Annotated in this window: 217 protein-coding genes and 3 riboswitches (1 of these 220 running past the window's edge); of the genes, 90 read left to right on the top strand and 127 right to left on the bottom strand. The window is 61.4% G+C overall.

The features are described 5' to 3' along the window. Window positions 1-32: 32 nt before the first annotated feature. Entirely contained in the window at window positions 33-1349 is a 1317-nt protein-coding gene (locus tag NCT04_RS18485) for an MFS transporter (protein ID WP_250467056.1), read from the bottom strand. A gap of 185 nt (window positions 1350-1534) precedes the next feature. Here NCT04_RS18485 and NCT04_RS18490 point away from each other — a divergent pair, with 185 nt between their 5' ends. Next, window positions 1535-2440: a LysR substrate-binding domain-containing protein gene (locus NCT04_RS18490; protein ID WP_250467058.1), complete on the top strand. Its 906-nt coding sequence runs from the start codon at window positions 1535-1537 to the stop codon at window positions 2438-2440. Between the two features lie 19 nt (window positions 2441-2459). On the opposite strand, the gene NCT04_RS18495 is transcribed toward NCT04_RS18490, so the two are convergent. The 3 genes from NCT04_RS18495 to NCT04_RS18505 form a co-directional block, all read right to left on the bottom strand. Further along, window positions 2460-2861, bottom strand: a complete 402-nt coding sequence (locus NCT04_RS18495; protein WP_250467060.1) for a hypothetical protein — start codon at window positions 2859-2861, stop codon at window positions 2460-2462. A 760-nt stretch (window positions 2862-3621) separates the two neighbouring features. Further along, complete coding sequence (locus NCT04_RS18500) at window positions 3622-5145, bottom strand: sensor histidine kinase (RefSeq protein WP_250467062.1); 1524 nt, start codon at window positions 5143-5145, stop codon at window positions 3622-3624. 5 nt (window positions 5146-5150) lie between these two features. Further along, window positions 5151-5864, bottom strand: coding sequence for a response regulator transcription factor (locus tag NCT04_RS18505; RefSeq protein WP_250467064.1), 714 nt, complete (start codon window positions 5862-5864; stop codon window positions 5151-5153). A gap of 153 nt (window positions 5865-6017) precedes the next feature. Here NCT04_RS18505 and msrB point away from each other — a divergent pair, with 153 nt between their 5' ends. Genes msrB through msrA form a run of 3 tightly spaced genes read left to right on the top strand, consistent with a single transcriptional unit; the run spans window position 6018 to window position 9095 of the window. After that, window positions 6018-6515, top strand: coding sequence for a peptide-methionine (R)-S-oxide reductase MsrB (gene msrB / locus NCT04_RS18510; protein WP_250467066.1), 498 nt, complete (start codon window positions 6018-6020; stop codon window positions 6513-6515). 43 nt (window positions 6516-6558) lie between these two features. Then, window positions 6559-8364, top strand: coding sequence for a cytochrome c biogenesis protein DipZ (locus NCT04_RS18515; protein ID WP_250467068.1), 1806 nt, complete (start codon window positions 6559-6561; stop codon window positions 8362-8364). 17 nt (window positions 8365-8381) lie between these two features. Then, complete coding sequence (gene msrA / locus NCT04_RS18520; RefSeq protein ID WP_250467070.1) at window positions 8382-9095, top strand: peptide-methionine (S)-S-oxide reductase MsrA; 714 nt, start codon at window positions 8382-8384, stop codon at window positions 9093-9095. A gap of 5 nt (window positions 9096-9100) precedes the next feature. Here the strand turns inward: msrA and NCT04_RS18525 are convergent, their stop codons facing one another. After that, window positions 9101-10219, bottom strand: coding sequence for an aminotransferase class I/II-fold pyridoxal phosphate-dependent enzyme (locus NCT04_RS18525; protein ID WP_250467071.1), 1119 nt, complete (start codon window positions 10217-10219; stop codon window positions 9101-9103). A 96-nt stretch (window positions 10220-10315) separates the two neighbouring features. Here NCT04_RS18525 and NCT04_RS18530 point away from each other — a divergent pair, with 96 nt between their 5' ends. Continuing rightward, window positions 10316-11209 carry a LysR family transcriptional regulator ArgP gene (locus NCT04_RS18530; RefSeq protein WP_250467073.1) on the top strand — a complete coding sequence of 298 codons (894 nt, stop codon included), beginning with the start codon at window positions 10316-10318 and terminating at the stop codon, window positions 11207-11209. A 3-nt stretch (window positions 11210-11212) separates the two neighbouring features. Here the strand turns inward: NCT04_RS18530 and NCT04_RS18535 are convergent, their stop codons facing one another. The 3 genes from NCT04_RS18535 to NCT04_RS18545 all read right to left on the bottom strand — a co-directional run bounded on the left by NCT04_RS18535 (window position 11213) and on the right by NCT04_RS18545 (window position 13011). Continuing rightward, a complete protein-coding gene (locus tag NCT04_RS18535; RefSeq protein ID WP_250467075.1) occupies window positions 11213-11590 on the bottom strand; it encodes a DUF427 domain-containing protein in 378 nt (125 codons plus the stop codon). A 106-nt stretch (window positions 11591-11696) separates the two neighbouring features. Continuing rightward, on the bottom strand, window positions 11697-12035 hold the full coding sequence (locus NCT04_RS18540; protein WP_244829652.1) for a DUF4148 domain-containing protein: 339 nt from the start codon (window positions 12033-12035) through the stop codon (window positions 11697-11699). 82 nt (window positions 12036-12117) lie between these two features. Beyond that, on the bottom strand, window positions 12118-13011 hold the full coding sequence (locus NCT04_RS18545) for a ketopantoate reductase family protein (protein WP_250467077.1): 894 nt from the start codon (window positions 13009-13011) through the stop codon (window positions 12118-12120). A gap of 474 nt (window positions 13012-13485) precedes the next feature. Between NCT04_RS18545 and NCT04_RS18550 the strand changes: the two genes are divergently transcribed. Together NCT04_RS18550 and NCT04_RS18555 are read left to right on the top strand one after the other, a co-directional pair. Then, window positions 13486-14184, top strand: coding sequence for a FadR/GntR family transcriptional regulator (locus NCT04_RS18550; RefSeq protein WP_250467079.1), 699 nt, complete (start codon window positions 13486-13488; stop codon window positions 14182-14184). 149 nt (window positions 14185-14333) lie between these two features. Next, on the top strand, window positions 14334-14807 hold the full coding sequence (locus NCT04_RS18555) for a ferritin-like domain-containing protein (RefSeq protein ID WP_244829647.1): 474 nt from the start codon (window positions 14334-14336) through the stop codon (window positions 14805-14807). A gap of 59 nt (window positions 14808-14866) precedes the next feature. On the opposite strand, the gene NCT04_RS18560 is transcribed toward NCT04_RS18555, so the two are convergent. From NCT04_RS18560 to NCT04_RS18600, 9 genes are all read right to left on the bottom strand, one after another. Then, complete coding sequence (locus tag NCT04_RS18560) at window positions 14867-15523, bottom strand: peroxiredoxin (protein WP_244829646.1); 657 nt, start codon at window positions 15521-15523, stop codon at window positions 14867-14869. Between the two features lie 257 nt (window positions 15524-15780). After that, complete coding sequence (locus tag NCT04_RS18565) at window positions 15781-17787, bottom strand: acyl CoA:acetate/3-ketoacid CoA transferase (protein ID WP_250467080.1); 2007 nt, start codon at window positions 17785-17787, stop codon at window positions 15781-15783. A gap of 68 nt (window positions 17788-17855) precedes the next feature. After that, window positions 17856-18692 (bottom strand): shikimate dehydrogenase family protein, encoded by an 837-nt coding sequence (locus NCT04_RS18570; RefSeq protein ID WP_250467082.1) that lies wholly within the window; start codon window positions 18690-18692, stop codon window positions 17856-17858. A gap of 80 nt (window positions 18693-18772) precedes the next feature. Beyond that, a complete protein-coding gene (locus NCT04_RS18575) occupies window positions 18773-19507 on the bottom strand; it encodes an ABC transporter ATP-binding protein (protein ID WP_250467084.1) in 735 nt (244 codons plus the stop codon). Window positions 19508-19557: 50 nt separating this feature from the next. Then, window positions 19558-21501, bottom strand: coding sequence for a branched-chain amino acid ABC transporter ATP-binding protein/permease (locus tag NCT04_RS18580; protein WP_244829641.1), 1944 nt, complete (start codon window positions 21499-21501; stop codon window positions 19558-19560). Window positions 21502-21511: 10 nt separating this feature from the next. Next, on the bottom strand, window positions 21512-22384 hold the full coding sequence (locus NCT04_RS18585) for a branched-chain amino acid ABC transporter permease (protein ID WP_250467085.1): 873 nt from the start codon (window positions 22382-22384) through the stop codon (window positions 21512-21514). Window positions 22385-22474: 90 nt separating this feature from the next. After that, window positions 22475-23695 carry an ABC transporter substrate-binding protein gene (locus NCT04_RS18590; protein WP_502800685.1) on the bottom strand — a complete coding sequence of 407 codons (1221 nt, stop codon included), beginning with the start codon at window positions 23693-23695 and terminating at the stop codon, window positions 22475-22477. 345 nt (window positions 23696-24040) lie between these two features. Then, complete coding sequence (locus NCT04_RS18595; RefSeq protein WP_250467089.1) at window positions 24041-24796, bottom strand: anti-sigma factor family protein; 756 nt, start codon at window positions 24794-24796, stop codon at window positions 24041-24043. Beyond that, entirely contained in the window at window positions 24786-25439 is a 654-nt protein-coding gene (locus NCT04_RS18600; protein ID WP_250467091.1) for an RNA polymerase sigma factor, read from the bottom strand. Before NCT04_RS18600 ends, NCT04_RS18595 begins: the two co-directional genes overlap by 11 nt. A 298-nt stretch (window positions 25440-25737) precedes the next feature. On the opposite strand from NCT04_RS18600, the gene NCT04_RS18605 reads away from it, so the two are divergent. Together NCT04_RS18605 and NCT04_RS18610 are read left to right on the top strand one after the other, a co-directional pair. Beyond that, a complete protein-coding gene (locus NCT04_RS18605; RefSeq protein ID WP_250467092.1) occupies window positions 25738-26721 on the top strand; it encodes a metallophosphoesterase family protein in 984 nt (327 codons plus the stop codon). Continuing rightward, a complete protein-coding gene (locus NCT04_RS18610) occupies window positions 26718-27128 on the top strand; it encodes a cupredoxin domain-containing protein (RefSeq protein WP_250467094.1) in 411 nt (136 codons plus the stop codon). The genes NCT04_RS18605 and NCT04_RS18610 overlap by 4 nt, the downstream gene beginning before the upstream one ends. Window positions 27129-27153: 25 nt before the next feature. Here the strand turns inward: NCT04_RS18610 and NCT04_RS18615 are convergent, their stop codons facing one another. The 3 genes from NCT04_RS18615 to NCT04_RS18625 all read right to left on the bottom strand — a co-directional run bounded on the left by NCT04_RS18615 (window position 27154) and on the right by NCT04_RS18625 (window position 29184). Further along, entirely contained in the window at window positions 27154-28248 is a 1095-nt protein-coding gene (locus NCT04_RS18615; RefSeq protein WP_250467096.1) for a 4-hydroxyphenylpyruvate dioxygenase family protein, read from the bottom strand. 157 nt (window positions 28249-28405) lie between these two features. Next, window positions 28406-28654 (bottom strand): hypothetical protein, encoded by a 249-nt coding sequence (locus tag NCT04_RS18620; protein WP_244829630.1) that lies wholly within the window; start codon window positions 28652-28654, stop codon window positions 28406-28408. A 26-nt stretch (window positions 28655-28680) separates the two neighbouring features. Next, window positions 28681-29184: a lecithin retinol acyltransferase family protein gene (locus tag NCT04_RS18625; protein ID WP_250467098.1), complete on the bottom strand. Its 504-nt coding sequence runs from the start codon at window positions 29182-29184 to the stop codon at window positions 28681-28683. A 412-nt stretch (window positions 29185-29596) separates the two neighbouring features. On the opposite strand from NCT04_RS18625, the gene NCT04_RS18630 reads away from it, so the two are divergent. Both NCT04_RS18630 and NCT04_RS18635 read left to right on the top strand, forming a co-directional pair. Further along, window positions 29597-29893, top strand: coding sequence for a hypothetical protein (locus NCT04_RS18630; protein WP_244829628.1), 297 nt, complete (start codon window positions 29597-29599; stop codon window positions 29891-29893). Between the two features lie 84 nt (window positions 29894-29977). After that, window positions 29978-30736: a PP2C family protein-serine/threonine phosphatase gene (locus NCT04_RS18635; protein WP_250467100.1), complete on the top strand. Its 759-nt coding sequence runs from the start codon at window positions 29978-29980 to the stop codon at window positions 30734-30736. A gap of 4 nt (window positions 30737-30740) precedes the next feature. On the opposite strand, the gene NCT04_RS18640 is transcribed toward NCT04_RS18635, so the two are convergent. From NCT04_RS18640 to NCT04_RS18695, 12 genes are all read right to left on the bottom strand, one after another. Continuing rightward, window positions 30741-30998 (bottom strand): BrnA antitoxin family protein, encoded by a 258-nt coding sequence (locus NCT04_RS18640; protein WP_250467102.1) that lies wholly within the window; start codon window positions 30996-30998, stop codon window positions 30741-30743. Then, window positions 30976-31254, bottom strand: a complete 279-nt coding sequence (locus NCT04_RS18645; protein WP_250467103.1) for a BrnT family toxin — start codon at window positions 31252-31254, stop codon at window positions 30976-30978. The genes NCT04_RS18640 and NCT04_RS18645 overlap by 23 nt, the downstream gene beginning before the upstream one ends. Window positions 31255-31313: 59 nt before the next feature. Then, complete coding sequence (locus NCT04_RS18650; RefSeq protein ID WP_250467105.1) at window positions 31314-32621, bottom strand: sigma-54 interaction domain-containing protein; 1308 nt, start codon at window positions 32619-32621, stop codon at window positions 31314-31316. Then, on the bottom strand, window positions 32618-35677 hold the full coding sequence (locus tag NCT04_RS18655; protein WP_250467107.1) for a peptidase domain-containing ABC transporter: 3060 nt from the start codon (window positions 35675-35677) through the stop codon (window positions 32618-32620). Before NCT04_RS18655 ends, NCT04_RS18650 begins: the two co-directional genes overlap by 4 nt. 37 nt (window positions 35678-35714) lie before the next feature. Continuing rightward, a complete protein-coding gene (locus NCT04_RS18660; protein WP_250467109.1) occupies window positions 35715-36467 on the bottom strand; it encodes a peptidylprolyl isomerase in 753 nt (250 codons plus the stop codon). Window positions 36468-36539: 72 nt separating this feature from the next. Continuing rightward, window positions 36540-37913 (bottom strand): beta-barrel domain-containing protein, encoded by a 1374-nt coding sequence (locus tag NCT04_RS18665; RefSeq protein ID WP_250467111.1) that lies wholly within the window; start codon window positions 37911-37913, stop codon window positions 36540-36542. Beyond that, window positions 37891-40407: an FHA domain-containing protein gene (locus NCT04_RS18670; RefSeq protein WP_250467455.1), complete on the bottom strand. Its 2517-nt coding sequence runs from the start codon at window positions 40405-40407 to the stop codon at window positions 37891-37893. Before NCT04_RS18670 ends, NCT04_RS18665 begins: the two co-directional genes overlap by 23 nt. 202 nt (window positions 40408-40609) lie before the next feature. After that, window positions 40610-42076 carry an efflux transporter outer membrane subunit gene (locus NCT04_RS18675; RefSeq protein WP_370652200.1) on the bottom strand — a complete coding sequence of 489 codons (1467 nt, stop codon included), beginning with the start codon at window positions 42074-42076 and terminating at the stop codon, window positions 40610-40612. A 241-nt stretch (window positions 42077-42317) separates the two neighbouring features. Beyond that, window positions 42318-42599 carry a hypothetical protein gene (locus tag NCT04_RS18680; RefSeq protein WP_250467113.1) on the bottom strand — a complete coding sequence of 94 codons (282 nt, stop codon included), beginning with the start codon at window positions 42597-42599 and terminating at the stop codon, window positions 42318-42320. 27 nt (window positions 42600-42626) lie between these two features. Next, the gene (locus NCT04_RS18685) at window positions 42627-42911 is read right to left on the bottom strand and encodes a hypothetical protein (protein ID WP_244829621.1); all 285 of its coding nucleotides are present in this window, start codon (window positions 42909-42911) and stop codon (window positions 42627-42629) included. Window positions 42912-43245: 334 nt separating this feature from the next. Further along, window positions 43246-43692 (bottom strand): DUF4399 domain-containing protein, encoded by a 447-nt coding sequence (locus NCT04_RS18690; protein WP_250467115.1) that lies wholly within the window; start codon window positions 43690-43692, stop codon window positions 43246-43248. Between the two features lie 36 nt (window positions 43693-43728). Further along, the gene (locus tag NCT04_RS18695) at window positions 43729-44166 is read right to left on the bottom strand and encodes a DUF4399 domain-containing protein (protein WP_244829619.1); all 438 of its coding nucleotides are present in this window, start codon (window positions 44164-44166) and stop codon (window positions 43729-43731) included. A gap of 360 nt (window positions 44167-44526) precedes the next feature. Here NCT04_RS18695 and NCT04_RS18700 point away from each other — a divergent pair, with 360 nt between their 5' ends. Then, complete coding sequence (locus NCT04_RS18700; protein WP_250467117.1) at window positions 44527-46431, top strand: SUMF1/EgtB/PvdO family nonheme iron enzyme; 1905 nt, start codon at window positions 44527-44529, stop codon at window positions 46429-46431. Window positions 46432-46438: 7 nt separating this feature from the next. On the opposite strand, the gene NCT04_RS18705 is transcribed toward NCT04_RS18700, so the two are convergent. Beyond that, a complete protein-coding gene (locus NCT04_RS18705; RefSeq protein WP_250467119.1) occupies window positions 46439-48319 on the bottom strand; it encodes a DUF3857 domain-containing transglutaminase family protein in 1881 nt (626 codons plus the stop codon). Window positions 48320-48380: 61 nt separating this feature from the next. Then, window positions 48381-49616, bottom strand: coding sequence for a glycosyltransferase family 9 protein (locus NCT04_RS18710; RefSeq protein WP_250467120.1), 1236 nt, complete (start codon window positions 49614-49616; stop codon window positions 48381-48383). Window positions 49617-50004: 388 nt separating this feature from the next. Between NCT04_RS18710 and NCT04_RS18715 the strand changes: the two genes are divergently transcribed. The 4 genes from NCT04_RS18715 to NCT04_RS18730 all read left to right on the top strand — a co-directional run bounded on the left by NCT04_RS18715 (window position 50005) and on the right by NCT04_RS18730 (window position 52253). Then, window positions 50005-50937: an aldo/keto reductase gene (locus NCT04_RS18715; protein WP_250467122.1), complete on the top strand. Its 933-nt coding sequence runs from the start codon at window positions 50005-50007 to the stop codon at window positions 50935-50937. A 20-nt stretch (window positions 50938-50957) separates the two neighbouring features. Continuing rightward, window positions 50958-51380: a DUF1810 domain-containing protein gene (locus NCT04_RS18720; protein WP_250467124.1), complete on the top strand. Its 423-nt coding sequence runs from the start codon at window positions 50958-50960 to the stop codon at window positions 51378-51380. Window positions 51381-51437: 57 nt separating this feature from the next. Then, window positions 51438-51653: a hypervirulence associated TUDOR domain-containing protein gene (locus NCT04_RS18725; RefSeq protein ID WP_244829613.1), complete on the top strand. Its 216-nt coding sequence runs from the start codon at window positions 51438-51440 to the stop codon at window positions 51651-51653. A gap of 162 nt (window positions 51654-51815) precedes the next feature. Further along, the gene (locus NCT04_RS18730; protein ID WP_244829612.1) at window positions 51816-52253 is read left to right on the top strand and encodes a PRC-barrel domain-containing protein; all 438 of its coding nucleotides are present in this window, start codon (window positions 51816-51818) and stop codon (window positions 52251-52253) included. A 160-nt stretch (window positions 52254-52413) separates the two neighbouring features. On the opposite strand, the gene NCT04_RS18735 is transcribed toward NCT04_RS18730, so the two are convergent. Further along, window positions 52414-54117 (bottom strand): methyl-accepting chemotaxis protein, encoded by a 1704-nt coding sequence (locus tag NCT04_RS18735; protein ID WP_250467126.1) that lies wholly within the window; start codon window positions 54115-54117, stop codon window positions 52414-52416. 264 nt (window positions 54118-54381) lie between these two features. Here NCT04_RS18735 and NCT04_RS18740 point away from each other — a divergent pair, with 264 nt between their 5' ends. Further along, window positions 54382-55626, top strand: a complete 1245-nt coding sequence (locus NCT04_RS18740; RefSeq protein WP_250467128.1) for an aminotransferase class V-fold PLP-dependent enzyme — start codon at window positions 54382-54384, stop codon at window positions 55624-55626. 44 nt (window positions 55627-55670) lie between these two features. Here NCT04_RS18740 and NCT04_RS18745 read toward each other — a convergent pair whose 3' ends face one another. Next, window positions 55671-56558: an NAD-dependent protein deacetylase gene (locus NCT04_RS18745; protein WP_284503870.1), complete on the bottom strand. Its 888-nt coding sequence runs from the start codon at window positions 56556-56558 to the stop codon at window positions 55671-55673. Between the two features lie 107 nt (window positions 56559-56665). Here NCT04_RS18745 and NCT04_RS18750 point away from each other — a divergent pair, with 107 nt between their 5' ends. Further along, window positions 56666-57676: a zinc-binding alcohol dehydrogenase family protein gene (locus tag NCT04_RS18750; RefSeq protein ID WP_250467130.1), complete on the top strand. Its 1011-nt coding sequence runs from the start codon at window positions 56666-56668 to the stop codon at window positions 57674-57676. A 4-nt stretch (window positions 57677-57680) separates the two neighbouring features. Here the strand turns inward: NCT04_RS18750 and NCT04_RS18755 are convergent, their stop codons facing one another. The 3 genes from NCT04_RS18755 to NCT04_RS18765 all read right to left on the bottom strand — a co-directional run bounded on the left by NCT04_RS18755 (window position 57681) and on the right by NCT04_RS18765 (window position 59704). Beyond that, window positions 57681-58085, bottom strand: a complete 405-nt coding sequence (locus NCT04_RS18755; protein ID WP_250467132.1) for a GFA family protein — start codon at window positions 58083-58085, stop codon at window positions 57681-57683. 240 nt (window positions 58086-58325) lie between these two features. Continuing rightward, window positions 58326-58886 (bottom strand): hypothetical protein, encoded by a 561-nt coding sequence (locus tag NCT04_RS18760; RefSeq protein ID WP_250467134.1) that lies wholly within the window; start codon window positions 58884-58886, stop codon window positions 58326-58328. Between the two features lie 200 nt (window positions 58887-59086). Next, window positions 59087-59704, bottom strand: a complete 618-nt coding sequence (locus NCT04_RS18765) for an OmpW/AlkL family protein (protein WP_250467456.1) — start codon at window positions 59702-59704, stop codon at window positions 59087-59089. A 231-nt stretch (window positions 59705-59935) separates the two neighbouring features. On the opposite strand from NCT04_RS18765, the gene NCT04_RS18770 reads away from it, so the two are divergent. Further along, the gene (locus tag NCT04_RS18770; protein ID WP_250467136.1) at window positions 59936-60217 is read left to right on the top strand and encodes a hypothetical protein; all 282 of its coding nucleotides are present in this window, start codon (window positions 59936-59938) and stop codon (window positions 60215-60217) included. A gap of 116 nt (window positions 60218-60333) precedes the next feature. Here NCT04_RS18770 and NCT04_RS18775 read toward each other — a convergent pair whose 3' ends face one another. Together NCT04_RS18775 and NCT04_RS18780 are read right to left on the bottom strand one after the other, a co-directional pair. Then, complete coding sequence (locus tag NCT04_RS18775; RefSeq protein ID WP_250467138.1) at window positions 60334-60831, bottom strand: hypothetical protein; 498 nt, start codon at window positions 60829-60831, stop codon at window positions 60334-60336. 117 nt (window positions 60832-60948) lie between these two features. After that, entirely contained in the window at window positions 60949-61917 is a 969-nt protein-coding gene (locus NCT04_RS18780) for a GlxA family transcriptional regulator (RefSeq protein ID WP_244829603.1), read from the bottom strand. A gap of 165 nt (window positions 61918-62082) precedes the next feature. Between NCT04_RS18780 and NCT04_RS34445 the strand changes: the two genes are divergently transcribed. Both NCT04_RS34445 and NCT04_RS18785 read left to right on the top strand, forming a co-directional pair. After that, window positions 62083-62217: a hypothetical protein gene (locus NCT04_RS34445; RefSeq protein ID WP_255784629.1), complete on the top strand. Its 135-nt coding sequence runs from the start codon at window positions 62083-62085 to the stop codon at window positions 62215-62217. Window positions 62218-62240: 23 nt separating this feature from the next. Then, a complete protein-coding gene (locus NCT04_RS18785; RefSeq protein WP_250467140.1) occupies window positions 62241-62930 on the top strand; it encodes an HD domain-containing protein in 690 nt (229 codons plus the stop codon). Window positions 62931-62940: 10 nt separating this feature from the next. Here NCT04_RS18785 and NCT04_RS18790 read toward each other — a convergent pair whose 3' ends face one another. The 9 genes from NCT04_RS18790 to norR all read right to left on the bottom strand — a co-directional run bounded on the left by NCT04_RS18790 (window position 62941) and on the right by norR (window position 72008). After that, window positions 62941-63651 carry an extensin-like domain-containing protein gene (locus NCT04_RS18790; protein WP_250467142.1) on the bottom strand — a complete coding sequence of 237 codons (711 nt, stop codon included), beginning with the start codon at window positions 63649-63651 and terminating at the stop codon, window positions 62941-62943. 38 nt (window positions 63652-63689) lie between these two features. Then, on the bottom strand, window positions 63690-64745 hold the full coding sequence (locus NCT04_RS18795) for an NAD(P)/FAD-dependent oxidoreductase (RefSeq protein ID WP_250467145.1): 1056 nt from the start codon (window positions 64743-64745) through the stop codon (window positions 63690-63692). Window positions 64746-64866: 121 nt separating this feature from the next. Further along, the gene (locus NCT04_RS18800) at window positions 64867-65676 is read right to left on the bottom strand and encodes a c-type cytochrome (protein WP_250467147.1); all 810 of its coding nucleotides are present in this window, start codon (window positions 65674-65676) and stop codon (window positions 64867-64869) included. Then, window positions 65673-67298: a b(o/a)3-type cytochrome-c oxidase subunit 1 gene (locus NCT04_RS18805; protein ID WP_244829598.1), complete on the bottom strand. Its 1626-nt coding sequence runs from the start codon at window positions 67296-67298 to the stop codon at window positions 65673-65675. Before NCT04_RS18805 ends, NCT04_RS18800 begins: the two co-directional genes overlap by 4 nt. Continuing rightward, window positions 67288-67854, bottom strand: coding sequence for a cupredoxin domain-containing protein (locus NCT04_RS18810; protein WP_244829597.1), 567 nt, complete (start codon window positions 67852-67854; stop codon window positions 67288-67290). The genes NCT04_RS18805 and NCT04_RS18810 overlap by 11 nt, the downstream gene beginning before the upstream one ends. Before the next feature lie 26 nt (window positions 67855-67880). Further along, on the bottom strand, window positions 67881-68039 hold the full coding sequence (locus NCT04_RS18815; RefSeq protein WP_244829596.1) for a hypothetical protein: 159 nt from the start codon (window positions 68037-68039) through the stop codon (window positions 67881-67883). A gap of 13 nt (window positions 68040-68052) precedes the next feature. After that, window positions 68053-69321 (bottom strand): c-type cytochrome, encoded by a 1269-nt coding sequence (locus NCT04_RS18820; RefSeq protein WP_244829595.1) that lies wholly within the window; start codon window positions 69319-69321, stop codon window positions 68053-68055. A 13-nt stretch (window positions 69322-69334) separates the two neighbouring features. After that, window positions 69335-69994, bottom strand: coding sequence for a c-type cytochrome (locus tag NCT04_RS18825; protein ID WP_244829697.1), 660 nt, complete (start codon window positions 69992-69994; stop codon window positions 69335-69337). A gap of 427 nt (window positions 69995-70421) precedes the next feature. Next, window positions 70422-72008 carry a nitric oxide reductase transcriptional regulator NorR gene (gene norR / locus NCT04_RS18830; RefSeq protein WP_250467149.1) on the bottom strand — a complete coding sequence of 529 codons (1587 nt, stop codon included), beginning with the start codon at window positions 72006-72008 and terminating at the stop codon, window positions 70422-70424. Between the two features lie 111 nt (window positions 72009-72119). Here norR and hmpA point away from each other — a divergent pair, with 111 nt between their 5' ends. The 3 genes from hmpA (at window position 72120) to NCT04_RS18845 (ending at window position 74332) form a co-directional block, all read left to right on the top strand. Beyond that, complete coding sequence (hmpA, locus tag NCT04_RS18835) at window positions 72120-73307, top strand: NO-inducible flavohemoprotein (protein WP_250467150.1); 1188 nt, start codon at window positions 72120-72122, stop codon at window positions 73305-73307. 169 nt (window positions 73308-73476) lie between these two features. Further along, on the top strand, window positions 73477-73914 hold the full coding sequence (locus NCT04_RS18840; RefSeq protein ID WP_250467152.1) for a carboxymuconolactone decarboxylase family protein: 438 nt from the start codon (window positions 73477-73479) through the stop codon (window positions 73912-73914). Between the two features lie 10 nt (window positions 73915-73924). Continuing rightward, window positions 73925-74332, top strand: a complete 408-nt coding sequence (locus NCT04_RS18845) for a cupin domain-containing protein (RefSeq protein ID WP_244829591.1) — start codon at window positions 73925-73927, stop codon at window positions 74330-74332. A gap of 400 nt (window positions 74333-74732) precedes the next feature. Here NCT04_RS18845 and oxlT read toward each other — a convergent pair whose 3' ends face one another. The 7 genes from oxlT to NCT04_RS18880 form a co-directional block, all read right to left on the bottom strand. Further along, window positions 74733-76046 carry an oxalate/formate MFS antiporter gene (gene oxlT, locus NCT04_RS18850; protein ID WP_250467154.1) on the bottom strand — a complete coding sequence of 438 codons (1314 nt, stop codon included), beginning with the start codon at window positions 76044-76046 and terminating at the stop codon, window positions 74733-74735. A 323-nt stretch (window positions 76047-76369) separates the two neighbouring features. Further along, window positions 76370-77797: an OprD family outer membrane porin gene (locus NCT04_RS18855; protein ID WP_250467156.1), complete on the bottom strand. Its 1428-nt coding sequence runs from the start codon at window positions 77795-77797 to the stop codon at window positions 76370-76372. Window positions 77798-78025: 228 nt separating this feature from the next. Continuing rightward, window positions 78026-79018 (bottom strand): murein tripeptide/oligopeptide ABC transporter ATP binding protein OppF, encoded by a 993-nt coding sequence (oppF, locus tag NCT04_RS18860; RefSeq protein WP_250467158.1) that lies wholly within the window; start codon window positions 79016-79018, stop codon window positions 78026-78028. Next, a complete protein-coding gene (locus NCT04_RS18865) occupies window positions 79011-80009 on the bottom strand; it encodes an ABC transporter ATP-binding protein (protein ID WP_250467160.1) in 999 nt (332 codons plus the stop codon). Before NCT04_RS18865 ends, oppF begins: the two co-directional genes overlap by 8 nt. Window positions 80010-80012: 3 nt before the next feature. After that, window positions 80013-80903, bottom strand: coding sequence for an ABC transporter permease subunit (locus NCT04_RS18870; RefSeq protein WP_250467162.1), 891 nt, complete (start codon window positions 80901-80903; stop codon window positions 80013-80015). Between the two features lie 10 nt (window positions 80904-80913). Further along, window positions 80914-81834, bottom strand: coding sequence for an oligopeptide ABC transporter permease OppB (oppB, locus tag NCT04_RS18875; protein ID WP_244829572.1), 921 nt, complete (start codon window positions 81832-81834; stop codon window positions 80914-80916). Between the two features lie 7 nt (window positions 81835-81841). After that, window positions 81842-83461 carry a peptide ABC transporter substrate-binding protein gene (locus NCT04_RS18880; RefSeq protein WP_250467164.1) on the bottom strand — a complete coding sequence of 540 codons (1620 nt, stop codon included), beginning with the start codon at window positions 83459-83461 and terminating at the stop codon, window positions 81842-81844. A 402-nt stretch (window positions 83462-83863) separates the two neighbouring features. Between NCT04_RS18880 and NCT04_RS18885 the strand changes: the two genes are divergently transcribed. Then, window positions 83864-84766: a LysR substrate-binding domain-containing protein gene (locus tag NCT04_RS18885; protein ID WP_250467166.1), complete on the top strand. Its 903-nt coding sequence runs from the start codon at window positions 83864-83866 to the stop codon at window positions 84764-84766. A gap of 190 nt (window positions 84767-84956) precedes the next feature. Here NCT04_RS18885 and NCT04_RS18890 read toward each other — a convergent pair whose 3' ends face one another. Next, entirely contained in the window at window positions 84957-85427 is a 471-nt protein-coding gene (locus NCT04_RS18890; RefSeq protein WP_244829566.1) for a VOC family protein, read from the bottom strand. Between the two features lie 166 nt (window positions 85428-85593). Here NCT04_RS18890 and NCT04_RS18895 point away from each other — a divergent pair, with 166 nt between their 5' ends. From NCT04_RS18895 to NCT04_RS18905, 3 genes are all read left to right on the top strand, one after another. Then, complete coding sequence (locus NCT04_RS18895; RefSeq protein ID WP_250467167.1) at window positions 85594-86355, top strand: SDR family NAD(P)-dependent oxidoreductase; 762 nt, start codon at window positions 85594-85596, stop codon at window positions 86353-86355. A 90-nt stretch (window positions 86356-86445) separates the two neighbouring features. Further along, window positions 86446-88179: a gamma-glutamyltransferase gene (ggt, locus tag NCT04_RS18900; protein ID WP_250467169.1), complete on the top strand. Its 1734-nt coding sequence runs from the start codon at window positions 86446-86448 to the stop codon at window positions 88177-88179. 329 nt (window positions 88180-88508) lie between these two features. Further along, a complete protein-coding gene (locus tag NCT04_RS18905) occupies window positions 88509-89915 on the top strand; it encodes an NCS2 family permease (RefSeq protein ID WP_244829561.1) in 1407 nt (468 codons plus the stop codon). Window positions 89916-90071: 156 nt separating this feature from the next. Here the strand turns inward: NCT04_RS18905 and NCT04_RS18910 are convergent, their stop codons facing one another. Beyond that, a complete protein-coding gene (locus NCT04_RS18910; RefSeq protein ID WP_244829554.1) occupies window positions 90072-90224 on the bottom strand; it encodes a hypothetical protein in 153 nt (50 codons plus the stop codon). A 282-nt stretch (window positions 90225-90506) separates the two neighbouring features. On the opposite strand from NCT04_RS18910, the gene NCT04_RS18915 reads away from it, so the two are divergent. Both NCT04_RS18915 and NCT04_RS18920 read left to right on the top strand, forming a co-directional pair. Further along, complete coding sequence (locus NCT04_RS18915; RefSeq protein ID WP_244829552.1) at window positions 90507-92024, top strand: ATPase domain-containing protein; 1518 nt, start codon at window positions 90507-90509, stop codon at window positions 92022-92024. Window positions 92025-92028: 4 nt separating this feature from the next. After that, window positions 92029-93708: a response regulator gene (locus tag NCT04_RS18920; RefSeq protein WP_250467170.1), complete on the top strand. Its 1680-nt coding sequence runs from the start codon at window positions 92029-92031 to the stop codon at window positions 93706-93708. Between the two features lie 39 nt (window positions 93709-93747). Here NCT04_RS18920 and NCT04_RS18925 read toward each other — a convergent pair whose 3' ends face one another. Both NCT04_RS18925 and NCT04_RS18930 read right to left on the bottom strand, forming a co-directional pair. Continuing rightward, complete coding sequence (locus NCT04_RS18925; protein WP_244829549.1) at window positions 93748-94017, bottom strand: DUF1488 family protein; 270 nt, start codon at window positions 94015-94017, stop codon at window positions 93748-93750. Then, the gene (locus tag NCT04_RS18930) at window positions 94018-94392 is read right to left on the bottom strand and encodes a hypothetical protein (RefSeq protein WP_250467172.1); all 375 of its coding nucleotides are present in this window, start codon (window positions 94390-94392) and stop codon (window positions 94018-94020) included. A 452-nt stretch (window positions 94393-94844) separates the two neighbouring features. On the opposite strand from NCT04_RS18930, the gene NCT04_RS18935 reads away from it, so the two are divergent. After that, on the top strand, window positions 94845-95180 hold the full coding sequence (locus tag NCT04_RS18935) for a hypothetical protein (protein ID WP_250467174.1): 336 nt from the start codon (window positions 94845-94847) through the stop codon (window positions 95178-95180). Between the two features lie 42 nt (window positions 95181-95222). On the opposite strand, the gene NCT04_RS18940 is transcribed toward NCT04_RS18935, so the two are convergent. The 4 genes from NCT04_RS18940 to NCT04_RS18955 all read right to left on the bottom strand — a co-directional run bounded on the left by NCT04_RS18940 (window position 95223) and on the right by NCT04_RS18955 (window position 99039). After that, entirely contained in the window at window positions 95223-95687 is a 465-nt protein-coding gene (locus NCT04_RS18940) for an RbsD/FucU family protein (RefSeq protein WP_244829546.1), read from the bottom strand. Between the two features lie 78 nt (window positions 95688-95765). After that, window positions 95766-96881 carry a succinylglutamate desuccinylase/aspartoacylase family protein gene (locus NCT04_RS18945; RefSeq protein WP_250467175.1) on the bottom strand — a complete coding sequence of 372 codons (1116 nt, stop codon included), beginning with the start codon at window positions 96879-96881 and terminating at the stop codon, window positions 95766-95768. Window positions 96882-96963: 82 nt separating this feature from the next. Next, window positions 96964-97773: an ABC transporter substrate-binding protein gene (locus tag NCT04_RS18950; RefSeq protein WP_244829543.1), complete on the bottom strand. Its 810-nt coding sequence runs from the start codon at window positions 97771-97773 to the stop codon at window positions 96964-96966. Window positions 97774-97902: 129 nt separating this feature from the next. Next, window positions 97903-99039, bottom strand: a complete 1137-nt coding sequence (locus NCT04_RS18955; protein ID WP_250467177.1) for a calcium:cation antiporter — start codon at window positions 99037-99039, stop codon at window positions 97903-97905. Between the two features lie 252 nt (window positions 99040-99291). Here NCT04_RS18955 and NCT04_RS18960 point away from each other — a divergent pair, with 252 nt between their 5' ends. Continuing rightward, on the top strand, window positions 99292-100266 hold the full coding sequence (locus tag NCT04_RS18960; RefSeq protein ID WP_250467179.1) for a GGDEF domain-containing protein: 975 nt from the start codon (window positions 99292-99294) through the stop codon (window positions 100264-100266). Between the two features lie 61 nt (window positions 100267-100327). Here the strand turns inward: NCT04_RS18960 and NCT04_RS18965 are convergent, their stop codons facing one another. After that, window positions 100328-100759: an OsmC family protein gene (locus tag NCT04_RS18965; RefSeq protein ID WP_244829538.1), complete on the bottom strand. Its 432-nt coding sequence runs from the start codon at window positions 100757-100759 to the stop codon at window positions 100328-100330. 346 nt (window positions 100760-101105) lie between these two features. On the opposite strand from NCT04_RS18965, the gene NCT04_RS18970 reads away from it, so the two are divergent. Next, on the top strand, window positions 101106-102446 hold the full coding sequence (locus NCT04_RS18970) for an NAD(P)/FAD-dependent oxidoreductase (protein ID WP_250467181.1): 1341 nt from the start codon (window positions 101106-101108) through the stop codon (window positions 102444-102446). 125 nt (window positions 102447-102571) lie between these two features. Beyond that, a complete protein-coding gene (locus NCT04_RS18975; protein ID WP_250467183.1) occupies window positions 102572-103222 on the top strand; it encodes a DsbA family oxidoreductase in 651 nt (216 codons plus the stop codon). Window positions 103223-103331: 109 nt separating this feature from the next. On the opposite strand, the gene NCT04_RS18980 is transcribed toward NCT04_RS18975, so the two are convergent. The 3 genes from NCT04_RS18980 to ypfJ form a co-directional block, all read right to left on the bottom strand. After that, entirely contained in the window at window positions 103332-104231 is a 900-nt protein-coding gene (locus NCT04_RS18980; protein WP_250467185.1) for a flagellar brake protein, read from the bottom strand. Between the two features lie 156 nt (window positions 104232-104387). Continuing rightward, complete coding sequence (gene waaC, locus NCT04_RS18985; protein ID WP_250467187.1) at window positions 104388-105398, bottom strand: lipopolysaccharide heptosyltransferase I; 1011 nt, start codon at window positions 105396-105398, stop codon at window positions 104388-104390. Window positions 105399-105534: 136 nt separating this feature from the next. Next, complete coding sequence (gene ypfJ / locus NCT04_RS18990) at window positions 105535-106419, bottom strand: KPN_02809 family neutral zinc metallopeptidase (protein WP_250467189.1); 885 nt, start codon at window positions 106417-106419, stop codon at window positions 105535-105537. Window positions 106420-106822: 403 nt separating this feature from the next. Between ypfJ and NCT04_RS18995 the strand changes: the two genes are divergently transcribed. From NCT04_RS18995 to NCT04_RS19005, 3 genes are read left to right on the top strand one after another with little or no spacing between them, the layout of a single operon-like run. Further along, entirely contained in the window at window positions 106823-108229 is a 1407-nt protein-coding gene (locus tag NCT04_RS18995) for a cytochrome ubiquinol oxidase subunit I (protein WP_250467191.1), read from the top strand. Window positions 108230-108233: 4 nt separating this feature from the next. Beyond that, window positions 108234-109235, top strand: a complete 1002-nt coding sequence (gene cydB, locus NCT04_RS19000) for a cytochrome d ubiquinol oxidase subunit II (RefSeq protein ID WP_250467193.1) — start codon at window positions 108234-108236, stop codon at window positions 109233-109235. Next, window positions 109213-109374 carry a hypothetical protein gene (locus NCT04_RS19005; RefSeq protein WP_250467195.1) on the top strand — a complete coding sequence of 54 codons (162 nt, stop codon included), beginning with the start codon at window positions 109213-109215 and terminating at the stop codon, window positions 109372-109374. Before cydB ends, NCT04_RS19005 begins: the two co-directional genes overlap by 23 nt. Window positions 109375-109432: 58 nt before the next feature. Here NCT04_RS19005 and NCT04_RS19010 read toward each other — a convergent pair whose 3' ends face one another. After that, a complete protein-coding gene (locus tag NCT04_RS19010) occupies window positions 109433-110488 on the bottom strand; it encodes a permease (protein WP_244829520.1) in 1056 nt (351 codons plus the stop codon). A gap of 27 nt (window positions 110489-110515) precedes the next feature. After that, on the bottom strand, window positions 110516-111583 hold the full coding sequence (gene mnmH, locus NCT04_RS19015; protein WP_250467197.1) for a tRNA 2-selenouridine(34) synthase MnmH: 1068 nt from the start codon (window positions 111581-111583) through the stop codon (window positions 110516-110518). A 180-nt stretch (window positions 111584-111763) separates the two neighbouring features. Here mnmH and NCT04_RS19020 point away from each other — a divergent pair, with 180 nt between their 5' ends. From NCT04_RS19020 to NCT04_RS19030, 3 genes are all read left to right on the top strand, one after another. Continuing rightward, entirely contained in the window at window positions 111764-113152 is a 1389-nt protein-coding gene (locus NCT04_RS19020) for an ethanolamine ammonia-lyase subunit EutB (RefSeq protein ID WP_244829517.1), read from the top strand. After that, window positions 113152-114111 carry an ethanolamine ammonia-lyase subunit EutC gene (gene eutC, locus NCT04_RS19025; RefSeq protein ID WP_250467198.1) on the top strand — a complete coding sequence of 320 codons (960 nt, stop codon included), beginning with the start codon at window positions 113152-113154 and terminating at the stop codon, window positions 114109-114111. The genes NCT04_RS19020 and eutC overlap by 1 nt, the downstream gene beginning before the upstream one ends. 249 nt (window positions 114112-114360) lie before the next feature. Beyond that, on the top strand, window positions 114361-115224 hold the full coding sequence (locus NCT04_RS19030) for a fimbrial protein (protein WP_250467200.1): 864 nt from the start codon (window positions 114361-114363) through the stop codon (window positions 115222-115224). A gap of 9 nt (window positions 115225-115233) precedes the next feature. On the opposite strand, the gene NCT04_RS19035 is transcribed toward NCT04_RS19030, so the two are convergent. The 3 genes from NCT04_RS19035 to NCT04_RS19045 all read right to left on the bottom strand — a co-directional run bounded on the left by NCT04_RS19035 (window position 115234) and on the right by NCT04_RS19045 (window position 118663). Further along, the gene (locus tag NCT04_RS19035) at window positions 115234-117099 is read right to left on the bottom strand and encodes a sigma-54-dependent Fis family transcriptional regulator (RefSeq protein ID WP_250467201.1); all 1866 of its coding nucleotides are present in this window, start codon (window positions 117097-117099) and stop codon (window positions 115234-115236) included. Window positions 117100-117222: 123 nt separating this feature from the next. Continuing rightward, on the bottom strand, window positions 117223-117396 hold the full coding sequence (locus NCT04_RS19040; RefSeq protein WP_087628737.1) for a DUF1328 domain-containing protein: 174 nt from the start codon (window positions 117394-117396) through the stop codon (window positions 117223-117225). A 133-nt stretch (window positions 117397-117529) separates the two neighbouring features. Further along, on the bottom strand, window positions 117530-118663 hold the full coding sequence (locus NCT04_RS19045; RefSeq protein ID WP_250467203.1) for an OpgC domain-containing protein: 1134 nt from the start codon (window positions 118661-118663) through the stop codon (window positions 117530-117532). A 309-nt stretch (window positions 118664-118972) separates the two neighbouring features. Between NCT04_RS19045 and NCT04_RS19050 the strand changes: the two genes are divergently transcribed. Beyond that, entirely contained in the window at window positions 118973-119722 is a 750-nt protein-coding gene (locus NCT04_RS19050) for a TerC family protein (RefSeq protein WP_244829510.1), read from the top strand. A 19-nt stretch (window positions 119723-119741) separates the two neighbouring features. Here the strand turns inward: NCT04_RS19050 and NCT04_RS19055 are convergent, their stop codons facing one another. The 6 genes from NCT04_RS19055 to cbiE form a co-directional block, all read right to left on the bottom strand. Beyond that, window positions 119742-119969: a hypothetical protein gene (locus NCT04_RS19055; RefSeq protein WP_244829508.1), complete on the bottom strand. Its 228-nt coding sequence runs from the start codon at window positions 119967-119969 to the stop codon at window positions 119742-119744. A 91-nt stretch (window positions 119970-120060) separates the two neighbouring features. Further along, a complete protein-coding gene (locus tag NCT04_RS19060; RefSeq protein WP_250467205.1) occupies window positions 120061-120459 on the bottom strand; it encodes a DUF4186 domain-containing protein in 399 nt (132 codons plus the stop codon). 6 nt (window positions 120460-120465) lie between these two features. Continuing rightward, complete coding sequence (gene cobM, locus NCT04_RS19065; RefSeq protein WP_250467207.1) at window positions 120466-121191, bottom strand: precorrin-4 C(11)-methyltransferase; 726 nt, start codon at window positions 121189-121191, stop codon at window positions 120466-120468. Further along, window positions 121188-121919, bottom strand: coding sequence for a cobalt-precorrin-6A reductase (locus NCT04_RS19070; protein WP_250467208.1), 732 nt, complete (start codon window positions 121917-121919; stop codon window positions 121188-121190). Before NCT04_RS19070 ends, cobM begins: the two co-directional genes overlap by 4 nt. Then, on the bottom strand, window positions 121916-123004 hold the full coding sequence (locus tag NCT04_RS19075; protein ID WP_250467458.1) for a cobalt-precorrin-5B (C(1))-methyltransferase: 1089 nt from the start codon (window positions 123002-123004) through the stop codon (window positions 121916-121918). Before NCT04_RS19075 ends, NCT04_RS19070 begins: the two co-directional genes overlap by 4 nt. 24 nt (window positions 123005-123028) lie before the next feature. Then, window positions 123029-124231, bottom strand: coding sequence for a precorrin-6y C5,15-methyltransferase (decarboxylating) subunit CbiE (gene cbiE, locus NCT04_RS19080; RefSeq protein ID WP_250467210.1), 1203 nt, complete (start codon window positions 124229-124231; stop codon window positions 123029-123031). Between the two features lie 80 nt (window positions 124232-124311). Continuing rightward, window positions 124312-124511: riboswitch (cobalamin riboswitch) on the top strand. 103 nt (window positions 124512-124614) lie between these two features. On the opposite strand from cbiE, the gene cobG reads away from it, so the two are divergent. From cobG to cobJ, 4 genes are read left to right on the top strand one after another with little or no spacing between them, the layout of a single operon-like run. After that, window positions 124615-125844: a precorrin-3B synthase gene (gene cobG, locus NCT04_RS19085; RefSeq protein ID WP_250467212.1), complete on the top strand. Its 1230-nt coding sequence runs from the start codon at window positions 124615-124617 to the stop codon at window positions 125842-125844. After that, entirely contained in the window at window positions 125837-126463 is a 627-nt protein-coding gene (locus NCT04_RS19090) for a precorrin-8X methylmutase (protein WP_250467213.1), read from the top strand. The genes cobG and NCT04_RS19090 overlap by 8 nt, the downstream gene beginning before the upstream one ends. Next, the gene (locus NCT04_RS19095; protein WP_250467215.1) at window positions 126463-127188 is read left to right on the top strand and encodes a precorrin-2 C(20)-methyltransferase; all 726 of its coding nucleotides are present in this window, start codon (window positions 126463-126465) and stop codon (window positions 127186-127188) included. The genes NCT04_RS19090 and NCT04_RS19095 overlap by 1 nt, the downstream gene beginning before the upstream one ends. Continuing rightward, a complete protein-coding gene (gene cobJ, locus NCT04_RS19100) occupies window positions 127176-128828 on the top strand; it encodes a precorrin-3B C(17)-methyltransferase (protein ID WP_250467218.1) in 1653 nt (550 codons plus the stop codon). Before NCT04_RS19095 ends, cobJ begins: the two co-directional genes overlap by 13 nt. Before the next feature lie 10 nt (window positions 128829-128838). Here the strand turns inward: cobJ and NCT04_RS19105 are convergent, their stop codons facing one another. From NCT04_RS19105 to cobW, 4 genes are all read right to left on the bottom strand, one after another. Beyond that, window positions 128839-129447: a vWA domain-containing protein gene (locus NCT04_RS19105; protein ID WP_250467220.1), complete on the bottom strand. Its 609-nt coding sequence runs from the start codon at window positions 129445-129447 to the stop codon at window positions 128839-128841. Window positions 129448-129518: 71 nt separating this feature from the next. Beyond that, complete coding sequence (locus NCT04_RS19110; RefSeq protein WP_250467222.1) at window positions 129519-130529, bottom strand: magnesium chelatase ATPase subunit I; 1011 nt, start codon at window positions 130527-130529, stop codon at window positions 129519-129521. Then, on the bottom strand, window positions 130526-134299 hold the full coding sequence (cobN, locus tag NCT04_RS19115; RefSeq protein WP_250467224.1) for a cobaltochelatase subunit CobN: 3774 nt from the start codon (window positions 134297-134299) through the stop codon (window positions 130526-130528). The genes NCT04_RS19110 and cobN overlap by 4 nt, the downstream gene beginning before the upstream one ends. Before the next feature lie 3 nt (window positions 134300-134302). Next, a complete protein-coding gene (gene cobW, locus NCT04_RS19120) occupies window positions 134303-135382 on the bottom strand; it encodes a cobalamin biosynthesis protein CobW (RefSeq protein WP_250467226.1) in 1080 nt (359 codons plus the stop codon). 145 nt (window positions 135383-135527) lie between these two features. Then, window positions 135528-135778: riboswitch (cobalamin riboswitch) on the bottom strand. Window positions 135779-135894: 116 nt separating this feature from the next. Here cobW and NCT04_RS19125 point away from each other — a divergent pair. From NCT04_RS19125 to NCT04_RS19140, 4 genes are read left to right on the top strand one after another with little or no spacing between them, the layout of a single operon-like run. Next, complete coding sequence (locus NCT04_RS19125) at window positions 135895-136275, top strand: cobalamin biosynthesis protein (protein WP_250467228.1); 381 nt, start codon at window positions 135895-135897, stop codon at window positions 136273-136275. Then, complete coding sequence (gene cobO, locus NCT04_RS19130; RefSeq protein ID WP_244829493.1) at window positions 136272-136874, top strand: cob(I)yrinic acid a,c-diamide adenosyltransferase; 603 nt, start codon at window positions 136272-136274, stop codon at window positions 136872-136874. Before NCT04_RS19125 ends, cobO begins: the two co-directional genes overlap by 4 nt. Window positions 136875-136878: 4 nt before the next feature. Further along, window positions 136879-138180 carry a cobyrinic acid a,c-diamide synthase CobB gene (locus tag NCT04_RS19135; RefSeq protein ID WP_250467230.1) on the top strand — a complete coding sequence of 434 codons (1302 nt, stop codon included), beginning with the start codon at window positions 136879-136881 and terminating at the stop codon, window positions 138178-138180. Then, complete coding sequence (locus NCT04_RS19140) at window positions 138177-138413, top strand: DUF1289 domain-containing protein (RefSeq protein ID WP_250467231.1); 237 nt, start codon at window positions 138177-138179, stop codon at window positions 138411-138413. The genes NCT04_RS19135 and NCT04_RS19140 overlap by 4 nt, the downstream gene beginning before the upstream one ends. A 61-nt stretch (window positions 138414-138474) precedes the next feature. Here the strand turns inward: NCT04_RS19140 and NCT04_RS19145 are convergent, their stop codons facing one another. After that, window positions 138475-139257, bottom strand: coding sequence for a CbtA family protein (locus NCT04_RS19145; RefSeq protein ID WP_250467234.1), 783 nt, complete (start codon window positions 139255-139257; stop codon window positions 138475-138477). A gap of 9 nt (window positions 139258-139266) precedes the next feature. Further along, a complete protein-coding gene (locus tag NCT04_RS19150; protein WP_250467459.1) occupies window positions 139267-139497 on the bottom strand; it encodes a CbtB domain-containing protein in 231 nt (76 codons plus the stop codon). Window positions 139498-139533: 36 nt separating this feature from the next. Beyond that, window positions 139534-139657, bottom strand: a riboswitch (cobalamin riboswitch). A gap of 41 nt (window positions 139658-139698) precedes the next feature. Between NCT04_RS19150 and NCT04_RS19155 the strand changes: the two genes are divergently transcribed. The 3 genes from NCT04_RS19155 to hmuQ all read left to right on the top strand — a co-directional run bounded on the left by NCT04_RS19155 (window position 139699) and on the right by hmuQ (window position 141034). Then, window positions 139699-140247 carry a histidine phosphatase family protein gene (locus NCT04_RS19155; RefSeq protein WP_250467236.1) on the top strand — a complete coding sequence of 183 codons (549 nt, stop codon included), beginning with the start codon at window positions 139699-139701 and terminating at the stop codon, window positions 140245-140247. Between the two features lie 61 nt (window positions 140248-140308). Beyond that, on the top strand, window positions 140309-140680 hold the full coding sequence (locus NCT04_RS19160) for a DUF1428 domain-containing protein (protein ID WP_250467237.1): 372 nt from the start codon (window positions 140309-140311) through the stop codon (window positions 140678-140680). Window positions 140681-140719: 39 nt separating this feature from the next. Next, entirely contained in the window at window positions 140720-141034 is a 315-nt protein-coding gene (gene hmuQ / locus NCT04_RS19165; protein WP_250467245.1) for a heme-degrading protein HmuQ, read from the top strand. 445 nt (window positions 141035-141479) lie between these two features. Here hmuQ and lhpI read toward each other — a convergent pair whose 3' ends face one another. Further along, a complete protein-coding gene (lhpI, locus tag NCT04_RS19170) occupies window positions 141480-142424 on the bottom strand; it encodes a bifunctional Delta(1)-pyrroline-2-carboxylate/Delta(1)-piperideine-2-carboxylate reductase (protein WP_250467460.1) in 945 nt (314 codons plus the stop codon). 214 nt (window positions 142425-142638) lie between these two features. Between lhpI and ppk2 the strand changes: the two genes are divergently transcribed. Further along, window positions 142639-143535: a polyphosphate kinase 2 gene (gene ppk2 / locus NCT04_RS19175; RefSeq protein WP_244829486.1), complete on the top strand. Its 897-nt coding sequence runs from the start codon at window positions 142639-142641 to the stop codon at window positions 143533-143535. 6 nt (window positions 143536-143541) lie between these two features. Here the strand turns inward: ppk2 and NCT04_RS19180 are convergent, their stop codons facing one another. The 5 genes from NCT04_RS19180 to NCT04_RS19200 all read right to left on the bottom strand — a co-directional run bounded on the left by NCT04_RS19180 (window position 143542) and on the right by NCT04_RS19200 (window position 150701). Next, complete coding sequence (locus NCT04_RS19180; RefSeq protein ID WP_244829485.1) at window positions 143542-143748, bottom strand: hypothetical protein; 207 nt, start codon at window positions 143746-143748, stop codon at window positions 143542-143544. A gap of 129 nt (window positions 143749-143877) precedes the next feature. Next, window positions 143878-145404 carry an efflux transporter outer membrane subunit gene (locus NCT04_RS19185; RefSeq protein WP_250467247.1) on the bottom strand — a complete coding sequence of 509 codons (1527 nt, stop codon included), beginning with the start codon at window positions 145402-145404 and terminating at the stop codon, window positions 143878-143880. Between the two features lie 8 nt (window positions 145405-145412). Next, window positions 145413-148613 carry an efflux RND transporter permease subunit gene (locus tag NCT04_RS19190; protein ID WP_250467249.1) on the bottom strand — a complete coding sequence of 1067 codons (3201 nt, stop codon included), beginning with the start codon at window positions 148611-148613 and terminating at the stop codon, window positions 145413-145415. A gap of 25 nt (window positions 148614-148638) precedes the next feature. Then, entirely contained in the window at window positions 148639-149832 is a 1194-nt protein-coding gene (locus NCT04_RS19195; RefSeq protein WP_250467251.1) for an efflux RND transporter periplasmic adaptor subunit, read from the bottom strand. Window positions 149833-149882: 50 nt separating this feature from the next. Continuing rightward, the gene (locus tag NCT04_RS19200; protein ID WP_250467253.1) at window positions 149883-150701 is read right to left on the bottom strand and encodes an alpha/beta hydrolase; all 819 of its coding nucleotides are present in this window, start codon (window positions 150699-150701) and stop codon (window positions 149883-149885) included. Between the two features lie 221 nt (window positions 150702-150922). On the opposite strand from NCT04_RS19200, the gene NCT04_RS19205 reads away from it, so the two are divergent. Together NCT04_RS19205 and NCT04_RS19210 are read left to right on the top strand one after the other, a co-directional pair. Then, window positions 150923-151933 carry a LysR family transcriptional regulator gene (locus NCT04_RS19205; protein WP_244829480.1) on the top strand — a complete coding sequence of 337 codons (1011 nt, stop codon included), beginning with the start codon at window positions 150923-150925 and terminating at the stop codon, window positions 151931-151933. Window positions 151934-152241: 308 nt separating this feature from the next. Beyond that, a complete protein-coding gene (locus NCT04_RS19210; RefSeq protein ID WP_250467255.1) occupies window positions 152242-152586 on the top strand; it encodes a DUF4148 domain-containing protein in 345 nt (114 codons plus the stop codon). A 196-nt stretch (window positions 152587-152782) separates the two neighbouring features. Here NCT04_RS19210 and NCT04_RS19215 read toward each other — a convergent pair whose 3' ends face one another. Further along, window positions 152783-155329, bottom strand: coding sequence for an adenosylcobalamin-dependent ribonucleoside-diphosphate reductase (locus NCT04_RS19215; RefSeq protein WP_250467257.1), 2547 nt, complete (start codon window positions 155327-155329; stop codon window positions 152783-152785). A 170-nt stretch (window positions 155330-155499) separates the two neighbouring features. On the opposite strand from NCT04_RS19215, the gene mobB reads away from it, so the two are divergent. Next, complete coding sequence (mobB, locus tag NCT04_RS19220) at window positions 155500-156009, top strand: molybdopterin-guanine dinucleotide biosynthesis protein B (protein ID WP_250467259.1); 510 nt, start codon at window positions 155500-155502, stop codon at window positions 156007-156009. On the opposite strand, the gene NCT04_RS19225 is transcribed toward mobB, so the two are convergent. From NCT04_RS19225 to NCT04_RS19250, 6 genes are all read right to left on the bottom strand, one after another. Next, entirely contained in the window at window positions 156006-156206 is a 201-nt protein-coding gene (locus tag NCT04_RS19225; RefSeq protein WP_244829693.1) for a DUF2783 domain-containing protein, read from the bottom strand. The genes mobB and NCT04_RS19225 overlap by 4 nt on opposite strands. Window positions 156207-156212: 6 nt before the next feature. Next, complete coding sequence (locus tag NCT04_RS19230; protein ID WP_250467261.1) at window positions 156213-157853, bottom strand: FAD-dependent oxidoreductase; 1641 nt, start codon at window positions 157851-157853, stop codon at window positions 156213-156215. Window positions 157854-158029: 176 nt separating this feature from the next. Then, the gene (locus NCT04_RS19235; RefSeq protein WP_244829475.1) at window positions 158030-158374 is read right to left on the bottom strand and encodes a response regulator; all 345 of its coding nucleotides are present in this window, start codon (window positions 158372-158374) and stop codon (window positions 158030-158032) included. Between the two features lie 98 nt (window positions 158375-158472). After that, the gene (locus NCT04_RS19240) at window positions 158473-159327 is read right to left on the bottom strand and encodes an oxidoreductase (protein WP_250467263.1); all 855 of its coding nucleotides are present in this window, start codon (window positions 159325-159327) and stop codon (window positions 158473-158475) included. Between the two features lie 59 nt (window positions 159328-159386). Next, window positions 159387-159680, bottom strand: a complete 294-nt coding sequence (locus NCT04_RS19245) for a hypothetical protein (RefSeq protein WP_250467265.1) — start codon at window positions 159678-159680, stop codon at window positions 159387-159389. Between the two features lie 46 nt (window positions 159681-159726). Then, the gene (locus NCT04_RS19250) at window positions 159727-160239 is read right to left on the bottom strand and encodes a cupin domain-containing protein (protein ID WP_250467267.1); all 513 of its coding nucleotides are present in this window, start codon (window positions 160237-160239) and stop codon (window positions 159727-159729) included. 100 nt (window positions 160240-160339) lie between these two features. Between NCT04_RS19250 and NCT04_RS19255 the strand changes: the two genes are divergently transcribed. Together NCT04_RS19255 and NCT04_RS19260 are read left to right on the top strand one after the other, a co-directional pair. After that, window positions 160340-161080: an ABC transporter substrate-binding protein gene (locus NCT04_RS19255; RefSeq protein WP_250467269.1), complete on the top strand. Its 741-nt coding sequence runs from the start codon at window positions 160340-160342 to the stop codon at window positions 161078-161080. Next, window positions 161080-161511, top strand: coding sequence for a GNAT family N-acetyltransferase (locus NCT04_RS19260; protein WP_250467271.1), 432 nt, complete (start codon window positions 161080-161082; stop codon window positions 161509-161511). The genes NCT04_RS19255 and NCT04_RS19260 overlap by 1 nt, the downstream gene beginning before the upstream one ends. Before the next feature lie 45 nt (window positions 161512-161556). Here NCT04_RS19260 and NCT04_RS19265 read toward each other — a convergent pair whose 3' ends face one another. Further along, complete coding sequence (locus NCT04_RS19265) at window positions 161557-162246, bottom strand: DJ-1/PfpI family protein (RefSeq protein WP_250467274.1); 690 nt, start codon at window positions 162244-162246, stop codon at window positions 161557-161559. 64 nt (window positions 162247-162310) lie between these two features. Between NCT04_RS19265 and NCT04_RS19270 the strand changes: the two genes are divergently transcribed. Both NCT04_RS19270 and NCT04_RS19275 read left to right on the top strand, forming a co-directional pair. Next, entirely contained in the window at window positions 162311-163351 is a 1041-nt protein-coding gene (locus tag NCT04_RS19270) for a GlxA family transcriptional regulator (protein ID WP_502800675.1), read from the top strand. Window positions 163352-163523: 172 nt separating this feature from the next. After that, complete coding sequence (locus NCT04_RS19275; RefSeq protein ID WP_250467278.1) at window positions 163524-166439, top strand: bifunctional diguanylate cyclase/phosphodiesterase; 2916 nt, start codon at window positions 163524-163526, stop codon at window positions 166437-166439. Between the two features lie 15 nt (window positions 166440-166454). Here NCT04_RS19275 and NCT04_RS19280 read toward each other — a convergent pair whose 3' ends face one another. Next, window positions 166455-166691 carry a hypothetical protein gene (locus tag NCT04_RS19280; protein WP_250467280.1) on the bottom strand — a complete coding sequence of 79 codons (237 nt, stop codon included), beginning with the start codon at window positions 166689-166691 and terminating at the stop codon, window positions 166455-166457. Between the two features lie 502 nt (window positions 166692-167193). Here NCT04_RS19280 and pqqA point away from each other — a divergent pair. After that, window positions 167194-167268: a pyrroloquinoline quinone precursor peptide PqqA gene (pqqA, locus tag NCT04_RS19285; protein WP_008353049.1), complete on the top strand. Its 75-nt coding sequence runs from the start codon at window positions 167194-167196 to the stop codon at window positions 167266-167268. A 63-nt stretch (window positions 167269-167331) separates the two neighbouring features. On the opposite strand, the gene NCT04_RS19290 is transcribed toward pqqA, so the two are convergent. The 9 genes from NCT04_RS19290 to ehuR all read right to left on the bottom strand — a co-directional run bounded on the left by NCT04_RS19290 (window position 167332) and on the right by ehuR (window position 176985). Continuing rightward, window positions 167332-167628 carry a hypothetical protein gene (locus NCT04_RS19290; protein WP_250467282.1) on the bottom strand — a complete coding sequence of 99 codons (297 nt, stop codon included), beginning with the start codon at window positions 167626-167628 and terminating at the stop codon, window positions 167332-167334. Window positions 167629-167692: 64 nt separating this feature from the next. Next, the gene (locus NCT04_RS19295; protein ID WP_250467284.1) at window positions 167693-169102 is read right to left on the bottom strand and encodes an aspartate aminotransferase family protein; all 1410 of its coding nucleotides are present in this window, start codon (window positions 169100-169102) and stop codon (window positions 167693-167695) included. Between the two features lie 45 nt (window positions 169103-169147). Next, entirely contained in the window at window positions 169148-170626 is a 1479-nt protein-coding gene (locus tag NCT04_RS19300) for an NAD-dependent succinate-semialdehyde dehydrogenase (protein WP_250467286.1), read from the bottom strand. A 130-nt stretch (window positions 170627-170756) separates the two neighbouring features. Continuing rightward, entirely contained in the window at window positions 170757-171233 is a 477-nt protein-coding gene (locus NCT04_RS19305; protein WP_250467287.1) for an Lrp/AsnC family transcriptional regulator, read from the bottom strand. A gap of 1 nt (window position 171234) precedes the next feature. Continuing rightward, complete coding sequence (gene doeB / locus NCT04_RS19310) at window positions 171235-172257, bottom strand: N(2)-acetyl-L-2,4-diaminobutanoate deacetylase DoeB (RefSeq protein WP_250467288.1); 1023 nt, start codon at window positions 172255-172257, stop codon at window positions 171235-171237. 4 nt (window positions 172258-172261) lie between these two features. Next, window positions 172262-173479 (bottom strand): ectoine hydrolase DoeA, encoded by a 1218-nt coding sequence (doeA, locus tag NCT04_RS19315; RefSeq protein ID WP_250467289.1) that lies wholly within the window; start codon window positions 173477-173479, stop codon window positions 172262-172264. An 11-nt stretch (window positions 173480-173490) separates the two neighbouring features. Further along, window positions 173491-174498 (bottom strand): cyclodeaminase, encoded by a 1008-nt coding sequence (locus NCT04_RS19320; RefSeq protein ID WP_250467290.1) that lies wholly within the window; start codon window positions 174496-174498, stop codon window positions 173491-173493. Continuing rightward, window positions 174498-175466 (bottom strand): hydroxyectoine utilization dehydratase EutB, encoded by a 969-nt coding sequence (gene eutB, locus NCT04_RS19325; RefSeq protein ID WP_250467291.1) that lies wholly within the window; start codon window positions 175464-175466, stop codon window positions 174498-174500. The genes NCT04_RS19320 and eutB overlap by 1 nt, the downstream gene beginning before the upstream one ends. Before the next feature lie 94 nt (window positions 175467-175560). After that, window positions 175561-176985, bottom strand: coding sequence for a MocR-like ectoine utilization transcription factor EhuR (gene ehuR, locus NCT04_RS19330; protein ID WP_250467292.1), 1425 nt, complete (start codon window positions 176983-176985; stop codon window positions 175561-175563). Between the two features lie 215 nt (window positions 176986-177200). On the opposite strand from ehuR, the gene ehuB reads away from it, so the two are divergent. The 9 genes from ehuB to NCT04_RS19375 all read left to right on the top strand — a co-directional run bounded on the left by ehuB (window position 177201) and on the right by NCT04_RS19375 (window position 184662). Further along, window positions 177201-178055: an ectoine/hydroxyectoine ABC transporter substrate-binding protein EhuB gene (gene ehuB / locus NCT04_RS19335; protein ID WP_250467293.1), complete on the top strand. Its 855-nt coding sequence runs from the start codon at window positions 177201-177203 to the stop codon at window positions 178053-178055. Between the two features lie 57 nt (window positions 178056-178112). After that, window positions 178113-178796 carry an ectoine/hydroxyectoine ABC transporter permease subunit EhuC gene (gene ehuC, locus NCT04_RS19340; RefSeq protein WP_250467294.1) on the top strand — a complete coding sequence of 228 codons (684 nt, stop codon included), beginning with the start codon at window positions 178113-178115 and terminating at the stop codon, window positions 178794-178796. Then, a complete protein-coding gene (ehuD, locus tag NCT04_RS19345; RefSeq protein WP_250467295.1) occupies window positions 178793-179461 on the top strand; it encodes an ectoine/hydroxyectoine ABC transporter permease subunit EhuD in 669 nt (222 codons plus the stop codon). Before ehuC ends, ehuD begins: the two co-directional genes overlap by 4 nt. A 67-nt stretch (window positions 179462-179528) precedes the next feature. Next, on the top strand, window positions 179529-180353 hold the full coding sequence (gene ehuA / locus NCT04_RS19350; RefSeq protein WP_284509373.1) for an ectoine/hydroxyectoine ABC transporter ATP-binding protein EhuA: 825 nt from the start codon (window positions 179529-179531) through the stop codon (window positions 180351-180353). Window positions 180354-180422: 69 nt separating this feature from the next. Further along, window positions 180423-181979 (top strand): FAD-dependent oxidoreductase, encoded by a 1557-nt coding sequence (locus NCT04_RS19355; protein ID WP_250467296.1) that lies wholly within the window; start codon window positions 180423-180425, stop codon window positions 181977-181979. Between the two features lie 69 nt (window positions 181980-182048). Continuing rightward, complete coding sequence (locus tag NCT04_RS19360; RefSeq protein ID WP_250467297.1) at window positions 182049-182441, top strand: DUF3175 domain-containing protein; 393 nt, start codon at window positions 182049-182051, stop codon at window positions 182439-182441. 189 nt (window positions 182442-182630) lie between these two features. After that, window positions 182631-182798, top strand: a complete 168-nt coding sequence (locus NCT04_RS19365; RefSeq protein WP_250467298.1) for a hypothetical protein — start codon at window positions 182631-182633, stop codon at window positions 182796-182798. A 115-nt stretch (window positions 182799-182913) separates the two neighbouring features. Continuing rightward, entirely contained in the window at window positions 182914-184164 is a 1251-nt protein-coding gene (locus NCT04_RS19370) for a PQQ-dependent sugar dehydrogenase (protein ID WP_250467462.1), read from the top strand. After that, window positions 184165-184662: a hypothetical protein gene (locus NCT04_RS19375; protein ID WP_250467299.1), complete on the top strand. Its 498-nt coding sequence runs from the start codon at window positions 184165-184167 to the stop codon at window positions 184660-184662. A gap of 18 nt (window positions 184663-184680) precedes the next feature. On the opposite strand, the gene NCT04_RS19380 is transcribed toward NCT04_RS19375, so the two are convergent. Both NCT04_RS19380 and nadE read right to left on the bottom strand, forming a co-directional pair. Beyond that, a complete protein-coding gene (locus tag NCT04_RS19380; protein WP_250467300.1) occupies window positions 184681-186903 on the bottom strand; it encodes a hybrid sensor histidine kinase/response regulator family protein in 2223 nt (740 codons plus the stop codon). Window positions 186904-186975: 72 nt separating this feature from the next. Further along, the gene (nadE, locus tag NCT04_RS19385) at window positions 186976-187845 is read right to left on the bottom strand and encodes an NAD(+) synthase (RefSeq protein WP_244829448.1); all 870 of its coding nucleotides are present in this window, start codon (window positions 187843-187845) and stop codon (window positions 186976-186978) included. A gap of 167 nt (window positions 187846-188012) precedes the next feature. Here nadE and NCT04_RS19390 point away from each other — a divergent pair, with 167 nt between their 5' ends. Then, window positions 188013-188669 carry a phosphoribosyltransferase gene (locus NCT04_RS19390; RefSeq protein WP_250467301.1) on the top strand — a complete coding sequence of 219 codons (657 nt, stop codon included), beginning with the start codon at window positions 188013-188015 and terminating at the stop codon, window positions 188667-188669. On the opposite strand, the gene mdeB is transcribed toward NCT04_RS19390, so the two are convergent. Further along, window positions 188661-191378, bottom strand: a complete 2718-nt coding sequence (gene mdeB / locus NCT04_RS19395; RefSeq protein ID WP_250467302.1) for an alpha-ketoglutarate dehydrogenase — start codon at window positions 191376-191378, stop codon at window positions 188661-188663. The genes NCT04_RS19390 and mdeB overlap by 9 nt on opposite strands. Window positions 191379-191527: 149 nt before the next feature. On the opposite strand from mdeB, the gene NCT04_RS19400 reads away from it, so the two are divergent. Next, window positions 191528-192058, top strand: a complete 531-nt coding sequence (locus NCT04_RS19400; protein ID WP_244829445.1) for an Lrp/AsnC family transcriptional regulator — start codon at window positions 191528-191530, stop codon at window positions 192056-192058. Window position 192059: 1 nt separating this feature from the next. On the opposite strand, the gene NCT04_RS19405 is transcribed toward NCT04_RS19400, so the two are convergent. Continuing rightward, window positions 192060-192824, bottom strand: coding sequence for a ParA family protein (locus tag NCT04_RS19405; protein ID WP_250467463.1), 765 nt, complete (start codon window positions 192822-192824; stop codon window positions 192060-192062). Window positions 192825-193100: 276 nt separating this feature from the next. Here NCT04_RS19405 and NCT04_RS19410 point away from each other — a divergent pair, with 276 nt between their 5' ends. The 4 genes from NCT04_RS19410 (at window position 193101) to NCT04_RS19425 (ending at window position 197657) form a co-directional block, all read left to right on the top strand. Beyond that, on the top strand, window positions 193101-194396 hold the full coding sequence (locus NCT04_RS19410; protein ID WP_250467303.1) for an L-fuconate dehydratase: 1296 nt from the start codon (window positions 193101-193103) through the stop codon (window positions 194394-194396). 785 nt (window positions 194397-195181) lie between these two features. Next, entirely contained in the window at window positions 195182-196078 is an 897-nt protein-coding gene (locus NCT04_RS19415) for an ATP adenylyltransferase family protein (RefSeq protein WP_250467304.1), read from the top strand. A 70-nt stretch (window positions 196079-196148) separates the two neighbouring features. Then, window positions 196149-197183 carry a S1C family serine protease gene (locus tag NCT04_RS19420; protein WP_250467305.1) on the top strand — a complete coding sequence of 345 codons (1035 nt, stop codon included), beginning with the start codon at window positions 196149-196151 and terminating at the stop codon, window positions 197181-197183. A gap of 306 nt (window positions 197184-197489) precedes the next feature. Continuing rightward, window positions 197490-197657, top strand: coding sequence for a hypothetical protein (locus NCT04_RS19425; RefSeq protein ID WP_244829441.1), 168 nt, complete (start codon window positions 197490-197492; stop codon window positions 197655-197657). Window positions 197658-197665: 8 nt separating this feature from the next. Here the strand turns inward: NCT04_RS19425 and NCT04_RS19430 are convergent, their stop codons facing one another. Next, window positions 197666-198052, bottom strand: a complete 387-nt coding sequence (locus NCT04_RS19430) for a hypothetical protein (RefSeq protein WP_250467306.1) — start codon at window positions 198050-198052, stop codon at window positions 197666-197668. Between the two features lie 277 nt (window positions 198053-198329). Between NCT04_RS19430 and NCT04_RS19435 the strand changes: the two genes are divergently transcribed. Together NCT04_RS19435 and NCT04_RS34450 are read left to right on the top strand one after the other, a co-directional pair. Beyond that, entirely contained in the window at window positions 198330-198761 is a 432-nt protein-coding gene (locus NCT04_RS19435; protein ID WP_250467307.1) for a hypothetical protein, read from the top strand. 9 nt (window positions 198762-198770) lie between these two features. Then, window positions 198771-198896 (top strand): hypothetical protein, encoded by a 126-nt coding sequence (locus tag NCT04_RS34450; protein WP_284509374.1) that lies wholly within the window; start codon window positions 198771-198773, stop codon window positions 198894-198896. A gap of 252 nt (window positions 198897-199148) precedes the next feature. On the opposite strand, the gene NCT04_RS19440 is transcribed toward NCT04_RS34450, so the two are convergent. Both NCT04_RS19440 and NCT04_RS19445 read right to left on the bottom strand, forming a co-directional pair. Next, entirely contained in the window at window positions 199149-201653 is a 2505-nt protein-coding gene (locus NCT04_RS19440; RefSeq protein ID WP_250467308.1) for a fimbria/pilus outer membrane usher protein, read from the bottom strand. A gap of 309 nt (window positions 201654-201962) precedes the next feature. Further along, entirely contained in the window at window positions 201963-202676 is a 714-nt protein-coding gene (locus tag NCT04_RS19445) for a fimbrial biogenesis chaperone (protein ID WP_250467309.1), read from the bottom strand. Here NCT04_RS19445 and NCT04_RS34455 point away from each other — a divergent pair. After that, the gene (locus NCT04_RS34455) at window positions 202675-202803 is read left to right on the top strand and encodes a hypothetical protein (protein WP_284507792.1); all 129 of its coding nucleotides are present in this window, start codon (window positions 202675-202677) and stop codon (window positions 202801-202803) included. The two genes, NCT04_RS19445 and NCT04_RS34455, sit on opposite strands and share 2 nt — an antisense overlap. Here the strand turns inward: NCT04_RS34455 and NCT04_RS19450 are convergent. Further along, on the bottom strand, window positions 202797-203363 hold the full coding sequence (locus tag NCT04_RS19450; protein ID WP_250467310.1) for a fimbrial protein: 567 nt from the start codon (window positions 203361-203363) through the stop codon (window positions 202797-202799). The two genes, NCT04_RS34455 and NCT04_RS19450, sit on opposite strands and share 7 nt — an antisense overlap. 580 nt (window positions 203364-203943) lie before the next feature. Here NCT04_RS19450 and NCT04_RS19455 point away from each other — a divergent pair. After that, on the top strand, window positions 203944-204882 hold the full coding sequence (locus NCT04_RS19455; protein WP_250467311.1) for a DMT family transporter: 939 nt from the start codon (window positions 203944-203946) through the stop codon (window positions 204880-204882). A 4-nt stretch (window positions 204883-204886) separates the two neighbouring features. Here the strand turns inward: NCT04_RS19455 and NCT04_RS19460 are convergent, their stop codons facing one another. Continuing rightward, the gene (locus NCT04_RS19460) at window positions 204887-205180 is read right to left on the bottom strand and encodes an XRE family transcriptional regulator (RefSeq protein WP_250467312.1); all 294 of its coding nucleotides are present in this window, start codon (window positions 205178-205180) and stop codon (window positions 204887-204889) included. 494 nt (window positions 205181-205674) lie between these two features. Here NCT04_RS19460 and phaP point away from each other — a divergent pair, with 494 nt between their 5' ends. Beyond that, window positions 205675-206244 carry a TIGR01841 family phasin gene (phaP, locus tag NCT04_RS19465; protein WP_250467313.1) on the top strand — a complete coding sequence of 190 codons (570 nt, stop codon included), beginning with the start codon at window positions 205675-205677 and terminating at the stop codon, window positions 206242-206244. Between the two features lie 48 nt (window positions 206245-206292). Here the strand turns inward: phaP and NCT04_RS19470 are convergent, their stop codons facing one another. Then, window positions 206293-206658, bottom strand: coding sequence for a DOPA 4,5-dioxygenase family protein (locus NCT04_RS19470; RefSeq protein WP_250467314.1), 366 nt, complete (start codon window positions 206656-206658; stop codon window positions 206293-206295). Window positions 206659-206789: 131 nt separating this feature from the next. Between NCT04_RS19470 and NCT04_RS19475 the strand changes: the two genes are divergently transcribed. From NCT04_RS19475 to NCT04_RS19485, 3 genes are all read left to right on the top strand, one after another. Next, on the top strand, window positions 206790-209198 hold the full coding sequence (locus NCT04_RS19475; protein ID WP_250467315.1) for an ATP-dependent DNA helicase: 2409 nt from the start codon (window positions 206790-206792) through the stop codon (window positions 209196-209198). A gap of 246 nt (window positions 209199-209444) precedes the next feature. Then, window positions 209445-209942 (top strand): hemerythrin domain-containing protein, encoded by a 498-nt coding sequence (locus NCT04_RS19480; RefSeq protein ID WP_244829429.1) that lies wholly within the window; start codon window positions 209445-209447, stop codon window positions 209940-209942. An 82-nt stretch (window positions 209943-210024) separates the two neighbouring features. Beyond that, entirely contained in the window at window positions 210025-210747 is a 723-nt protein-coding gene (locus NCT04_RS19485; RefSeq protein WP_250467316.1) for a 2OG-Fe(II) oxygenase, read from the top strand. A gap of 16 nt (window positions 210748-210763) precedes the next feature. Here NCT04_RS19485 and ribA read toward each other — a convergent pair whose 3' ends face one another. Together ribA and NCT04_RS19495 are read right to left on the bottom strand one after the other, a co-directional pair. Then, window positions 210764-211432, bottom strand: a complete 669-nt coding sequence (gene ribA, locus NCT04_RS19490) for a GTP cyclohydrolase II (RefSeq protein ID WP_250467317.1) — start codon at window positions 211430-211432, stop codon at window positions 210764-210766. Window positions 211433-211557: 125 nt separating this feature from the next. Next, window positions 211558-212253 (bottom strand): NADPH-dependent F420 reductase, encoded by a 696-nt coding sequence (locus tag NCT04_RS19495; RefSeq protein WP_250467318.1) that lies wholly within the window; start codon window positions 212251-212253, stop codon window positions 211558-211560. Window positions 212254-212431: 178 nt separating this feature from the next. Here NCT04_RS19495 and ahpC point away from each other — a divergent pair, with 178 nt between their 5' ends. Beyond that, window positions 212432-212995: an alkyl hydroperoxide reductase subunit C gene (gene ahpC / locus NCT04_RS19500; protein ID WP_250467319.1), complete on the top strand. Its 564-nt coding sequence runs from the start codon at window positions 212432-212434 to the stop codon at window positions 212993-212995. A gap of 164 nt (window positions 212996-213159) precedes the next feature. Beyond that, entirely contained in the window at window positions 213160-214734 is a 1575-nt protein-coding gene (ahpF, locus tag NCT04_RS19505) for an alkyl hydroperoxide reductase subunit F (protein ID WP_250467320.1), read from the top strand. Window positions 214735-214950: 216 nt separating this feature from the next. On the opposite strand, the gene NCT04_RS19510 is transcribed toward ahpF, so the two are convergent. Beyond that, window positions 214951-216180 carry a sensor histidine kinase gene (locus NCT04_RS19510; RefSeq protein WP_250467321.1) on the bottom strand — a complete coding sequence of 410 codons (1230 nt, stop codon included), beginning with the start codon at window positions 216178-216180 and terminating at the stop codon, window positions 214951-214953. A gap of 239 nt (window positions 216181-216419) precedes the next feature. Beyond that, on the bottom strand, window positions 216420-217355 hold the full coding sequence (locus tag NCT04_RS19515) for a LysR family transcriptional regulator (protein ID WP_244829422.1): 936 nt from the start codon (window positions 217353-217355) through the stop codon (window positions 216420-216422). A gap of 165 nt (window positions 217356-217520) precedes the next feature. Here NCT04_RS19515 and NCT04_RS19520 point away from each other — a divergent pair, with 165 nt between their 5' ends. The 3 genes from NCT04_RS19520 to NCT04_RS19530 all read left to right on the top strand — a co-directional run bounded on the left by NCT04_RS19520 (window position 217521) and on the right by NCT04_RS19530 (window position 223655). Then, window positions 217521-219104: an aldehyde dehydrogenase (NADP(+)) gene (locus NCT04_RS19520; protein WP_244829421.1), complete on the top strand. Its 1584-nt coding sequence runs from the start codon at window positions 217521-217523 to the stop codon at window positions 219102-219104. A 726-nt stretch (window positions 219105-219830) separates the two neighbouring features. Further along, window positions 219831-221978, top strand: coding sequence for a zinc ribbon domain-containing protein (locus NCT04_RS19525; protein ID WP_250467322.1), 2148 nt, complete (start codon window positions 219831-219833; stop codon window positions 221976-221978). Between the two features lie 534 nt (window positions 221979-222512). Continuing rightward, entirely contained in the window at window positions 222513-223655 is a 1143-nt protein-coding gene (locus NCT04_RS19530) for a TAXI family TRAP transporter solute-binding subunit (RefSeq protein WP_250467323.1), read from the top strand. A 62-nt stretch (window positions 223656-223717) separates the two neighbouring features. Here NCT04_RS19530 and pdxR read toward each other — a convergent pair whose 3' ends face one another. The 3 genes from pdxR to NCT04_RS19545 form a co-directional block, all read right to left on the bottom strand. Continuing rightward, window positions 223718-225169, bottom strand: coding sequence for a MocR-like pyridoxine biosynthesis transcription factor PdxR (gene pdxR / locus NCT04_RS19535; protein WP_250467324.1), 1452 nt, complete (start codon window positions 225167-225169; stop codon window positions 223718-223720). Window positions 225170-225246: 77 nt separating this feature from the next. Further along, window positions 225247-225510, bottom strand: coding sequence for a helix-turn-helix domain-containing protein (locus NCT04_RS19540; protein ID WP_244829417.1), 264 nt, complete (start codon window positions 225508-225510; stop codon window positions 225247-225249). Beyond that, window positions 225511-226968, bottom strand: a complete 1458-nt coding sequence (locus NCT04_RS19545; RefSeq protein WP_250467325.1) for an aminotransferase-like domain-containing protein — start codon at window positions 226966-226968, stop codon at window positions 225511-225513. It lies immediately after the preceding gene. A gap of 142 nt (window positions 226969-227110) precedes the next feature. Between NCT04_RS19545 and NCT04_RS19550 the strand changes: the two genes are divergently transcribed. Next, on the top strand, window positions 227111-228599 hold the 5' portion of the coding sequence (locus NCT04_RS19550; RefSeq protein ID WP_250467326.1) for an FdhF/YdeP family oxidoreductase. 833 nt of this gene lie beyond the right edge of the window; 1489 of the gene's 2322 nt are visible here — the first part of the coding sequence; the start codon lies at window positions 227111-227113; the stop codon falls past the right edge of the window.

Here is a 228599-nt window from a genome sequence, read left to right on the forward strand (position 1 = left end):
GCATTTGCAGGGCTTTTCGTGTTGAACTGCTTTCATCGGTCCGTGCGACGGCGGCTATTCACCAACGCAGCCGGTATCGTAAAGACCATGAGGGCGCCTATCACGCAACTTACCGCAAGACCAAGCACACCATTACCGGTCGAACCCGAATGCGTTTGGATGATGCCAATCAGCCACGGGCTCACGACACCCGAGATGCTGCCCACCGAATTGGCAAGCGCGAGCCCTGCGGCTGCCGCACCGCCGCTGAGAATCGCGGGCGGCAAGACCCAGAACTGCGAGATGGTCGTGACCACGCCCATGGTCGCAATCGTGAGCGCGATCATGCCGAAGAAGGTCGAGTGCGCATACACCACGCTGAAATACAGACCGATTGCGCCGACAATGCCCGCGCCCGCCAGATGCCAGCGACGCTCGCCGAGCTTGTCCGAGCTATGACCGACTGCCAGCATGGCGATGGCGCCGGCCGCATATGGAATTGCCGTCAGGAGACCGATGTTGAGCGGATCGGAAACGCCGCTTGCCTTGACGAGCGTCGGCAGCCAGAAGCTCACGCCGTAGAGGCCCATCGTGAAGAAAAAGTAAGTCACGCTCAGCAGCAGCACCTTGGGATGCAAGAGGCCATCCTTCACGGAATGCAGTGCATGTGCGGGCTTCTCATCGCGAAGATTCGCTTCGAGCATGGCCTTTTGCGAGTCACTGAGCCACTTTGCATCGGCGACTTTATCGTCGAGATAAAAGAACGCGACGATACCGAAGAGCGCGGTCGGAATGCCTTCGAGCAGAAAGAGCCATTGCCATCCCGCAATGCCGTGCATGCCGCCCATATGACTCATGATCCAGCCCGACAGCGGTCCGCCAACGACGCCCGACATCGGAATGCCAGTCATGAAGAGCGCGGTCACCTTGCTGCGCCGCGAGGCCGGAAACCAGTACGTGAGGTAGAGCAGGATGGCTGGAATGAAGCCAGCTTCGGCCACACCGAGCAAAAAGCGCATGATGTAGAAGCTCGTCGGGCTGGTCACGAACATCATGCCGGCGGAGATGACACCCCACGTCACCATGATCCGCGCAATCCAGCGTCGAGCGCCTACGCGCAAGAGGATCAGATTACTTGGTACTTCGAACAGAAGATAGCCGATAAAGAATACGCCCGCCCCGGCTCCATAGACCGCTTCGCTGAAATGCAGATCATTGAGCATCTGCAGCTTGGCAAAGCTCACGTTGATGCGATCGAGATAAGCGCAGAGATAACACACGAAAAGAAATGGCAGCAGGCGCCATGTCACCTTTGCATAGGTGGACGATTCGTCGCCCGCCAGGTACGCAACCGGACTATGGGAACTCATTGTTGTGTCTCCGTTGTGGGGCAGGTGCGGCGTCGCATGCATCGCGTGCCTCTTGCCGGTGTCGTGGCCTTGGACGACCGTTATGGATATGTCTCGACGGCTTCCATGTTCGTGGCGCGCACAACGAAAGACAAACGATGCCTGTTCATAGAACCATGACACGCATTCATGCATAAGGAATTGCCATGAGGCGCATCCCCAACTTCGTTCTCTTGCGCGCATTCGAGGCGGCCGCGCGGCTGGAGAGCTTCACGCTTGCCGCAAGCGAACTGCACCTCACGCAATCGGCCATCAGCCATCAGGTGAAGGAGCTGGAGCAGTACTTCGGCAGGCCGCTTTTTCATCGACGCAACCGGCGGGTCGAGACGACCTCCGAAGGACGCCGGCTTCATGAGAGCCTTGGACGCGTGTTCGATGTGATCGAAGCCGCGTGTGGTGAGGTCGCGCTCGAACCCCAGGCGCAAGTGCTAGCCGTGCACTGCGCACCGAGCTTCGCGGCGAAGTGGCTCGCGCCCCGTCTGCCCGAGTTCATGAGCGAGCATCCGATGGTGACCATTCGCCTGTCATCGGATGCGGAGCCGGCCGATCTCGCGCGCGTGCGTGAAGTCGATGTCGCGATCTCTTATGGCTTCGCGCATGAGCGTCCCGGTGTGATCACGCGCGCGCTCGGAGCGGAGCGCATCGTGCCGCTTTGTTCGCCTGCGCTCGTGCGCGACGACGTGCCCGTTGCCGAGCAGATCCGCAAGCTGACGCTCATCGACTCGCAACTCAGCCGCGTGACCTGGCCGGGATGGTTTGCATTGAACGAACTGGAAATGCCGCGCGGGCCAAGACCATCGTTCGACCGTGCCGCACTCGCAATATCGGCGGCGGCGGATGGCATGGGTGTCGCGCTGGAAACGACACGGCTCGCCGAACGCGAGCTTGCGCGTGGCGATTTGATTGAACTCGGGGCAGGCATCTTCGCGCCGCTTGCGAGAGAAACGCACTTCCTTTCCTATCGCGTAACGGAGCGCAATGTCGAAAAGGTGAAATGCTTTCGCGACTGGGTGCTGATGAAAGCAGGCCTCGACGAAACCGTCGAAGCCTGAGTGAATCGAGCCGCTTGTTTCAGGCTGCGATAGCCTGCTTCTCGCCTTTTTCCTCGATTGCTCGCGCATGTTCGAAAACGCGCTCGCGCTCACGCGCAACCAGCGCCCGTTTGCGCGCGAGAGTTTGTCGCTGATACTTCGGGTCGCCCATCAAGGTGACGTACTCGTTGTATCGATGCCTGAGATAACGCTGGAAAAACTCAGCGCCGGGCAGGCCGCAATCAAGCGCCATAAGCACGCCGTAGTCCATATCCCTTAGATCGGCCAGGGCGCTTATGGCCGTTTCAAGCGCGGCGTAGCGTTCTGCAAGCGGTAAGCCTTTACCGCATAACGCGTGAAAGCGTTGATAGGGAAATACACAGCCATGCGACGCGCAGCGCCGCAAAGCTCTCGCAAGCCGTAGACTCAGTTCGGTTTCCACATGCCCTCCCTGTCTGTTGCGCGGATCGCAAGCGCAAGATTTCGCCGCCATTATTCGAGCTATCGAGAATGGCGAACCTTTGCCTGAAAATCATTCTTTAAGCCAAGAAAACGCGCGGCATTCACTTCGGGCCGCATTTTTTCGCGATTAGAACGGCGAAAAAATACCATGCAGGCATTTGCACTGGCTTACGGAAATAAGCTTGACACGCAATATCCCATAGTGTGCGTGCCCGTTGCCAAAGATCTAGATGGAAAGCACAACGTTGTCGATTGCCAATGCGCCTAAATAAAATCAGGCGCAAAAAAGACTTAATAAGGTAACGGGTGACCGCTTTGAGACTCGGAGCGCTAGTTTAAACATGCAGATGCAGTACATGCTAGCAAACATATTGTCGAATACCAAGAAAACTTTTGCCGAGGAAAGTACCAATGGCTTACACGAAAATGTCATCCGGAATGTTTTGCTTGCTGCATCTTAGACGCGTGCGCCAACGTTCATGATTATGCGGGGAATAAGACGAAGGCCGGGGGTCTGCTTTAGAAAATCACCTGACTAAAAACGTCACCAATGTCAACCGCCGCAGGCGATCTTAAGGATGGTTTAAGGGTTCCGGGCTAAAACCATCACGAAACACGTTCAGTCAAGCAAGGTCCACGCGGATGGTCAAACCGGGCAACGCTCAAAGCGCTTTGCTTCAGGCTTAAGAGCGTAGGTGATGACCGTCCCAGTTGGCCCGGCAGCGATGCCGGGCTCTTTTTTAAGCGTTTTTATTCGATGGGTCGGGCAACTGGGGAGCATGCTCGTCGCTCCTGGCACTGCTTGCGGGAAGCTCGAAGCTAAACGCCGCGCCCGCTTGATCCAAATCGATGAGTCGAATCTGGCTGCCATGCAACTGAAGCATGCGCTGCACGATCAGCAAGCCAAATCCGCCGCGATGCCTGCCTCCCGAAGCGAAAGCGCGCTGAAAGAGCACGCCGCGCACGTCGGCTGGAATGCCGGGACCTGTATCGCTTACCGTGACTTCCACGTGGCCGTTTGAATGTGCAAGCCTAACCGTGACCGTACCGCCTTCCGGCGTGTGATAAATCGCGTTGTCGAGCAAATTCGTGAGGATTCGCTCGATCATGCCAAGATCAGCCGATACATTAGGCAGGCGCGGCTCGATATGCGCATCAAGTCGCACTTTGCGCGCATCGGCGGGCAGTTCGAATTTCTCGAACACATCTTGCAGCAGATCGGCGAGCGAGAACGACTCCGCTTCGGGATGCACCATGCCGTGTTCAAGCCGCGCTAGTTCAAAAAGCGATTGCGCGAGATGCCCGACCTTCGCGCTCTGCGCAAGTGCGATCGATAGATAACGGCGGCGGTCTGTGTCGGCAAGTACATCGGCCTTGAGCGAAAGCGTTTCCAAGTAGCCATGCAAGGAAGAAAGCGGCGTGCGCAAGTCATGTGAAATATTGACGACGAGTTCGCGTCTTTCACGATCCTGCCGCTGCAATTCGCGCCATTGCTCGCCAATGCGCGCGGCCATTTGGGCAAAGGCGCTTTCGAGCACCACGATTTCGTCCCGCTCGTTCTCGCGTGCCGCCACGTGCGACAGTACAGGCGATGGCTCGGCCGATGCCCCGCTTGCGTCGAACCTGCGCATGGCATCGGTTAAGCGGCGCAACGGACGCGTAATGAGCCCGAAAGCGATCACGCCCGCAACGAGTCCGAGCAAGGTCACGAGTCCCATGGACAGAAGCGTGGTGCGCAAGACCGCGCTCGCCGAGGCTTTCGCCGCAAGCTCGTCGTGCTCTTCGCCAAGCAAAACCACATAGACATAACCGAAAGGCGGCTTGCCGGGCGTGGCAAGCGGCGCGGCGCTAAAGACTTTGCGCTTGTCGATGCTGCGTGGATCGTCGCCCAGAACAGGGAGCGGCGCGCCATTGATCAGACGATGCACAGGCGCAAGATCGACACGATCGCGCTTCAGATGACCGGGAGGCGCATCGTCGGCACGAACGCGGCCTTCATTGTCGAGCAGGTAGACTTCGACGCTCGGGTTCACCACCATCAACTGGCTGAAGAGACGGCGCACGGCGGGCGCGTCGATATCGCCTGCGTCCATCAGCGCGCCATCGTGGGCAATATGCGCTGCGAGCCCGCGCGACAAGCTCTGAATGACTTCCTTCTCGCGCAAATCGCTTGCGCGAATCTGCAACCATGCCGATGCGCCGCAGCATGCAAGCAGCAGCACGCAGAACACAGCGAAAAGCCGTTGCGACAGGGTGAGCTTCATGAACTTCACGATGCGCTGTCCGTCGCGAGTTTGTATCCGCGTCCCCAGACGGTCACGATGCGGGCAGGCTCGGTGGCATCTTTTTCGACCTTGGCGCGCAAGCGGTTGATATGCGTATTGACCGTGTGCTCATAGCCTTCATGCGCATAACCCCAAACCGCATTGAGCAGATCCATGCGGGAAAATACTTTACCGGGATGCTGGGCGAAGTAATAAAGCAAATCGAATTCGCGTGGTGTCAGTTCTATGCGCAGCTCATCTACCCACGCTTCGCGCGCAAGCGGATCGATAGCGATACCCGCGACTTCGAGACGGCCTGTATCCAAGCGCGAATCCTTGGCGACTGCATCCACGCGACGCAAAAGCGCCTTCACTCGCGCCACCAGTTCAAGCACCGAAAAAGGCTTGGCAAGATAATCGTCCGCACCGAGTTCGAGACCGAGAATGCGATGCACCTCGCTGGAACGCGCGCTAGTAATGATGATCGGGGTATAGCGCGTCATGGCGCGCGCACGCCGGCAAATTTCGAGGCCATCCACGCCGGGCAGCATCAGATCGAGAATCAACGCATCCCACCCGCCTTGTTCGAGCAAGCGCAAGCCCTCGGCGCCATCCGCGGAATGCACGACCTCATAGCGCTCGTCGCGCAGATGCAGGCTCAGCACATCGGCGATATGCATGTCGTCTTCCACGATCAAAATGCGTTTAGGCTGGTCCATGAGGAAATGCAAAAGAATTAAAGCGCTAGCCCGGATATTGTGCAGAAAAGCGGCGCGGCCAAGTATCACATTTAATTTAACTTTCGGTGAGGACTCGGTAAGCCGCGCACGCCTAAGATGGGGCTCATCTGATCGAGCGAAGGAAAAGACATCATGCTAAACCGCCGCCGCTTTCTGCTGACAGGCACCGCTGCCGCAGCCGCGTTTGCGTTGACGGGCCGTCTGCGTGCGCTGGCCGCGCCTTCGCCGCAAGAAAAGTTCGAAATCTCGCATAGCGACGACGAATGGCGTCGCATGCTCGATTCCATGCAATACGACGTCCTGCGTCGCGAAGGCACCGAGCGGCCCTACACGAGTCCGTTGAATGGCGAGCATCGGGCCGGCACTTTCTCGTGCGCGGGTTGTGCCCTTGCGGTGTTCTCTTCAAGCACCAAATTCGAAAGTCACACCGGATGGCCGAGCTTCTGGGCGCCGCTCGATCACGCTATTGCCACGCGCCAGGACGGCTCGTTCGGCGTCTTGCGCACCGAAGTGCATTGCCGCCGCTGCGGTGGACATCTGGGCCACGTGTTCGACGATGGACCTAAGCCGACCGGTCTGCGCTATTGCATGAACGGCGTCGCGATGAAGTTCACCGCTGGCGCTGCTTGATTGGCCACCTCAACGCTTATTAACTTTCTAAAAAGACACGACCATGCTGCTCATCGTTCTTGCCTATCTCGGCGGCGCGCTGACGATACTCAGTCCGTGCATCCTGCCTGTCCTTCCCTTCGTGTTTTCTCGCGCGGATCAGCCGTTTGCTAAAAGCGGCTTGCCGTTGCTGCTCGGCATGGGCATCACGTTCGCGTTGGTGGCGACGCTCGCCGCGCTTGGCGGCGGCTGGGCCACGCAAGCAAATCAATATGGACGCTGGGCCGCCATCGCACTTCTCGCCGTGTTCGGACTTGCTTTACTGTTGCCGCGCCTGGCCGATCGCATCATGCATCCGCTCGTCAGCGCCGGTAACCGACTGACGGCTTTCGCCCAGCGCGGCGATGGCAAGGCGAGCTTCGGCGGCTCGTTCCTGCTTGGCATCGCAACGGGTCTTCTGTGGGCACCGTGCGCAGGTCCCATTCTCGGACTCGTGTTGACGGGTGCCGCATTGAACGGCGCAAGCGTAGGCACCACGCTGCTCCTGCTCGCTTATGCCGCGGGCGCCGCGACTTCGCTTGCCGTGGCGCTGCTCATCGGTGGCCGCGTATTCGCCGCGATGAAGCGCTCGCTCGGCGCGGGCGAATGGATACGGCGCGGCATCGGCGTCGCGATGCTTGCAGGCGTCGCCGCTATCGCATTGGGCCTCGATACGGGCGTGCTTGCAAGGGTATCGACAGTAGCGACGGCGGGCATCGAACAAAAGCTCGTCGACCGGTTTTCGCCTCGCAATAACGCCATGAAAGCCGCTAATACCAATGCCGACGCCGATGCACCGCGCATGATGCGCGCGAGCGCGGCACCTTCGACTGCGCCGACGGCTTCGTTGCCCGTGGAAGGCACGCTGCCCTCGCTCGATGGCGCGGTGCAATGGCTCAACACGCCGCCGCTCACGAAGGACGCGCTGCGCGGCAAGGTCGTGCTCGTCGACGTGTGGACGTATTCATGCATCAATTGCCTGCGTACCTTGCCTTATGTGAAGGAGTGGGCAAAAAAGTATCGTGACCAAGGGCTCGTGGTGATCGGTGTGCATGCGCCTGAGTTCGCATTCGAACGAAACGTCGACAACGTGAAGAAAGCCGTGCATGACCTGGGTGTGGACTATCCGGTAGCCATTGACAATAACTTTGCGATCTGGCGCGCGCTCAACAATGAATATTGGCCGGCGCATTATTTCGTGGATACCGAGGGCAAGATCCGCTATCACCACTTCGGCGAGGGCGACTATGCACATTCGGAAGAGGTGATCCGCCAGTTGCTGGCGGAAGCGGGTCACGGTAATGCGCCCGTGGCGAAGCAGCTTGACACCAACGAAGATATCGCGGCACAAGGCGCGATGATGCAAGCCGATAACGCGGACGTGCGCTCACCCGAAACTTATATTGGCTATGCGCGCGCCGAGCAGTTCATGTCGCCTGGCGGCCAGACGCAGGATCGTGTGCATGACTATGCCCCGCCCAAGGCGCTCGATGTGAACGACTGGGGTGTTGCCGGCCCGTGGAAGATCGGCTCCGAGCACGCGACGCTCGCGGGCAAGTCGGGACGAATCGTTTATCGCTTCCATGCACGCGATCTGCATCTCGTGCTCGGGCCTTCGCCGGATGGCAAGCCCGTACGCTTTCGCGTCAGTATCGACGGCGCGCCTCCCGGTGCTTCGCATGGTAGCGATGTCGCAGCCGATGGAAGTGGTACCGTGACGCAAGAGCGCCTTTATCAACTCGTGCGGCAAGCGGGCCCTGTCAAGGACCGCACCTTTAGCATCGAATTTCTGGATTCGGGTGTCGAGGCTTATGCCTTCACCTTCGGTTGATTCATCGAGGAGCCATCATGGCGAATAAATTCAGCAAGACAGGCAAGGCCCTTAGCGTGGCTGCGCTGGCTGCAGGTGCTTTCGCGTTGCAGCAAACCGCGCATTCGAGTGAAGACGCCAAGGTCATTCCTGCACCCGCGCATGACGAGAGCGTAGGCGCCACCCACACGGAGACGGCGGTATTTGCCGGCGGTTGCTTTTGGGGCGTGCAAGGCGTGTTTCAGCACGTGCGTGGCGTTAAGGAAGTCGTCTCGGGCTATACGGGCGGCAATGCCGATACCGCTCAATACGAGCGCGTAAGCGAAGGCGATACGGGCCATGCGGAGTCGGTGCGCATAACCTACGATCCTGCCGAAGTGACTTATGGCCGGCTCTTGCAGATTTTCTTTTCGGTCGCGCATAACCCGACCGAGTTGAATTATCAGGGACCGGATCACGGCACGCAATATCGCTCGGCAGTCTTTCCGCAAAATACGACTCAGCGCGATGTCGCTACCGCATATATCGCGCAACTCGATGCGGCGCATGTTTATTCCGGCAAGATCGTGACTCATGTCGAGAATTACAAAGGCTTTTATCCGGCCGAGGCTTACCACCAGAATTACTTGACCGAACATCCGGAAAGCACGTATATAGCGATTAACGATCTGCCTAAGGTGGGAAATCTCAAGCAATTATTCCCGCAGGCTTATAGAAACGACGCGGTGCTCGTGGCGGTCGCATCGAAATAAACGTCTTAGCACGGTGCGCGCGTTTCGAGCCAGGCGTCGACGTAATCGAGAACGGCAGGCATATTCCGCCTGCCGAAGCCAATGCGAAAATGTGCGTCGCCGTAATCGAGCAAGGTCGAAGGAAGCAGCAGCACGCCCGTGTCCTGCAGCAACTCGGCGCAAAAACTACTGGCGCGCTCCTGACTGAGCCGCACGAAGCCGATCGTGCCCGCACGCGGCCGATGCCATTCGAAATTCATGGCGTGGCGTGCCATGAATTTATCAAGCACCCGTAGATTTTCACGGACGATAGAGATATTCCGCTCGATGAGCGTGTCCGAATGACGCGCGGCGATGGTTGCAAGATACTCGCTCGGCGCGCTGTTACTAATCGTCAGATAGTCCTTGAAGGCGCTCATGCGTTGCAGCACTTGGGCGCTTTGCGTTGCAATCCAGCCGATGCGCAAGCCCGCCAGTCCATGCGTCTTCGATAACGCACCGAGCGTGATTGCACGCTCGTAGACATCGCATGCGGCGGGAAGGCGGTCGGCACAGTCATGTTCGAGGCCGCGATAGACCTCATCGCTGAAGAGCCACAGTCCGTGCTTGCGCGCAAACGAAACGGTAGCGTCGAACACCTCGCGCGATGGCAGATACCCGGTCGGATTGTTCGGCGAGCAAAGGACGATGGCGCGCGTTTGCGGCTTCAGCAGCGCTTCGAGATCGGCCGGATCGAGCGCCCAGCCGCCCGCTTCGTTTGCTCGCCACGGCGATACGCTTACGCCCAGCGCTTCAACCACCGAGTAATGCGATTGATAGCCGGGCATGTGCACGATGACATGATCGCCCGCCTCAAGCATCGTGTTCATGAACGAAAAGATCGCTTCCTGAGCGCCCGTATGCACGATGATCCCGCTTGCATCCATGCACTCATACATGGCCGCCAGCTCGGTTCGCAAGTCCGGTGCGCCCGGATATTCCGTGTAGCCGAGCCAGGTATCGAACAAGCCGTCGCTTGCTTGCGGTTCGAGCGCGAGCAGGTCACGCACCGACATCGATTCGGGATCGGAACTGCACAGCAAATGCCGTGCGGTGAATTCGTGCTGTGCGAAGTAACGTTCCAGCTTGAAAGGTGTGGGATTCATGGCGTGGGCTTGATCATGGTCGACGAAAGCCGTAGTCTCTCGCAGTAAAAGCCCATGAAGCCAGCTAATCTTTCTAAGTTCGATTAAGGAACGCTAATGCTCGACTACGCCTCGCTCGATGCCTTGCTCGCGGTCGTTCGCACCGGTTCGTTCGAGCGCGCGGCAGCGTTATTGAGCGTCACGCCTTCGGCCGTCTCGCAGCGCGTGAAGTTGCTGGAAGAACGCGTGGGCAGCCTGCTCGTGCGACGCGGACAGCCGTGCGAGGCAACCTCCTCAGGCGCTCTATTGTGCCGCCATACCGAACGCGTGCAATTGCTCGAAGCCGAACTGGGCGGTCGCATGCCCACACTACCCGGCACGACGAGCGGGAGCCGCGCCAGGCTGCGCATCGCGGTGAACGACGACAGCATGAGCACATGGTTCATCGACGCCACCGCTGACTTCTGCATCGAACGTGCGCTGTTGCTCGATGTGGTCGTGGACGATCAGGATCACACCGCAGAGCGTATACGTGCGGGCGATGTACAAGGCGCCGTCACCACGCAAGCCGATGCCGCACCGGGCTGGCGGTCGGTCAAGCTTGGTCGCATGCGTTATCGGGCTGTGTGTTCGCCCGGTTATTTCGAGCGCTATTTCGCGGAAGGACTGACACGCGAGGCATTGCGTCGCGCGCCGTGTGTGAATTTCAACGAGAAGGACGAATTGCAAAAGCGCTTTGTTCGCCGCGTTGCTCGTGCCGATATTGCACCGCCCGCGCATTTCGTTCCGCACGGCGAAGGTTTCCTGCGCGCGTGCACGTCCGGACTTGCATGGGGCATGTGTCCGCAGCGGCTGGTCGAGTCGCGGCTCGAAAGTGGCGAACTGGTCGAGCTAGTGCCGGGGACGCGACTCGATATCGATCTTTACTGGCAAAGCTGGCGCTTGGCCTTAGGCTGGCTCGACGACTTCACCGCCGAGCTACGCGCCCGGGCGAAGTCGTCGCTGAGTTGAGTCTTAAGCGCCCTGCTTTTCGATGGAATCGACACGGTCGGGATAGAACGCCAGATGGTCCTTGATACCGGCGACGGCATCGTAGGGTTGCTCGTAGGTCCAAACGGCGTTGACGCCTTTTTCGCCCAGGCTCGTGATGCTGTAGTAGCTGCAAACGCCTTTGTAAGGACAGTACGTCTCGTGTGAAGTGCGCGTGAGTTGCGACATGTCGGCGTCATCGCGTGGCAGATAAAGCACTTCACCATACGAGGCTTCGCGCAAGGATAGCGCTTTGCTGGTATCGGCGATTACGCGGCCGCCCGCCTTCACAACGACATGCGCAGGACTGGGCTGGACAGTAATCGGATGATCGGGACCGGGAATCTTGACGGTGCGTTCCATGGCTTCTTCCTGCCGTTTTCGAGGGGAAAGCCATGGTAGCGCGGTTGTATGAACCGCGCAGAAACGGACGGCGGTAGCGCCGTTAGAGCGCTACCGCATGCATCGCTTAGTGGCCGAAATAGGTCGGCTTGGAGCCGTCGTTATTTACGGGCGGCATGGCGCGCGAGCCGGTGGATGCACGGTAGTAATCCGAGCCGCCATAAGCGCTATCGTTGGCCGACGCTGCACCATTCTGGCGCGCGGCGCGGCCTTCGGCGGCCTGTACATCGGCCGGATACGTCGTGCGGTCGCCTGCCGCGGGGTTATAGCCCGCCGCTTCGACCTGTTGCAGGTCTTGCTTGACTTGCGAGCGCGTCACGGCCGAATTGGTGTCTGACTGAGCGAAAGAAAGAACCGGCGCCACCACAACGGCAGCAACGGCCACGACTTTGATGATCGACTTCATGGTGAACCTCCGGGATTTGTAGCGCTGACAGTTCTGCGCCTGCTACATTTGAGCATCAGGCGTGCCTGGCTCCCTTCGGCATTCAATCTGCCTTGCTCTCCACGAGCTTCACCAAAACATGCAGCATGCGATTAGCTGGCGTCGCTACACCGAGCGCATCGCCACGTCGCACGATCAACCCGTTCAGATGGTCGATTTCGCTGCGCTTGCCGCGCATCACGTCCTGAGCCGTCGACGAAAACTGGTTCGGCATGGTCTCCGCGATACGGCGCACGGCCGCATCCACATCGCCAGATAAAGTCACGCCTTCGGCACGAGCGACGGCCGTGCATTCATCGACGATATCGCGCATGACGCGCGTCACGCCCTCGCCCTTCACAATGCGTCCATAAGGCAATTGCGAAAGCGCTGAAAGCGCATTGTAGGTGCAGTTTAAGACGAGTTTGACCCACAGCGCGCCGCGCACGTTATCGGAGATGTCGGTGGGCACGCCGGCGGCCACGAAGGCGTGCGCGACTTCTTCGCTCGTACTCGATGGCTCGATCACCAGTTCACCACGCCCGTGGTGCTTCATATGTCCCGGCCCTGCCATTTCGGACGCGACATAGACCACGGCCGCCGCCACTTCTTGCGGCACATACTCACGCAAGCGCTCGGCGTTCTCGACGCCGTTTTGCAGCGACAAAACCAGCGCATCGCGTTCGAGATGCGGTTTGAGTAACGCGGCGGCGCTTTCGGTATCGGTGGACTTCACGCAGAACAGCACGAGCTTCGCTCCTCGCACTGCGCTCGCTTCGGTGCTTGCCGCAAGCTGCACACGTTCATCGAAGGTTTGTGTTTCGAGACGCAGACCATCGCGCGTAATAGCCTCGACGTGCTGCGGCCGCGCGATCAGCACGACCTCATGACCCGCGCGCGCGAGCATGCCGCCGTAATAGCAGCCCACCGCGCCTGCGCCCATGACGGCTACTTTCATGTCCTTTCCTCGCTCTGTTGCGTTGTCGTTGACCGGTGACGCCGAGCAAATGCAGCGTCTATCGGTTCGGAAAATAACACATCGGCAAGCGTTGGCGTTCCATGTCGATACATGGCGGCAAGCCACTCGAATGCTTCGCAGACCGCATCGAGCTTGCCGACACGCTGTTCCTCGCAAACGCTTGCGCGAAAAACACTGTGTGCGGACGCACTATAGTCAGTCGTTTTCGTGATGAACCATATTGTTAAAACGTATGTGCGGGAGATACGCTCCGTCAAGCGGATCGACGATGCTGTTCATAAAAGGACGACCGCTACGGGATGGCTGATAACGGGGAGACCAGGTTGCGGCGAAGAAGCCGTGATCACCCAACGAAGAGTGGTACCGAGAGCAGAAACAAAAAGCAAAGCGGCAAGCCGCTCGGCGACGGGCGAGGCGCGGCAGAGGCTTGGGCGTTTTCACGAGAACAAAAACATGAATCATGGATATGAAACATCGCTCGTCAAGCGCGTGGTGAATCAGCTTGTCGCGAGCATCGTCAGCGGGGAATACAAGGACAACGTATTGCCTCCGCAAGTGATTCTTTCGAAGAAGCACGGGGTAAGCCGGACCATCATGCGCGAGGCGCTCAGCATTCTGATCTCGCGACGCATGCTCGATGTGCGGCCCAAGACCGGCACGCGTATCAAGCCCGCGAAAGAATGGCTCGTGTTCGATGAAGAAGTCGCCGACTGGCGTTTGCGCGCCATGCCCGATCAGGAATGCATGCGCCGTCTGATCGAGTTTCGCGCACTCGTCGATCCGCCCGCTGCCGCGCTCGCCGCCATACGCGCGAACCGGCATCAGCGTATTGGCATCAACGCGGCCTTTCAGCGGCTCGTCCATGCAGGCCCTTCGGAAAGCCTCCAATCTTCCGCTGAAGAAGCGTTGCAAGCCGCCATCATCGAAGCGAGTGGCGACGAACTGCTGCAGCAGATGGGTTGCGTGGTGCGCGTCGGCATCCGTGCGATGAAGACAACCGTTCGCACGCAGACTGTCTCCACCGATGCGCAACTCGGCGATTATGGCAAGGTCGTGCGTGCCATCGAGACCGTCGATGGCGAAGGCGCGCGCTCCGCCATGTCGCAGGTGCTTTCGCGTGCGGCGTCGGTCTGGCTGGAAGAGACCGTCTGAGGCACTGGAGGAAGTTCGAAAGCCGTTGCCTTCCCGTGGACCGTATCTTGCGCGCGATTCGTGCGGCTTACATACGGCGTCGGCGTGACTACAATGGGTGAATGCCCTTTTCACGCTGAGCGTTCCATACTGGAAACACGGAGGCAAACATGGCGGAACTCGATAAGGAAGCAGTCGTCGGCGTGCTCAACCGGATTCTCGAATCCGAACTGGCGGGCGTCGTGCGATACACCCACTACTCCTTCCTGGTCTTCGGCTTCGGCCGGATACCGATTGTCTCGTGGCTGCGCGAACAGGCGGACGAATCGTTACTGCATGCGCATCAGGCGGGCGAATGGATCACCACGCTCGGGGCCTATCCGTCGCTTGAAATCGGTCCGTTGCTCGACAACCATACGTTCGATATCGCGACCATTTTGCGCGAATCGCTGCAATCGGAAAAACTCGCGCTGGATCTGTATCGCGATCTGCTGAAGATCGTGGAAGGTCGGTCGGTCGCGCTCGAAGAATATGCGCGACAGATGATTCAAACCGAGGAACTGCATGCCGGGGAAGTGGACAAGATGTTGCGCCGTCCCGGTGAAGTGGATACCGCGCCCGAACGGAGAACGGGACACGCATAAAAGAAAACGCGCCGGCCGCATCCACATGCATGCGGCCAGCGCGGTGTCGGCTCGTGTGCTTATTTCGGCTGCGCGACCGTGCGCAGATACGGCTTGAGCGTCTTGAAGCCTTCCGGATACTTTTTCTTGGCGTCATCGTCCGACACGGAAGTCGGGATGATCACGTCTTCGCCCGGTTTCCAGTTCACCGGCGTGGCGACCGTGTGCTTGGCGTTGAGTTGCAGTGCGTCGAGCAGGCGCAGCACTTCGTCGAAGTTGCGTCCCGCGCTCATCGGGTACGTAAAGGTTGCCTTGATCTTCTTGTCCGGACCGATTAGAAACACCGCGCGAATGGTCGCGTTATCGACCGCGGTGCGCGGGCCACCGCCGCTCGCGTTCGGATGAATCATGTCGTAAAGCTTCGCGACATTCAGGTCCGCGTCGCCGATCATCGGATAGTTGACGGCCGTGCCCTGCGTTTCCTCGATGTCCTTCGCCCATTGCGAATGGTTCGTTACCGGGTCGATGGAAAGGCCGATGACCTTGGTGTTGCGCTTGTCGAACTCGGGCTTGAGCTTTGCCATGTAGCCCAGCTCGGTAGTGCAGACAGGCGTGAAGTCCTTCGGATGCGAGAACAGAATGGCCCACTTGTCACCAATCCATTCATGGAAATGAATCGTGCCTTGGGTGGTTTCCGCGGTGAAATCGGGGGCTTCGTCGCCAATGCGGATGGACATGTTTGATCTCCGTGTTGAAGTAATTCGAAGCGCGCCTCGCTCGTCGTGATGACCGTGACGAAACGGCTTTCGATACGAATACGCAATTCACTCGATGATTATAGTGTGCTTGCGATTCTCCTCGCGCGGCGGCCGATGGTCGCTCATCGACGTTTTCAAGCTTTGGTTATCTGTGCGCGAGCAAAGGCGTTCCAATCGAACGGCGAACGTGCGTTCCTTAAGTGTTTATCGCGAGACGATATAAGCTAATAACCGCTTCAAGCCTGGCGGCTTTCGTGATCGCGCGCCTCCTCGGCGCTTTCGTAGATATAAGGCGCGACGCCGCGACGCTTGAGCGCATCGCCGAGTTTCATGCGCAGGAAACTGCTCGTGGTATAGCGCGTGACGCCGTCGTAGTGGTCGCCCACGAGTTTCGTCACCATCTCCGAATAGGCATCGAGCATATCGGGGCGAATCGAGAAATTGTCGTAGTTGACGATCGCATGTGGGCGCACCTTTGCGTTCGCCAGTTGCTTGGCAACTTCGCGGCGAATAGCTTCGACATCGCCAAGATTCTTCACTTCGTGCCCTTCGAAATTGATGAAGAACAGGTTCTTGCGCGCGTCGTAGCTGAAGCGCTCCGCGAGGTTCAAACCGAGCAGCGTGTCGCGCAATCCCATGGGCGTATCGCGAAAAATGCGTTCGTCCATGAGGCGCGGCGGCGCGTCGATCACCGGCGTAAAACCCATCTGCGCGACGATGTCCCGCTCGATATCTACACCGGGCGCCACTTCGATCAGCGCGAGCCCGTCTTGCGTCAATTCGAACACGCAGCGCTCGGTGATATACAGCACCGTCTGCCCGCGCTCGAACGCATACCGGCCGCTGAACGTGCGATGCTCCACGGCATCGACGAACTTGCGGCAATCGCCTTCGCGGCGAATCACGAGCTTGCCGTCTTCCAAGCCGACATCGAGCTTGCCTGCGTTGAACGTGCCAACGAACACGACCTTCTTCGCCGCCTGGCTGATATTGATGAAGCCGCCCGCGCCCGCGAGTTTCGGCCCGAACTTGCTCACGTTCAGATTGCCGTCGCGGTCCGCCTGCGCAAGGCCGAGGAAGGCGATATCGAGTCCGCCGCCATCGTAGAAGTCGAATTGATACGGCTGATCGATGATTGCCTGCGTATTGGTCGCCGCGCCGAAATTGAGTCCGCCCGCGGGAATGCCGCCGATGACGCCGGGTTCGGTCGTCATCGTGAAGAGGTCGATGACCTGCTCTTCGTTCGCCACGCTTGCAATGCCCTCCGGCATGCCGATGCCGAGATTCACCACGCTATTGGCCATCAATTCGAACGCGGCGCGCCGCGCGATGATCTTGCGCTCGGTCAGCGTCATGGGTGCAACCGAACTTGCCGCAACCCGCAGTTCGCTCGAATAAGCCGCGCTATAGGGCTCGCCGAAGGTCTGCCAGTGATTGTCGGAACTCGCCACCACCACGCAATCGACCATGACGCCGGGAATCTTCACCTGCCGCGAGTTGAGGGTATTGGACTCCGCGAGCCGCTCGACCTGTGCGATCACGATACCGCCAGAGTTGCGCGCGGCCATCGCAATGCTGAGCGCTTCGAGCGTGAGCGCTTCCTTTTCCATCGTGACGTTGCCGTTGAGATCGGCGGTGGTGCCGCGCACGATGGCGACATCGATCGGGAAGGTCTTGTAATACAGATACTCCGCGCCGTCGATCGACATGACGCGCACGATATCTTCTGTGGTGCGCGCGTTGAGCTTGCCGCCGCCATTGCGCGGATCGACGAAAGTGCCGAGGCCGACCGTGGAGAGTTGCCCCGGCCGATGCGCGGCAATGTCGCGAAAGAGCTGTGAAATCACGCCCTGCGGCAGATTGTAAGCTTCGATGCGGTTATCGATGGCGAGCTTCTGCAACCCCGGCACGAGTCCCCAGTGACCGCCGATCACGCGCTTGACGAGCCCTTCGTGCGCGAGATGATTGAGGCCCTTGCCACGGCCATCGCCCTGACCTGCCGCATACACGAGCGTGAGATCGGCAACCGGTTCGCTGCCTTCGGTGTGGTCTTCGAGAAAGCGCGCTTCGAGCGCAATCGCCACTTCCTCCGCGAAGCCTATACCGACAAAGCCGCTCGTCGCGATAGTGTCGCCCGCATGGATCAGGCGCACGGCCTCGCGCGCGGTGACGATCTTGCCGCGCTCGACGAGCCGCGTGGACGAGGGAAACGGATGGCGTGTCGGTGCGCTGCTGGCGGTCATGGCGTCTCCTCGCTTGAGTCTTTCCCGGCGCGCGTCAGTGTTCGCGCGCGCGCGCTCGTCTTCTGCGTCTAAGCGTACTTGATCTGGGCGACGGTACGCAATTCGTCGGCGGTCGCCGTGCCATAGCCGAAGAATTCCAGGTACGCCGGGATCATCTCGAACAGCATGTCGGTGCCGACCTGCACCGAACAGCCTTTGTCCTTGGCCGCGCGCAAGAGCGGCGTGTACTCCGACTTCATCACCACTTCGCCGACAAAGGTCGTGGGCGCGATGCGATCGATATCGAACGGCAACGGATCGCTCTCTTTCATGCCGAGCGGCGTTGCGTTGACGATGACATCGAAGCCTGCGGGATCTCTCGTGTCCGTACGCACGATGAGTTCCGGATAGTGATCGCGCAAACGCCCGGCGAGCCCTTCGACCGAAGCGGTGTTGGTGTCGAAGATGGCGAGTTCCGCCACGCCCGCCGCCGCGAGAGAAGCCGCAATCGGCGAGCCCACGCCGCCGCTGCCCAGCACCAGAACGCGCGCGCCCTTCAACGCGCGGCCCTTGCGTTCGACGCCGCGCACGAAGCCGGCGCCATCGAACTGGTCGCCGAGCAGCGTGCCGTCTTCGCGTTTGAGAATGGCGTTGCATGCGCCCGCAATGCGCGCGGTGGGGCTCACTTCGTCCATCAAGCCGACGGTCGTGATCTTGTGCGGCATGGTGACGAGCGCGCCGCGCAGGTTGGTCAGCTTGAACAACTGCGGCACGAAAGCGACGTAATCTTCCGGTTTCACGCCCATGGGGACGACCACGGCATCGATGCCCTGTTTGTCGAACCAGGGGTTGTAGATCATCGGCGCCTTGAACGCTTCGGTCGGAAAGCCGAGATGGGCAATTACGGTGGTCTTGCCGCTGATCATGGCGACGCTCCTTCGAAGATGAGCGCGCAACGGTGCGCGCGACGCCTCCATGATAGTGCGACTTGCCTGCCCGCGGTTCTTTAATGGCTCGCGCCGAGATAGGCCGCCTTGACCGAAGGATCGTTCTTCAATTGCTCGGCGGGGCCGTGCGTGGCGACGCGGCCGTTCTCGAGCACGTAGCCGTAGTCCGCCACGTTGAGCGCGGCGGCGGCGAACTGTTCGACGAGCAGCATGGTCACGCCCTCGTCTTTCAGGCGCGCGATGATGCGGAAGACTTCATCGACGAGAATGGGCGCAAGGCCCATCGAAGGTTCATCGAGCAACACGAGGTCGGGGTTCAGCATGATGGCGCGGGCCATCGCGAGCATTTGCTGTTCCCCGCCCGAAAGCGTGCCCGCCAGCTGATTGCGGCGCTCCTTCAGGCGCGGAAACAGTTCGATGGCGCGTTCGAGATCGGCGGCCACGTCGCCTTTCGGACGCGCCCAAGTCAAGCGCGGAAACGCGCCGAGCAGCAGATTGTCCGTGACCGACATGGTCGCGAAAACGCGTCTTCCCTCCGGCGAATGAGCAAGGCCGAGGCGCGCGATCTTGTGTGAATCCATGGCGTCGATGCGCTTCGCGTCGCTGCCGATGCCCATGGTGATCTCGCCTTCCGTCGGCCGGATCATGCCGGAGATGGCGCGCATGGTCGTCGTCTTGCCCGCGCCGTTCGAGCCTATCAGCGTGACGACTTTCGCCTTCGGGACATCCAGGCTGATGCCGTGCAGCACCTTGACCTTGCCGTAGCCTGCGTGGAGATTCTTGATTGTCAGCATCGCGTGTCGCTTCGTCGGATGATCGGGTTGGCGTGATTGGCGCGTTGCGTTCAGACGGCTTCCGCCGCTTGTCCGCCGAGGTAAGCCTCGATCACCTTCTCGTTGGCCTGTATTTCGGCGGGCTTGCCCTCCGCGATCTTCTGCCCGAAATCCAGCACCGAAACCGTGTCGCAAACACTCATGACCACATCCATATGATGCTCGATGAGCACCACGGTAATGCCGTGATGCCGCACCTTGCGAATGATCGCGACCAGTTCGCGGATATCCGGCGCGGTCAGGCCCGCAGCGGGTTCGTCGAGCAGCAGCAGTTGTGGATCGAGCGCGAGCGCGCGGGCTATTTCAAGCAGACGCTGCTTGCCGTATGGAAGATTGCGCGCTTCCTCGGCCGCTGCATGTTCGAGTCCGACGAAGCGCAGCATATTGAACGCCCGTTCGCGCGCCGCGCGTTCTTCACGCTTGTAGCGCGCACTCATCAAACCCACATCCGCGAAGTTCGAACGGAAGGTGTGATGCAGGCCGACGAGCACATTCTCCAGCGCCGTCATCTCGCCGAAGAGCTGCACGTTCTGAAAGGTCCGCGCGATGCCCGACAGCGCGATCTTCGACGACGTGCGTCCCGCGAGCGACTCGCCTCGATACTCGATTGCACCCGCGGTCGGCACGTAGATGCCCGTGAGCACGTTCATCATCGTGCTCTTGCCCGAACCGTTCGGACCGATCAGGCCATGGATGGTGCCGCGCCTGACCGTCATGTTCACATCGTTGAGCGCCTTGAGACCGCTGAACTGCATGAGCACGCCGCGCACGTCGAGAATGGTGCTTGCTCCTTCGGTCGTGACGGCGGCGACGGCGTCGTCCTGCTGGGTCTGCATCGCCAGTTCCTGCGTGTCGACCTTCGTCACGCGCACGCGGCCCAGATTGAGCGTCTTGCGCACGAAGCCGACAATGCCATCTTGCAGGTAATACACGACGAGCAGAATCATCAGGCCGAAGATGGTGAGACGCCAGTCGGTGAGCGCTTCTATCCAGAAGGAAAACGCCGCAAGACCGGCTGTACCGATGACGGGAATCGCCACGCGTTGCAGCGTCGTGGTTTTGCGAGCCAGGGCGAGCGCCGCGCCCGCAACGACGAGCACCGCAAGCGCGGTTGCCACGACGCGGAAGTTGGAGATGTCGTCGAGCAGCTTCGGCAACAGCACGATCACCGTCGAACCGATGATCGCGCCCGTGCGTGTCTTGCGCCCGCCCATGATGATGGCGAGCAGGAACAGAATGGTCAGCTCGAAGTTATACGTGTTCGGCGAAATGTACTGCTCGGAGTACGAGTAGAGACAGCCCGCGAGCCCCGCGAATCCCGCGCTGATGACGAACGCATAGACCTTGTGCCGATACACCGACACGCCCATGCAATCCGACGCAATGGGGCTGTCGCGCAAAGCTTCGAATGCGCGCCCGAGATGCGACTTGAGCACGCGATGCACCACGATCAGCGACACCACCAACAGTGCCGCCACGAGCCAGTAGTACTGGATTTCGTCGAGCTTGTGACCGGCAATGGTCGGCTTGGGAATCTTGAGACCCATCGGACCATTGGTGAGGAAGTCCATCTCGTTGATAAGAATTTGGATGATGGTGCCGAACGCGAGCGTCACCATGGCGAGGTACGGACCCGACACGCGCAACGCGGGCAACGCCAATATTGCGCCGAAAGCCGCCGTCACCACGATGGCAAGCGGCGCGGTCAGATAGAACGGCAAGCCGAGCTTGATGAAAAGCACGCCTGCCGTATAAGCGCCCACGCCGAAGAGCCCCGCATGGCCAAGCGACACTTGCCCCGTGTAACCCACCACGATATCGAGCCCGAACAGAAGGATCGCGTAGATCATGATGGTTTCGACGAGGTGGATGTAATACGGATTGCCCGATACCACCGGAAAGATCGCGACTGCGGCGAGTCCTGCGAGCGCCGCGACTATGTTCTTTGCTTTCATGTAGGCGGCCTCAGACTTTCTTGATCGCGGTCTTGCCGAAGAGGCCCGCAGGCTTCACCGCAAGCACGATCAGCAACAGCACGAGTCCCGGCACGTCCTTGTAGCCGGTCGAGATATAGAAGCCCGTCGTCGTCTCCGCTATACCCAGGATCATTCCGCCGACGATGATGCCCATGCCGCTCGACAAGCCGCCGATGATCGCGACAGCGAACGCCTTGAGGCCGAGCACCGCGCCCATGGTCGCGCCGGTAAGTGTGAGCGGCGCGATCAGCACGCCCGCGAACGCCGCCGTCAGCGACGACAACGCATACGAGAACGTGATGACGAGCCCCGTGTTGATGCCCATCAGCGCGGCCGCATCGCGATCGTTCGCGGTGGCGACCACGGCCTTGCCGAAGATCGTCTTGCGGTTGAAGAACTCCACCGCGAGCATCATCACGAGCGCGCCGCCGACCACGAGCAGTTCCATCGGCAACACGTTTGCGCCAAACACCTTGAGCGGCGCTTCGGGCAAGGGCGACGGAAAACGCAGATCGTCGCGGCCCCAGACGTTTTCCGCGACGTTCTTGAAGATGATGCCGAGCGCGATGGTCGACATGATCCAGCCGAACTCCGACTTGATCTTGATGGCGGGCCGCACGCCGATGCGCTCCACGAACGCGCCCTGCACGAGCCCGAAAAGACACACGAGCGGGATCATGAGCCAGTAGTTCACGCCCGCCGAAACGAGCGTGAGGCCGACGAGCGCGCCGAGCATGAGAGCATCGCCCTGGCCGAAGTTCAGCGTGCCGGAAGTGGCGAACGTCAGTTGATAGCCGAAGGCGATGACGGCGTAGATCATGCCGAGCGCGATGCCGCTATATATGAGCTGGAGAAGGATCATCGTCGGGCGTCAGGGCGGCGGGGGATGCTCGATTGAAAAAGAGCCCGATCTGCGACCGGGCCCTGGAGAGACAACAGCGGCGGCACGGCGTTAGTTCGACGCCGTCGTCTGCTTGGTGCGAAGCGTGCTGCCGCCCTTCTTGTCCGCGTCGTAGGCGTAGATCACGCGGCCGGCCTTCACTTCGCCGATCACCGGAACGTTCGAACTGATCGCTTCGTGATCGGTCTTGGTGAAGGGCTTGTCGTAGACCATGACCACGCCTTCGACCTTCGTCGTGAGGTTTTCCAGCGCTTCTTTCACCTTCGGACCATCGGTCGTGCCGGCTTGCTTGATGGCCGCCGCGAGCAGATAGATCGAGTCGTAGCCTTGCGCCGCCGACACCGGCGAATCGATACGATCGCTCTTCGGCTTGAACTCCTTCACGTAAGCGTCGATGAAGACTTTGCGCTTGGGCGTGTTGGCTTCCTGGATGAAGGTCTGCGGCATGCGCGCGCCTTCGCCGTTGTTACCCGCGTTGTCGATGTAATTGGCCATCGAAAGCGTCCAGCTGCCGATGAGCGGCACCTTCCAGCCGAGCTTGGCCATGCCGTTCGCGATCTGCGCGAGTTCCGGCCCGATACCGTAAGTCAGCACCGCTTCCGCGCCCGCTTCCTTCGCCTTGAGCAACTGGGCCGTCATATCGACGTCCTTGATGTTGAACTTCTCGACCGCGACGGGCTTCACGCCCTTGGCCGACAGCGCCTTTTCCAGATCCTCGCGGCCGAGCTGACCGTAGTTGGTCGAATCCGCGAGAATGGCGACCTTCTTGAAGCCGCGCTTGGTGATGGCTTCCTCGACGATCATCGGCGCCTGGATGCGGTCGGCGGCGGCGTTGCGGAATACGTAGTTGTCGGGCTGATCGTCGAATTGCTTCGTCACGACCGTGCCCGTCGCCACGTTGTTGAAGACCGGAATCTTCGCTTCCTGGAAGAAGCGTTGCGAGGCGAGCGCCACGCCCGTGTTGATATAGCCCACGACCGCGACCACTTTCTCCTTGTTGATGAGTTCCTGCGCGATCTGCACACCGCGTTCGTTCTTCGCTTCGTCGTCGCGTTCCACGAGCACGATCTGCCGTCCCAGCACGCCGCCCGACTTGTTGATCTCGGCAGTGGCGAGACGCACGCCGTCGCGCATGGAGACGCCCATCGAGGACGAACCGCCGGTAAAGGGACCGTCGACGCCGATCTTGATCGGATCCGCGGCCTGCGCGAGGCTCGCGCTCAATGCAAAGACGCCGAACGCGAGCGCACCTGCGATGCGCTTCATCTGCATGCCCATATCTGTCTCCGTCGCTTGAATCGTTATGTGATGAGGTCGGCTTTGCGCATGCCCTCGCCGCTCGTTCGTTTCGGTGCATCGCTCGAACGGCAATTTACGAATGCGGTGATCGATATTAGAAAATTGTAAGGATCAGACCATATTCGGACATACCCGAACAGCACGAGCGTTAGCGCACTCCCGACGCGACGTAATGTGCGACGGGATGGAATAAACCCTTAGTCAGGTAGATTGCAGATGCGTAAGCGCATCAGCGCGTGCCGCAAAAAAAACGCGCGGCTTCCCTAAGGAACGCCGCGCGCAACTTGCGCACGATTGCTCGTTTGATCGCGGCCCGGCTTAACGTGGCGAGCCTGCCTCGATAGCCTGCACGAACTGACGCATGACCGAGCCGGAGGCATCGGTGACGGCCCAGAAGGTCATGCCGTCGCGATTCCAGCGTGCGAGCGCATAACCGTCGTCGGATTGCGTGACGGCCGCCGCCCCTTCCTTCGTATCGAGCGAAGCGCCGCCCTTGTTCGAGGGAAACACGTACACGTCGATCGGATGCTTCAGATAGCGATACACCACCACCGCCACCGGCCGATGATTGACGTAATCGAGCCTGCCGCCGACCAGCGCGAACCCCGGCCCGGCCGGATCGATGACGGGCGGCGCATAGTCGATACGTCCGTTGAACCACGGCTTCACCGTATGCTTGTCGCTCGACAGCACGTCGATAGGCCGGTCCGACATCAGTGAACGCACGTGACTCGCGACGATCTCCTGTGCGAGCGGATCGCCCGCACCACTCACGCCATGCGGCACGGCCTGAAACCACAGCATCGCGCCGAGCACGAGCGCGGCCAACGTGCCGCCCGCGAACGCGCCGCCGAAGAACGGCACGGGCGTGGCGAACCATCGCCATGAACGGGCCGAGCGTTCGCCCTGCTCGTCCTGCTGGTTTCGTTCGCGCGCGCGTTCCCGCACCTTGACGTCTTCCGCTTCGGCCCGGATGCGCGAGAGCACCTGAGCACGCAAATGCGCGGGCGCGCGATGAGTCAGCGAGCCGTCGATGAGCCTCGTTGCGAGCGAGGCGGTGTCGTTATTGTCCATTGCCCGACTCCTCAAGACCCGGCCCCGTGCGACGCACGAGCCGCATGCCCGGTTTGTCCTGCGCGGCGTGCACGGCGAGCGCCAGCAACTTGCGGCCGCGCGCGAGCCGTGACATCACCGTTCCTATCGGCACGCCCGTCACGGCGGCCACTTCCTTGTAACTCATGTCTTCCAGCTCTCTCAGGACCAGCACTTCACGAAACGGAATGGGCAAGGTTTCGAGTGCGCGATGCACGATATGCACCTCGTCCTTGCGTACCGCAAGCGTTTCCGGGTCTATGCCCGCTTCCTCGGACCAGCCGGGCAGCGCTTGCTCCCCGGCGATTTCTTCGTCGTAGGGCGTCGCGTCGGCGAGCTGCACGCGGCGGCGCCATTCCGTGAACCACGTATTTCGCACGATGGCAAAGAGCCATGCCCGCGCGTTCGCTTCCTCGCCCTCCTCGAAGCCGCTGAAGAAACGAAAGGCGCGCAGATAGGCTTCCTGCACGACATCGTCGGCGTCGCTCGGACTGCCGGACAGCCAGCGCGCGAGGTTGTACGCGGCATCGAGATGCGGCATGAATGTCGCCTCGAAACGCGCGTCCACGCCCGCCGCCTGTGTTCGGCTTTCCGCGGACTTATCTGCTTTCGACCTGGGCCACATCGCGCGGGTCTCCTTGGGAACAGGGTTCGACGTTTTCGTTACCTTGCAACGCCCTCGTCACATGTACTCGCCCTGGGCGCGGTTTATTCCCGCCGAAGCGGCGTAATCGAAAAAATAAAATCGACGAGATGAATCGGGAATATCGCCGCGCTCTCGCCGGTTCGATGGACGGATGCCGCGCAGCTTCAGCACTCGAACATGAACGCGCCGGCTTCACGCCCATGCATCGTGCCGCCATGCGCGTGAGCTTCAGGAAACCATGAAACGCGGCCGCATTGTTCGTATTCAAGGAGTGCGCATGACACACGACCCGAAAGACCTGCCCGACGCGCAGGAACTCGACGACCACGGCAAGCGCCGGCGCACTGCATTGTCCTGCATGGCCTGGGCCGGCGCGGGCGTGCTGTGGACGGTGAGCGGCGGCGTGCCGGTGTCGAGCATCATTTCATCGGCGCAGGCGGCCGAGAAGAAGACGAGTTCGTTCAGCTTCGTGCAGATCAGCGACAGTCACATTGGCTTCAGCAAGGACCCGAACACGGAACCGACGAGCACGCTGGAGGAAGCGATCAATCGCGTAAGCGCCATGCCGAAGCAGCCCGCGTTCATGATTCATACCGGCGACGTCACGCATCTGTCGAAGCCCGCCGAATTCGATACCGCCGACCAGATCATCCGCAAGGCGGGCATGCAGGTGCACTACGTGCCGGGCGAGCATGACGTGCTGGTCGAGGACGGCAACCCGTTCTTCTCGCGTCTTCCAGCGCAATACGGCAGGAGCGGCGACCGGCACTGGTACAGCTTCGACGAAAGCGGCGTGCATTTCATCGGCCTGACCAATGTCATCGACCTCAAGGGCGGCGGTCTCGGCTTTCTCGGCGATGCGCAACTCGCCTGGCTCAAGGCCGATCTGCAAGGACGATCGAGCAGCACGCCGATCGTCGTGTTCGCGCATATCCCGCTGTGGGCGCTTTATCCGCAATGGGGCTGGGGCACCGACGACAGCGCACAAGCGCTCGCGCTCTTCAAACGCTTCGGGTCCGTCACGGTGCTCAACGGCCATGTGCATCAGGTAGCGCAAAAAGTGGAAGGCGACATGCGCTTCTATTCGGCCATGTCCACCGCGTTTCCGCAGCCTGCGCCCGGCGCCGCATCGGGGCCCGGACCGATGAAAGTCGGCGCGGACAAGCTGCGCTCCATGCTCGGTCTGCGCGAAGTCACGCATGTGCAGGGCCGCGAATATCTCGCCGTCGTCGATACCCCGCTTGCAGGAGATAAGGCATGAACGTCGCCACGCTCGCGAGCTATGTCTCGCCCTCCAGATTGCGTCCTCTTGCCGGACGCGTCGCGCGTCAGGCCGCGTTTGCGCTCGTCGTCAAGGGACTCGTCGGCATCATTCCCTCGGCGTGCGCGGAGCAACCCGCGCAGCAGATGGTGGCGATGAATACGCCGACCATCAGCATCGACAATTTCGCTTTCAGCCAGCCGAGCGTCACCGTGCCGGTCGGCACCAAGGTGACGTGGGTGAATCATGACGACATGCTGCATACGGTCGCGGACGAAGCGAAGTCATTCAAGTCAGACCCGCTCGACAGCGGCCAAAGCTACTCGCATGTGTTCGACAAGCCCGGCACTTACAAGTACTTCTGCTCGCTGCATCCGCATATGACGGGGACAATCGTCGTGCAATGAGCGCGCGGGCACGTTCGCCTGACGCTCAACCGCGTGCCTTCGCGATGGCGCTCAGATTGCCTTCGCCGAAGCCGTGATGCCCGCGACGCTCGACGATCTCGAAGAACATGTCGCCCGGCTCGCGCTCGGCGAAGGTTTGCAGGAAGAGTTGCGGCGTGCCGTCCGGCAGAATCTCGCCGTCCACGAGAATGCCGCGCGCACGCAGCTTGTCGATATCGAGTCCGTGTCCGGGCAGGCGTTCGTCGATTTGATCGTAGTAACGCGGCGGCGGATTCAGAAAGCGCATGCCGCGCGCCATGAGGGCATCGACGGAAGCGAAGATGTCTTGCGATGCCAGCGCGATATGCTGCACGCCTTCACCTTCGTGATCGGGCAGATACTGCTGCATAAGATCCGTGCGATACGTGCCTTCCTCGTACACCGGAATGCGGATGTTGCCGCACGGCGAAACCGTGACCGCGGAGTCCTGCGACACATGCCAGTCCGGATGCACCTGATGAATCTCCGAGAAGTGCAGCACTTCGCGGTAGAAATCGAGCCATTCGCGGATGCGGCCCGCGCCAACCGTCTGCGTGAAGTGATCCACTTCGAAGAGACCGGTGCCGCCTGGCTCGGCCTTCGCGCCGGCAATGGGCCGGAAATCGATGTCGTAGATCGTGGACACGCCGCTATCCTTGCCTGGCCAGTGATCGACGAAATAAATGTGCGAGTCGCCAATACCCTGAATGGCCGGAATGGCCAGCTCGTTCGGGCCGATCTTCTCGCCTTCGAAATCCCAGGCGCCGAATTCGACCGCGCGCTCGTGAGCGAGCGCCGCGTCCACCACGCGAATGCCGATGGCGGCAATGCCCACACCATGCGATTCGGCGAAGCGCGACGCGAAGGAATCCGGCTCTGCGTTCAGGAGGAAATTCATGCTGCCCTGACGAAACAGCGTGACCGCCTTGCTGACATGCTGCGCGACCGGCACGAAGCCCAGCCGCTCGAATAAAGCGGCGAGGCCCTGCGGGTCCGGGCTGGAAAACTCGACGAACTCCAGCCCCGCGATGCCGAGCGGATTGTCGCCGACTTCGCAATCGGGCGTCGCGCGGGCGGGGGAAGTGGAGTCGGGCTGGGTCATCGGCAAAGTCCTCAATGGTCGGGCGGGTTCTCGGACGTGAAACTACCACAGCGATGGCTGCCTGTGCTCACGGCCGATAAACCTGCCGCTAGAGTAGCGGCAGCGCGATCATCGTGTCAAAGCCGGGACTTCGCGCGGCTCGGGCGCTTTCGCTGTATCAGGCGGCAAGCCGTTGCGGGCTCATCGACGGGCGTCTTGCTTGCGGGGGAAACACGTTCCAGGTGCCGTCGTCGTGCCGGAAGAAGATGATCGCAAGCGGTCCGTTCGCGTGCCACGCCTCGATGCAGACGTAGCGCGAGCCCGTGACCTGCGAGCGACACAGCCGCACGACGCGTGCCGGATGCGCCGCGCTCGGGGCGAGCCATTTGTCGACGGCCCAGTGCAGCGAGTTTTGAATGGTGTGCATGATGGTCTCCTTTCTGGTCATGCCGTTCAGGCGACGAGAGCGGCGTTCAGGCGGCGTTGCCGATCGGCAGCGACATAGGCGCGAAACAATCCCGTCATCGCGCGCCACGCCACGCGCGGATGGGCGAAGCAGGCGCGAACCTGGCGGCTTTGGCTTTGGCCGAACAGGCACCACGTCACGAAGTGCTCGCAGTTGTTGGTCAACAAGCGATAACGGTCTTCACCGAGCCGGCTGCGGGCGCGGCGCACTGCTTCCAGGCCGACGAAGCACGCGGTCGGGTTTTGGCGGATGGTCACGTCATGGCCGCCCGCGAATTGCGCGAGACTGACTTCTTCCACCGGACCGCGATGCAGCGACTTGGCGAATCCCGCGTAATGGATAACCCGGCCGTTGCCCGCATAGAGTCCGTGATGTTCGTAACCCGAGCGGCGCGTGACGAGTTCGGCGCCTATGGCCGGTTCGTCATCGAACGACAGGCTGCACGCGGCAGCTTGGGTATCGTTCGGTCCGGACGGTTGGGTGTTCGACATGGCTCGCTCCGATTTTTGGTCTCGTCGCGCCGAAGTGTCTGTTCGGCGGCTTGTTGCGGAGTCTTTTGCAGGTTTCTTGCCAGTCTTCTTAAATGTTTGATTTATAGAGGAAATCACCGTTTTTAGTTAGATTCTTGATAGCGGTTGGTGATTATTAACCAACAGTCTAGGAGGGCGATGTGTTGGCTCCAGAGCATCAATAGAGCGCCCGTGCGCGTTCGGTTCGTAGTGTTGGTCGTTCGGTTGTCTGCCAACAGCGGTTGTTGGCGACGGTCCAACTGATGGCGCAAGGCGCGGGCATCGACATAGGGCGAAGGCCGCATCGAATAAGCCGATGGCGGAGGCGCATGCATATCGGCATAGCCCTTGCATAAGTGCCCGCATCGAATTCGAGCAAACAAGGAGAGCCGTAATGAGCGCAATCACCATCACCGATCTGGATCACGACCGCGAACTCGATCGCGCGGCGATGTTGGCCATCAGTGGCGGCGGTGGCGCGCCTTGGCTCTTCGGCTGGATCACGCCGTATGTCGCGGACCGTCAGCAAGGCGGTGGCGGCAGCAGCGTGGTGAACATCTACGACATCACGAACAACATCAGCGTCGGTCAGATGGTCAACCAGTATCAGAGCGTCGATGTGAACAACACCGGCGCGGGCGCGACGCTCACCGTCAGTCCCAACGCGCTGTCCAGCAATCGCGCGGGATAAGCTCCGCGGTTGGGTGCACAATGACCGGGGCCGCGCGCCTCGGCCGACCGCATGACGCGCCAGTCAGGACCTTGGGAGGTTGCCGTGACCTTCAGCAACGAGTTTCGATGGACATCCGCTGCGCGCACCGACGCGGGCCTCGTGCGTCAGATCAACGAAGACGCGCTGCTCGATGCGCCCGAACGTGGCCTGTGGGCCGTCGCAGACGGCATGGGCGGTCACGCGGTCGGCGATCTGGCGAGCCGCATGGTGATCGAGAGCTTGGCGAGCATGACGGCACAAAGCGCACTGGCGGATGCACGGGCGCATTTGCTCGATATCAACGCGCGCTTGCGTGCGGAAGCGGCGCGACGGCAGGTATCGCGAATCGGCAGCACGGTGGTGTTGCTGGCTGCGCGAGACGGCGTATGCGGTTATCTGTGGGCGGGCGACAGCCGTATCTATCTACTGCGGCGCGGGCGGCTGCGGCAACTCACGCGCGATCACAGTCACGTGGAAGAACTGAAGGCGCGCGGACAATTGACGGCGGAAGAGGCGCTGCATCATCCGGCGCAGCATCTCATCACGCGTGCGGTTGGCGCGCTCGACTTCCTCGATCTCGACGAAGATTCCATCACGCTGCACGATGGCGATACGTTCCTGCTTTGCAGCGATGGTCTTTCGAACGAAGTGAGCGAGGACGAGATGGTGGCGCAGCTTGCGTTGAGCAGTTGCGAGCTCGCGGCGCAGAGGCTGCTGGAGATTGCGCTGGAACGCGGCGGGCGCGACAACATTTCGGTTGTCGTCGCGCGTGCGGAGGATTTGATGGCTTTGGATAGGACGCAGGTTAATCCTGGCCTGTAAGCGCTTACGAATGGCGCTGCTGATGCATCTGCATATACGCGCGCAGAAGCCGATTGATGCGCGTTTGATACCCCTTCCCTTGCTCACGAAACCATTCGAGCACGTCTGCATCCAGCCGCATGGTGACGGCCTGCTTCGGCGGCACATGCAGTTGAGCCTGTTCGAAGAAGGTGTCGTCAAGCTCCGGGATTTCAGTCAGGTCGATATCAGCGTCTCGTGCCTGCTCGAGCCGCTTCCAGTCAGTTGCCGATTTTTTGCTCATAGCGCTTTGCCTCATGTCTGGTTGCCTTGCGCGCCGAGATGATTCGCACCGCGTCTGCGCACCGCTCGACATACACTACGACGCCCACCGTGGCGCTCATCCAGCCCAGCGCAATCCAGCGCTCCTCGCCGTAGTCCTCCCGCGAATCCAACCAGGTCAGAACCGGATGGTTGAATACGTCTACTGCGTCTCGAAAATCAATGCCGTGCTTCCGAATGTTGGTCTGGTTCTTGGCTTCGTCCCACTCGAAATGCACGCATCACCCGTATTGACAATTGTATGTACAGTCTAACACGGACGATCGCTACATTGAAGCTACTGTCCTTCCCTGCTCTTTTGCGCCGCAAGCCTGAAGTCCTTCGAATGCAGCCCGTGTTTCTTTAAAAGCATCTGCAGATGCGACCGGTTCATCTCATACCGCCGCGCAAGTTCGGCCACCGTGCCGCCCACTTCATGCAACCCACGTTCGAGAAATGCGCGCTCCGCTTCGTCACTCGCAACGCGCTTGGCTTCGCTCAGCGAACTCGCCGTCGCAATGCCGTTGCCATTCGCGGCAGGACCGCCCATCGCCGATGAGAGCGATGTCTTCGGCCGGATGTCCAGCGGAAGATGCTCGATATCCGCCATCTCGCCTGCAAGACAAGCGATGCGATAGATGATGTTGCGCAACTCGCGGATGTTGCCGGGATAATCGTAATTGCGCATAAAGTCCCTTAAACGTGGGGACATCTTGATGGGCCGGCGCTTGAGCGTGGCCGCCGCTTCATCGCCGAAGTAAGACAGCAAGAGCGGTATCTCGTCGCGGCGTTCACGCAGCGCGGGCAAGGTCAGATGAATCACGCTCAAGCGATAAAACAGGTCTTCGCGAAAGCGACCTTCATCGCAGAAGCGCCGCAGATTGCGATTCGTCGCCGCCACGATGCGCGCATCCACCGAAATGGCTTCATCCGAACCCACGCGCTGAATCTCGTGCGCTTCGAGCACGCGCAACAGCTTCACCTGCCCAACCAACGGCAGCTCGCCAATTTCATCGAGAAATATGGTGCCCGTATGCGCGCTCTCGAACTTGCCCTTGCGGTCGTTGGTCGCGCCCGTGAACGCGCCCTTGCGATGCCCGAATAGTTCGGATTCCAGCAGATTATCTGGAATGGCCCCGCAATTCACGGAGATATAAGGCTTGTCAGCGCGCGAGCCATTCGCATGAATGACCTTGGCCATCAGTTCCTTGCCCGTGCCGCTCTCGCCGTCGATCAGCACGGGAAGATCCGTAGGCGCGGCTTTTTCCGCTATTTCCAGGGCTTCGAGCAGCTTCGGGTTATCGCCGAACGTGCCTTCGAATACGAAGCTGCGTTCGATCAAGGCCTGACGCCGCGAGCCCGGTGACATATCGCGTCGAGGTTCGACAGCAGCGGCCTGAATGAAGCGCTCCTTGTGCGAAAGCTGCATGACCTCATCGCGCAAGGAACTCGCCTGACGCAGAAGCTTTTCGATCTCGGGCCGCTCCAGCCGCGATGTCCATCGCAAGGTGGAACGCAAAATCTCGATCTTCTCGATGATGCCCGCATACGATATGGCCGATGCGGGCACGCCGCTGTCGCTTTCCGGTTGGTCTAGTATTTTCATGCTGCGCTCAGTTGCTTCTGCACGAGTTGGTAATACATGCCCTTTCTTGCGACCAGCTCATCATGCCTGCCCTGCTCCACGATACCGCCTTCATACAGCACCAGAATCTTGTCGGCACGCATGATGGTGGAAAGCCTGTGCGCGATGATGACCGCGGTGCGTCCCTTGAGAATCTCCTGCATGTTGCCGAGGATATTGCTCTCGGATTGCGTATCGAGCGCGGACGTGGCTTCGTCGAAAACCAGCAGACGTGGGTCGTGATACAGCGCGCGCGCGATACAGAGCCGCTGAATCTGTCCACCCGACAAACCCACGCCACGTTCGCCCACCACCTGCTCATACCCTAGCGGCAGCTTGACGATGAACGCATGCGCATCCGCCATCTTGGCCACTTCCTCGATACGCCTTCTATCCGGCGACTCCTCGCCGCTCGCGATGTTCTCCGCTATCGTGCCCGAGAACAGCAAGTTGCTCTGCATGACATAACCAATCTGCGCGCGATAAAAGCCCTTGTCGATGACGCTGAGGTCGTAGCCGTCCACTGTCATCTTGCCTTCACTCGGCGCATAGAAACCAACGAGCAGCTTGGCAAGCGTCGTCTTGCCTGAACCGCTTCTTCCGACTACCGCGATGAGTTCGCCGGGCTTGATATCGAAGCTGATGTTTTCCAGCACGTAAGGCGTGTCGCCTTCGCCATAGCGAAAATACACGCCGTTAAAGCGGATTTCGCCCTGCAAGTCGGGCAACATCACGCGCTGCTCCATCTCTGAAGGTTTCTGCTCCGGGTCTATGTCGAGCACATCGCCGAGACGCTCCATTGCCACGCCGGCATCGTTCACGAGACTCCATAAGTTGATGAGGCCCATGAGCGGCGACAGCACGCTACCCATGAAAGCATTGAACGCAATCAACTGGCCAATGCTCAGTTCGCGCGAAAGTACGAGGTTTGCTCCGACCCACAATACGGCGATAGTCGTACCTGTATTCAGCAACTGGCTGCACAAGCCTACGCCGATATTGAAGCGTTGCGACTTGTATTGCACTTCGAGCGACTTTGCGTACTTCTTTTCCCACTTGAGCCGCACCGCACGCTCGATGCCCATCCCCTTCACCGTTTCGACGCCGCCCAAGGCTTCCATGAGAAACGAACGTGCGTCTGTAGCCGAAGAAAACGCTTCGCGCGCATTCTGCTTGATGCGCGGCGTGGCGAGTATGGTAAGCGCCATCATCGGAATGACGAAGGCAATCAGCAACAAGGTCAGCTTCACGTTGTAGAGAAACATGATCGTGAAGTAGATGAAGATCATCAGCAGATTGAGTACCGTCGTCACCGTGGATTCGGTGAGAAAAGCGCGAATGGTGTGGTTTTCCTGGAAGCGCGCGAAAACGTCGCCGGTCTTGCGCTTGGCGAAAAAGCTGAAGGGCAGCGAGAACGTGTGCCTGAAGAACTGCGACATCATCGCGAAGTCCATGTTGCGCACCATGAAGTTCGCAAGATAGGCGCGAATGGTCGACATGAGCTGAGTGAACAGGTTCGAGATGATCAACCCGCCTATCAGCACATGCAGCAAGCTGACGTTCTGATGCACGATCACGCCATCGAGAATGTTCTGGATGATGAGCGGCGGAATCACGCCCAGCACTTGAATCACGAAGGTCGCTAGAAACAGGTGCAGCAGGACCTTCTTGTACGGCTTCAGATACCCCACGAAGCGAATCCACGGCGAACGCGAGACCGCTTGCTGCGCCATGTCCTGCACCGGAGAAAAGAGCAGGCATGTGCCGCTCCAGCCGCGCTCGAACTCGCCCACGGTCATCTTCTTGAAGCCGATGGCCGGGTCCGCGACCCACACGTTGTCTTTCGAAATACCGTAGACGATGATGTAGTGATATCCCTCCCAATGCGCGATGAACGGCATTTCGAAGCCGCGTAGCGACTCGAACGTGCACTGCACGCCGCGCGTGGTGAAGCCGAGCGCATCGCCGGCGCGCGCAAGACTATCGAGCGTTGCGCCTTGCGTCGTGACGTTCGCCAGTTCGCGCAGTTTGCCGAGCGTCATGTTGATGCCGTAGTGCTTGCAGATCATCGCAAGACACGCGGCGCCGCAATCCATTTCCTCGGCCTGCTCGACCCACGCAAAGCGCTTGATGACGCGCTCGCCCATCTCGGGCTTGGTGTGGAGATCGAGCATCGACGGCAGTCTGCGACGCTCGGCGAGTTTCTTCTGACGCTGCAGTTCGCGCTCGCTGAAACGAATGCGTTCTTCCAGCACTTCGCGCAGCTTCACATTGCGCTCGATGATGAAATGCACCGTCTTTTCAGGGATTACGAGCAGGCGCGTGTCCGTGAGCGCAATGGCCGACGCCATCTGCTCCTGACGCATCACGCACGCCTTCTCGCCGAAGATTTCACCAGGCCCGAGCGTGGCGAGCACATGCTTTTCGTTGCCGTCTTCGCGCACGATCCGCACTTCGCCCTGCCGCACGACATAGAGGCGCCGGTCGTCGCGCGAGTCTTGCCTGAAGATCTCCTTGCCTTCGCCGACGCGCTTGACGCCCACGCTGCGCACGCATTCCTCGAGTTCGGCCTTGTTCAATTTGCCGCGCAGATCGAACAGTTTCGCGACGAAGCCGCCCGCCGAACTGATCGCGACGAAGCTCGTGACGAACGCGAGCGCCGCCGGGTTTCTTGCGATAATCGGCTCGATCGCATTGCGCGGGATGAACAGCAGTTCTGTCTTGCCTGAAGAACGCACCGACGATTCATGGCGATACTCGCGCAGCATGGCGATATCCGCGAACGTCTCGCTCGCCTTCTTCACTCCCATGCTGATTTCCTTGCCGTGCTCCTCGGTAAAGATGCGCACAGAGCCGGCCTTCACGACATAGAGCCCGTCGGCGGAATCCCCCGCATTGCACACGGTTTCACCGAAGCCAAAGCGGCGCGACTGAGCATGTTCCGCGAGTTGCGCGATCTCCTCGCGCGTGAAGGGCGAAAGAATCTCCACGGTCGCGAGAAAGTCGGCGGGCGCATCCAGGCTCGAAGGGGCGTCCATATCGTTCGCTCTGTCGTAGTTTCGGCTTGGTTCTGGCTTAACGTGCTTCGATCACATGTTCCTGCGCGCGCGCCACCAGCCATTCCTCGCGCAATAGCCGGCGAATCTCGGCTGCAACGTCCTGATCGAGCTTCGCGGGATACTTCGACGTAACCGAGAAAATCTCATAGGAAGAGCCATCGGCGGAGATGAACGGGCCGAGCAGATCACCGGCTTCTGCATTGAAGACCTTCGCTTCGATCTCCGGCTTGAGTTGCCCGCGCATCACGCGGCCTATCACGCCGCCTTCTTCGCGCGTATCGGCGAGCGAATGTTCGCGGGCCATGTCCGCAAAGCTGTCTGGGTCGTCGTTGAGATACGAGATCATCTCGCGCGCGCTGCCTTCGGTATCGAGCAGAATGTGGCTCACTTCGATACTGTCGAACTTCGGCGAATTGAGCTGAAAATATTCTTCGACCTCGCGCTCCGTACCGATGTTTTCAAGCATTTTTTCCTGATACAGCGTGTCGGTGATGAACACTTCGAACTCGTCGAGACTCACCGAAAGCGCATCGAGATAGTTGTTCATGTCGGCCGCGCGATGCAGCCCGCGAATGCGACGGAACTGGTCGGCGCGCGTCTGGATCTCATCGTCGCTTAGTTTGACGCCCGCCTTCTTCGCCGCGCGCACGGTCAGCTTGTCGCGCACCAGTTGCTCCAGCAGGCCGTCGAACTGGCCGTTGAGCTTCAACAGCCTGATCAGTTCGCCGACATCGACCACTTCGTCGTCGATTCGCACTATCGCCGTCATGTCGTTCTCCGTTGATTTGAGGATGCATCTCGCAGCATGTCCGACCGGTTCCGCGTGCGTAACCCTCCTTCCCTATCCCGCCACATTGCGGAAGGGGTCGAGCCCGAGGTCGATGAGCCGGCGCTCGCGCACGACGATCTCGGCAGTGGCGGTCATGCCGTAACGCAGCGGATATTTCGTGTCGGCCACCTGATAGAAGTCGCGATCGAGTGTCACGCGTCCTTCGTAGACAGGCTGCTTCGTGCCAGGGCTCGGCTTGGTCGCGGGCGAGATGAACGCGAGCGTGCCGTCGATCACGCCATAGCGTTGGTAAGGAAACGCGTTGAACTTGAGCTTGACGTGCTGTCCCTCGCGAAGAAAAGCACGATCGTGTTCCGCAATTTCGATCTTCAATACGGGCCTGGCGTTGGCGGGGGCAATGCCGCCCAGCGGCGTGTTTGCCTGAATCTTGTCACCGGTCTGCGTGGATGTGACATCGGTGACGACGCCCGATACCGGCGCGAGTATCAGCAGAAAATTATCCTTGTCGATATTTTCGAACTTGATGCGCGCGGCAGCATCCGCCACGAGCCGCGCGGTCTGTAGTTGCAGACGCAACTTGTCTTCCGTGCTCGCCACTTCGCGCATGGCGGATTCATATTGCAAGCGCAGATTGGTCGATTCCTGTCCGCTCGTTTCGAGTTGCGCCTTCGCCTGCGTGAATTCATGGCTCAGACGAAAATCCAGTTCTGCGAGTTTCGACTGTTCCACGCGATATCCGCCATCGGCTTCGAGATACGCGTTGCGTTTGACTTCCACTTGCGATTCCGACACCCCGCCGCCGCCCGGCAAGGCAAAGAGCCGCATGAAGCGGTCGAGTTCGGTCTTCGCGGCATCGCGTGCGCGTCGGGCGTTTTCGAGCACGCTGCGTTGTTCCTGCAATTGCGCCTTCTGTCCTTCCGCGAGCTTGCTCGTGCCTTCGTTCACGCGCTGTTGATGCTGATGCTCTTCCACTTCCATCTGATTCTTCAGCGCGACGATCTTGCGCTGCATGAGCAGCTTCTTCTCGGGGAACTGCTTCCATTCGCGTTCCGCATCGTCGAGCTTGAGTTGCGCTTCGAGCGCATTGGTCGCCGCTTCGATTGCACCACGTGCATTGAGGCGCGCGACGACGTCATCTTTGCGTACGGGCTGGCCTTCCGCGATGAAAAGCTCGGCAAGCTCGCCGTCGATCGGCGCGTAGAAGCGCCGCACTTCGGACTCCGGCGCGAGCGTGCCTTGCGCGGCCACGGTGACATCCGCATGTCCCACGAACGACCAGACGAGCGCGGACGCGACCAGCGCGACCATCGTGTAGATGAGGGCTTGCGTCAGGCGCAGCGGCTCGGCCGTGAGTATGGCGATACCTTCCGCGCCATGATCGATCAGCGCTTCCGATAAAGGTTTAAGGTGCGCGTCTTTCTTCACCGCTCGTGCCTCCCGTGGTCGCCGTCGTGATGGTGTTGGCACCGATCAAGCCGAGCTTGGTCTTGAGCAACTGCGGTTCGAGCACCATGCGCAGATCCTGCAGCGAGCGGCGCTGCAGGATCGCCTCGTTGTCTATCTCGCTTGCAAGCGCCGCCCACTTACCGTTGTCGGCCTTCACTTGCCGGAAGATGCGCATGCCGCGTGTGGCCGCATCCTCGGCATCGGTGAGAAGTCGCGCCTGACTGCGGAACGTGTCCGACACACCCGATTCGAGCCGTTGCGATCCGCCAATGCCACCGTTCGTCCGATACTGATTCCATAACGTCTGCGCTTGCGACATGAGGCTTTGCGCGCGCGCAGCAGCCTTGTCCTGGAGCGAAGCGACATCGGGCGCGACCTTGTTTGCGAACCACGTGTCGCTATCGAGATCGAGCGTTTCGTAGAAGGACAGCAGCGCTTCGTCATAAGCTTTCGTGCCGCGCGCCTTTTGCAGATCGGCGTATTGCGCGGCCACGGCTTTCTTGTGCGCGAGTTCCTTTTGCGCAGTCGCGGACCATGAGCCTTGCGGCAATTTCTGCAACCCGTCCAGCGCATCTGGCGTCTTGCCGTCGCGCCAGGCATCGGCGATTGCAGCGTATTGTCTAAGCACCTCAGGCGGCGGCAGTTGATCCGCACTGATCAGTTGATACCGCTCCTGAAAAGGCGGCGTCGAAAAATTCGCCGTATTTATGGATGCGGCAAGCGGTGCGAGACTCGTGCCGCTCGCCGCGCTGCGCAGATCCGCATAGCGCTTGAGATCGGCGCGCACGCGATCGAGGCCGCCCAGTCGCGGATATTTGTCCGCATAATCCTTGAGCGCGCCGTCGATGGAATCGAGATCGTCGTGCGCAAGACCCTTAACGAGGGTCGCATTCAATCGCTCGATAGCCGCGAGGTAGACAGAGTCGTCGCTCTGCAGCTTGCGCAGATGACTAAGTGCAAGCGCATACGGCTCGCGAAACTCGGGCACATAGCCCGCAAGCCGGTCGAGATCGCGTTGGTGCCCCGACGCATCCGCTTCCCAGTGCTTCAGAATTGCGCCGATCCGTCCTTCATCGTCATACATCCGAATGGGCGCATCAGGACCTCCGCGGCTCATCACGAAGCTCTCCAGTTTGCCTATCCAGTCGAGCTCGTCGATCATGGAGCGCACATCGGGATTGTTTTGACCGAGGGCTTTCATCTGCGCGATGATGGCGTCGGCGTTCGCGAAGTCGCCATGTTGCAACGCGGCCAGCCAGCGCGGAACATTTCCCTTGAGCACGGCTTCCGTGTTCATCGCGGCGAATTGCGTGTCTTGCGGATGCGTCAGCAGATAGTCGCTAGTGACACTCGCAGCTTGTGCATAGTCGCCCTGCGCCAGCAGCGATTTCGCCTGACGTTCGTTCGATCCGCTGTAAAAGAGCGCCGCACCACAGGCGAGCATCGCGATCAGCACACTCGCTGCAATCATGCGCATGCGGCGCGTTGTACGACGGTCATCGCCTGCGAAGGCCGTATGCAATTCGGAAACGAAAAGCGCCGTCTTGCCACGCCGCTTCTTTTCAGGGGCGGCTTCTTTTGCGGGGACAGGCTGCGAATCCAGATTGATTTCGTCTTCGATCGCCGCAGCTTGATCGACGCAAAAGATATCGAGGAACGAGTGCGCCGATCCGACGAAGGTCGTCTTGTCGCTGTCGAAGTTATTGTCGGCATGCGAGGCAGCCATTTCCGTGAGCGTCGATTCGCTCTCTTCGCCATGCAGATGCACGACATAGACGAAATGCGTGCCTCCGAAGGCAAGCATGTCGCCGTTCTTCAGTTCGACCGCTGACTCGCCCAGGCGCGCGCCATTCACGAAGGTGCCGTTGGTGCTGCCAAGGTCTTCGACGAACGGCGCCGCGCCCTTGACGAACACGTGCGCATGCCGCCGCGATACGTAATTCACCTGATGTGGATACTGCTCTCGATGACGCGCAAACGTAGCGTCGCTCTTGCTCACGAGAAACGGGAATTGCAGCAGTTCGACGGGCTGCAAGTTCAGGTCGTTGCGCTGCGGAACGAGCGTGATGCTCAAGGGCTTGACGGCCACGTTGCGGCGCTTGCGCGGTGCAAATTGCACCCGGTATGCGAGACGGTTGCCGAACCCGATCTCATCGCCCGCACGAACGCGCACGGGCATTTCGCGCACGGGTGTGCCATTCACGGCGGTGCCGTTCTTGCTGCCGAGATCGGCGATATAGACGAGGCCATGCTCGATGAAGATGCGCGCATGACGACGCGAGAGTTGGGCGACGGCTTCGGGCGGGCTGGTATCGAACGGTGCTTCCGCGCGGCCAATGGCGAAAAGATTTTCGTCGATACGAATCTCCGCCAGATTCTCGCCGATTCCGTTACGAGCGAGCGGCTTCAGGACGACATCGAACGCTTCGCCCACGTTCGGCTGCTGTTCCGCTATCGAATCGCCTGGAGCCATGTCCATGTCACGAAGTGAGTCCACGAGCCTTGAGCGGCGCATGGAGCGGATGGGTCGTCCCGCCAGCCGAGCTATGCGACGGCGGGTGTTGAAAGTTTAAGTCACGCATTATCGTAGTCAATCATGCAGCACTGGCTTAAAACGCCATACGCGAGCCGCTTGAGGCGATATGGAACGAGCGTTAGCAAAGCTTGAGGATTGCTCACTGAGGCGTATCCGTGGATGCGTTCTGAACATTCACCGTTGGCCATCCGCCGCCGAGCGCCTTATAGAGCGTCACCGTATCCGACAGGATCTGCTGATGATTGGCGAGCAGCGCGAGCTGTGCGGCAAGCAAGGTGCGCTCGGTTTCAAACACTTCCAGCTGAGAAATCACGCCTTCCTTGAGCTGCGCGTCGATCTGCGCCGCGACGATGGTCAGATGCTCTACTTCCTGTTGCAACTCGACGCGCTGCTTCGTATGCGAATCGAGATTCACGAGCGCATTCTCTACTTCCTCAAACGCGCTCATGACGGTGCTGCGATATTGCTGTTCCGCGACCGTGGTTTGCGCTTCGGTGGTCTTCACGTGAGCACGAACGCTCGGATCGAGAATCGGGATATTGATGCTTGGCAGAAAGCTGAAGGTGAAAGTTTTGAGCAGGTCCGTCAGCGCGAAACTGGCGCTGCCGCCGCGCCCGGTGAGACTGATGGTTGGCAATTGCGCGAGCTTCGCCTGACCGACGAGGTCATACGATTCGAGCACGCGATATTCCGCCGCGACGAGATCGGGACGCCGTGCGAGCAACTGCGATGGCAGCCCCGACGGCACCGGCGGCGCCTGCACACGCGTCTGCAAATGCCCTTCCGGCAGCTTGAATTCGCCTGCGGGAACGCCTGTCAATGTAGCGAGCGCGTTATTGGCAAGATCGCGCGAACGGCGCAATTCCAGCAGATCGCGCGTGAGGCGGTTCAATTCCGCGCGCTGCGTCAAAACCTGCGTATGGGGCACGAGGCCGTTCTTTTCCATGCCCTCGAAGATCGTCAGGATTTGCCGGTTGGTCGCGATGGTCTTCTTCTGCTGCTCGATCTGATCGTCGAACTGAAGAATCTGGAAGTAAGTGGTCGAAACGTTGGCGACGAGTTCGAGATAACCCGCGCGCCAGTCGGCCTCGGTCGCGCGAAATTCGGCCTTCTGGGCTTGCACGCTTTTTTCCACCGCGCCCCAGATGTCGATGTCCCAGTTCACTTGCGTGCCCAGGTTGTATTGCTTCGAAAACATCTGGCCGGTGGTCTTTTCGAAGCTCGCGCCCGCACCCGCATCCATGGACGGCAACGCGCCCGCACGGGCCTCGCCGATCTGCGCGCCCGCTACGTTGATGCGCGCGGCCAGCACCTTGATATCGAAGTTGTTGTCGATAGCCTGGCCGACGAGCGTATCCAGCGCGGGATCGTGGAACTGCTTCCACCAGTCGGGCTGAATGGTGGCAGCCGCTGCGACCTTGGGCGCGTCGATCTTGGTGAAGGCGGTCTTCTCAGGCGTGTCCGGGCGTTGATAAGTCGGCACCTTCACGTCGATGCAACCGGCGAGCAGAGCAAGCCCGCTTGCAAGGCCGACGCGTAGCAGCCCAAAGCGCAAAGAGCCTAAGCGCAAAGAGCCAAAGCGCAACGATGGCAACAAGGCTTGCACGATCTCGCTCCCGGTGAACGCGCACCGACGGTCAGGTTGAGTGTGGAGGCGTCGCGGCCCGGCTCGTCGATTCATCGAGTAAATCACAAGGCGGAACGGGATGCCATACGGATCGAATCGGAGGCCGCCCGCCGTCTTGCGAACGGCGGGCGGGTATTGCAAGCGAGACTCCCCGTGCCTCGCCTTTACCGCGTAACCACATTGATGCTCTACCGCGTCACTGCCGCTTTTATTCCCGGCTTCACGAAACAAACGGCGTGAACATGTTGATGTTGCTGACGTTGTGTGCGTCCTGCTTCGGCTTGACGTTCGAGGTCATGTCGCTTGCGAACGCAGCGTTGAGGCCGTTCTGGTTGAACGTGTTTTGCGTCTGGTTTGCGAGTTGTTCCGTCGTACCGCTCAGATCGAACGCGCTGCTGCTATAGAACGGCATGAGGAAATTCATGCCGCCGCGCACGGCCGACATTTCGTCACGGTCCATTTCGGCTTGATGGGAAAGATCGCGGATGGTCAGAGTGGACATGATCGAAGGCTCCTGGATAAGGTTGATTTAGCTCAGTACGGGACGGGCGCCAAGATTGACGGTGCTGATGTTCTGCGCTTCCTGCTTCGGCATGACGTTCGACATCATGTTGCCGCCGAAGGCCACGCCCACGCCGTTTTGATTCACCGTGTTCTGCGTCTGGCCGATCAGTTGCTGCGTGCTGAACGAAGATTCGAACTTCGTGATGTCGATGCCGGGAAACAGGAACGACATGCCGCCGCGCACGGCCGACATCGTCTGGCGATCGAGCTCTTCGGTAACGGGCAGGTCTTGAATGGTCAGCGTGGTCATGGCGGTTCTCCTTGGGACTTCGCGCTTTGCGCATCGGGTGGTGGTTGGCGACAACTTGTTTGCGTGAGCTGTTAAACGCATAGGGTGTGCCAGTCGTCGTTCGATGCGGAAAAATATCTAGCAAAGCTTTGTCGCACATAAGCACGGTCGACTCAACGCGCTCTCAAACTCGACCCACTGATGATGGTCTTCTACCAACACTTCGGACTCCAACTGTCCGTTATCGAACGACATCGCTTTTCTCGGGCCCGACACGAACGCTCTCATCCGCGAAACGTCTGCGGATATGGCGTATCAACCGGGAAAGGCGGCGCTTAAGGCATGCGCGCGCCGCTTACTTGACGTAGATCGTGATCTTCTTCGAGTACACAGGCGGGTCGGTCGGGATGTGCCGGTCATCGCCCATCAAGAGCTGAAGTGTGTGCTTGCCCGGCGGAAGTTCGATAGTCGTTTCCGTTTCGCCCGCGCCGTAGTGCAAGTGATTGCGGTCTGACGGAATCTCCTGATCCATCGGCGGCAAGTCCGTATCGATCAACAGGTGATGATGCCCCGTGTTAGGGAATTTGACGCCGCGCGGCGCCACGCCCATGTACCGTAGACCGAACCACACCTTGATAGGCTTGCCCGCCGCGAAGGTCTGGCCATCGTTTGGATAGCCGATATAGGCGTAAGCGTTGGCGGGCGCCGGCGTCGGCCCCGCTATGGCGAATTGCACCGCAAACACAGCGGCAAGCAATGCAAAACGTGATCGCGCGATTGCGCTGACGGTTCGGTTCTTCATGTCACTCCCCTGGGCTGCGCGGTTGCCGTGCATGCTTCATTTCATCGTGATGGTGATCTTCTTGGAATAAACAGGAGGATCGTGCGGTACGTGGTTGTAGTCGCCCATCAGCAGCTGTAGCGTGTGCTTGCCCGGCGGAAGCTCCAGGCGCGCATCGGTCTCGCCCGCGCCATAGTGAAAGTGATTGCGGTCGGAGGGAATCTCCTGATCGAGCGGCGGCAGGTCAGTATCGATTAGCAAGTGGTGATGTCCAACGTTGGGCATGTCCACGCCCTTCGGACAGACGCCCATGTTGCGCAGTCCCATGCGTACCCAGAGTTTGCCGCCCGAGATCACGGCGCCGTCGGGCGGCCAGATGATGTATGCCTCGGCGTTCGGCGGAGCGGGAGTGCGCTGACGCGCGGCGGAAAAAGACGTATCGGCGGCGACGGCGGCGAGTGAAGCCAGTGCGCCAAGCACGGTTCTTCTCAACATGTTGTGCATGCCTCTCGATGAACAGTCACATGAAGGACTGACGAATGTGCGAGCGCTGAAGATACTGTCGTACGCTCGTGCGTGGAGCGATCAAGCCGTCGTCAGGTTTTTAGATTAGAACGTAACGTTTAAAAAAGATACTTACGAGAGACCGGAAGCGCACTCCTCATCACGCATACCTGCTTAATGGGGATTTAAGTGCCGACTGACCGCGTGCTATCTTGTTTGTGCTGCAGATGCACGAGCGCGACGGCAAATGCATGGTCCTCGCATGCGCCGACTTTGCATGAGCATCCAGGCGACAACGACAGACGCGCGAACGGCGCGCCCCTAATCAAGCCGGACCGAAAGGGTGTGAATATGTGGCGGACTCTCTTCATCGCAGGCATGTTCGTGACAATGGGCGGCGCGTTCGCAGCGCCTTCCGATCCACCGCTTGAGAGACCTTCGGTCGCGGCCGCCGACACTCATGCGAATCGCATGGCGCTCGTTATCGGCAATACGCACTACGGCGACGCCCCGCTGCCGGCCGCGGAGCACGACGCATACGATATGAGCGTTGCGCTCACGTCGCTCGGATTCAACGTGACGCGCCGTATCGATCTCAACGAAACCGCCATGCGCGACGCGCTCGACACGTTCGTCACGCAACTCGGTCCACACGATACCGCGCTCGTCTACTTTGCGGGCCACGGTCTGCAGGCAGGCGGCGATGCCCTGCTCGCCCCGCTCGATGCCCGCGCCGATGCGCCCGTCACGCTGGTCGAGAAAGGTATTCCGGTGAAGGATGTCGTGGCGCGCATGGTGCAGCGCCGTCCGGACGCCGCGAACATCGTCGTGCTCGACATGTGTCTGAACGATCCCTTCGGTGCCGCGCCCACCGAGAGCATGTCGTTGCCCGCGAACACACTGGTTGCGTACGCAACTACTTTTGCGACCGAAGCCGCCGAGACGGAACGCAACGGCCTTTACACCGCCGCGCTGTTACGAGCGATGTCCGGCGAAGCACGCACCACATCCCGGGTATTCGAAATAGCCGCCGCAAATGTCGCGCAGTTGACGCACGATAGCCAACGGCCGGGGATCGCATCGACACTCGATGCCGCATTCACACTCGCACCGATGTCGTTAGCTTCCACGGACGCCATCGATGCGACGCAATCCGCCACGGGTACCCGTACGCGCGGCATTCTTCCCAAGGACAGCAGCGAGCAATACGAACTGACCTTCTGGGAATCGATCAAGGACAGCACGTACCCAAGCGATTACGAAGCCTATTTGAAGGCGTATCCGAACGGACGATTCGCCACGCTTGCCAAGGCGCGTATCGATCGCTTGCGTGCGGCCGCCGCAAGTGCGAAGCCTGCGGCATCGCCGCAGTTGCCAGCTTCGCCTACTCCGGCGCCGACGCCCAAGCCCGCGCCGCCTGTCGTCGTTGAAAAGCCGCGTCAAACCGCGCCCCCGCCCACGCCTGCGCCGGCAACCACGACCGCCACTGTCGCAGTTGCATCCAAACCCGCAGCGAAGACTTCCGCTGGGGCCGAAGTAAAAGACTGCCCGTCTTGTCCCGCGCTGGTCCCGCTCTCGGCTGGCAGCTTCACCATGGGCAGCAACAACGACGATCCCGCAGAAAAGCCGCCGCATCGCGTGGCCATTGCGCAGCCGTATCTCATCGGCAAATACGAAGTGACGATCGAACAATGGAATGCATGCGTCGATGCCGGCGCCTGCACACGTATCTCACCCGATGGCGACGCCGGCAACGCGCCGCCCGCCAATGCGCCGATGCGCAACGTCAGTTGGGACGACGCGCAGGTCTACGTCAAATGGTTGAGCAAGGTGGGCGGCAAGGCATATCGCCTGCCGACCGAGGCCGAATGGGAATATGCGGCGCGCGGCGGCACGCAGAGCACTTACTGGTGGGGCGATCAAATGAAGAAAGGCAACGCCGACTGCAAGGATTGCGGCGAGCCTTATCGTCCCGAAGCGCCGACGCCCGTAGGCTCATTTGCCGCGAATCCGTATGGTCTCCACGACATGAACGGCAGCGTCTGGGAATGGGTCGCCGACTGCTGGCACGGCAACTACAAAGGCGCACCGGCCGATGGCCACGCGTGGGACGATCCATCATGTTCAGTGCGCGTGATTCGCGGCGGCTCGTGGCGCGAAGGCGCGAGCTATATGCAATCGGCCACGCGATTCAAATACAGCTCGAGCGTGAGGCAATCGCAGAACGGTTTTCGTGTGGCGCGTGACGCGCAGTGAAGGCACACTATCGCAACGCCGCCTTCACGATGATCGGCCCTTGCGTATCGCGCTCGATCTTCTTAAGCACCGGCTGCGCCGCCTGAAAGTCCTCGGGCGTGCAGACCTGCTTGCCGAAATTCGCGGTGAAAGTGCGCGAGATTTGAATCGTGTTGGTCGCGGCATCGAACAGATAGCGCGATGAAAAGCGGAAGAAGCCGCTATCGAGGTCGAGGTTGTCGGGCACTTCGACCACGTGCATCGTACGAGCAAGCACGATCTGCGCTACCTCGTCGAACACGCCGCCTATGCACAGATAAGGTTGCGTACGCACGCGCTCCGCAAGCCAGTTGCGCGCCTGCGTCGCGATGCCGCCCGAGAGACTCGTCAACGCGGGCAACGCGGTCGTGCCAGTGGGCCAGACCACGTCGTCGAGCGTGCCGTTCACGGTCGTGGCGAAGGGGCCGCTCGTGGCATCGACATCGCTGGTCGTGAGCGCGCCCGCGCCACGCAGATTCGTATAACGCAGACGATCCGTTGCGATCTGCTCGCGCCGCTCCGCATTCGCCGAACGCAGATTCATACGCTCGATCTCGGCACTCCATCCTGCATCCTCGACCCAATACGCAAAGTTGGCGACGCCTCCGGGCGCCACGTCGATCTGCAATCGCGCGGCGCGCGACAAGGGCTGCGTGGATGGCGTCTGCGAAAGCTTGCCGGCATTCACGAGCACGGTCGGGCGATCCATGTCCGCGAGTGGCAGATAGCCGAACTCGACGCTCGCCGCCGTGCTATCCGCATATAGATTCAGATCGGGCATCCATGTGATGACGTGATTGATCGCGCCCGCGCCGTAGCCTGGCACCGAAGGCAGCGAATACACCGCGCCCAGGCCGATCAGCGCGGGCTCGTTGCGAATGCCCACGGCATCGAGCAACGCGCCGAACAGCGCGACGTGGTCCTTGCAATCGCCATAACGATTCGCAAGTACCTCCGTCACGCGATGCGGCACGGCGGGACTTTGACCGATGAACATCGCGACATAGCGGATATTGCGACGTACCCAGTCGTAGAGCGTCTTTGCTTTGGCGCGCGCGTCGGCGTCGTTGCGTGTGAGCGATTGCGCGAACGCGATCACGGCGGGATCTTTCGTGCTCGGGTCCACGGAAGGTTCGCGATAGCTCGCGGCGAAGCTCGCGTAATCGGGAAACGTCGACACCATCAGACGGTCGCCGTATTGCGCGTAAGCGACCGAGCCGGTTTCGATGCGCGCAATGTGTTCGCGACGGTAATCGAACGCATAGCGCGTGCGGCCATTCGCGGTGACGGGCGGCTCGGCTTCATAGCCGCGCGCATCGGCGAAGAGCGGCTTGGTCGCGGGCAGATCGAAGATGAGCCGCTGTGCAAGCACCGGCCGCGAACCCGGATCGACGTAATAGTTGAACTGCCCCGCGATGACAGGACTCGCCTGGCTCTTGCGAAACCGCAGATGCACCGTCGAGCCGATGCCCACCGCCGGAAAAATCACCGCGCGCAGCTTGGCGTCCTGAAACGTGGGCGCGCCTGCCGAACGCGGCTCCTGGATGTCACGGATCTGCTCCGGCGAAACATCGTGACGCGCGCCGTTGACATCGACGGAATAGGCTTCGACGATTTCCACGTTCGACACGCTGCGGTCGTACCAGACGTAACGCTGCGCAATTTCGTCGATGCCGGCCGACGTGTTCGCGCGCAACACGGTGGTATCGTCCTCCGTCACCGAGCCGTCTTCCGCCACGACGAACTCGTGGCTGTCGCTGATAACGGTCGATGGATCGTCGTCGCCGGATGCTGCATGAGCAATGCCAGTCAGCGCGAGCGCCAAGACGAGAGCCAGGACGAGAACCAAACGGATCGATAGACGAGTCATGTCGCGGGCGCATGTGGGAGCTGCGTCAATCGTACATGAAGCGCGCCGGGGTCGAGCGGCGTCAGCGTGCAGCGAGTTGCGCCAGATCGGCCTGCAATTCGTCGAGCGGATGCGACCAGTCGCCGAGTTGCGTCTGACGATAAAGCCGCATAGACGGATACCAGGGCGTGAAGCGCTGACAGTCATACCAGCGGCAATCGCACGCGTTTGCAAGCAGCACCCATACGGGACGATTCAACGCGCCTGCAAGATGCGCGGGCCCCGAGTCGATGGTGATGAACAAATCGAGTTCGTCGAGCACGTATGCCGTATCGCCGAAAGCCGCGAGATACGGCGCCATGTCGATGACATCGTGTGCCTGCATCAACGCACGTTCGTCATCGGTCAGCGCGCCGACCTGAAGCGAGTAGAAGCGGCAATCGGGATTGGCGAACAACGCGGCCAGTTGTTGGAGTTGCATCGACCGGTACGGCTCATGGCGCACGTTGCTGGCGCTGCGCCAGCCGATACCGACCTTCATCCGCTTCGGTTCGCGTTGCATCGATGCAAGCGCTTCGTGTGGCAAGCCGCGATTGGGATTGCATGCGATCATGCCGCCGGGATTCTCCATCGGAAAATATGGCGAATGCTGATAGCGCGCGAAGAGATTGAACACGTACGTAATGCGGTCGCAATGCTGCATCTCGTGCGCACGTTGCTCGGCCGTCGGGATGACAAGACGCACGCCTTCGCGCGGGCGGACGACATCGCGCCACTCGTCGAAGACTTCGATGACCAACTCGCGTGCGCCTTCCCGCAGCAAGGCATCGACGTAGCGCGAATAGAGCACGAAATCGCCGAAGCCGCCTTCGATGGAGATCAAGATCGACTTGCCGGCAACGGGTTCGTCTATGCCGAGCAGCTTGGGACGCGCCAAGTCGATCCACGGCATGTCACTGCTAAAGAGCACGTGGAGAAGCGACTCGCCGCGTCCGACATCGCGGTTGATGCGATGCAGTGCATGCGCTTCGTGATACTTGCCGCTCGAGTAAAGCACCATCGCGAGTTCTTCGGTGAGCTGGTAGCGCACTAAGGGAGACATGTCGTGCGTAAGCGCTATCCTGAGACAACGTTCCGCAAGCTCGCGCATGCCGAGATAGTTCAAGTCGATGCCGAGTTGTCCGATCCATATGCCCGGATCGGGCAAGGCGGCGAGTCGAGTGATCATGGCCTGCGCTTCGGCGGCGCGCCCGGCCACGCGCAAGGCGCGCACGCTGTCTATGTTGAGCCGTAAGTTCTGGGCGTCTGGGAGAATCATTTTTGTTTTGCAAGGTGCGAAGAGCGAAGCCGCGAATGCCGGCGCTCGGGCGCACATGCTAATTGCACGGTTCGCCTTAGCTGCAAAAAAATGTCAGATCGAGCTTTCGTTGTCGGGTACGACTTCCGAGCATAGACGCAAGCGTATCGATCAGGCGAGCACGTACGTGAAACAAACGCGCCGGTTATGGTAACCGTTTCCGAGTCTGTCTCGACGAGCCCAGGAAGAAGTAGCGCCGGCATCGTTCGTTTCGGTATCGGGTTATCCTGCTGCGAGACGCGGGTTGCACCAGACATTGCATCTGTTCTTGCATGTCTTCGCCAGGAGCCTGATCGATGATGCCTTTGCCTAACTCGAACCATGCACGGCGTCATGGTTCTTCTCTGCCATGAACGGCCGTTCACCGGATCGCCGACGGTTCCTGCGTGTCGCGGCCACGGCGGCGCTCGCCGGAGCGACAAACCCGCTCATCGCGCAGATCGCGCCCTCGCAGTCGACGCCCATGCACAAGCGCCCGATTCCATCGAGCAACGAAGCGCTGCCTGTAATCGGCTGCGGCACGTGGCGCACATTCGACGTCGGCGACGACGCCGCCCGCCGTCGCGAACTCGCCGAAGTGCTGCGCGTGCTGTTCGCGGCGGGCGGCTCGGTGATCGATTCATCGCCCATGTATGGCTCGTCCGAAGCCGTCGCGGGCGACCTGCTCGCCGAATTGCACGCACGCGACAAGGCGTTCATCGCCACCAAGGTGTGGACCGATGGACGCGAGGCGGGCATCGCGCAAATGGAACAGTCGATGCGCCTTTTCAAAACGCCGCGCATCGACCTCATGCAGATCCACAATCTGCTCGACTGGCGCACGCAACTCGCCACGCTGCGCGACTGGAAAGCGGCCGGCCGCGTGCGCTATATCGGCGTTACGCATTACACGTCGAGCGCGTTCGGGCAGGTCGAAGCGGTGCTGCGATCCGAGCGTGTGGACTTCGTGCAAATTAACTACGCGGCCAACGACCGCGACGCCGAGGAACGGCTGCTGCCGCTTGCCGCCGAGCGCGGCGTCGCTGTGCTCGTCAATCAGCCGTTCGGCGGTGGCTCGCTGCTCGCCTCGCTTCGCGCAAAACCGCTGCCCGCGTTCGCGGCCGATTTGGGCTGCACGAGTTGGGCACAGCTTCTGCTCAAATTCGTGTTGGGAAACCCTGCCGTCACTTGCGTGATTCCGGGCACCGGACGGCGCGAGTACATGATCGACAACGTGCGCGCGGGCATTGGCGATTATCCGGATGCGGCGCTGCGAAAGCGCATCGCGGATGCCGTCGCGTGACTAGAGAGCCAGGACATGCCATGAGCGATACCTTCGATCTTCAACGCTTCGTCGATGCACAAGAAGCCGTCATCGACGACGTGCGCGCCGAGTTGTCCGCCGGCCGCAAGCGCACGCACTGGATGTGGTTCGTGTTCCCGCAAATCGCAGGTCTCGGCCATAGCCACATGGCGCGGCATTACGCTATCCAGTCCCGCGCGGAAGCCGAAGCGTATATCGCGCATCCTGTGCTCGGCGCGCGGCTCGTCGAATTGACTGGCATCGTCAATGGCGTGAAGAATTCGAGCGTCGAGCAAATTTTTGGGTATCCGGACGACATGAAGTTTCATTCGTCGATGACGCTCTTCGCGCGCACCGCGCCCGATCCCGCGATCTTTAACGACGCGCTGCAACGCTTTTTCGATGGCCACGAGGATGAAGGGACGCTCGCCCGCTTGAAGTAGCCGTGCGTGGGCATGGCCGTTGCGCTTTCGTTGGCACTTTAACGATGGAGAGACGCGATGACTCAATCCCTCAAGCTGCACGATCACGTTAGCTGGAATACGCCGCAGGGCGAGACCACGGGCCATGTCGTGAAAGTGATCCACGAACGCACGACAGTCGATGGCCATACGGTCAATGCATCGAAGTCCGATCCGCACTACGAGGTGGAAAGCGACAAGAGCGGCAAGCATGCCGTGCACAAAGCGGAAGCGCTGAAACGCATTTCACACTGAATTTTCTTCGATTTCCGCGTCACGGCGTGCGCCCCAAGCGGGTGCACGCCGTGCGTATGAGCACGTTCCCTGCAAAATTCGCAATAAACGTTCACACTTCTACCGCGCTAGATTCGCGCAATTCCCAAGAACTGATTTGCCAAATCTTTTGAGGATTGGAAGATGAACTCGAAACTCGTGGCACTGCTCTTCGCCGCATCGGCCATTGGCCTGACTTCCACCGCGTCCTACGCGCAAGTTGCGGGCGCACAGACGCTCGGCGTATCGGTCGAGGTATCGACCGCCATCATCGACGGCTGGAGCGTCAGGAAGTCGATTCTCAACAAGCCCGTCTTCAATGAACAGGGCGCGAAGGTCGGCGTGATCCACGACATCATCGTGGCGCCAGACCGTTCGGTTTCGTTCGCGATCATCGCGGCAAACCAATTCCTCGGCGTCTCGCATCACGACGTCGCCATTCCGGTCGAACAACTCGATTTCCAGGGCGGCAAGCTCGTGCTGCCCGGCGCGACGAAGGACGCGATCAAGGCCCTGCCCGAATTCCAGTACACCAAGGTCAAGGCAACGCCGAAGCCGCGTGCGGAGTTCGAACATCATTGATGCTTGGCAGGCAGCGGCGTGAGGTTTGCGCCGCTGCAGGTCGCTTGCGAGTTCGTCGTATCGAAGTAAGCACGCTTCAAAGCCGTGGCGGCGTTCGTTCGACGCCGCTACGCACGGCATCGGTCCGACGCAGCTTCACCGCGCTAATGCGCGCGATCGGTCAGAACGAACTCCACTCATCGCCATGCGTCGCCGCAGCGGTCGCCACGGGCGCGGCACGCCGCGTACGCGCGGGTGCGGCAACGCGCGCGGCAGTACGCGCCACGGGCACGGCAGGCGCGTACGACCGGGGCGCAACACCACCGCCTTCGACCACGAAGAACGCCATGACTTCGTTCAGGCGACGGCCCTGCTCTTCCAGCGCCTGCGATGCGGCCGCGGCTTCCTCGACGAGCGCCGCGTTCTGTTGCGTGACCTCGTCCATCTGCGTGATCGCCTGATTCACCTGCTCGATGCCGCGTCCCTGCTCCGCCGATGCCGCCGCGATCTCCGACATGATGTCGGTCACCTGAGCCACGGCCTGCGTTACTTCGGTCATGGTCGTACCGGCTTCGCTCGCGAGTGCCGAACCGTCCTTCACCTTTTCGACGGAATCGGCGATCAGTTCCTTGATCTCCTTCGCCGCCGACGACGAGCGCTGCGCGAGGCTGCGCACTTCGCTTGCCACGACCGCAAAGCCGCGTCCCTGTTCACCCGCGCGCGCCGCTTCAACGGCCGCGTTGAGCGCCAGAATGTTGGTCTGGAAAGCGATGCCTTCGATGATGCCCGTGATCTCCGCGATCTTCGACGAGCTGTTGCTGATGCCGTGCATGGTGTCGACCACGCGACCGACCACATCGCTGCCCTTTCGCGCGACATTCGAGGCATTCGACGCGAGCGAACTCGCCTGATGCGCGTTGTCGGCATTCTGGCGCACCGTGGACGTCAATTGCTCCATGCTCGCCGCCGTTTCCTGCAACGACGCCGCCTGCTCTTCGGTGCGCTGGCTCAGGTCCGTGTTGCCTGTGGCCAGCTCCTTGGCGGCGCCGCCCACCGCGCCGCTGCTGTCGCGCACACGGCTCACGGTTTCGGTCAGGCGTTCGTTCATCTCGGCAAGCGCACGCAGCAAGTCGCCAGTCTCGTCTTTCGAATCGGCGATGATCGTGCTGCGCAAGTCGCCACGCGCCACGGTTTGCGCGATCTCGACTGCGTCCTCGATAGGCCGGGTGATCGAACGCGTGATCGCAAAGCCCGCGGCCACCGCGAACAGCGTGGCGAACGAGCACAGCGCGATCAGCACGTTGCGCTGCAATTCGTACTGAGCTTCGAAATCACGCACGATCTCTTCGCGACGCGTGGCCGTGTAGCTCGCGTAGTCGTCGGTGGCCTTGACCAGTTGGGCGAGCAGCGGACGGCATTCGTCGTCCATCTTGGAGATCGCCTGGTCGTGCTTGCCGGCGAGCGCGAGGCCGACGATATCCGTCGCCACCGGGCCGTACAAGCCTTCCACGCGCGCCATTTCGGCGACGAGGCCACGGGCCTTCTCGCTCGTGTCGCTCGCCGAGGCGATCATGTCCTTGAGTTGTTTCAGGCGCGCCTGCACGTCTTCGTGAGCGCGCGTGACCTGGGCTTTTTCCAGTTCGAGATCGGCGGGCTTGCTGACGAGCACGAGATTGCGTGCGGCAATGGCGCGGCGATCGACCGCGGTGCGCAACTGACTGGCCACATCGGCGCGCGCGTTGATGCCGTTGACGTAGTTCGCGAAGCCGTCGGTCGCCTGGGAAAGCGAGCGCAGCGACATGCCTGCGACGAGCACCACGAGGACGGCAAGAATGCCGAAGCCGGCGACCAGTTTGTTCTTGATCGTGATGTTTCTAAGGTTCATTAGAAGGTTCTCTCAGTCAGTTCGTGGAACTGTTTCGGCGTCGTATGTTCGACTCGTGCGCCTTACGCGGCGTACAAGCGAACGTTTGCCCTCATCCGGGGCTTGGCGCTCTAGGAACTATTACGGCGGGCGGTTGCGAAGTCTGAAGGGGCGGAAATACGATTAGTCGGCATTTTGTCCATACCTTCGTCGCAACGGCGGTAACTTTGTCCAATCGATACTTCATCGGCGATACTTGATGCTCCTCACGCGATCAAAAGACCGATGACCGAACATCTCGACTTCCGCACGCCTGAATTCAACGCCGCCCTGGCCGCGTTACCCGTCGCGCCTGCCACGAACATCGCTCATGCCGAAGACTGGTGGAACGCAGTGCGCGGGCTGTATAGACAGTCCGACGACCTGATCAATCTGGAAAACGGCTACTGGGGCGCCATGGCCGAGCCGGTGAAGTCGATGTTCCATTACTGGATCGATCGCCTGAACCACGAAACCACGCTGCTCGTGCGTCCGCACTGGATGACGATCCACGACGGCCTGCGTCAGCGTCTTGCTGGCGCCATGGGCTGTTCCGCCGATGAAATCGAGCTCACGCGCAACGCGACGGAGGCGCTGCTTGCGCTCATCAGCGGCTATAACGGCCTCGAACCGGGCGATACCGTGCTCTACAGCAACCTCGACTACCCGTGCGGACGCGATGCGATGGAATGGCTGCGCGAACGGCGCGGCGTCCAGCCAGTGCGCATGACGATGCCCGAGCCTGCCACGCGCGAGGCCGTACTCGACGCTTACACGTCGGCGTTGAAAGCGCATCCGCGCACGAAGCTCGTGCTGCTGTCGCATGTCTGTTTTGCGACGGGGCTGGTGCCGCCGGTTCGCGAGATCGCGGCGCTCGCGAAAGCCGCGGGCGCAGACGTGATCGTCGATGCCGCGCATTCCTGGGGCATGCTCGACTTCGACGTGCCGACGCTCGACGCGCCGTTTGTCGCGTTGAATCTGCACAAGTGGATCGGGGCGCCGCTCGGTTGCGGGGCGATCTACATCAAGAAAGAGCGTCTCGATTCAATTAGTCCCTATCTCGGCGATACGACCTGGCCCGCCGACGATATCCGTTCGCGCGTGCACACGGGTTCGCCGAACTTCGCGGCTTGGCTCACGTTGCCGGCGGCGCTGGAGTTGCATCAGCGCATTGGCGCGCGCTCGAAGGAAGCGCGTCTGCGGGCCTTGCGCGACGCCTGGGCCGAACCGGCGCGCGCGCTGCCGGGCGTGCGGATCATGACGCCAGCGGATGCATCGATGACGGCGGGTATCACTGCGTTTCGCATAGAAGGACTGGCGAGCGATGTCATCGTGAAGACGTTGAAGGACAGGTTTGGCGTGTTCACGGTCGCGCGGCCGATTCTAGATGCAAGCGATGTCGTGCGTGTGACGCCGGGGATTTTTACGCGGATGGAGCAAGCGGAGAGGTTGCTGGAGGGGATTGATTCGATGGCGGGTGAAGCGGGCTGAGTGGATACGTGGGGACGCTCGTTCAACGCATCGAGCGTCTCCACTCACCCCCCATCCAACCCCTCGATCAACGCCTCGAGCGTCTCCGAACAAGGCGCCTCGACCTTCAACGCAAGCAATGCATCCGCGCGCGTCTTGCCGATATTGATCGCCGCAATCGGCTTGCCGCTCTTCGCCGCCCATTCGCAGAATCGATAGCCCGAATACACCATCAACGATGACCCGAGCACGAGCATCGCGTCGGCGGCTTCGAGCGAGCTTGCCGCGTCCTGCACCAGCGCGCGCGGCACGCTCTCGCCGAAAAACACCACGTCCGGCTTGAGCACGCCACCACAACGCGTGCAGCCCGGCACATTGAACGAAGCGAAGTCGATATTCTCGATTTGCGCATCGCCATCCGGCACCGACGGCGCCGTGTAATTCGTAAAATCCGGGTTCGCTTCTTCCAGCATCCGCTGCACCGCCACGCGCGTAAGCGCCGCGCCGCAAGCCATGCAGCGCACGCGGCCGAGATTGCCGTGCAGCTCGATGACATCGGGATTTCCAGCACGCGTATGCAAGCCATCGACATTCTGCGTCACCAGCCGATGCACCCGCGAACGCGCCGCCAGCGCCCGCACGGCGTGATGCGCCGCGTTCGGTTGCGCATCCGCCACCACCGGCCAGCCAATCAGGCTCCGCGCCCAGTAACGGCGGCGCGCGTAGTCGTTGCCTAGAAACTCTTTCAGCAGAATCGGCTGACGGCCCGTGCGCTGGCCCTCGCGATCGCGATAACAGGGAATACCCGACTCGGTGCTGATACCCGCGCCCGACAGCACGAATAGCCGCGGATGCCGCTCGACAAAATCCTGAAGTGCAAGCACGTGCCGTCCTGAAACCTTATTGAGATGCTCAGAATATAAGGCGAAACGCGCCGCCGCGCTGACGCACAATCCGGCCTTACCACTTTATCGAATATCAAATTGGCTTGACCAGATCGCCGCGTATCGCTAAATTAATGCGCTGTCGCCCCCACACAAACCACATAAAGAGACACGCCATGCTGACCGTCATCTGCGAAACCCCCGGAACTCTCAAGGCCGAACAGCGCGAGAAGCCCGCGCGCGGCGACAACGAAGTGCTGCTGCGCGTGAAGCGCGTCGGCGTGTGCGGGACCGACTTGCATATCTTCACCGGCAATCAGCCGTTCTTGTCGTATCCGCGCGTGATGGGGCATGAACTCTCCGGCGTGATCGAAGAGGCGGATGCATCGAGCGGACTCAAGGCGGGCGACACCGTCTACGTCATGCCCTATCTGTCGTGCGGCAAGTGCATTGCATGCCGCCAGGGCAAAACCAATTGCTGCGTGAACATTCAGGTGCTCGGCGTGCATCGCGACGGCGCGTTCACGGAGTATCTGAACCTCCCCGCGCAATTCGTCCACAAGGCCGAAGGCGTCACGCTCGATCAGGCCGCGATGGTGGAATTCCTCGCGATCGGCGCGCATGCGGTGCGCCGCGCGGATGTGCAACCGGGACAACGCGTGCTGGTCGTCGGCACGGGGCCGATCGGCATGGCGGCGATCACCTTTGCGCGTCTGCGCGGCGCAAACGTGACCGCGCTCGACACGCGTGAAGATCGCCTGAACTTCTGCCGCCGCGAGTTGAAGGCGGACGCGACCGTGCAAATCGGCGAGCGCGACAAGGAAGAGTTGTCGAGCCTCACCAACGGCGAATTCTTCGATGTCGTCTTCGATGCCACGGGCAACTCGCGCGCAATGGAACGCGGCTTCGAATTCATCGCGCATGGCGGCAAGTACGTGCTGGTGTCCATCGTGCCGGACCGCATCTCGTTCGCCGATCCCGAGTTTCACAAGCGCGAAGCAACCTTGCTCGCGAGCCGCAACGCAACGCCCGAGGACTTCGAGACCGTGCTCGATGCCATGCGTCGCGGCGAAGTGCCGACCGATGCGCTCAACACCCACCGGCTCACGCTCGCCGACGTGCCCGAGCGCTTCTCGTCGCTACTCGACCCGAAGGCGGGCGTGGTGAAGGCAATCGTCGAGTGCTGATGAACTAGTTCTGCCGGCCGCGTGCGAAGCGCGGCCTGCCCTGCGCGTCGTGCCACGGCTCGGCGTTTTTGCACCAGATTTCGTAAGTGGGCGGAAAGAGGCCGGTTTCGTCGAAGATGCCGGTTGGCACTTCGATTTCCGGCACGCCGTCGAAGGCGAGATAGATAGGCGAGCCGCATGTCAGGCAATGATGCCGATGCCCGGTCTCCGAGCTTTGCCACGCGACGGTATCGCCCGTGATCTGCACGGCGTCGCGCTCGAAGATGGCATAGACGCCGAACGGCGCACCGTGAATGCGGCGGCATGTCATGCAGTGGCAGAGATTGACTTGCAGCGGCCGCGCGAAGACCGCAAGGCGCACCGCGCCGCACGCGCATTGGCCTTCGTGAAGGGACGTCATGGCGTTCATCTGAAGTCTCCGTTTCGCGCTGCAAGGAGCTTCTAATCGCTTGGCCCTCGGGCGCGTTCGTTATGAGCGTAGGTCGCACGATGCAGACTGCCTGGGCCGTGTTGTCTGGCCGCGTCCGCAAGAGTTGAATACTCTTTCACCGTCTGCTTCAGCCGTATAGCCACGAGCGCGACAAGCGCCCTGCATTAGCCGATGCAACGAGCGCACTCGATCGAATGCGCTCATCGGCGGCCCTTGGCTTCAGCGAACGTAGTAACCGCGATTTTGCATGCACTCGCCGTACGCGCGCCAGTAGCGCACCATTGGCGGCTCGGGCGGCGGCATCGGCGGCATTTTCATCTCGGCGTAATTTGCATCCGATGCGCCCGAAGCCGCCACGGCGCCCGATGCGCCCGAAGCACCTGCAGCGACCGCGGCTCCGGATGCACTCATCGGCGCCGATGCGCCCGCGGCAACCGTCGCCGAAGCGCCTGCGGGCCGGCCCGCCATCGTCGCGGATGCGCCCGATGCCGGCGCCGCCGACGCGGCCAGCGCGCCCGATGCAACCGGCGGCAACGGCGGCTCGACCGGGCGCGGAGCCCCGAGCGTGCGCGTCTCGATGGCGTTGTTCTTGGGTGCGGTCTGCGGCTCGCGCGCCATCACGACCTTGGTCGTCTGATTGGCATAGGCGTAGCAGGCCGCGTTGTCGACGCTCTGCTGCCCCGTGCTCTGACTGCGGCCGGGCAAGGCGAGCGGTTGTTGCGCGAAGGCCGCGCCACAACTGACGAGCAAAGCGAATCCCGCGTAAGTGGAAGGTCTCATTGGCTTGCGTTTCCCCGATGCGGTGTTATTAGTCGTTGCAGCGCGCACGGGGTCACGCCGGCCTCAGGCGGCAGGTGACCGCGCGCGTCTGCGCCGGGCCTGCTGCAAGAATACCGTGCCGGCAAAGTGTTCCACGCCAGAAGCACCGGCTTCATCCGCCAATTTTCGATAAAACGGGTCGGTCGCCGCCTGTTTCTCCCTCAGAACTTCATGCCCACGCCAACGCCGAACACCCACGGGTCGATCTTGAGCGAGCCGAGATCGACGCCGCCCGCCGACGCGCTCGTGCGCATCCAGATCTTCTTGACGTCCGCGTTGACGAACAGATTCTTCGCGACCTGCACATCGACGCCCGCCTGAAGCGCGGGGCCGAAGCTGCTGTGCTTGATGGAGACATCGGCGTCGCCCGCTTTCAGTTTGTCGTTGTAGAAGAGCGTGTAGTTGATACCCGCGCCGACATAGGGCCGCACGCGTCCCGCATGATTGAAGTGGTATTGCAACAGCAAGGTCGGCGGCAAAACACCCACGCCGCCGAGCCCGCCTATGCTCGATGTAACCTGATGCCGCGAGGTCGCGAGAATCAGCTCGACGCCGATGTCGTCGCGAATCATGTAGGTGAAGTCGAGTTCGGGAACGATGGAGTTATTCACGTCGGTGTCGAGCGTGCCGAGCGCGCCGCCTGCGCTTACTTGCGGCTCGATGCTGATGGCGCGCAACCGCACGAGCACATCGCCTGCATGTATGCCGCTCATCGAAACGTTCGACGACGAATCTTCCGCCGCGTGTGCCATGCCCGCGCACAATGCCGCGCATGCCATGACGATGGCGCTAATGCCTGCTTTCACTGTTTTCATTGCTGGTTTTCCCTGTTCTGGATCGATGTCCTGCACAGGAATTGTCCCGAGCGCAGCACCGCCCGGCGTTGATGCGCGTCAAGGCAAGACGCCGTCGTCTGCTCTCCTGCGGGGGACTTTGCGCGAGAACAAGCTATGTTCGCGGGTCCGTTGTTTGCTGGCTACAATCAGGCGCACAACAACGGGAGGCGATACATGAAACCGATAATCGGCGCACTCAGCCGCACGGCGGGGATACTGCTCGGCGGCACGATCGCAGTCGTGGCAAGCGCCCAGCAACCAAACAAGCTGCACTACGACAGTACTCCGGCTTATCAGGAACACAGCTCGACGCCACCTGCCGCGGCGGCGGCATCGGCGAACGATGCGCTCAAGACGACGCCGGGCAAGACCTCGGCGGGAAAGGGACCGGCGCCGGATCGGCCGAATGGCCTGGGAATGGATGCGGGCGCGGGCAGTATGAGCAAGAAGCCCTGAGCTTCGTGCGGGGTTGGGAGGATCGCAGAACGCGGACGTGTCCATAGGCCCGCGCGCCTCGATGCGTTACGAACAGGCTGCGAATGTCCTCGCCCCATCGACCATTGCTTGGCACGCTATGACGCATCCTTCGCCTTATCCGGCCACGGCCAAGTCGCATACCGCGACGTCTTCGCTGAATCGCCGGACTCGGCTGCGTCCAATGACGCTGTGCTCTGCTCGGCCTCCGGCAAGTCCTCGCCAAACCAAGCCACCTCGCGGCGTCGTTCCTGGACGTACGCATCCCAGCCTTTCGCGTTGTCTTCGAATAGATCGTGACGCACAGTATTCGCGAGCATCGGCCGATTGAGCGTCTCGTCGAGCAGCGCCTTCGGCCACACGAAAAACGCGCCCGACGCGCGCCGGATAAACTCGCGCGGCGTCATGTCGCCCGCGACGAAGCCAAGCAGCGTAAAGTCCGCGAGCGCATCGTTGCCACGCACCGCGTCGGCGATGCTCGGATAGTCATCGGCGCATTGACTCAGGCAGAACACGGTTTCCAGCACATCGCCGAGATGCAGCAGCAATGCGCGCCGCTCGAAGGGGTCCTGCACGGGGGACGCTTGTGTCGTCATTCGATCTTCCGTCTGTCGATTTAGTTTGCGATGCAGCGTGCCCGCAGCAAGAAAAGCCGCAACAGCGGCACGCCTCGTTATCCCAATTTTAACGAACGCACGGCGACGCCTGTTCCATCACTTTGAAAAGCGTGTCCTAAAGCTCAGCCGATAGTCGTTCGGCGATACCCCGAGCCGCCGCATGAACACGAGGCGCATGCGGTCCGCGGTGCCGAAGCCGCATTCGTAGGCCACGGTCTTGAGCGGCGTATCCGTGCTTTCGAGCGCGTTGCGCGCAGCATCGACCCGCGCGCGCTCGACGAACTCGTGCGGCGTCATCTGCGCGAGCTGCACGAAGGCCCGCGCGAAATTGCGCTCGCTCATGCCCGCGACCTTCGCGAGTTGCGACACTGCGAGCCTTTCGCCGATGTGCTCCATCACGTAACCCTGCACTTTCGCCACCGGCGATGTCTCGTCGGCAGGCGCGCTCAGATAAGGGCTGAACTGCGACTGTCCGCCGCGCCGCTGCGCGAACACGACGAGGCGCTTCGCCACTGCGAGCGCCACGCGCGGCCCGTGATCTTCCGCGACGAGCGCGAGCGCCACATCGATACCCGCCGTCACTCCGGCCGACGTCACGAGCCGCCCATCGCGCATATAGATGCGATCCAGCTCCACGCGCGCCTGTGGAAAGCGCTCGGCCAGACGCGGCGCATTCTGCCAGTGCGTGGTCACTCCGCGCCCGTCGAGCAGACCGGCATGACCCAGCGCAAACGCGCCCGTGCAGATCGAGCCGTAACGCTCGCATTTTGCGGCGACATCGGCGAGCCAGGCGGTGAGATCGGGATCGGGTTCATCGAAAGGCAGACCCGGACCGCCCGCGACGAGCGCCGTGTCGTAGCGCCCGCGCGCTTCATGCCATGAGACGTCCGCCAACAGCCGCGTGCCGTTCGATGCGCGCACCGCAAGCGCTTCGGGGCCGACGAGCGTGATTGCGTAGGCATCGGCGGCGGGTACGAACATATTGGCTTCCGCGAAGACATCGACGGGGCCGGCTACGTCCAGCGCCTGCACGCCGGGAAAGATCGCGAGGGCAACGGTGGGCATCGGCGAAGGCGGTTTTTAGCTCGTGGAAAACACATGGCAGAAGACAGCGTGCGACTGGCAGAGTTCGACGCGTCGTTTTCATTGTCGCGACCGCGCGTTTTGCCGACACTGATACTCATCGAAACGCAATGCAACGCAATGTCTCACGCCACGGAGGCGAGTGCAATGGACACATCAGCAAACACCCGCGTCGATATCGAACGCAGCGCGCATGCCGACTTGCAGGAGTATCTGCTCGATGAAGCGCTGGCCGAAACTTTTCCGGCAAGCGATCCCATCTCGCCGAGCCACATCAGCTGAACAACCTTCAAGGAGTAATTGAAATGAACGAAATCATCGCTGGCATCCGTATTCCCGACAGCAAGATGGCGCGCGAAGCCACGCAACTCGTGCGCGATACGGAACCCGACTTGCTCTATCACCACTCGCGCCGCGTGTTCCTGTTCGGTGCGCTCGCGGGCGAACGCAAGCAGCTGAAGTATGACGCGGAACTCTTGTATATCGGCGCGATGTTCCATGACATGGGACTCGTCGATGCCTACAGCAGCGCGCACGACCGCTTCGAAGTGGATGGCGCGAATGCGGCGCGCGACTTCCTGCTCGGCTACGGCATCGGCGAAGGCGAGATCGAACAAGTATGGGATGCCATCGCGCTGCACACGACGCCGGGCATTCCGCAGTACAAGAAGCCGGTCGTCGCGCTCGTGACGGCAGGCGTCGAGATGGACGTGCTCGGGCTTGCTTACGACGAATTCACGGCGGATCAGCGCCGGCTCGTGGTGGCGGCACATCCGCGGGAAGCGAATTTCAAGGAAGGCATCATCGATGCGTTCGCGCAAGGCACCATCAAAAAGCCCGAAACGACGTTTGGCAACGTGAAAGCAGACGTGCTCGCGCTGAAGGACCCGAACTACAAGCGGCTGAACTTCTGCAGCATCATCCTCGGCTCGGCATGGAGCGATGGTCCTCACGATCATTCGACCTGCCGTAATCCGGCGCATCAGCACGCGTGACGTGAACGCATCAGCGGCAGATGCGATACGGGCCCATGTCGACGTGAAAGTGTGTCTTGTGGAGCGCGTTGTAATCGGGGCCGAGGGTCGTGTCGAACGACTGGCATGCGCCTTCGTGGACGCGTCGCAGGAAGCTCGCTTCGGGCGATGCAGAATCGTCCCAGCGCGCGAGCGTGATGCGCTTGCCGTCGGCGAGCACGTAACCCGTGAGGTCGATGGCATTGGCGCTTGCATGCTGACTCAGCGCGCCGTCTTGCCGATGATTCACGTTGCGGCACGCGTAGCTGCCAACATGCTCGATGCGCGTCACGCGTTCGCCGAAGAGTTCGACGGCGGCGCTCTGCAGGTATCGATGCTCGAAGAACGCCATCGAGAGCGCGAGCGGACACGTGGCGAGATACGGCGAGCTGTAGCGAACTTCGGCGGATTGCGTCACGCGCACCACGTCCTTGAGTCCGCAGCCGCCGGGGGCCGATGAATCCGCCATCGGCCGATAGTCGAGCCCAGATTGTTCGAGCGCGGCCCGGCACATGTCGGCGTCGTGCAGCGTGCGCCAACGTCGGAACGTGGTGAAGAAGTCGGGTGGCGCGCGAACATCGAGCGGCGTGAAAGGATCGTATTGCGCGGGTACGCTAATGCGGCGCGCATAGACCGCATAGCCCAGGCCGAGCGCCGCGACGCACGCCACCAGCAGCAGCCACGCGACGAATCGACCGATCAAGACGCGCGCCCTGGTCGAAGCGGATCGACGCGCAACTGTCAGCTCCCTTCCGCCGCGTGCGTGCCGCCTGACTGCACGCGCTGTGCGAGCTTCGCGTCGTAACTCGAATGAACGTGCACGCGCTTCTTGTCGGGGTAAGCGTACGAGTAAGCCTTGCGCAATGCGAGCGATGCCTCGTGAAAGCCCGACAAGATGAGCTTCTGCTTGTTCGGATAGTTGGCGATATCTCCGACCGCGAAAATGCCCGGCCGCGACGACTCGTAATACGAGGTATCGACTTCGATGCGTCCGCCGCGCACATCCAGGTTCCATTGGGCGATAGGCCCGAGATCCGCCACGAGGCCATACAGCGCGACGAGCTTGTCGGCGGCGAGATCGGTGGTGCCGTCAACGTGCTTGATACGCACGCCGCGCAAGGTGTTGCCGGGCGCGTCGAGCGAATCGATCATGCCGACGACGAACGCCATCTCGCCCGCCTCCACGGCGCGCTTCATTGCCGCCACGGATGCCGCCGCCGCCGAAAATCCGTTACGCCGATGCACCAGCGTGAGCTTCTTCGCGACGCCGCGCAAAGCCAGCGCCCAGTCGAGCGCGGAATCGCCGCCGCCCGCGACGATGACCTCGCGGTCCGCGAAATCTGCCAGACGCGCGACGCTGTAGTGCACGCCTTTGTCTTCGAGCGCTTCAGCTTGCGACACTTGCAGGCGCTGCGGCACGAACGCGCCATTGCCCGCGGCGATCAGAATGGCGGCGGCATCGAAACGCATGCCCTGCTCGGTCTCGACAGTCCAGCGATGATCCTCGCGTTGCGCCACCGACATCACGCGCTGATCGAGGTGGATCGGCACGTCGAACGGACGAATCTGTTCGAGCAGACGATCCACGAGTTCGCGCGCGGTGCACGAGGGAACGGCGGGAATGTCGTAGATCGGCTTGTCGGGATAAAGTTCGATGCATTGCCCGCCGATGCGCCCGAGCGTGTCGACAATCCGGCACGAAAGGCCGAGCACGCCGGCTTCGAAGGCGGCGAAAAGCCCGACGGGGCCTGCGCCGACGATGAGGACGTCGGTGGTGTGGATGGCGTGATCGTTCATTGCGGGGTCCGGTGCCTGCTGCGCAAAACGCAGCATTGAACGGACCACGATACAGAAACCGAACCAGCGCGGCAACGAAACCCCTGCTTCCCGAACGGCGATAGCGTGCAGTTGCAGCCGCTCAATGCCCGTCCAGCTCCCGCGCATAGTAAGCCGCCGCGGCTTCGATCTCGTCCGGCGTCATGTTGCGCGCCACGTTGCGCATGACTTCGTTGATATCGTTGGTGCGCGTGCCATTGGCAAAAGCGGTCAACTGCGCCTTCGTATAAGCGGCCGGCAAGCCGTCGAGCCACGGGCTGCCCGCCTTGCTGTCGATACCGCCGTGACACGTCGCGCAGGGCGCGATGTTGCGCATCGGCGCACCGTGGGAAACGATCGAAGGCGCGAGCGACGCGCTCACCTTGCGCTGCGCGGGCGGCCTCGGCAAGCTCGCGTAGTAAGCGGCAAGATCGCGCATGTCTTGATCGGAGAGATTCACGGCCATCGGCGACATCACCGCGTTATTGCGCGCGCCCTTCTGAAAATCGATCAACTGTTTGTAGATCACCGACGCATACTGGCCCGCGAGATTCGGCGAATTGGCCTCGCTCATGCCGCGCTCGCCGTGACACATCGTGCAGCGCAGAGCCAGCGTCGCGCCGCGTCCAACCGCGCTCGCGTTGACGTTCACGAGCAACTGCGGCGTGACTTCGACACCCGTGAGCGTGACGGTCGGCTCGACGGTCTTTCCGCCCTCGCCCGCGTACCAGCTGCGCGGCACACCCGCCGCGCTGCAGATGGCGTTCCAGACGCCCGTGAACGGCTCGTCGCGATGCACCGAAGGCAGCCACACGAAGCCGATCAGCGCCGACACCACCGCGATGCCGATCATCCCCAGCACGCTCGTCGCGAACCAGCGGTTCCTGAAGGTGAAGAGGCGTTCGTCGCTCATCGCTGCGCTCCGATGGGAACCGCGGGCACGGCGGTATCCGGCCGCGAGAGAAGCTGCGCGATGGGATAACCGTAGTTGACGAGCGTGAGGCCGATCATCAGCACGAGCCACAGCGCGAAGCTGTTCAACGCCACCGGTATGCTGCGCGGCTCATGCAACGCGCGGCTGAAGCGGAATTCCTCGACCGTCACGCGCGGCGCGCGATGCGCCTGTATGAGCACGATGAAGAACAGCACCGCCGAGACCACGAGAATGAACCCGCCGATCACCGAGACGATCACGGACACGGCCTGCGCCGCGATAGCAGGGTCCGTATAGTCGTAGAAGGCCATGCGTCGCGGCATGCCGAGCACGCCGACGTAATGCCACGGGAACGTCAGCACGATCATGCCGACGAACCACAGCCACAACTGCCAGCGCATCAGCTTCAGGTTTTGCAGCGCGCGGCCGGTGAGATGCGGCCACAGATCGTAGGCGATCGCGAAGTACATGATGACGATGGCGCCCGCGAAGATCAGATGAAAATGCCCCGTCACCCATTGCGTGTTGTGCACGGTCGAGTCGAGCTGATAACTCATGTTGATGAGCCCGCCCGCGCCGCCGAAGCCGAGCATCACGAAGGAGAAGGCGACGGCGAGCATCATGGGATTGGACCAGGGCAGCGCCTTGATCCACCCGAGCGCGCCCTTGCCGCCGCGCAACCGCGCCGCGATCTCCACCGACGCGCAGATGGTGAACACGGTCAAGAGCGTCGGCACCGCGACCAGCGCCGTGAACACCGAATGCATGAACTTGAAGCCCGAGCCGACTTGCGGATCGGCGAACAGATGGTGAATGCCGATGGGCATCGACACCACGAGAAACAGAATGAAGGAGATGCGCGCCATCGCATCGCTGTAAAGACGCCCACCAATGGCGCGCGGAATGATCGTGTAATACGCGATATACGCGGGCATCAGCCAGAAATAAACGATAGCGTGCAGCGTCCACGAGAAGAACACGCGCGCAAGTCCCGCGTCGATGGTGTGCTTGAGGCCGAGCGCCACCGGCAGAATCATGAACAGCACTTCGATGGCCGCGCCCACCGCCGTCCAGCCCCACAAATAAGCGCCCGCGACTGTCGCGAACATGGCGAGCGGCACCGGCTTGCCGCGATTGTCGCGCTTCCACGCCGCGAGGTTCACCGACATCAGCGCGACCCAGATCCACGAGCCGACGACCACCAGCACCACGCCGATGTAATAGAACGCGTTGCCGATCATCGGCGGATAGAAGGTGTAGAGCACCGACGCAAGACCCATGGCGACAGGCGCCATCGCGGTGACGGAGCCTATCGCGACGAGCCAGAAGCCGAGCCACGCCCAACGCTTTCCGACGAGCGGGCGCTTCAGCGCCAGTTCGCTTACCGCATAGCCGAAGCCCATGGCGATCAGGGTCGGAAACACGTAGCCCATGGCCGAGCCGTGCGCCGTCACCGAGCGGTAGTACAGCTCCGGATTCTGCAGCCACGGATGCAGCGGACTGCGCACCAGCATCTGCCACGCGCCGAGCAAAAGCGCGACACCGAAGGCGATGAACGCCAGCCAGAAATGCGCGAGGACGAGGCGCTTGCTATTTAACACAGGACACTCTCCGCGAATTGGCCGGCAATTGCGCGGCCATCTGCATGAACTCGGCGCGATCCACCACTTTCACATGCGCCCACATGTTCTGATGCCCGGTGCCGCAGTATTCGTGGCATGGCATCAGGTGCTCGCCGGGTTGGTTGAATGTCGTCTTGAAGGTCGAGACGTAACCCGGTTCGAGCATCGAATTGATGTTGGTGTTCTCGATCAGAAAGCCGTGCACCACGTCCGAACTCGTCGCGCGGAACGTAACCGGCACGCCTGCGGGCACCACGAGACATTGCGGCGTGAACGAATACTGCTGCGCGACGATCCGCACCGTCACCGAGCCATCCGCCTCGGGCGCGCTGCCGAGATTGCTTTCGATGAATTCGCCCGATACATGCAGCGATTCAGGGCGCACGGTCTCGACGCGCGAAGGCGGCATCATTGCCCAGTGGATGCCGGTGTAGACCACCATCGCGACGAGCACGACGACGATCGCCATGACAAGCATTGCCCAGCGTTTTTCGACGCGCTCGGCGACTTCATGCGAACCGGGGGAAATGGCCATTTATCTGCCGCCTCGACGAATCACGATCACTGAATCACCCCGCGCGGCAAGAACACGGCGAAGTAAAAGACGAACCACAGTCCGATGACGATCGCGGTGGAAATACCCGCGAGCGCGAGCGCGCCGCCGGGGCCGCTCTTGACTATTTCATCGAGCCGCGCGTCTTCGTTCGGGTCTTCGTTCATGTGTCGTCGATCCTCAATAAAGCGGCGCGGAGCGCAGCTCGTTGACTTCCTTCACCGTCACCGGCGCGCCGCGATTGCCCCACGCGGTGCGGATATACGTGACGACCGCCGCGACCTCCACGTCGGACAGCGACTGCGCGAACGGCGGCATGCCGTATGGACGCGGATTCTTGAACGTGCCGGGTGGATAGCCGCCGTTCAGCACCATGCGGATAGGGTTCACGGCCGAGTTCATGACGATGGACTGATTGTTCGCGAGTGGCGGAAAATCGGGCGGCTTGCCCTGGCCCTGGGCCGCGTGACATTCGGCGCATTGGGCGTCATAAATCTTCTTGCCGAGCGGCGAGAGATTCGTACGCTGTTCGACCACGGCCTGGGTCGGCGGCTCGGACTTGTCGCCGGAGCGCGCGGGCAACGCCTTCAGATAGACGGCCATCGCGCGCACGTCGTCTTCGGAGAGATATTGCAGGCTGTCGTAGACCACTTCGGCCATCGGTCCATACACCGCGCCGCGATGCGAGACGCCCGCGTGCAGCAAGCCCACGATTTCGTCGATACTCCAGTCGCCCAATCCCGCTTCCTTGTTCGACGTAAGCGAGGGCGCGTACCAGTTCTGAATCGGGATCAGGCCGCCTTCGAATGCCTTCGACGCGACATTGCCGCCGAGCGCGTTGATCGCGGTATGGCACATCGAGCAATGCCCGAGTCCTTCGACGAGATACGCGCCGCGATTCCATTCCACCGATTGCTTCGGGTCCGGTCGATATTCGGCCTCCCTGAAAAAGAGCGAGCGCCAGCCGATCAGCAGTTCGCGCCGGTTGAACGGAAAGCGCAGTTCATGCGGCCGGTTCGGCTGATGCACGGGCGGCGTGGACATGAGAAACGCATAAATGGCGTCGGAGTCGGCTCGCGTGACCTTGGTGTAGGACGTGAACGGCATGGCCGGATAGAGCAGCGAGCCGTCCTTCGAGCGGCCGGTGTGCATCATTCGGTAGAACTCGTCGGCGGTCCAGTTGCCGAGTCCGGTCTCCTTGTCCGACGAAATGTTCGGCGTGAAGAGCGTGCCGAACGGCGTATCCATGGGACGGCCGCCGCCGAAGGTCTTGCCAGCGGGCAACGTATGGCACGCGATGCAATCGCCCGCGCGCGCGAGGTATTCGCCGCGCTGGACCGTGGCGGCATCGGCACTCTTCGTCTGTGCAGACGCGTTGCCCGCCGATACGGCGCAGGCCGCAAAGAACACCGCCAAGGCAAGCGTCCCAAGTTGTCGGAATCGAAGCACGTCGGTTCCTCGGTTAGTTATGGACGCTGCCGCAAGCGAGCGGCATCTTGAGGCTTCCGGCCGCGACCGGCGACACATCGGGCGGCGCGGGCAACGACGCGAGGAAGGCGGCGATGGCGGTGATATCGCGCTCGCTCAACTGCTGCGCGACGTGGCGCATGCAGTCGGGCGCGATGGTCGTGCGCGTGCCGTAGCGCCATGCCCCGAGTTGCGCGCTGATGTAGTCGGCGTGCAAGCCGAGCAAGCCGGGAATGGCGGGCTCCATGCCGGTCATCGCGCCGCCGTGGCAACTCACGCATGCGGGCACGTTGCGCGCGGAATCGCCCTTCGTGACGAGCGCCTTGCCGTAATCGAGCGTCTTCGTATCGGCCGTGACGGCGCTCGGCGGCGGGAATGGCGGACGCTCGCCCGCGAAGTAATCGGCGATCTGCCTGAGATACGCATCCGGTAGATACGCGAGCAGATAGTTCATCGGCGGATACTTGCGGCGCCCGTCCCGAAACGCGAGTAACTGGTTGTACAGATAGCCTGCGGGCTTGCCCGAAAGACGCGGGAAGTAGTCGTTGCCGGTGCCTTCGCCCTGCGCGCCGTGACAGGCGGCGCAGCCCATGACGCGGGCCTGCATGGTGTCCGGGGCGCGCTCGAGCGCCGGCTCCGCCGCGAATGCGCCCATGCTCGCGAATGCCAATAGCGTGGACAACAGGAGTGCGGTGCGCTTAGTCACGTATCCCACGTTTCCCACGTATCCCCCGTTTCGAGTTGCCGTGTTCGATCAGCCGGACGTGCACGTCAATGCGGTCGCCGGCGCTTGTTGTTCAGTGCAATGCAATGCTCGTACTGCTGATGATTGTCGGGTGGTTGGATCGGCGGATCGTCGTTTTTGCACTTCTGATCTTAGAAGAGCCCAACCGTTTTTCCCAGCCTGCAGATTGTCTCAATCCGCGCGTTTGCTGCGTGCGGATCGAGTGATCGTTGTTTGCGCCAGATCAATGAACCGCATTATTTTGAGATGCGTAACCACGCCATGCCGTCTTGCCTAGCCTCACCAATAAACGCTTTGCGCGTCCGCGTGAAGATTTTCGAGAAAAATATTTGCGCGCTTACTTGAGCCCGAGGCGGCGCGCGAGACGATTGAGATTTGCCCGGTCGACGCCAAGCTCACGCGCCGTCGATGCCCAGTTCTGCCCGTTACGCGCGAGCGCATCGAGGACGATCGTGCGTTCGTAGGCGGTGACGGCTTCGCGGAAATCGACGCCGGCGGCAGGTGTCGGCGGCGCGCCCGGTGACGCGGTGCGCGTGGTGTCGGCGAGACCGAAGTCGGCGGCGGTAAGCGTCAGGATGCGCGGACGTTCGCGCACGCCCGCGAGCGCCTTCAATGCGCTGCGCGCGATCAGATGCTCAAGTTCGCGGACATTTCCCGGCCAGTCGTAAGCAAGCAGCGCGGCTTGCGCATCGGCGGAAAGGCGCAGGCTCAGAAGGCCGAGGCGCGCGCGGTTCTCCTCCAGAAAGAAGCCCGCGAGCAACAGGACGTCGCGTCCGCGCTCACGCAACGGCGGCACGACGAGCGGATAAACCGACAACCGATGATAAAAATCCGCGCGAAACCGTCCCGCCCGGACTTCCTCGACGAGATCGCGATTGGTCGCGGCGATGAGCCGCACATCGACCTTATGCTCGCTGTCCGACCCAATGCGCTGCAACTGCCCGTTCTGCAGCACGCGCAAGAGCTTGGCCTGCACGACGAGCGGCAGTTCGCCGACTTCATCGAGAAAAAGCGTGCCGCCGTCGGCCAGTTCGAATTTGCCGCGCCGGTCCGACGACGCGCCCGAGAACGCACCGCGCACGTGCCCGAAGAGTTCGCTTTCGACGAGCGTATCCGGCAGCGCCGCGCAATTGAGGCTCACGAGCGGCTTGTCGGCCCGCGACGAGAGCGCATGAATCTCGCTCGCGACGAGTTCCTTGCCGACGCCCGTTTCACCGGTAATGAGCACGGTCAGCTCGCTCGTAGCGACGATCGCGATGTCTTCCAGCAAGCGCTTGTGCGGCTCGCTATTGCCGATCATCTCGCGGCGACGCGTCCCGTTCGCCTGCCGATACGACTCCGCGCGCTGCCGTTCGGCTTCGCCCGTGCGCGCGAGCGTATCGATGCGTTCGGCCACACTCACGGTCGCCGCCGCGAGACTGAGAAACGCCTGAAGCGAAGCCATGTCGATGTCGTCGAAGCGCGCGGGATCGAGTGCGTCGAGTGTGAGCAAACCCCAAGGTCGTTCGTCGATGAAAAGCGTGCAGCCGAGGCAATCGTGTACTTCGAGATGACCGTCCACGCCCTTGACGAGGCCGTCGTAAGGATCGGGCAGATCGGAGTTGGCGGCGAAGCGCGTCGGTTCGCTGCGCGCGAGGATGCGGGCAAAACGCGGATGATCGCCGACGCGGAAGCGCCTGCCGAGCGTATCGCCAGATAACCCGTCGATCGCGAGCGGCACGAGCATGTCGCCATCGAGTCGCAGGAGCGCGGCGGCGTCGCCCGGAAAAAGCGCGCGCAGCGTACGCAAAAGGCGACGATATCGCTCGGTGTCCGGCATCTCGTGCGAGAGGTCTTCGATCAGTGGAACGAGCGCGTCGAGCAATACACGCGAAGTCATTGCGACTACTTCAGCAGTCTTTCTGACTAGAGTCGAATCGACCATGTGCGAAGGTAAGCAATTGATTTAATGATAATTCTACTCTGGCACGGAACCTGTATTGCAAATTGCGAGACGAAGCGCTCCCTGCTTCGCCCTGGAACGAGGACTCCGACCATGCTGTCACCCGAACACCGCGCCATCGTCAAAGCCACCGTGCCGCTTCTGGAAAGCGGCGGCGAGGCGCTCACCACGCACTTCTACAAAATGCTCATCGACGAGAATCCCGAAGTGCGTCCGATGTTCAACCAGGCGCATCAGGCGAGCGGCGCGCAGCAGCGTGCCCTTGCCAACGGCGTCTTGATGTACGCGCGGCACATCGACCAACTGGAACAGCTCGGCCGACTCGTCGGGCAGATCATCAATAAGCACGTCGCGCTCGATATCCGCCCGGAACATTATCCGATCGTGGGACGCTGCCTGCTCAGGTCGATCCGTGAAGTGCTCGGCGAGGAAATCGCCACCGATGCCGTGATCGAGGCATGGTCCGCCGCGTATCGGCAACTCGCGGATCTGTTGATCGGCTTGGAAGAAGGCATGTACAGCGAACGCGAGAAGGCGCCGGGCGGCTGGCGCGGCACGCGGCGATTCGTGGTCACGCGCAAGGTCGCGGAGAGCGAGGAGATCGTGTCGTTCTATCTCGTGCCCGAAGATAGCGGCGCCCTGCTCGACTTTCATCCGGGCCAATACATCGGGCTGCGCGTTTATATCGATGGCGAAGAAATGCGCCGCAACTACTCGCTGTCCGCCGCGCCGAATGGTCGCGAGTACCGCATCAGCGTAAAGCGCGAAGCGAACGGCCGCGTGTCCGGTTTTCTGCATGCGAACGTACGTGAAAACGATGTCATCGAGCTTTATCCGCCCGCTGGCGACTTCAGGCTCGAACATAACGAGAAGCCGCTCGTGCTGATCAGCGGTGGCGTCGGGATCACGCCGACGCTTGCCATGCTGCATGCCGCGCTCGTCGCCAATCCGAATCGACCGGTGCACTTCATTCATTCGGCGCGCCACGGCGGCGTGCACGCGTTTCGCGAGGTGGTGGATCAACTGGCGGCACAGCATCCGCAACTGAAGCGTTTCTATTGCTATGAACAGCAGCGCGATGGCGACCAGGAAGCGCACGGCACTGGTTTCGTCGATGAAACCCTGCTCGCGCGATGGCTGCCCGTGACTCGCGACGTCGATGCCTATTTTCTCGGGCCGAAGCCCTTCATGAAGGCGGTGAAAAAGCATCTGAAGACGCTCGGCGTGCCGGATGCGCAGAGCCGCTACGAGTTTTTCGGACCGGCTTCCGCGCTGGAATGAGCGCTGTCAGCGAGCCCGCGACTGATCGTCTCGGGCTTTTTTTCACCGGTTATTGGTCACCTGAAATTACCAAAAATCGGCCATTTCATAAAACCAATCCGGCGACTAATCTACATCTGTCGCGTCACTCAGGACGCTCTTTCAAACCCCAAGCGAAGAGGAAATCATCATGGAATCACGTCTCGACTTCTACAAAGCCAGCCCCGCCGCGATCAAGGCGCTCGTTGGTGTCGAAGAGCGCATCGCCAAATGCGGACTCGAGAAATCGCTGACCGAGCTGGTCCGCCTGCGCGCATCGCAGATCAACGGCTGCGCGTTTTGCGTCGATATGCACACCACCGACGCGCGCAAGGGCGGCGAAACGGATCGCCGGCTGGCGACGGTCGTCGTCTGGCGCGAAACGCCGTTCTTCACCGACCGCGAACGTGCCGCGCTGGAATGGACCGAGGCGCTCACGCTCGTGTCCGAGGAGCACGTACCCGATGCCGTCTGGACCGCCGTGAAGCCGCATTTCAGCAACGAGGAAATCGTCGACTTGACGCTGCTCATCGCCGCGATCAATAGCTGGAACCGCTTTTCGATCGCGTTCCGCAAGATTCCCGCGTGAGGTAAAAACCATGAACCTTCGCAAGATCATGATGTTGACGGCGGCGCTGGCGTTGAGCGCGTCCAGGGTGTTCGCGCACGATGCAGCCGCGGAAGTCGTCACGCCCGTGATGAAGCAGGCGATTCCCGAGATCGCGGGCAAGAACGTGCTGATGGCGACTGTCTCGTATAAGCCGGGGCAGGCATCCGAGGCGCATATGCACCCCGGCTCGATCTTCGCGTATGTGCTGGAAGGTCATGTCACGTCACAACTCGAAGGGTCCTCCGCGAAGACCTACGGGCCGGGCGAATCGTGGTACGAGCCGCCCGGCGCGCATCACCTCGTATCGAAGAATGCGAGCGCGACCAAGCCGGCGAAGCTGCTGGTCTTTGCGGTGGCAGGCGACGGCGATCCGGTCAAGCTGCCGATTCCGCATTGAGCGATGCCCTGGCGGTTAAGCGTGATTCATTCGGCATTCACGCTTTGTGACAAACGTGCCTAGCCATTGAGCGACAATCGCGGCGCCACGTTTCTTCCGTTTCGACATCATGAAGCAGGTTCGTACTTTTCTTGCCGCCGCCGCGGTTTTCGCAGTCTTATCCGCGCTTGGCGGATGCGGCATTCTGGGATGCGCCGGCTTCGCCACCAATGGCATTGGCTTCGGCATGTGCAACATGGGCATGCGGTTCTAGCGTCGGCGCGGGTGCGCCGACTTGGCGCTTCATTCGCTTCTTTGAGAGGCGCCCGAAGCCGTCGCCGCCATGCTGATGCACCATGCGATAAAGCACCAACGAGACGAGACGGGCGACGCCTAACGCCACCCGCCCGCGCCTTGCGCTCTACTCCTTCACCGGCGAATACCCCATCTCCAACCCCGCCGCGCGCGCATGCTTCTGCGAATGGGCATTGCGCATCGGCTTGAGTACGAAGAGCGCGAGCAGCGCGGATATTGCCGCCATGCCCGCCGCCAGCATGAAGACCGCGTGCCAGCTTCCCGTCATCGATGTGATCACGCTCGAGAACGGCACCAGCAACGCAGCCGTTCCCTTCGCCGTGTACAGCAACCCGGCATTGGTGGCCGCGAACTTCGGGCCGAAGGTATCGCCGCACGTCGCGGGAAAGAGCCTGTAGATTTCCCCCCACGCGAAGAACACGATACCCGTCAGCACCACGAACGCCACCGGACTCTGCCCGTATCGCGATAACGCGACGATGCCCACCGCTTCGATCGCAAAGGCGATGAACATGGTGTTCTCGCGTCCGATACGGTCCGATACCCAACCGAAGAACGGTCGAGTCAAGCCATTGAGCACGCGGTCGATGGTCAGCGCAAAAGTCAGCGCCGGCAACGTCAGGCCAAGCAGCGACACGGGCGAATCGTGCAACCCGAAGTCCTTCGCGATTGGCCCGAGTTGCGCGGTTGCCATCAATCCGCCGGCGGCCATCATCACGAACATGATGTACATCACCCAGAAGATCGGCGAACTCAACACCTGCTTCGGGCTCGCGTTGTAGACGGCGCGCTTCAACTTGCTCTTGACCGCGGCGAGCATCTGCGCGGGCGGCGCGTAAAGCGCCATGCCGAGCAGGAACACCACGAGTCCCTGACCGAGTCCGAACCATAGGAACGTGGCTTCGTATCCGCTCGACTTGATCATGTGCGCAATCGGCACGACAGTCGCGGCCGATCCCATGCCGAAGCCCGCCGCCGTGATGCCCGCCGCGAGGCCGCGTCGCTCGGGGAACCACTTGAGCGCGTTACCGACGCACGTCCCATACACCGCGCCCGCGCCGATGCCGCCCACCGCCGCCGCGAAGTACAAGAGCGGCAGTGACGACGCCACCGAGTTGATAACCCAGGCAATCGCGCACAGCAAGCCGCCGCACACGACGACAGGACGCGGACCGTATTTGTCGACGAGATACCCCTCCACGGGCACGAGCCACGTCTCGGTAACCACGAAGATAGTGAACGCGACCTGAATCGATGCACGGCCCCAGTGATACTTCTCGTCGATCGGATTGACGAAGAGCGTCCACCCGTACTGCATGTTGGCGATCATCGCCATGCAAATCACGCCGAACACCAACTGCACCCACGGCGACGCCAGGCGCGACGTCTCCGTCTCGCGATCCATCCGGTCGGTTCCCATGCATGTCTCCTTGCCTTGTGTAATCGGACGCCGAGCGGCGCCTCCTGCGATGACGCTTCGACCGCCATCGCATATACACAGTATTTGATATATCAAGTAAGTCAAGCGAAAGAAACGGCGGGGTTTTCACTTAGAACGATGCATACCGTAAGCGCATGAAAGCTAACCGCCGCGCGTTGAACGGACGAAAAAAAGCCCGGCAGTCACGAGGCTGCCGGGCGATGGGCGTGGGCGAGACATGGCAATCCGCAACACGCACTCTCTTTATATATGAAAGCTATACGTAATGTAAAGAGGAGATTTTGTAGGATTCTCGCTTCGCGTCAGAACACGTTCACTGGGACGTTGACCATGAGTCGATACACGTCGCTCGTTCCGTCCGAATAGTATTGGCTGCCGTGATGGTGCATGTAGTAGAACTTGACCGACGTGTTCTTGAACTTGCCGTCCGGCACCGTATAGCTCGGGATCACGCCAATTTCATAGTGCGTGCCATGCACCGGCTGCCCGTCCTTCCAGTAGAGCCCGTGCTGGCTGCTATCCGGGTTGGCATATTGGTTGGCCATGGCGGTCGCATCCGCGTCCCAGCCATACGCGCCCCACAGCGTGAACTTCAGGCCGGGCACGCCGTACTCCTTCATGTTGAGCGAATACGACAGACTCACGGACTTTTCGTGCGGCGCGTTGTAGTCGACATCCAGCGAATTCGAGAGATAGTCGCCCGCGGATTGGCCCACGTAGTCGAAGAACTGATCGCTTGCAATCTGCTGAAACGCGAATTGAAGCGTATGCGCGCCGTGCGTGCCGGCAAGCGCCAGGCTGTACGCGTTGTTGTTGATCGAGCCTTGGCGCTTGTCGCCGATCGCGCCCGTGTAGTAGTAGTTCAGCGCGCCGGTCCAGCGCACGGTTTTCGGGTCGCCGATACTTTGCGTCGCCGAGAGGTAGTACTGCTGCCACACGTTGTTCGCGACGCTGCCGTAGAGCGTGACGGCGGTATCGTCGCCATGGGTCCAGTCGCCGCCGAAATACGTGAACTGCGACATGTGCGTGCCGCCGTACTCGGTGGTCAGGCTCGTAACGCTCGCCATGCCGCGCGCGATCACGCCATCCACGGTACCGGCCTTCAAGGTCAGGTTCTTGATCTCGTCGCTGGCAAGCGAGAAGCCGCGATATGTCGGCGGCAGCGCGCGATTGTCGTGCGGCACGAGGAACGGGTTATCGAAGAGTTGCTGGCCGTACTTGAACACGGTGTTCGAAACACGCGCCTTCACGTCCCACACGCCGGGATACGCCCACGCAAGTTGCGTGCGCCCCGCTTCGCCCGGCGCGCCGATCCGTACGCGGTTGCCCGCGCCGCTGCCGCCGTTGAGCTTGAGCGCGCCGAACATCGTCAGATCGAAACCGAGACCGACGAGACCGCGCGTGTAACCCGATTCGAATACCGCTTGCTCGCCGAGCACCCACGCGTCCTTCTTCTCCGCGCCCTTCGCTTCGAAATGCTCGGTGTAAGAGCGCGTGAGCAAGTTCAGATGCGAGTCTTCGATCAGCCCTTTCGATTTCGCCTGATTGCTCACGGGCGCATCTGCCTCGGTATTGGGCGGCGATGAAGGCGGCGCCTCGGTGTGCCGCGACGGCGGGTCGGTATCGTCGGTCGGTGCCGGGGCTTGTTGCCCGTAGGACGCGACCGAAGCGGCCATGAAGCCGCTGAAAAGCAAAATAGAAAGCGCGAGGGAACGTTTTTGTTTTTTCATGAAAAGTATCTCCAACTACTGACTCAACCTGTTGATTGCTCCATCGAAATCCATGAAGGATTCCGAAACGAACGGATGCGAAAAGCCACGTCCGGCGATACAAACGGTCGGGACGAACGTGGCAAACGGCTAGGGCGAACAGAAGACGCGCCATGCTGCGCGCGAGCGAAATTGATAGTGCTTTATGACGAGTTTCCGGGTTCCTCTATTCGACGTGTTTAGATGTAATCAAGCAAAGAAGCAGGCGGCGGAGGATTTCTCCGCCAACGCGCGCAACGTGGGCGTCTCGAGCGAACAACGCGACTCGGCCATGGGACAGCGTGTATGAAACACGCAGCCCGATGGCGGGTCGATCGGGCTCGGAATATCGCCGGAAAGAATCTGCACGACCTTGGCGCGCTCGACCGACGGGTCCGGCACCGGCACGGCCGAAAGCAGCGCGCGCGTGTACGGATGGCGCGGCGTTTCATAGAGCGCGTGTTTGTCGGCAAGCTCCATCACGCGGCCGAGGTACATCACCATCACGCGGTCGGAGATATGGCGCACCACGGCGAGATCGTGCGCGATGAAGATCAGCGAGAGCTTCATCTCCTTCTGAAGCGACTTCAGCAAATTGACGATTTGCGCCTGGATGGAGACATCGAGCGCGGACACCGGCTCGTCGCAGATCACGAGTTTCGGCTCGACGATCAGCGCGCGCGCAATGCCGATGCGCTGACACTGCCCGCCCGAAAACTCGTGCGGATAGCGGTTGATCATCTGCTCGCGCAGACCCACCTTCGCCATCAACGCGCGCACCTTAACGTCGATCTCGTGCCGGTTCATGCCCGGCCGATGTTCGAGCAAAGGCTCCGCGATGATCTGCCCGACCGTCATACGCGGATCGAGCGATGCCAGCGGGTCCTGAAAGATCATCTGCACGTCGCCGCGTACGCGATGCCATTCGCGCGTCGATGCTTCGCGCAACGGCGCGCCCATCCACACGATATCGCCGGCGGTCGCTGGGATGAGGTTGAGAATGGCGCGCGAGAGCGTGGACTTGCCGCAGCCCGATTCGCCGACCACGCCGAGCGTTTCGCCCGCCTTCAGATCGAAGCTCACGCCGTCGACGGCCTTGAGCGTGCGCGACGGCGCCCACGGCAAGCGCTTCTTCGACTTCACCTGAAAATGCACGCGGACATCGCGCACGGAAAGTATCGTCGGGGCCGATGCATCAGACATGGCTCGCCTCCTGATAGCGGGTGATCATGTCTTCGGCGGGACGATGGCAGGCGCGCAGCCAGTGCACGCCATCGACCGGCCGCAACGCGGGCACGTGCTGCACGCAGTCTTCGGCGGCATGCGCGCAACGTTCGTGAAACGGGCAGCCCGCGGGCGGATGCGCCATGTTCGGCGGATTGCCCGGAATGCCGGTCAGTTCGCCGCCGCTCTTGTCTAGACGCGGCAGCGCGCGCAAGAGCCCGATGGTGTACGGATGCGACGGCTTTGCAAACAGGCTGCTTGCATCGCACTGCTCCATCACGCGGCCGCCGTACATCACCATGACCTTTTCGCAGAGACCGGCCACCACGCCGAGGTCGTGCGTGATCAACACGATCGACGTGCCGAAGTCGCGCTGCAGATCGCGCAGCAATTGCAGCACTTGCGCCTGCACGGTGACGTCGAGCGCGGTGGTCGGTTCATCGGCGAAAAGCACTTCGGGCTCGCAGAGCAGCGCCATGGCGATCATCACGCGCTGACGCATGCCGCCCGACAACTCATGCGGATATTGTCCGATACGATGTGCCGCTTCCGGGATGCGTACCGCTTCGAGCATGCCGATGGCGCGCTTTTTCGCCGCGCGGCGCGTCATGTTCTTGTGCAGTTCGAGCACTTCGGTCATCTGCCGTTCGATGCTCAGGTACGGATTGAGCGAACTCATCGGGTCCTGAAAGATCATCGAGAGACGGTTGCCGCGAATGCGGTTCAGCGCCTTGCCCGACAGCCCGAGCAAATTTTCCCCGCGATACAGCGCCTGCCCGCTCGCGCGTCCGTTCGATGCAAGCAGCCCAAGCATGGCGAGCACGCTCTGGCTCTTGCCCGAACCCGATTCGCCGACGATACCGAGCGTTTCCCCCGCTTCCAGCGTGAAGTTCACGCCGTTGACCGCGCGCACGGTGGCGTCGTTGGTCTTGAACTCGACCTGTAGATCGCTGACTTGAAGTAGCGGCATGACTCACCTGTCCTTCGGATCGAGTGCGTCGCGCAAACCGTCGCCGACGAAGTTGATGCAATAGAGCGTGATCGAAAGCAGCGCCGCCGGACACAGCAAAATCCACGGCGAGGTTTCCATCACGCCTACGCCGTCCTGAATCAGCACGCCCCAGCTCGTCATCGGTTCCTGCACGCCGAGCCCGAGAAACGACAGCACGGATTCGGTAAGAATGACGCCGGGCACCGTGACGGTGGTATAGATCGCGACGATGCCGAGCAGATTCGGCACCACATGCCGCACGATGATGCGCGAGGTCGGCACGCCGATGGCGCGCGCCGCTTCCACGTATTCCTTCGAGCGGATGGCGAGCGTCTGGCCGCGTACCACGCGCGCCATGTCCATCCACGAGAACACGGTGATGGTGAGCACGACGAGATAGAACTCGCGGCCGAGCAGCGTGACCATGAGAATGGCGATCAGCAGGTACGGAATGGCGTACATCATGTCGACGAAACGCATCATCGCGTTATCGATCTTCCCGCCGATGAACCCCGCCAGCGCGCCCCACACGATGCCGAGCGTGACCGATGTCAACGTGGCGAGCGCGCCGATCACGAGCGACACGCGTCCGCCGATGAGACAGCGAACGAGCAGATCGCGCCCGGTTTCGTCGGTGCCGAAGAGGTGCCAGTTTTCGAACGTGGGCGCGGCGCTCATGGCGTTCCAGTCGGCGGAATCGAACTGATTCGGCAAGAGCCACGGTCCGACTACGCAGATAAGCGTGATGACCGCGAGCAACGCGAGACTGACCACCGCCGCCTTGTTGCGCACGAAGCGCGCGCGGGCGTCCTGCCAGGGGCTTCGGCCCGCGACGGCCTGTTCCAAGAGCGGCGCTAAAGATACGGATTTCATTGGGCGCCCTTTAGTAACGGATCTTCGGATCGAGCCACGCATAGGCGAGGTCGACCAAAAGGTTGAGCAGCACGGCCACCACCGTGACGAGCACGACGAGTCCCAGCACCAGTGTGTAATCGCGGTTGGCCGCGCCGTTCACGATCAGCTTGCCGATGCCCGGCAACGAGAACACGGACTCCGTCACGACCGCCGCCGTGATCGATGAAATCGCGAGCGGACCGAGCACCGAGACGACTGGAATGAGCGTGGGCTTCATCGCATGGCGAAGCACGATGGTGCGCATGGGCAAGCCCTTCGCGCGCGCGGTGCGGATGTACTGCGTGTTCATCACTTCGATGAGACTCGCACGCGTCACACGGCCCACGGTGGCGACGTTGATCATCACGAGCAGCGCGATGGGCAGCACCATGTAGCGCATCTGAAAGTCGTTCCAGCCGCCCGCGGGAAGCCATTTCAGCGCAATGGCGAACACGAGGATCAGTACCGGCCCGATCACGAACGAGGGAAACGCGTTGCCCGCGTTGCTCACGAACATGAGCGCGTAATCGATCATGCTGTTGCGCCGAAGCGCCGCCGCCACGCCGAAGGCGACGCCGATAATGATGGCGAGCAGCATCGACACGCCGCCGATGGAGAGCGACACCGGCAAGGCGCGCAGCACGAGTTCGTTCACGCTCCAGTCGGCATAGCGGAACGAGGCGCCCAGGTCGCCGTGCAACAAGCTGTCGAGATACAGCAGGTACTGCTTCCACAACGGCTCGCCGAGGTGATACTTCGCCTGCAGATTCGCGAGCACTTCGGCGGAAACCTTGCGCTCGCCGTCGAACGGACCACCGGGCGTGGCGTGCAGCAGCAAATAGCACACCGTGATCACGATGAGAAGCGTAGGCAGCGTGAGCAGCACGCGCCGCAATGTATAAGACCACATAGGTATCTCAGTGCTTGACGATGTAGAGGTCCTTGCTGCCGTAGTGATCCATCGGATTCTTGAGCGAATAGCCGCCTACGTAGCTCTTCACCAGTCGCGGCAGGCCGTATTGCAGGAGCGGCAGGAACGGATAATCCTCCATCACGAGTTTCGCCGCCTGCGTCTGCAACTGTGTGCGCTTCGCCTGATCGGTCGTCTCGCTGGCTTGCTGCGCGAGCGCGTCGGCCTTCGGATTGCAATTGAAGTTGTCGTTCTGCTCGGACTTGCACTGCACGAGCGTGAGGAACGTGGTGGCGTCGTTGTAGTCGGCGACCCAGCCATTGCGCGCGATCTGATAGTCGCCCTCGTGACGCTTCTTGACCAGAACCTTGAATTCCATCGATTCGATCTGCGTGTCGAGGCCGAGCTTGGTCTTCCATTCCGACGCCGCGAAAATCGCCATTTTCTTGTTGTAGTCGCTCGTGTTCATGGCGAAACGCAGCTTCGTGCCGGGTTTCACGCCGGCTTGTTCGAGCAGTTTCTTCGCTTCCTCGACGCGCTTGGACATCGGCCAGGCAGACCAGTCATATGCCGATACATCCGCGCCCTGCACGCCCTTGGGCATCAGCCCGTACATGGGCGTCTGGCCGTCGGCGGTCACGCGCTGCGCGAGCAGATCGCGGTCGATCACCATCGACAAGGCCTTGCGCACGCGCACGTCCTTCAGGAGCGGATCGCGATTGTTGAAGCTGTAATAGCGCGTGCCGAGGATCAGCGAATTGCGAATGTCGTTCGGAAACTGCTGGCGATACTTGGCAAACGTGCCAGTCGGAATCTGATAAGTCATGTCGTTATCGCCCGACTGGAAGACCTTCACGTCCGTGTTTTCGTCCTCGACGGGCAGATAGGTCACTTGCGTCAGCTGCACATGTTCCTTGTCCCAGTAACTCGCGTTCTTCGTCAGCACGAGCTTGCTGTTGACCTGCCAGTCCTTCAACTGAAACGCGCCGTTGCTCACGAGCTTGCCCGGCTTGGTCCAGTCTTTCCCATATTTCTCGACGCCCGCGCGATACACCGGCGCAAAGTTCTGATTCGACATCAGTTCCGGGAGGAACGGCACGAGGCCGGCGGTCTTGACTTCGATCGTATAGGCGTCGATGGCGCGCACGCCGAGCGCGCTAGCCGGCTTCTTGCCCGCGACGATCTCGGCGCCATTCAGGAGAAACGGCCCGAACACGCTCGCATAAGAAGATGCCGTCTTCGGGTCGATGAAACGCTGCCAGCCGTACACGAAATCGTTTGCGCTGACAGCCTCGCCATTGGACCAACGGGCGTTCTTGCGCAGATGGAAGAGCCAGGTTGTTGCGTCCTTCTGCTCCCACTTTTCGGCCACGCCCGGCACCACGGTGCCGTCCGCGTTGGCGGCGGTGAGGCTCTCGAACAGGTCGCGCGTGACGTTCGCCGCCACGACCGTTTCGACCAGCGCGGGGTCGAGCGTTTCGACTTCGGAGCCGTTATTGCGCACCAGTTCCTGCTTGGCGGCAAGCGTAACGCCCGACGGCACGATGGCAGCGTGCGCCGACATCGTGAAGGCCAGCGCCGCGAGCATCGCGAGAGCGTATTTGGGCGTAAGTGAGGTCGTGCGCATTGCGTTTTCCTTCTTGTCTCGTTGTCTTGGTTATCGTTGCTGTTGCGCCGGTCGTTTAGTTCGGCTGCACTAAACAATTGGCTCAACGAATCATCAGGGCTAGATTCGTAGAGCCCGAAGCAATGCCCCCGCGCGCCGCGGCCAGCCTTTGGCTTACGCCGGGCCTTTCATCGCGCTTCTAGGTTGGCGGCGAGTATTTCGTATCAATAAGACGGATGCCACTCACATGTGGTTATAGTGACTAAATTTTTCGAATACTCGTGCGAATTGTTGGCAAACACACACGGCCGGCATGCGTCAAAGCGCAGCGAAAAGGCAGTAAAGCATTGTTTCCTATAAGATCTGCGTCCTCGCAGTACCGAAACTGCACTACCAGAGCCGCTTGACAAAGCCGTCCCCAAAATGATTCGTTTTCGCCAGATCGAGGCATTCCGTAGCCTCATCATGACGGGCACCAGCGTCGGCGCCGCCCGCAAACTCCATGTGACGCAACCGGCCATCAGCCGCCTGATTGCCGATCTCGAAGCCGATCTCGGCTTCAGCCTCTTCAGCCGTATCGGCGGCCGTCTGAATCCGACCAACGCGGGCCTGCGCTTCTATAAGTCCGTCGAGGAAAACTTCCTGGGACTGGAGCGCCTGAAACAGGTCGCGCAGATGATCCGCGACGAAGCCTCGGACGGCCTGACCGTCGCCTGCATGCCGGTGTTGGCCACCACGTTGTTGCCGCCCGTGCTTGCCGACTTCACGGAGCGTCATCCGGGCGTGCCGATCAAGGTGGATTCGGTGAAGGTGCCCGAGGTGCTCGTCAGCCTGCAAAATCACACCGCCGATGTTGCCTTGAGTCAGGCATTTCCCGCGGTGGCAGGCATTGAAGTCGAGACCTTGCTGAAAGCGCGTGCGCTTTGCGCCATGCCCGCGTCGCACAAGCTCGCTGCGAAGAAGATCATCCGTCCGGACGACTTGCGCGGCGAGAAGCTGATCGGCTGGCTGCCCAATGCGCGGCAGCCTTACGAGGCGGAGCAATCGCTCATTTCGGCGACCGAAGAAAGGCCGCGCTACACCGTGCTCACCGACACTGCCCACACGCGCTATGCGATGGTCGCGGGCGGTCTGGGCGTGTCGATCGTCGAGCCGTTTGCGGCCAAGGTCTGGCGCTCGCACGGCGTGGTCGTGCGGCCGTTCGAAACCGATATCGAATATGAATACGCGCTGTCGTATCCGGGCAGCGGCATTCGTTCGGATCTCGTCGCGTCGTTCAGGGAATCGGTGCGGCGCGTGGTCGAGACGTATTCGTTCGATGCGTAGCGGCTTCGTTCGAGCGTGGCGCGCGGTTCACCCGCGTTTCGATGCGTAGTGAATTCTGCGCCGCGCTCGCGCCGACAAGCGCGCTTCGTAGCTGGCGAATTAATCGCGGCGCGTCGTTCCGACGGACGCGTGCTCCACGCGAGCCGACTCGTCGCGCGTATCGTAAGCGCGTCAGATGGGCGTTGAAGAATCACGCCCCGCCAAACAACGCCTCCGCCCTCCGCTGCATCTCCTCCGGCGACACATCTTCGCGGTGCGTTGCCACCCACCACACATGCCCGTACGGATCGCGGATCTTGCCGCCGCGATCGCCATAGAACTGGTCTTCGACCGCGCGCAGAATGGTCGCGCCCTGGTCCACCGCGCGCTGGGCAACGGCATCGACGTCATCGACATAGAGATGCAGCATCACCGGGCTGCCCCCTATGGAGAGCGGGCCTTTCACATCCATCTCCGGAAATTCGTCGCACAGATAGACGACCTTGCCGCCGATAGACAACTCCGCATGCCCGATGCGCCCGCCCGGCTGTTCGAGCCGGTAGATCTCGGTAGCGCCGAACACCTTCGTATAGAACTCGATGGCCGTCACGCCGCCCGCCACCGCGATGTACGGGATCACGCCCTGACGGTCGGCGGGGATGGGATCGACTTGTGCGTTCATGTGCGTCTCCTGGTTTCACTTCGACGTGAGCAGATGAACATGTTGCCACTGTTTGCGGCCGGTTTGGGCGCGGCTTGCGCGCCGCCCGACGCCGCCCGCGAATGCTCCGTATACTCTTGGCTGGCGCAACCTGTCCCGTTCATAAAACAACCACACTGGAGCACTCATGCACGATCTGAAAGGCAAATCGATCCTCATCACCGGCGCGAGCACGGGTATCAGCGCGGCGGCGGCGCGTGCGTTCGGCCAATACGGCGCGAATGTCGCGGTGCACTACAACAGCTCGAAGGACCAAGCCGAGCAAGTCGCGAGCGACGTGCGCGCGCTGGGGGTCTCGGCCGTTACCGTGGGTGCGGACGTGCGCGATTCGAAGGCCATCGATGCCGCCGTCGCCGCGACAGTCGAAGCGTTCGGCAAGATCGACGTGCTCATCAACAACGCGGGAAGCCTCGTCAAGCGCGAGCCGATCGGCGACGTTACCGACGAACTCTTCGACGAAGTCATGCATATCAATGCGCGCTCGGTGGTTGCATTCACGCGCGCGGCGCTGCCCTCGCTGCGTTCGGGCGGCGGCGGTTCGATCATCAACGTGACGTCAGTCGCGGCGCGCAACGGCGGCGGTCCGGGCGCGCTGCTTTATGCGGCGTCGAAAGGCTTTGTCAGCACGATCACCAAGGGCATGGCCAAGGAACTGATGGGCGATCGCATCCGCGTGAACGCCGTCGCGCCCGGCGTGATCCAGACGCCGTTTCAGGAGCGCTTCACCTCGCCGGAACAGCTCGAATCCTTCCGCAAGTCGATTCCGATGGGCTTCATAGGCGAGCCGGACGACTGCAGCGGCGCGTTCCTCTATCTCGCCTCCGAGGCTATGTCGCGCTATGTGACTGGCCAGATCATCGACGTGAACGGCGGTCAGTTGATGCCTTGAGCGCATGATGCGGCGCGTGCCATTTCTTGGCGCGCCGCGAACATGGTATAAGCGCTTACAACCCCGAAAAGCCTAAGGAGAACGCAGGAGATGCAGTCGAAAAGAGAACCGCGCTTTCGCACGCTCGCATTGAGCGCCATCGTTGCCTCGGCGCTTCTGGCGGCCGGTTTCGTCGAAACCACGCCCGCCGTTGCCAAGACCGCGGACACTCAGCCGCAAGTCCTCACCGCCTCGGCCGTGGCGGTTGCCGACAAGTTCGCCGCCGACACCGCCGAGCAGATCCTGAAGCAAGGCGGTAACGCGGTCGATGCAGCCGTCGCCATCGCCTTCACGCTCGCGGTGACTTATCCGGAAGCGGGCAATATCGGCGGCGGCGGATTCATGACGCTGTACGTGGATCATCGTCCGTACTTCCTCGACTATCGCGAACGCGCGCCGCTCACCGCCACACGCAACATGTATCTCGACGACAAGGGCGAGGTCATCAAGGGCATGAGCCTTTACGGACATCGCGCGGTCGGCGTGCCTGGCACGGTGGAAGGCATGTGGCAGGCGCAAAAGCGCTTCGGCAAGCTGAAGTGGAAGCAGGTGCTCGCGCCCGCCATCAAGTATGCGGAAAACGGCTTTCTCGTCGACGATCAACTGATTTCCCGGCGTGACGCCGCATCGAAGGATTTCGCCGGCAAGACGAATTTCGATCTCTACTTCGGCGGCATGAAGGCGGGTCAGGTATTTAAGCAGCCCGATCTCGCGGATACCTTGCAGCGCATCTCCGACAAGGGCGCCAAGGGCTTCTACGAAGGCAGAACGGCCGAGCTGATCGCCACTTCCATGGCGGGCCACGGCCTCATCACGTCGCGCGATCTGAAAGACTACAAGGCGGTCTGGCGGCAACCGATCGTCGCGAGCTGGAACGGCTATCGCGTGATCACCGCGCCGCCGCCGAGTTCGGGCGGTGTCGGCCTCGTGCAGTTACTCAAGATGAAGGCGGACCTGAAGGACAAGTTCGAAGGCGTGCCGCTGGATTCGGCGCAGTACATTCACCTCGTCGCGGAAATCGAGAAACGCGTCTTCGCCGATCGTGCGCAATATCTCGGCGATCCCGACTTCTACAAGGTGCCGGTTGCACAACTCACCGACGACGACTACATCCTGAAACGCGCACAGGAAGTGAATCCCGACAAGCCCTCGGAGACGAAGAGCGTGCTGCCGGGCCTCGGTACATCGATGCCCGAGAAAGCGGAGACGACGCACTTTTCTGTCGTCGACAAATGGGGCAACGCGGTGTCGAACACGTACACCATCAACGGCTACTTCGGCTCGGGCGTGATCGCCGAAGGCACGGGCGTCGTGCTCAACGACGAGATGGACGACTTCGCTTCCAAGCCGGGCGTGCCGAACATGTTCGGCGTGGTCGGCAGCGACGCCAACGCCATCGAGCCGAAGAAGCGGCCGCTGTCTTCCATGACGCCGACCATCCTCACGCGTGACGACAAGGTCGCGATGGTGATCGGCACGCCGGGCGGCTCGCGCATTTTCACGTCGATCTTCCAGGTGCTCTCGAACGTCTACGACTTCAACTTGCCGCTACCTGAAGCCGTGGGCGCGACGCGTTTTCATCATCAGTTGCTGCCGCCGGACACGATCTACCAGGAGCCGTTCCATCAGCTCGATCCGGAAGTCGTGAAGCAGCTCGAAGACAAGGGCTACAAGTTCACGATGCAAGGCTTCAATGGCGACATTCAGGCTATCCGCATCAACGGCGACACGCCCGAGCCCATGTCCGACCCGCGCGGACGCGGTGTATCGCGAATCATGCAGTAATGGGTTTGTCAGGGCGTACGTGACGAAGCATTCACCCCCAACGCCGGCCTAGGCATTTGCCCTAGTCCGGCGTTTATCGTTCTGGCGGGAAGCCCCAGCCAGCTTAGGACTCTCAGAAATATAAGAATGTTGGCATGAGCGGCATGTTTTCCACGGGATTGGACCTCGCGTTGCGTTCCCATAGTCTTTGTCCTGACCGAGTGCAGCCATCAGCGGCGAGCACGAGGCTACATCCAGAACTAAATACGAGACGACCCTGACGACGGACCGCAGTGCGCTTGATTGCGCGCACGGTCGACCGTTTCAGCGTGCTGATAAAGGAGCAGCTCATGTTGGAATCCCCCGCCCAGCAGCTTGGCGACATCGACATTTCCCCTATCGAACGAGAGGACACGGCACCGACCGCGAGCGGCGGCTTTCTTGACCGCTACTTCGGCATATCGCTCGCTGGCAGCACGGAAAAGACCGAAGTGGTCGCGGGCATCACGACCTTTCTCGCCATGGTCTACTCCGTGTTCGTCGTGCCGGGCATGCTCGGCAAGGCCGGTTTCGATACCAGCGCGGTGTTCGTCGCCGTGTGCCTCACGACCGCGTTCGGCTCGCTGCTGATGGGCGTATGGGCGCGTCTGCCTATCGCGATTGGTTGCGCCATCTCGCTGACCGCATTCACCGCGTTCGGTCTCGTGCTCGGCAAAGGCCTCTCGCCTGCCATCGCACTGGGCGCCGTGTTCCTGATGGGCGTCGTTTTCACCGCGATCTCCGTGACTGGCGTGCGCTCGTGGATCTTGCGCAATCTGCCGACGGGCGTCGCGCATGGCACGGGCATCGGCATCGGCTTGTTTCTGCTGCTGATCGCGTCCAACGACGTCGGCCTGATCGTTAAAAATCCCGCGCCGGGTATGCCGGTTTCGCTGGGCGCAATCCGCGCATTTCCCGTGCTGATGTCGGTGCTCGGCCTGGCGGCGATTTTCGGGCTTGAACGCCGGCGCGTGCCGGGCGGCATTCTGCTCGTGGTGGTCGGCCTGTCGGCTATCGGCCTGATCTTCGATCCGTCCGTGCGCTTTCACGGCGTGTTCGCGCTGCCTTCGCTCGCGACGCCGGGACACGCGTCGCTCATCGGCGCGATGGACATCAAGGGCGCGCTCTCGATGGCCGTGCTGCCGAGCGTGCTCGCACTCGTGATGACCGCCGTGTTCGATGCCACCGGAACGATCCGCGCCGTCGCGGGCCAGGCGGGTCAGATCGACGCCAACGGGCGCATCGTCAACGGCGGACGCGCGCTGACGGCCGATTCGCTCAGCTCGATCTTCTCCGCATGCTTCGGTGGTGCACCGGCGGCGGCGTATATCGAATCGTCGGTGGGCGTGGCGGCGGGCGCAAAGACGGGGCTTGCGGCAACGGTCGTCGGCCTGCTCTTTCTCGCGGTGATGTTCCTTTCGCCGCTCGCCGGTCTCGTGCCCTCCTACGCGACGGCGCCCGCCTTGATGTACGTCGGCCTGCTCATGCTCGGCAACGTGAGCAAGCTGCACATGGACGATACCGTCGACTCCATGTCCGGGCTCGTATGCGCCGTGTTCATCGTGCTGTCGGCGAATATCGTCACCGGCATCATGCTTGGCTTCTGCACGCTGGTGATCGGGCGGATCGTGGCGGGCGAGTATCGCAAGCTGAACGTGGGGACGGTCGCGATCGCGATCGTGCTCGCGGTGTTCTATCTCGGCGGCTGGGCGATCTAGACGTCGCCATCCGATGCGACAACGGCGCGCTCTCCGTGCGGAGGCGCGCCGTTGTCGCTCTGGCGAGCTGCGGTACGCGCTTGCAAAAGACAAACGCCCCGGGAGCCATTCGCTTCCGGGGCGTTGCTTTGAAACTCTGACCGGGTACTGTCCGACTTACTTGGTGCGGCGATACGATTCGACGAGCATCTCGCAGTTTTGCAGATGCAATTGCAGCGCGCGATTCCACTCACGGCGCACCGTTGCCTTCGCCGAGCGCAGGAACGAACCGAACGAAACGAACAAAGATTGTTGAGCGGTGGTTTTCATGGCGTCTCTCCGGTAAAGAATCAGGGTAATTAGCTAGGGGATAACCCTAACTATACCCTTTTCATGCTGCATTGCAACCAAATCTTAAAAAGCGTCGCTCTGGTTTGGATTTTTGCAACAGGAATTTGCTGGATAGTAGGTAAATTTAACGAACGTCGCAGCGCCGGCGTGTACTGGCTCGCTTCTTGCAACCGCCACGCGAGGCGCGGGCGTTCTCCAATGTTTTCCGATTGCTCGCGCGAAAGGCCAGATAAAAGGCCAGACAACAGAAAGCGCGAGCACATGCCAGAAAAAACCACGCAAGCCCTGCCCGCCCGCATTCCAACGGGCATCGAGGGAGTCGACGACATTCTCGGCGGCGGATTGACGCCGCATCGCATGTATCTGATCGAAGGTGCGCCGGGTGCGGGCAAAACGACTCTCGCCTTGCAGTTCTTACTCAAGGGCGCGGAAGTCGGCGAGCCAGGTCTTTATGTGACGCTTTCGGAGACGAAGGAAGAACTCGTCGCCGTGGCCGAAAGCCATGGCTGGGACACGAACCGCTTCACCATCATCGAGCTTCTGTCGGACGAAGGGCTCGACCCGCGTTACGAGCAGACCGTTCTGCATCCCGCTGAAGTGGAACTGGGCGAAACCGTGCGCGATGTCATCGCGCAAGTGGATGAAGTGAAGCCCGCGCGACTCGTCTTCGACAGCTTGTCCGAGTTGCGCATGCTCTCGCAAAACCCGCTGCGTTATCGCAGACAGATTCTCGCGTTGAAGCGTTACTTCGCGACGCGCGCCTGCACCGTCATGCTGCTCGACGACAACACGTCCGAGCCGGGCGATCTGCAGTTGCACAGCATCGCGCACGGCGTGCTGTGCCTCGACAATCTCGTGCACGACTACGGCGGCGAGCGCCGGCGCCTGCGGATTGCGAAGATGCGCGGCATCAAGTTTCGCGAAGGTTTTCACGACATGACGCTGAACACCGGCGGCATTGAAGTCTATCCGCGTCTGATCGCGTCTGAACATCACGCCGATTTCTCGGCAAAGCCGCTCAGCACCGGCACGGCCGGGCTGGATGCGCTTCTCGGCGGCGGCCTCGTGCCAGGCACCAATACGCTCATCGTCGGGCCGTCGGGCGTGGGCAAGACGACCACCGTGACCTCGTGTCTGCTCGCCGCGCTCGAACGCGGCGAGCCGTGTGTCTACTATCTCTTCGATGAAACGCGCACTACGCTTTTGCGGCGCTCGACGAGCCTCGGCATCGATCTGCGGCCGCATCTCGACAGCGGCTTGCTGAACTTGCGCCAGGTCGATCCCGCCGAAATATCGCCCGGAGAGTTTACGAGCAGCGTGCGACAGAGCGTCGAACAGGGCAACGCGCGCTACGTTGCCATCGACAGCCTGAACGCGTATCTGCAAGCGATGCCCGGCGAGCGCTACCTGCTCCTGCAAATGCACGAACTGCTCACCTATCTGAACCAGCGCGGCGTCATCACGATGCTGGTGCTGGGGCAGCATGGAATCATCGGCGAAATACAGAGCGACGTGGATATCAGTTATCTCAGTGACGTGGTCCTGCTGTTTCGCTACTTCGAGCGACAAGGCGAAGTGCTGACGGCGCTGACCGCCGTGAAAAGCCGCGCGAGCGGCCATGAGCGCTCGATTCGTCAATTTCAGCTGGGCGCGGGCGGGCTGAACGTCGGCGAGGCATTGCGCGACTTCGAAGGCATTCTGAGCGGCCTGCCTTCGTACAAGGGCGGCACGGCCATGCTGGTTCCCGACACCAGTCACGCGGGCTCCTCGGGGAACTAGCGCCATGGAGTTTCGCGTTCTGATAGTGGCGCCATTCGGCCGCGATGCCGACGTAATCGCCGATGTCCTCGCATTCGATGACCGCGATTGCTTCGCGTGCGCCGATTCGGTTTGCCTCACCGCCGAACTCGACCGCGGCGCGGGCACTGCCATCGTCACCGAGGAATCGCTCAAGAGCGACAACGGCGAAGTGCTCGCCGCCTGGATCGACCGGCAACCGGCGTGGTCCGACTTTCCCATCATTCTGCTTTCAGGACGCGCAACCGAACGGCGCTCGGCCGCGAGTATCGACATGCTGGAGCGTCTTGGCAACGTGCTCGTCCTCGAACGTCCGCTGAACTCGGAGACCTTGCGCCGCGCGGTGATGTCGTCGCTGCGGGCGCGTGCGCGCCAGTACGATGCGCGCCGGCATCTCGCGGAGTCGGAGCAGCATCTGATCGCGCGCTCGAAGGCGCAGGAAGCGCTCGAACGGCTCAACGACTCGCTGGAAAGCCGTATCGCCGAGCGCACCCAGGAACTGGCATCGGCAAATAATCGCCTGATGCGCGAAATACACGAGCGCGCCAAGGTGCAGGCCGTGCTCGTGCAGTCGCAAAAGATGGAGGCGCTCGGGCAATTGACAGGCGGCATCGCGCATGACTTCAACAATCTGCTGAATGTCATCATGGCGAACGCGGAATTGATCGCGCGAATCAGCAGCGACGAGCGCGTGCGCAAAATGGCCGCGACGACCAAGCGCGCCACCGAACGCGGCGCCAAGCTCACCGCGCAGTTGCTGACGTTTTCGCGCACCAGCAATCTCGATCTGAAAGCGGTCAACGTCGCGTCGCTTTTGCAAGGCATGCGCGACATCATCTCGATCTCGCTCGGCTCGTCGATCGCGTTCACCACGACCTCCGATTCCGAAGATCTCTGGACCCAGGCGGATGCCAATCAGCTGGAACTGGCCGTCCTCAATCTCACGATCAATGCGCGCGACGCCATGCCCGGCGGCGGGCGCCTAACGATCCACGCGGGCGAGCGCCCCGCGCCCGACGAAACCTTCACGGCTGGACGCTACGTGGTCATCCGTGTGAGCGATTCGGGCTCGGGCATCGAGCCAGGCGTGCTGTCGCGCGTGTTCGACCCGTTCTTCACGACCAAACCAGTCGGCAAAGGGACGGGGCTCGGCTTGAGCCAGGTCTACGGCATCGCGCGGCAGGCGGGCGGCGTGGCGCGTATCGAAAGCGAACCGGGCAAAGGGACGAGCGTCGAAATCTGGTTGCCGCTGGGCGCGAAGGATTTGCAGGAAGCCGACGTTGCGCTCAAACCCGAGGACAGCGCATCGGGCGCGAAGCGCATCCTCGTGGTCGAAGACGACGAAGACGTGCGCGAGATGCTCGTCGAATGTCTGCAGACGCTCGGCTATTCGGTGACGCACGCCTGCGACGGCCCCAACGGCCTCAAGCGCCTGCCACTGGACCATCCCGATCTGATGATGGTCGACTTCGCGATGCCCGGCATGAACGGCATGGAGGTGATCGCGAAAGCGCGTGAACTGCGTGCCGATCTGCCGGTGATCCTGGCAACGGGCTATGCGGACGTCGATGTATCGAAGATCAAGGAAAAGCGCTTTGCCGCGCTGCGCAAGCCGTTTCAGCTCGATGAACTCGCGCGCACGGTGCGTATTGCGCTGGACAACTGAAGCCGCCGCGACAACGTGACGATTGAACGGCGTTGAACCCTACTCGTGGATCGTATAACGATTCTGCGGGCCGCCCGTGTAGAGACCCTTCGCCAGTTCGAGAATGCGTTCGCGATTGCGGTCGAACGTGGCGAGCAGCGCCATCTCACCCGTGCCCATGCCGGGATTCAGCGCGGCAAGCGTCTTGTCCTCGACCAGAAAGCTGATCTCGCGCTTGCTGTCGTAACCCCAGAAGCACACGCCGTGTCTTGCGGCGTCGTAGCTGCGGCTGGGGTTCGGGAAGTTGAGGACTTCCGCGGGCTTTCCCATCTAGACACCCGGGCCCACGTAACGCCACTTGCTCGCGTTGACGTCGATAAGCGCGTCATTGTCGCGGCGCTTTTGAGCGCGCTCGCTGTCCGCGTTGCTCAGCGCCGATGCACGCGACTTCTGCGCGATCGTATATTCGCTTTGTTTGACGGCCACGGCGGGATTGACTTTGGGTCTCGTTGTCATGCTGGTTCCAGTCCGGAAAGAGAAAACATCGGGACTCGGTGGTGGGCGTCTGACTTCCACTTCGATGGCGAAGTCAGAATAGAGCGTCGTCACGCCATGCACCGAGGACAGCTTGAACGAATGTCGCGCTAAGGCTATTTCTTCTTCACGGATGCGCTGGCTTCCGCGCTTTTCTTGGGCGTGGCCCACGATACAGCCGCTGCCGGCGACTCTACTTTCTTCGGCTGTTTGGGCTTTTTAGCCTCTTTATTTCCGCGTACCTGACCTTTTGCCATGATCCTGCTCCCCGACTTGCACAGACGCGAAGGCGACTGCTGCGCCACATAGTGTGGGCGCTTTCGGAGGAACTGTCGCGATTTATTTTTTACCGGCAGTTTTGAGGGAATGAAAGCACGGCTCGAAGCCTTTTCGAAGCTTTTATAGCATGCCTTAATATCAAGCCGAAACAGCCTCATTCTGCTTGTGCCTCCCCGATACCGTTTGCTTTTCGCTCGCTTTGAGCGCATGGTGAGGCAGCATCACTACACGTTGAAACTGCCCTGATCCGCATTTGTCCAGTACTGGCGGCATCGCTTATCGAGCAAGTTTTCTGACTGTCATTTCACGAGACACGTCGCACCAAGCCGCGTGCATTTGACAACGTGTTCGCGTTTCATGGCGAGCAAACCTTCGACGAGTTGCCGGTCTCGAAAGAGCCGGTATCGGAAGAACTTCGCTGGCGGCGCGAAACCAGCCAAAGCCAGTTTTCCGACAACGAAGGTGAATCTATGTGGACCTGCATACGATGCAACGGCAGGATCTCGCGCGCCAAGGCCGAAGCTAGCGTCGACAGCTTCGGCTGCTATTTTATCTGCAAGGTATGCTCGCGCCGTAATACGCTCGTGGATGTCTCGCTTCCCGCCGGGCCGACCCTGCTTGCGCAGGCGCCCGACAGAAAGCCGCGCTGGGTTGCCCGGCCGGCTATTCTGTTTTCATGATCGCGGTCAGGCGCCGCAAACTAGTGTCAAGAAATCAGCGCGTCATTGCGCCGGCGTGTCCGGCGCGAGTTGCACGCCCTTCTTGAAGATGAAGCAGCCGTAGCCGCGCGCTTCGCTCGTCTGAATCACGCAATAAGCCTGTTTGGCGCGCTCGTAAAAAGCGAAGCGCTCAACGGGCGCGAGCGGAACGGCGCGGCCTTCGGCGTCGTCGACTTCGCGTTGTACTTCACGCTGTACGGCAGGCAGCGCATCCGGGTCGCCGACCACTTCCATGCGCTCGGCGGGATGATCGACGAACGTATCCAGCGGCAGCACAGACAACACGGCCCGCACCGCACGCGGCGCGTTGATGCCGTCGAGACGCAGCAATTGTCCGCGCACGGTCTGACGCGCGACGGAATCGCCGGGAAAGTTGGCGTCGCAGATGACGACTTCATCGCCGTGGCCCATCGCGCAGAGTGCGTGAAGGATGTCGGCGTTGAGCAAGGGATCGAGATTCTTCAGCATGTTCCTGTCGTTCTCCGTGGACATTGAAACCGAGTTTGCCGACGTATGGTAACCGCGTGGGACGACTCGTCGGCAACTTCAAGGCACGAGCAGGTCGCCTTCGCGCCGGACTTCCGCGCCCGCGATGCGCGCCACCAGCATTCCCGCCGTCGCGAACCGCGTCCAGTGCCGCGCGTACAGCACGCCGTCACTCTGCGCGATGAGCGGCACGAGTTCGTCATGGAGCGGATCGAGCACTTCAGCGACGACATCGCCCGCGCGCACTTTCTCTCCAACTTCGCGCGCATGCAGAATCACGCCGGAGATCGGCGCGTGAAGGTATTCGCATCCGGCAAGCGGCGTCGGCGGATTGGTGAGCGCGGGCAGCGCGGGGGCATCGCCCGAAATAAAACCCGCGTGCGTCAGATAATCGACGATTGCCTGTGCATCGCGCGCAGCGGTTTCGCGCGATACGTCGCGCACGCCGCGCAGTTCGAGAGTGACGGTTGCCGCGCCCCGAGGAATGGGGAAGCGTCCGGCGAACGCGTCACGCAGATAACGCCACGCCGATACGCACGCTTCGTCGAACGGCTCGCCGCCCGAAACGTCCGCGAGCAATTGCGCCTCGCTGCCGAGATAGCGCGCAAGCGGTTCGATCCGAACCCAGGCCTCGGGCGTCGTGTAGAGATGCGCGACGGCTTCCCAGTCGCAATGCATGTCGATGATGAGATCGGCATCGCAAGCCAGCGTCATCAGCGCGATGCGCTGGGATTCGAGTTCGGTCGCGGGCTCGAGCGCCGCGAACGCATCGCGCAAGGCGGCGCGGATGGCGCGGGCGTTGTGCGCTTCATCGCCAGTCAGGTGTTGCTTGAGTCCATCGACGAGCCTCGGCCCAAGCGCGGGAAAGCGCCGGTTGAAATCCTGTCCGGACTGCATGTCGAAGCGGCCCATTTGCGTGCCGAACCAGTGCTGATTGAGCCCGGCCGGATTCGCCACGGGCACGAGCACGATCCGCGCGTTCAGGCGCCCCGCCGCTTCCAACTCCGCGAAATGCCGCTTGAGATACCACGCGACCACCATGCCCGGCAGTTCGTCGGCGTGCAGCGATGCCTGGATATAGACCTTCGGCCCATGTTCCGCGCCGAAGGCGTAGCTCGTGATCGCGCGCCCCGTTCCAGGCGAAGCGGCGACGAGCGGATGGTGCGTGATCTGCATCGAATAAATTGCCTCGTAAAAAGAGAAAGGCACCGCAAGCGATGCCTTTTCGGTCGATACTCGGAACGCTAAACGCCAGCGCTTACTGAATCGAGATATCGGTGGCGAAATACTTCGCCATGATGCGCTTGAACGTGCCGTCCTTCTTGATCGCGTCGAACGCCTGGTCCAGGCCGTTCTTCAGATCGGCGTCGCCCTTGCGCAAGCCGATTGCCGTGCCCGGACCGATGATCGCCCGGTCTTCGACAATCGGCCCAACGAGCGCGAACGCCTTGCCTTGCGGCTTCTTCAGAAAGCCGATGGCGGCTTGCGCGGCATCGGTGAACATGGCGTCGATACGGCCCGCGACCAGATCGTTCTCGACCTGATCCTCATCGCCGTAAGGCACGACGGTCACACCCTGCGGTTCCCACTTCACGCGCGCGTAGTGTTCCTGCACCGTGCCCTGTTCGACGCCGACGCGTTTGCCCTTGAGCGCCTGCGGCGTCGGCAAAATGCCCGAGCCCGCGCGCGCGACGAGTTGCGCGTGGGTATCGTAGAGCGGCTGGGTGAAATCGATCTGCTTCAGGCGTTCTTCGGTAATGCCCATGTCGGACAACACGGCGTCGAACTTGCGCGCCTTGAGGCCGGGAATCATGCCGTCGAAACTGTTTTCGACCCACACGCATTTGACCTTCATCTGCGCGCAAAGCGCATTGCCGAGGTCGATGTCGAAACCGGCCAGCTTGCCATCCGCCTGCTTGGATTCGAACGGCGGGTAGCTGGGATCGACGGCGAAGCGGATCTGCGTGAGTTCCTTGGCGTGAACGGAAACCGAGGTGACGGCGAGTGCTGCGAGCATCGCGGAGAAAGCGAACGATGCGGACTTGCTGACTGACTTCTTGAACGACATTCCAATCCTTCGAGACTTGCGGTGAAAATTGACGCCGGAGCGATTACTGCCAAGCGCGTGACGGGTCGACGAAACCCGCGGCGCGCGCCGGAAAATCGTGAATGGTAACAAAACCGCATGCGTCGATGCTCATGGCACGACGGTCAGGAACAGGAACGCCGCGAAGATCACCAGATGCACGACGCCTTGCAGCACGGTCGACCGCCCGGTGCCGAGCGTGATCACGGAGACGAGCAGCGTCACCGCGAGCATGGTGATCTCCTTCGGCGCGAGCCCGAGGGAGATAGGCTGGCCGATGAGGATCGACACGATCGCAACCGTGGGAATGGTCAAACCGATGCTCGCGAGCGCCGAGCCTAGCGCAAGGTTCAAACTCGTTTGCAGCCGGTTCAGACGCGCCGCGCGCAATGCCGCGAGACCTTCGGGCAACAAAACGAGCGCGGCGATCACCACGCCGACGACCGCCTCGGGTGCACCGGCTGCCGCGACGCCCGCCTCGACCGCAGGCGACAAGAGCTTCGCCAGCCCGACCACGGACAAAAGCGACAGCACGAGCAAGCCGAGCGCGGTCCATGCGGCGGCGTTGGTCGGCGGCGGCGCGTGGGGCACGTCGTCTTCCGTGGCGGTTAGCTTGACGACATCCGGCACGGCTTGCAAAAAGTAGTCGCGATGCCGGATGGTCTGCACGAACACGAACACCACATACAGCACGAGCGAGATCACCCCGACGAACACGAGTTGCGAAGTGGACAAGCCCGGTCCCGGCACGGTGCTCGTGAAGTTCGGCAGGACGAGCGTGAGCACGGACATGGCGCAGAGAATGGCGAGCGCGGCGCTTGCGCCCTGCAACTGAAAATCCTGCACGTGATGCCGCATGCCGCCGATCAGCAGACACAGCCCCATGATCGCGTTGCTGCAAATCATGATCGCGGCGAACACGGTGTCGCGCGGCAAGCCGGCTTTTTCGGGGCCGCCGGACAGCATGACTGAGACGATCAGCGCGACTTCGATCACCGTCACCGCAATGGCCAGCACCAGCGTGCCGAACGGCTCGCCGACGCGATGCGCGACTACTTCGGCATGATGCACGGCCGCGAACACCGCGAACGCCAGCGCGATGGCAGCCAGCGCCATGAGCGCGGTGTTGTGAATGAGCGCGGTGGCCACGAGCACGACGAGCGCGAGAATCGGGGTGATGACGGTCCAGTCGAACTTGAATTTCAATGGGCGCTCCATGCGAATCAGGTAAAGGGGTCGTCGGTTCATGGCGAAGTGCCACCATGTCCGACCCGCCTGCGCGACGAAGGTGCGCTGCAAGGGCGATGAAAGCGCCGTGACAAAGGGCCGCGGTCCATCGGCATGATAGCGAAAACGCCGCGCGGCGCGAGACTGTCGAAGCGAGCGCTGCGCTCGGCTTCGTGCTGAAGAATTGGCGTATTTGTCGGAGAATAAGCACTGTTGCCGATTGTCCCGTCGTCAGCGGCCCTGCCGCCAAACCGTCTCAGGAAACGGAGATCCATGCTCGTCGCGCCCAAACCCCCGACCGAAGCCGCCCGGCTCGCCACGCTGCGCTCGCTGAATATCCTCGATACCCCGCCGGAAGAGCGCTTCGACCGTCTCACGCGCCTGGCGCGGCGTCTGTTCGGCGTGCCGATCGCGCTCGTGAGCCTGATCGATGAGAACCGGCAGTGGTTCAAGTCGTGCATCGGTCTCGATGTGCCGGAGACTTCGCGCGATGTGTCGTTCTGCGCGCACGCCATTCTGCATGACGACGTGTTGATGATTCCCGATGCGCGCATCGATACGCGCTTCCACGACAATCCGCTCGTGACTGGCGCGCCCGGCATTCGGTTCTACGCGGGGCATCCGCTGACGGTGCCCAATGGCAGCAAGTTGGGCACGCTTTGTCTCATCGATACCCGTCCCCGCGAATTCGACGGCGAAGAGCGCAGCCTCTTGCGCGATCTCGCGCATATCGCGGAACAGGAGATCGCGGCGATCGAACTTGCAACCGTCGATGACCTGACGCTCATTGCCAACCGTCGCGGTTTCGAAGCGCTAGCGCGGCATGCGCTCAATATCTGCAAACGGCTCGATCGGCGCGCGTCGCTGCTGTTTTTCGATCTCGACGATTTCAAGCGTATCAACGACACCTTCGGTCACGCGGAAGGCGACCGCGCGCTCGTCACTTTCGCCGATGCCTTGCGCGCTTCGCTGCGTGCAAGCGATGTCCTCGGCAGGCTTGGCGGCGACGAATTCGTCGCGCTCCTGACCGACGCGAGCGATGAGGAAGCCGCCCACGCGCTCGAACGTCTGCGCGCAATGCTGGCTGCGCACAATGCTTCGGCCACACGCGGTTACGAGATTCGCTTTAGCGTTGGACAGACGCAGTTCGATCCCGCGCAGCATGCGAGTTTCTTCGACCTTCTGATCGAAAGCGACAGCAAAATGTACGCGCATAAGGCCGAGAGGAAGAACGCGGCGCGGCATTAAAAAACGCGGACGGTCGAGATGACCGGTCCGCGTCTTTTCACTCGAACCACGCCTCGAACGCTCAGGAAACCAGTTCGGCGTTCAGCGTAATCTTCGCGTTGCCCGCAAATAGCTTCGACACCGGGCAGCCTTCCTTCGCGGCCTGCGCGGCCTTGTCGAATGCAGCCTTGTCGGCGCCGGGAATCTTCGCCTTCAGATCGAGTTGACACGCGGTGATGGTGAAGCCTTCGCCGTCTTTGTCGAGCGTGACGGTCGATTTCGTTTCCAGGCTTTCGGCCTTCAGACCCGCGAGTTCGAGTTGCAGCGAAAGCGCCATCGTGAAGCAGCCAGCGTGCGCCGCGCCGATCAACTCTTCCGGGTTCGTGCCCGGACCTTCCTCGAAACGCGACTTGAAGCCATACGGCGCTTCGTTGAGCACGCCGGTTTGCGTCGAGATGAAACCCTTGCCGTCCTTGATGCCGCCGCTCCACTTCGCCGATGCTGTCTTTTGCATGAAAGTTCTCCAGAGATGGGGTGAAATTGCGTTGACTGGCGCCAATGGCGCGTGACGCATGCGGCCCTGAGTTCGCACGCGCCGTGCCTGACGCTCGATGACGGGTGCTGTCGGACGCGGCGCATCCGCTTGTGTTTGCTCCTGGACGCCGCGCCTGCCCTATCGTAGCGGATCGCCGGCGCATGCGCAGACAGCGTGCAACATGCGCTGCATGCCCTAATGCAACATCGCGGCAATTTCATTCATATGGTCAAAAAGAGGCGCATCCCTTAGCATGACTGCCTCCCGGCTCAACCTGACCGACACATGAACGTAACGGCACGACTTGACGAGCGCGCGTCCTGACATGGGACCGCTGACAGAACGTATCGACGAAGACAGAACGCTGCCCGAACGGGTCGACGTGGTCGTCGTGGGCGGCGGCGTGATCGGCATCAGCACCGCGCGCTCGCTGGCGGCCAAGGGCTTGTCGGTGGCGGTGTGCGAGAAAGGGCACATCGCGGGCGAGCAGTCGAGCCGCAACTGGGGCTGGTGCCGCGCGACACATCGCGACCTGCGCGAGCTCGAACTCAGTCTCGAGAGTCTGAAGCTGTGGCGTCGCATCGATGAAGAACTCGGCATCGACACCGGCTTTCGCGAGTGCGGCATCCTCTATGCCGCCGACGACGCCAAAGCGCTCGCCGATCACGAAGCGTGGCTCGCGCGCGCGGTCGCAAAAGTCGGCCGCGACGCGCTCGACTCGCGCATCATCTCCGCCGATGAAACCGCCGCGCTGATGACCGGCGCGTCACGCCGCTTCGCGGGCGGCATCTACACGCCCGGCGACGGCCGCGCCGAACCGCAACGCGCCGTCCCGGCGATGGCCGCCGCGCTGCGCAAGCGAGGCGTCAAGATCCTCACGCCCTGCGCCGTGCGCGGCGTGGAAACGAGCGGCGGCAAGGTCAGCGGCGTGGTGACGGAATACGGACGGATCGCGTGCACGAGCGTGGTGGTCGCGGGCGGCGCGTGGACGCGGCTCTTCGCGGGCAATCTCGATGTCGATGTGCCACAGCTCATGGTGCGTTCGTCGGTCATGCGCACAGCGCCGCTCGAAGGCGGTCCCGACGTGAGCGCGTGCAATCACGCGATGGGTTATCGCAAGCGGCTCGACGGCGGCTATACCATCGCCAACGCATTCCGCAACTACAGCGACATCACGCCCGACAGTTTCCGGCTGTTCTTCAAGTTTTTGCCCGCGCTCAAAAGCCAGCTCGGCGCGCTCAAGCTCGGCTTCAACGCGCGCTTCTTCGAGGAACTACGCCGTCCGCGCCACTGGCCACTGAATCGGCCGACGGTATTCGAGTCCGTGCGCACGCTCGACCCCGCGCCTGTCGAGGCCTTCAACCAGCGCGCGCTCGACGAATTTCGCGCGGTTTTTCCGGCGCTGGGCGCGGTGAAAGTCGAGCAGTCGTGGGCCGGCTATATCGATGTAACGCCCGATGCGGTGCCGGTCATCTCGGGCATCGACGGAACGCCCGGGGTGTTCATCGCCACGGGATTTTCGGGGCATGGTTTCGGCATCGGTCCCGGTGCGGGTCGGTTGATGGCGGATATCGTCGCGAACGACACCCCGCTCGTCGACCCGCGCGCCTTCCGTCTGTCGCGCTTCTTCGACGGCAGCAAGATCGGGCTCGACGGCGGGTTCTGAGCCGGCGAATCTTGAACGCGCCGCGCCATGCCTACATCGACTCGCAGCACGCGCTAACATACCGGTTTTGCGGTTTTGTCCTTTCCGGGCGCGCGCATGCATCGCCCTGCATTCGAGGTTTTTTCATGGCAACCACGCCTGTTTTGTATGTCGATGTCTGGTCGGACTTCACATGTCCTTTCTGCTACCTGGAAACACCGGTGCTCGATCAGTTCGCCAAGGCGTATGGCAACGCAGTCGAGCTTCGCTGGCACGCGTTCGAACTGCGTCCCGAACCCACGCCGCTGCCTGATCCGAATAGCGAACAAGCCCAGGACGCCTGGGAAAACTCGGTGGTTCCGCTTGCCGAGGAGCGCAACGTGTTGATGCGTCCGCCGCCCGTCGCGCCACGCAGCCGCAAGGCGTTCGAGACCGCGCTTTTTGCGCAGGAATCGGGGCGCTTCGATATCGTGCATCGCGCGATCTTCAAGGCTTACTTCGAGGAAGGTATCGATATCGGCGATCCGGACGCGCTCATCGATATTGCCGCGACATGCGGCATCGATCCCGAGTTGCTCGAAGAAGCGCTCGACGAAGGCACCTACACGGACCTCGTGATCGAAGACGAAGAGTTTGCCAAGCAACTGGGCGTGAGCGGCGTGCCGTTTGCCGTGCTGTCGCGCGAAGCCGCGCCGGGCAAGGAACCGCCGCCGCCCATCGCGTTGCGTGGCGCCGCGCCGATTCAGCACTTCGAGAATGCGGTCGAGCGATTGTTTCCGGATGGCTTTCCGAGTTGATCTTCGAGATAAACGGGCAATGCGGGGCTGGCATGCGCTCGGCCACGACGCCGGCGACGCGCAGGCTCGCGAATGTCAGCTCGGCAAAGCGCACCGGCCGACGCCCCGTCTAACCGTGCTCCGCCATGAACGACTTCAGCGCAATACGCTGCGCTGGTTCGAGCGATTCGAATTCAAGCCCATAAGCGGCGCTTTGCGTCGATGCATCGAAGTCGCCGACGTGACGCACGATGGCGATGGTATCGACCTGAACATCGACGCCGTCGGTCGCGAATCGAAACGAGAGTGCGAGACGATCGCCCACGCGCGCGTTCGGCGTCGCGACAGTCAAAGACATGCCGTAGGGACTGATATCGCTCACGCGACCCGGCTGTTTGAGCGCGCCCTCGTCGCCTTCGATGGCATAGCATGCCGCCATGCGCGTCGGCATGCGGACGAACTTGCGCGTGCGCAGGCGGCGGATCGTACCTGGCGCCGATAACACCACATAACTGAACGGCTCGCGGCAAAGCGCATCCACCGTACACGCGAAGCGGAAGACGCCCTTTCCCGTCAGCGCGACGAGATCGACCAGTTCGCCACGCGTGAGGTCCAGCGGATCGAAGCCCGTCATGAGCGGCTGAGTGACGAAAAGCGAACGCTCGCCATTGCGACGTGCATTCGAAAAACCGATTACGCGACTCGCATACATCGCCGAACCCGAACCGCCTGTGACACGCACGCCAATCCGGCCGCCGATCGACAAACCCAAGTCGTCGAGGACGAGCGTTTCCTCGCTCGGCTCTTCCGGTTTTCGTCGAGGCGCCGCGTCGCCGGCAGTTCGGTGCGGATCGAACTGCTTGAAAATGAAATCGCGCGTCGCTTCGTCGAGAATGAGGGTGCCTGCCGCGAAAAGCGGCGTCCCATCGGCGGACACGATCGCCCATTCGAGCGGCGCGCCCGGCACGATGTCGGCAGGTTGAAGACGCACGAAGGCCTGTCGTGCGTCAACGGCGGAGTCTTCGATCATTTATCGGACGATTCTTAAGTGTTTTCGCAATCGTCTCCGGTCGCGGAATCGCCGTCAAGTGCTATTAAGCAAAATTTACGTTCGCGCACTAATAAATGACTTCCGTGCGCGCTCTTTCGCGATTATTCTGCAAAAAATTTATGCGCATAAATTTTTTTAACGCGTTATTACGCCAGCATGCGCGTGGCGATTCGCTTCAGCGGGAGCCAAAACGCTTTGTATTGCCCCGAGCACTTGCGGCACGTCAGGCGGCGCTCCGCCATCACCGACAGAGACCGAACGGCCAGGTTCGTGGATACCGAAATGCTCGCGCGATGTCGCCGCGAACAGCATAACGGTGCGCCGCTGCAAAGCATGTGCGAGATGGACGAGCCCGGTATCGGTTCCGACGACCAGTTCCGACGCCTGAATCCAGTGCGCGCATTCCTCGACGCTCAGCTTCGGCAGCACGAGCGCCTGCGGCACGAGTGCGGCAATGGCCTGCGCTTCGCCGCGCTCGCGCTCCGTGCCCCACGGCAACGCAATCTGATAGCCGCGCTCGACGAGCCAGCGCCCGACTTCGGCCCAGTGATCCTTCGGCCACTTCTTCACATCGGCGGAGGTCGCGTGGAACAACATGGCGATGGGCGCGCCGCCGCGTGGAATGCCGAGGTCATGCGTAGGCTCGGGGAGTCGAAGATCGTAGTCGGGCGTTTCCTGAATCTCGTAGCCCAGCGCATCGGCGACGCTCACGCGCATGCCGCGCCAGGCGTCGGTGTGCGGACGCGGACCGAAGCGCGCGTTGTACGCGAACGCCGCGCCACGCTCGCCAAGGTCCTGATTCAGATAGCCGTAGCGCCGCCGCCCACGCGCTATGAACGCGATGATCGCGCTCTTGTACACGCCATGAATATCGACGATGACGTCGTATTTCTCGGCGCGCAACTCGCTGATGGACCCCGTGATTTCTTTGAGATCGTTCCAGTTGCGCGCCTTCTTGAACTTGCGCAAAGGCGCGCTCAGCACGCGGTCGACACCCCGACTCCAACGGATGATGTCAGCGAACGCGGCGTCGGCGGCCCAGTCGACCTTCGCGGATGGAAACGCCCGCCGCAAGTCGGAGACAACCGGCAGCGTTTCGACGATATCGCCGAGAGACGTGACTTTGACGATCAGAATTCGCTTCATCGACAGACCTGGATGCACCGGTGTGTGCGGCTCGATGCCGCGCCGGAAAAACAGCGATTCTAAAGAATTTGTCGCGCCACGGCTGTCAGCGTTTGTAAGTCCGCCGTCGCGTCACGTCTTCGGCGCCTAGACGGCGTTACAGGGTCTTGGCCGAAAACGTATCGCATTGACGGATATCGCCGGACGACAAGCCCTTGCGCAACCATCGCTGCCGTTGCTCGCTCGATCCGTGCGTGAACGCTTCCGGCACCACGCGTCCTTGCGATTGCTGCTGCAACCGGTCGTCGCCAATTGCGCCCGCCGCATTCAAGCCCTGCTCGAAATCGCCCGGTTGAATGAGCTTTGCATTGTCCTGCTGCGCAACCGCCGCCCACACGCCCGCAAAACAATCCGCCTGCAACTCGACGCGCACCGAAAGCGCATTCGCCTGCGCGGGCGACATGCGCGCGCGTGCGCTATCGACCTTGTCCATGATGCCGAGCACGTTTTGCACGTGATGCCCGACTTCGTGCGCGATCACGTAGGCCTGTGCGAAGTCGCCGCCCGCGCCGAAGCGATCCTTCAACTCGCGATAGAACGACAAGTCGATATAAACGCGCCGGTCGTTTGGACAATAGAACGGCCCCATCGCCGCTTGTCCCGTGCCGCAGCCTGTTTGCGTGCCGCCCGAGAACAGCACGAGCTTGGGCGCCGGATAGTCCTGATTGAACTGCGTCCTGAAGATGTGTTGCCAGGTTCGCTCGGTATTGCCGAGCACGCGACGCACGAATACGGCGCCGGCGTCTTGCGCTGGCGCCGTATTCGACGGCGCGGCTTGCTGCTGCACGGGCGCGTTGCCATGAAGCATTTGCGCGCCGTTGATGATGGTCATCGGATTGATGCCGAAGAAGTACGATGCCGCGAGCGCGACGACGATCGTCCCTATGCCGATGGATCCGCCGCCGACTCTGAATCCGCCGCCTCCGCCGCTGCCTCGCCGGTCTTCGACATTGCTGCTTTCTGCTTCGTCATCGAGGCGCATTTGGGTCTCCTTGCATAGCCGCGCGTGGCGCGTGCTCAAAAGCCATTATGGTACTCGCGCGTCTCGCAAATGAAGTCTCGCGAGGACGTGAAAGTTCGTCGAACAAGCCTGCGTCAATGTGAATCGGACGAGTCTTGATGCAGTGCGGTCGATTGTCGCGTAAAGCAGCCCGCATTCCTGCTCTCGACGAGTCATCCTCCATACCAAAAACAATGCGCATTCAAGCCATTAGCCTCGCTAAACCCTTGAAACCGCGGCATTTGCGCGCAACGCGCGTTTTCTGACGCAGCGCAACAGAGACGCATAAATGGCGCTACAGTCCGCTCCAGCATTACCGACGTTTCAACCCGTGCATGCCGCACGTTGCAATACGGCACGCGTGAATTTCAAAGCAAAAGTCATCATGCATGCGACTCCCGAAGCAATCGACCTGGCGCGTATCCAGTTCGCGTTCACTGTCTCGTTTCATATCATCTTTCCCGCACTTTCCATCGGACTTGCAAGCTTCATCGCCGTGCTAGAAGGCGCGTGGCTCAAGACCGGCAAAACCGTCTACAAAGAACTGTGCCTTTTCTGGTCGAAGGTATTTGCCGTTGCGTTCGGTATGGGCGTGGTGTCGGGCGTCGTGATGGCTTACGAATTCGGCACCAACTGGGGCGGCTTTTCGAGCTTCGCCGGTCCGATCACGGGTCCCTTGCTCACCTACGAGGTGATGACCGCGTTCTTCCTCGAAGCGGGCTTCCTCGGCATCATGCTGTTCGGCTGGAACAAAGTCGGCCCGAAAGCGCACTTCGGCGCCACCTTGATGGTGGCCATCGGCACGCTCATCTCGACTTTCTGGATTCTCGCGTCCAATAGCTGGATGCAGACCCCGCAAGGGTTTCGCATCGAAGGCGATCACGTCGTGCCGGTGGACTGGTTCGCGATCATCTTCAACCCGTCGTTTCCGTACCGGCTCGCGCATATGGCGATTGCGGCGTTCATCGTCGCGGCGCTGGTCGTGGCCGCGACGGGCGCGTGGCATCTGCTGAAGGGCCGACGCGATCCGGCCATCAGGAAGACTTTTTCGATGGCGCTCTGGCTGCTGCTGGTCCTGACGCCGATCCAGGCTTTCGTCGGCGACGCGCACGGTCTCAACACGCGCAAGTATCAGCCGGCGAAGATCGCGGCTATCGAAGGTATCTGGGAAACGGAGAAAGGCGGCACCGCGCTCAATCTCTTCGGCATTCCGGACATGGAAGCGGAAACGACGAAGTACGCCGTGCAGATTCCGCATCTCGGCAGCGTGATCCTCACGCATAGCTGGAACGGCGAGATTCGCGGCCTCAAGACGTTCCCGAAAGACGAGCGGCCGAATTCGACCATCGTGTTCTGGAGTTTTCGCGTGATGGCGGGACTCGGCGTCTTGATGATCCTCATGTCCATCGCCGGTTGGCTGCTGCATCGCAAGCGCAAGTTATTCGATGCGCGCTGGTTCCATCGCTTCGTGCTGATCATGGGTCCGAGCGGTTTCATCACCTTGCTCGCGGGCTGGGTCACGACCGAAGCGGGCCGTCAACCGTGGGTGGTCTACGGCGTGATGCGCACGGCCGACGCCGTCTCGCCCGTCACCGCGCAGCAAGTCGGCGTCTCGCTGCTCGCGTTCGTGATCGTCTACACGATCGTCTTCGGCACCGGCATCTACTACTTGCTGAAGTTGTTGCGTCATGGGCCGGCGTTGCCGGGCGCGCCGTCTCATACGCCCGATTCGTCCGATGGCACCGCGCGCCGTCCGATGAGTCTTCCGCATCAGTCCATCGAAGGAGCTTGAACATATGGACCTCACCGTCGCGTGGGCCGCGATCATCGCACTGGGCCTCTTTCTCTACGTCGTGCTCGATGGCTTCGATCTGGGCATCGGCATTCTGTTTCCCTTCTTTCCCGACCGGCACGACCGCGACGTGATGATGAACACCGTCGCGCCCGTGTGGGACGGCAACGAAACGTGGCTCGTGCTGGGCGGCGCGGGTCTCTTTGCCGCGTTCCCGATGGTCTATTCGACCGTGCTTTCCGCGCTCTATCTGCCGCTCGTGCTGATGCTCGTGTGCCTGATCTTTCGCGGCGTGTCGTTCGAGATTCGCGCCAAGGCGTCGCGCACGAAGTCCATGTGGGATCTTGCGTTCATCGGCGGATCGGCGGGCGCGACGTTCTTTCAAGGCGTGGCGCTCGGCGCGTTTCTCGATGGCATCCCTGTCGCCGAAGGCCGCTTCGCCGGCGACGCCTTCGGCTGGTTCACGCCGTTTTCGCTGTTCACGGGCGGCGCGCTCGTCGTGACTTACGCCCTGCTCGGCGCATGCTGGCTGATCGCGAAGACCGAAGGCGATTTGCAGCGACGGCTGTATCGCGTCGTATGGCCGTTGACGCTGCTGCAGCTTGCAACGATTGTCGTGGTGAGCGTGTGGACGCCGCTGCAGGACGCGGGCATTGCATCGCGCTGGTTCGACTCGCCGTGGTTTTATCGGATGCTGCCGGTGCCGGCGCTAGTCGTGGCCTGTGCTTGGGCGATGCATCGCTCGATCCGTTCGCGGCACGAAACGCGGCCGTTCGCGGTGGCGCTCGGCTTCATGTTGCTGGGTTACGCGGGATTGGTTGCGAGCATTTCGCCGCAGGAGATTTTTCCGGGCGTGTCGCTTTGGGATGCCGCTTCGCCGCGTTCCTCGCAGCTATTCACGATTGTCGGCGCGGCGGTTATTTTGCCGGTGATCCTGGGTTACACCATGCTGAGTTATTGGGTATTCAGAGGAAAGGTGCGTCATGGCGAACATCACTATCACTGAACGCGGCGGCTCTATTGCGATGATGCGCGCGAAGAAGGTCTTCTGGTTCGTCGCGCTTTGGGTGACAGGTGTGGGCGGCGCGATGCTGCTGGCTTTGCCGTTCAAGTTGTTGATCAAGGCGGGAGCGGCGTTGCATTGATGCCGCTGGGCAAGGCGCTCACGACGGCGATCGTCGTTGAGCGCCCGAGCCCGTCTGCTCAAAACCACCAGGCCGCCACCGCCCCACTCACTACCCCGAACACGACCACCGCCGCCGTGACGAACGCGAGCACCTTCGGCGGAAATGAGCGCGCGAGCATGGCGAGCGAGGGCACGCTGACGGGCGGCAAGGTCATCAGCAACGCGCCTGCTGGGCCGGCAGCCATGCCGAGTGAAAGCATCGCCTGAATGATCGGCACTTCGCCTGCCGTCGGAATGACGAACAACGTGCCCGCAATCGCGAATGCGACGATCCACAGCATGCTGTCGTCGATATTCGGTCCGATATGCGGAAACAGCCACGCGCGCGCCGCGCCCAGCAACAACACCAGCACGATGTACTCCGGCACGAGCCGCAACGTCATGCGCCCGAGAATGCGCAACCAGCGCGAAAACGCCGTGCCCGGCTCATCTTCCTTGACGAGGTTTGCAAGCGCCTCGCGCGATTGCGCCGCCTGCGCGGGCGTCACCATGCGATTGACCGCGTAACCCAACCCGAACACCATCAGCACACCGAGCACGAGGCGCAGCCCGGTCCATTGCCAGCCGAGCACGAAGCCCATGAACACCAGCGCCGCCGGATTGAGCACCGTGTTGCCGAGCCAGAACGCGACCGCCGCGCCCGGCGCCGCTTCCCGCGCGCGCAAGCCCGCCACGACCGGCGCCGCGCAGCACGTGCACATCATGCCGGGCAAGGACATCAAGCCGCCATTCAACACGCTGCCGAAGTTTCGTTCGCCGAGCGCACGCGCGACCCAGCGCGGCGGAATCAACGCCTGCACCGCCGAACCGAGCAACAGGCCGAGCACCATCGCCTGCCAGATGGCCTTGCCGTAAGCCATGGCGTAGTCGAGCGCCGCTTGCCACGACGGTGCCGGCGCACTCGCGGACGCGCCCATCAAAATGGACTTGCCGATGGAATGCTGACTCGCCGCCACGAACGCGCGGTTGTAGTACGGAAACCATTTGACATAGAAGAGACCGACGACCGCGATCAGCAGAAAAACGATCCAGCCGGGCGCGATGCGAGGGGGTCGGGGCGCGTGAGTATTCATGTTTGACTCGAATGATGAAGATTAATCTCAGTTCGCCGCGGGCGATGTCTGCGCCAATTGCGCGAGAAGCGCCTCGGCCTGCGCGACGCTGTCGGCATCGTTGGGCCGGAAGGTCATGTGGGACGCCTTTGCCAGATGCGTATAAAGCGCGCGGCTGCTGCGGCTATACGCGGGATCGTAATGACGGTCGATGAGTTCCGCGAACAGCTCGGCGCGCGCGTTTTCATCGATCAGCCGATGCCAGCGCTCCACGCGCTCGCGGCTATGCAGCCCGATGAGTCGCGCCAGTTGCGACTTGAAGAACGCGGGATTGTCGAAAAGATGCGCGTAGTCCTGCAACAGAAACGCGATGCGATCTTCGCGGCGCGCCTCCACTTCCACGCACGCCGCGCCATGCAGACCGTCCAGCAATGCATCCGGCACCGAAAGCGCGCCGATGCGCCGCCCTTCCGCTTCGATATACACGGGCTTGGCCGCATCGAAACCACGCAACGCACTCACGAGCGCCGACTCGAACGCCTTCTGCGAAGGCTGCGTTTGTCCCGGCAACGCGCCGAGCAACGAACCGCGATGTGCCGCGAGCCCTTCCAGATCCAGCGTTTGCGCGCCGGCCTGATCGAGCGCGTGCAACAGACGCGTCTTGCCGCTGCCGGTGTGGCCCGTCAGCGCGACGTAGCGAAAACGGCACGGCAGCGTGACGAGGGAATCGAGCACTTCGCGCCGATAAGTCTTGTAGCCGCCTTCCAGTTGACGCGCCTGCCAGCCGATCATGTTGAACCAGGTCGTCATCGAGCCGGAGCGCTTGCCGCCGCGCCAGCAATAAATGAGCGGGCGCCAGTTGCGCGGCCGGTCGGAAAAGAGCGTATCCAGATGTCGCGCGATATTGCGCGCGACCATGGCGGCGCCGACGCGCGTGGCTTCGAAAGGCGAGACCTGCTTGTACATGGTCCCGACGATCACGCGCTCCTCGTTGGTCAGCACCGGCGCGTTGAGGGCGCCGGGGATGTGATCGTCGGCGTATTCGAGCGGCGTGCGGACATCGACGATTTCGTCGAAAGCGCCGATACGGTCGAGGTTCACGAGGAGATTTTTCACGGGCGATGACGCTGCACGGGCGCAACGCAAGAGGCGGGACAAGCGCGAAATTATCGCACGGGCGCGGATTTCGGCGCGGCGGGCTTTTTTGACGAGGCGCGGGCGCTGCGCGAAGCGGTTAAAGTGAGTGGCAGCACGTACGGACGACGTGGCGGCTTTCCCTTGAACGAAGGAAACGCGATGACATATCAGGAGACGATCGGCGCCCGGCGCTACCGTTTCGACGATCTGAAAACGCTGCTCGCGCGCGCGAGTCCGCGTCGTTCGGGCGACGAACTCGCGGGCCTCGCGGCGGCGACGGAAGAAGAGCGCATCGCCGCAAAACTCGCGCTTGCACAGGTGCCGCTGCGCGCGTTTCTCGACGAACCGCTCATTCCCTACGAGCACGATGAAGTCACGCGCCTGATCGTCGATACCCATGACGCGCATGCCTTCGCGCCCATCGCGCATCTCACCGTCGGCGAGTTCCGCGAATGGCTGCTCGCCGACACCACGGACACCGCCGCGCTCGAAGGCGTCACCGCGGGCCTCACGCCGGAAATGGTCGCAGCCGTTTCCAAGCTCATGCGCAATCAGGACCTGATCCTCGCCGCGCGCAAGCGTCCGGTGATCACGCGGTTTCGCACGACCATCGGCTTGCCGGGGCATCTTTCGGTGCGGCTGCAGCCGAACCATCCGACCGACGATCCGAAAGGCATTGCCGCGTCCATGCTCGACGGCCTTTTCTACGGCTGCGGCGACGCGGTGATCGGCATTAATCCGGCGTCGGATTCGCCTGCCGCCATCACGGCGCTGCTCACGATGATGGACGATTTCCGCCAGCGCTACGACGTGCCGATGCAATCGTGCGTGCTGACTCACGTCACCAACACGCTCGCGGCAATCGAGCAAGGCGCGCCCGTGGATCTCGTGTTCCAGTCGGTCGCGGGCACCGAGCGCGCCAACGCGAGTTTCGGTGTATCGCTCAAGCTGTTGGAGGAAGCGCACGATGCCGCGCTGTCGCTCGGTCGCGGTACGGTCGGCGACAACGTGATGTACTTCGAGACGGGCCAGGGCAGCGCGTTGTCGGCCAATGCGCATCATGGCGTCGATCAGCAGACCTGCGAGGCGCGCGCCTATGCGGTCGCGCGCCGTTTCAAGCCGCTTCTGACGAACACGGTGGTCGGTTTCATCGGTCCGGAATATTTATACGATGGCCGGCAGATCATCCGCGCCGGCCTCGAAGATCACTTTTGCGGCAAGCTGCTCGGCGTGCCGATGGGTTGCGACATCTGCTACACGAACCACGCCGAAGCCGATCAGGACGACATGGACACGCTTCTGACGCTGCTGGGCGTGGCCAACGTGAACTTCATCATGGGCGTGCCGGGCGCGGACGATGTCATGCTGAACTATCAGAGCACGTCGTTCCATGACGCGCTTTATATTCGCCGCGTGCTGAACCTGAAGCGCGCGCCGGAATTCGAAGCGTGGCTGCAAAAAATGCGCGTGACGGATGGACGTGGCGGCTTGCTGTCGGCATCCGGCAGCGCGCAGGGACAGCCGTTGCTCGACTGGATCGATGCGTGATGGATGAGATCGATAAGCGGAGCGTGGATGCATCGGCGCGCGAGGACCGCGTCGATGAGCGCGCGGACGCGTCGGTGCAAAGACGCGACATGGCGGGCTTGCACACTGGCACGCCGAAGCACGAGGGCGACAGCGTTCGCGCGAGTGCATCTGCCAGTGGTTCGAGCTCCACCAACGGCATCGAAACCAATCCCTGGGATGCGCTCAAGCGCTTCACCAACGCGCGCATTGCTCTGGGACGCACCGGCGACAGTTTGCCAACCGCGCCGCTGCTCGCCTTTGGCCTGGCGCATGCGCAGGCGCGCGACGCCGTGCATCAGCCGCTCGACACCGCCGCGCTCGCCGCGGAACTACATGCAGCCGGCTTCGACACGCTCGAAGCGGCGAGCGCCGCGCCGGATCGCGATCATTATTTGCGGCGTCCCGACCTGGGCCGCGCACTCGACGATGCCAGCCGCGCCCGCCTTGCCGAACATGCCGCACGAACAGAAGCGGCGCCCGACATTGTTTTCGTCGCCGCCGATGGCCTCTCGGCTTTCGCCGCGCAGCGACACGCCGCCGCGTTTCTCGCCCGCCTGCGTCCGAAGCTCGATGGCTGGAAAGTCGCGCCGGTCGTCATCGCGACACAGGCGCGTGTCGCGCTCGGCGACCCGATCGGCGAGTTGCTGGGAGCGCGCATCGTCGTGGTAATGATCGGCGAGCGGCCGGGCCTCAGTTCGCCCGACAGCCTCGGGCTCTATGTGACTTTTGCGCCGAGGCCAGGCCGTCACGACGCCGAGCGCAACTGCATCTCGAACGTGCGGCCCGAGGGATTGAACTACGATGCGGCCGCGTTCAAGCTGTACTGGCTGCTGAACGAAGCGCGCCGCCTGAAGCTGACCGGCGTGGGCCTCAAGGATCATAGCGGCGCGCTGCCGTCTGCCGCGGGCGATGCAAGTTCGCTGGATCATCACGCGTAACGGCACGATCGCCACCTTCGTTTCGCGCGCACTTGCATTGCCTCGCGAGCGTTCGCAATTCGCGTGGCGGGCCACTATGCTCAAGTCATGCTTCGCATGAAAAACCTTCGGACCGGTTCTCGGCGGATATCGTCCGCGCACCGGCTTGGCCGTTCTCCATACCCCGCGATCACGCGACTTCTCGCGCTTGGGCTGCTGCTCACGGGTACTTGCGCTTTTGGCGACACAATCACGTTTCCAAATGGCTCCATGACACCGATGTCATTTCCCGGTTCGCTCTCGATCGGGCGTGACGCGGCTGTGGGCACGATACTCAACAGCACGTCGCAGAATCCCGGCGCGTCGGCATCCAATGTCACGTGCACGATCCAGCAAATCACCACCGTCAACGGCAACGTGGTCGCAGGCAATCCGAAAACCTATCAGACGAACGTCGACGGCATAGGCGTGCGGTTCTATATCACGAGCGGCTGGAACGGGAGCTGGGAGCAGGCACCGACCACCAGTTCCTTTACGGTCACGAGCGGCAGCACGGCCCACTACGTGCGCGCCGATTTGGTCGTGACCGGACCGATCAGTGGCGGAACGATCACCATTCTGCCTTCCATGACCATCAGTTTCACTGGCCCTTGCATTAATACGTTGACCGTCACGGAGACGCTCGTCACCGGCACTATGGTGACCGGTCAGGCCTGCAGCGTTACCACGCCTGCGGTCACCGTGACGATGCAGAAAGTCGCGCCGTCGGACTTGCCGAGCGTCGGCGCGACAGCGGGCAACACCGCTTTTTCCCTCGGTCTGAATTGTGCCGCGGGGGCCAAGGTGAACGTGACACTCACCGACGCGCTCAACCCTGCCAATCAATCGAATATTCTGACGATCGGTGGCGATTCGGCTGCGTCAGGTGTAGGGCTTCGCGTGCTGCTCGGTTCCAGCCCGGTCTCCTATGGACCGGCATCGCCGCTCGCGGGAACGTCGAACCAGTGGAGCGTGGGAACAGCCAGCGGCGGCGCGATGACCGTTCCGCTGATCGCACAGTACGTGCGCACATCGGCGACTTTGCAGATGGGCCGAGTCAGCGGCAAGGCACTCTTCACCATGTCGTATCAGTGAAAAGAAGCGCTATCGCCGCAACTTCCGATAAACCGTCGTTCGCGACACACCCAGCGCCCGCGCCGTCGCCGACACGTTGCCGCCATGCGACTCCAGCGCCGCCGCAACCACGCTCGCGGCGATATCCGCGAGCCGCGCATCGCCAGCGGGAGCAGCGCTCGTTTCGTCGCGAACGGGAGCCTCGAAATCATCGATGAAATCGCGCGGCAGATGCGTCACGCCGATGCGCGTTTCGTCATCATCGAGCATCGCCGATGCCGTGCGCAGCACATTGCTCAACTGCCGGAAATTACCCGGCCAGCGATGCCGTGCAAACAGCGCCAGCACGTCTTCGTCGACGCTCAACACGCGGTCCGCAAGACACTCGTGGCGCAAGATGCGCTCGACGGCCGCTCGCAAATCGGTGCGCTCGCGCAGCGGCGGCAAGGTTACAGCCAGGCCGTTCACGCGATAAAACAGGTCCTCGCGAAACTCGCCCTTCGCAACCTGCTCGCGCAACTTGCGGTTGCTCGCGCAGACCAGCGTGAAGTCGACCGGCACGGCGCGCGCCGCGCCGAGCGGCTCGACCACGCGCTCTTGCAGCACGCGCAAGAGCCGGCTTTGAAGCGCGAGCGGCATGTCGCCGATTTCATCGAGAAAGAGCGTGCCGCCGTTCGCCTGCACGATCTTGCCCGACGCACCGCGCTTGGCCGCGCCGGTGAACGCGCCCTGCGCATAGCCAAATAGCTCGGATTCGATCAGCGTCTCCGGCAACGACGCACAGTTCACCGCGACGAACGGTCCATCGCGCCGTGGCGAATCGCGATGAATGGCGCGCGCCAGCATCTCCTTGCCCGCGCCGGTCTCGCCGCCGATCAGGATAGGAATCTCCTTGCCGACCACTTTCCTGACTTGCTGGATGAGTTCGTACACGCGCGCATCGCCCGTACAGAGATCGGCGAGACGCGACGGCGTCTTGCTTTCAACGGGCGCATTCGTTCTGACTGGCACCGCGACCGGCGCGACCGTGCGCTCGCGATATTCGACGCCCGCGAACACGCCGACGCCGCTATGCAGCTGAAGGCGGCGCGGCGGCTTGCCGGCCCGCTCGATCAGTTCGTCGGGAGTCGCACCGAATAGCGATGCCAGCGTCTGCACGCGCAGATGCCCAAGCTCCAGTCCGAGTTGAAACTGCGCGCTGCGATTGGCGCTCAGAAGCCGGCCATCGAGATCGAATACGGCGATGCCTTCCATCAACGTGCCGATGAATTCCGGGCGGCTATGAAAATGAATTCGCAGACCGTCGCCGAACGCGCTTGCGATCAGGCGGTTCTCGATCATCTGGCCGGACATTTTGACGAGCGCCATCGTGTGCTGGTGATAGCCGCGGCGGTCGCCGGTGACATCGAGTACGCCGCTCAGGCCGCCGCGCGGATCGAGAATCGGCACCGACGAACACGTCAGAAAATGGTTGGCGCGCAGATAGTGCTGATCGCCGTGGACGGTGACGGCCTGCCGTTCGGCGATGGTCGTGCCGATGGCATTCGTGCCCTGATGCGCCTCGCTCCACACCGCGCCCGCTTGCAGCGCGACCTTTTGCGCGCGGGCGAGGAAGTCGTCGTCGCCTAGGGAATGCAGAATCAGCCCGCTCGAATCCGTGAGCGCGATCATGCTGTGCGTGTTGGCGATCTGCGCGTAGAGCGTTTCCATCACCGGCAACGCGTGAGCGAAGAGCGCGCGGCTCTCGTCGCGCTTCAAGGCGAGTTGCGCGCCGGACAAGACTTCGTATTCGGGACGCATGGTCGCGGAAAGACCAAAAGTGGCCGAGCGCTCATGCGATTGATGAATTACGTCGTGATGCGCGGGCCGAAGCGCCGCGCCGATGGCATGCTGCATCGCCTCCTCCTTTCGAATTCAGCGCGGCGGGGTCGTCGGGCGCCCATGCCGTCGCGTGAATGTCTCTTGATGCAGAGTAACACCGACCCGGCGACCGGGTCGATGCGAGGAAGCGCGCAGTCGTCACAAGACGAGCGAGCCCGCCGAAATGGCGACGATCAGGAAGATGACGAACAGAATCAGGAAGATGAAGAAGCAAATCTTCGCGATGCCGGCCGCACCGGACGACACGCGTCCGAAACCGAAGAAGCCGGCGATGACCGAAATGACCGCGAAAAGAATGGCAAGTTTTAACATGACGTCGATGGTTTATCGTTAAGGTTTCGCCTTGTCTGCAAAGCTTGTGCCCAATCCCCTTTAAGCTGCCGCTGAACTCGACCGTTAGTTGCTCGTGGGCGCGTTAAAAAGGCGGCCTGTTCGCCGCCCTTCCTTACTGCGCCCCGCCCTTCTCGGCCGCAGGAGCCACGGCCGGAATCGTCCTTGGCCGCCCGCCCAGCCATCGCAAGACCGCTTGATGCACTTGAGGCACGGCAAGCAGCGCGGTTACGGCAATCGCATCCGCGGCCAGACCGGCGGGCACGTTGATGAGGCCATCGGTCAGCGTGAAGAGGATGGAATCGACGACGAGCGATATCACCGTGCCGACGACAAAGCACACCATGCCGTCACGCCCGACTGCCCCGACCCACGGCAGGCGCGATGCGATTTCCTTGATCAGACCGTAGCGCGCAAAATTCGTGGCGATCCACGCAATGGCGAGAAAATTGACGACGCGCGCGCCGGCGAGGTCACGCTTGAACGCGCTATCCAAGACGGGCGGCAGTACGAGCAGCTTGTAGTACGCCATGCCGATGATCAGCGCGAGCGCGCCCAGACTGACGACCCATCCCATGCGATGCGAACTCACGCGCTGATAAACCGGCGTGCAGCGCGCCAGCACGCCGAGCACGAACATCAGTTGCCAGGCGGCGGGATTGAAGTCCCAAAGCGTGTCGTTGGCGGATGGCAAGTATTCACCGATTTGCGGCGCAAACGCCCACAGGCCGAGGCTCAGACCGAGCAGCAACCACGGCTTGCTGCGCGCGAGCGGCAGCGTAAGCGGCACGGACAGCGCGAAGAGCGCGTACATCGGCAGGACGGCGGCAAGATACGGCTGGCGCTCGAAGGTGAGAATCTGCGTCAGCGACGACACCGGCGCGGCCGTGAGACTGTCGAGGTCATGCAGCGCCAGATTCGGCGCGCTGCCGAAAAACGGCCGCAGCAGGAAGGTCGCGACGAGCATCAGCGCGGCAGTGACGAGAAACGCGCGGTAGATTTCGACCGAGCGCTTGAGAAAACGCACGCGTGCGGCGCTTTCCGAGCGCCGGCTGGCCATCGCGGTATAGGCCGTCGCCGTGGCGAAGCCGCCGAGGAACACGAAGACTTCGGCGGCGTCGTTGAGCGCAAAGGCGTGCAGCGTGAAGCGCGACAACATGCTGCCGCCGATGTGATCGACGACGATGACGAGCAGCACGAGTCCGCGAAAGAAGTCCAGCTCGACGAGGCGTTGAGATTTTCCTGACATGCTGCTCAAGGAGTTTTCCTGCGGCGCGCAGGAGGTTGGCAGGCGCCGCAAACGGCGGCAAACGAGACCGAGAGTTTACCCTTAATCGTCTGCGGTGAGCATCTTCGCATAAGGAAAAAACCGTTTCAAATCCGGCGCTTGTTGTGTTTTGAGCGCAAACGCTGACACTTCGCAACGCATCTCTGTGTCTCCTCCGCTTGGTGTCTCGAAAAGTTTTCAAGTTCCTTTCATTAATCCAAGTCTGCGTTAATATCACGCGCTCAATCCACTCGATGCGGCTTTCGCACAACTCAAAGGCTTCCGACGCGCATGGACTACCTCGCCACACTGCTGACCGATCCCGCCGCCTGGGCCGCTCTCGCGACGCTCGTCGTCATGGAAGTGGTGCTTGGCATCGACAACCTGATCTTCATCTCGATCCTGACCAACAAGCTGCCCGAGGCGCATCGGGAGCGCACGCAACGCATCGGCATCGGGCTCGCGCTCGTGATGCGGCTCGGTTTGCTCGGCACGGTCGCGTTGATCGTGCGCCTCACCGCGCCGATCTTCGAGGCGTTCGGGCACGGCTTCTCGTGGCGCGACCTGATCCTGATCGCGGGCGGCGTCTTTCTCGTGTGGAAGGCGACCACGGAAATCCGCCATCACGTCACGCACGACGCCGACGATCACGCTGGCGCGAATGCGGGCGCGCGCCTCACACCGTTGTCGGCGATCGGCCAGATTCTGCTGCTCGATCTGGTGTTTTCCATCGACAGTATCGTGACGGCGGTCGGCATGACGGAACACATTCCGATCATGTTCGTTGCCGTGATCGCGGCGGTCGCGGTCATGCTGTTCGCGGCGGGGCCGCTGTCGCGGTTCATCGAACGCAATCCGACTATCGTGATGCTGGCGCTCGGCTTCTTGCTCGTGATCGGGATGACGCTGATCGCGGAAGGATTCGGCTCGCACGTGCCGAAAGGCTATATCTATGCGGCGATGGCGTTCTCCGCGCTCGTCGAAGCGCTCAACATGCTGGCGCGGCGGGCGAAGCGGAAGTCCGATCCGGCTCGGAATTGACGCGTCGAGAACTGATGCATCAGCTCGTGTAGCCGTCGCGGATCAGGCGGCATAGAACCGGCGCCATCGCGGGCTCCTCGGGTTCGCCTCGGTCGACCCATGCGGCGAATGCCTTCACGTCGTCGGTGAATGGCGGTTCGCCGCGCGCCTTGCGGATGACGTTGTGCGCGCTCAGCAAAGCTTTCGCGGGCGCCACGATCGATGCGATGAGCGGCCCCTTCGCCGGGCCGAAGTCGAAATTGTCCATGCCGTGCTTATCGGCATTGGCGATGGAGACTTGAGGCTCAGCAGGTCTGGTGGCGTCGCGCTTGCACGGCGGGGGCGTTATGAGCCGCACCTCAAAACGGCAACTCGCCCTGCCGCTTTTCAACAACCGCGATCTCCGGCAACGGCTGCGCGCGCAGCCAGCTATCGATCGCGTCGACGACATGCCGACGTTCGGTTTCATCGAGTACCTTGCCCGCCGCAATGTCGTGCCATTTCGCCAGACAACCGCGACAGCACGTCGCCGTCGCGTGCTGCGCGATGAACACCGGATGCCCGCGAAACGGCGTCTGCTTGCCATCGTTGAGCGGCGCTTGCGGCGCAAGGCGCTTCGTAATCAGCTCATGCGCCTGCGCGACGACCGCTTCCACGCCGCGTTCGCGCAGATAGCGCCCTTCCCGCACACCCAACGCGAAACGCCTGCGAAACGCGGATTTCGCGAGCGCGGCGAAGACGGCGTCGAGATCGCGCATCGACCTTCATTCCTTGCCGTAGAGCGTGGAATCGGCGAAACCCTGGGCGTCGAGCACACGGCCCACGAGAATCAGCGCCGTGCGTTGCAAACGCACTGCCCGCACCTTCACCGCGATATCCGCAAGCGTGCCTTCCACGCGCGTTTCATCCGGCCAACTCGCGCGAAACACCACGGCGACAGGACAATCCGCGCCGTAATGCGGCAGCAGATCGTCGACGATACGCTCGATATGCCGCACGCCAAGATGAATGGCGAGCGTCGCACGATGACGCGCCAGATCCGCGAGCGATTCGCCTTCGGGCATCGACGTTTTCGCGGCATAGCGCGTGAGAATCACGGTCTGCGAGATGCCCGGCAAGGTGAGTTCGCGTTTGAGCGCCGCCGCCGATGCCGCCGTCGCCGTCACGCCCGGCACGATCTCATAAGGAATCGCGAGCGTATCGAGACGGCGCATCTGCTCGCCTGTCGCGCCGTAAAGCGAAGGGTCGCCGGAATGCACGCGCGCCACGTCTTCTCCCCGCGCGTGCGCGTTTTCGAGCAACGCGACGATCGCATCGAGATCGAGTTCCGCCGTGTTCACGACACGCGTCGCCCGATGCCCGCTCAACACTTCGTCGGGCACGAGCGAGCCCGCATACAGAATCACCGGACACGAGCGGATGAGCCGCTGGCCCTTCACGGTGATGAGTTCCGGGTCGCCCGGTCCGGCGCCGATGAAATAGACGGTCATGGAAGAGGAAGTTCGGTTGTGAGTGCATCGAGCGCGCTTGCCGGATCGTCGAATGCGCGATCGGCTTCGGGAAGCGCGGGCCGCGCAAGCATCACGACGGGCAAGCCGCGTTCGCGCGCCACCGCGAGCTTCGCTTCGGTCGCGCGGCCGCCGCTGTTCTTGCTGACGACGACATCGATACGCGCCACATCGAACAACGCGCGCTCGCCTTCGATACTGAACGGCCCGCGCGCATCGACGATCCGCGCACGCGCGTTGCCTTCGTGCGGGTCGAGACAACGGATCGTCCAGAATTGCGACGCGGGTATCTCGTCAAGATGCGCAAGCGGCTCGCGTCCGAGCGTGAGTAACGGCTTTTCATAGGCCGCGATTGCATCGACGACGCCTGGCCAATCGCGCGCCTCGCGCCAGACGTCGCCCGTTCGCGGCTGCCATGCCGGACGACGCACGGCCCACAAGCGCACGCCAACGAGCGTACATGCTTCGCGTGCATGACGGCTCATCTGCGCGGCGTAGGGATGCGTGGCATCGAGCACGAGCGCGATGTCTTCTTCACGCAGATACGTTGCCAGACCCGCCACGCCGCCAAAACCGCCGACGCGAACCTCACATGCTAGATCCGTCGGCACACGCGCGAGCCCCGCGAGACTGTAGACATGCGACGTGCCGAGCCTGCGCGCGACGACGAGCGCGTCGCCGGTGCCGCCGAGCAATAGCACGCGCTTCATTGCGCGCTCCCGACGATCTGCCCTTGCCTGTCGATGGCGAAAGTCTCCACGACGATGCCTTGCGGCACGACGTCGAGCGCCACTTCGCGGGCTCGCGCGCAGACGATATCGCCGAGCGCGATGCCTTCGCCGCGCGCCAGCTTAAGCGCTTCCTGACTCGTGTTGGCCATGCGAATCGCGTGCTGCAACGCGATGCTCGCGCCAGCATCGGCGGCCCAAGTGGCGAGAAGCGGCAAGTCGATACTCGACGTGCGGCTGTGCAGATCCATATGTCCCGCCGCAAGCTTGCTGAGTTTGCCGAAGCCGCCGCAAACACTGAGTTTTTCGACCGGCGCGCGGCGCAAGTGCTTCAAAACCGCGCCCGCGAAATCGCCCATTTCGATGAGCGCCATATCCGGCAAGCCGTAACGCGCGCGCATGGCGTCCTCGCTCTGATTGCCGGTGCACGCCGCGATATGTTTTACGCCGTTGGCGCGCGCGACATCGATCCCCTGATGGATCGACGCGATATAAGCCGCACACGAAAACGGCCGGACGATGCCGGTGGTCCCGAGTATCGACAGTCCGCCGATAATGCCGAGCCGCGGATTCATCGTCTTGAGCGCAAGCGCCTCGCCATTCTCCACGCCGATGCTCACGTCGAAACCGCCCGCATAACCCGCTTGCGTGGCGAGTGCGTCGAGATGCTCGCTCATCATTTTGCGAGGAACGGGGTTGATGGCCGGCTCGCCGATCGGCAACGCAAGGCCCGCGCGCGTCACGGTGCCAACGCCCGGCCCCGCATGAAAGCGTACGCCATGCCGCGCCGCAAGCCGCACGCGAGCTATGACGAGCGCGCCATGCGTGACATCGGGATCGTCGCCGGCATCCTTGATGACGCCCGCTTCCGCTGCATCGCCGGCAAGACGGCAGAACGCGAGCGGCATGGTCACGGACTGGCCCTTCGGCAGCACGATCTCCGCGCGCGCGCTCGGCTCGCCGAGCAACAAAAGGCGCGCGGCCGCGAGACTCGTCACGGTCGCGCAGCTTCCCGTCGTGTAGCCGCTTCTGAGCGGCGCGGACTGTTCGGGCGTTTCGTCACGCATCGGGATGGTCATCCGCCGGCGAGCTCATGGCTTCTTCGCGTGCAGAAGCGTGATCGGCAGCGCTTGCCGCCACGTATCGAAACTGCCGAGCGGCTCGGCCCGTGCGATGCCGATCCGCGTCAGCTCGCCGCCATGCTCCGCGCGCCATGCAAAGAGCGCCGCTTCGCTCTGCAAGGTCACGGCGTTGACGATCAGCCGACCGCCCTGCCGCACGCGCGCCCAGCACGCATCGAGGAGACCCGGCACGGTCACGCCGCCGCCGATGAACACGGCATCCGGCGCGCTCAAACCGTCGAGCGCGCCGGGCGCCTCGCCCTTGACGAGTTGCAGCGCAGGCACGCCGAGCGCATCGCGGTTATGTTCGATGAGACGCTGCCGCCCTTCGTTCGCTTCGATGGCAATCGCGCGGCAAGCGGGATGCGCGCGCATCCACTCGATACCGATGGACCCGCAACCCGCGCCGACATCCCACAGCAATTCGCCCGGTTGCGGCGCGAGACGTGCGAGCGTCACGGCGCGTACATCGCGCTTGGTAAGCTGGCCGTCGTGCCGATACGCGTCGTCGGTAAGACCCGGCGTGAGCGATGGCCCCGCGTGGCCCGCATGCGTGCGGCATTCGATCGCCATGAGATTGAGCGCCGCCACGCGCGGCTCGCGCCAGTCGTCCGCACGTTCGTCGAACCGGCGTTCATTCGTGCCGCCCAGATGCTCGAACACCGTCACGCGGCTCGCGCCGAAACCATGCAGCGTGAGAAGCTGCGTGACGGCGGCGGGCGTCGCGCCATCGGCGCTCAGGACGAGCAGACGTCCGCCGCGAAACACATGCGCGAGCAGGGACGCCACCGGCCGCCCGACGAGCGACACGCATTGCGCGTCCTGCAACGGCCAGCCCAAGCGCGCCGCCGCCAGCGACAGCGACGAAGGCGCGGGCATGACGCGCATTTCTTCCGTGGATAATTCGCGCGCAAGCGTGGCGCCGACGCCGAAGAACATGGGGTCGCCGCTCGCAAGCACGCATGTTTGGACGCCGCGCTCGGCGAGCACGGCATCGACGGAAAACGGGCTTGGCCATGGCACGCGGCGCGCCGCGATACGCGCCGGCAGAAACGCGAGGTGACGTTCGCCGCCGTGGATCGACCGTGCTTCGAAGAGCGCGCGCCGCGCCTCGCGGCCAAGCCCATGCCAGCCGTCCTCGCCGATACCCACGACGGTCAGCCAGTTCGACATGTGCGGCCTCCTACGGGCGAATTCCGCGTTTGAAGCACCCGCGCAAGGCGGGAAGCGGTCTGATGGTCGATAAAAGCGGGCATAATAGCGCGTTCGTCGGTGCCTGAAGGGTTCGATCGGTATCGAGCCTCATGGCCTAACAGGGAACACAGCAAAACTGTGGCTGCCCCCGCAATTGTACGCAGCGAGTCCGCGCTCCACTGCCACTGGTTTTTACCGGGAAGGCTAGCGCGAATGTCGACCTGCCAGCCAAGAGACCTGCCGACGTAAGCATTCACTGCTATTCAACGCTATTCAACGCAATTGCGCGAAGCCTGCCGGGCGGGGTGTACCGGTTCGCAACTCAAGCGCTTGAGCATACGGTCGAGCTTTTGGAATCGTTCTTGCCGCCTCGGTCTTCGGCCTGTCCCGGCCTCATGCGTATCGTGCCCGCACGCGATGGCGCCCTTGCGCGCGTGCGTCTTGCCGGTGGCGAGTTGCGTCGCGAAGCCGCGCATGCCGTGGCGCACGCCGCCGAGCGCTGCGGTTCCGGCACGATCGAAGTGACCAATCGCGCCAATCTGCAACTGCGCGGCATTCGCGACGACGCCCACGCGGAACTCATCGACATCGTGCTCGCGGCGGGCCTCGGTCCGACCACGGCCGGCGCCGACGATATCCGAAACGTCATGCTGAGCCCGCTTGCGAGCACGGGAACGCGTGCGCTTGCAGCGGATATCGTCGAACGCATGCAGGCCGATGCCGCGTTGCACGCGTTGTCGCCGAAGTTCGCGTTGCAGATCGACGATGGCGAAACGCTTGCGATGCTCGATCATCCGCACGATCTTTGGCTTTCGGCGCTGGACAATGGCGCGCGCTTCGCATTCGGTTTTGCAGGATCGATGCCGCATCGTGAGGAACATGCGCCTGCCTCGGGCGCGATTGCGCGTGACGACGCGAAGCGCTTCATCCTGGCCGTGCTGCAGGCGTTTCTGGCGCTGGCATCGGTGGAAGAACACCGCATGCGCGATGTGCTCGCACGCGTTGGAATTACGGGCTTTCTCCATGCCCTCGACTTCGAAACACAGCACGACGCCGCACTTCAGTCATGGCGTCGCGCGCCTTCCGATGCAACGTTACGACTCGGCGCGCATGCGGACTATGTCGGCGCGCAAGCGCCGCTCGGCCGCCTCGATGCTAATACACTTCACGCAATCGCCGATCTCGCCGAAGAACGCGTCGTGATGACGCCCTGGCAAAGCGTGTTGCTGCCGGACGTGCACGCGAATCGCATGACGCATGTCGTCGATGCCCTTCGCGCGCTTGGCCTCTCCACCGATCCACGCGATCCGTTCGCGCGTCTGATCGCATGCGCGGGTTCTTCGGGCTGCGCGAAAAGCCGTGCCGATACGAAAGCGGACGCGCATCGTTTAGCCGCCTTGCTGCCCGAGCATGCGCACGCGCATCTGAGCGGCTGCGAGCGCTCTTGTGCGGCGGCGCATCCCGTCGAAAACACGCTCGTTGCCGTTGCGCCCGGCCGCTACGACGTGCTTCGAGGCACACACGTGATCGCCCATAACCTCCTCATCGAAGAGGCGGCCGCATGGCTCGCCCGGAGTCATGCCGATGTCTGACTATATCCGCGACGGTGCGGAGATTTACCGGCAATCATTCGCGACGATTCGCGCCGAAGCCGACCTCGCCGCCATTCCCGCCAACCTCGAAAAGCTCGCCGTGCGGCTGATTCATGCGTGCGGCATGATCGATATCGTCGATGACCTGCGCTTCTCGTCCGATGCCGGTATCGCGGGCCGTGAAGCGCTCGTGAGCGGCGCGCCCATTCTCTGCGATGCGCGCATGGTCGCCGAAGGCATCACGCGCGCGCGCCTTCCCGCGAATAATCGCGTGATCTGCACGCTCGGCGATGCCTCCGTGCCGGAACGCGCCCGTGCGATGCACAACACGCGCTCCGCTGCCGCACTCGAACTATGGCGGCCCGATCTTGCGGGTGCGATCGTCGCAATCGGCAATGCGCCCACCGCGCTCTTTCATCTACTCGACATGATCGACGACGGCGCACCGAAGCCCGCGCTCATCCTCGGCTTTCCAGTGGGCTTTATCGGCGCGGCGGAATCGAAAGCCATGCTTGCCGCCGACAGCCGTGGCATTCCTTTCGTCGCGTTGCTCGGACGACGCGGCGGCAGCGCGATGGCGGCGGCCGCCGTGAATGCGCTCGCATCGGAGGCCGAGTGATGAGCGGAAGACTCCATGGTCTGGGCGTCGGTCCGGGCGATCCCGATCTCATCACGGTGAAGGCGTTGAAGCTGCTCAAGGCGGCGCCCGTGGTCGCGTATTTCGTCGCGAAGGGGAAGAAGGGCAACGCGTTCGGAATCATCGAATCTCATCTCGAAGACACGCAGACGCGCTTGCCGCTCGTCTATCCCGTGACGACGGAAGCGCTCGAACCGCCGCTTTGCTACGAGACGATCATCAGCGCGTTCTACGATGAATGCGCGCTCGCCATTGCGGATCATCTCGAAGCCGGCCGCGACGTGGCGGTGATCTGCGAAGGCGATCCGTTCTTCTACGGCTCGTACATGTATCTGCATGATCGCCTTGCCGCGCGCTTCGAGGCAGAAGTCGTGCCCGGCGTCTGTTCGATGCTGGGCGGCGTCGCAGTGCTTGGCGTGCCACTGGTTTATCGTAATCAGAGCCTTGCGGTGCTTTCGGGCGTTCTTTCGGAAGCCGAACTAAAACGAAAGCTGGCGACGAGCGATGCCACCGTCATTATGAAGCTCGGCCGCAACTTCGACAAAGTGCGTCGTGTGCTGGCGGAACTCGGGCTCGACAAACGCGCGTTGTATGTGGAACGCGCGACGATGGCGAATCAACGCATCGTGCCGCTGAACGAAGTCGATCCAATGGCATCGCCCTACTTCTCGCTGTTGGTCGTGCCGGGGACGAAATGGAGCGCATAGACGTAGCGAAGCCGCTTGCCATCGTCGTGCTCGGCAACGGTGCGCTGACTATCGCGCGCAAGATTCAGGCGTGTCGTCCGGGATCGCTCGTTCATGGACTCGCTAGTCGCGTGAACCTGGACGCCTCCTTCGACGACTTCGGCGCGCACGTGCGGGCACTCTACGCGGCAGGCTCGCCAATCGTCGCACTGTGTTCAGCAGGCATCGTAATTCGCGCGCTGGCAGCGTCGCTTGCGGATAAGGGCGCGGAGCCGCCGGTGCTCGCTGTCGCGCAGGACGGCAGCGCGGTCGTGCCGCTGCTCGGCGGCATGAGCGGCGTGAACATGCTTGCGCGTGATATCGGCCAGATGCTCGGTATCGTACCGGCCATCACGACGAGCGGCGAATTACGCTTCGGTCAATGTCTGCTCGCGCCGCCCGAAGGCTACGTACTGGCGGATATCGAACGCGGCAAGCGCTTCGTGTCCGACTTGCTTGGCGGAGCAACGACGCGCTTGGAAGGCCACGCACCGTGGCTCGATCAGGCAGCCCTTCCTCGCGCCGACGATGCGTTGCGCGCCATCCGCATCACGCCCGAAAGCGCCCACGATGAACACAGTCTCGTGATTCATCCACGTTGTGTGATTGCATGGATCGAAGACGACGCGACGAACGGCGAAGTAGCGGAATGCGTACGCAAGGCACTTCAAGCACGAAGCCTCGCGCCGCTCGCACTCGCTGTGCTGGTCGCGCCCACGCACGCAATGACATCGCAACGTCTCGCCGATGCCGCGCAAGCGCTCGACGTGCCATTGCGTTTCAGCGACGCCCCGCCTTTCGATGTTTCGCACAACGGCGACGTTGCATTGCACGTCGCCAACGCGCCCGTCGATGCGCAGGCGATAGGCCGTGCACGCGGCACGTTGACCGTGATCGGTCTCGGTCCCGGCAGCTCCGAAATGATGACGCCCGCCGCGAAAGCCGCGCTCCGTGCCGCAGAAGACGTGCTCGGTTACGAAACCTACGTGCGCATGGCAGGCCCGTTTCGCGCCGATCAACGCGCGCATATGACGGACAATCGCGAAGAGTTGCAGCGCGCGCGACATGCGTTCGAACTGGCAAGCGAGGGACGCAGGGTAGTGGTCGTATCGTCGGGCGATCCGGGCGTGTTCGCCATGGCGGCAGCCGTGCTCGAAGCACTCGACAAGGAAGCGAACGCGTCATGGCATGCCGTGAAACTCGAGATCGTGCCGGGCGTATCGGCGTCGCTTGCCACGGCGGCGCGTGCGGGCGCACCGCTCGGCCATGACTTCTGCGTTTTGTCGCTATCGGATAATCTGAAGCCGTGGGGCGTCATCGAGAAACGCATAACGCATGCGGGTCAGGCCGATTTCGTCATGGCGTTCTACAACCCGCTATCGAAGGCACGGCCCTGGCAATTCGATCGCGCGATCGAAATCGTGAAGCAGCATCGCGATGCCAAAACGCCCGTCGTGCTCGGGCGCGATGTGGGACGCGCGGGCGAGACGCTTCGCATCATGACGCTTGGCGAGTTGGACAGCACGATGGTGGACATGCGAACGATGGTGATCGTCGGATCATCGACCACGCGCGTGATCGGCGATGGCGCATGGGTTTATACGCCGCGATGGTATGAATGACACGGGCAGGCTACCGCAAGTCCGCGCTCAGTTCGCTCGCATGAAAGTACTCCGCCGCCCAGCGTAGCGCCAACGTGCTCGCTTGCCCGACTCCAAATTGCCCTTCATCGAAGTCCACCAGCACGACGCGGTCCGCGCACTGCGGCGGCGCGGGCGCCTCGTTCGTGCGGCCATCGGTCAGCACCCATAGCCAGCGACGCTGCGCGGGTCTTCGACGCGCGGCTCGTGCAAGCACGGTCTGCGCACTCGAAAGACCCAACGCCAGCGGCGTGCCACCACCGCCACCGATAGGACTCACCCAGCGCTCGTTCCACCAATGCGCGGCGCCCGGCTGACGACGCACTTCGGCACGCCCGCCACCGAAACATACGAGCGCAATTTCCGCACGCTCACGATAAGCCCGATCGAACAACGCAATCAACAAGCCCTTGGCACGCGCGAGCCGTTCACCCGTGAGCATCGATCCCGAGCAATCGAGAAGAAAGCAATGCAACGACGCCGCTTCGCCCTGCACACGTCGATAGCGAAGATGCCGTGCATCGAGACGCTCGGCACGTTTCGCGCGTAGCGTCGATATCCAGTCGAGCGTGGTGCTTTCATCGCCTTCGCGACCGGTCATGCGACCGCGTGCCCGCGCTTCACGCCATCGAAGACGATGCTCTTGAGCATCCGCTTCGTGTCTCCGATGGCTCAGGCTTTTTTTGCGGCAAGCGGTCTGACTTGCTTGACCTTCGCCGTGCCTGCTGGCTCGGGCGGCATGTAGCCCCAATCGCTTTCATTCGTGCTGCCGTTATCGCGCGGGGCGGGCTGCTGCGGCGCTTCGCCTTGCGATGCATCGGCCTCGCGTCGTCGATGCTTCAGCACGGCGTCGGCCACGCGATCGACATGAAGCGTCTGCACGTTGCTCGCGCCTTCGAATGCCGCGAGCGCTCTCGCCGCACGCAGCATCACGAGATCGGCGCGCAAGCCATCCACGTGGGCGGCGATGCAAAGCGCGCTCACGCGCGCATGCACCGCGTCGTCCGGATCGAGCGCGAATAGCACGGCACGTGCTGCATGAATGCGTTCTGCTAGCGCGGACTGTGCGTCGGCATGGCGTGCGCAGAATGCTTCAGCATCCATATCGAACGCGAGCCGCGCCCTGACGATCCGTTGCCGCACGCTCGCATCGAAGCAATTGTTCAATTCGACCGCGAGCCCGAAGCGGTCGAGCAATTGCGGACGCAATTCGCCTTCTTCGGGATTCATCGTGCCGATCAATACGAAACGCGCTTCATGCCGATGCGAAATACCATCGCGCTCGATGACGTTCACGCCGCTTGCCGCGACATCCAGCAACTGATCGACGAGCGGGTTGGGCAGCAGATTCACTTCATCGACATAGAGCACGCCGAGATGCGCTTTTGCAAGCAAGCCCGGCGAAAAGGTCACGCCGCCGTCGCGCAAGGCGCTTTGAATATCGAGCGTACCGATCAACTGCTCTTCGCTTGCGCCGAGCGGCAGCGTGACGAGCCGGCCTTCGGGCAATAGCTCGGCAAGGGCGCGTGCGGCAGTGGACTTCGCCGTTCCGCGTGGGCCGCTGACGAGCACGCCGCCAAGCGCCGGATCGATAGCCGCGAGCACGAGCGCCTGCTGCAAGGCCTCCTGCCCGACGAGCGCGGTAAAGGGAAACACCGGAAAATCAGCGTCGTTCGGGTTCAAGTCTGTCGGCCTTCGAGTTGCTGTTCGACATCGAGCAAATGGCGCGTCACGTCAGCGCGATAGCCGCCCGGCTCTTGCCATAAACCGCGCTCCATGGCTTCGAGCAGACGCTCGCATATCGATTGGAGCGCGTGAGGATTGTGCTGCGTGATGAACTCGCGCGTGTCTGCGTCGTTCACGTAAGCGTCGGTAACGAGCGCGTATTGATGATCCGATACGACGCGCGCCGTGGCGTCGTATCCGTAAAGATAATCCACCGTTGCAGCGAGTTCGGATGCGCCTTTGTAGCCGTGACGCTTGACGCCGTCGATCCATTTTGGATTGACCACGCGCGAGCGCACCACGCGTGCAATCTCTTCGTTCAAGGTCCGCACGCGCGGCGCGGCGGGATTGCTATGATCCGCGTTATACGCCTGCGGTTGCAGGCCCGAAAGATAACGCACGGCCGCGACCATGCCGCCCTGAAACTGATGGTAGTCGTTCGAGTCCAGCAGATCGTGCTCGCGGTTATCTTGATTCTGAAGCACGACATCGAGCGCGGAAAGCCGCGTGCCGAAGCTCGCTCGCGCATCCACGCCGTCTTGCGCCTGCGAATACGCATAGCCTCCCGTGCTTTGATACGCGGCCGAGAGATCGGCGTCGCTCTGCCATTGCTTCGCATCGATCAGTTCCTGCAAGCCCGCGCCATACGCGCCCGGCTTTGTGCTGAACACGCGCCAGCCTGCACGTTGCCGCGCTTCTTTCGCATTCATACCGCGACCGATCAGTTCATCGCGCTCACGCATGACGCGCGCGCGAATCGGATTGATATCCTCGGACTCGTCTTCGAGTTCGGCGACGGCTTGCACCGCCGCATCGAAAAGATGCATGAGATTGGCGAAGGCGTCGCGAAAGAACCCCGATACGCGCAAGGTAACGTCGATACGCGGCCGGTTGAAGATGGAGATTGGCAGTATCTCGAAGTCCGTCACGCGATTGCTTCCCGCCGCCCACTTCGGCCGTACGCCGATCAGTGCGAACGCCTGGGCCATATCGTCGCCGCCAGTGCGCATGGTCGCCGTGCCCCACACGGAAAGGCCGATGGCGCGCGGGAAATCGCCGTGATCCTGCACGTGTCTTTCCACCAGCAGATTGGCCGACTTGAGGCCGATGGACCATGCGGCCTGCGTCGGCAACGCGCGTGTGTCGACCGAATAAAAATTGCGTCCGGTAGGCAACACGTCCGGTCTGCCGCGCGATGGAGAACCGCTCGGACCAGGCGGCACGAAGCGGCCCTCGAGCCCGCGCTTCAGTTGCTCGAGCTCTTGCGGACCACACGCGTCAAGACGCGCGAGCACATCGCCTTGCAAGCGTTCGAGCACCAGCGTCGTTTGCGGCCCCGGCGATTCGGCATCGCCTTGAAATAGTTGCAACGCTAACGATTCGAGGCGTTCGCGTGTATCGCCATGATGCCGCCAAGGCGCGTCGACCGCGTTTTGAAGCGCGTCGGGGCGAGGTCCATTCCATGGCGCCGCCCAGTCGGCATCGAGCGGATCGAACGCTTCACCGAGCGCGAGATCGCGCGCCATGGCCGTGATGAGACTTGCATTCGCGCCGCGTCCGTCGCCGGTCGGAAAACGGCCCAATGCGAGCAGCGTATCGCGCCTTTGCACGCCTTCGGGCGATACGCCGAACACATGCAAGCCATCGCGTATCTGCGCTTCCTTGAGTTCGCACAGATAGGCATCGGCACGCGTAAGCAGTGTGTCTTCACCCTGCAAGTCGCCCGGTGCGTCGAGCCCGAGTTCCTCATGCAATCTGTTCTCGACGATGTTCGCGAGGATGGACTTGCGCAGCAGCTTCGCGCGGCGCGTATCGACCATGAGCGCTTCGTAGTATTCGTCCACTTGTCGTTCGAGATCCTGCAGCGGCCCATAGTTTTCGGCACGCGTGAGCGGCGGCATCAGATGGTCGATGATGACCGCCTGCGCGCGACGCTTGGCCTGACTGCCCTCGCCCGGATCGTTCACGATGAACGGATAGAGATGCGGCATGGGACCGAGAATGAGATCGGGCCAGCACGATGCCGACAACGCAACGCTCTTGCCGGGCAGCCATTCGAGGTTGCCATGCTTGCCGACATGCACGAGCGCATCGGCCTGGAAGCGCAGGCGCAACCAAAAATAAAACGCGAGATACGCATGCGGCGGCACGAGTTCGGCATCGTGATAGCTCGCATAATCGTTGCGCTCGCGCGAGCGCGAAGGCTGAATGCCGATGAACACTTCACCGCAACGCAAGCCTGCAATCATGAAGCGGCCGCGCCGTATCGTCGGATCGTCTTCAGGCGCGCCCCATGTTTTTTCCAGTGCTTGCCGTGCATCCAGCGGCAACGCGCGATAGGCATCGAGATAATCTTCGAGCGCAAGACTTTGCAGGGCCGGGCGAAGATCGCGCACGACAGGGTCGTTTGTCACGCCTCGCGTAAGCGCTTCGATGAGCGCATCGCCATGTTCGGGAATCTGGTCTAAGCGATAGCCTTCACGCTCGAGCAACTGCAAGATGTTAATGGCCGATGCCGGCGTGTCCAGTCCCACGCCGTTGCCAATGCGCCCTTCGCTCGCCGGATAATTCGCCAAGACGAGCGCGATGCGCTTGCGCTCGTTTGGCGCATGTCTGAGCTTGCACCAGCGCGCGCTGAGTTCGGCGACGAAGTGCATGCGCTCGGTATCGGCCTGATAACGCACCACGTCGACCTGCGTATGCGGGCATCGATAAGCAAGCCCCTTGAAGCTCACCGCTCGCGTGATGATACGGCCATCCACCTCGGGGAGCGCCACGTGCATGGCGACATCGCGCGAATTCAGGCCTTGATTGTCCTTCTGCCAGTCATCGCGATTGCCCCCGCTCAAGATCACTTGCATCACGGGCGCATCGCCGGCCACTTCGAATGCTTCGCTTTCTCCGATCACGCCCGCAGCGAACGCCGTGGTATTGAGCACGAGCGATGCACCATGCTGCGCGCATAAACGCTCGACTACTTCGCGGCTCAGACTTTCCTTGAGCGATGCAATCGCAATGGGCAGCGGATTCATGCCCTCGCGTTCGAGCGCTTCGATGAATGCATCGAACACAGCGGTGTTGCCTGATTGAAGGTGTGCGCGATAGAAAAGAATGGCAACCACCGGCGCGCCTTCGGTCCAGCGTTCGCGCCAATCGTCGCTAGAAGCGCTTTCGCGCTCGGGGTGATAGATCGCGACCGCGGGCAACGCGCTCGGCGCGTGCGCTTCGCGTCCCCAACCGAACGCGCGATGCGCGATGGCGCGTAGAAATTCTTCGGCATTGCGCGCGCCGCCTTCACGTAAATAGCGCGACAGGTCGCGGCAGAACGCGGCATCGGCCGTACTCTTGCCGATGAGATTCGGGTCTTCCGCAAGATCGCCCGAAAACATGGCGAGCATTTGCTTTTCGCGCTTTGCCAAAGCGACGAGACGCTCGATACCGTAGGGCCAATACGATTCGCCGCCGAGATGATCGACGATGACGACCTTTGCATGACGCAGAATGTCGTCGACATAAAAGTCGACCGAAGCGTTCTGGCGCAGGAACGATTGATTTGCGAGCCGCACTTCCGGAAAGCCGGGGCCGAGACGCGGAAAGACGCTTGCGAGCAGCGCGAGCGTGGTATCGGCCGAACTGAGCACGACGATGGGTGCGCGCGTCTGCTCGATCCGCATCACGCCTGCTGCGTCGTCGACGAAGCCTCCCGGAGTCGTGCGCAGCAGATGCATCGCTCAGGCCTGCACGGGTAAGTTCTGCAACGCGGAAACGAAGGCACGTTGCAGCGTTTCGCGGTCGAGGTCCTCGCCGATAAGCACGAAGCGACTCGATGCCTCGCCTTCGTTCCAGCGCCTGTCGAAGTAACTGTCGAAGCGTCGCCCCACGCCTTGCACGACGAGCCGCATGGCGGCACCCGGCAACGCCGCGAAGCCCTTCACACGGTAAATCGTGTGCTTTTCCACCAGCACGTGCAGTGCCGCAAGCAGCTGTTCGCGCGACTCGACATCCGCTGCGACCACCACGGAATCGAACTCGTCGTGATGATGATCCGCATGACCGTCTTCGTCGGGCGAGCCATGATGGTCGTGCCGCAGATGAATGGTCTCTTCCGATGCGGATTGCAAGCCGAGCAGCGCATGCACGTCGAGTTTGCCCATCTGCGCGGGAACGATCTTCACTTCGGGCGGAATCTCGGGACGCACGAGCGCATCGACCTTGCTCAACGCGGCGGCATCCATGAGATCGGTCTTGTTGACGATGACGAGATCCGCCGACGACAGTTGGTCTTCAAACAATTCATGCAACGGCGATTCGTGATCGAGATTCGGATCGGCCTTGCGCTGCGCATCGACGGCGCTGGGATTTGCCGCGAACTGACCGCTTGCCGCAGCCGGACCGTCGACCACGGTAACGACCGCGTCCACGGTGAAGGCGTTCTTGATGGACGGCCAGTTGAAGGCCTGCACGAGCGGCTTGGGCAAGGCAAGCCCGGACGTTTCGATCAACACGTGATCGATACTGTCGCGCCGTTCAAGCAGTTGCTCCATCACCGGATAAAACTCTTCCTGCACGGTGCAACACAAGCAACCGTTCGCGAGTTCATAGAGATTGCGTTCGGCGGAGCCTGCTTCGTCGTCGCAACCGATACCGCAGCCCTTGAGAATTTCCCCATCGATACCGAGCTCGCCGAACTCGTTGACGATGACCGCGATGCGCTTGCCCTGCGCGTTCGAAAGAATGTGCCGCATCAGCGTGGTTTTGCCGCTGCCGAGGAAGCCGGTCACGACCGTGACGGGGATCTTGCGCGTTTGCATCGTTGCTCCGTGCTTGATTGATGCGTGCGCCCTATGCGTGATGGTGTGCGCGATGCGGTCTATTCGACCTTTGCAGCGGCATGGACATGGAAAAGCGCACGACTCGGTGGATCTGGGGATACGCCGCAACCCCGCGGCTAAGGAAATCCCTTCGGTAATTCTGGCCGGTATCCGGGCTGACGAAAATAGCCGCTTCGCCTTCCCGCGCCGGACGCTTTGAACGCCTAGCACAGTGGCTTTGAAACCGGCTTGCCGCGCATGTCATGCGTGGCTTTCGCTTACCGTTGCGGGGGCAGCACAGGTTGGCTTGCGTTCGCCTGAACGCGCGCTTCCTGTTTCCCGTTCAACTGCGCGCTAAAGACTTGGCGCGCGAGCACCTGAACTATTGAAAGTCTAGGGCTAGCGGGGTTAGGCGTCAAGAAAGCGTGGTGCCTGCCTAAGCGTCCGGTATGGTATCTTTCCTCCGCCTTAAGGCTTTTCAAGTCGACCTCCATGAATTGGCTTCGTTTAGCATGAGCGCCGCGCTCGTCATCGGCATCGGCTGCCGCCGCGGCGTAAGCGCCGAAGCAATAGAACGCGCTGTGCGTGGTGCGCTTGGCACGCTCGCATTTGCCGATATCGCCAGCGTGGCAAGCATCGACGCTAAGAAAGACGAAACAGGATTGCTTGCATTTTGCGAGCGTCATCAATTGCGCGTGGATTTCTTTAGCGCCGATCAAATCGAGCGCGCGCCTGGGAAATTCTTATCGCAGGCCAGGCGGCATTTGAATGTCGACGGCGTATGCGAGCCTTGCGCGCTCATTGCCAGCGGCGGCCGGCTCGTCGTGCATAAGACTATCGCGGGCGGCGTGACGGTCGCTATTGCAGAGACACCATCGAAGAAACAAGCATGAAAACCGATACCGAATCGCATTTGCGCATGACCCAGCGGCGCAAGGAAGGCCATGAGAAAAAGCAGGCCGCCGCCGACCATGAAAAGGGCCTGTTGATCGTCAATACCGGCAACGGCAAAGGCAAGACCACCGCTGCATTCGGCATGGCCATGCGCGTGCTCGGGCACGGCATGAAACTCGGCGTGGTGCAATTTATCAAAGGCGCGCTGCATACGTCGGAACGCGATTTCCTTGGCGCAATCGCGCATTGCGATTTCGTGACGATGGGCGATGGCTATACGTGGAACACGCAAAATCGCGAGGCGGACATCGCCACGGCGCGCAAGGGATGGGACGAAGCACGACGCATGATCCAAAGCGGCGAGTATCAGATGGTCGTACTCGACGAGCTCAATGCCGTGCTCAAGTACGAATATTTGCCGCTTGAGGAAGTACTCGGCGTGCTAAAGGCACGGCCGGCCATGCTGCATGTCGTCGTGACAGGACGACACGCGGCCGATGAGCTCATTGAAATAGCCGATCTCGTCACCGAAATGCGCCTCGTAAAGCACCCTTATCGCGAGCAGGGCGTCAAGGCGCAACGCGGCGTCGAGTTCTGACGCAATGGCAAACTGTCCCGCACTCTTCATCGGCGCGAGCGCGTCGCATCAAGGCAAGACCACGGTGACGGCCGCGCTTGCGCGTCATCACACGCGGCAAGGCAGGCGCGTGCGCATCTTCAAGACCGGGCCGGATTTTCTCGATCCGATGATTCTCGAGCGGGCATGCGGGTCGCCCGTTTATTCGCTGCATCTTTGGATGGTCGGACTGGAAGCGTGCCGCGCGATGCTTTCCGCGGCCGCCAAGGAAGCCGACCTTATTTTGATCGAAGGCGTAATGGGCCTCTTCGATGGCACGCCGAGCAGCGCCGATCTCGCCGCTGCGTTCAATGTGCCCGTGCTCGCGGTAATCGGCGCGCATGGCATGGCGCAAACCTTCGGCGCGCTTGCGTTCGGACTTGCGCGTTATCGGCCCGATGTGCCGTTTCATGGCGTGCTTGCAAATCGCGTGGCGTCTGCGCGCCATGCACAGATGCTGGCCGAAGCCATCCCCGAAGGGCTGCGCTATTGCGGTCATTTTTCGAACGCGGACGATATCGCGCTACCCGAACGTCACCTTGGCCTCACTCAAGCGCGGGAAGTGGCGGACCTGGATGCGCGTCTCGACCGCGCCGCCGATGCCATTGCCGCGACCACGCTTGCCGATTTGCCGCCGCTCGTTCGCTTCGACGACGACATCACGCTAAGTGAACCGCCGCGTCTTCTCGACGGATTGCACATTGCGATCGCGCGGGACGCCGCGTTTTCATTTATTTATCCCGCGAATGTCGATTTGCTAAAGGCATCGGGCGCAAGCGTCAGCTATTTTTCCCCGCTAGCGGATGAGCCCGTACCCGCCCATGTCGATGCGCTCTACTTGCCCGGCGGCTACCCCGAGCTTCACGCCGCGACGCTTGCTTCCAATGCGTGCACGCGCGCTTCGATAAGAGAACATATCGCGCGCAATCGCGCGGTAGTCGCGGAATGCGGCGGTATGCTCTACCTGCTCGACGCACTGACGGATGTCGAAGGCAATCGTCATTCAATGCTAAGCGCCCTTCCCGGCGACGCCACCATGCAACGCCGTCTTTCGCGGCTGGCGATGCAACGAGTCGACACCGCCCACGGTCCGCTCACCGGCCACACCTTTCACTATTCGACGCTCAAGACATCGATGCAGCCTTTCACGACAGCCACGCACGCAACGACCGGTGCGCAGGGCGAAGCGCTTTATCGTCATGGCGCGATAACGGCCACTTACATGCACGCTTACTGGCCCTCGAATCCTGCGGCAATGGCTGCGCTCTTTCGCGGCGAAGCGCTATGACGACACCGACCGAAATCGGGCCACGCGATCTCGCCGAGATGATCGGACGCGCCAGCGCGCAGGAACCAATCGGCTCGCCGTGCACCGGCGTGTGCAAGCTCGATGCATCGAGCGGCCTGTGCGCGGGATGCTTTAGAAGCCGCGAGGAAATTAAATTGTTTAGAACGATGGACGATCACGCGAAGCTCGCGTTGTTCGACCAGTTGCTTGAGCGGCGCGCGGCCTCGCAATGAACGAAGGCCCGCGCTCGTGCTCAAGCGACGCGGGCCTTTTGACATCCATCGAGCATTCGATTCAGGCAGCGGCCATGCGACGCGCTGCCGGACGCTCGAGTTCACGTGACGCAAGCGCGCCGAAGAGCAGTCCAAGCGTTGCCCAGATCAATGCTTGAATACCGACGGCAGTCAGCCTGAAATTCCACAACAACGACGCGGAAAAGTCGGCGGGTACTTCGTCGACAGAAGGCAGCGCCACTTGCGCGATAACCATCAAGACGACATAACCAGCCGCCGCAATAAGCGCCGCGTTCCAGTTGCCGCGACGCGCCTGCAAGCGTCGCTGCGCATAGACCGCGAACACCGCGCCGACGATTGAAATCGCCACCATGCCGAAGAAAAGCGCCGTACGCGGACCAATGGTTTCGGCATTGCCCACGGCGGGCGGGTTTGGGGGATATTTAATGAACGGCACGAGCGCAACGCTAACGAAACCAATGAGCGCAAGCAAAACCGACGTTCCGCGCGCATGCAACGAGCCGAGCCGCCCATAAGCCAAGGCAAAGATCAGCGAGAAAATACCGCCTAAAGCCGTGCCGAACACCACCACGCCCGTTAGTAAGCCCAAACCCGCTTGCGTGTCCCGGCTAACGAGTTCTTCATCATCACCATGACTATGCGATTGCGCTGCCGCCGCTTCATCGTGATGATCGTGTGCGGGCGCTTGTGCATGCTCGTGCTGTTCTTCGAACGCGATAGCCCGAGCAACTGAAGGTTCGCCGAAGCCGCGCGCAAAGCCAAAGCTGATCAGGCCCGCGACGAGTCCCGCGACCATGCCGCGTATAAGCAAGTTGCGAATCATGCTCCGTCCTCAATGGCACGGAAAGCCGAGCAAGTGTCGGCCATCGTGAACGAATTCGTGGACGTACATGCCCGAGATAATGGACGTTGCACCTTGCTCGGCGCCGACGAAATAAATCGCGATCAGCAGAACGAGGCCGATAAAAACGGTCCAAGGAAGGACCTCACGCACCGGAATGGGGACCGGTGCATCGTTAGCGGGCGTTGCAATACCAGCGGAAAAAGCCGGCGCGTTGGACATATTCATTGAAATTTCTCCAGGGAAAAGCGCGTCCCGATAGACGAAGAGCATGCAGCGGGGTCTGACTCGCGGCATCGCGCTCTTAGCGCGAACCGCATACAGTGGCGCGACCGTGCCGGGCTTCCACCGGCTTCCTCGCACTGCAAGCTTGCCATTCTATGATGATTGCCGGCAAAGTAAAACGACCATGAGCTAAAGCCTATGCAATCGACATTGATTTTGCTGTGCCACGCCGCCACGCATGCCATGAAAAGCGGGCGTTTTCCGCAAGGCGACGAGCCTGTCGAACAGGCTAAATGCACGCTCGATGTCCCGGGCGAGCCAAGCCGCGTCACATCCAGCCCGGCCCGCGCTGCTTGCGAAACAGCGGCTTGGATCACGACAGCTTTTTCGATCGATGTCGCATTCGACGATATCGACTATGGAGAATGGCGCGGTCGTTCCATTCGCGAGATTAGTGAGCGCGAGCCTCAAGACGTTGCGGCATGGCTTTCCGATCCCCATGCAAGGCCGCATGGCGGCGAGAGCGTGGCAATGCTGTCAAAGCGCGTTGAGAAAGCGCTCGAGGGGCTTGCTTCGAATACGGAGCACGAATGCTGCATAGTCGTAACGCACGCCATCGTCATGAAGGCGGCGCTCTGTATCGTGCGCGACGAACCGTTGTCGTCGATACTCAAGATGGATCTCGCGCCGCTATCGTCCGTCTTGCTCAAGTTCGCGGAAGGCAAATGGACAAACGTGCCCTCCTGAACTTAGATGGCCGCTCGGTGCTCAAAGCAAGCAGCGACTGGTTCGCTCAAAGGAGACAGCAATGGCGCACTATGTGGATGGTTTCGTCGTACCAGTGCCGATCGACAAGGTCGACGCGTATCGCAGCATGGCCGATGCAGCGGGCAAAATATGGCTGGAATATGGCGCGCTGCAGTTTGTCGAATGTATTGCCGACGATGTTAAGCCAGGCGAGCTCACCTCGTTCCCTCGAAGCGTACAGCTCAAGGAAGGCGAAACGGTGGTCTTCTCGTGGATCGTCTATGAATCGCGCGAACAACGTGACGCCGTCAACGCCAAAGTAATGGAAGACTCGCGCCTTAAGAGCATGATGGAAAACGGCGAACCGCCGTTCGATCCCAAACGCATGTTCTTCGGCGGCTTCAGGACGCTGGTCGAACTGTCAAAGGCCTGATTATTTTTCGAATGCCTAAAACCAAGGAGCCATATCGACATGTACATTGCCATGAACCGCTTCAAGATCGTTCCAGGCGCGGAAGCCGATTTCGAACATCTCTGGACAAGCCGTGACACGCACCTCAAGGAAGTGCCGGGCTTCGTGGAGTTCCATCTGCTAAAGGGACCGACGCGGGATGACCACGTCCTCTATTCGAGTCACACGATCTGGACAAACCATGCTGCGTTCGAACAGTGGACTCAGTCGGATGCATTTCGCGCCGCGCATCGCAATGCGGGCGGAGAAACCAGGCAGCTTTACTTAGGCCACCCGGAATTCGAAGGCTTCGAAGTGATTCAGACGGTTAAATAAGAGCCGCCTGTCTTACAAGACCGTGAACGAATTGCGTCGCTCGCTAAGGCCTTCCTAAGCCTTAGCGCCACGCGCCATTCGCTGCAATGTCGATGAATCGATGGCTCCGGCACAAATGCGCACGGCCTCCTTAAGCGTACGTGGACGTCCCTCGCCAAACTGCGATTCAAGCATGGCGACGGCGCGTAAGCGTTCGTAATTGCCCAGCTTCTCGCCAGTCGCAAGCTCCAGCACGGAGATAAAGTAAGCAGCCGGCGGCGCCGCGTTAGGCTGTGCGGACGCACCGCCTGATCCATCATTCCCGTCGTTGCGCGCGGGAAAACCGGGCGTCCATCTGGTGTCGTATCGGCTATTCATGGGTCTGTTCATTTGGGTGCCAAGGCGCTTGCGCCAGCTTTCGATTGAACAGACATTCAGCAAGGACCGTTCCAAGCCAGCTCGCGCCTTAATTAGCGCTGTTATTTTTGTCTAACAATAAAGCTCTAGCAACTCGACATGCAGCGAGATCCCATGCCGCGCATCCGACGGACTTAAATACGATCGGGCGTTCGTTTTGCACCCTCGCCGTGATTGCTTGTGCAAGTGGATTAACGTTTTCCCATTTCACACCAGCAAGGATGAAATCCCCCGCTTCATGGCGCGCCCCCGCCGGGTCATCGACATACAAAGCGCTTGAATCGATAGTGCCCGGCGCTATTTCTGCCGCATCAGGCGTAAAGGCGCCAACACCGATGACCAACCGATCTGCTCGCGCCGGCAGCGTATAGACAGGCTGCTTGCTGGTGGTCGCGGTGATGACGACATCGACAGCTTCAGGAATGTTTGAGCTTTCAAGCGCCGCTAGCTTTGGCGAAGCCGCTGCGTGGGCCTTGCAAAAGGCATTCGCACGCTCGGTTCGCGACCCCTGGACGATGATCGATGCATCGGGATAAACGCTCGCGATCGCCTCCACATGGTAGGCCGCCTGCTTGCCCGTACCGATCACCAGCACTTGTTTCGGCGGCTGCGCGCTTAGAGCGCGGATAGCGAGCATCGATACCGCCGCCGTTCTGCGCCCCGTTACAGTTGGGCCGTCGAGCATGAATTGCGGCACGCCGGTGACGGCATCGAATGCGGTGACCTGTCCGTGAATCGTGGGCAAACCAAGCGCACCGTTACCCGCGCACACGTTGACGAGCTTGTGCATGGCCAAGTCCGCCGCGCTTGCAGGCATCGACAACATGATCCCACCTTGTGCAAGCGGCACCACCATGCGCTCCGGACTCACGATACGGCCCGCCGCGTAATCGAGCATGGTGGCGGCAAGCGTGTCGACCAGGCGGTCATAAGGAACGAGCTGCGCGGTGCGTTCGGCGTCGAAAATTGGAATCGCGCTTGAGGTTTGATTCATCGTGTCTTTGGCCTCGGAAGGGAAAGTTGCCATCGCAATGCCACTGAAATATCGCAACATTCTAACGGCGCAAGCGACCTCGACCATTTGCCGTCGGTGCACTAAAACGCGCAAAGCGTTGCGTACGCCGTCATATGATTGCCTTCGAATACAGTCATAATCAAGCAATCTGCGCCGCAAAAATTGCAGCGGCAAGCCGCCCACGGAGCCCACAATGAACGAGATGGACAAGCAGCGCCGCTTCCATGCCGACCTGATCGACAGCTACGACGAAGAGTTCGAAATGGAGATCGACGACCGCTTCCTGGATGGCGAGGCAGCGTTCTCCGACGAGGAACGACAGCTTCGTAAGACCTATTTCCGCGAGCTATTTCGCTTGCAGGGCGAACTGGTGAAGTTGCAGGATTGGGTCGTGCATACGGGCCACAGACTCGTGGTGATTTTTGAAGGCCGCGATGCGGCCGGTAAAGGCGGTGCGATCAAGCGCATCACGCAGCGGTTGAACCCGCGCGTGTGCCGCGTCGCTGCTCTGCCTGCGCCGAATAATCGTGAACGCACGCAATGGTATTTCCAGCGCTACGTATCGCATCTTCCGGCAGGCGGCGAAATCGTTCTGTTCGATCGAAGCTGGTATAACCGCGCGGGAGTAGAACGCGTGATGAACTTCTGTACTGACGCCGAATACGAAGAGTTCTTCCGTTCCGTGCCCGAGTTCGAAAAGATGCTCGTGCGTAGCGGCGTTCAGATCATCAAGTACTGGTTTTCTATTACCGATGACGAACAGGAAGTGCGCTTCGAGGCGCGTATTGAAGATCCGCTAAAGCAGTGGAAGCTGAGTCCGATGGACCTCGAAAGCCGACGCCGCTGGGAAGCCTATACAGCCGCTAAGGAAGTCATGCTGCAGCGTTCGCACATTCCCGAAGCGCCGTGGTGGGTGGTTCAGGCCGTCGACAAGAAGCGTGCGCGGCTGAACTGCATGCATCATCTGTTGAGTCAGGTGCCGTATCACGAGATCGAGCACTCTGCGATCACGCTGCCCGAGCGCGTATTCAATCCGGATTATTTGCGGCAGCCCGTGCCGGAGACCATGTACGTCCCGGAGATTTACTAAAGCGCTTTAGCAGCAGTGACTGCACCCGATGTGTTCCTGACGGTGCAGCGTGCGGCGAATGGCAAACTGATACGCTTGCTGCGAACCCTTGAACACCATCACGAACATGACTTGCGCGAGGTTGAAGTCAAGGGTGACCATCAGGCGCATGAGTAGCAGCAGTGGCAGCACCACGGCTGGTTGATACAGTTGTCGGGCAATTAATGCTTTCATCTTTAGCTCCCATTTCCATATAAGAATTTTAGGGATTTGCAGGCCCGGGATAAATGGCCCGCGGATGAAGACATATGTTCCCCGATACGAACAATAAGGCCCTGCATGCTGCAGGGCCTTGAAGGCACATTACTTCTGCGCGAGACTCGGCTCAGGCACCGGCGCGGGCATCGCATCGCCCCAGCCGCCGCCTAATGCACGTATCAAGTTAACCGTGGATACCGCCTGCGTTCCCGCAAGCTGCACCGAAGTACGCTGCGATTGCAGCACAGTGCGCTCCGCATCGATCACATCGAGATAATTAACTGCACCTTCCGTGTACTGCGTTCGCGACAGTTGTGCCGCGCGCACCGAAGCCTTGACTGCATCCGATTGCGTAGCCGTCTGATCTTCGAGAATGCGCAAGTCGGACAAATTGTCTTCTACCTCACGAAATGCAACGAGCACTTGTTGCCGATAATTCGCGGCGTCCTCTTCATAGATTGCACGTGCATTCGCGAGATTGCCCTTGCGACGGCCGCCATCGAAGATTGGAATATTCAGCGCCGTTCCCGCGAAAGGACCCAGCAGGAATGTTCTGCTCGACCATTTGAAGAGATCGCCAAGCGTTGCCGATTCGAAGCCGCCTGCGCCCGTCAACGTGAGCGAAGGGAAGAATGCAGCCTTTGCTACGCCTATGCGTGCATTTGCTGCGGCCATCGAACGTTCAGCAGCAGCAATGTCAGGACGACGCTCAAGCAAGGTTGAAGGCAAGCCCGGTGGCACGCGAACCGTCACTGGCTTGAGCGGATTCGCCGCCACGCTAAATTCAGCCGGCGTCTTGCCGAGCAGCACCGCAAGACTATGCTCGGACGATGCGCGCAGACGTTGCACGGTCATCGCATCCGAGCGCGCGGTCGCGAGCTCGGACTTGGCGCGCGCCACATCGAGCTCACTGATGTCGCCTTCATCGAAACGGCGCTGCACGAGTTTCAACGCTTGCTCGCGCAACGTAACCGTGCGCGTGAAGACATCGTTCTCCGCATCGAGCTCGCGCAAATTGAAGTAGTTCTGCGCGACGTCCGCTTGCAAGGCCAACTGCACCGAGCGGAAAAGCGCTTCGCCTTGTTGCGTGTCGGCGTTTGCGGCTTTGACGGAATCCGAAACGCGGCCGAACAGATCGACTTCATACGATGCGCTCGCCTGGGCACGCCACAACGTTTGTGCAGGCACATTGGCATCGGCCGGCAGGAACTGCGATGCCGGCGAGAACTTCTCACGCGTCGGACCGAAGCCTGCATCGAGCGTCGGGAACAGACCCGCACGCGCAGTCTGGTTGATTGCGCGCGCTTCTTTCACGCGTGCCGCTGCTGCCTTGAGGTTCTGGTTCGCTTCCTGCGCCTGACGTTCGAGGTCGTTGAGCGCGGGATCATCGAACAAGGTCCACCACTCGCCGCGCATCATTTCTTCGGAAGGTTGAGCCGTTTTCCAGCTGCCCGTTTCCGAAGGAGCAAGCGCGCTCGTATCGCTGGTTCGTTGCGGCGTTTCCTTGTAAGCGGAAGGCGCATGCACATCCGGCTTTTCGTAAGTGGGCGCGAGCGAGCAGCCCGCGACTACCAGCAGCGCCGCCATCAAACCCGGAAGGCCCAGCCATCGTTTCATATGCAACTTGTTCATGTTTGACCTCATTGCGCCTCGTAAGAGCCGCCGATACCCCGCATCTGCGGATGCGAGCCGTGCTTGTCCGTCACATGCTCCGTGCGCGAGAGCTTGCGCAGGATCACGTAGAAGACCGGCGTCAGCATCAGACCGAAGAGCGTGACACCCAGCATGCCGAAGAACACCGCAACGCCCATTGCATGACGCATCTCCGAACCCGCACCCGAAGACAGTACGAGCGGCACCACGCCCATGATGAAGGCGATGGATGTCATGAGAATCGGGCGCAAGCGCAAGCGGCTTGCTTCGATCGCGGCCTGCACGATCGAGCGTCCCTGCATCTCCAGTTCGCGGGCGAACTCCACGATGAGAATCGCGTTCTTCGCCGACAAGCCCACCAGCACCATCAAACCAATCTGCGTGAAGATGTTGTTGTCGCCATCCGTAAGCCAAACACCGAGCAGCGCCGACAGAATGCTCATCGGTACGATCAGGATCACCGCGAGCGGCAGGGTCAGGCTTTCATACAACGCTGCAAGCACGAGGAACACGAGCAGCACGCTGATCGGGAACACCCACAAAGCCGCATTGCCCGCGAGAATCTGCTGATACGTGAGATCGGTCCATTCGAACTTGATCCCGCGCGGCAACACTTCCGCGGCGATACGCTCCGCCGCTGCCTGCGCCTGACCCGATGAATAGCCAGGAGCCGGACCGCCGTTGATGTCAGCTGCCGTGTAGCCGTTGTAGCGCACCACCATTTCCGGACCATAAGTCGGCGTCACCCTGACGAGCGACGAGAGCGGCACCATGTCGCCATTCGCGTTGCGGGTCTTCAGCAAGCCGATATCTTCAGGATTCGCGCGGAACGGGGCATCGGCCTGCACGCGCACTTGATACACGCGTCCGAAGCGGTTGAAGTCGTTCACGTAGAGCGAGCCGAGATACACCTGCATCGTGTCGAAAACATCTGTCACGGATACGCCAAGCTGCTTGGCCTTGACGCGATCCAGATCGACGTTCAGCTGCGGCACGTTGATCTGATAGCTCGAGAACGTCGGTCCGAGTTCAGGCGTCTGCGAGGCACGCTTGATGAACGCCTGCGTCGCATCCGCGAGCGCTGCATAACCGAGCGCACCACGGTCCTCGAGTTGCATCTTGAAACCACCTAGCGTACCCAGCCCGAGAACCGGCGGAGGCGGGAATACGGCGATGAACGACCCCTTGATACCCGCATACTTCTGATTCAGCGCACCCGCGATCGCATTGGCGGAAAGTGCCTTGTCATGCACGCGGTTCTTGAAGGGCTTCAACGTCACGAACACGATCCCCGCGCTCGATGAGTTCGTAAAGCCGTTCACCGACAAGCCCGGAAACTCCACCGCGCTTTCCACGCCCGGTTGCTTGAGCGCGATGTCGCTCATCTGCCGAATCACGCCTTCGGTACGGTCGAGCGATGCGCCATTGGGCAATTGCGCGAAGCTGATCAGATATTCCTTGTCCTGCGCGGGCACGAAACCGCCCGGCACAATCTTGCCCATCAGAACCGCACCTGCAAGCAGCACCGCATACAGCACCATCATCACGGCCTTGCGGTTGATGACGCTCTTCACGCCCTTGCCGTAGGCATCCGAACCGCGATGAAAGACCTTGTTGAACTGACGGAAGAAGCCGCCGAACACACGGTCCATGCCACGCGTGAGCCAGTCCTTCGGTTCATCGTGACCCTTGAGCAACATCGCAGCCAGCGCAGGCGACAAGGTCAACGAGTTGAATGCGGAGATCACCGTTGAGATAGCGATGGTCATCGCGAACTGCTTGTAGAACTGACCCGTGAGGCCAGACATGAACGCGAGCGGCACGAACACGGCCACGAGCGTCAAGGCAATTGCGATGATCGGCCCGCTCACTTCGCGCATGGCCTGATACGTCGCCTCTCGGGCAGATAACCCCGCTTCGATATTACGTTCGACGTTCTCCACGACGACGATTGCATCGTCCACCACGATGCCAATCGCGAGGACCATCCCGAACAATGACAACGCGTTGATCGAGAAGCCGAACGCAAGCAGCAGCGAGAACGTGCCGACAATCGACACCGGCACCGCCAGCAACGGAATGATCGAAGCACGCCAGGTTTGCAGGAACACAATCACCACGAGCACGACCAAGGCGATGGCTTCAGCGAGCGTATGAATTACCGCTTCGATACTGGAGCGCACGAACTGCGTCGGATCATAGACGATCTGATACTCGAGACCCGCAGGCATATCCGCCTGCAGTTCCTTCATCGTCTTGCGCACTTCATCGGAGATTTGCAGCGAGTTTGCACCCGGCTGCTGATTGATTGCGATTGCAACCGCCGACTTGTTGTCGAGCAAGGAACGCAAGCCATACTCCGATGCCGCAAGTTCGACGCGCGCCACATCGCTCAGATGCGTGACCGCACCATCGGGCGATGTCTTCAGCACGATGTCGCGGAACTCGGACTCGTTCTGCAAGCGGCCGCGTGCATTCACGTTCAATTGCAGGGGCGTATTCGGCAGCGTGGGCGAACCACCGATCACGCCTGCCGCCACCTGCACGTTCTGTTCACGAATGGCGTTGACCACGTCGGTCGCCGTCATGCCGCGTTGCGCGACCTTTTGCGGATCGAGCCATACGCGCATCGAATAATCGCCCGAACCCCACAGTTGCACTTCACCCACACCCGAGATGCGTTCGAGCCGATCCTTCACGTTGATCAGCGCATAGTTGCGCAGATACGTCATGTCGTAACGGTTGTTCGGCGAGTTCAGGTGAACCACCATAGTCAGCGTCGGCGAGGACTTGATGGTGGTCACGCCAAGCCGCTGCACGTCTTGCGGCAAGCGCGGCAAAGCCTGATTCACGCGGTTCTGAACGAGCTGCGTGTTCTTGTCCGGATCGGTGCCGAGCTTGAACGTGACCGTGGTCGTGAGGTTGCCGTCGCTATTCGCCTGCGACTGCATGTAGAGCATGTCCTCGACGCCGTTGATCTGCTCTTCGATCGGCGAGGCCACGGTCTCCGCGATCACCTTCGGATTCGCGCCCGGATACTGCGCGTGCACCACGACCGAAGGCGGTACGACTTCCGGGTACTCGGAGATCGGCAGCTTGAACATGGCGATGACGCCAGCCAGCAACACGATCACCGACAGCACGCCCGCAAAGATCGGACGGTCGATGAAAAATTTGGATATGTTCATGACGAGTTCTGTCTGTTCGAGATGCTTACGAAGCCGATGCCGTTTTCACGGGCGTCGCATTGGCGCTGCTGTCCATTGCGACGTTATTGGCCTTGATCACATCGTTGGGACGCACGCGCTGCAAGCCATTGACGACGATGCGTTCGCCCGGCTGCAATCCCTTCGTAATCACGCGCAGGCCTTCATGCGTGGCGCCTAACGTGACTTCGCGGTACTGCACGCGGTTGTCCTTGTCCACCACCATGACGTACTTCTTGTCCTGATCGGTGCCGACAGCCGCGTCATCCACGAGCACGGCCGGATGCGGCGTGCCACCGCCGACCTTGATGCGTGCATAAAGTCCCGGCAAGAGCGAGCCATCCGGATTGTTGAAGCGAGCCCGCACGCGTATCGTGCCCGAGGTCGTATCGAGGCGGTTATCGACGGAATCGACCACGCCTTCGCGCGAGTAACCGTCTTCGTTTGCAAGACCCAGCGAAACAGGCACGCTGCTGCCCGTATCGCGGCCGAGATAGCGCAAGTACGTCTGTTCGTCGACATCGAACGAGGCATAGATCGGCGAGACCGAGACCAGCGTGGTCAGAAGCGGCGCATTCGCACCCGTCGAGACGATGTTGCCCACCGTGAGCTCTGCACGCGATACGCGCCCCGATACGGGCGCCACGATATGCGTGTAGGCGAGGTTGATCTTCGCCGTTTCGAGCGCAGCCTGCGCGGCCTTCAGGTTGGCGACGGCCTCGCGCGCGGCGTTCTGTTTCTCGTCGTAATCGCGCTTGGCGATGGCGTTATCGGTAAGCAAGCGCTCTGCACGCGCAGCGTCGGTAGACGTATAGCCGTTACGCGCTTGCGCCGATGCAACTTGCGCCGCGGCGCGTGCGACTTCCGCTTCATATGGACGCGGGTCGATGGTAAAGAGCGCGTCACCCTTCTTCACGAGCGCGCCGTCCTTGAAGTGCACCGCGACGATCGTGCCGGGCACGAGCGGGCGAATGTCGACATGGTCCACCGCTTCGAGACGGCCCGAATAGCTCTGCCAGTCCGTGATGGTCTTCGAGACCACCGCGGCCACGTCCACTTCGGTGGCGGTCGGGCTATGCGCGGCGGCTTGCGCCTGGTTGATGGCGTCGCCGTGACCGCGCCAGGCGGTATAGCCGCCCGCGCCAGCAATGACGATCACCGCGCCTAGCGCAGCGTAAATACGTTTGCGAGTGAAGAACATGGTGAAGCTCCGGTTGCGTTGAGATTGTTTTTTTATGGTGCGTGGCGCGCTTATTTGGGGCGCGCGAGGCGTTTCTTGAAGAACGCGACGACATCGGCAAGCGCGTCGGGATGCGCGGCCAGCGCTTGATGCGAGGCCTTGCAATGACGCGTCATTTCGGTCGGCACGCCTGCGTTGATCAATTCCGCCGCGTATTTTTCCGCCTCGATATGCAGGAGGTCATGCTCCGCGCTCGCGATCAGCGCCGGCGGCAAGCCATTGAGTCGCCGCGATTCGAGCGGCGCCGCATAAGGATGCAAACGTTGCGAAGGCACGGGCAGATACGCGCGATAGCAACGCGCGCAATCGCTCATTTCCAGATCGGGGCACAGCACTTTGCGTTCATCGGCGAGGCGCGTCATGCTCGGATCGAGCAATGGCGCAAGCAGCACTTGAGCGGACAGGCGCAAATCGCCGCGATCGCGCGCTATGGCTGCAACGCACGTCGCGAGGTTGCCGCCTGCGTCATGCCCCGCCACGCCGATGCGCAAAGGGTCTGCACGTTGCGCACGAGCATGCGCAACCGCCCACTGTGCCGCGCGATATCCGTCTTCAGGCGCGGCGGGAAATGGAAATTCAGGCGCAAGCGAATAGCCGACCGAGATGACCCAAGCGGGCGTATCTCGTGCAACGACGCTTGCAGCCACATCGGCTTCGTCCAGATTTCCACGCACGAAACCGCCGCCGTGGAAATAAAGAACGATAGGCAACACGTTGCCATCCGACGCGGGGCGGTAACTGCGCAGCGTGATCGGCTGTACGTGTCCGGCGATACGCACATCTTCGATGCACAATCTCGGACGCGCCTCCAGATCCAACAATGTTGCCATGGTTATTTTTCGTGCGCGGCCTGAAAAATAAGGCCGTCACGCATAAGTTGCGATGCTGCGAATTCTGGATGCCACGCCTTTTTTAATAAATGCCTATAATCCGGCAACACAATTCGGACGCACCGAACAATCATCGTTAATACGCACATGACTGTTCTTAGCCAGGCGCTTAATTCCGTGCGCCGCTATGCTGGTGCCCTAAGCATCGAAGGTGAGGAAACATGGATCGGCTACAAGCAATGCAGGTCTTCACACGGGTTGTCGACACCAACAGTTTTTCGCGCGCAGCGGATACGCTCAATTTGCCGCGCGCGTCGGTCACGACGATCATTCAAAACCTGGAAGCGTTTCTCAACGTGCGACTGCTTCAGCGCACGACACGCAGGCTCAATCTGACGCCTGATGGCGCGGCCTACTACGAGCGCTGCGTGCGCATCCTTGCCGACATCGAGGAAGCCGAGGGCACATTCTCGAACAACGGCAAGGGTCCGCACGGCAAATTGCGGGTAGACATGCCGGGGGCCATCGGCAGGCTCATCGTGATGCCGCAGCTTTGCGACTTTCATACACGCTATCCGGAAATCGAACTCATGCTCGGCTTCGGCGACAAGCCAGTCGACCTCATCCAGGAAGGCGTCGACTGCGTGATTCGCGTCGGAACGCTGCAGGATTCGAGTCTGGTCGCGCGACGCATTGGCGTGTTTCAGGGCGTGACGGTCGCAAGTCCCCAATATCTCGAACGTCATGGCAAGCCGCAAACGCTTGAAGACCTTCAGGACCATGTGGCCGTGAATTATTTTTCGAGCCGCACGGGGCGTGTGATGGATATGGACTTCGTCGTCAACGACGAATCCATCGAAGTGAAGATGCGCGGCATGATCGCGGTGAACGACGCCGAGGCCTATCTCAGTTGCGGTCTCAAGGGCGTGGGTCTGATTCAAGCGCCGCGCTTCATGGCGTTGCCGTACTTGCGTTCAGGCGAGCTCGTCGAAGTGCTGCCGCAATGGAGCCCTTTGCCGATGCCTATTTCCGCCGTCTATCCGCACAATCGCCATCTTTCGCCAAAGGTGCGCGTGTTCGTGGACTGGGTCGCGGAGCTGTTCGAGCGTTGCCCGTTGCTGCAAGGTCAGAAGGACGCGGAGGAGCGTTGCCTGCCCACCAGCACTGCCGCGCCCACGGTCGTGCGTCACGGTACACCGGAAGTTTCGGGTACTGAGGATGTCGTTGTATAGCTAACTATTGGCTAGCTATTTCGCTGGCAAAGCAAAGGCGTGTCTTAGGCGACACGCTTTTTTTCGTCCCTATCGATGCGATAGGGAAAAATGCCAGCACATGCAAGCGTCGCCAAATGTCCGGTGGCTAAGGCTCTTAGCGATTATTCGCCGGAATCGACAAATCTATTCGCGCATCCGGCATTTATCTGCCCCTAGCGTGGCGACTACATTTCGACCTGTCGCGAAGCGCATGCAATCCTCTTCTTAGCCGATTGCATCCGCGTCGCATCCGAAGCACAGGAAACGGATCGAAAGGAGTTGCACGCATGAAAAGCTATCTCATCACGGGTTTCTCGCTCGCGGCTATCTCAGCCGTGGTTTCGAGCACGGCATTTGCCGACGGCGGTGAAGGCATTGGTCGCGCGGGAACGTATCAGACGCAAACGACTACGAGTGAAACGCCCAAGACGCGTGCGCAAGTGCGCGCTGAACTTGCCGCTGCCTATTCGAACGGTTCGTTGCCCGCGTTGAATCGCAATACGTATCCTGATCGCAGCATGTGGGGCGATGCGGTCGCTGCTCAAAGCGAAGCGCATGCTCGCGATGCCGCTCAAGCGGAAGCGCGCAATCGCCGTATCGTGGAATATGCGAACGGTTCGGTCACGCGCTAAAGAATTGCAGAGGTCATCATGTTCGAAAATACATCGCTTGAACAATATTCGGTTCTTGAAGAGCTAGCCTCTGTGACGCCGGTGTGGCGCCCGTTTGTCGAATCTCGCTCGCAAGAGACCGAGCAGGACACGAGCGAGCACGGCGAGTAGCAAATCAATCAAACGCGTGTGCCTGCCGGGCACACGCGTTTGAGCTTCAGCCGCAAGCGCCTATTTCACCGCAAGCAGTGCAGAAGTCGCAACCGTCTTTCCGGATCACCGCATTCGCGCCACATGTCGGGCATTTGCGCCCATGCATCTGCGTGAGTGTATGCGGGTCGTTCGACAAGGCATCGTCGGACGAAAAATCCGTCACGTCCGCGTGTGCCACGGTCTCGTCTTCAGTCGCTAGAGCGCGTGTATGGGTCACGTCGATATGCTTGCGGGCAAGTACGCGTGACGGCACCTGACTGCCTTCGGCATCGAGAAAACCGCGTCGATGAAGAATTTGCTGAATCGCAAAGGCAAGCGCGGCGACTTCCGAGTCATGCCAGCGTGGACTGCGGTGTCCATCTAAACGCTCGACATCGCCGAGACGCACCTGACCGCGATCCCACGATACCTTGCGCATGTCCTGCAGCGTACGCGCGGCAAAGCCTCCACGCGCCGCAAGCGACAATGAACGCATGGTCGCCGTGATCCATTGCTGCGATTCGTCGCTCTGCCCCGTCGGGATAAAGAATTCGATGGGCCGCTCGATGGTCACGTCATCGCCTGCAATACGCCCTGTCACTTCGATGAACGACACCGCAAGATAGAGCGACTTCTTTCCAGCCTGCGTCAGATACTCGACCTTCTCGATAATCGCGGGCAGCTCTCCACGTGGACGGTGATCGATCGCAATACGCAAAGGATCGAGATCCAGTTCGGGATCGGGCGAGTCGCTCGGTGTCTTCTCTTCCTGTGGCGTGACTGACAACACCGCGCCCAAGGTGTCGTTAGGCCGATAGGTCGCGAGTCCCTTCAAGCCGCGTCGCCATGCTTCGAAGTAAAGGTCCTGGAATGCATCAAACGGATAATCCGCGGGTACGTTGACGGTCTTCGAAATCGATGTATCGACGAAAGGCTGCACGGCCGTCATCATTTCCAGATGATCTTGCGCGGACATATCGAGCGCACTCACGAAGTAATCGGGTAGCGCCTTGACGTCTCCGCCCATCTCGCGATAAAGCCTGTACGCGTGGTCTTCGACAGCGAAGGTCTGGCTGGAGCCATCGGCCATGCGCTTGGTGCGCTGATAGGTCCACGAGAACGCGGGCTCGATACCATTCGATGCATTGTCCGCAAACGCGAGACTCACGGTGCCCGTGGGCGCGATGGAAAGCAGATGGCTATTGCGGATGCCATGCGCGCGAATCTCGCTCTTGAGATCATCAGGCAAGCGCGATGCGAAAGTGCCCTCTTCCAGATAACGCGCTGCATCGAAGAGCGGAAATGCGCCGCGTTCGCGTGCAAGTTCGACCGACGCGCGATACGCTTCATCGCGCATGGTGCGTGCGACGCGCATGGCAAATTCGCGCCCTTCGTTCGAGTTATAACGAAGACCAAGCATTACGAGCGTGTCGCCTAACCCCGTAAAGCCGACGCCGATACGTCGCTTGGCAGCCGCTTCACGTGCTTGTTCTTCGAGCGGCCATAACGTGACATCGAGAACGTCATCGAGAAAGCGCACTTGCGTGCGCGTGGTACGCATGAGACCGTCCCAATCGAAACCAGGGACGCCGCCGCGCGCTTGCGCAAAAGGGTCGCGCACGAAGCGAGTCAGATTGAGCGGGCCCAGGTTGCAGCAACCGTATGCGGGCAAGGGTTGTTCACCGCAAGGGTTCGTCGCGCGAATCGTTTCGACGGCGCGCAGATTGTTATCGTCATTCATGCGCGACATGAAAACGACGCCTGGCTCGGCGACATCGTAGGTCGATCGCATGATCGTGTTCCATACGTCACGCGCACGCACTTCCCGATACACCCACAAGCCGTCGTCACGCTTCCGGATGTCCGCCGATGCCCGCTGTGCAGGCGAAGGCTCGGCCTTATGCACGAGTTGCCAGACGGCGTCGTCGGCAACGGCCTGCATGAATTCGTCCGTTACCGCGACGGACACGTTGAAGTTGTTCCAGCGTCCCTTCGTGTGTTTAGCCGCGATGAATTCGAGCAAATCGGGGTGCGTGCAGTCGAGTATGCCCATCTGTGCGCCACGGCGTGATCCTGCGCTCTCCACCGTGCGGCATGATGCATCGAACACATCCATATAACTGCATGGTCCGGATGCAGCTGAACCCGTGGAATGCACGCGCGCACCGCGAGGACGAATGGCGGAAAAGTTATAGCCCACGCCTCCGCCGCGCCGCATCGTCTCGGCCGCTTGCAGCAGCGCAACGTAAATGCCGGGCAAACCGTTATCGTCGACGCCTTGAATGGCATCGCCCACGGGCTGAACGAAGCAGTTGATGAGCGTGGCATCGATACCCGCGCCCGCCGCGCTCATGATGCGCCCGGCGCCCAATGCACCGCGCCGGAAGTTATCGACGAACTCCGCTTCGATCTTCGCGCGTAACGCTTTGGGCTCGGCCATTGCGACACCACGCGCCACGCGCAGATAAATATCTTCGACGCGCGTCTCGTCGCCCTTGGCATATTTTTCAAGCATTACGTCGATGGAAAATTGCTGCGGAGCGACGCCTGTGCTGGGATTGTCTTCTGCCATGTTTGATCCTGTTGAATGCTTTGTCCGCTAATGCTTGACGGGGCCATGACGCGAACCGTGGGGCGCCGCCAAACGCAATGCACGACGATAGCGCGAATTCTCCCTGGCTGCTAATGAACCGTTAAACTCCTTCGATCGATCCAGCACTTTTCCTTGAGACGATCTATCGCATGAATGCGCCGCTCTTCGGTATCTCGGGCCGCTCGGGTCAGGGCAAGACCACGCTGATCGAGGCGTTGTTGCCCTGGTTTCGGGAGCGCGGTCTTGTAGTCAATGTCATCAAGCACAGTCATCATTCAATCGAACTCGAACCTCCGGGCAAAGACAGTGCGCGCTTCAGGCGTGCAGGCGCGGGCGAAGTGGTGATTGCATCGCCTTACCGCTATGCAATCGTGCGCGAGTTGCGCGAGGGGAACGAGCCTTCGCTTACGGAACTCGCTGCGCGGCTGACACATGCGGACCTCACGATTGTCGAAGGATTTGCACGCGAAGCCATTCCGCGACTGGAGGTGGTTCGGCCATCGGTTGGCCGGGAGCCGCTTTATAAGACCGACGTCGCAATTCTTGCCATTGCAACCGACGATGCCTCGGCAGTCGACAGCGCGCTGCCTCTGCTGCGGCTAGACGATATCGACCGCATTGGCGCCTTTATCTGCGAGACACTGCGCATTGCCGTTTAATCTGCTTTGACGCCGTTGCGTGCGACGGCCAATGCTTCTCCGATTACATCGTCATCGCCAATATGATTCGCGAGAAGCAGCACGAGCTTGGCGTTGAGCATGCGGCTTTCTTCGTCGCTTAGTCCGTCGTGTGTGCCGATGAGCCGTTCATAGAACGCATCCGGATCGGCAAGATTGGCCTCGAGCTTGAGCTTCATGCTGGCTTATCCATTGCAAGTAGCGCGTTGTACGGCGTTAAATATCGCATCGGCGTTGAACGCACGCCAGCGCGCGCATACGTGCTGGTCGGGGCGCAACAAGTAGAACGTGCCGGGGCGAGCATCGAATCGATGCGCCACGATGCCATCGACGTCTTCGATATCTTCGAACGACGCGGCCATGCCCTTCGGCGCAACCAGCAATAGACGAAACGACGTTAGCCTCTGTAAAAGAGCCCTGCGCACTTCCTCCCCGTCATCGCTGCCGCTGAAGTAGATTCCTATGAAGCCTTTGCCATGCGTTTGTTGCAAGAGCCATGCAGCGCGGCCATTTACGCGTATGGGCGCATCCACGCATGCCCTCCCTGGCGTCATCAAACATGCGAAGCTGTCATCGGGCTGATCGGGCGTATTGAGCGGCGAGTCTTGCAGCACGGTCGGCACCGAGAGTCGCCCGCTATTGACGAGGCGTCGCGCAAAAGCACAGTCCTTCGATAGCTCCAACACCGCGTCCCGAAATAGACGCGAGGCCGCACTCTTCGGCGTGATGAAATCGGTCGATCGCGTGGAATGACGAATGTTTTCATCCGCGGCGTATTCCCGTTCGGATGCATACGTGTCGAGTAAAGCAGGCGGAGCGTCGCCATGAACGACGAGACTGAGCTTCCATGCGAGATTGTCTGCATCTTGCACACCGCTATTCGCGCCGCGCGCGCCGAAAGGTGAGACGCCGTGCGCCGCATCGCCTGCGAACAGAATTCGACCGTGCCTGAAATGCTCCATGCGCTGACATGCAAACGTATAGATGCTCACCCATTCGAGTTCGAATTCCGCGTCTTCGCCAAGCAATGCCTTGACGCGCGGAATGACACGTTCGGGTGCTTTTTCCGTGACAGGGTCAGCTTCCCAGCCGAGCTGAAAGTCGATGCGCCATACGTTGTCCGGCTGGCGATGCAGCAGCACAGACTGGTTGCGATGAAACGGTGGATCGAACCAGAACCAGCGTTCCGCCGGAAACGGCGCTTTCATCTTGACGTCCGCAATGAGAAAGCGGTCCTTGAATATCCGGCCGTGACTATCGAGATCGAGAGCCTGACGAATGAAGCTGCGTGAGCCGTCGGCCGCTACGACATAGCGTGTACGTAAGGCGTATCGTCCATCGGGCGTATCCACTTGCAGTTCGACATGATCCCGATGCTGCGTTACACCGACTACACGGCTCTTCCAGCGCATATGCAAGTTATCGAGTTGTGCCGCGCGTTCGACGAGATAGCGCTCGACGTAATATTGCTGGAGATTGATGAACGCGGGATGCGCATGGCCTGCTTCGGGCAGCAAGTCGAATGCATAAATCAGATCGTCATGCAGGAACACCTTCCCGACATTCCAGCGCACACCTTTTTCGATCATCTCGTCGACGCAGCCGAGACGTTCGAAGATTTCAAGTGTGCGCTTCGCAAAACAGATGGCGCGCGAACCGGCCGATACGGTGTCGTCGCTATCGACGAGCACGGTATAAACGCCGTGTTGCGCGAGATCGATTGCAGTGGCAAGACCGACCGGTCCCGCGCCGGTCACGACCACCGGATAGACCGGGGACTCGGCGGTGTCGTGTTCCGGTGCTCGCTTGTAAGCAAAGCGGACCATGTCGTTTTTGGGTTGTCTCCTGCTACCGCCTCTTTGGGCAGGCCTTGAATCGCCGTTAGGGCATTGTACAAACGGACTTTTCTGTGTGGCTACGTTTTTTCCTGTATTTCCCTTAAGCACAAAAAAACGTCCGTTCTAATAAGCGGACGTTTTTATTGCGTCTTTAATTGCTTTCTTTAGCAAGCCGCTAAGACCGCCATAAAGCCTTCTTCAGTGAAGGGCTTGAGGTAGTAGCCGTCGAATTGTTCCTGCTCGCTGTCACGGTGCCGGTCGTCACCCGTTACCGCGACGACGCAAGCAAGCTGGCTCGGCCCGGCAGCACGCAACCGTCTGCAAAGATCGCGACCATCGAAATCCGGCAGACCTATGTCGATAAATATCGTGTCGTAGCGATTTTCCGACGCGAGTTCAAGCGCCCGGTGTCCATCGTATGCGACATCTGCGATATGCCCGGAGGCGCGGGCAAGCGCGCTGAAAGCGTCGCAAAGACCAACGTCATCTTCAACGAAAAGCACGCGCATGATGGATTTTTCCCGAAGCGTAAATAGCACAAGCGTCGAAGATCGAGCGCAATAACAAATAGCGCAATAAGCGGGCCTGAGGTTCGAGGTTGATGCTTTTAATCGAGCGGGTTGTCGCTCCAGGCGCTGCGTTCTTGCCAGGTATCGATATCCGCGTTAAGCGCTGCATGCTTGGCCCGCACGGCTTGGAGCCCAATATTGCCAAGCACGAGATGCGCGGGCGGATTTTTAGCTTCCACGGCTTCGATGATGACCTGCACCGCGCGCACCGGATCACCCGCTTGTCTGCCGCTAAGCTCGGCAATCCCCGCGCGACGGCGACCGGCAACGGAATCGTAATCGTCGATCGAACGCTGGGTCTGCTTAAGCGAGCGGCCCGCCCAATCCGTGCGGAAAGGTCCCGGTTCGACGGCCGTGACCTTGATGCCAAGGCCCTCGGTCTCGCGCGCGAGCGCTTCGCCGAGGCCTTCGAGCGCAAACTTGGTCGCAGCGTAATACCCGCTGCCCGGATTACCAACTAGGCCGCCCACGGATGTGATGTTGACCACGTGCCCCACGCGACGCTCGCGCATGCCTGGCAATACCGCGCGAATCATCGCAGCCGCGCCGAAGAAATTAGTTTCGAACATCGCGCGCACCTCGTCGTCCTCGCCTTCCTCGACTGCGGCCAAATAGCCGAAGCCGGCATTATTGACCAATACGTCGATCTGACCGAACGCATCGTGCGCCGCTTTTACCGAAGCGGTGATGTCGTCCGGGCGCGTGACGTCGAGCCGAACCGCTATGGCTCTATCGCCTGCAGGCTCGACGATGTCGGCGACGCGGGCGGGATCGCGAGCGGCGACGACAGCACGCCAGCCGCGCGCAAGCACAGCGGATGCGAGTTCACGGCCAAAGCCGGTGGAACAGCCGGTGATGAACCAGACAGGCGTGTCTTGCTTCGATGCTGACATTGCGGGTCTCCGTGGTTAGCGTTGCGCTAATCATTTTGACCGCAAAGGCCGACGCTTGCTTAACGCAGACGCGGCATGCGTAACGCGCGATGTTCGCGCGGCTCGAACAAAACAGTCGTCTCCAATTTTGCGGCCATGCGCTTCCAGCCGCAAAGGTCTTGCTCCAATGCCGCGAGGGTAACGGGGCAGTAAGTTCGTTCGGGGGTGGCGTTGCCGCCAAGAACTGCGTAGTCGCGCATCGGTTGTAGGGTTGCTTCTCGCTCGGCGATTTGCCTTGCAATCTTCGCCCGCAGGCGGATAAGGGAATCGTCCATGGCGCTTTCGGTTTGCTCGTTTGCTAAGTTGCTTTTCATTTCTTAGCCGTTTCACAGCAAACCGCGCGCCTGACTTTCATTTGGCTCACAGACGCTTAGGCTCCAGCCGCTCGATCAACTGGCGATGCCGTGGATAACGCGCCCCGAGCGCGCCGGGCGCGGCCAATTCGAACTCGCTGAACTCGAACCCTGGCGCCACCGTGCAGCCGACGAGCGCGGCACCGCCTGGTTCATGGCATTCGGCGGCAAACCAGTCACCCGCGTTGACGACCGCCTGAAACGCCGCCTGCGGATCTTCAAGCGCATTGCCGAGTCGATGCGTCGCCAGTTCTCCGTTCGAATGGAGCACATGGACATCGATCGAATCACCCGCATAGAAATGCCAGACTTCATCCGACCGAATACGGTGCCAGGCGGAGTAAGCGCCATCGCAAAGGAGGAAATAGATGGCTGTCGATGCCGAACGGAGATCGTCCTCGCCGTTGCGCGTGACTCCTGAATTCGCGCGATAGGTCTCACGAAAGTAGCCGCCCTCGGGATGCGGTTCGAGCTTGAGGCGATCGATCAACTCGCGACTGTCTATGCGGGGTATCTGCATGCGTTCTCCTTTGCCAGATGGTTGGCGCATCGCGTATTCTGCATCGGATCGGTTTGCATGCAGAACGCAAGATGCCAACGTCTCTCATCGAAGGAAGACCATGACGCTAACCGCGACCACGAAAAACGCTCTTGCTCCAACCGGCACGCTTCGCGCGGCGCTCAACCTTGGAAACCCCGTGCTCGTGCATCGCGATTCGGCGAGCAGCGAGCCCAGCGGCGTCTCCGTGGATATTGCCCGCGAACTGGCCGCGCGGCTCGGCGTCGAGATTGCATTCAATTCCTTTCCCAACGCCGCGCAATCGGTGGAGACGGTGACGGCGGAACAGGCCGATGTCGGCTTCTTCGCGATCGATCCGCTGCGTGGCGCGGGCATCGCGTTCACTGCACCGTATGTGTTGATCGAAGGGTGCTATCTGGTGCGCAACGACTCGCCGCTTTCTCGCATCGAGGATGTGGATCGCGAGGGCAATCGCATCATGGTGGGCAAAGGGAGCGCATACGACCTCTTCCTGACGCGCGAGTTGGAGCACGCTCAACTCGTGCGCACTGGACTGTCGGAGGCGGTGGTCGACACTTTTCTGCGCGACGGGATCGAGGTCGCCGCGGGCGTGAAGCAGCAACTCGAGGCCGACGCCGCTCGCACGCCCGGGGTACGGCTGATCGACGGGCGCTTCATGGTGATCAGGCAGGCAATGGGCTTGCCGAAGACTCGCGGCGATGCGGCCACGCAGTATCTTCGCGACTTCATCGAGGACATCAAACGGTCGGGCTTTATTCGGGATGCGTTCGCGCGACACGGCATCACCGGCGTCTCGCTTGCGCCGCCGGAGCAGCTTTGATGCAGGGCGAGCGTATCCAAGTGACGGTATCCGTGACCGACTGGATCGACGCATCGTTCGAGGCCGATGTCGCAGGCGGTCTCGCCGCGTTCAATACCGGTCAACTCGGACCAAGCGATCATCGCGACTTGGCCGTTTCGCTTTATCAAGGCGACGACTTTGTAGGCGGCCTCGCGGGCTATACCGCGTGGGAATGGCTTTTCGTCAAATGGCTCTGGGTTCGCGAAGATGCGCGCGGTCGCGGACTTGGCGCTCGCGCGCTCGACGCCGCCGAAGTCGAGGCACGCAAGCGCGGCTGCCGCGCCGCGTGGCTCGATACGCTCAATCCCGCAGCCCGCGATCTTTATGTTCGCCACGGTTTCGAAGTCTTCGGCGAACTGGCGGATTTCCATGCAGGACGTGCGCGGTACTTCATGCAAAAGCGGTTCTGAATACAGGCATTTGGCATTCAAAATGCGGCATGCCGGCATTTTGCATCAAGCATTCAATCCGAGCCGATGCACCGCGCGCTTCGTGATTTCCCTGCGCTTTGCGAGCGAAGCCCCCGAGCGCTCCCGCACGTCCGCCACTACAGCGGCAGGCGCGTGATTCGGATCCCCGGCATCGAACGGCGGCGCGGGCGCGTACTCCATTTGCAGTTGAATGGCCTGCGCCTCGTGCTCGCCGACGAGTTCAGCCGCGAGCGTCAGCGCGAAGTCGATGCCCGCCGTGATTCCACCGCCCGTGAACAAGGCGCCGTCGCGCACCACGCGGGCGTGCACGGGCGTCGCATCGAATTCGCCCAGCAGTTCGTGAAAAGCCCAATGCGTCGTCGCACGCTTGCCGCGCAGCAAACCGGCCGCGCCGAGAACGAGTGAACCGGTGCATACCGAAGTGATGAAGCGAGCGCCCTTCGCCTGCTGGCGGATGAACGCAAGCGTTTCCTCGTCTTCCATCAGAGCGCCGACGCCTTCGCCTCCGGGAACACAGAGCACGTCGAGCGTGGGGCATTCCGCGAACGATGTGTCGGGTGCGAGTTGCATCCCTGTACTGGAAGGAACAGGCGCAAGCGTTTTGCATACAAGATGCACTTTAGCGTCCGACAGATGCGCAAAGACTTCGTACGGACCGGTGAGGTCGAGTTGTTGAACGCGCGGGAAAAGCAGCAGGCCGATGTGAAGGGTCATCGCTTTCTCTCTCGTGGCAGGTTGAAGAATGAAGGTGGACGAATGCATCCTACGCCGCTACGCTATGGCGAGATGGTCGATCGCCCCACTTTTTACGCCAAGCGCCCTAGCTATCATGTCATCGCCGAAGCCATGCATCATCGACATACTCGCCTTTCCCGACGTTCAGTTGCTCGATGTCGCCGGTCCCTTGCAGGTGTTCGCGTCCGCGAACGAACTGGCGCGCGAGGCCGGCATGCCACGCCCTTATCGCGCGAGAGTCGTCGCGCCGGGCGGCACGGTGACAGCCTCGGCGGGACTTGGGCTGATCGGCGAAGCGCTGCCCGATGCGCGCGAGCCGTGCGACACGCTCGTCATCGCGGGCGGCTGGGGCGTGCATGAAGCGCTGCGCGACCGCACGCTGGTCGACTGGGTGCGCGCGCGGTCCGCTCATGCGCGCCGCACGGCATCGGTGTGTACCGGCGCCTTTCTGCTTGCGGCGACCGGCCTGCTGGACGAACGCCGCGCCGTCACGCACTGGACGCGCTGCGCCGAGCTGGCGAGCCGCTTTCCGGCGGTGCGGGTCGAGTCCGATCCCATCTTCATCCGCGACGGCGATCTCTGGACCTCCGCAGGCGTGACAGCGGGAATCGACCTGGCGCTTGCGCTCGTCGAAGATGATCTCGGACGCGCGCTCGCGCTCGATGTCGCGCGTCATCTCGTCGTGTTTCTAAAGCGCCCCGGCGGGCAGGCGCAGTTCAGCGCCGCGCTTTTGCTGCAGAAGGACTCGGGCGAACGCTTCGGCGAATTGCATGCATGGATCGCGGAGAATCTTGCATGCAATCTATCCATTGGAACGCTGGCGGCGCGCGTCGGCATGAGCGAGCGCAGCTTCGTGCGTCATTACCGGGCGCAGACCGGCGCAACGCCTGCTCGCGCCATCGAGCAAATGCGGCTGGAAGCCGCGCGCCGTATGCTGGGCGACACGGACCTGCCGGTCAAGCGCATTGCGGCACGCTGCGGCTTCGGCTCGGAAGAAACCATGCGACGCGGCTTCGTGCGCGCACTCGGGGTTGCGCCTCAGACTTACCGCGAACGCTTCGCCCGCGCGGCGGTATCGGCATAAAGTGCATGCAAAAGCCAATCCTGCTGCTTTTTTTGTCATCCATGCTCAAGGCTGTATGCTCGCTGCCGATACCAGAGTAAGAGCGATTGCATGAGGCGCTTCGGGCAACCGTGCGCGAGCCGCTTTGCTTAACCAACCGTCCGACGAGGCGGCCTGAGGGCCTGGAGCGCCGATGAGTGTGTTTTCCGCGTATAACGCGCCACTGCAGGCGGCTCAGGCCGCACAGGAAGACGTGACCGACGATGGCGCGGACGATGCCGCGCCGGCGAACATCGCACCGTCCATCGACGCCTTGCTGCGGGACACTGCCGCGTCCGCTTGCCCCAACACATGGGCTTGGTATCGCGCGGGCGAGCAATTGCATCTTGAACGCCAGGGCAATGAATTTTGCATACCAGCGTGGCCAAGCGACATCGCTGAGGACCGCCTCGCGAAAGCCTGCGCCGCGCACGGCTGGCATGCCTGGCCGACCGGCCGCGGCGAAAGCGTGCTCGGCTGGCTGCTCGCGCCTGTGGCATACAGCGACAATGCACATCTCGCTGAATTCGCACGCGCACTTGGTGAACGCGTGCAAGCCGATGTCCTCGCGCGGGCGCAACTCACGCAACGCGTGTTGTATGAGATCGCGTATCTCGCCAGTTCGGTGCCCGAGCGCGCGGACTTTCTGCGTTGCGTGCACGAGCGTCTCGGCACGCTCATCGACGCCGAGAACTTCTACCTCGCGCTCTACGACCGCAAGACCGGCAAGATCACCTATCCGTATTACGTCGATGTGATCGACACGGACGTGGTCGCCGCCGAGAACTACGACATTCTCGATCCCAAGCGTCTTTCGATGACAGGGCAAGTGCTCACGAGCGAGCAGCCGCTCTTCGTGACCGCAGCCGACATCTGCGCCGCCGAACGCGCGGAGCGTTTCTATTGCATCGGCGATCGCCCCGAGTTCTGGATGGGCGCGCCGCTCAAGAATGCGTCCGACGAAGTCTTCGGCATGCTGGCCATGCAGGTCTATGACGTCTCGCGCATGTACACCGCCGAGGACCGCGCGCTGTTTTTAGTCGTGGCGCGTCACGTCGCGATGGCGCTCGACCGTATCCTGCATCGCGCGGATCTGGAAGAACAGGTCGCCCGCCGCACCTCCGAGTTGTCGAAGCTCAACGCTGCTTTGCGACATGGCATTGCCGAGCGCGAGCGTTCCGAACATCTGCAAGCAGCGCTCTATCAAATCGCGGAATTGTCGAGCCGGCCCGGCGACATGATGGAGTTCTTTCGCAGTCTGCATGGCATCGTCGGCGAGCTGCTCTATGCGCGCAATTTCTATGTGGCGCTCTTCGAAACCGAAACATGCGAAGTCTCGTTTCCCTATTACGTCGATGAGATCGTGCAGGAGCGGCCCGAGCCGCGTCGCGGCCAGCGTGGGCTCACCGAGTATGTGATTCGCGAACGCCGCGCGCGTCTCATCGATCATCAGGAAGCGCTGCGTCTCATCGCGGAGGGGGCGTTCGAAACCGATCACGACGACGTGCGCCTGCGCTCGTGGCTCGGCATTCCGCTATTCGATGGCGATGTCGTGCGCGGCGTGCTCGCGGTGCAAAGTTACTCGCCGCTCGTGCGCTATTCGCAGCGCGATCAGGAGTTGCTGACCTTCGTATCGCGCCATATCGATACCGCCCTCTCGCGCCGTCGCGATGCCGAAGCATTGCATGCAGCCAACCTCGAGCTCGAAGCCCGTGTGCAGGCCCGTACGCGTGAACTCGACGATGTCAACGCGCGTCTGCTGTACGAGAATTCGCACGATGCATTGACCGGCCTGCCCAACCGCAGTCATCTGATGCATCGGCTGCGTGGTGCATGGCACGACTACCAGACACGCGGCGATGAGCTCTCGGTGATGTTCATCGACCTCGATCGCTTCAAGGTGGTGAACGACAGCCTGGGTCATCATTTCGGCGACATGCTGCTGGTGCAGGCCGCCGCGCGTCTGCGCGATTGTCTGCGCTCCACCGATCTGCTCGCGCGCTTGGGCGGCGACGAATTCGCAGTGCTGTCGCCCAAGGCGCCGGTACGCGACGCGGTGGCGATTGCCAAGCGCATCCTCGCGGCTTTCGATCTGCCGTTTCATATCGAAGAACATGTGGTGTTTTCTTCGTGCAGCATTGGCATCGTGAGCGCGGACACGCAGTTTCATACCGAGCCCGCCGATCTTTTGCGCGATGCCGATACCGCGATGTATCGCGTCAAGAACGCGGGCCGCGACAGCTTCGTCGTGTTCAATCAGGAGCTTCGCCGACAGGTCTCCGATCAGGTCGAACGCGAGGGCGCACTGCGTAACGCGATCAAGCGCGACGACGAGTTGCTGCCGTATTTTCAGCCTATCGTCGATGTAGGGAGTGGCCAAGTGGTCGCGCTCGAAGCGTTGATTCGCTGGCGCCAACCCGATGGACGTATCGTGGCACCCGGCGAATTTCTGCCTGCAGTGGAAGGGCTGCGTCTCATCGGTCGGCTCGACTTATACATGCTGGAACGCGTCGCCGCGATACTTTCCAATGCCAGCTTTGCGCACTGGCCGCCCGTGCATGTCAATTGTTCGAGCTATAGCATGACGCGCCCCGAGTTCGCCGACGATGTCCTTGCGCTGCTCAGGCGTTATCGCGTGTCGCCATCGCGTGTATGTCTCGAACTGACGGAAGGCGCGCTCGTAGCCGAGCCGGATCTTGCGCGCCGCACCATGCAAAGACTCGCGGATAACGGCATGTCCGTCGTACTGGATGACTTCGGCGCGGGCTTTTCGTCCCTGAGCTATGTGCATCAGTATCAGTTCAGCGGCCTCAAGATCGACAAGTCGTTTATTCTCGAACTGACCGAAAGCCCTCGCAGTCGCGCGATCGTGCGAGCTATCGTGCGAATGGCCGAGTCGCTCGATCTCACGCTTGTGGCCGAAGGCGTCGAGGACGCGGCCACGCTTGCAGTACTACGCGACATGGGTGCAGCGCAGGCGCAAGGCTACTTCTTCGACAAGCCTTTGCCACTAGAGTCGCTGACGCGCAGCGCGCTTGCGCCACGCACTACTTCAAGCGCCATTCTTTGATTCTTGAGCATTGGATCAGGGCATGCCGCCAAGCGAGGGCGAGATGATGCTGCCCGGTTCACCTTCCGGCACGCCGGTGTCGGTCGTCACAGCGCGCATCGATACAGGCGCATGATTAGTGGTGCACGTCTGCAACGAGTCGTTGCCAAGGCACTGCAGGAACGCGTCAGCGCGATCCTTCGTGTCGAACATGTACAACGTGTCTTCGACTTTCACTTCGAGATCGGAAATACGGTCCGCTTCGATTGACATGCTCGCTCCTTCGAGTGGATAGACATATCAATCGGCTAGCATCAAGTGCGCCTGGCGCACGCTGACCTTAGGTACAACGGTTGCTGGTTCGTCGGCCTGGTTCATCGAATGACAAGGCAACTTAAGGAAACCGTAATGACATCCGCGCGAGCAAATAACGACCTGCATGAAGAGCCGCGTACACCCGGCGGCAATCGTCTGAACGAAATCGAGCCGTCCGAAGCAGACAGGGTGATCCCTCGTCCCGGCGAAGCGCTGGAACAGAATCCCGCCACGGACCCTGACAAAGTAGGTACATCCCCTGACAATTCAGGAAACCGGCAAAGACCGCTATAAATAAATTAAATGATCTTGCGGGCAATTTCCAATGATGCAGACGCCTAAGACGCGTTAGGATTAAAGCGCGTCGAATTTTGGGCGCGGATTCGCACGGCGCTAAATCAAGCTTAGAACCGCGCATCGGTCTTGCAACCGCTTGGCCGCTTTAGCAAAAGGAGGCTTTATGAAATGGGAAACCCCTAGCTTTACCGATATGCGCTTTGGCTTTGAAATTACGATGTACATCGCCACGCGTTAATCGCCAAGCAGAAAACGGCCGCACAAAGCGGCCGCTTTCTTTTCAAGGCTTGAGCGGCTCGTGCTACGTTGCACCGTCACCTTCGCTTTTTTGTGGGCCAAGTCCACCCTTTCCTGCCGGTTCAGGTCGGCTGCCTGAACCCAAAGGCACTTCCGCCGTTTGATGCGGATCTTCGTCAAGACGCCTGTTTTCAGGCTCGATCTCTCCCGCATTAGGCTGACGCACTCCTTGCTTTGGATCGCCTCCTGTCGCTGAACCGGGACCCGGCAGATTGCCGATAGAACCGCCACCGCTTGCTCCGCTGCCAGCATCGCCAAGCGGCTTATCCGTGCTCTTCTGTTCGCTGTCGTTAATCGTCATTGCTTGCTCCCGTTAAAGGCTGTCGGTGCCAACAACACGAGCAACGCGCATTCCACTTCGAACCTCAGCTCGCGACAGTCGATCCGATCACGTCATTAGCCACCGCGTCGACCGCCTGCTTGACGATGCCGACTATCTCATCCACTTCGGCACGCGTCGTGACGAGCGGTGGCGCAAAGCCGAGAATATCGCCGTGCGGCATGGCTCGCGCAATCACACCGCGCTCCAGAGCCGCTGCCGATACCTTCGGCCCGACCTTGAGCGCCGCATCGAAAGGTTTGCGCGCGTCTTTATCGGCCATGAATTCGAGCGCGGCAAGCATACCCGCGCCACGTACTTCGCCCACTAACGGATGCGAATCGAATGCCGCGTGAAGCTGCGCATGCAGATAAGCACCCGTTTCCGCCGCATTCTGCGTGAGGTTTTCACGTTCGAGAATGTCGAGGTTGGCCAGCGCAGCAGCCGCGCAAATGGGATGACCCGAATAGGTCCAGCCGTGTCCCATCGGACCATGCTCTCGCGAGCCCTTGTCGATCACATCCCATACACGTTCGCCCACGATCACGCCCGACAGCGGCGCATAAGCGCTCGTGAGGCCCTTAGCCACGGTGATGAGATCCGGCTTGATGCCGTAATGCTGCGCGCCCATCTTCGAGCCGAGACGTCCGAAGCCGCACACGACTTCATCGGAGATCAAGAGGATGTCGTGCTTCCTGAGCACTTGCTGGATAGCATCCCAGTAACCTTCCGGCGGCGCGATGATGCCGCCCGTGCCCATGACCGGTTCGGCGATGAACGCAGCGATGGTATCCGCGCCTTCCTTCGCGATCAGCTTCTCGAGTTCTTCCACGCAGTATGCGGTGAACTGCGCTTCACTCATACCAGCCGGTGCCTTTCGATACCAATGCGGACAAACCGTATGCCTCACACGATCGATCGGCAAGTCGAAGTGCTGATGAAAGCTCGGCAAGCCAGTGAGGCTGCCCGTGACGATGCCCGAGCCATGATAGCCCCGTTCGCGCGAGATGATCTTCTTCTTGTTCGGGCGACCCAGTACGTTGTTGTAGTACCAGACGATCTTGACCTGCGTTTCGTTGGCATCGGACCCGGACATGCCGTAGTACACCTTCTTCATGCCTTCCGGTGACCACGCGACGATGCGCGACGACAACTCGATGATCGCATCGGTCGAGTGGCCGACATAAGTGTGATAGTAAGCGAGCTTCTTTGCCTGCTCATAAATGGCTTCGGCCACTTCGGTTCGACCGTAGCCGATGTTCACGCAATACAGTCCTGCGAATGCATCGATATAAGTCCGGCCCTGATGATCTTCGATACGAATGCCCTTGGCGCCCGTCACGATCTTGCCCGGCAACGCGCCGCTTGCATGATCGTGAGCGTGCGTGGACGGATGCATGAAGTGCGCGCGATCTTCCGCGAACAAGTGTGCAATCGATTGCTGTTCCTGGCTCATGTGCTTCTCCTTGGAGCGCTATGCGTGTTCTTAACATGGGTTGAATCAGGCTGCGCTCGAAAGCGGCAGACCCAGATTCCCTAAGCAAAAATATTTCGTTTCGACGAAGGGTTCGAAGCCCTCCGCGCCACCTTCGCGGCCGAGACCCGATGCCTTCATGCCTCCAAAGGGAATGGGCGCGCCCGTGAACTTGACGCCGTTCACCGAGACAATTGCGAAGTCGAGCCGTCGCACCAATTGAAAGATCGTGTCGATGCGCGTGGCGCAGATATAGGCGGCAAGGCCGTATTCCGTATCGTTGGCGCGTGTCACGGCTTCGTCGAGCGTATCGAACGGAGAGATCGCGGAGATGGGCGCGAAGTTCTCTTCATCGTAGATACGCATGCCAGCTCTAGCATCCGCGACAACGGTCGGCTCATAGAACCATCCACCGAGCTCATGCGCGTTGCCGCCGACAGTGATGCGCGCGCCTTGCGCCTTTGCGTCTTCGATACGCGCAACGGTCGCATCGAAAGCGGCCTGATGCATGAGCGGACCGACATCGACATTCGCTTCGAACGCGCTGCCTACCTTCAGTGCCTTGACCGCTTCGGTATAACGTTGCACGAACGCTTCGTACAAGGGTCGCGCCACGAAAATGCGATTCGCGGCGCAACAATCCTGGCCCGATGTCTGAAACTTCGCCCCAATCGCAACGCGCACCGAATGTTCGAGATCTGCGTCCTCGGTCACGATGAACGGCGCATTGCCGCCGAGCTCTAGCGCAAGCTTCTTGATGCCTGCCTGCGCCACGGCCTTTGCCACGAGACCTCCAACGCGCGTCGAACCGGTGAAGCTCACCGCACGCACGCGAGTGTCGCTCACGAGCGCTTCCATGGTCATCTGCGGCTCGCCGATCACGACGTTGAACACGCCTGCGGGAAAGCCCGCCTCTTCCGCGAGTTGTGCAAGCGCCATCGCTGAAAAAGGCGTTTCGTGCGCAGGCTTGATGACAACCGTGCAGCCCGACGCGATAGCGGCCGCGGCTTTGCGCGTGATCATCGCCACGGGAAAATTCCATGGCGTGATGAGCGCCGCAACGCCGACTGGCTCCATGACCGTGCCGAGATGCGCGCCATCGATATGCGTTGGAATGGTGCGTCCTGCAAGGCGTTTTGCTTCGTCGGCAAACCATTCGATAAAGCTCGCGGCATATGCGATCTCGCCCTTCGCTTCGGCGAGCGGCTTGCCTTGCTCCAGCGATAAAATGCCGGCGAGGTCGGACTGATGACGCAAGATCAGTTCATGCCAGCGCATGAGAAACGCGCTGCGCTTTTGCTGGGGTGTCCAGCGCCAAGCTTGAAACGCGCGGTCGGCGGCTCCGACGGCGCTGACGATCTGTTCGCGTTCGAGCATCGGCACATGCCCGATGACCTGCTGATCGGCGGGATTGACCACCGGGATCGACGCGGCATTGTTGCTATGTACCCAACGGCCGTCCACATAGCACAGCGACTTGAAGAGAACCGGATGTCCTAACAGCATAATGTTCGCTCCTATCGATTGATTCGCTCTTGACTCTGATTCGATGGAGTCACTTTAAGCTCATGCAGTCGCGGAATTTTTCGTTATCGCTTGCCACGCCTGGTGTTTTTTCTGTTTCGATGTTCGCGACTCAAACTTGCGCCCACTCGGGCGGACCACCGCAATCGTCCTTGATGACCTTGGTCACGATATACGTGAAGTACTTTTCGATGCCGAGTTCCTCGACCAGCAACGAGTCGATGAAGCGCTGATAGTGGTCTATGTCCCGCGCGACTACATGCAGCACGTAATCGACACCACCACCTGTCGCCACGCACTGCACGATCTCGGACGCTTGTTGCACGCGGTCTTCGAAGCGTCTCATGTCTGACGCGGTATGCCGCGAGAGCGTAACCTCCACGACGATACGGCTTCCCTTGAACGCCGACGTCCAGTCGATATTCGCCCGATATCCCTTTACTATCCCGCTTTCTTCGAGCCGCTTCACGCGCTCCCATGCAGGTGAGATCGACAGGTTCACTTTCTCCGCCAGACGCGACTTCGTAATGCGTCCGTCGCCCGCGAGGATGCGCAAGATAGCCAGATCGTATCGGTCGAGTTTGGTCAAGTCAGATCGTCACCGGTATGTTGCGTTCGATGATGTCGGCCACGACAGCCACCGTGTCACCTGTCTGTACGAGGCCAGGAAAGTGCCTTGCCGCAAGCAGTCCCGCACGCTTTGCGCGATATTCGACCGGCGTCGCGCCAGAGCGCGTGATGTCATGAACACGCGCGAGCACGTCGCCCTCTGACACCATGTCGCCAAGATCGCGGCACATTTCCAGCAAGCCCGCATGTTCGCTCGTCGTATAGCACGCGCCATCGGGCATATCGAGCAACGTGGTCGTACGCGCTTCACTAATCACACTTTCTTTGTCGATGATGCCCGCATGGGCGAGGAAGCCATACACGCCGCGTTCCGCGATGGCGACGCTAGCAGCAGTGGATGAACCGCCGCCACCAAGTTCGGTGGAGACGAACACCTTGCCCGCCTCTTCGGCTGCGCTGTCGTATAAACCGACGCTGTCGAGTTCGAGCATGCGCATTGAATAAGGTGCGCCGAACGCGCGCATGGCGGCTTCGCAGCGAGCCTGTTGCCGCGCATCCGCCAACACGTGAGTCGCCGCGAACGGAAGAAAATCAAGCGTACGCCCGCCTGCATGAATGTCGAGAACGTAGTCCGCCAAGGGCAGCAAATGACGCTGAAAGTAATCGGCTATCTTCTGCGTCACCGTGCCATCGGGATGGCCCGGAAAGCTGCGATTGAGATTACCCGCGTCGATGGGCGACGTGCGCGTACCCGCGCGAAACGCCGGGTAATTCATGAACGGCACCACGATCAAGCGGCCATTGATATCGCCGGCCTTCAACGTCGATGCGAGCTTCGACAACGCGATCGGCCCTTCATACTCGTCACCGTGATTGCCGCCCGTGAGTAACACGGTCGGTCCGTCGCCGCGCTTGATGACCGTGATCGGAATCATTACCGCACCCCACGCCGAATCGTTGCGCGAATACGGCAGCTTCAGGAAGCCGTGTTGTTCGCCGTCGGCTTCGAAGTCGACGGTCGGACTGATCGGTGACGCGCGCATCGTACTACTCCTTCACGAACAATTTGCGAGGCGTATTGCAGAAAGTCTCGACGCCGGTATCGGTAATCAGGATGCTTTCCGTGATCTCGAGACCCCAGTCATCGAGCCATAGTCCCGGCATGAAATGAAACGTCATGCCGGGTTCGAGGACCGTCTTGTCCCCCGGCCGCAAGCTCATGGTGCGCTCGCCCCAGTCGGGCGGATAACTCGCACCGATGGGATAACCGCAGCGGCTATCCTTCTCGATACCCGACTTGCGCAGCACCGCGAAGAACGCATTGGCGATGTCCTCGGTCTTGTTGCCCGGCTTCGCAGCGGCGAGTCCTGCTTCAATGCCTTCGACTACCGCCTTCTCGGCATCGGTGAAATGCTGCGGCGGTTTGCCGAGATAAACCGTGCGCGATTGCGGACAGTGATAGCGCTTGAAACATCCGGCGATTTCGAAAAACGTCCCTGCATTCGCAGTGAACGCGGAGTCGTCCCATGTGAGATGCGGCGCGGCTGCATCCGAGCCAGTGGGCAAGAGCGGCACGATAGCCGGATAGTCGCCGCCATAACCTTCGACGCCCGTGATGCCGGCGTCATAGATTTGCGCGACGAGGTCGCACTTCCTCATGCCAGGCTCGACCTTGTCGAGAATGCGCGCGTGCATCTTCTCGACAATGCGCGCCGCCACACGCATGTATTCGATCTCGCGCGGCGATTTCACCGCACGCTGCCAATTGACGAGCGCGGTCGCATCCTTGAACTTCGCGTTGGGCAAGTGCTGAACGAGCGACGCATACGCCTTCGCACTGAAGTAGTAATTGTCCATCTCCACACCGATATGCTTCTTGTCCCATCCGCGCGCGACGATGACTTCAATCGAGAGAAAGTCCATCGGATGACGAACCTGAGACTGCACGTAGTGATCCGGATATCCGACGATATTCTCGTGCGCCATGAACACCGTGCGCTTCGCGCCGTTCGCATCTTGCCCGCGACCGAACCATACCGGCTCGCCATCCATGGCAAGCAGCACGCATTGATGCACATAGAATGACCAGCCGTCGTAACCGGTGAGCCATGCCATGTTGGTCGGGTCCGTCACGATCATCAGGTCGATACCTGCTTTCTCCATTGCGCGTCGCGTCTTCGCCATGCGCGCGTCGTACTCGCCGCGATCGAACGGCAAACGCACGACCGGCGCTTCGCCTCGCTTCTCTTGCTTGATTTCGGACATCGTCCCCTCTGTCAAAGCGTCACATCGTTATGAAAGATGCTTCCTGCACGCGTCGCGCGTGCTCTTGCAAGCGCTGCAATGGCCGTGTCCTGCGCGCCGGTGCCGGTGAGATCGCATACGGTGATGTCGTCATCGCTCATGCGGCCTTGCACTTGCTGCGCGATAATCTGTCCCAATTCGGCAAACGATGCATCGGCGGCGATAACCCCTGCGCTTATCGCGTGGTGGAGTTCGCCAAGCACGCGCGTTTGCTGCAAGCGGTCGCACACGTAGCGCGCCGCCTTGAACACGTCTGGCGCAATCTCGTTCTTGTGCTCGGCATCCGAACCCATCGCGGTGACATGCAAGCCCGCATGAAGATCGCGGGCGTGAATCAAGGGCTCGCGGCTGGGTGTCGTGGTGATGGCGATATCCGCATGCCTGAGCGCGTGGCTCACGCTATCGGCGACAGCGCATTCAAGGCCCGCCGCTTCACAATCGCGCGCGTAGTGCAACGCGCGCTTGCCGTCGCGTGCCCACACGGTCACGTGATCGATGTCGCGTACCAGTCGCAACGCTTTGAGTTGAAGGTGCGCCTGTTCGCCCGCACCGATGATCGCCACGCGTTTGGCGTCACGTCTTGCGAGCCAGCGTGCGGCGACAGCACCCGCTGCCGCCGTGCGTACCGCCGTGAGATAGCCGTTGTCGAGCAGCACGGCTTGCGTCAGTCCCGTGCGCGCCGAAAGCACGAGCATGAGACCGTTCAAGCTCGGCAAACCCAGAGAGGGATTGCTGAAGAAGCCAGGACTGACCTTGATCGCAAAACTCAGAAGACCCGGCAAATAAGCGGTTTTTACGTCGACTTCGCCAGCGTGTTCGGGAATGTCGAGGCGAAGAATCGGCGGCATCGCCACCGCTTCTGTCGCAAGCGAACGGAAGGCAGCTTCGATCTGTGCGATCGCATCGAGGTCGAGCGGCACGAGTTCGCGCAGCTCCGCTTCGCCTAGCAAGATGGTGGAACGATCGATTGAAGACGTCATCAAAGCGCTCCAATCAGGCGGCGGTGCGTATCGATATCGATGTTGCAACCGCTCACGACGATAACCACTGGCCCACCTTCTCGCGGCCTGATGGCACCATCCAGCACAGCTGCGATGCCAACGGCCGCTGCGCCCTCCACTACGAGCCGCTCTTCGCTATACGCATGTGCAATGCCGCGAGCAATCGAACGCTCATCGAGGAGCACCATGCGATCGATCAATTCACGTGTCATCGCGAACGTATGCTGGTTGTCGAGACCAATGCCGCCGCCGAGCGAATCCGCCAGCGTTTCGAGTTCATCGACGAGAACGGGTTTGCCCGCCTCGAGGCTCGCATGCATGGCGGCGCCGCGTTGCATGGATACGCCGATCATTTCGATGCTTGGCCTCATGCCTTTTGCCGCGAATGCCACGCCGCTGAAGAGACCGCCGCCCGACAGGGGCACGACGATAGCGGATACATCGGGACGCGCTTCGATAATCTCCAGACCGATGGTGCCCTGCCCTGCAATGACGCGCGCATCGTCGAAAGGCGGTACGAACGCATAGCCTTCTTCGCGCACCAGGCGTTGCGCTTCGACTTGTGCATCGTCCTGGCTCTTGCCTGCAATCACGACGCGCGCGCCGAGCGCCGCGACCGCATCCACCTTGTTCGCTGGCACAAGCGATGACATGCACACTGCGGCCTCGATTCCCAGCGCGCGCGCCGCGTGCGCGATCGCACGGCCATGATTACCCGTCGATGCCGTCACGACACGCTTGCACCCTGCTTCCGCGAGTTGCGCCAATGCGTTGGTCGCGCCGCGCAACTTGAAGCTGCCGGTAGGCTGAAGCGTTTCGAGTTTGAGGTAGACAGGTGCGTCTACAACGCGCGAGAGTGTCGCCGACTGCACGAGCGGCGTGACGAGCACACGCCCTTCGATGCGTTGGCGTGCGCGATAAACATCGTCGAGCGTGAGTGCGGACATGGCGCGATTGCATTGAGCAAGTGTCGATGCAACCGAGTCTAATGTCCTAAAAAATCGTTTTGAATTGTCCTAGTTCATTTCCGCGCATGCGAGATTAGTTGAAGTCGTGCACGTGCGGAAATTGCTCGAAGACTTCGCGAATGGTCTCTATGGCCGTGCGAAAGCTCGCCTCGCCCACTTCGGCGCCCACGCACAGACGCACCGCATTGGGCCGCTCAGCGCCGCGCACGAGAAACGGATCGGGCGATGTCACCGCGATATTGCGGTTGCGCAGTTCGCGCGTAATACGTTCCGCTTCCCATTCATCCGGCACGCGCAGCCACGCAGAGAGCGCGTTCGGATGGCTGCCGAGCACATATTCTCCCAGCACTTCACGCACGACACTCTGACGCATCGAAAGCCGCTCGCGTTGTATCTGCACGAGACGTTGCGCCGTGCCGTCCATGATCCAGCGCGCGGTGACTTCGGCTATCGGCGAGGTCGCCATCCAGCTCGATACGCGCAACACGCTTTCCGCGCGCAAGGCAAGACGCCGTGGCACGGTCATGAAGCCCGTGCGCAAGCCGCTTAACACTGACTTCGTCATGCTCGTGCAATAGAACGCCAGTTCGGGGATCAAGCTTGCTATCGGCGTCTGCGCCTTGGCGGGCAACGCGCCGTAGACATCGTCTTCGATGACATACACGCCGTATCGCTCTGCAATGCGCGCAATCGCGCGCCGGCGCGAGTCGGTCAAGATGGCGACCGTGGGATTATTGAGCGTCGGTGTGCAGACCAGTGCGCTTACGCGCTCGCTGTCGCACATTTCCTCGAAATGTTCGGGACGTATGCCATGTTCGTCGATTTCCAGTCCCTTGAGCGTGAAGCCGAGCACGTTCGCGGAGCCTATGACGCCGTGATCGGTGAGGCTCTCGCAGAGCACGGTATCGCCCGGTCCGACAATGGAAGCAAGCGCCAGAAAGATGCCGTGCGCAGCACCATTCGTGACTAGGAGCGTCTCAGCGGTCGCAGGCATGTTGAGCGATTCGAGCCAAGCAACACCCGCTTGCCGATGATGCTCGAAACCCGCAATCGGACGAAACGCGCGTATCCAGGGCTGATCCTCGATGGTTGCAAGCGTCGCGCAGACCTTGCGCCACATTGCATCGTGTTCGGGCGTATGGACGATACGCGCAATCGAAAAGTCGACCACGGAGCGCTCGGCCGTATCGAGCATGTAGTTGGACATGGTTTCCGTGACGCGCGCCGCGACGAAGCTGCCGCGCCCGACTTCACAGCGAATCAGCCCCTGGCGCTCGAGTTCTTTATAGGCATTGGTGACCGTCTGCACGCTGATTTCCAGATCCGCCGCGACCTCGCGTTGCGGCGGCAAGCGTGCGCCTGAAGCCAGTGTGCCGTTCTCGATATCCAGCGCCATCGCCTTGACGAGCCGCTTGTATTTCGACTGTACGCCTTGCACGGTGCGTACGGCCTCGCGCCATCGCTGATTCAATTTCCACTCCTCGTGCGCTTGACTCATGCGCAATAGTGGCGCAAAAGCTCCTTGAAAAATAATTGTCCTAGAGCAATCGGAACAAATATATGGCTTTGTATTCTGCATTGGTGGCTGCGCGGTAAAGCCTGTGAAGACCGCTTCCTATAAGGGTTTTCTCCATGACCGATCTAGCCGCAGCCTTCAAGGAACGCGCGCAATAGACCATACGAACGCTACCAACGCTATAAACGGAAAACGCTATGAAGACCAAACGACTGTCTGGAATGCTGGTGGCCGCATGCGTCGCCGCGGCGAGCTTGAGTGCCTTCAGCGCGGGCGCTGCCGCGGAAACCACCTTGCAACGGATTCAACGCACCGGCGAGGTGCGCATCGGCTATGCGAACGAAACGCCCTTCGCCTATACGACGGCCGACGGCACCGTGACGGGCGAATCGCCGGAAATCGCCAAGAAGGTATTCGCCAAACTAGGCGTCAAGAAAGTCGATGCGGTGCTGACCGAATGGGGCGCGCTCATTCCGGGCCTCAAGGCAGGCCGTTTCGATGTGATTGCAGCGGGCATGTACATTACGCCCGAGCGCTGCAAGCAGGTTGCTTTCGCCGATCCGCAATATCAGATTCCCGACACGTTGCTGACGCTCAAGGGCAACCCCAAAAACCTTCACAGTTACGCCGATGTCGCCAAGCAAGGCGACACGAAACTCGCAGTAATGGCCGGCACGGCGGAACTCGGTTATGCACGCGAGGCGGGCATCAAGGACGATCAGATTCTTCAGGTGCCCGATACCACCGCGCAATTGCAGGCCGTGCGCGCACGCCGCGCCGATGCAGCCGTTGGCACCTCGCTCACCATGAAGGGGCTTGCGACGAAGGGCGGCCCGCTAGTCGAAGCAACGAGCCAGTTCAACGACGACCCGAAGCATACGGGCTATGGCGCACTCGCCTTTCGCCCCGAAGATACCGATCTGCGCGATGCGGTCAACAAGGAACTCCATGCCTGGCTCGGCACGGACGATCATCTGAAAACGGTGGGACCGTTCGGCTTTGACAAGACGAATCTGACCACGAAGAAAGCGCCTGAACTTTGCGGCGGTTGAGCAGAGATACATTCGGTACAGGCGCGCGTCGCGTCGTTCATTTAGCGAGGAACCATCATGAGTGATCTCAATGAGCTATTGCCGCTGATGTGGAAAGGCACGCTCGTCACGATCCAGATCGCCGTGCTCAGCATCATGCTTGCGATCGTCATGGCGGGCATCGCAACGACGCTGCGCGAAGCGCCTTATCGTACCCTGCGCTGGCTTGGCAATGTCTATGTCGAAGTCTTTCGCGGCACGTCCTTGCTGGTGCAATTGTTCTGGCTGTTCTTCGTGCTGCCCTTGCCGCCCTTCAATATTCAGTTGACGCCCTTTACCGTGGCCATCGTTGGTTTGGGTTTGCATTACGGCGCTTATGGCTCCGAGATTTTGCGCGGCGCATTGCACTCGGTGGCAGGCGGACAATACGAAGCAGCACTGGCACTCAACATGCCGGCATGGGTCAGGCTACGCCGCGTCGTGTTGCCTCAAGCCATGATCAACGCACTGCCGCCCGCCACGAACCTCATGATCGAATTACTCAAAGGGACTTCGCTCGTGTCGCTGATCACGCTTTCGGACCTGACGTTCCGCGCGCGACAACTCGATGAAGCGACCTTCAAGACAGCGGAAATCTTCGGGCTGACGCTGCTGATCTACTTCGTACTGGCGCAGATCATCGTCACGGTAATGCGTCACTTCGAGCGCCGCGTAAGCAGTCACGTCGCCGTTCGTCGCGTCGCGCCGAGGGCCGCATCATGACGACATTCGGTCAACTCTTCGATGTGACATACGCGCTGCATATCCTGCCGGAACTGCTGCACGCCGCGATATACACCATCGGCATCACGCTAGTGGGGTTTGCCATCGCGCTGGTGCTGGGCCTCGTGCTCGCAATACTGCGACGCAGCGAGATCGTTTTCGTCTCGAAGGCGACGGCTTTCTTCATCGAGTTTATTCGCAGCACGCCGCTTTTGATTCAGGTGTATGTGCTCTTCTACGTTGCGCCGCTTTATGGACTCACCATGTCGGCGTTGATGGCGGGCACCATCGGCATTGCCGTGCACTATGCGTGTTACGTGTCGGAGGTTTATCGCGCAGGACTCAACGGCGTCGCGCGTGGACAATGGGAAGCGGCCTGTGCGCTGTCGTTGTCGCCCTGGCGCACGTATGGCGGCGTGATTCTGCCACAGGCCATTCGTCCCGTGATTCCCGCGCTCGGCAATTACCTCGTCGCCATGTTCAAGGACACGCCCGTGTTGTCAGCCATTACCGTGGTCGAATTGATGCAGCAGGCGAAGAACATCGGCTCGGAAACCTTCCGCTATCTCGAACCGATCACCATGACGGGCGTCTTCTTTCTGATCATCAGCGTGACTTTCGCTTCGGGCGTGCGTCACCTCGAACGGCGGGTCAGGTTGCCATGATTTCGCGCGGAGACACGATGGCTAACCCGGCGGATGGCGCACGGTAATGGAAATCAAGGAGCAACCGATGAAACGAGACCTCGACCCGTCGTTAGGCGAAGCCGCCGACGCGCAAGCCAATACGCCGATGGTGCGCTTTCGCAACGTGACGAAGCGCTACGGCGCGCTTACCGTGCTCGATGGACTCGATCTGGATATCGCGCGTAACGAGAAGGTCGCGATCATCGGGCCGAGCGGCTCGGGGAAATCCACGCTGCTGCGCGTGTTGATGACGCTCGATCCCTTGACCGACGGCGTAATCGAAGTCGATGGCGAGTCTCTCACGCATGAGATGCGCGGCGGCAAGCTCGTACCCGCGTCGCAACGACATGTGCGGCAAGTGCGCAGCAAGATCGGCATGGTGTTTCAGAGCTTCAACCTGTTCCCGCACATGACCGCGCTCACGAACGTCATTGAAGCGCCTACGAGCGTGCTAGGTCTTTCGAAGAAGGAAGCAATCGAACGTGGACGCGAGTTGCTATCCATGGTCGGTTTGTCGGAAAAATGCGGTTACTATCCTTCGCAATTGTCGGGTGGACAGCAGCAGCGCGTAGCCATCGCGCGGGCGCTTGCCATGCGCCCTAAAATCATGCTCTTCGACGAAGTGACCTCCGCGCTCGATCCCGAACTCTGCGGTGAGGTCCTCAATGTCATTCGGCGCTTAGGCTCCGAACATAACCTCACCATGTTGATGGTCACACATCAGATGGGCTTTGCAAAAGACTTCGCGGATCGCGTCTGCTTCTTCTCAGAAGGAAAGATCATCGAGCAGGCCGCGCCGCAGCAGTTCTTCACCGCGCCGCAACATGAACGCACCAAGCAGTTTTTGCGCGCGGTCACGGAGGCGCTCTAATCCAAGCATTCAGCTGGCAAGCGGTCCGGGAATTGCTTCCTGCTCCGGGGATAGACACCGGAGAGTGCAATGTCCCCTTCCCAGCATAAGGTCGCTCGCGTGGACGACTTGCCCACCGGGCACGGCACGCGTGTGTGCATCAAGCACGATGCGAGCGAAACACCGATTCTTCTCGTGCGCGACGGTCAGGCCGTGCACGCCTTTTCACCCGACTGTCCGCATGCAGGCGCGCCGCTCGAAGAAGGCGCGATCTGCAACGGCCGCATCGTTTGCCCGTGGCACAAGGGCACGTTTGAAATTAGTGATGGCAGTCTCGTCGAGCCGCCGGCGCTCAAAGGTCTGACGCGTTATCCGGTCACCGTGTCGAATGGCGATGTATTTGTCTCGCTCGGTGCCGAAGCGCCGAAGACGCAAGACGAGCATGGCGCGGATAAGACCATGCTCATCGTCGGCGCGGGCGCCGCAGGCGCCGCGGCATGCGCGGCGCTGCGCGAAGGCGGCTTTAGCGGGCGTATCGTGCTCGCTGGCGACGATGCACGCAAGCCTTACGATCGCACTTCGCTAAGCAAGTTCGTGCTGTCAGGCGACATGCCGCCCGACGATGTTCCACCCCTTCTCGACGACGATTTCTTCGACGCTCATAAGATCGAACGCGAATTGACACGCGCCGTGCGACTCGACGCGAGCAACAAGCAAGCCGAATTCGCCAGCGGTCGGACAGTCGATTACGACGCCGCGCTCGTTTGCACGGGCGGCACGCCCAAGCCGCTCAAGGCGCCGGGTTCAAACCTTAAGCATATCCATCTGCTGCGCAATCGCGAACATGCAAAAGAGATTCTTGCATCGCTCGATGCAGTGCAATCACCTGTGCGCGTCGTGATCGTCGGGGCGAGTTTCATCGGTCTGGAAGTGGCTTCGTGTCTTCGTAAGCGCAAGATCGAAGTCACTGTCGTCGCGCCCGGCAAGGTGCCATTCGCAAAGCAGTTCGGTACGCGCATCGGCGAGATGTTCAAGCGCATGCATGAACAAAACGGCGTGACGTTCCATATGGATACGCATGTCAGCGCGTTCGAAGGCGACGACGCCGTGCGCGAAGTGCTGCTCGAATCCGGCGAACGGCTACAGGCCAATGTCGTGATTGCGGGAACGGGCGTGACGCCGGCTACGGACTTCATCACTGGCGTCACGATGGGCGACGACGAAGGCATGGAAGTCGATGCGTCGATGCTTGCCGCGCCGAGTCTCTACGCAGCGGGCGACATCGCGCGCTTTCCGTTGCCGCGTGCCGGTGCAATGGGTCGCATCGAACATTGGCGCGTCGCCCAGCAACATGCGCGCGTGGCGGCGTACAACATGGCGGGCATCGCACGCGAATACATCGGCGTGCCTTTTTTCTGGACTTTTCATTACGACAAGAACTTCGAGTATCTCGGCCACGTTAGCGAACCCGAACACGTCGAAATAGATGGCGATCTCGATCAGCAGCAGTTCATCGCTTACCTGCTGAAAGACGGCGAGGTTCGCGCGGTGGTCGGATGCGGGCATGAAGCCGCCATAGGCCGGCTTGCCGAAGCCATGCGCGAGCCGATCACGCTCGATGCCGCACGGCGCGTTGTGAGTAGCTAAACGGTCGATGGCGCGCCGCCCCATTGCTCGACACAACGCAGAAATTATTTGGCTTAAGAGGAATAGGCTATGGCAACTCGAAAGACCACGACGAGGACGAGCAAAGCGAAGCCTCGCGGCAAGTCGAACAGCACGCGTCAGCGACACGGCCTCGCTACCACCGGTAAAAAGTCGACAGCGAAACCCTCGCCCAAACGCTGGTCGCATCATGTGATGGAGACGAGCGACGCAATGGATATCGAGGGAAGTATCTTCAAGACCGGTAACGCGGACGAGATCGCGGATTCGTTGAAGCGCTCGTCCACCAGAAGCAAGCGTCGCAAGGGCTCGCCGTTTCAATCGGCCATGGCGATGCTGAATTTTTATATCAACCGCGCCGGGCGCAATTTGCCGAAGTCACGCCGCAGCACGCTGGAGCGCGCCAAGAAGCGGTTGCGCGAAGCATTCGGACGCAAGCCTTGAAACACGGGCTAGCGCAATGCGAGCCACTGCAACACGATCGATCAAGGCTGACTTTGTCCGCCGTTATATCAACGGCTGGTGCTGCGTATTCGTCTGAGCATCAGGGCACACCTGAGCGGGAGGCCGTCTTGTCGAGGGAACGACTCTTGCTCGCTCATGGATTACCTACGGAAGAAGACAGGAGACACCATGACTGAAGACCCACCGCTTAGCCCCGGCGACGAAGCCGAACCCGGCGTGCCCGGAACCGGCGAAGACTTGTGTCCGGCCTGCAACGGCTCGGGCAAGCTCGACGGCGAGAAGTGCGACACATGCGGCGGCACGGGCAAGGTGACGCAAGGTATTGGCGGCGGCTGAGACGACTCTCAGCGTTGCAGTCCCTGCCAATCTCCTGGAGACCAGCTTGAACCTGCACCCTCTCACGCGTACCGCTGCGCTGCTCGTGGCGCTTGCGGCCACGAATACTGCTGCAATGGCCGACGACTACGCGCCTGGCTTCGGCCCGGACCCGTCCCTGCCCGCGCCGCATAAGTCGATGTTGCCAACCGTGAACATCGCGCCTGCCAAGCCCTGGCAGCAAGGACAAATGCCCATTGCGGCCGCAGGGTTCAACGTTACGCCTTATGCAACCGGTCTAGATCATCCGCGCTGGCTCGCCACGCTTCCCAACGGCGATGTGCTCGTCGCGGAAAGCAATGCGCCCGCGCAGCACGATACAAACGCGGGCATCAAAGGCCTCGTGATGAAGAAGGTGATGAAGCGCGCGGGCGCGGCGGTGCCGAGTCCCGACCGCATCGTCCTCTTGCGTGACTCGGACGGAGACGGCATAGCGGAAACGCGCACGGTGTTCATCGACAAGCTGCATTCTCCGTTCGGCATGGTGCTAGTCGGTGACGATCTCTACGTCGCCGACACGGACGCCGTCATGCGCTACAAGTACGAAACGGGCGCCACGCAGATCACGACACCGGGAGAGAAGTTCATCGACTTGCCTGCTGGCCCAATCAACCATCACTGGACCAAGAACATCATCGCGAGTCAAGACGGCAAGCGGCTTTACGTGACGGTCGGCTCGAACAGCAACGCCGCGGAAAACGGTATCGATGCCGAAAGCGGCCGCGCGGCGATCATGGAAGTCGATATCGAATCGAAGCAGACCCGCCTCTTCGCCACGGGCTTGCGCAACCCGAACGGCATGTCGTGGCAACCGCAAAGCGGCGCGCTATGGACCGTGGTCAACGAGCGCGACGAACTCGGCGACGACCTCGTGCCCGACTATATGACCTCGGTCAAAGACGGCGCCTTCTACGGCTGGCCGTACAGCTATTACGGCCAGCATGTGGATGACCGCGTGAAGCCGCAGCGCGATGAGCTCGTGCTGTCGGCAATCCCGCCGGACTATGCACTCGGTGCGCATACGGCATCGCTCGGACTCACGTTTTACGATGCCAAAGCGTTCCCGCAGCATTACTGGAGCGGCGCCTTCATCGGTCAGCATGGCTCGTGGAATCGCAAGCCGAGGAGCGGCTATAAGGTCGTGTTCGTTCCGTTCGATGACGGCAAGCCGTCCGGTCCGCCCGAAGACATACTGACAGGCTTTCTCTCCACCGATGGCCACGCGCTCGGTCGTCCCGTCGGCGTCGCGGTGGACCACAGCGGCGCGTTGCTCGTCGCGGATGATGTCGGCAATAGCGTATGGCGCGTTGCGCCGGCTGCGAAGTAAATGGCCGCGCGCAAGCCCAAGGCGAAGGCCGTCACATCGAGCTTGTTCGCGCTCGCCGAACGGCAGATCGTCGGCCTTTACGACGCCGGCGTGCTTTCGCCTGCCGTGTTGCATCACGTGATCGCGGCTTACGCGAACAGCGCGATCGACTGGAGCGAAGCCGCTTCCCTGCGTACCGTCGACGATCGCTCGGTGCACGAGGCCGTGGTGCTCACCATGATGCCGGGCCGCCCGCTGCGATCGGCGCAAAAAGACTTCATGTCGGTGGTGGAACATCTCGCGGCGGGCGCCGGCGCGAGCGCCAAGGCCGCGGCGTCATCCGACGAAGCGCCCGAAGACGACGAAGCGCTGCTCGATCAGCTCGATGGCAAAAGCAAAAGCTCGAGCGGGACGGCATCGCGTTCATCGAAGGCAAGCGATGAACCAAGCCAACGCAAGTCCGCCGGCTTCAATCCGCTCGTCGGCGCGCGCGGGTTCTCCACTCACGACAAGGGCTAAGATACCAGCCCGGCATCTTCAGTGCGGCACGCCCGGTGCGACCACATCGACGAGATCGTCCATGTCGAAAGGTTTCGCGAGAATCGGCACATTGAGATGCCTCGCACGGTCCAGTTCGTCCGCATAGCCTGTCATGAGAATAAGCTTCTGCGCGGGCAGTCGCTGCGTGATCTGCTCGGCCAGATCGACGCCGTTCATGCGACCGGGCATTTGCACATCGGAGAGAATCAGGTCGAAGCTGTAGCCTTCGCCGAGCAGCGCAAAAGCGGCATCCGCGCTCTCTTCGTGATGAACGACACAGCCCAGCACTTCGAGCACGGCCATCACGCCGGCAGCGACATCGACGTTGTCTTCGACAACCAGCACGGTCAAGCCACGCAGCGGATGCTCTTCGTCGTTGAACGATGGCGCCGGGCGCGGCGCTTCGGCCTTCGGCACGGGCGCCACGCTCACAGGCGGAACGTGAACCGGAACGGGCACCGCCACCGATGCCGACGCGTGATGACGCGGCAGATAAAGCCGCACGGTCGTGCCCGAGCCTGGCACGCTCGTGATACGCGCGGTGCCCCCCGCCTGCTCGCAAGCCGCGAGCACCTGCGTCAAGCCGAGGCCCGTGCCCGCGCCGCGCTCTTTCGTCGTGAACAGCGGCTCGAAGGCGCGACGCAGTACCTCTTCGTTCATTCCTTCGCCGTTATCGGTCACGGAAATGAGCACGTATTCCCCTTCGGGCAAGTCGCTTTCGCCGTTGCGCACGCGCGCGTTCTGGCAACGGATGACGAGACGCCCGCTATGCAACATGGCCTCGCTTGCATTGACGGCGATGTTGACCAGCGCCAGCTCCAGTTCGACCGGATCGGCCCTTACCCGCCACAAGTCCGGCGACAATTCCACCTTCACCGAAACGGACGGCGGCACCGCGCTCTTGACGAGATCGAGCGTGGTCTTGAGCCAGTTGGATGGATCGAGCAGTTCCTGCTTTTGCGGATGCTTGCGCGCCACGCTCATCAGGCGGCGCGCAAGCGATTCCGCGCCCGCCGTCGCACGCTCCACCGCAATGACTTCGCTTTCCACGCCGTTGAAGTGCTTGCGCCGCGCGAGTTCCATGTTCGAGCCGACGACCATCAGCAAGTTATTGAAGTCGTGCGCGACGTTGGCGACGAGATTGCCGAGCGCGCCCATGCGCTGCAATTGCCTGCTCGACGCCTCTATCGACAGCCGCGAAGCGACTTCTGACTGCCATTGCTCCCACGCCACCTGTTCGGCGTTCAGACGGCGAATGGAGAACGCAATCAAGAGCCACACGGCGATGCAAGGCAGCGCCGCGATGGCGGCCACGAGCCCGAGGTGCTGACGCCAGCGCATTTGCAAGGCGGAAGCCGCATAACCCGTCGCCACGTAGAGCGGAAAGTCGCCGACGCGCCGATAGGCAATGAGCCGCTCGACGTTATCGACCGTCGAACTCATGCGCGCTTGTCCATAGACTTCGTTATTGCGAAAGGCGTTGGTGAAGGGCGTGTTGTTGGCAGGCTGCGCGTCGACGTCGCTCAAGGGATAACGCGCGAGAATGCCGCCATCGCGCCGGTACAAGCCGATGACGAGCGCGCTGTCGCTCGCGGCGAGTTCGCGATAGAAGTCGACGAAATAAGCGCGTTTCAGGGCGATCGACACGACGCCGAGAAAGCGTCCGTCGCGACTGATGCGGCCCATGGTCGTGGTGAAGACATCGGACTTCGCGACCTTGCCGCGCAGCGGCAGCGAGAAATACGCGACGGGCGCGACTTCGCGGGCGGACAGAAAGTCGTCACGATCTGCAATCGATACGGCGGGCGCGGGATAGAAGCGGCTGCTGGCCAGCAGAACGCCATTCGCGCCGAACACGGAGACGGCGGCCACTTGGGCGAGCGTCCCGCTCATGCTGTCGAGCGTGCGATGCAGCGCTTCCTGACGGCCCTGGATATTGGCGTCGTCGCTGTCGCCCAGTAAATCGACGATGCGCGTTTCCAGTTGCTGGTTGAGATCGACCACCTTAATGGCATGTTCGTTCGCAACGCGCGAGAGGCGCTCGGTAAGTTCTTCGGCGTCCGAAAAGCGGCGCTCGTAGTCGTAGTAGCCATAAATACTGAGGCAGACTAACGGAATGACGACCGAGCCGGCCAGCACGAGCATCAGCACCCGGCGCGTCAGGGCGAAGTTACGCGTAGGTAGCGGCAGATCGAATGTCGCGGTCTCTGTTGAGTTCAAGCGTTTCGCCCTGCGATGAAATCGACGGGTATATCGTAACCGGTGCGCGCCCGCCGTCCAAGCGAACGCGGTTCAGGCGTGGCGAAGCGCGCCCTTGCGCCAGTCGTCCTGAGGTGTTATTGGCAGTACGCGTTTGTGATGCGTCGCGTCGTGAAAGCGATAGATGGTCTTGTAGACTTCGTCGGATACGCGCTTGCCTTCGAGGAAGTCGTCGATGTCTTCGTAAGAGATGCCGTAGCTGTCTTCGTCGGGCTTTTGCGGCGTGAGCGTTTCGAGATCGGCGGTGGGCACCTTCATGGCGATTTCGTCGCTTGCGCCAAGCGATCTGGCAAGCGCGCGCACGCGGCGTTTATCGAGGCCGTAAAGCGGCAGGACATCCGCGCCGCCATCGCCGTATTTGGTAAAGAAGCCCATCACGGACTCCGCCGCGTGATCCGTGCCGATCACCACGCCCACGCGCGCGCTCGCCACCGCGTATTGCGCGATCATCCGCTGGCGCGCCTTGATGTTGCCGAGCACGAAGTCCTCGTGCTTCTCGTCCATGTAGCGCGCGCCCGAGAGGTTGAGCGAAGCGAGCATGGCGTCAGCTGCGGGCTTTACGTTGACCACGAGCGTCTCGTCGGGCCGGATGAACGCAAGTGCGCGCTGCGCGTCGGCTTCGTCGCGCTGCTCACCGTAAGGAAGGCGCATGGCGATGAAACGCGCATCGGCGCCGCGCGCGCGCAAGCGTTCGACCGCGAGTTGCGCAAGACGCCCCGCCGTCGACGAATCCACGCCGCCGCTGATGCCGAGCACATAGGTCTTGAGCTTCTGCGCTTCCAGATAGTCGGCGAGAAACGCGATGCGGAATTCGGTTTCGGCGGCTTCATCGAACGACGGCGAAACCTTTAGTTCCTCGATGATCGATTGCTGACGCGCGGCGTAATCGGAATCGTTGGTCATATTCGCGGCCCGGAAAGTTTGCTGTCCTGCGGTCCCCTTGGAACACGCGCTCATGCGCCCGGCTCCGCCTTGAGTTTTATCACATCGGCACGCGTTTGACGGGCTTACGCAAGCGGTTTTAACGACTATGCTTGAACGACAAGTAAGCAGCCCGCAGCACCATTGCCATGGATTCCGTCTTCAAAAGCCGTCGCGACGCAGGCCGTGTACTGGCCGCGTATCTTCGCGACTATGCCGACCGCGACGATGTCACCGTGCTCGCGCTGCCTCGCGGCGGCGTGCCGGTCGCCTTCGAAGTCGCGGATGCCTTGCGCGCCGCACTCGACGTGCTGGTCGTGCGCAAGCTCGGCGTGCCCGTGCAGCCCGAACTCGCGATGGGCGCCATCGCGTCCGGCAATGCCTTCTATCTCGACGAACGCATAGTCGCCGCCGCCGGCGTCACTGAAGACGCGCTCGACGGCGTGATCGCCCGGGAGCGCGCCGAACTCGAGCGGCGCGAGACGCTTTATCGCGGCGAACGGCCGCCGCTTGATATGAATGGACGCTTGGCGATCATCGTCGATGACGGCCTTGCCACCGGCGCGACCATGAAGGCGGCGGCGCTGTCGTTACGTCATGCGGGCGCCGCACGGCCCGCGCGCATCGTGGCGGCGTTGCCCGTCGCGCCACTGAGATCGGAAGCGCGTTTCGAGGAAGCCGTCGACGACTTCGTGTGTGTGCTGCGTCCGCCGCACTTTTTAGGCGTCGGCCAGTTCTACGCCGATTTCGATCAAACCAGCGACGACGAAGTGCGCGCCCTGCTCGCCGCCGCGCGCTCAACGTAACCAGGGCGCATCGCTCACTTCCGCACTGAGTTCGTACTTCGCACGCGCCTGTGCAAGCACGGAGCGGTCGACGGTTCCGTCATCGGCAAGCGCCTTGAGCGCCGCGACCACGATAGCCACGCGGTCCACTTCGAAGAACGCGCGCAACGCCTGGCGCGTATCGCTGCGGCCAAAGCCGTCCGTGCCGAGCGTCACGTAACGGCGCGGCACGTAAGCACGGATGAGTTCCGGCACGGCGCGCACGTAATCGGTGGCCGCGATCACGGGTCCATTGGATGCCGCGAGCGCGCGCGTGACGTAGGGCTCGAGCGCGTTGTCCTCGACATCGGAAAGGCGTGCAATGCGTTCGGCCGACGCGCCATCGCGGTGCAACTCGGTATAGCTCGTCACGCTCCACACGGCGGCTTCTATGTTCCAGTCGTCCTTGAGCATGGCGCGCGCGGCGATGGCTTCGTTGAGGATCGCGCCGGAGCCCAGCAACTGGACCTGCGCCGCGCTTTCTTTACCGCCGATGCAATACATGCCGCGCAGGATGCCGTCGCGCGTCGCGTCGTCGAGGGCGTCGTTGGGCGCGGACGGTTGCGCGTAGTTTTCGTTCGTCACGGTGACGTAGTAGAAGACGTCGCTTTGCCGGACCATCATTTCCTGCATGCCTTCATCGACGATCGCGGCGACTTCGTAGGCGAACGCGGGATCGTAGGCGCGGCAGTTCGGAATGGTCGATGCGCTCAGATGGCTCGTACCGTCCTGATGCTGCAAGCCTTCGCCGCCGAGCGTCGTGCGCCCCGCCGTCGCGCCGATGAGAAAGCCGCGCGAACGCTGATCCGCCGCGGCGAAGATGATGTCGCCAATGCGCTGAAAACCGAACATCGAGTAGTAGATGTAGAACGGCAGCATCGGCAGGTCGTGCACGCTGTAGGACGTCGCCGCCGCGATCCATGACGAGATCGCGCCCGCCTCCGAAATACCTTCCTCGAGAATCTGCCCGCGCGTGTCTTCGCGGTAATAAAGCATCGAGCCCATGTCTTCCGGCTCGTACAACTGCCCGAGCGGCGAATAGATGCCAACCTGCCTAAAGAGGTTCGCCATGCCGAACGTGCGCGCTTCGTCGGCGACCACCGGAACCACGCGCGGGCCGATCGCGGCGTCTTTCATGAGGCTTCCGAGCATGCGCACGAAGGCCATTGTCGTGGACATTTCCTTGCCCTTGGCATCGACCGCGAACTGCGCCCAGGTGTTCAACGCGGGCGGCGTGAGCGCCTGCGACGCGCGTGCGCGCCGGCGCGGCAAGTAACCGCCGAGCGCTTTACGGCGTTCGTGGAGATAGCGCATTTCCGGCGCATCGTCGGCGGGCTTGTAGAACTTGACGTGCTCGACGTCGGCATCGGACAAAGGCAGCCGAAAGCGGTCGCGAAACGCCTTCAACTCCTCGAGATCGAGCTTCTTCTGCTGATGCGTCGTCATGCGGCCCTGACCGACCGTTCCCATGCCAAAGCCCTTCATCGTCTTGGCGAGAATCACGGTCGGCTGACCTTTGTGCGCGAGCGCTTTGGCGTAGGCCGCGTGGAGCTTGCGGACATCGTGACCGCCGCGCCGCAAGCGGTCGATGTCCTCGTCCGACATATGCGCGACGAGTGACGCGAGTTCCGGGTTCTGCCCGAAGAAGCGTTCGCGGTTGTAACGGCCGTCGTTGGCGGAGAAAGTCTGGAACTGGCCGTCGACGGTATGGGCGAAGGCGCGCAGCAAGGCGCCGGTGCGGTCGCGTTCGAAGAGCGAGTCCCAGTCCGATCCCCACAGCACCTTGATGACGTTCCAGCCCGCGCCCGTGAACTGCGCTTCGAGTTCATCGACGATACGGCCGTTACTGCGGACCGGTCCATCGAGCCGCTGCAGATTGCAATTGATGACGAAGACGAGGTTGTCGAGCTGCTCGCGCGCCGCGAGCGACAGCGCGCCGATCGACTCGGGCTCGTCCATTTCGCCATCGCCGAAAAAGCCCCAGACCTTGCGGCCTTCCGTTTGCAGCAGATTGCGGTTCTGCAGGTAGCGCATGAAACGCGCTTGGTAGATCGAGTTGATCGGACCGATGCCCATGGAGCCCGTGGGAAATTGCCAGAAGTCGGGCATCAGCCACGGATGCGGATACGAGCACAAGCCCGGCCCCGCGATCTCTTGCCGGTAATGGCGCAAATGGTCTTCGCTGAGAAAGCCTTCGAGATAGGCGCGCGCATAAACGCCCGGCGACGAATGCGGCTGAAAATAAACGAGATCGCCGCCGTTTTGCGCATCCGCCGCGCGGAAAAAATGATTGAAGCCGACTTCGAACAGATCCGCCGCCGACGCATAACTCGCGATATGCCCGCCAAGTTCGCCATAAGCGCGGTTGGCGCGAACCACCATGGCGAGCGCGTTCCAGCGCAGCACGGCGGCAAGGCGTTCCTCGACATCCAGGTTCCCGGGATACTGCGGCTGCTGCGCGAGCGCAATGGTATTGCGATACGGCGTGGCCCGCGCCCGCGCCGACTCCACGCCGACCGACCGCGCATGTTCGGCGAGCCGGTCGAAGAGATACTGCGCCCGCTCCTTTCCCACGTGCTTGACGACGGCATCGAGCGCGTCCAGCCATTCGGCGGTTTCGTCGGGGTCCGTGTCTTCACGGCCCTTCGCAAGAGAAAGAAGCTGGTTGGTTCCGCTCGATAAATCGGTCATGGCGCGACTCCGGGTCGTTGCGTGCGCAAAGAGAGGTTTTACACAGCATATCCAGTGCTTCGCAAAATGTGCGTCTCATTTGGCTGGCTTCGCGCTTTCCTGTAGTGTAGATATTCTTAAAAAATGCTCAATAACGGAATATTTCGACCATGAGTTCGCAGACACGGCAGCGGCTGGATCGTATCGATATCGGCATATTGAATCAGTTGCAGCAAAACGCGCGCATCACGAACGCGGAACTGGCGCGCGCGGTGAACCTTTCGGCCACGCCGTGCTTCAACCGCGTCCGCGCGCTGGAAAAAGCCGGGCTGTTTCGCCAGCACGTCACGTTGTTGAGCCCGGAAGCGCTCGGCCTCAGCATCAACGTGTTCATTCAGGTGAGTCTTGAAAAGCAGATAAAGGACGCGCTCGCGCGCTTCGAGCAAGCGATCAGCGAGCGGCCGGAGGTGATGGAGTGCTATCTGATGACGGGCGACGCCGACTATCTCTTGCGCGTCGTCTTGCCCGACGTGGCCGCGCTGGAACGCTTCATTCTCGAACGCCTGACGAAGATGCCGGGCGTGGCCAACATCCGTTCGAGCTTCGCGCTCAAGCAGGTGCGCTACAAGACGGCGTTGCCGTTGCCGGCATCGGGACTGACGCTGCCTCAATCCGGCGACGACGAAGCCGAATGGACATGAGCTAGCCGCTTAACTCCGTATGCAACGCCAGATACTCCTGCGCGAGCTTGTGACGCGGTTCGAGATAGATCATGGGTCGCGCGTGCTGGTGGCTCTCGCGAATCTTCACCGAGAGCGACAAGTGCGAATCCAGCACCGGCAAATTTTCGCCGCGCAATTCGTCCACGAGTTGTTGCGGCAGGCTGGCGCGCGGCTGAAACTGATTGATCACGATGCCTTCCACCATCAGTTCCGGATTGTGGTCGTGCTTGATCTCCTGCACGTTTTCGAGCACGGAATACAGCGCGCGGCGCGAGAAGTCGTCGCAATCGAAGGGAATGAGGCAGCGGTCCACGGCGATCAGCGCCGAGCGCGTGAAGAAGTTCAGCGCGGGTGGCGTGTCGATATAAACGGCGTCGTAGTTTTCGAGCCCTTTGAGCGCATCGCGCAACTTATAAATCTTGTAGCGCGACTCGAGCTTGCTCTGAAGCGCGTCCAGGTTCGGATGCGACGGCACGATGTCGAGATTTTCGAACGGCGTCGAGTGGACGAACGAGTCGAAGATCGGCTCGCGAAAGCTGTAACTGAGCGCGGATTCGAAAAACGTCGCCAGATTCGGGCTGGCATCCTTGGCGTCGGCGCCAAGCAAGTATTGACTCGCGTTGCCTTGCGGATCGAGGTCGATCACGAGCGTGCGCAGACCGCGCGATGCGCTGATGGCTGCCAGATTGCAGACGATGGTGGACTTGCCTACGCCACCTTTCTGATTGAAGACGACACGGCGCAGCATCAGGGATTTTTCCTCGGGATTGTGAACGGTCGTTTGCTTTCGCCGGGCGGCGGAGTTTGCGGATGAAGCCTAGGCGTTGATCTTAGCGCATCGGGATTTTTGAACTCGCGCACGCGCCGCCCGAGACCGATTCGTCCTTTGCGGTAACGCGGCCTTCTCACGTCGCGCGCGATTTGCCTCTAACATGCTAGCGGACCGGGTGGCTTCGGCATACGCCTAGCTTCCCGCGCGAACGCTCCGTTGGCCGTCACAACAACTTTTGAGGAGACACGCATGACCACGATCAAGAATCTCACGGTACGAGACATTCGCTTTCCCACCTCGCGCTCGCTCGACGGCTCCGACGCGATGAACGCCGCGCCCGACTATTCGGCCGCCTATGTGATCCTCGAAACCGATACGCCGGACTTAGCCGGTCATGGCCTCACCTTCACCATCGGACGCGGCACGGAAATCGTCGTCGCGGCGGTGCATGCGCTGGCGCCGCTCGTCGTCGGCAAGCGGCTCGAAGACATTGCCGCAGACATGGGCGGCTTCTGGCGAACCTTCACGGGCGATAGCCAACTTCGCTGGATCGGTCCGGACAAGGGCGCTATTCATCTCGCGACCGCGGCGGTGGTCAATGCCGTCTGGGACTTGTGGGCCAAGTCGGAAAAGAAGCCGGTGTGGAAGCTGCTTGCGGACATGAGCCCGGAAGAACTCGTGCGATGCCTCGACTTCCGCTATGTCACCGACGCGATCACGCCTTCCGAAGCGCTCGCCTTGCTCAAGCGCAATCAAGAAACGCGAGGCCAACGCGAACAGGAAATGCTCGCGCAGGGATTTCCGGCGTACACCACGTCCGCAGGATGGCTCGGTTACGACGACGACAAGATTCGCCGTTTGGCACGCGAAGGCGTTGCCGAAGGTTGGACTCACTTCAAGCAGAAAGTGGGTGGCAGTATCGACGAAGACATTCGACGCGCGCGCATTCTCCGTGAGGAGATTGGTCCGCACCGCAAACTGATGATGGATGCCAATCAGGTCTGGGAAGTGGATGAAGCCATTGCGAACATGCGCCGGCTCGCGGAGTTCGACCCGTGGTGGATCGAAGAACCGACCAGCCCCGACGACGTGCTCGGTCACGCCGCCATTCGTCGCCGTGTCGCGCCGATTGGCGTTGCAACCGGCGAACATTGTCAGAACCGCGTGATCTTCAAGCAGTTGTTGCAAGCGCAGGCTATCGACTTCTGCCAGATCGACAGTTGCCGGCTAGGCGGCCTGAACGAAGTGCTCGTGGTGCTGCTGATGGCCGCGAAGGCCGGGGTGCCGGTTTGTCCGCATGCAGGTGGTGTCGGCCTCTGCGAATACGTGCAGCATATTTCGATCTTCGATTACATCTGCGTGTCGGCTTCGCTTTCTAACCGGGTGCTCGAATATGTCGATCATTTGCATGAGCATTTTCTTGATCCTGTCGTAATCAAAAACGGCCGATATATGCCGCCTCAAAAGCCGGGGTACAGCATTGAAATGCACGCGGCTACGCTTGAACGATTTGAATTCGGCAAGGGTGAGGCGTGGCGCGAGTAGTATCGCGCAGGTGGTAACCGTGAAGTTGAATCATTACAGCAAGGGCGCGCTCACAGCGCAGCCCTTGCTGCGTCACAATCAGAAGCAGTAAGCGTGAACGCTTATGCCGTGATCGTGATGTTGACCGTCGAGGTCGAGCTGGACGACGTCGAACCCTTAGCGTCGCCGCCGGCGATGTTGGAGTACACGAGTGCTGCGCGATCGATCTTTTGCATGATAATTCCTTGATACAGGATGAATAAAACTGACTTACGAGATGATTGAAGCCGACTTGATCAATGTGCAGATTGTCCCGCTGTTGCTACAATTTGCGGCATTGGTCTCGCCAGACTCAGTACTTATTGGCCGGCGCTAATGTTGATAGTCACCGAGGTGCTCGACGACGAATCAGCCCCACCCTTGGCGGTACCGCCAGCGATGTTGGCCTGAACGAGCATGGCGCGATCGATCTTTTGCATTTTTATACCTCTTCAAAACACAAGATTTAAATTAATCACCCACTAGAAAATTACGGAGCACCAAAGTAATCCGATATCTTCTGAATAGATGAACCCCTACTTGCCCTCACATTCAACTTGAGTTGTGAAGTCAGTTCGAATGTCGGTGAACAAGGTAAGGAAATTTTATAGATTCAAACAGCAAAAATACACGCCGAATAATCCTAACAATTCGAGTTTTTTTATTTTAATTGCCTTCAAGAATGTTTAACTGCCTATTTGCATCAAGCGTTCCATTCAACTGCTAACAGGCAATTAGAAAATCATTGAAGCGAGTTCCAAGTGCCAATGAAAACTCTCTTTCCTTCGAATGCGCCTTCTTGGCAAACCGTCGTGGCGCGCACTACTCAAGCACTGTCATGCGGCGCGTTGCGTTCCTTCGATACCGTGCAGCACGTCATTGAAGACGGCGGCGTGCGCTTTCTCGTCCGGCAAGTCGCGAATCTCGCCCGGAAGGAAGAACAGTCGAAGCTCGCCGCCAAATCCATCGCCGATGCCGCGAGCCCGTGGCGCGATCCCTTTTCGCCGTGCGAGGAAGCGCTCTTCGTCGGCGATATAGGCGAGCGGCACTTTCTCTTGCTCAATAAATTCAACGTGCTCGCGCATCATCTGCTCGTCGTGACGAGCGCGTTCGAACCTCAGGAAGCGCTGCTTTGCGCCGACGACTTCGCCGCGCTCTTTGCATGCCTTGCGCAGTTCGATGGCCTGGGTTTCTATAACGGCGGCTCGGTCGCGGGATCGAGTCAGCCGCATAAGCATCTGCAGATGGTGCCGCTGCCGCTCGATGGTCACGCGTTGCCAATCGAAGCACTCATCGAAGCGGCGCGCGGCGAAGGCGTCTTTCGTGCGCCGGGTCTTGGTTTTATGCATGCCGCCGCGTGGCTCGACCTCGGTGTTCAAACCGGGCCGGCACGCATCCACGAAATCTATCTCGAACTACTCGATGCCATCGGCGTGAAAGCGCTCGATGTCGCTGGCAGCACGCATCAATCGGCGCCTTACAACCTGCTCGTCACGCGGCGCTGGATGCTCGTCGTGCCGCGCGATGTGTCGCACGTCGAAGGCGTCGCGGTGAACGCGCTCGGCTTCGCGGGCTCGCTATTCGTGCGCGACGACGCACAGCGCCTGATCGTCGAATCGCTCGGCCCGATGGCCTTGCTTGCACGAGCCACGCGCTCGCCCTGAGCAACGCCATCTTGAAAAGCGCGGGTTTGCCCCGCATGTCCGCTTCCAGACGTTCATCTGGAGTCCAGCAATGGGAAGCCGACCTCAATTCATCGACGATCTTGCGCGCGGTGCGCAGGACGCCACACCTTCGCCGAACGCCCTGACGCTCGACGATACCGCTCTGCTCGATGCCTATTCGCGCACCGTGATCGGCGCGCTCGAACGCGTGCAGCAGGCGGTGGTTTTCATCTCGGTCGAGCGCGATATCGACCATAACGGCGCGCGGCGCGTGGCCGGCGGCACCGGTTCGGGCTTCATCTTCACGCCGGATGGCTATTTGCTGACCAATAGCCACGTCGTGCATGGCGCGACGCGGATCACCGTCACGCTCGCCGATGGCGGCCGCTTTCACGCCGATCTCGTCGGCGACGATCCGGGCAGCGATCTCGCGGTGCTGCGTATCGGTTCCCCGGAGCCGCTGCCGCATGTCGAACTCGGCGATTCGGGCAGCCTGCGCGTCGGGCAGATCGCCATCGCGGTCGGCAATCCGCTTGGGCTTGCGCAGACCGTCACCACGGGCGTGGTATCCGCGCTCGGGCGTTCGTTGCGCTCCACTTCAGGCCGCATGATCTACGACGTCATTCAGACGGACGCGGCGCTCAATCCCGGCAATTCGGGCGGACCACTCATCAATTCGGCGGGACAGGTGATCGGCGTCAACACGGCGATCATTTCCGGCGCGCAGGCCATTTCCTTTGCCACCGCAATCGATACGGCCAAGTGGGCGATCATGCAGATTTTCGCGCATGGCCGCGTGCGGCGCGCTTATATCGGCGTGGCGGGGACGACGACGCCCATCTCGCGGCGCGTGCAACGCTTCTTCGCGCTGACGGTGACGAGCGGCGTGCATGTGATGGAGATCGTCAAGGGCAGCCCGGCCGCGCTCGGCGGTTTGCAGGTGGGCGACCGGATCGTCGCGGTGGACGATGTCGGCGTCGATAGCGTCGATGGACTTCAACGCACGCTCGATGCGTCGCGCATCGATAAAGTGGTCAAGGTATCGGTACTGCGCAATACGCAGAAACTCGAACTAGAGGTCACGCCCGTCGAGCAACACGGCTAAACGAATCCGCGGGCGGCGAACCGGCGCCGCTCGCGATGTTGCAGCTTACGGCAAGGCAAGTCTCTCTTCCCTTCAGCGCGCTTTCTCTGTGCGCAAACCCACCCAGCGTAACTGCTCGGGCCCACCGTTTGCGCTAGACACAACGACCATCGATGACTATGTGCGCCAACAGGCGGTGGTCCAGGCGGCGCTGCGGCTAAATACGTGCAGCGACCAAAGAGCAGGCGCACCCACGGTTAAACCGTCGGACGACCTGCCCCTGTCGGGGGAAGGTCCAGGTTCAAGAAACCAGGAAAGAGGATTGCCATGACCACGAACAATAAGACGTATTGCGCGCCGCGCCGCCAAGCATTTCGATGCACCGGCCAGCAACTCGATGCCATCGTGCGCTTTGCCGAAGAACGCAAGCTCGACAACCTGCCGTTGCAGTTCGTCGTCGCCGAATATTCGCGCTGCCTCGCGAAAGCCGCCTAAGGCGCGCCTTACTCGCCGTTGGATATCACGCGTTCTTTCAGCACCCAGATGGCGGTCGGCACCGCGTAATAGGCGCTCACATTGCCGGTAACGAGCTTGCCGGTTAGACGGATGCGTGCATTCTCCGTCGGTATGGCGTCGATGACCTGCACCGTCGATACATTCGACTGTTGCGGCGCGGCTTGTCCCGAAGCCTGGCTCAGCACGCATATGGGGCGCGCGAGCGTAAGCACCCATGCCGGCTTGGCGTCGGCTTCGGCTTGTCGTGGCGCCTGGCGTGCGGCCGTGCCTTCGAGCGTCACGACGTCGCCATCGCTATAACAAGACGCCGCGCAAACCGGACCAGCAGCAATCGCGCACAGCAGAAGCATGCATACGCGGGCATTCGCCATCATCAAACCTCGTCAAGGGCGCGTCGCGTGACGCATGAGTACCGCTCTCAAAGCCCACACACTTTATGCGATGACGCTTAGGGTCGCAACCCGGACGGTCCCGAGTATGCCCGCCCGTGAGGCTTTCGATTTGTCATGCGGGAATGCCCATTGCTCACTTCATATGAAGAATGAGTCTCGTGCATGCCGGCAAATCGAATTCGAATCAAATGCGGCATTGCATGTCCAACAATCAGTTGCTTGAGGCTTGCTCAACCGCATGCCTTTGGAGGAAGCGACGATGAATCAAGTCATAGTTGGCGTTTTCGCTTGTTATCGCGATGGGCACGAAGCACTGCGCGCCTTGCAACTTGCGGGGTTGAGCCGCGACGATACGCACTTATATCGTTCGGGCCACGACGACGTCGAAATCGGTGCCTTCCCGCTTCCTGCCCACAGTGAAGACGACGCGGAATACGTCGCGCACGGTGAATATCAGGGTGTAGTCGGCGCGCACAACCGCTTCGTGCCGAACGAGCCTGCGGCGAGAAAAATAGATGATGTGCCGCAATTGCCGGAAATGCGCGAGCGCACGTTACTCGTAATTCGCATCTCGGATGACATCAAACCTGCTTCGGTCAGCAAAGTTCTGCACGAACATGGGGCCGTCGCGGTGAAAGACCCGGCGGGCCATTGGCGCTTTTCGCCCTATCGAAACGCGGCGCGCGTCTGAACCAAATCAATGTATTCGCCGATGGAGTTTCGAGGAATCCGGCGCGACCGCATTGCGCTCTTTGTCTTCGGCCTCCTTGGCCTCTTTATCGGCTTCTTCCTGACCTTGAGCTTCGTGCGCGGCCGCCGCGCGTAACGCCCTGCAGTGCGCGGCATGCCGGAGCGTCGCCAGCAAGCGCACCATTTGCCTTGGTCCGGTTCTCATGCCCACCTCTCAGAGAGTTGAGAATCTACTTTAACTCTAGGCGGTAAATGCTCGCGTGCAAAGGTGCGAATTGAAATTAAGACGGGTTCGGGTTGGCAACTTCAAACAGCTCGGGCTTTCACGCGCGCCGGACTCTCGGAGGCCCGGTCGCAGTTGCAAGCTCCTTCAATCTGCACGTTCATTTCAGAACGCGTTTGCCGCCATCACCGTGCGCGGCAAGCAATGCGCTTCGATCGATGCATACCCCGTGTCCGCCTCGCCGCTCTTCGCAGGCAACGAATAATCGACGCTGCATTGTTCGCCCGCGTGATCGCCCCACTTCACTACGAGCGTGCCCTTCTCGTCAATACCGCGCGCGAAAATGCGGCTGTCCTGCGCGACGACGCCCGCCACGCGGCCTTCGCCATCCACGACTTCCGCGCCGAATGGCAACGCATCGCCATTCAGACGCGGCGCGCGAATCAGCGCTGCGCGTCCCGTCACCGTCTTGTATTTCAACATGACGATGGAACCGAGATGCGGCGCCGACTTCTCGGATGTCGATGCAAACTCGACATCGGTCGACGTGCCCTTCGGATCGATATCGACGCTGTTCATGTCGTACGGCGTGAGATACGGCACGACCGCGTAGCCATGCGAATCGACCTTCACGCCACTCGCGCTCGACACGCTCGCGCCTTCCGCGCCCTTTGCCTCGACGATTCCGAACGTGTCGCCGACCGTCTGCGAGAACGTCACGCCGCCGGGGTGCGCGACGATCGAACCGCTCACGCCCGCCGACACCTGCGAAGAATTGGCTCCCGCACTCGCGGATGCCGTGACCTGTCCATGCGCGCCGTGATACGCGCCGCTCGCGCCAGCGTTCATGTTCACCGATGAACTCGCGCTCTGACCGCCTGAGCCGTAGACGTTGTATGAATACTGATTCTCGGCGCCCGCGTTGCCGCTCAGACTCGTCTGCACGCTAGCCGAGCCGTTGCTCGCGCTCAGATTCGTCGTCAGTTGTGGCGAGTGTTGCGAATGACCGAGCGGGATCGTCGTGCTGACCATGATCTGGTTCGAAGGCGTGCCGTCCGCGTCGGTCGAGCGGCCCGCCGTAATGCTGTAAGTGCCGTACTTGAAACTGTTCGAGTAACCCGCCTGATAGAACACGTCGCGCCCCGGCCGATTCCAGTAGCTTTGCGCCGATGTCGTCAGAAACACCGAACCGTGATCCTTCAACGGCTGATTGATGCTCACCTGCAGGCGGCCGCGGTTCCGATCGGTGGGCGTGCCGCCGAACATGGCTTCGTCGCGAACGCGGGCGGCATCGCTCAGATTGTGATAGCCCGCGTCCGAGTAGCGATACGCGCCAAAGGTGACGTTGGTGCCGGTCGGATCGATAAACTTGTTGTAGCCCACGTGCAGACTGCGCCCTTTCTGCATGGAAGCGCCCGGGACTTGCGTGCGCGCGGAGGTGATGTCGGTCGCGAAAGCGCCGAACTTCGTGTTGAGCGCGGCGCCGAAGTTAACCGCGACATAGCCTTCCGATGCAATCGCGCCGCCGTACAGTGTGACCTGATTGGTCAGCCCGCGTTGCAACGTGAATTGCGCAAAGCCCGGTTTCGTGTGCAACGACTCATCGCGCAACTGGCCGGCCGTGACGGCGAAGCGCGTCGTGCCCGCGCGCAGCGACTGTGCCACCGATGCGTACGGCACTTCGAAATGTTTCGCGCGGCCATCGGCCTCGGTAACGGTGACGTCCAGATTGCCGCCGTAACCGGTGGCGTACAGATCGCGAATCTCGAACGGTCCCGGCGACACGCTCGTCTCATAGATCACCTGGCCGTTCTGACGCACCGTCACGCGCGCATTCGATTCCGCCGTGCCGCGCACCACAGGCGCATAGCCGCGCAGCGATTCAGGCAACATGCGGTCGTCGGTGGCGATCTGCGCGCCGCGAAACGCGATGCTGTCGAACACCTCGCCGGTGGTCTGCGCGTCGCCGAGCGTCGCTTGCGCCTTGAACTTCGGCACGTCGTGCTGGACATAGGTCGCGATGTCGTCGAACTGGGTCGCCTGGCCTGTGCCGGACGTGATCGACGATTGATGCCGAAAGTGCCATCCGCCGATGTTCACGCCCGCGTTGAGGCCGAGGTATTCCTGCGTGGCGTGCATGCCGCCGCTGTCGCTGCGGTACGCATTGGCGTTGTAGCTGAGAAAGCCGGCGTTCACGCCGTTGTCCCACAATTCGGGCGACACATAGCCGCGAGCCGCATTGCGCAGATACTTTTGCGGGATCGACAACGTTAGCGTCTGCTCGGCGAAGTCGAAGCTGACGGAGGCATCGGGTACGAGCGAGGTCAGCTCGACGCATGCATTCGCATCGGCCGATGCAGTGTCGGCGGCATGATCGGCTGCGAGCTTCGTGAAGTCCAGACCATAGACTTCGAGCATCTTGCGCGTGAGGCACGGCGTCGCGTTTTCCCCAACATGCGAGGCATTGAAGCGCACGTCCTCGCGCGCGACACGGTTGCCGTTGACCACGATGTCGACTGCATACGCGCCCGGCGATACCACGTTACCGCGCGAGAAACGCGCGACGTCGACGCCGCTTGTCGAATCCATTTGCAGGAAGGTCGTATCGAATTCGGCTGCCTTCTTCGGTTCGTTCGCGAGCGCGCTTACCGGATGCATCCAGGCAGCCATGCCAAAGGCGCATAACACGATCGCCGCAACCGGTCGCAGCACGAACGAAGATGCTGTAAAGCCGTTGGAAATCCGCTGCTGACATGATTGCGACGATTGCATGGAGATAGCCTGGTGCATGAGGCGCGAGACATTTGCCGATCCACCGATGCTACGAATTAACGAGATGAAAGTAGCTAGGACGAGTTCTATTTTTGAGACGCGAAACACCATGCAAACAAAAGAAAAGCGCGCATCGAACAAGATGCGCGCTGTTAATTTCGAGACGTTGCGATAGGTCGCTGGAGGTCTGCCCGAATGGGCTTCCGATCAAGGCGCGAGTTCGGCATCGCCTTCGATGGCGCCGCCGTAATCGCTGATGGCGATGTAATGGATCTTGCCGCCATGCACGTCGCTCATCTTCGGCACGGGGATGACTGCATCGCCACGCGGCGGAACCATGCCGCCGGTTTCGTTCTTGAAGGTGCGCCCGTTCGATGTCACGCCGATCTCGCTGAACGAAACGTGATACGCGCTCGGATTCGTAATGGAGAGCGCGTCGCCACCGCCTTGCCGCGCGGGCACGACTTTCCACTTGAGCATGCGCGGTGAATCCTCGGGCTTGCCGGACAGCTTCGCCGGGCGCACGAACATCTTGATGCGCGTGCGATACGCCAGTTGCAGCGTGTTGACATCGGCTTTCACCTCCGCCTTGGGCGGCACGTCGAGCACGTTGAGCCAGAACACCGACTCGCGATCCTGCGGCAACGCTTCGCCGCCATACATGACGCGCAATGTCTGCGACTTGCCCGCATCCATCCGAAAGATGGGTGGCGTGATCACGAAGGGCGTCTTGCTGTCGGCGGGCTTGGTGTCGGCGTTGCCGCTATCCATCCAGACCTGCACGAGCGCCGGGTGCGAGCTGTCGTTGTTCAGCTTCACGGTGACTTCACGCTGATCCAGCGGATACACCACGCGCGTCGCGCCGATTGTCACACTGGCGTGCGCGGAGCCCGCGACCATCGCGGCAAGGAGACCTGCCATGGCGAGCGATCGTTTCATCGATTTCATTGCGGCCATCACTCGACGGTTGATGTCATTCACTGCAACCGGACGCTTGCCGAATCAAAACGTGGCGCGCGCCCGGACCCTGCATCGATGGTTTTACTGATACTGAATGGAGTACTGGACCATCGTGTTGACCGCGCCCGGCTGAGCCTGACCCGTCGCATAGTACTGCGCGAAGTAGTTGAGGTTGCCAGCGCCGGCCGAGATCGATGCGCCGTTGACCGCGACATCGTTATTGGCGTTGGTGAGGATGTTGATCGGCTGCATTTGCGAGTTCAAGAGACGCACTTGCACGTTGGTCGCCGGCTGCGTCAGCGCCTGATTGATCAGATTGCCGCTGCTTTGGTCAACGGTGGAACCGTTCTCGAAGTGCGCCACTGCCTTGGTAGCCGAGCCCGTGCAGCCGGTCAATTGCAACTGGATGTCGCCGAGCTTGGAAACGCCCGCCGTGACGCCAGCCGACGCAAGCGCGCTTGCGGAAACGGTCGGCAACGTAGCCGTCACGTTTGCCGACGAACCGGCAGCCGTGCCATTGATCGAGCAGGTCGTATCCGACACCGCGCCGTTGATGGTGATCGTGCCGTCGGCGGCGTTGGCGTTCATCGACGCAAGGGCGACCATCATCGAGAAGAGTGCGGCGCTGAGGGAAATAGCTTTCTGCATGAAAAAACTCCGGGAAACGAATAATGAATGTTTGACGCTTGACGCGGCCATCGACAAGTTGCTGCTTGCGTCGTTCAAGGTGCGTGGCGTTGAGAGAATAATAAGCAGGCAGAGCTAGGATTGATCTAATCTAATTCTCAAAAACGCCATCCATTTTTTTCGGAGCTAACTCAATAAAGATTCACCCTCAGAATAAGAGACGCGGCGACCGGACAATTCGAGATTGCCGAAATTCAGCGGTTCGCTTTCTTGAACTTTGCTGGATGCGTTTTTGAACGGACCAAGTTCGATTTCGAGATATGTTGACGAGACTTTTGAGAAACGACGGCGACGCGCACCGAGCGCCTTCGCGTCGCGAAAAAGTGCGCGCGTGCTTTGTTCGAACCGTCTAGTTCATTTGTCGACGCGCCGTGACCTGAGCACAACACGACGGAAAAGAAGATTACTGTCGGCTTGCCACGAGCGGTCGACGTCCGCAAAATGGAAGCAACGGCTTAAAACGCCGTCATCCATAAGAGACCGCCCGACGGAGCGCAGCCTTTTTCGAGGTGCGCCGCGATCAGGCGAACAACGGACACCCATGGCAACCATTGAGGGCAAAGCGCGTTTCCGGATTGATACCGATAACACGGTAGCCGGCATCGCGATCATGGTCTTGACGACCGCTACCTTCGCCGCGAGCGATTCCACCGTCAAGGTCATCGGCACGGCGGTTCCCATACTGGCGCTTCTTTGGGTGCGCTATCTATTCCAGATGATCGTGCTCGGCGTGTGGCAAGCGCGGCTCGGCACGCTCAAGCTCTTTCGCACCGACAGCCTGAAGCTGCAGATCGTTCGCGCTTTACTGCTGCTCACCAACTCGGCGTGTACTTTCGCTGGCTTGCGGCATCTGCCGCTTCCCGTGGCGACATCCCTTGCGATGCTCGCGCCGCTCATCTCCACCCTGCTCGCCGCACTCGTGCTCAAGGACCATGTCCCGCGCAGCAAATGGGCAATGGTCGTGCTCGGGTTCATCGGCATGTTGCTGGTGGTGCGGCCGGGTGGCAGCCAATTCACGTGGACCGTTGTCTTTCCGATCGGTGCGGCCACGACGTTTGCGTGCTTTCAGGTGGTATCGAGCCATCTGTCGCGCGTCGATGACGCCGTCACCACCAACTTTCTGACGGCGCTCGTCGCAACCATCGTGCTGTGCACGTTGATGTGGATGGATCAGTCGCAAATGCTGCCGGAACTGGCGCTCGTGGAATGGAAAAGCTGGCTGCTCGTCGCGCTCATGGCAACAATGGCGACCATCGGCCAGCTTTTGATGTTGCAGGCGCTCAGGCGCGCGGCACTGTCGGTGCTGACGCCCTTCTCCTATTCCCAACTTGCTTTCGCGGCCTTTTTCAGCTGGATATTATTCGGTCAGGTGCCTGACCGATGGATGGCTATCGGCATGTGCGTGATCGCCGCAAGCGGTATTGGAACCGTGCTCATGCATGGGCGCAAACCGGCAGTGTTGCCGGATTCGACGCCCTAAACGCTTAGCCCGCGACTTGCGCTTGCTGTATTTGCCGCGCCTGGCCTGTGCAAAGCCAGTGCACGTCGATGTCCAGTTGCCTGGCAATACGGTTGAACGCATGCAGCGGCGGCACCGTGATGCCGCGCCGCCAGAAATGCACGTCGTGCTCGGTTACGTCGAGCCAGTCCGCGGCCTTGGCGGAACTGACGTTGGCTTTCTGCATCGCCCGGTCGAGCCGCGCGGCAATGGCGCGGCGCAGAGCGTTATCTTCGTGACTACGTTCAAGGTGTCCGATGGTTTGGGAATGTCGCCCCATTTTCTGTCCGTTCTCTCGATTTATAACTAATGCCGTTCAGCGCCGGCTCTTTAGCGCAAGTTCGCATGCTAAATAATCACGGTGACGCGACGGTGACAGGAAAAAGTCCCATTCGATGTTCACGCGCGGACGCCGTTTGTTGCAGTGCGAGATTTTTTCAAGATAGCCTGAGAGCGTCAAGTAGGGGAAACAACGGTATGCGCGGGTTGTTACTCGTGGTTTACCTTGAGCAGGCAAACGGGAGATATCTTAAGCACGCCCGTTCGTTCTTGTTTTCCCGCGATTAAATGGTCCGTTCGTATTATCCGCCTAGTTCAAAATCGACGAGATAATCAGACGCGATTGAAACTTAACTTTCTTCGGATACGAAATCAAATCGCCATCGGTTAATAAAAAAGGCAATTGACACGCCTCGCGCTATCCCTACAATAGAGCGTTCGCTGCACCGCACAAATCGATTGTCTTTCAAAACGCAATATCCAATGGAGTCCAGCATGAGCAGTCTTGCGCCTGAAAACCTCATCGCGTCACAGAAAGCAGGATTCGACGCCAGCTTCGGTCTCGCTACACGAGCCGTGGAAGGTTTCGAAAAACTAATCGACCTGAACACGCGCACGTTCAAGACGGCGCTGGATGAACATCAGAACTTCGTTGCTCGTGTGTTTTCCGTACGCGATCCGAAAGAGTTCTTTGCTTTGCAAAGCCAGCAATCGCAGGCCAGCGCTCAACGCGTCGCGGCTTACTGGCAGAGCTTCCACGAAATCGCGGCTGGCGTGCGCGGCGTTTATGTGGAAGCGGCGCAGGACCAGTTGGAGAAGTCGCAGCGCAACGCGCAGGCGCTTGTCAGCACGCTTGCGAGCAGCGCGCCAGCCGGCAGCGAAGCGGTGGTGAATGCGTGGAAGTCGGCTATCGACGCCGCAACGGAATCTGCAAATTCGGCTTACGAAGCGGCGAGAAAGTCCGCGCGTCAGGTGGTGGAAGCGGCAGAAACCGATGCGAGCGTGGCGACGCAGGGCGCAGTGCGGGTTGTGTCGTCGAAGGGAACGAGCGTCAAAAAGGCTTGAGCGTTTTCAAGCAACGAGAAAGGGCGGACCACTCCGCCCTTTTTTCATTTATTTCCAGCCTTCCAGCCGCAATTGATGCGATCGGCCAATCCACACCGCGGAATCGCGATGATCGCGCAATTCGTCCTCGGTATTCGGATGCATGAAAACATCGAACGCGCCGTGATTCAAGGTGAGCCATTCGAAAATCGGCACGAGATCTTCGCGACCGAAGCCGAGTTGAAACGACCACATCGGGTGCGGTCCAACCGGACGTTCATGAAAGCGTCCCAAGATAAGCTTGCCGGTTTCAAGTTCCGCCGCAAAGTGCGTCGAGATGAGTTCCCGGATTGCCCAGGCCGCGTCGCGGCTCGCGGCATCGAAATAAATATGCGCGTGCCAGCCTTTGATTGCGGATGTGTTGATTGCATGCATTGTTTCGGTCGCGCGCGGCAATATTGAGATGTCGTTCATTCTAGCGAAACGCCAATCGCCACGACATTTCATGCCTTAAAGGCAGCAACGCATGTGTTGCCGCGAACGACGGCGATGCTAGACTACTGTACATGCATACAGCCTCCGACTCGGCCGCCAATCCGGCGTGCGGCGATCCTGCTTACACCGTCGCTGTGCGCGCGCTTTGCGAATTCACGGCGAAACAGGGCGATCTCGATTTGCGCTTCACGCCAGCGCCAAGCGCGCAGGAAGGCATTGCCGGACATGTGACGGTCGCAAGCCGGCGGCCAGCTGGTTATCTCAAGGAAATCTCGCTCGCCGAAGACTTCGGTCCGTTGCGCGTGCGCGGCCGCGCGGATGGTTTCGATCCGGTGCGCAATCGGCTGGAAGAAGTCAAAACGTATCGCGGCAAGCTGGAATCGATGCCGCAGAATCATCGGCATCTGCATTGGGTACAGGCGCGCGTGTATGCGCATCTCATGTGCAAGAAGCTCGGTCTCGATGAGATCGAAGTCGCGCTCGTTTATTTCGATATCGTGGAACAGACTGAAAGCGTGCTCGTGGAGACGCAAACCGCGCTGGCGCTAAAGGCGCATTTCGAGGACCAATGCACGCGGTTCATCGCGTGGGCCGAACAGGAGATGCGGCACCGTGCGGCGCGCGAGGCGTCGCTTACCGCGCTGGTGTTTCCGCACACGGCGTTTCGGCCTGGGCAGCGGGCCCTTGCCGAGGCGGTCTATCGCGCGGCCGCATCGAGCCGATGTTTGCTTGCACAGGCGCCGACGGGTATTGGCAAGACGGTCGGCACGTTGTTTCCGCTGCTCAAGGCTTGGCCGAAGCAGCAGTTGGACAAGATCTACTTTCTCACGGCAAAAAGCGCGGGGCGGCAGCTTGCGCTCGATGCGCTCGGAACGATTGTCGGGGCGGCGGAAAAAACAGCGGCGCCAGCGGACGCGGCAACGGCAAAAGCCAAAGCGACCGCCACGCCCTTTCCCTTACGCGTAATCGAACTCGTCGCCCGCGACAAAGCCTGCGAATATCCCGACCGCGCGTGTCACGGCGATTCATGTCCGCTCGCGCGCGGCTTCTACGACCGCCTTCCCGCCGCGCGCGCCGATGCCCTCGCGCGTGCACGCCTGGACCGCGCGTCGACAGCCGAAGTCGCGCGACACCACGAAGTCTGTCCGTACTATCTGAGCCAGGAGCTCTCGCGCTGGGCCGATGTCATCGTCGGTGACTACAACTATTACTTCGACACCAACGCAATGCTTTTCGCCCTAGCTGAAACGAACCGCTGGCGCGTGTCGGTCCTTGTGGATGAAGCGCACAACCTGATCGATCGGGCGCGCGGCATGTATTCCGCATCGCTCGATCGCGCCTCGTTCGATGCAATGCGCCGCGCCGCGCCGCCGCTTCTGAAAAAAACGCTTGCGCGCGTCGCCCGAGCCTTCAGCGACACGAGCCGCGAACAGGAAACCGCGGGCATCGACTACGCACCGCTCGCCGAACCGCCCGCCCAGTTGCTGACCGCGCTCGGCCAGGCGGTTTCGCTGATGACGGAAATGCTCGGCGAGCAAGCCGACCTCTTCTCGCCCGACACCATGCGCTTTTATTTCGATGCCGTGCACTTCACGCGCATCGCGGAGCGCTTCGGTTCGCATTCGATCTTCGATATCTCGCTTGCTGGCCACGTGTCGGCGAAGAAGCGCAATGTCGTGCTGTGCCTGCGCAACGTGATTCCCGCGCCGCATCTCGCCGGGCGTTTCGCGAGCGCCCACAGCGTCGCGTTGTTTTCCGCGACGCTCACGCCCACGCACTTCTACGCCGACACGCTCGGCTTGCCGGAAACGAGCGCGTTCATCGACGTGGAGTCGCCGTTCTCAGCGGATCAACTCGATGTGCGCGCCATCGCCGATGTCTCGACGCGCTATCGCGACCGCCTGCAATCCGTTGCGCGCATCGCCGACATGATCGCGGCGCAGTACGGTCGCGCGGAAGGCAACTATCTGAGCTTTTTCAGCAGCTTCGAATATCTGGCGCAAGTCGCGGCGGAATTCGCGGTACGTCATCCCGGAATTCCGAGTTGGCAGCAGTCACGCGCGATGAGCGAAGCCGCGCAGCACGACTTTCTCGCGCGCTTCGTTCCGGATGGACGCGGCGTCGGTTTCGCGGTGCTGGGCGGCGCATTTGGCGAGGCGATCGATCTGCCGGGCACGCGGCTCATTGGCGCCTTCGTCGCGACGCTCGGTCTGCCGCAACTCAATCCTGTCAATGAGCAGATGAAAGTGCGGATGCAGGACGCTTTCGGCGCCGGCTATGACTACGCTTATCTTTTTCCGGGCTTGCAGAAGGTCGTGCAGGCGGCCGGACGCGTAATTCGCGGGCCGCAAGACCGTGGCGTGCTCTACCTGATCGACGACCGCTTTGCGCGCTCGGAAGTGCGGCGTCTGTTGCCGGCGTGGTGGCGGGTCAATGTCATGCGTGAGCGGGACCTGCCGGCGCTTTTGTCGTCGGCTTGATGGGGCGTTAAGGCGGACGTTCATTCAAGTCGCTCCGTGCTCCGGTTTCGTTCGCGCAGCACGCGAGCCAGCATGACGCGCTTCCATTGCCGGTAGCCACGCCACCCTAACTTTGCCTGCTCCGAGCGCGGGCACTGGGTTTGCTCCAGACAACCTGCCCAGAGGCAACTAAAAGCGACCCGAAGGCACCCCTAAGGCGCAACAGACGCCCCAAAGGTTTCGCCCCGTCCCCACAGGAGAAACGATATGACCGCCGCGCAAGCACCGCATCCGCAAGACGCACTTGCCATTCTCGAAGCCGACCATCGCGCTGTCGAGCAACTATTCGACGCCTTCGAACGCGCCGAAAAAGACGATCTCGAACGCAAGACCACACTGGTTCAGCGCGCGTGCGAGTTGTTGTCGATCCATTCGATCGTCGAGGAAGAGTTGCTTTATCCCGCCGCCCGCACCGCACTCGGCACGGACGAGAAAATCGATGTCGACGAAGCCTACGTCGAACACTTTCTGGTCAAGACGCTGATCGAAAAGTTTTCGCAGATCAAGGCCGGCGACGAAGGTTTCGACGCGACCTTCAAGGTACTGTCGGAGAACGTCAAGCATCACGTGGAAGAAGAAGAAACCGAGCTGTTTCCGGAAATCCGCAAGACGAAGAGTGTCGATCTCATCGCGCTCGGCAAGAAGATCGAAGCGCGTAAGGAAGCCTTGCAGAACCGCATAACCGAAGTCGCGACCGCGCATTGAATTGCGCAGCAATTCCCGGAGTGCGTGAGCGCGGTTCAGGACGCACACTGTGCGGCAAACACGCCAATCCGGAGAACTGCAGATGAAGGTGCTTGAGAGAGACATCGGCGCGCGCGTCGATGCACTCGACTGGACGGATATCGAGCATCAACTCGATTCCCAAGGCTCGGCCATTGCGCCGGGCCTTTTTTCGCGTGAGGAGTGCGCGACGCTCGCCGCGCTGTACGACGACGACGCAATCTTTCGCAGCCGTATCGTGATGGAACGTTACTCGTTCGGGCGCGGCGAGTACAAATACTTCGCGTATCCATTGCCCGAGACGCTGCAAACGGTGCGCAGCACGGTGTATCCGCATCTCGCGCCCATTGCGAATAAATGGCACGAGGTAATGGGGATCGAAACGCGGTTTCCACCGGTGCATGGAGAGTTCATCGAGCGTTGTCATTACGCCGGACAGACGCGGCCGACGCCGCTTCTCCTGCGCTACGTTCCCGGCGACTACAACTGTCTGCATCAGGATCTGTACGGCGAACACGTTTTTCCGATCCAGATGGCAGTTCTGCTTTCTGCGCCCGAACAAGATTTCACCGGCGGCGAATTCGTGATGACGGAACAGCGTCCGCGCATGCAATCGCGCGCCGAAGTCGTACCGCTCGCGCAAGGCGACGCGGCGTTCTTCGCTGTACACCAGCGGCCGGTGCAGGGATCGCGCGGGCCGTATCGCGTGAACATGCGGCATGGCGTGAGCCGCCTACGCTCCGGGCGGCGCCACATGCTAGGCGTGATCTTTCACGACGCAAGCTAGATCGCGGAAGACGCGCTTATTCGTTCTCGTCGAAGTAATGTCCGAAGCGCGCCTGCTTCGTCTTGATGTAGCGTTCGTTTTCCTCGCGCATGGGGATGGCGAGCGCGACGCGTTCCTTCACGGGGATGTCGTGCCTGAGCAGCGTGTCGAACTTCGACGGATTGTTGCTCATCAGGCGCACCGATTTGACGTCCATCGAGCGCAGGATGGCGGCGGCGGAATCGTACTCGCGGGCGTCGTCGGGCAGGCCGAGATGCAGGTTGGCATCGACCGTATCGAGACCCTGCTCCTGCAACGCGTAAGCGCGAATCTTGTTGGCGAGCCCAATACCGCGTCCCTCGTGTCCGCGCAAGTACAGCAGAATTCCGCGATTCTCGGCGGCGATATAGCGCAGCGCGAGATCGAGCTGCTCGCCGCAATCGCACCGATACGAGCCGAAGACGTCGCCCGTCACGCATTCGGAATGCAGGCGCGTAAGCACGGATTCGCCGTTGCTCACGTCGCCCATGACGAAAGCGATGTGCTCGACATCCGTTTCCTTCACGCGATACACATACGACGCGAACGTGCCGTAGCGTGTCGGAATGGTGGCCGTGGCGGCCAGTTCGACGTCGTCGCATTCGGGGCATTCGCCAAAGCCGGGGCGAGGTTTCAACTGGCCAAACGCGGGAGATGCGGTTTTCATAGGGCAATCTGCAAGTCTTGATGCGGGCGTTCGCGCTGTCGGAGTCGAGCGCGGGAGCCCGGCACGTCATGTTAAAGCGCATCGTGAAAGTTTGCAGATTGTCGCATGGCTCGCGTATTCGGCCGTTAGCGTGGATTGTCGAAGTCTCCCGGGCTTTCATCTGTCGCGCGCCACTCGGGTTTGCGCAGCGGGCTGGCTTCGTGCAGCGCGTGGCGAACGCCCTCCGCGTCGAGGTCCGCCGTGTAGACGGGCGTGGCGGGTTGCTGACGCCAGGAATCGTCGATGTCACCGGCATCGACGGGATCGAAGCCGATTTCATCGACCAGTTGCATGACGACTTTCTTCGCCTTGTGGTCGTCGCCCGCCACGGGCAGCGCAATGCGACCCGCCGTTCCCGCCGGCTTGCCGTGGTTGCGCAGATGCGCCGCGTAGATATTGTTGAACGCCTTGATGACCGGCCGGCCGATCTTCTCTTCCACCCAGCGGCTTTCCGGCAGACCGTTTTCGATTCCGTCGATTCGACCGTCGCGCTGCCGCGGATAGTAATTGCCGGTATCTATCACGATGAGACTCGCCGGTGCTCCCGCGAACAAATCCTTCGGAAGAAGCGGCACCTTCGACTCTGGAATGGTCACGACGACGAGATCCGCGCCCTGCACGGCCTCGCGCGCCTCGACGGCTTGCGCGCCAGTTGCGCGTTCGACTTCGCCGAGCGTGTCCGGCCCGCGCGAATTGGCGATGCGCACCTCGTGGCCGCGTTCGCCGAAGCGCAACGCCAGAACTTGCCCGATATTTCCCGCTCCAACGATGCCGATTTTCATGGTGCCTCCTGGGTTCGTGATCGATCTCGGCGGCATCGCAAACCCCGCACCCGATGCGACGAATCGACGTGATAGTCCAGATCAATTACAATGATAAAATCAATCCACTTCCAAGGTTTGATAGTTTTAGTTCATACTTCGTTCACTTCTTCAACACACACTTAAAGGGAACCGATCAATGCCGATCATCAACACCCAAGTCAACCCGTTCAAAGCAACCGCCTATCACAAGGGTGATTTCGTCACCGTTACCGAAGAAAGCCTGAAGGGCAAGTGGTCCGTGTTCGTGTTCTACCCGGCCGACTTCACCTTCGTGTGTCCGACGGAACTCGGCGATCTGGCTGACCGCTACGAAGAATTCAAGAAGCTGGGCGTTGAAATCTACAGCGTTTCGACCGACACGCACTTCACGCACAAGGCATGGCACGACACGTCGGACACGATCCAAAAGATCAAGTATCCGATGATTGCCGATCCGACGCTCGCCATCTCGCGCAACTTCGACGTGCTGATCGAAGAAGAAGGCCTGGCGCTGCGTGGCACGTTCGTGGTCAACCCGGAAGGCGAGATCAAGCTGTGCGAAGTGCACGACAACGGCATCGGCCGTGACGCCGGCGAACTGCTGCGCAAGGTGCAAGCCGCGCAATACGTCGCATCGCATCCGGGCGAAGTTTGCCCCGCCAAGTGGACGCCGGGCGCTGAAACGCTGAGCCCGTCGCTCGACCTCATCGGCAAGATCTGAGTCTCGGGTTCTCCAGAGACTGACGAGGCGCGCGGCAGGCCCGCTGCGCGCCTTGCACCCCCAGTTTGTACCCACGCATTCCGTTTCGGCGCCGCTTTATGGCGGCGCTTGGACGGAGTGCGTCCAAAGATTCCAAAAACTCTCGTCAGGGAACGACACACGCCATGCTGGACGCCAATCTCAAGACTCAGTTGAAAGCCTATCTGGAAAAAGTCACGCGGCCCATCGAGCTCGTCGCCTTTCTCGACGACAGCGACAAATCGCGTGAGCTGAAAGGCCTGCTCGACGAAATCGCTACGCTGTCCCCGCGGATCAGCGTCGTCGAGAAAGAGGACGTTGCGGCACGCCGTCCGTCGTTCACCATCGGCGAGCCGGGCAAGGCGGCGGGCATTCACTTCGCCGGCATCCCGATGGGTCACGAATTCACGTCGCTCGTGCTGGCGCTGCTGCAAACCGGCGGCCATCCGATCAAACTCGACGACGAAACCATCGAGCAGATTCGCGCGCTCGACGGCGATTACCGGTTCGAAACGTATTTCTCGCTGTCGTGCCAGAACTGCCCGGAAGTCGTGCAGGCGCTGAACGTGATGGCGATCATCAATCCGCATATCAAGCACGTGGCGATCGACGGCGCGCTGTTCCAGAAGGAAGTCGAAGACCGGCAGATCATGGCCGTGCCGACGATGTTCCTGAACGGCGACAGCTTCGGCCAGGGCCGCAGCAGCGTGAAGGAAATTCTCGCCAAGCTGGATACGGGCTCAGCCGCGCGTGCCGCGAAGCAACTGGAAACCAAGCCGGTATTCGACGTGCTGATCGTCGGCGGCGGTCCTGCAGGCGCGGCAGCGGCGATCTACGCGGCGCGCAAGGGCATTGCGACCGGCGTGGTCGCCGAGCGCTTCGGCGGCCAGGTGCTGGACACGATGGCTATCGAAAACTTCATCTCCGTGCAGGAAACGGAAGGACCGAAGTTCGCGACGGCGCTCGAACAGCACGTCAAGAGCTACGAAGTCGACGTGATGGACGTGCAGCGCGCCGACAAGCTGATCCCGGGCCGCATCAACGAAGTGCATCTGGCAAGCGGCGCGGTCCTGAAGGCAAAGACCATCATTCTGGCGACGGGCGCACGCTGGCGCGAAATCAACGTGCCGGGCGAGCGTGAATATCGCGGACGCGGCGTGGCCTACTGCCCGCACTGCGACGGCCCGCTCTTCAAGGGCAAGCGCGTGGCGGTCATCGGCGGCGGCAATTCCGGCGTCGAAGCGGCCATCGACCTCGCGGGTGTCGTTGCGGCGGTGACGCTGATCGAATTCGGCAACGAGTTGCGCGCCGATGCCGTGTTGCAAAAGAAGCTGCGCAGCCTGTCGAACGTGACCATCGTCACGAGCGCGCAGACCACGGAAATCACCGGCGACGGCAAGAAGGTCGACGGCCTGAACTACACGGACCGGGCGACGGGTGTCTCGCACCGCGTGGAACTCGAAGGCGTGTTCGTGCAGATCGGTCTCGTGCCGAACACCGAATGGCTGAAGGGCACGATCGAGCTGTCGAAGCATGGCGAGATCATCGTCGATGCGAAGGGCGCGACGTCGATCCCCGGTGTATTCGCTGCCGGCGACGTGACGACGGTGCCGTTCAAGCAGATCGTGATCGCGGTCGGCGAAGGTGCGAAGGCATCGCTTGGCGCGTTCGATCATCTGATTCGCGCGTCGGTCGAGGAAGAAGAGACGGTGGCCGCGTAAAAGCTTGCCTTGCGGCGAAGGGGAAAGGCGAACGGGCGCTGCTCGTTCGCCTTTTTTTGTATTGCGCTTGCGGTGGAATTGGCGCTTGAAGCGCGCGTCAATTCGGCTCGCTTTTCCAGCGCGCTGCCGAAATAGACGGCTGTGGCAATGAGTGGGCGAAGTTGGCGATGACGCTGATGAGCAAAACCCGCTCACGCCGAAAACACCGCCCCACCCTCAGCTTGCCGACTTAGCTTTCGGCTCGAGCACCAGCGGAAAGATCACTTCGAACACGCTTCCATGTCCTTTCACCGACTGGAAACGCAACTCGCCCTCGAGCGCACGCGACAGCTCCTTTACAATGGCAAGCCCAAGCCCCGTGCCGGGAATATCGTCCTCGGCCGCGCGCTCGAATTCCTCGAACACGCGCTCCTGATCCGCCGTACCGATGCCCGAACCTGTGTCCGTCACGCGCAAGCGCCAGCGGTCGTCCGCCACGGCGTCGATCGTCAACACGATTTCGCCCGCCGACGTGTATTTAATCGCGTTCGAGAGCAAGTTGATCGCGACCTGCTTCACCTTCAGCCGGTTCGATGTCACCGTGCCGAGCGTCGGTTCCAGATGCCCGACGAGCTTCAGGCCCTTTGCTTCGGTGCCGACGCGGTTTAACTGCATTAGTTCGTCGAAGAGACCGACGAGATCGAACGCTTCGACTGTCAACAGCGAATCGTCGCCGAGGACCTTCGAATATTCGACCATTTCATCGACTAGACTCGCCATGTCGGACACTTGCCGGTTGGCGAGCCCAAGCGCCGTCTCGCGTTTCGCGGGCGAGCGGCCGAGCAGTTGCAGCGCCGTCGAGAATACGTTGAGGAAATTGCGCAGATCGTGCGCGACGCGGCGCGTCACCTGCATGCGCGTTTCGTAAAGTTCGCTGATTAGCTTCTGACGCAGCGTGAGCTCGTAATTCGCGCGCTCCAGCATGCCGGTGTATTCGTCGATCTTGCGATCGCGCTCGCCCACCGCTTCACGAATCGAGGCCAGCGTGACGAAGCTCACCACTTCATCGGTCATGAGCCGCGCGTGTTCTTCGTCCGTGCGCGAGAGATCCGTGTGCGCGGCGGCGTAATCGCCAATCGCCTGAAGCAGAATCTGGCGGAACAGGTCGAGCTCTCGCACCAGTTCGTCGATGCGATACCCCTGCTGCCAACGCCATTGCCCGTGCTGCCGCGCGTTTTGTTCGATGACGCCTTCCTGATCGCGCAAATTACGCGATTCCAGCACGACGCAGATTTCCTCGAAGACTTCCGGCAAGTGGTCCGCCAGTTGCCGGTACGTGAGCTGGTCCGAGTGTTCGACTTCCTGATCCCCGAACACGAGCTTCATCCATTTTTCAGTCAGCGCGGTCCGCTGCTCGCGCAACGAAGCCACGAGACCGTCCAAGCCGTTGGCTGCCGTTTCGGCCATCTGCGATTCCTCGATTGCAACGCCCAGTTGCCGCTCGTGCGGCGCGTGGTGCTCGTATGGAAGTGCTGGTAAGGAAGTGCTGGGGTGAAACCGCCGTGGAGCGCGAAGCTCGAAGGCCGCGATGCCACGCCAGTATAGGCCCAGCTTCAGGCAAAAAGTTCGAGTACCCGACTATCGTAAACGGGCAAAATTGCTAACGCATTCGCTAATTGACAAGGTGGACGGGCGCGACGCACGCCTCAATGCGGGCGACCTTTTTCACGCAGCATCTGCACGAACTGGCGCGCGGCCGGCGACAGCGCGCCTCCCTTTCTCGTCACGATGCCATACGTCTGCGACTTCGATTTCATGCGGATCGGCAAGATGCGCAACATGCCGTAGCGCTCGAAAAGTTTCGCGACGCTCGCCGGCAATATCGCCACCATATCCGCGCTCTGCTGCAACAGCGTGACCGTCACGAGCGGCGACGCGGTGGAGATGGGGTTCGCCGGCATCGGCAAGCCGGCGAGGTCGAGTTCGCGTTCGAGCAGCGCGCTCATCGGCAGGTAACTCGGGTACGTCACCCAGCGATGACCCGCCAGTTCCGCGAGCCCGACTTCGCGTCCCGCCGCGCGCGGATGGTCCTGTCCCACGACAATGGCAAGCGGTTCGTCGGCGAGCGGCTGATAGTGGTACTTTGTCGGCTGGTCCGACACGCTTGCACGACCGATCACGAGATCGACATGGCCGTCGTCCAGCATGCCGAGCATGCGCGCGCTGGTGTCCTCGACAATTTCGATGGCAAGGTCCGGATGCTTCGCGTGCATCTCGCCGACGATCGGCGCGACCACGCCCGGCACCGCGCCCATGATCGTGCCGACCGTCAGCCGCCCGCCCGTGCCCGCGCGTATCTGCGCGACTTCCTGGCAGAGCGCGCTCAGATCGGCGGCCAACAGTCGCGCATAGCGCACCACGGCGCGGCCGAACGGGTTGGGAATCACCCCGCTCTTGGCGCGCTCGAACAAGGGCGCTTCCAGCATCGATTCGAGTTCAGCGAGCGCCTTGGAAGCGGCGGACTGGGTCATCGCCATGGCGCTCGATGCTTTATGCAGCGATTTATGGTCGTCGAGCGCGATCAGCAACTGCAATTGCTTCATGCGCAGCCGCGACATCAGGACATCCAGGGTGTTTTTCATGCGACAAACGATGCGGAAGAAAAAGGCGGGGTGATTCCAGAAAGCGATCACTCGATGGAAAGGATTCACTATACAGCGGCGCCTCTCGCGCCGTATAGTCGGCGCAGCGCGACGCTCGCATCCGCCGCAGTCGCTCCGACTCACTCAAGTCAAGGACGAGACACCATGCAACTCACAGGCAATCTGCTCATCGGCCAGCAATCCATTTTCGGCAGCAACGGCTCGATCAAGGCCGTCAACGCGTCGACGGGCGCGGCCATCGAACCGGCATTCGGAGGCGCCACGCTCGCCGATCTCGACCGCGCAGCCGCCCTCGCCTGGGCCGCGTTCGACGTTTATCGCGAAACCGCGCCCGAAGCGCGCGCGAAATTCCTCGAAACCATCGCGCAAAATATCCTCGACATTGGCGACGATCTGGTCGAACGCTGCATCATCGAAAGCGGATTGCCGCGCGGACGGATCGAGGGCGAACGCGGCCGCACGGTCGGTCAACTGCGTATGTTCGCGGAAGTGGTGCGTAACGGCGACTATCTCGGCGTGCGCATCGACCCGGCGCAACCCGAACGCAAGCCGCTGCCGCGCGTGGATCTGCGTCTGCGTCACATCGGCGTCGGCCCGGTCGCCGTGTTCGGCGCGAGCAACTTCCCGCTGGCGTTCTCGGTCGCGGGCGGCGATACGGCTTCCGCGCTCGCCGCGGGCTGCCCGGTGATCGTCAAGGCGCACTCGGCGCATCCAGGCACGGCGGAACTCGTCGGCCGCGCGGTGCAAAAGGCCGTGAAGGACTGCGGCATGCCCGAAGGCACGTTCTCGCTGCTGTTCGACAGCGGTCGTGACATCGGCCAGGGCCTCGTCAAGGACAACCGCATCAAGGCAGCAGGCTTCACGGGCTCGCGCGGAGGCGGTACGGCGCTGATGAAGCTCGCCGCCGAGCGTAAGGAACCCATTCCCGTCTATGCGGAAATGAGCAGCATCAACCCGGTCGTGTTGTTCCCGGCCGCGCTCAAGAACCGTGGCGAAGCCATCGCGAAGGCATTCGTGCAATCGCTCGTGCTCGGCGCGGGCCAGTTCTGCACGAACCCCGGCCTGATCCTCGCCGTCGATAGTCCTGACCTGGACAAGTTCATCGCGGCGGCATCGGCGGCGCTGACGGAGACGGCTGCGCAGACCATGCTCACGCCGGGCATCCACAAGGCGTACGAAGGCGCGATCGATAAGGCTTCGAGCCAGGCGGACGTGAAGACGCTCGCGCGCGGCGTCGAAGCGAAGAGCGACAATCAAGGCCAGTCGGCGCTGTTCTCGACCACGGCTGCGAACTTCCTCAAGAACCACGCGCTGCAGGAAGAGATTTTCGGCGCGTCGTCGCTGGTGGTGCGCTGCCCGGATCAGAAGACGATGCTGGACCTGATCGAATCGCTCGAAGGCCAGTTGACGTCGGCGCTGCATATCGACGAAGCCGATTACGCCGAAGCGCGCGATTTCCTCCCGGCGCTCGAACGCCGCACGGGCCGCATTCTGGTGAACGGTTTTGGCACGGGCGTCGAAGTGGGCCACGCGATGGTTCACGGCGGCCCGTATCCGTCCACGGCGGATGGCCGTTCGACCTCGGTCGGCAGCCTCGCGATCAACCGCTTCCTGCGTCCGGTGAGCTATCAGGACCTGCCGGATGCGCTTCTGCCCGACGCGCTGAAGACCGAGAATCCGCTGGGTCTGAATCGCCGCATCGACGGCAAGTTGCAACTGGCTGAATAAGCCGGTCGCATAAGCTGCAAATCGAGGCCGCGGCGCTGAACTTCCGGGTTCGCGTCGCGGCCTTCCGCTTATCGCGAATTGCTTCGGATGGCTAAATTGTCCGCACTTTCGCCACGCACGGCGCAAACGTTCGCGCCGGCGCGCGAGGCAGTTCGTATCCGCCATGCAACGTGCGAACGGGTTTCATTTCGCGCCCTAACCGCTTTTGCATCAGTGGGTTATCGCGCGGTCGTTCGCCCTTGTCGGTTATTGGCTAAGGATTGGCGTCACGAAACCGCCGCCGCGCGCCCAGAATGTCAAAAACATTGTGAGAGAGCGATGCGTGGCGCTTGGCCGCGAAGCCCTGAAACGGCGACGCGGGCGCACCAGTCCCGGCCGCGTTTTCGTATCGACACGAGGGCCAGCGCCATCAAAAGGCGCGGTTACGAGGCGCGCTGGGAGCACGGAGTTTCGCGTGCCGCCGGCGCGATGATGTAGTCGCTTAAATTCAGGCGGCCCGAGGTAGGTGCGAAACGCGATTGACGTCCGAACTCGCTTCAACGATATTCGGACTTTCGTTTTTCGGACGCACGCAGTCGATGTTCATTCGACATACATTCGCGCCCGACAAACGATACGAAGGATTGTTGCCGCAGGACTTCGCGCGCGCGATTGCGGGCGGTCCGAAGCCAGTATAGGCACTCAAGCGGCCACGTTATCGCACATGTCCTTCGAGGGCTTAAAAGCATGACCACGCGTCTGACGTTTCCTGCATCCATGTTCTCCGTCGTCTGCCAGCGTTGCGGCAGCACGATGCGCAAAAACGCCGACAGTTGTCCAAACTGCGGCGCGGATCGTAACGCCGCGTCCGCTCAACCGCGCCAGGCCGCCGCACCGCAAGAACGGCCGCGCGTCAATATGTTCGAGCAGACGCTTTCCAAACCGCTTCCGTCGATGTCGACCTCGGCAACGGCTTCCGCCGCCGCATCGGTTGGCGCCGGCGCCTCCGCTTCCGGCGCGCTGCCGGAGGAGCCCGCAACCGAACGCGGCTGGCCCGCGGCTTGGGACCCGAAACGCGCGAGCGAACGTATCGCGCAAAAGGCGGCGGAGCATCGGGCGAAGCGCCTGGAGGAATCCGCGCGCAGCGCTTATGCGAACACCGGCCGCGATCCCGACGCGCTGCCCGGATCCGAATCCTGGTCGAAGCGCAAGACGGTCATCGCGGGCGTTTGTTCGGTCGTGCTCGCGCTCGGCGCAGCCGCTTATCTGCAATACGGCGATTCGAACGATGACGACGCCTCGCCGTCCGCCGATCACAGTGTCTCCGGCGCGATCGATTCCAGATTCAGTTCGCTCGTGCCGGGTACTGCGCCGAACGTGAACCCCAATGTGGCGACAGGCGCGGGCAATGCCTCGGCCGATGCCCGCGCGTCCGTTTCCGGCGATACGCTGCGCAGCGTGCGCCTTGCGCTGGATCAGCACGACCTGACGCTGGCGCGCGCGCGCCTCAAGACCGTTCCCGCGTCATTGCAGACGCGCCCCGACTACGATTCGATGAAAGACGAACTCGCGAAGCGCGAGTTGCAACGCGACGCCGCGCTGCAACTGGCGCGGGCCTGCGAGCGGACTTCGGCATGGTCGTGTGTGCAGCAGAACGCGGGCGAAGCGCTCGCTATCGATGGCGGCAACGGCGAGTCGCAAGCGATGCTCGAACGCGTCATCTCGCACGCGGGCTGGATGGTCGCGACGCCTGCGGGCGCGAAGAAGCCGTTGCCATCGGCGGTGACGGCTGCTGCCCCGGCGCCCGCCGCGCCTGCCAGCGTGGTTGCCGCCAATGTCGGCAAGCCTGCGACCACTGCGAACGTCGAAGTTGCGACGCCGCCAGTCAAGACCGTGACCATCGCGCCGAAGAACGTGGTTGAGCGGCACGCCGCGCAGCGCGGAACGGCAGCGGCGGCACGGCGGGATGCCATCGACGAAGCGCGGGATGCATCGACTGATTCGCGCGCGGAGAAGATCGCGCGGGCTCAGGCGGCTACGAATGCCATTACCGCGGCGACGGTTGGGCCTGCTGCTACGGCTAACGTTGCCCCGGCCAATGCGCCTGCGACTTCGGCCGTTGAATTGCCTGCCGCGAAGATGTTCGCACCGTCCGCTGCGACGGCGACGGCGACGGTGGCACCGGCGACTTCCGGCAATGCCTTGCCTGCCGCAAGGACTACGGCAGCGACGACAGCGCCTGCCGTGCCTTCCACGACACCCGCGCCTTCCGCTGTTGCAGCCACGGCCGCTCCTTCGGTTGCTGTGCTGACGCCCGCGCCCGTGACGACCACGGCGACGCGCACGGCGCCCGCCAACGCTGCGCCGCCTCCCGGGACGAGTCGCACCGCGCCCGCCGCCGTGGCAGCCAACACGCGGCCCGCGCCTCAAACCGGCGCGACGCGCAATACCGCGTCGACCGGCCTGTTCGATGCCTCTTCCGCCAATCACGCCAACGCGAGCGATGAGATGTACGTCGCGCCGCAGAATCGCGGAGCGACCGCGACGGGCGGCGGCGCATCGAATAACGGCATGTACGATGCGACGTCCAATCGCGGCAGCACGTCCAACGGGATGTATGTGGCGCCGTCGGCGTCGGGTGCCACACCGCATGCATCGACATCATCGACGGCGACTGGCGCGACGCCTGTCGCCGTGCGCAATACCACGCCGCAAGCTCAACTCGCCGCCGCGCCCGCGATCACCCCGCCCGCAGCAAGCCCGCGCGCTGCCGCGTCGTTTGGCGCATCGAACGTATCGGCGCATATGGACGCGGACAAGACCGAAGAACTGGAACGCGCCATCAAGCAATACGGTTGGACGAGCGGCGGCGGGGCTTCGAAGTCGGCGCCGTGAAGATGGGGAGATAGAAACATGGAAGAGCGCATTGAATGAAGATTCGGCGCTCTGTGGGTGAAAGGCAACCACGCAAGCAAGGCGTCTTGCGAAATCGAAGCGGCTCCGAAGAGAGCGCTTCAGAAATAGGAAAGTCTCGGGTAACGACGCGAATCTGAAGAAGCCCGACTCGGGAAACGAAGCACCTTTGAAGGAGCGAGGTCTCGAATATCAAATCGCTTCCAAAGCGGCGATGTCTCGGGAGACGAGACTCGACGGAAGAGACGACGCACATCGGCGGGTGTGCGAGCAAGAAATAAGCATCCAAAGAACGAAGCAAATCAGGAAAAAAGCATTCACGGAGACAAAGCTTTTTTGGCACAGCGTGCCCGGAAAGAATCCGGCATCTCGCGAACGGAAAGAGTCGCCAGAACAAACTGCATCGGCTAAAACTAGCCCGCGCGCAGAAACGCATAACCGATTTCGCACGATGCGACGCTCTCGCATCGCGCGTGTTCCACAGCACCCGTCCAACTCAAGAATCGAGGGTCAATCATGTTCTCCACGAAAATCATGCGGAACGCCGCGCGAGGTGCGCTTGCCCTCCTTGCCGTAATCGGTCTCGCAAGCGTCACGGGGACGAGTTTCGCCGCCGACGCCGTGCCCTACAAAATCACTACCGGGCCGGATCGCGGCACGTATATTCAGATCGGTCAGGACCTGTCCAAGTACGTGGCCGACCCCGCCGGCATGGAACTGGAAGTGCTTTCTTCCAAAGGATCGGCGGAAAACGTGCAGCGCATGCGCTATGAACCCGGCGTGAAATTCGCACTCGTTCAGTCGGACGTGTATCAGGCTTACGTCGATATGGCCGCGTCCGGTAACGCCGATGCCGGCAATATCATCAAGCCGCTGCGCCTCATCATGCCGCTTTACGACGAAGAGATTTACTTCGTCGTGCGTTCGGATTCGCCGCTCAAGTACATCCAGGAAATCAAGGACAAGAACATTAGCGTCGGGCTGCTCGGAAGCGGCACGGCGCAGTCGTCGGCGACGCTGTATCGGCTGATGTTTGGTGAACCTATCGCCGATCAGAACGCGCAGCACTATAGCAACGAGGACGCGCTCGCGAAGCTGATCGTGCGCAAGATCGACGTCGCGGTGATCGTCGCGGGACAGCCTGCCAAGCTCTTTCAGGACATGAACCCGGAACTGCTGCAGCAGATCAAGCTGTTGCGTCTGGACCCGGCCGCGCCTGAAACCGCGCGCGCCAAACAAACGTATTTCCCGGCGACGATCCGCACATCGAGCTATCCGAACTGGATTCAGGAGGACACGCCGACGCTCACGGTCAAGGCGTTCCTCGTGACGTATGACTACGGTCTGCGCGGCACCGTCGGCGCGATGTCGAAATTCGCCGATTCGCTCTGCACGAACTTCGACACGCTGCAGGCGAGCGGGCATCCGAAGTGGAAACAGGTGCATCTCGAACTGCCGCCGCTGACGAAGGGCTGGAAATACTATCCGCCGGTTGAAAAGCATTTGCGGTCGTGCATCGCCAAGCGCGCGGCGCTCGCGCAGCAATCGCAAGGCGGCGCGCAGACCGTATCGGCGCGTTCGACGGATGGCGCCGCGCCAAAAATGAAGAAAGCAAGTTGCACCGCGCAGGAGAAGGTGTTGTTGCTGTGCGATCAATGACGTGAACGCACGCGCTGTTGTCTGCATGACGACAGCGCGTCGCGCGATACGCAAACAAGCGCCTACGCCCCCATCGCCGCCATAACCCCCGCCAGCCGCTTCAACCCACGCTCGATAGCCGGGACGCTCGTCCCGCCATATCCAAGCAACACGCCTTGCAGAAGCGGCTTGCCCGCATAAAACGGCGCGATGCCGTACAACCCCACTTGCGCCTCGCGCGCCGCCGCGACCACGCGCGCTTCCTGCCACGGCTCTAAAAGCCGCGCGACCAGATGGATGCCGGCGGTCGATGGCATCGGCTCGAACCAGTGCGCAAGAGCGCCCGTCAGATGCGCGATCAACGCGGCACGGCGTTGCGCATACGCCTTGTGCATGCGGCGCAAATGTTTCGCATATTCGCCATCCAGCATGAAGGCGCCGAGCGCTGTCTGCGTGAGCATGCAGCCGTGCAGATCGCAAACTTGCCGCGCGTTCCAGAGCGGCTCGGAAAGCGTCGCGGGCGGCACCACGTAGCCAATCCTTAAATCCGGAAAAAGCGTCTTCGAGAACGTGCCGACATACGCGACCAACCCTGCATGATCCAGGCTCTTCAGCGACTCGACCGGCCGCCCTTCGAAGCGAAACTCGCCGTCGTAGTCATCCTCGACGATCACCGCGCCGCGTTTGGCCGCCCATTCGAGCAGTTCGATCCGGCGCGCGAGGCTCATCGGCATGCCGAGCGGAAACTGATGCGACGGCGTCACGTAGACGAGCCGTGTATTGCGCGGCAACTTGTCCACGACGATCCCGTGCTCATCGACGGGAACGTGCGCAATGCGCGCGTGCAGCGCCGAGAAGATGGCGCGCGCAGGCGGATAACCCGGCTCTTCCATCGCGACGACATCGCCCGGCTGGACCACCACGCGCGCGAGCAGATCGAGCGCCTGCTGCGCGCCTTGCGTCACGAGAACGTCCTGCCAGTTCCACACCACCGCGCGGCTGAAAGCCAGATAGCGCGCAATGCCGAGCCGTAGCTCCTGCTCGCCGGCCGGATCGCGATACGACGCCACGCCGCCGCCCGTGCGCGCCTGCGTGCGCAGCGCCTGGTTGACGCAGCGGCGCCAGGCATCGAAGGGGAAAAGCGTCTTGTCGGTCACGCCGCCCTTGAAATCGCAGTCGAGCGTGATGTCGGCGGGCGGCATGGGCATCGACATGCGTTCGGGCATCTTGCGCCAGATGCCGGTGGCGCGGGCGCGCGCCGAGGTCGGCTCGGCGCGGGCGGCGGGCAGACGCGTGAGGCCATCGGCGACGAAGGTGCCATCGCCGGCGCGAGTGCGAAGAAAACCTTCGGCGATCAGGCGATCGAATACATCGAGCGTCGTCTTGCGAGACACGCCGAGCTGCGCGGCGAGATCGCGCGTGGACGGCAGGCGCGCATGAGCGGCAAGCCGCCCTTCGATGATGCCCGCGCGCAACTGGCCGTAGATCTGGCCCGTGAGGTCGTGACGGCCGTGCAGGGTGATGTGGATGTCCAAGGTGAAGCACCGATTGAGCGTGGCTACCTAGGATGAACGGATTTCGATGCATTCACAAGACCAGCGCCGCGTTCGCCTCACCCTTCCGCCCCAAACACCGCCGCACATAACGTCACCCCTTCGGCGCTCAACCACGCACTTCCCGCGCCCTCTTCCGTGATCGTCATCTCGATCAGCCCCGCATCCGCGAGCCCGGTAAGCTGCCGCCGCAACGCGCTCATCGGCAAATCGGACTGCTTCGCCAACTTCGCAAGCGACCACGGTTTCTCCGGGCTCTCCCGACGCGCGCGCCAGAGTTGCGCCAGAACGGCGACGAGTATGGGATCGATGTCATCGCTCATCTATGTCTCGTTCTCTATGTCGTCTCGCGCCGCGCGCCGATCGATTTCGCCGACGAGTTCGCCCAAACGCTGCAACGCCGCCTCGCTCTGCGCGGTCCACGGATAGCTGTAGTTCAGGCGAATGAAGTGGCTGAAGGCATTGCGCGTCGAGAACATATAGCCCGGCCCGACCGTGATACCGCATTCGAGCGCCGCGCGATAAAGCTGCATCGAATCGACGCGCTCCGGCAATTCGACCCAAAGCACATAACCGCCCTGTGGCGCGGACGTGCGCGTGCCCGCCGGAAAGAAGCGCTCGACCATCGCACGCATGATGCGCGCCTGTTGCTGATAGAGCTTGCGCACGCCGCGCAGATGCCGGTCGTAACCGTCCTGACGAAGATAATCGGCGACGGCGACTTGCGGCACCGAAGGCGTGGTCAGCGTGTTGAGGAACTTGAGCTTCTCGACTTGCGCGCGAAAACGTCCCGGCATCGCCCAGCCGATTCGATACGACGCCGTGAGACTCTTCGAAAACGACGCGCAGTGAAGCACGAGCCCCTTGGTATCGAAACTTTTGAGTGTCGTAGGCCGCGCATCGCCGAAATAGAGCTCGTGATACACGTCGTTTTCGATCACCGGTATCTCGTGCTCGCTCAGCAATTCGACGAGTTGTCGCTTGCGCGCATCCGGCATCAGGAAGCCGAGCGGGTTCTGAAAATTCGGCATCACCATGCAAGCAGCAATCTTTCTTTTGCTGATGATCTGCGCGAGCGCCTCGATGTCGATGCCATCGACGGCATGCGTCGGCACCTCGATTGCGCGCATGCCGAGCCGCTCGATGGCGTGCAGCATCGCGTAATACGTTGGCGACTCGACGGCCACGGTATCGCCCGGCTTCGCGACCGCCTGCAAACTCAGATTGATCGCTTCCGTTGCGCCGACCGTAATCACGATTTCGGCCGGGTCCACGCTCACGCCGTTCTCCGCGTAGCGCCGCGCGATCTGGCGGATGAGCTCGGGGTTGCCGGGCGGCAGATCGTCGATGAGATTCCAGCTCGTGTGCCGCCGCGCGACGGCGTTCGCGTACTGGTTGATGCGCCGCCAGGGGAACGGCTCGGGATCGGGATACGGCGAGCCGAACGGCACGGCGTCGTGCGCGCGGATGCTGCGCAGCGTGGCGAGCACGAGCCGGCTCACGTCCACTTCGGAAGCCACCGCCACGGGACGCGCGCGGCGCTTCGTCTCGTCACGCTGCGTTTCGGCCTTGGGTCTGGCACGCACGAAATAGCCGGATTGCGGACGCGTTTCCACCACGCCGCGGCCTTCGAGCAACGCATAGGCATGCAGCACGGTCTTGATGCTCACGCCGTGCTGCTGGCTCGCCTGCCGCACCGACGCAATGCGCTCGCCCGGCGCGAACACGCCACGGCGCACGGCGGCTTCGATCTCATCGGCGAGCTTTTCGTAGAGGGTCACGGCGGCGGTCGTGTCGAAACAAGGAGGGCGTTCAGTCTACCAACTGTATCCCTCCTATTTCACGTTTTCTGTGCGCCGCGCGCCATTTGGGAAACAGTAGGATCGACGTATCGAATCGTCCTGTGCGTCGACACGCCACACCATGAAGAAGCCCGAAGCTCGCATCGAACCGTACACGCACCCCGCCGCAGGCTGGGGCGCGCTCAAACAGGTGGCTATCAATCTCGTCAAGGAGAAGGTCGCGGGCGGCAATTACCGGACGCTCTTCAAGCAGAATCAGCCGGATGGCTTCGACTGCCCCGGGTGCGCGTGGCCGGACCGGGCGCATGCATCGACATTTGAATTCTGCGAAAACGGCGTCAAGGCGGTTGCCGCCGAAGCCACGGCGAAGCGCGTCACGCCCGCGTTCTTCGAGGAGCACACGGTGACTTCGCTGATGGCGCAGTCGGACTACGAACTCGAACAGCATGGCCGCCTAACCGACCCGCTTGTCTACGACGCCAAGCGCGACCGTTATGTGCCGATAGAATGGGACGCGGCGTTCGAGTTGATCGCATCGCACATCAACAAGCTGGACCATCCGGACAAGGCCGCGTTCTATACGTCCGGCCGCGCAAGCAACGAAGCCGCTTTCCTTTACCAGCTCTTCGTGCGGATGGTCGGCACGAACAATTTCCCCGACTGCTCGAACATGTGCCACGAGGCAACGAGCCGTGGCCTGCCGCATACCGTGGGCGTCGGCAAGGGCACGGTGACGCTCGACGACTTCGAACACGCCGACACGCTGCTGCTCTTCGGTCAGAATCCGGCGACCAACCATCCGCGCATGCTCGGCGAGTTGCGCGACTGCGCGAAACGCGGCGCGACCATCGTGTCGATCAATCCGCTGAAAGAACGCGGCCTCGAACGGTTCGCGAGCCCGCAGCACACACTCGACATGCTTTCGCCCAAGGGCGTGAAGATCAGCTCCGTGTTCATCCGCCCGAAAGTGGGTGGCGACTTCGCGCTCATCAAGGGCGTGGCGAAACGCGTGATCGAACTCGACGATGCCGCGCTCGCCAATGGCCAGGCCCGCGTGCTCGATGTCGATTTCATCGCGCAACACACGGTTGGCTTCGACAGCTTCGCCGCCGACTTGCGCGCCGAGAACTGGGAGATGATCGTAGCGGAATCGGGCGTGGCCATCGACGAAATCTTAAAGCTCGCCGATATCTACGCGCAAGGCCGCGCCGTCATCTCGACATGGGGCATGGGCCTCACGCAGCACAAGAATTCAGTGCCGATCGTGCAGTTGCTGTCCAACCTGATGATGATGCGCGGCAATATCGGCCGGCGCGGCGCGGGGCTTTGCCCGGTGCGCGGCCATTCGAACGTGCAGGGAGATCGCACGGTGGGTATCGAGGAAAAGCCGACGCAGGCGTTTCTCGACAAGCTCGGCGCGGCATACGACTTCGAGCCGCCGCGCGAGCACGGTTACGACGTGGTCGAATCCATTCACGCGATGCTCGAAGGCCGCGTGAAGGTGTTCATCGGCCTGGGTGGCAATTTTTCGATCGCCACGCCCGACACGCCGCGCACCTGGGAAGCAATGCGTTCGTGCGACCTCACCGTGCATATCACGACCAAGCTGA

The sequence above is a fragment of the Caballeronia sp. GAFFF2 genome (assembly GCF_023631485.1).
Taxonomy (GTDB): Bacteria; Pseudomonadota; Gammaproteobacteria; order Burkholderiales; family Burkholderiaceae; genus Caballeronia.

Coding starts and splice junctions, on each gene's coding strand:
- NCT04_RS18485 (WP_250467056.1), bottom strand. CDS start 1,349: ATGAGTTCCCATAGTCCGGTTGCGTACCTGGCGGGCGACGAATCGTCC.
- NCT04_RS18490 (WP_250467058.1), top strand. CDS start 1,535: ATGAGGCGCATCCCCAACTTCGTTCTCTTGCGCGCATTCGAGGCGGCC.
- NCT04_RS18500 (WP_250467062.1), bottom strand. CDS start 5,145: ATGAAGCTCACCCTGTCGCAACGGCTTTTCGCTGTGTTCTGCGTGCTG.
- NCT04_RS18505 (WP_250467064.1), bottom strand. CDS start 5,864: ATGGACCAGCCTAAACGCATTTTGATCGTGGAAGACGACATGCATATC.
- msrB (WP_250467066.1), top strand. CDS start 6,018: ATGCTAAACCGCCGCCGCTTTCTGCTGACAGGCACCGCTGCCGCAGCC.
- NCT04_RS18515 (WP_250467068.1), top strand. CDS start 6,559: ATGCTGCTCATCGTTCTTGCCTATCTCGGCGGCGCGCTGACGATACTC.
- msrA (WP_250467070.1), top strand. CDS start 8,382: ATGGCGAATAAATTCAGCAAGACAGGCAAGGCCCTTAGCGTGGCTGCG.
- NCT04_RS18525 (WP_250467071.1), bottom strand. CDS start 10,219: ATGAATCCCACACCTTTCAAGCTGGAACGTTACTTCGCACAGCACGAA.
- NCT04_RS18530 (WP_250467073.1), top strand. CDS start 10,316: ATGCTCGACTACGCCTCGCTCGATGCCTTGCTCGCGGTCGTTCGCACC.
- NCT04_RS18535 (WP_250467075.1), bottom strand. CDS start 11,590: ATGGAACGCACCGTCAAGATTCCCGGTCCCGATCATCCGATTACTGTC.
- NCT04_RS18540 (WP_244829652.1), bottom strand. CDS start 12,035: ATGAAGTCGATCATCAAAGTCGTGGCCGTTGCTGCCGTTGTGGTGGCG.
- NCT04_RS18545 (WP_250467077.1), bottom strand. CDS start 13,011: ATGAAAGTAGCCGTCATGGGCGCAGGCGCGGTGGGCTGCTATTACGGC.
- NCT04_RS18550 (WP_250467079.1), top strand. CDS start 13,486: ATGAATCATGGATATGAAACATCGCTCGTCAAGCGCGTGGTGAATCAG.
- NCT04_RS18555 (WP_244829647.1), top strand. CDS start 14,334: ATGGCGGAACTCGATAAGGAAGCAGTCGTCGGCGTGCTCAACCGGATT.
- NCT04_RS18560 (WP_244829646.1), bottom strand. CDS start 15,523: ATGTCCATCCGCATTGGCGACGAAGCCCCCGATTTCACCGCGGAAACC.
- NCT04_RS18565 (WP_250467080.1), bottom strand. CDS start 17,787: ATGACCGCCAGCAGCGCACCGACACGCCATCCGTTTCCCTCGTCCACG.
- NCT04_RS18570 (WP_250467082.1), bottom strand. CDS start 18,692: ATGATCAGCGGCAAGACCACCGTAATTGCCCATCTCGGCTTTCCGACC.
- NCT04_RS18575 (WP_250467084.1), bottom strand. CDS start 19,507: ATGCTGACAATCAAGAATCTCCACGCAGGCTACGGCAAGGTCAAGGTG.
- NCT04_RS18580 (WP_244829641.1), bottom strand. CDS start 21,501: ATGAAAGCAAAGAACATAGTCGCGGCGCTCGCAGGACTCGCCGCAGTC.
- NCT04_RS18585 (WP_250467085.1), bottom strand. CDS start 22,384: ATGATCCTTCTCCAGCTCATATATAGCGGCATCGCGCTCGGCATGATC.
- NCT04_RS18590 (WP_502800685.1), bottom strand. CDS start 23,695: ATGCAGATGAAGCGCATCGCAGGTGCGCTCGCGTTCGGCGTCTTTGCA.
- NCT04_RS18595 (WP_250467089.1), bottom strand. CDS start 24,796: ATGGACAATAACGACACCGCCTCGCTCGCAACGAGGCTCATCGACGGC.
- NCT04_RS18600 (WP_250467091.1), bottom strand. CDS start 25,439: ATGTGGCCCAGGTCGAAAGCAGATAAGTCCGCGGAAAGCCGAACACAG.
- NCT04_RS18605 (WP_250467092.1), top strand. CDS start 25,738: ATGACACACGACCCGAAAGACCTGCCCGACGCGCAGGAACTCGACGAC.
- NCT04_RS18610 (WP_250467094.1), top strand. CDS start 26,718: ATGAACGTCGCCACGCTCGCGAGCTATGTCTCGCCCTCCAGATTGCGT.
- NCT04_RS18615 (WP_250467096.1), bottom strand. CDS start 28,248: ATGACCCAGCCCGACTCCACTTCCCCCGCCCGCGCGACGCCCGATTGC.
- NCT04_RS18620 (WP_244829630.1), bottom strand. CDS start 28,654: ATGCACACCATTCAAAACTCGCTGCACTGGGCCGTCGACAAATGGCTC.
- NCT04_RS18625 (WP_250467098.1), bottom strand. CDS start 29,184: ATGTCGAACACCCAACCGTCCGGACCGAACGATACCCAAGCTGCCGCG.
- NCT04_RS18630 (WP_244829628.1), top strand. CDS start 29,597: ATGAGCGCAATCACCATCACCGATCTGGATCACGACCGCGAACTCGAT.
- NCT04_RS18640 (WP_250467102.1), bottom strand. CDS start 30,998: ATGAGCAAAAAATCGGCAACTGACTGGAAGCGGCTCGAGCAGGCACGA.
- NCT04_RS18650 (WP_250467105.1), bottom strand. CDS start 32,621: ATGAAAATACTAGACCAACCGGAAAGCGACAGCGGCGTGCCCGCATCG.
- NCT04_RS18655 (WP_250467107.1), bottom strand. CDS start 35,677: ATGGACGCCCCTTCGAGCCTGGATGCGCCCGCCGACTTTCTCGCGACC.
- NCT04_RS18660 (WP_250467109.1), bottom strand. CDS start 36,467: ATGACGGCGATAGTGCGAATCGACGACGAAGTGGTCGATGTCGGCGAA.
- NCT04_RS18670 (WP_250467455.1), bottom strand. CDS start 40,407: ATGGCTCCAGGCGATTCGATAGCGGAACAGCAGCCGAACGTGGGCGAA.
- NCT04_RS18680 (WP_250467113.1), bottom strand. CDS start 42,599: ATGTCCACTCTGACCATCCGCGATCTTTCCCATCAAGCCGAAATGGAC.
- NCT04_RS18685 (WP_244829621.1), bottom strand. CDS start 42,911: ATGACCACGCTGACCATTCAAGACCTGCCCGTTACCGAAGAGCTCGAT.
- NCT04_RS18690 (WP_250467115.1), bottom strand. CDS start 43,692: ATGAAGAACCGAACCGTCAGCGCAATCGCGCGATCACGTTTTGCATTG.
- NCT04_RS18695 (WP_244829619.1), bottom strand. CDS start 44,166: ATGTTGAGAAGAACCGTGCTTGGCGCACTGGCTTCACTCGCCGCCGTC.
- NCT04_RS18700 (WP_250467117.1), top strand. CDS start 44,527: ATGTGGCGGACTCTCTTCATCGCAGGCATGTTCGTGACAATGGGCGGC.
- NCT04_RS18705 (WP_250467119.1), bottom strand. CDS start 48,319: ATGACTCGTCTATCGATCCGTTTGGTTCTCGTCCTGGCTCTCGTCTTG.
- NCT04_RS18710 (WP_250467120.1), bottom strand. CDS start 49,616: ATGATTCTCCCAGACGCCCAGAACTTACGGCTCAACATAGACAGCGTG.
- NCT04_RS18715 (WP_250467122.1), top strand. CDS start 50,005: ATGAACGGCCGTTCACCGGATCGCCGACGGTTCCTGCGTGTCGCGGCC.
- NCT04_RS18720 (WP_250467124.1), top strand. CDS start 50,958: ATGAGCGATACCTTCGATCTTCAACGCTTCGTCGATGCACAAGAAGCC.
- NCT04_RS18725 (WP_244829613.1), top strand. CDS start 51,438: ATGACTCAATCCCTCAAGCTGCACGATCACGTTAGCTGGAATACGCCG.
- NCT04_RS18730 (WP_244829612.1), top strand. CDS start 51,816: ATGAACTCGAAACTCGTGGCACTGCTCTTCGCCGCATCGGCCATTGGC.
- NCT04_RS18735 (WP_250467126.1), bottom strand. CDS start 54,117: ATGAACCTTAGAAACATCACGATCAAGAACAAACTGGTCGCCGGCTTC.
- NCT04_RS18740 (WP_250467128.1), top strand. CDS start 54,382: ATGACCGAACATCTCGACTTCCGCACGCCTGAATTCAACGCCGCCCTG.
- NCT04_RS18750 (WP_250467130.1), top strand. CDS start 56,666: ATGCTGACCGTCATCTGCGAAACCCCCGGAACTCTCAAGGCCGAACAG.
- NCT04_RS18755 (WP_250467132.1), bottom strand. CDS start 58,085: ATGAACGCCATGACGTCCCTTCACGAAGGCCAATGCGCGTGCGGCGCG.
- NCT04_RS18760 (WP_250467134.1), bottom strand. CDS start 58,886: ATGAGACCTTCCACTTACGCGGGATTCGCTTTGCTCGTCAGTTGTGGC.
- NCT04_RS18765 (WP_250467456.1), bottom strand. CDS start 59,704: ATGGCATGCGCGGCATTGTGCGCGGGCATGGCACACGCGGCGGAAGAT.
- NCT04_RS18770 (WP_250467136.1), top strand. CDS start 59,936: ATGAAACCGATAATCGGCGCACTCAGCCGCACGGCGGGGATACTGCTC.
- NCT04_RS18775 (WP_250467138.1), bottom strand. CDS start 60,831: ATGACGACACAAGCGTCCCCCGTGCAGGACCCCTTCGAGCGGCGCGCA.
- NCT04_RS18780 (WP_244829603.1), bottom strand. CDS start 61,917: ATGCCCACCGTTGCCCTCGCGATCTTTCCCGGCGTGCAGGCGCTGGAC.
- NCT04_RS34445 (WP_255784629.1), top strand. CDS start 62,083: ATGGACACATCAGCAAACACCCGCGTCGATATCGAACGCAGCGCGCAT.
- NCT04_RS18785 (WP_250467140.1), top strand. CDS start 62,241: ATGAACGAAATCATCGCTGGCATCCGTATTCCCGACAGCAAGATGGCG.
- NCT04_RS18795 (WP_250467145.1), bottom strand. CDS start 64,745: ATGAACGATCACGCCATCCACACCACCGACGTCCTCATCGTCGGCGCA.
- NCT04_RS18800 (WP_250467147.1), bottom strand. CDS start 65,676: ATGAGCGACGAACGCCTCTTCACCTTCAGGAACCGCTGGTTCGCGACG.
- NCT04_RS18810 (WP_244829597.1), bottom strand. CDS start 67,854: ATGGCCATTTCCCCCGGTTCGCATGAAGTCGCCGAGCGCGTCGAAAAA.
- NCT04_RS18815 (WP_244829596.1), bottom strand. CDS start 68,039: ATGAACGAAGACCCGAACGAAGACGCGCGGCTCGATGAAATAGTCAAG.
- NCT04_RS18825 (WP_244829697.1), bottom strand. CDS start 69,994: ATGGGCGCATTCGCGGCGGAGCCGGCGCTCGAGCGCGCCCCGGACACC.
- norR (WP_250467149.1), bottom strand. CDS start 72,008: ATGGTCGATTCGACTCTAGTCAGAAAGACTGCTGAAGTAGTCGCAATG.
- hmpA (WP_250467150.1), top strand. CDS start 72,120: ATGCTGTCACCCGAACACCGCGCCATCGTCAAAGCCACCGTGCCGCTT.
- NCT04_RS18840 (WP_250467152.1), top strand. CDS start 73,477: ATGGAATCACGTCTCGACTTCTACAAAGCCAGCCCCGCCGCGATCAAG.
- NCT04_RS18845 (WP_244829591.1), top strand. CDS start 73,925: ATGAACCTTCGCAAGATCATGATGTTGACGGCGGCGCTGGCGTTGAGC.
- oxlT (WP_250467154.1), bottom strand. CDS start 76,046: ATGGGAACCGACCGGATGGATCGCGAGACGGAGACGTCGCGCCTGGCG.
- NCT04_RS18855 (WP_250467156.1), bottom strand. CDS start 77,797: ATGAAAAAACAAAAACGTTCCCTCGCGCTTTCTATTTTGCTTTTCAGC.
- oppF (WP_250467158.1), bottom strand. CDS start 79,018: ATGTCTGATGCATCGGCCCCGACGATACTTTCCGTGCGCGATGTCCGC.
- NCT04_RS18865 (WP_250467160.1), bottom strand. CDS start 80,009: ATGCCGCTACTTCAAGTCAGCGATCTACAGGTCGAGTTCAAGACCAAC.
- NCT04_RS18870 (WP_250467162.1), bottom strand. CDS start 80,903: ATGAAATCCGTATCTTTAGCGCCGCTCTTGGAACAGGCCGTCGCGGGC.
- oppB (WP_244829572.1), bottom strand. CDS start 81,834: ATGTGGTCTTATACATTGCGGCGCGTGCTGCTCACGCTGCCTACGCTT.
- NCT04_RS18880 (WP_250467164.1), bottom strand. CDS start 83,461: ATGCGCACGACCTCACTTACGCCCAAATACGCTCTCGCGATGCTCGCG.
- NCT04_RS18885 (WP_250467166.1), top strand. CDS start 83,864: ATGATTCGTTTTCGCCAGATCGAGGCATTCCGTAGCCTCATCATGACG.
- NCT04_RS18890 (WP_244829566.1), bottom strand. CDS start 85,427: ATGAACGCACAAGTCGATCCCATCCCCGCCGACCGTCAGGGCGTGATC.
- NCT04_RS18895 (WP_250467167.1), top strand. CDS start 85,594: ATGCACGATCTGAAAGGCAAATCGATCCTCATCACCGGCGCGAGCACG.
- ggt (WP_250467169.1), top strand. CDS start 86,446: ATGCAGTCGAAAAGAGAACCGCGCTTTCGCACGCTCGCATTGAGCGCC.
- NCT04_RS18905 (WP_244829561.1), top strand. CDS start 88,509: ATGTTGGAATCCCCCGCCCAGCAGCTTGGCGACATCGACATTTCCCCT.
- NCT04_RS18910 (WP_244829554.1), bottom strand. CDS start 90,224: ATGAAAACCACCGCTCAACAATCTTTGTTCGTTTCGTTCGGTTCGTTC.
- NCT04_RS18915 (WP_244829552.1), top strand. CDS start 90,507: ATGCCAGAAAAAACCACGCAAGCCCTGCCCGCCCGCATTCCAACGGGC.
- NCT04_RS18920 (WP_250467170.1), top strand. CDS start 92,029: ATGGAGTTTCGCGTTCTGATAGTGGCGCCATTCGGCCGCGATGCCGAC.
- NCT04_RS18925 (WP_244829549.1), bottom strand. CDS start 94,017: ATGGGAAAGCCCGCGGAAGTCCTCAACTTCCCGAACCCCAGCCGCAGC.
- NCT04_RS18940 (WP_244829546.1), bottom strand. CDS start 95,687: ATGCTGAAGAATCTCGATCCCTTGCTCAACGCCGACATCCTTCACGCA.
- NCT04_RS18945 (WP_250467175.1), bottom strand. CDS start 96,881: ATGCAGATCACGCACCATCCGCTCGTCGCCGCTTCGCCTGGAACGGGG.
- NCT04_RS18950 (WP_244829543.1), bottom strand. CDS start 97,773: ATGTCGTTCAAGAAGTCAGTCAGCAAGTCCGCATCGTTCGCTTTCTCC.
- NCT04_RS18955 (WP_250467177.1), bottom strand. CDS start 99,039: ATGAACCGACGACCCCTTTACCTGATTCGCATGGAGCGCCCATTGAAA.
- NCT04_RS18960 (WP_250467179.1), top strand. CDS start 99,292: ATGCTCGTCGCGCCCAAACCCCCGACCGAAGCCGCCCGGCTCGCCACG.
- NCT04_RS18965 (WP_244829538.1), bottom strand. CDS start 100,759: ATGCAAAAGACAGCATCGGCGAAGTGGAGCGGCGGCATCAAGGACGGC.
- NCT04_RS18970 (WP_250467181.1), top strand. CDS start 101,106: ATGGGACCGCTGACAGAACGTATCGACGAAGACAGAACGCTGCCCGAA.
- NCT04_RS18975 (WP_250467183.1), top strand. CDS start 102,572: ATGGCAACCACGCCTGTTTTGTATGTCGATGTCTGGTCGGACTTCACA.
- NCT04_RS18980 (WP_250467185.1), bottom strand. CDS start 104,231: ATGATCGAAGACTCCGCCGTTGACGCACGACAGGCCTTCGTGCGTCTT.
- waaC (WP_250467187.1), bottom strand. CDS start 105,398: ATGAAGCGAATTCTGATCGTCAAAGTCACGTCTCTCGGCGATATCGTC.
- ypfJ (WP_250467189.1), bottom strand. CDS start 106,419: ATGCGCCTCGATGACGAAGCAGAAAGCAGCAATGTCGAAGACCGGCGA.
- NCT04_RS18995 (WP_250467191.1), top strand. CDS start 106,823: ATGCATGCGACTCCCGAAGCAATCGACCTGGCGCGTATCCAGTTCGCG.
- cydB (WP_250467193.1), top strand. CDS start 108,234: ATGGACCTCACCGTCGCGTGGGCCGCGATCATCGCACTGGGCCTCTTT.
- NCT04_RS19005 (WP_250467195.1), top strand. CDS start 109,213: ATGGCGAACATCACTATCACTGAACGCGGCGGCTCTATTGCGATGATG.
- NCT04_RS19010 (WP_244829520.1), bottom strand. CDS start 110,488: ATGAATACTCACGCGCCCCGACCCCCTCGCATCGCGCCCGGCTGGATC.
- NCT04_RS19020 (WP_244829517.1), top strand. CDS start 111,764: ATGACATATCAGGAGACGATCGGCGCCCGGCGCTACCGTTTCGACGAT.
- eutC (WP_250467198.1), top strand. CDS start 113,152: ATGGATGAGATCGATAAGCGGAGCGTGGATGCATCGGCGCGCGAGGAC.
- NCT04_RS19030 (WP_250467200.1), top strand. CDS start 114,361: ATGACACCGATGTCATTTCCCGGTTCGCTCTCGATCGGGCGTGACGCG.
- NCT04_RS19035 (WP_250467201.1), bottom strand. CDS start 117,099: ATGCAGCATGCCATCGGCGCGGCGCTTCGGCCCGCGCATCACGACGTA.
- NCT04_RS19040 (WP_087628737.1), bottom strand. CDS start 117,396: ATGTTAAAACTTGCCATTCTTTTCGCGGTCATTTCGGTCATCGCCGGC.
- NCT04_RS19045 (WP_250467203.1), bottom strand. CDS start 118,663: ATGTCAGGAAAATCTCAACGCCTCGTCGAGCTGGACTTCTTTCGCGGA.
- NCT04_RS19050 (WP_244829510.1), top strand. CDS start 118,973: ATGGACTACCTCGCCACACTGCTGACCGATCCCGCCGCCTGGGCCGCT.
- NCT04_RS19055 (WP_244829508.1), bottom strand. CDS start 119,969: ATGGACAATTTCGACTTCGGCCCGGCGAAGGGGCCGCTCATCGCATCG.
- NCT04_RS19060 (WP_250467205.1), bottom strand. CDS start 120,459: ATGCGCGATCTCGACGCCGTCTTCGCCGCGCTCGCGAAATCCGCGTTT.
- cobM (WP_250467207.1), bottom strand. CDS start 121,191: ATGACCGTCTATTTCATCGGCGCCGGACCGGGCGACCCGGAACTCATC.
- NCT04_RS19070 (WP_250467208.1), bottom strand. CDS start 121,919: ATGAAGCGCGTGCTATTGCTCGGCGGCACCGGCGACGCGCTCGTCGTC.
- NCT04_RS19075 (WP_250467458.1), bottom strand. CDS start 123,004: ATGCGTGACGAAACGCCCGAACAGTCCGCGCCGCTCAGAAGCGGCTAC.
- cbiE (WP_250467210.1), bottom strand. CDS start 124,231: ATGTCGAACTGGCTGACCGTCGTGGGTATCGGCGAGGACGGCTGGCAT.
- NCT04_RS19090 (WP_250467213.1), top strand. CDS start 125,837: ATGTCTGACTATATCCGCGACGGTGCGGAGATTTACCGGCAATCATTC.
- NCT04_RS19095 (WP_250467215.1), top strand. CDS start 126,463: ATGAGCGGAAGACTCCATGGTCTGGGCGTCGGTCCGGGCGATCCCGAT.
- cobJ (WP_250467218.1), top strand. CDS start 127,176: ATGGAGCGCATAGACGTAGCGAAGCCGCTTGCCATCGTCGTGCTCGGC.
- NCT04_RS19105 (WP_250467220.1), bottom strand. CDS start 129,447: ATGACCGGTCGCGAAGGCGATGAAAGCACCACGCTCGACTGGATATCG.
- cobN (WP_250467224.1), bottom strand. CDS start 134,299: ATGCATCTGCTGCGCACGACTCCGGGAGGCTTCGTCGACGACGCAGCA.
- cobW (WP_250467226.1), bottom strand. CDS start 135,382: ATGCAAACGCGCAAGATCCCCGTCACGGTCGTGACCGGCTTCCTCGGC.
- NCT04_RS19125 (WP_250467228.1), top strand. CDS start 135,895: ATGAGCGCCGCGCTCGTCATCGGCATCGGCTGCCGCCGCGGCGTAAGC.
- cobO (WP_244829493.1), top strand. CDS start 136,272: ATGAAAACCGATACCGAATCGCATTTGCGCATGACCCAGCGGCGCAAG.
- NCT04_RS19135 (WP_250467230.1), top strand. CDS start 136,879: ATGGCAAACTGTCCCGCACTCTTCATCGGCGCGAGCGCGTCGCATCAA.
- NCT04_RS19140 (WP_250467231.1), top strand. CDS start 138,177: ATGACGACACCGACCGAAATCGGGCCACGCGATCTCGCCGAGATGATC.
- NCT04_RS19145 (WP_250467234.1), bottom strand. CDS start 139,257: ATGATTCGCAACTTGCTTATACGCGGCATGGTCGCGGGACTCGTCGCG.
- NCT04_RS19150 (WP_250467459.1), bottom strand. CDS start 139,497: ATGTCCAACGCGCCGGCTTTTTCCGCTGGTATTGCAACGCCCGCTAAC.
- NCT04_RS19155 (WP_250467236.1), top strand. CDS start 139,699: ATGCAATCGACATTGATTTTGCTGTGCCACGCCGCCACGCATGCCATG.
- NCT04_RS19160 (WP_250467237.1), top strand. CDS start 140,309: ATGGCGCACTATGTGGATGGTTTCGTCGTACCAGTGCCGATCGACAAG.
- hmuQ (WP_250467245.1), top strand. CDS start 140,720: ATGTACATTGCCATGAACCGCTTCAAGATCGTTCCAGGCGCGGAAGCC.
- lhpI (WP_250467460.1), bottom strand. CDS start 142,424: ATGAATCAAACCTCAAGCGCGATTCCAATTTTCGACGCCGAACGCACC.
- ppk2 (WP_244829486.1), top strand. CDS start 142,639: ATGAACGAGATGGACAAGCAGCGCCGCTTCCATGCCGACCTGATCGAC.
- NCT04_RS19180 (WP_244829485.1), bottom strand. CDS start 143,748: ATGAAAGCATTAATTGCCCGACAACTGTATCAACCAGCCGTGGTGCTG.
- NCT04_RS19185 (WP_250467247.1), bottom strand. CDS start 145,404: ATGAACAAGTTGCATATGAAACGATGGCTGGGCCTTCCGGGTTTGATG.
- NCT04_RS19190 (WP_250467249.1), bottom strand. CDS start 148,613: ATGAACATATCCAAATTTTTCATCGACCGTCCGATCTTTGCGGGCGTG.
- NCT04_RS19195 (WP_250467251.1), bottom strand. CDS start 149,832: ATGTTCTTCACTCGCAAACGTATTTACGCTGCGCTAGGCGCGGTGATC.
- NCT04_RS19200 (WP_250467253.1), bottom strand. CDS start 150,701: ATGGCAACATTGTTGGATCTGGAGGCGCGTCCGAGATTGTGCATCGAA.
- NCT04_RS19205 (WP_244829480.1), top strand. CDS start 150,923: ATGGATCGGCTACAAGCAATGCAGGTCTTCACACGGGTTGTCGACACC.
- NCT04_RS19210 (WP_250467255.1), top strand. CDS start 152,242: ATGAAAAGCTATCTCATCACGGGTTTCTCGCTCGCGGCTATCTCAGCC.
- NCT04_RS19215 (WP_250467257.1), bottom strand. CDS start 155,329: ATGGCAGAAGACAATCCCAGCACAGGCGTCGCTCCGCAGCAATTTTCC.
- mobB (WP_250467259.1), top strand. CDS start 155,500: ATGAATGCGCCGCTCTTCGGTATCTCGGGCCGCTCGGGTCAGGGCAAG.
- NCT04_RS19225 (WP_244829693.1), bottom strand. CDS start 156,206: ATGAAGCTCAAGCTCGAGGCCAATCTTGCCGATCCGGATGCGTTCTAT.
- NCT04_RS19230 (WP_250467261.1), bottom strand. CDS start 157,853: ATGGTCCGCTTTGCTTACAAGCGAGCACCGGAACACGACACCGCCGAG.
- NCT04_RS19235 (WP_244829475.1), bottom strand. CDS start 158,374: ATGCGCGTGCTTTTCGTTGAAGATGACGTTGGTCTTTGCGACGCTTTC.
- NCT04_RS19240 (WP_250467263.1), bottom strand. CDS start 159,327: ATGTCAGCATCGAAGCAAGACACGCCTGTCTGGTTCATCACCGGCTGT.
- NCT04_RS19245 (WP_250467265.1), bottom strand. CDS start 159,680: ATGAAAAGCAACTTAGCAAACGAGCAAACCGAAAGCGCCATGGACGAT.
- NCT04_RS19250 (WP_250467267.1), bottom strand. CDS start 160,239: ATGCAGATACCCCGCATAGACAGTCGCGAGTTGATCGATCGCCTCAAG.
- NCT04_RS19255 (WP_250467269.1), top strand. CDS start 160,340: ATGACGCTAACCGCGACCACGAAAAACGCTCTTGCTCCAACCGGCACG.
- NCT04_RS19260 (WP_250467271.1), top strand. CDS start 161,080: ATGCAGGGCGAGCGTATCCAAGTGACGGTATCCGTGACCGACTGGATC.
- NCT04_RS19265 (WP_250467274.1), bottom strand. CDS start 162,246: ATGACCCTTCACATCGGCCTGCTGCTTTTCCCGCGCGTTCAACAACTC.
- NCT04_RS19270 (WP_502800675.1), top strand. CDS start 162,311: ATGGCGAGATGGTCGATCGCCCCACTTTTTACGCCAAGCGCCCTAGCT.
- NCT04_RS19275 (WP_250467278.1), top strand. CDS start 163,524: ATGAGTGTGTTTTCCGCGTATAACGCGCCACTGCAGGCGGCTCAGGCC.
- NCT04_RS19280 (WP_250467280.1), bottom strand. CDS start 166,691: ATGTCAATCGAAGCGGACCGTATTTCCGATCTCGAAGTGAAAGTCGAA.
- NCT04_RS19290 (WP_250467282.1), bottom strand. CDS start 167,628: ATGACGATTAACGACAGCGAACAGAAGAGCACGGATAAGCCGCTTGGC.
- NCT04_RS19295 (WP_250467284.1), bottom strand. CDS start 169,102: ATGAGCCAGGAACAGCAATCGATTGCACACTTGTTCGCGGAAGATCGC.
- NCT04_RS19300 (WP_250467286.1), bottom strand. CDS start 170,626: ATGCTGTTAGGACATCCGGTTCTCTTCAAGTCGCTGTGCTATGTGGAC.
- doeB (WP_250467288.1), bottom strand. CDS start 172,257: ATGCGCGCGTCACCGATCAGTCCGACCGTCGACTTCGAAGCCGACGGC.
- doeA (WP_250467289.1), bottom strand. CDS start 173,479: ATGTCCGAAATCAAGCAAGAGAAGCGAGGCGAAGCGCCGGTCGTGCGT.
- NCT04_RS19320 (WP_250467290.1), bottom strand. CDS start 174,498: ATGACGTCTTCAATCGATCGTTCCACCATCTTGCTAGGCGAAGCGGAG.
- eutB (WP_250467291.1), bottom strand. CDS start 175,466: ATGTCCGCACTCACGCTCGACGATGTTTATCGCGCACGCCAACGCATC.
- ehuR (WP_250467292.1), bottom strand. CDS start 176,985: ATGAGTCAAGCGCACGAGGAGTGGAAATTGAATCAGCGATGGCGCGAG.
- ehuB (WP_250467293.1), top strand. CDS start 177,201: ATGAAGACCAAACGACTGTCTGGAATGCTGGTGGCCGCATGCGTCGCC.
- ehuC (WP_250467294.1), top strand. CDS start 178,113: ATGAGTGATCTCAATGAGCTATTGCCGCTGATGTGGAAAGGCACGCTC.
- ehuD (WP_250467295.1), top strand. CDS start 178,793: ATGACGACATTCGGTCAACTCTTCGATGTGACATACGCGCTGCATATC.
- ehuA (WP_284509373.1), top strand. CDS start 179,529: ATGAAACGAGACCTCGACCCGTCGTTAGGCGAAGCCGCCGACGCGCAA.
- NCT04_RS19355 (WP_250467296.1), top strand. CDS start 180,423: ATGTCCCCTTCCCAGCATAAGGTCGCTCGCGTGGACGACTTGCCCACC.
- NCT04_RS19360 (WP_250467297.1), top strand. CDS start 182,049: ATGGCAACTCGAAAGACCACGACGAGGACGAGCAAAGCGAAGCCTCGC.
- NCT04_RS19365 (WP_250467298.1), top strand. CDS start 182,631: ATGACTGAAGACCCACCGCTTAGCCCCGGCGACGAAGCCGAACCCGGC.
- NCT04_RS19370 (WP_250467462.1), top strand. CDS start 182,914: ATGGCCGACGACTACGCGCCTGGCTTCGGCCCGGACCCGTCCCTGCCC.
- NCT04_RS19375 (WP_250467299.1), top strand. CDS start 184,165: ATGGCCGCGCGCAAGCCCAAGGCGAAGGCCGTCACATCGAGCTTGTTC.
- nadE (WP_244829448.1), bottom strand. CDS start 187,845: ATGACCAACGATTCCGATTACGCCGCGCGTCAGCAATCGATCATCGAG.
- NCT04_RS19390 (WP_250467301.1), top strand. CDS start 188,013: ATGGATTCCGTCTTCAAAAGCCGTCGCGACGCAGGCCGTGTACTGGCC.
- mdeB (WP_250467302.1), bottom strand. CDS start 191,378: ATGACCGATTTATCGAGCGGAACCAACCAGCTTCTTTCTCTTGCGAAG.
- NCT04_RS19400 (WP_244829445.1), top strand. CDS start 191,528: ATGAGTTCGCAGACACGGCAGCGGCTGGATCGTATCGATATCGGCATA.
- NCT04_RS19410 (WP_250467303.1), top strand. CDS start 193,101: ATGACCACGATCAAGAATCTCACGGTACGAGACATTCGCTTTCCCACC.
- NCT04_RS19415 (WP_250467304.1), top strand. CDS start 195,182: ATGAAAACTCTCTTTCCTTCGAATGCGCCTTCTTGGCAAACCGTCGTG.
- NCT04_RS19420 (WP_250467305.1), top strand. CDS start 196,149: ATGGGAAGCCGACCTCAATTCATCGACGATCTTGCGCGCGGTGCGCAG.
- NCT04_RS19425 (WP_244829441.1), top strand. CDS start 197,490: ATGACCACGAACAATAAGACGTATTGCGCGCCGCGCCGCCAAGCATTT.
- NCT04_RS19430 (WP_250467306.1), bottom strand. CDS start 198,052: ATGATGGCGAATGCCCGCGTATGCATGCTTCTGCTGTGCGCGATTGCT.
- NCT04_RS19435 (WP_250467307.1), top strand. CDS start 198,330: ATGAATCAAGTCATAGTTGGCGTTTTCGCTTGTTATCGCGATGGGCAC.
- NCT04_RS34450 (WP_284509374.1), top strand. CDS start 198,771: ATGTATTCGCCGATGGAGTTTCGAGGAATCCGGCGCGACCGCATTGCG.
- NCT04_RS19440 (WP_250467308.1), bottom strand. CDS start 201,653: ATGGCTGCCTGGATGCATCCGGTAAGCGCGCTCGCGAACGAACCGAAG.
- NCT04_RS34455 (WP_284507792.1), top strand. CDS start 202,675: ATGGCGAGCGATCGTTTCATCGATTTCATTGCGGCCATCACTCGACGG.
- NCT04_RS19445 (WP_250467309.1), bottom strand. CDS start 202,676: ATGGCAGGTCTCCTTGCCGCGATGGTCGCGGGCTCCGCGCACGCCAGT.
- NCT04_RS19450 (WP_250467310.1), bottom strand. CDS start 203,363: ATGCAGAAAGCTATTTCCCTCAGCGCCGCACTCTTCTCGATGATGGTC.
- NCT04_RS19455 (WP_250467311.1), top strand. CDS start 203,944: ATGGCAACCATTGAGGGCAAAGCGCGTTTCCGGATTGATACCGATAAC.
- NCT04_RS19460 (WP_250467312.1), bottom strand. CDS start 205,180: ATGGGGCGACATTCCCAAACCATCGGACACCTTGAACGTAGTCACGAA.
- phaP (WP_250467313.1), top strand. CDS start 205,675: ATGAGCAGTCTTGCGCCTGAAAACCTCATCGCGTCACAGAAAGCAGGA.
- NCT04_RS19470 (WP_250467314.1), bottom strand. CDS start 206,658: ATGCATGCAATCAACACATCCGCAATCAAAGGCTGGCACGCGCATATT.
- NCT04_RS19475 (WP_250467315.1), top strand. CDS start 206,790: ATGCATACAGCCTCCGACTCGGCCGCCAATCCGGCGTGCGGCGATCCT.
- NCT04_RS19480 (WP_244829429.1), top strand. CDS start 209,445: ATGACCGCCGCGCAAGCACCGCATCCGCAAGACGCACTTGCCATTCTC.
- NCT04_RS19485 (WP_250467316.1), top strand. CDS start 210,025: ATGAAGGTGCTTGAGAGAGACATCGGCGCGCGCGTCGATGCACTCGAC.
- ribA (WP_250467317.1), bottom strand. CDS start 211,432: ATGAAAACCGCATCTCCCGCGTTTGGCCAGTTGAAACCTCGCCCCGGC.
- NCT04_RS19495 (WP_250467318.1), bottom strand. CDS start 212,253: ATGAAAATCGGCATCGTTGGAGCGGGAAATATCGGGCAAGTTCTGGCG.
- ahpC (WP_250467319.1), top strand. CDS start 212,432: ATGCCGATCATCAACACCCAAGTCAACCCGTTCAAAGCAACCGCCTAT.
- ahpF (WP_250467320.1), top strand. CDS start 213,160: ATGCTGGACGCCAATCTCAAGACTCAGTTGAAAGCCTATCTGGAAAAA.
- NCT04_RS19510 (WP_250467321.1), bottom strand. CDS start 216,180: ATGGCCGAAACGGCAGCCAACGGCTTGGACGGTCTCGTGGCTTCGTTG.
- NCT04_RS19515 (WP_244829422.1), bottom strand. CDS start 217,355: ATGAAAAACACCCTGGATGTCCTGATGTCGCGGCTGCGCATGAAGCAA.
- NCT04_RS19520 (WP_244829421.1), top strand. CDS start 217,521: ATGCAACTCACAGGCAATCTGCTCATCGGCCAGCAATCCATTTTCGGC.
- NCT04_RS19525 (WP_250467322.1), top strand. CDS start 219,831: ATGACCACGCGTCTGACGTTTCCTGCATCCATGTTCTCCGTCGTCTGC.
- NCT04_RS19530 (WP_250467323.1), top strand. CDS start 222,513: ATGTTCTCCACGAAAATCATGCGGAACGCCGCGCGAGGTGCGCTTGCC.
- NCT04_RS19540 (WP_244829417.1), bottom strand. CDS start 225,510: ATGAGCGATGACATCGATCCCATACTCGTCGCCGTTCTGGCGCAACTC.